The 230,686-nt window shown below is 45.7% G+C and carries 207 protein-coding genes, 10 tRNA genes, 6 rRNA genes, 15 pseudogenes and 1 riboswitch (1 of these 239 running past the window's edge); of the genes and pseudogenes, 107 read left to right on the top strand and 131 right to left on the bottom strand.

From position 1 onward, the window contains the following. Positions 1-1,018, bottom strand: the 5' end (the start) of a protein-coding gene (leuS, locus tag QEO93_RS09960) for a leucine--tRNA ligase (RefSeq protein ID WP_032137851.1). 1,619 nt of this gene lie to the left of the window's left edge; the window shows 1,018 of its 2,637 coding nt (coding positions 1-1,018); it begins with the start codon at positions 1,016-1,018; the stop codon falls past the left edge of the window. Positions 1,019-1,286: 268 nt separating this feature from the next. Here leuS and QEO93_RS09955 point away from each other — a divergent pair, with 268 nt between their 5' ends. Together QEO93_RS09955 and QEO93_RS09950 are read left to right on the top strand one after the other, a co-directional pair. Further along, on the top strand, positions 1,287-2,501 hold the full coding sequence (locus tag QEO93_RS09955) for a Slam-dependent surface lipoprotein (RefSeq protein WP_284627586.1): 1,215 nt from the start codon (positions 1,287-1,289) through the stop codon (positions 2,499-2,501). Between the two features lie 76 nt (positions 2,502-2,577). Next, entirely contained in the window at positions 2,578-3,834 is a 1,257-nt protein-coding gene (locus tag QEO93_RS09950; protein WP_245190678.1) for a transferrin-binding protein-like solute binding protein, read from the top strand. A 45-nt stretch (positions 3,835-3,879) separates the two neighbouring features. Here QEO93_RS09950 and QEO93_RS09945 read toward each other — a convergent pair whose 3' ends face one another. The 3 genes from QEO93_RS09945 to QEO93_RS09935 form a co-directional block, all read right to left on the bottom strand. Continuing rightward, the gene (locus QEO93_RS09945) at positions 3,880-4,179 is read right to left on the bottom strand and encodes a hypothetical protein (protein ID WP_032137801.1); all 300 of its coding nucleotides are present in this window, start codon (positions 4,177-4,179) and stop codon (positions 3,880-3,882) included. An 81-nt stretch (positions 4,180-4,260) separates the two neighbouring features. Then, a riboswitch (SAM-I-IV-variant riboswitch) is annotated at positions 4,261-4,373 on the bottom strand. A gap of 51 nt (positions 4,374-4,424) precedes the next feature. Then, on the bottom strand, positions 4,425-5,348 hold the full coding sequence (locus tag QEO93_RS09940) for a GTP-binding protein (RefSeq protein WP_179184642.1): 924 nt from the start codon (positions 5,346-5,348) through the stop codon (positions 4,425-4,427). 182 nt (positions 5,349-5,530) lie between these two features. Continuing rightward, on the bottom strand, positions 5,531-6,592 hold the full coding sequence (locus QEO93_RS09935) for an NAD(P)-dependent alcohol dehydrogenase (RefSeq protein ID WP_032137802.1): 1,062 nt from the start codon (positions 6,590-6,592) through the stop codon (positions 5,531-5,533). Between the two features lie 346 nt (positions 6,593-6,938). On the opposite strand from QEO93_RS09935, the gene nadE reads away from it, so the two are divergent. Beyond that, positions 6,939-7,736, top strand: a complete 798-nt coding sequence (nadE, locus tag QEO93_RS09930; RefSeq protein WP_032137803.1) for an NAD(+) synthase — start codon at positions 6,939-6,941, stop codon at positions 7,734-7,736. Next, the gene (locus tag QEO93_RS09925) at positions 7,733-8,542 is read left to right on the top strand and encodes a Cof-type HAD-IIB family hydrolase (RefSeq protein WP_032137804.1); all 810 of its coding nucleotides are present in this window, start codon (positions 7,733-7,735) and stop codon (positions 8,540-8,542) included. Before nadE ends, QEO93_RS09925 begins: the two co-directional genes overlap by 4 nt. Positions 8,543-8,592: 50 nt before the next feature. Here QEO93_RS09925 and QEO93_RS09920 read toward each other — a convergent pair whose 3' ends face one another. From QEO93_RS09920 to QEO93_RS09885, 9 genes are all read right to left on the bottom strand, one after another. Beyond that, positions 8,593-9,186: a hypothetical protein gene (locus QEO93_RS09920; RefSeq protein ID WP_032137805.1), complete on the bottom strand. Its 594-nt coding sequence runs from the start codon at positions 9,184-9,186 to the stop codon at positions 8,593-8,595. A gap of 117 nt (positions 9,187-9,303) precedes the next feature. Beyond that, positions 9,304-9,570 carry a 30S ribosomal protein S15 gene (gene rpsO, locus QEO93_RS09915; RefSeq protein ID WP_003798626.1) on the bottom strand — a complete coding sequence of 89 codons (267 nt, stop codon included), beginning with the start codon at positions 9,568-9,570 and terminating at the stop codon, positions 9,304-9,306. A gap of 145 nt (positions 9,571-9,715) precedes the next feature. After that, the gene (gene nth, locus QEO93_RS09910) at positions 9,716-10,351 is read right to left on the bottom strand and encodes an endonuclease III (protein ID WP_032137806.1); all 636 of its coding nucleotides are present in this window, start codon (positions 10,349-10,351) and stop codon (positions 9,716-9,718) included. Positions 10,352-10,401: 50 nt separating this feature from the next. Next, positions 10,402-10,605, bottom strand: a complete 204-nt coding sequence (locus QEO93_RS09905) for a hypothetical protein (RefSeq protein ID WP_052368829.1) — start codon at positions 10,603-10,605, stop codon at positions 10,402-10,404. A 24-nt stretch (positions 10,606-10,629) separates the two neighbouring features. Further along, entirely contained in the window at positions 10,630-10,971 is a 342-nt protein-coding gene (locus QEO93_RS09900; RefSeq protein ID WP_052368832.1) for a hypothetical protein, read from the bottom strand. 139 nt (positions 10,972-11,110) lie between these two features. Further along, on the bottom strand, positions 11,111-12,343 hold the full coding sequence (gene ccsA / locus QEO93_RS09895; RefSeq protein ID WP_044250400.1) for a cytochrome c biogenesis protein CcsA: 1,233 nt from the start codon (positions 12,341-12,343) through the stop codon (positions 11,111-11,113). A gap of 141 nt (positions 12,344-12,484) precedes the next feature. Beyond that, positions 12,485-12,586: a PD-(D/E)XK nuclease domain-containing protein gene (locus QEO93_RS11755; RefSeq protein WP_431606461.1), complete on the bottom strand. Its 102-nt coding sequence runs from the start codon at positions 12,584-12,586 to the stop codon at positions 12,485-12,487. Positions 12,587-12,609: 23 nt separating this feature from the next. Continuing rightward, complete coding sequence (locus QEO93_RS09890; protein ID WP_143445716.1) at positions 12,610-12,852, bottom strand: hypothetical protein; 243 nt, start codon at positions 12,850-12,852, stop codon at positions 12,610-12,612. Between the two features lie 151 nt (positions 12,853-13,003). Then, on the bottom strand, positions 13,004-14,140 hold the full coding sequence (locus QEO93_RS09885; protein WP_032137807.1) for a M14 family metallopeptidase: 1,137 nt from the start codon (positions 14,138-14,140) through the stop codon (positions 13,004-13,006). Between the two features lie 126 nt (positions 14,141-14,266). On the opposite strand from QEO93_RS09885, the gene rlmH reads away from it, so the two are divergent. After that, complete coding sequence (rlmH, locus tag QEO93_RS09880) at positions 14,267-14,737, top strand: 23S rRNA (pseudouridine(1915)-N(3))-methyltransferase RlmH (protein WP_032137808.1); 471 nt, start codon at positions 14,267-14,269, stop codon at positions 14,735-14,737. A 37-nt stretch (positions 14,738-14,774) separates the two neighbouring features. On the opposite strand, the gene QEO93_RS09875 is transcribed toward rlmH, so the two are convergent. Next, positions 14,775-15,809 carry a S49 family peptidase gene (locus QEO93_RS09875; protein ID WP_032137809.1) on the bottom strand — a complete coding sequence of 345 codons (1,035 nt, stop codon included), beginning with the start codon at positions 15,807-15,809 and terminating at the stop codon, positions 14,775-14,777. A 209-nt stretch (positions 15,810-16,018) separates the two neighbouring features. On the opposite strand from QEO93_RS09875, the gene QEO93_RS09870 reads away from it, so the two are divergent. Next, a complete protein-coding gene (locus QEO93_RS09870) occupies positions 16,019-16,552 on the top strand; it encodes a hypothetical protein (RefSeq protein WP_089152855.1) in 534 nt (177 codons plus the stop codon). A 104-nt stretch (positions 16,553-16,656) separates the two neighbouring features. Here the strand turns inward: QEO93_RS09870 and aroG are convergent, their stop codons facing one another. The 12 genes from aroG to QEO93_RS09810 form a co-directional block, all read right to left on the bottom strand. Continuing rightward, a complete protein-coding gene (gene aroG, locus QEO93_RS09865) occupies positions 16,657-17,688 on the bottom strand; it encodes a 3-deoxy-7-phosphoheptulonate synthase AroG (RefSeq protein ID WP_032137810.1) in 1,032 nt (343 codons plus the stop codon). A gap of 340 nt (positions 17,689-18,028) precedes the next feature. Next, positions 18,029-19,498 carry a pyruvate kinase gene (gene pyk, locus QEO93_RS09860; protein WP_032137811.1) on the bottom strand — a complete coding sequence of 490 codons (1,470 nt, stop codon included), beginning with the start codon at positions 19,496-19,498 and terminating at the stop codon, positions 18,029-18,031. 115 nt (positions 19,499-19,613) lie between these two features. Then, positions 19,614-20,681 (bottom strand): LPS export ABC transporter permease LptG, encoded by a 1,068-nt coding sequence (gene lptG / locus QEO93_RS09855; RefSeq protein ID WP_032137812.1) that lies wholly within the window; start codon positions 20,679-20,681, stop codon positions 19,614-19,616. Between the two features lie 17 nt (positions 20,682-20,698). Beyond that, complete coding sequence (locus QEO93_RS09850) at positions 20,699-21,223, bottom strand: hypothetical protein (protein ID WP_032137813.1); 525 nt, start codon at positions 21,221-21,223, stop codon at positions 20,699-20,701. Positions 21,224-21,278: 55 nt separating this feature from the next. Next, a complete protein-coding gene (gene lptF, locus QEO93_RS09845; RefSeq protein WP_085815411.1) occupies positions 21,279-22,388 on the bottom strand; it encodes an LPS export ABC transporter permease LptF in 1,110 nt (369 codons plus the stop codon). A gap of 211 nt (positions 22,389-22,599) precedes the next feature. Beyond that, entirely contained in the window at positions 22,600-22,995 is a 396-nt protein-coding gene (locus QEO93_RS09840) for a ClpXP protease specificity-enhancing factor (RefSeq protein WP_032137815.1), read from the bottom strand. Positions 22,996-23,010: 15 nt separating this feature from the next. Then, a complete protein-coding gene (locus QEO93_RS09835) occupies positions 23,011-23,616 on the bottom strand; it encodes a glutathione S-transferase N-terminal domain-containing protein (protein WP_085815412.1) in 606 nt (201 codons plus the stop codon). A 233-nt stretch (positions 23,617-23,849) separates the two neighbouring features. Further along, the gene (locus QEO93_RS09830) at positions 23,850-24,623 is read right to left on the bottom strand and encodes a cytochrome c1 (RefSeq protein WP_032137817.1); all 774 of its coding nucleotides are present in this window, start codon (positions 24,621-24,623) and stop codon (positions 23,850-23,852) included. Positions 24,624-24,636: 13 nt separating this feature from the next. Continuing rightward, complete coding sequence (locus tag QEO93_RS09825; RefSeq protein WP_032137818.1) at positions 24,637-25,986, bottom strand: cytochrome b; 1,350 nt, start codon at positions 25,984-25,986, stop codon at positions 24,637-24,639. Between the two features lie 10 nt (positions 25,987-25,996). Further along, positions 25,997-26,581, bottom strand: a complete 585-nt coding sequence (gene petA / locus QEO93_RS09820) for a ubiquinol-cytochrome c reductase iron-sulfur subunit (RefSeq protein WP_032137855.1) — start codon at positions 26,579-26,581, stop codon at positions 25,997-25,999. A gap of 312 nt (positions 26,582-26,893) precedes the next feature. After that, entirely contained in the window at positions 26,894-27,646 is a 753-nt protein-coding gene (locus tag QEO93_RS09815; protein ID WP_032137819.1) for a Nif3-like dinuclear metal center hexameric protein, read from the bottom strand. Between the two features lie 139 nt (positions 27,647-27,785). Beyond that, positions 27,786-28,514 carry a formylglycine-generating enzyme family protein gene (locus QEO93_RS09810; protein WP_372708486.1) on the bottom strand — a complete coding sequence of 243 codons (729 nt, stop codon included), beginning with the start codon at positions 28,512-28,514 and terminating at the stop codon, positions 27,786-27,788. 212 nt (positions 28,515-28,726) lie between these two features. Here QEO93_RS09810 and rsfS point away from each other — a divergent pair, with 212 nt between their 5' ends. Together rsfS and QEO93_RS09800 are read left to right on the top strand one after the other, a co-directional pair. Further along, positions 28,727-29,110 carry a ribosome silencing factor gene (rsfS, locus tag QEO93_RS09805; RefSeq protein ID WP_032137821.1) on the top strand — a complete coding sequence of 128 codons (384 nt, stop codon included), beginning with the start codon at positions 28,727-28,729 and terminating at the stop codon, positions 29,108-29,110. Between the two features lie 117 nt (positions 29,111-29,227). Beyond that, a complete protein-coding gene (locus QEO93_RS09800; protein ID WP_032137822.1) occupies positions 29,228-30,196 on the top strand; it encodes a tetratricopeptide repeat protein in 969 nt (322 codons plus the stop codon). A gap of 234 nt (positions 30,197-30,430) precedes the next feature. Here QEO93_RS09800 and QEO93_RS09795 read toward each other — a convergent pair whose 3' ends face one another. From QEO93_RS09795 to QEO93_RS09780, 4 genes are all read right to left on the bottom strand, one after another. Beyond that, positions 30,431-31,315, bottom strand: coding sequence for a metal ABC transporter permease (locus QEO93_RS09795; RefSeq protein WP_032137823.1), 885 nt, complete (start codon positions 31,313-31,315; stop codon positions 30,431-30,433). An 89-nt stretch (positions 31,316-31,404) separates the two neighbouring features. Beyond that, positions 31,405-33,345, bottom strand: a complete 1,941-nt coding sequence (locus QEO93_RS09790; RefSeq protein WP_032137824.1) for a MacB family efflux pump subunit — start codon at positions 33,343-33,345, stop codon at positions 31,405-31,407. 44 nt (positions 33,346-33,389) lie between these two features. Further along, the gene (locus QEO93_RS09785; protein WP_032137825.1) at positions 33,390-33,704 is read right to left on the bottom strand and encodes a hypothetical protein; all 315 of its coding nucleotides are present in this window, start codon (positions 33,702-33,704) and stop codon (positions 33,390-33,392) included. A gap of 65 nt (positions 33,705-33,769) precedes the next feature. Continuing rightward, on the bottom strand, positions 33,770-34,939 hold the full coding sequence (locus QEO93_RS09780) for an efflux RND transporter periplasmic adaptor subunit (RefSeq protein WP_032137826.1): 1,170 nt from the start codon (positions 34,937-34,939) through the stop codon (positions 33,770-33,772). A gap of 311 nt (positions 34,940-35,250) precedes the next feature. On the opposite strand from QEO93_RS09780, the gene QEO93_RS09775 reads away from it, so the two are divergent. The 14 genes from QEO93_RS09775 (at position 35,251) to QEO93_RS09710 (ending at position 42,247) form a co-directional block, all read left to right on the top strand. Then, a tRNA-Val gene (locus QEO93_RS09775) sits at positions 35,251-35,326 on the top strand. Between the two features lie 34 nt (positions 35,327-35,360). Then, positions 35,361-35,437: transfer RNA gene (locus QEO93_RS09770), tRNA-Asp, on the top strand. Between the two features lie 207 nt (positions 35,438-35,644). Continuing rightward, positions 35,645-36,451, top strand: coding sequence for an ABC transporter ATP-binding protein (locus tag QEO93_RS09765; RefSeq protein ID WP_032137827.1), 807 nt, complete (start codon positions 35,645-35,647; stop codon positions 36,449-36,451). Positions 36,452-36,481: 30 nt separating this feature from the next. Continuing rightward, positions 36,482-36,748 (top strand): hypothetical protein, encoded by a 267-nt coding sequence (locus QEO93_RS09760; RefSeq protein WP_032137828.1) that lies wholly within the window; start codon positions 36,482-36,484, stop codon positions 36,746-36,748. A gap of 157 nt (positions 36,749-36,905) precedes the next feature. Then, positions 36,906-37,379 carry a CAP domain-containing protein gene (locus QEO93_RS09755; protein WP_245832154.1) on the top strand — a complete coding sequence of 158 codons (474 nt, stop codon included), beginning with the start codon at positions 36,906-36,908 and terminating at the stop codon, positions 37,377-37,379. A 37-nt stretch (positions 37,380-37,416) separates the two neighbouring features. Further along, on the top strand, positions 37,417-37,854 hold the full coding sequence (locus tag QEO93_RS09750; protein WP_032137829.1) for a hypothetical protein: 438 nt from the start codon (positions 37,417-37,419) through the stop codon (positions 37,852-37,854). Next, positions 37,851-38,627, top strand: coding sequence for a lipid asymmetry maintenance ABC transporter permease subunit MlaE (mlaE, locus tag QEO93_RS09745; RefSeq protein WP_032137830.1), 777 nt, complete (start codon positions 37,851-37,853; stop codon positions 38,625-38,627). Before QEO93_RS09750 ends, mlaE begins: the two co-directional genes overlap by 4 nt. Positions 38,628-38,751: 124 nt before the next feature. Then, a complete protein-coding gene (gene mlaD / locus QEO93_RS09740; protein WP_032137831.1) occupies positions 38,752-39,255 on the top strand; it encodes an outer membrane lipid asymmetry maintenance protein MlaD in 504 nt (167 codons plus the stop codon). Between the two features lie 62 nt (positions 39,256-39,317). Continuing rightward, positions 39,318-39,938 (top strand): MlaC/ttg2D family ABC transporter substrate-binding protein, encoded by a 621-nt coding sequence (locus QEO93_RS09735; RefSeq protein WP_032137832.1) that lies wholly within the window; start codon positions 39,318-39,320, stop codon positions 39,936-39,938. After that, a complete protein-coding gene (locus tag QEO93_RS09730; protein WP_032137833.1) occupies positions 39,938-40,210 on the top strand; it encodes an STAS domain-containing protein in 273 nt (90 codons plus the stop codon). Before QEO93_RS09735 ends, QEO93_RS09730 begins: the two co-directional genes overlap by 1 nt. Continuing rightward, positions 40,195-40,974: an MlaA family lipoprotein gene (locus QEO93_RS09725; protein WP_032137834.1), complete on the top strand. Its 780-nt coding sequence runs from the start codon at positions 40,195-40,197 to the stop codon at positions 40,972-40,974. Before QEO93_RS09730 ends, QEO93_RS09725 begins: the two co-directional genes overlap by 16 nt. A 5-nt stretch (positions 40,975-40,979) precedes the next feature. Further along, a complete protein-coding gene (locus QEO93_RS09720; protein ID WP_085815414.1) occupies positions 40,980-41,339 on the top strand; it encodes a VacJ in 360 nt (119 codons plus the stop codon). A gap of 3 nt (positions 41,340-41,342) precedes the next feature. Beyond that, the gene (locus tag QEO93_RS09715; RefSeq protein WP_032137836.1) at positions 41,343-41,744 is read left to right on the top strand and encodes an acyl-CoA thioesterase; all 402 of its coding nucleotides are present in this window, start codon (positions 41,343-41,345) and stop codon (positions 41,742-41,744) included. Beyond that, positions 41,741-42,247 (top strand): peroxiredoxin family protein, encoded by a 507-nt coding sequence (locus QEO93_RS09710; protein ID WP_032137837.1) that lies wholly within the window; start codon positions 41,741-41,743, stop codon positions 42,245-42,247. The genes QEO93_RS09715 and QEO93_RS09710 overlap by 4 nt, the downstream gene beginning before the upstream one ends. 294 nt (positions 42,248-42,541) lie before the next feature. On the opposite strand, the gene folE2 is transcribed toward QEO93_RS09710, so the two are convergent. Then, positions 42,542-43,318: a GTP cyclohydrolase FolE2 gene (folE2, locus tag QEO93_RS09705; protein ID WP_032137838.1), complete on the bottom strand. Its 777-nt coding sequence runs from the start codon at positions 43,316-43,318 to the stop codon at positions 42,542-42,544. A 117-nt stretch (positions 43,319-43,435) separates the two neighbouring features. On the opposite strand from folE2, the gene QEO93_RS09700 reads away from it, so the two are divergent. The 4 genes from QEO93_RS09700 (at position 43,436) to QEO93_RS09685 (ending at position 47,957) form a co-directional block, all read left to right on the top strand. Further along, positions 43,436-44,605, top strand: a complete 1,170-nt coding sequence (locus tag QEO93_RS09700; RefSeq protein WP_032137839.1) for a trans-sulfuration enzyme family protein — start codon at positions 43,436-43,438, stop codon at positions 44,603-44,605. 72 nt (positions 44,606-44,677) lie between these two features. Continuing rightward, positions 44,678-46,696, top strand: a complete 2,019-nt coding sequence (locus QEO93_RS09695; protein WP_032137840.1) for an LTA synthase family protein — start codon at positions 44,678-44,680, stop codon at positions 46,694-46,696. Between the two features lie 110 nt (positions 46,697-46,806). Beyond that, positions 46,807-47,673 (top strand): acetyl-CoA carboxylase, carboxyltransferase subunit beta, encoded by an 867-nt coding sequence (accD, locus tag QEO93_RS09690; RefSeq protein WP_032137841.1) that lies wholly within the window; start codon positions 46,807-46,809, stop codon positions 47,671-47,673. A 26-nt stretch (positions 47,674-47,699) separates the two neighbouring features. Further along, positions 47,700-47,957, top strand: a complete 258-nt coding sequence (locus QEO93_RS09685; protein ID WP_032137842.1) for a putative hemolysin — start codon at positions 47,700-47,702, stop codon at positions 47,955-47,957. A 139-nt stretch (positions 47,958-48,096) separates the two neighbouring features. Here the strand turns inward: QEO93_RS09685 and QEO93_RS11750 are convergent. The 3 genes and pseudogenes from QEO93_RS11750 to QEO93_RS09670 all read right to left on the bottom strand — a co-directional run. Further along, positions 48,097-48,348, bottom strand: a pseudogene (locus QEO93_RS11750) (IS630 transposase-related protein); the annotation flags it as partial. Between the two features lie 111 nt (positions 48,349-48,459). After that, entirely contained in the window at positions 48,460-49,794 is a 1,335-nt protein-coding gene (locus QEO93_RS09675) for an anaerobic C4-dicarboxylate transporter (RefSeq protein WP_143445718.1), read from the bottom strand. A gap of 197 nt (positions 49,795-49,991) precedes the next feature. Beyond that, a complete protein-coding gene (locus QEO93_RS09670; protein ID WP_284627566.1) occupies positions 49,992-50,696 on the bottom strand; it encodes an IS1 family transposase in 705 nt (234 codons plus the stop codon). A 99-nt stretch (positions 50,697-50,795) separates the two neighbouring features. Here QEO93_RS09670 and QEO93_RS09665 point away from each other — a divergent pair, with 99 nt between their 5' ends. Then, on the top strand, positions 50,796-51,896 hold the full coding sequence (locus QEO93_RS09665; protein ID WP_032138049.1) for an FUSC family protein: 1,101 nt from the start codon (positions 50,796-50,798) through the stop codon (positions 51,894-51,896). Positions 51,897-51,939: 43 nt separating this feature from the next. On the opposite strand, the gene recA is transcribed toward QEO93_RS09665, so the two are convergent. After that, complete coding sequence (gene recA, locus QEO93_RS09660; protein WP_032138044.1) at positions 51,940-53,022, bottom strand: recombinase RecA; 1,083 nt, start codon at positions 53,020-53,022, stop codon at positions 51,940-51,942. Positions 53,023-53,116: 94 nt separating this feature from the next. Next, on the bottom strand, positions 53,117-55,690 hold the full coding sequence (gene clpB / locus QEO93_RS09655; protein ID WP_032138045.1) for an ATP-dependent chaperone ClpB: 2,574 nt from the start codon (positions 55,688-55,690) through the stop codon (positions 53,117-53,119). Positions 55,691-55,882: 192 nt separating this feature from the next. Between clpB and QEO93_RS09650 the strand changes: the two genes are divergently transcribed. Next, positions 55,883-55,973 (top strand) — tRNA-Ser (locus QEO93_RS09650). Between the two features lie 134 nt (positions 55,974-56,107). Here the strand turns inward: QEO93_RS09650 and QEO93_RS09645 are convergent. The 8 genes from QEO93_RS09645 to QEO93_RS09610 all read right to left on the bottom strand — a co-directional run bounded on the left by QEO93_RS09645 (position 56,108) and on the right by QEO93_RS09610 (position 62,102). Further along, positions 56,108-56,183 (bottom strand) — tRNA-Ala (locus QEO93_RS09645). A 43-nt stretch (positions 56,184-56,226) separates the two neighbouring features. Continuing rightward, a tRNA-Met gene (locus QEO93_RS09640) sits at positions 56,227-56,303 on the bottom strand. 20 nt (positions 56,304-56,323) lie between these two features. Next, a tRNA-Met gene (locus QEO93_RS09635) sits at positions 56,324-56,400 on the bottom strand. 56 nt (positions 56,401-56,456) lie between these two features. Continuing rightward, positions 56,457-57,833, bottom strand: coding sequence for an FAD-binding oxidoreductase (locus QEO93_RS09630; RefSeq protein WP_044250526.1), 1,377 nt, complete (start codon positions 57,831-57,833; stop codon positions 56,457-56,459). A gap of 122 nt (positions 57,834-57,955) precedes the next feature. After that, positions 57,956-58,711, bottom strand: a complete 756-nt coding sequence (gene kdsB / locus QEO93_RS09625; protein WP_032138046.1) for a 3-deoxy-manno-octulosonate cytidylyltransferase — start codon at positions 58,709-58,711, stop codon at positions 57,956-57,958. Beyond that, positions 58,708-58,890: a Trm112 family protein gene (locus QEO93_RS09620; protein WP_032138047.1), complete on the bottom strand. Its 183-nt coding sequence runs from the start codon at positions 58,888-58,890 to the stop codon at positions 58,708-58,710. The genes kdsB and QEO93_RS09620 overlap by 4 nt, the downstream gene beginning before the upstream one ends. Positions 58,891-59,281: 391 nt before the next feature. Beyond that, complete coding sequence (gene ilvD / locus QEO93_RS09615) at positions 59,282-61,141, bottom strand: dihydroxy-acid dehydratase (protein ID WP_032138048.1); 1,860 nt, start codon at positions 61,139-61,141, stop codon at positions 59,282-59,284. Between the two features lie 205 nt (positions 61,142-61,346). Beyond that, complete coding sequence (locus QEO93_RS09610; protein WP_284627585.1) at positions 61,347-62,102, bottom strand: IS5 family transposase; 756 nt, start codon at positions 62,100-62,102, stop codon at positions 61,347-61,349. 336 nt (positions 62,103-62,438) lie between these two features. Here QEO93_RS09610 and QEO93_RS09605 point away from each other — a divergent pair, with 336 nt between their 5' ends. Next, positions 62,439-63,143, top strand: coding sequence for an IS1 family transposase (locus QEO93_RS09605; protein ID WP_284627584.1), 705 nt, complete (start codon positions 62,439-62,441; stop codon positions 63,141-63,143). A 52-nt stretch (positions 63,144-63,195) separates the two neighbouring features. Here the strand turns inward: QEO93_RS09605 and recQ are convergent, their stop codons facing one another. Next, on the bottom strand, positions 63,196-65,589 hold the full coding sequence (recQ, locus tag QEO93_RS09600; protein WP_032136283.1) for a DNA helicase RecQ: 2,394 nt from the start codon (positions 65,587-65,589) through the stop codon (positions 63,196-63,198). A 302-nt stretch (positions 65,590-65,891) separates the two neighbouring features. Beyond that, complete coding sequence (locus QEO93_RS09595) at positions 65,892-67,931, bottom strand: OPT family oligopeptide transporter (RefSeq protein ID WP_044249844.1); 2,040 nt, start codon at positions 67,929-67,931, stop codon at positions 65,892-65,894. A gap of 585 nt (positions 67,932-68,516) precedes the next feature. On the opposite strand from QEO93_RS09595, the gene QEO93_RS09590 reads away from it, so the two are divergent. From QEO93_RS09590 to rbbA, 7 genes are all read left to right on the top strand, one after another. Next, positions 68,517-69,053: a C40 family peptidase gene (locus QEO93_RS09590; protein ID WP_032136296.1), complete on the top strand. Its 537-nt coding sequence runs from the start codon at positions 68,517-68,519 to the stop codon at positions 69,051-69,053. A gap of 20 nt (positions 69,054-69,073) precedes the next feature. Then, positions 69,074-69,283 (top strand): hypothetical protein, encoded by a 210-nt coding sequence (locus tag QEO93_RS09585; RefSeq protein WP_032136282.1) that lies wholly within the window; start codon positions 69,074-69,076, stop codon positions 69,281-69,283. A 110-nt stretch (positions 69,284-69,393) separates the two neighbouring features. After that, on the top strand, positions 69,394-70,128 hold the full coding sequence (dnaQ, locus tag QEO93_RS09580) for a DNA polymerase III subunit epsilon (protein ID WP_032136295.1): 735 nt from the start codon (positions 69,394-69,396) through the stop codon (positions 70,126-70,128). Positions 70,129-70,186: 58 nt separating this feature from the next. Beyond that, positions 70,187-70,885 (top strand): 2-C-methyl-D-erythritol 4-phosphate cytidylyltransferase, encoded by a 699-nt coding sequence (gene ispD / locus QEO93_RS09575; protein WP_032136281.1) that lies wholly within the window; start codon positions 70,187-70,189, stop codon positions 70,883-70,885. Positions 70,886-71,020: 135 nt separating this feature from the next. Beyond that, positions 71,021-71,281: a hypothetical protein gene (locus tag QEO93_RS09570; RefSeq protein WP_032136280.1), complete on the top strand. Its 261-nt coding sequence runs from the start codon at positions 71,021-71,023 to the stop codon at positions 71,279-71,281. A gap of 79 nt (positions 71,282-71,360) precedes the next feature. Next, positions 71,361-72,461 carry an HlyD family secretion protein gene (locus QEO93_RS09565; RefSeq protein WP_032136279.1) on the top strand — a complete coding sequence of 367 codons (1,101 nt, stop codon included), beginning with the start codon at positions 71,361-71,363 and terminating at the stop codon, positions 72,459-72,461. 361 nt (positions 72,462-72,822) lie between these two features. Beyond that, complete coding sequence (gene rbbA, locus QEO93_RS09560; protein ID WP_085815419.1) at positions 72,823-75,801, top strand: ribosome-associated ATPase/putative transporter RbbA; 2,979 nt, start codon at positions 72,823-72,825, stop codon at positions 75,799-75,801. A 241-nt stretch (positions 75,802-76,042) separates the two neighbouring features. Here rbbA and QEO93_RS09555 read toward each other — a convergent pair whose 3' ends face one another. After that, the gene (locus QEO93_RS09555; protein WP_044249842.1) at positions 76,043-76,966 is read right to left on the bottom strand and encodes a metal ABC transporter solute-binding protein, Zn/Mn family; all 924 of its coding nucleotides are present in this window, start codon (positions 76,964-76,966) and stop codon (positions 76,043-76,045) included. A gap of 152 nt (positions 76,967-77,118) precedes the next feature. Beyond that, a complete protein-coding gene (locus QEO93_RS09550) occupies positions 77,119-78,414 on the bottom strand; it encodes an MFS transporter (protein ID WP_032136277.1) in 1,296 nt (431 codons plus the stop codon). A 391-nt stretch (positions 78,415-78,805) separates the two neighbouring features. Between QEO93_RS09550 and QEO93_RS09545 the strand changes: the two genes are divergently transcribed. The 10 genes from QEO93_RS09545 (at position 78,806) to QEO93_RS09500 (ending at position 89,159) form a co-directional block, all read left to right on the top strand. After that, complete coding sequence (locus tag QEO93_RS09545) at positions 78,806-79,201, top strand: PTS sugar transporter subunit IIA (RefSeq protein WP_032136275.1); 396 nt, start codon at positions 78,806-78,808, stop codon at positions 79,199-79,201. 288 nt (positions 79,202-79,489) lie between these two features. Next, entirely contained in the window at positions 79,490-79,759 is a 270-nt protein-coding gene (locus QEO93_RS09540; protein WP_032136274.1) for an HPr family phosphocarrier protein, read from the top strand. Positions 79,760-79,763: 4 nt separating this feature from the next. After that, positions 79,764-81,512: a phosphoenolpyruvate--protein phosphotransferase gene (gene ptsP, locus QEO93_RS09535; protein ID WP_032136273.1), complete on the top strand. Its 1,749-nt coding sequence runs from the start codon at positions 79,764-79,766 to the stop codon at positions 81,510-81,512. 167 nt (positions 81,513-81,679) lie between these two features. Next, entirely contained in the window at positions 81,680-82,159 is a 480-nt protein-coding gene (gene ispF, locus QEO93_RS09530) for a 2-C-methyl-D-erythritol 2,4-cyclodiphosphate synthase (RefSeq protein ID WP_032136272.1), read from the top strand. Between the two features lie 71 nt (positions 82,160-82,230). Beyond that, positions 82,231-82,899 (top strand): ribose-5-phosphate isomerase RpiA, encoded by a 669-nt coding sequence (rpiA, locus tag QEO93_RS09525; protein ID WP_032136271.1) that lies wholly within the window; start codon positions 82,231-82,233, stop codon positions 82,897-82,899. Between the two features lie 482 nt (positions 82,900-83,381). After that, the gene (locus QEO93_RS09520; protein ID WP_044249840.1) at positions 83,382-83,888 is read left to right on the top strand and encodes a thermonuclease family protein; all 507 of its coding nucleotides are present in this window, start codon (positions 83,382-83,384) and stop codon (positions 83,886-83,888) included. Positions 83,889-84,243: 355 nt separating this feature from the next. Then, on the top strand, positions 84,244-85,311 hold the full coding sequence (locus QEO93_RS09515; protein ID WP_032136270.1) for a porin: 1,068 nt from the start codon (positions 84,244-84,246) through the stop codon (positions 85,309-85,311). Between the two features lie 190 nt (positions 85,312-85,501). Further along, positions 85,502-87,001 carry an alanine/glycine:cation symporter family protein gene (locus tag QEO93_RS09510; RefSeq protein ID WP_032136269.1) on the top strand — a complete coding sequence of 500 codons (1,500 nt, stop codon included), beginning with the start codon at positions 85,502-85,504 and terminating at the stop codon, positions 86,999-87,001. Positions 87,002-87,114: 113 nt separating this feature from the next. Beyond that, on the top strand, positions 87,115-87,393 hold the full coding sequence (locus tag QEO93_RS09505; protein ID WP_032136292.1) for a hypothetical protein: 279 nt from the start codon (positions 87,115-87,117) through the stop codon (positions 87,391-87,393). Between the two features lie 248 nt (positions 87,394-87,641). Continuing rightward, positions 87,642-89,159: a YfcC family protein gene (locus QEO93_RS09500; protein WP_032136268.1), complete on the top strand. Its 1,518-nt coding sequence runs from the start codon at positions 87,642-87,644 to the stop codon at positions 89,157-89,159. Positions 89,160-89,204: 45 nt separating this feature from the next. On the opposite strand, the gene fabF is transcribed toward QEO93_RS09500, so the two are convergent. The 3 genes from fabF to QEO93_RS09485 all read right to left on the bottom strand — a co-directional run bounded on the left by fabF (position 89,205) and on the right by QEO93_RS09485 (position 91,206). Continuing rightward, positions 89,205-90,452 carry a beta-ketoacyl-ACP synthase II gene (fabF, locus tag QEO93_RS09495; protein WP_032136267.1) on the bottom strand — a complete coding sequence of 416 codons (1,248 nt, stop codon included), beginning with the start codon at positions 90,450-90,452 and terminating at the stop codon, positions 89,205-89,207. A 93-nt stretch (positions 90,453-90,545) separates the two neighbouring features. Beyond that, the gene (gene acpP / locus QEO93_RS09490; RefSeq protein WP_032136266.1) at positions 90,546-90,779 is read right to left on the bottom strand and encodes an acyl carrier protein; all 234 of its coding nucleotides are present in this window, start codon (positions 90,777-90,779) and stop codon (positions 90,546-90,548) included. A 154-nt stretch (positions 90,780-90,933) separates the two neighbouring features. Next, complete coding sequence (locus QEO93_RS09485) at positions 90,934-91,206, bottom strand: oxidative damage protection protein (protein ID WP_032136265.1); 273 nt, start codon at positions 91,204-91,206, stop codon at positions 90,934-90,936. Between the two features lie 144 nt (positions 91,207-91,350). Here QEO93_RS09485 and cysS point away from each other — a divergent pair, with 144 nt between their 5' ends. The 5 genes and pseudogenes from cysS (at position 91,351) to QEO93_RS09465 (ending at position 94,776) form a co-directional block, all read left to right on the top strand. Continuing rightward, positions 91,351-92,760, top strand: a complete 1,410-nt coding sequence (gene cysS / locus QEO93_RS09480) for a cysteine--tRNA ligase (RefSeq protein WP_032136264.1) — start codon at positions 91,351-91,353, stop codon at positions 92,758-92,760. 120 nt (positions 92,761-92,880) lie between these two features. Beyond that, positions 92,881-92,952, top strand: a pseudogene (locus QEO93_RS11745) (transposase-like zinc-binding domain-containing protein); the annotation flags it as partial. Between the two features lie 153 nt (positions 92,953-93,105). Further along, positions 93,106-93,771, top strand: a pseudogene (locus QEO93_RS09475) (IS256 family transposase, variant Zn-binding type); the annotation flags it as partial. Between the two features lie 241 nt (positions 93,772-94,012). Further along, positions 94,013-94,276: a transposase gene (locus QEO93_RS09470; protein ID WP_003789867.1), complete on the top strand. Its 264-nt coding sequence runs from the start codon at positions 94,013-94,015 to the stop codon at positions 94,274-94,276. Next, positions 94,255-94,776: an IS5 family transposase gene (locus QEO93_RS09465; RefSeq protein WP_143445758.1), complete on the top strand. Its 522-nt coding sequence runs from the start codon at positions 94,255-94,257 to the stop codon at positions 94,774-94,776. The genes QEO93_RS09470 and QEO93_RS09465 overlap by 22 nt, the downstream gene beginning before the upstream one ends. Positions 94,777-94,861: 85 nt before the next feature. Here the strand turns inward: QEO93_RS09465 and dnaE are convergent, their stop codons facing one another. The 3 genes from dnaE to QEO93_RS09450 form a co-directional block, all read right to left on the bottom strand. After that, on the bottom strand, positions 94,862-98,320 hold the full coding sequence (gene dnaE, locus QEO93_RS09460) for a DNA polymerase III subunit alpha (RefSeq protein WP_032136232.1): 3,459 nt from the start codon (positions 98,318-98,320) through the stop codon (positions 94,862-94,864). Then, positions 98,221-98,490, bottom strand: a complete 270-nt coding sequence (locus tag QEO93_RS09455) for a hypothetical protein (protein WP_081906772.1) — start codon at positions 98,488-98,490, stop codon at positions 98,221-98,223. Before QEO93_RS09455 ends, dnaE begins: the two co-directional genes overlap by 100 nt. Positions 98,491-98,845: 355 nt before the next feature. After that, a complete protein-coding gene (locus QEO93_RS09450) occupies positions 98,846-100,444 on the bottom strand; it encodes a peptide chain release factor 3 (protein WP_032136766.1) in 1,599 nt (532 codons plus the stop codon). A gap of 219 nt (positions 100,445-100,663) precedes the next feature. Here QEO93_RS09450 and QEO93_RS09445 point away from each other — a divergent pair, with 219 nt between their 5' ends. The 5 genes from QEO93_RS09445 to QEO93_RS09430 are packed head-to-tail and all read left to right on the top strand — an operon-like array spanning position 100,664 to position 102,537. After that, the gene (locus tag QEO93_RS09445; protein ID WP_245190622.1) at positions 100,664-101,275 is read left to right on the top strand and encodes a DNA/RNA non-specific endonuclease; all 612 of its coding nucleotides are present in this window, start codon (positions 100,664-100,666) and stop codon (positions 101,273-101,275) included. Then, on the top strand, positions 101,265-101,717 hold the full coding sequence (locus QEO93_RS09440) for a hypothetical protein (RefSeq protein ID WP_032136637.1): 453 nt from the start codon (positions 101,265-101,267) through the stop codon (positions 101,715-101,717). The genes QEO93_RS09445 and QEO93_RS09440 overlap by 11 nt, the downstream gene beginning before the upstream one ends. Positions 101,718-101,773: 56 nt before the next feature. After that, the gene (locus QEO93_RS11740; RefSeq protein WP_425337432.1) at positions 101,774-101,863 is read left to right on the top strand and encodes a transposase; all 90 of its coding nucleotides are present in this window, start codon (positions 101,774-101,776) and stop codon (positions 101,861-101,863) included. Between the two features lie 15 nt (positions 101,864-101,878). Then, positions 101,879-102,037, top strand: coding sequence for a transposase (locus QEO93_RS09435; RefSeq protein WP_080657843.1), 159 nt, complete (start codon positions 101,879-101,881; stop codon positions 102,035-102,037). Beyond that, positions 102,016-102,537, top strand: a complete 522-nt coding sequence (locus tag QEO93_RS09430) for an IS5 family transposase (protein ID WP_348651513.1) — start codon at positions 102,016-102,018, stop codon at positions 102,535-102,537. Before QEO93_RS09435 ends, QEO93_RS09430 begins: the two co-directional genes overlap by 22 nt. 78 nt (positions 102,538-102,615) lie before the next feature. On the opposite strand, the gene QEO93_RS09425 is transcribed toward QEO93_RS09430, so the two are convergent. Beyond that, on the bottom strand, positions 102,616-105,444 hold the full coding sequence (locus QEO93_RS09425) for a valine--tRNA ligase (RefSeq protein ID WP_032136236.1): 2,829 nt from the start codon (positions 105,442-105,444) through the stop codon (positions 102,616-102,618). 222 nt (positions 105,445-105,666) lie between these two features. On the opposite strand from QEO93_RS09425, the gene QEO93_RS09420 reads away from it, so the two are divergent. Beyond that, on the top strand, positions 105,667-106,371 hold the full coding sequence (locus QEO93_RS09420) for an IS1 family transposase (RefSeq protein WP_284627560.1): 705 nt from the start codon (positions 105,667-105,669) through the stop codon (positions 106,369-106,371). Between the two features lie 383 nt (positions 106,372-106,754). Here the strand turns inward: QEO93_RS09420 and QEO93_RS09415 are convergent. From QEO93_RS09415 to QEO93_RS09390, 6 genes and pseudogenes are all read right to left on the bottom strand, one after another. Then, a pseudogene (locus QEO93_RS09415) lies at positions 106,755-112,668 on the bottom strand (two-partner secretion domain-containing protein); the annotation flags it as partial. A gap of 106 nt (positions 112,669-112,774) precedes the next feature. Then, on the bottom strand, positions 112,775-114,589 hold the full coding sequence (locus QEO93_RS09410; RefSeq protein ID WP_284627581.1) for a ShlB/FhaC/HecB family hemolysin secretion/activation protein: 1,815 nt from the start codon (positions 114,587-114,589) through the stop codon (positions 112,775-112,777). 54 nt (positions 114,590-114,643) lie between these two features. Then, positions 114,644-114,847: a toxin-activating lysine-acyltransferase gene (locus tag QEO93_RS09405; protein WP_245832155.1), complete on the bottom strand. Its 204-nt coding sequence runs from the start codon at positions 114,845-114,847 to the stop codon at positions 114,644-114,646. Between the two features lie 138 nt (positions 114,848-114,985). Next, positions 114,986-115,513: a hypothetical protein gene (locus QEO93_RS09400; protein ID WP_089152857.1), complete on the bottom strand. Its 528-nt coding sequence runs from the start codon at positions 115,511-115,513 to the stop codon at positions 114,986-114,988. Continuing rightward, entirely contained in the window at positions 115,500-123,026 is a 7,527-nt protein-coding gene (locus QEO93_RS09395; RefSeq protein WP_284627580.1) for a two-partner secretion domain-containing protein, read from the bottom strand. The genes QEO93_RS09400 and QEO93_RS09395 overlap by 14 nt, the downstream gene beginning before the upstream one ends. Before the next feature lie 106 nt (positions 123,027-123,132). Next, the gene (locus QEO93_RS09390) at positions 123,133-124,920 is read right to left on the bottom strand and encodes a ShlB/FhaC/HecB family hemolysin secretion/activation protein (protein ID WP_081906804.1); all 1,788 of its coding nucleotides are present in this window, start codon (positions 124,918-124,920) and stop codon (positions 123,133-123,135) included. A 321-nt stretch (positions 124,921-125,241) separates the two neighbouring features. On the opposite strand from QEO93_RS09390, the gene QEO93_RS09385 reads away from it, so the two are divergent. Continuing rightward, positions 125,242-125,946: an IS1 family transposase gene (locus QEO93_RS09385; RefSeq protein ID WP_284627579.1), complete on the top strand. Its 705-nt coding sequence runs from the start codon at positions 125,242-125,244 to the stop codon at positions 125,944-125,946. 112 nt (positions 125,947-126,058) lie between these two features. On the opposite strand, the gene QEO93_RS09380 is transcribed toward QEO93_RS09385, so the two are convergent. From QEO93_RS09380 to QEO93_RS09370, 3 genes and pseudogenes are all read right to left on the bottom strand, one after another. Continuing rightward, positions 126,059-126,358: a transposase gene (locus tag QEO93_RS09380; protein WP_081906893.1), complete on the bottom strand. Its 300-nt coding sequence runs from the start codon at positions 126,356-126,358 to the stop codon at positions 126,059-126,061. A gap of 230 nt (positions 126,359-126,588) precedes the next feature. Continuing rightward, positions 126,589-127,049: pseudogene (locus tag QEO93_RS09375) on the bottom strand (Imm42 family immunity protein). 8 nt (positions 127,050-127,057) lie between these two features. Then, positions 127,058-128,323, bottom strand: a pseudogene (locus tag QEO93_RS09370) (glycine zipper family protein); the annotation flags it as partial. Between the two features lie 12 nt (positions 128,324-128,335). On the opposite strand from QEO93_RS09370, the gene QEO93_RS09365 reads away from it, so the two are divergent. Further along, entirely contained in the window at positions 128,336-128,851 is a 516-nt protein-coding gene (locus QEO93_RS09365) for a VENN motif pre-toxin domain-containing protein (protein WP_245832151.1), read from the top strand. A gap of 2 nt (positions 128,852-128,853) precedes the next feature. Here the strand turns inward: QEO93_RS09365 and QEO93_RS09360 are convergent, their stop codons facing one another. Together QEO93_RS09360 and QEO93_RS11735 are read right to left on the bottom strand one after the other, a co-directional pair. Then, positions 128,854-129,558, bottom strand: coding sequence for an IS1 family transposase (locus QEO93_RS09360; protein WP_284627578.1), 705 nt, complete (start codon positions 129,556-129,558; stop codon positions 128,854-128,856). A 280-nt stretch (positions 129,559-129,838) separates the two neighbouring features. Then, positions 129,839-129,913, bottom strand: a pseudogene (locus QEO93_RS11735) (hypothetical protein); the annotation flags it as partial. Positions 129,914-130,105: 192 nt separating this feature from the next. Between QEO93_RS11735 and QEO93_RS09355 the strand changes: the two are divergent. Next, on the top strand, positions 130,106-130,552 hold the full coding sequence (locus tag QEO93_RS09355) for a hypothetical protein (protein WP_032136591.1): 447 nt from the start codon (positions 130,106-130,108) through the stop codon (positions 130,550-130,552). Positions 130,553-130,604: 52 nt separating this feature from the next. Here QEO93_RS09355 and ligA read toward each other — a convergent pair whose 3' ends face one another. Both ligA and QEO93_RS09345 read right to left on the bottom strand, forming a co-directional pair. After that, positions 130,605-132,962, bottom strand: coding sequence for an NAD-dependent DNA ligase LigA (gene ligA, locus QEO93_RS09350; protein ID WP_032136592.1), 2,358 nt, complete (start codon positions 132,960-132,962; stop codon positions 130,605-130,607). 220 nt (positions 132,963-133,182) lie between these two features. Next, positions 133,183-133,772 (bottom strand): annotated as a pseudogene (locus QEO93_RS09345) (transposase). 165 nt (positions 133,773-133,937) lie between these two features. Between QEO93_RS09345 and QEO93_RS09340 the strand changes: the two are divergent. Genes QEO93_RS09340 through QEO93_RS09330 form a run of 3 tightly spaced genes read left to right on the top strand, consistent with a single transcriptional unit; the run spans position 133,938 to position 135,620 of the window. Beyond that, on the top strand, positions 133,938-134,330 hold the full coding sequence (locus QEO93_RS09340; protein ID WP_143445708.1) for a hypothetical protein: 393 nt from the start codon (positions 133,938-133,940) through the stop codon (positions 134,328-134,330). Beyond that, positions 134,327-134,683 carry a GtrA family protein gene (locus QEO93_RS09335; protein ID WP_032136594.1) on the top strand — a complete coding sequence of 119 codons (357 nt, stop codon included), beginning with the start codon at positions 134,327-134,329 and terminating at the stop codon, positions 134,681-134,683. The genes QEO93_RS09340 and QEO93_RS09335 overlap by 4 nt, the downstream gene beginning before the upstream one ends. 16 nt (positions 134,684-134,699) lie before the next feature. Continuing rightward, positions 134,700-135,620 carry a glycosyltransferase family 2 protein gene (locus tag QEO93_RS09330; protein WP_032136595.1) on the top strand — a complete coding sequence of 307 codons (921 nt, stop codon included), beginning with the start codon at positions 134,700-134,702 and terminating at the stop codon, positions 135,618-135,620. Positions 135,621-135,667: 47 nt separating this feature from the next. On the opposite strand, the gene QEO93_RS09325 is transcribed toward QEO93_RS09330, so the two are convergent. Beyond that, complete coding sequence (locus tag QEO93_RS09325; RefSeq protein ID WP_052368643.1) at positions 135,668-136,366, bottom strand: hypothetical protein; 699 nt, start codon at positions 136,364-136,366, stop codon at positions 135,668-135,670. A gap of 86 nt (positions 136,367-136,452) precedes the next feature. Between QEO93_RS09325 and QEO93_RS09315 the strand changes: the two genes are divergently transcribed. After that, positions 136,453-136,953, top strand: coding sequence for a pilin (locus tag QEO93_RS09315; RefSeq protein ID WP_032136596.1), 501 nt, complete (start codon positions 136,453-136,455; stop codon positions 136,951-136,953). 64 nt (positions 136,954-137,017) lie between these two features. Here the strand turns inward: QEO93_RS09315 and rho are convergent, their stop codons facing one another. The 6 genes from rho to QEO93_RS09285 all read right to left on the bottom strand — a co-directional run bounded on the left by rho (position 137,018) and on the right by QEO93_RS09285 (position 142,433). Next, a complete protein-coding gene (gene rho / locus QEO93_RS09310; RefSeq protein WP_032136597.1) occupies positions 137,018-138,421 on the bottom strand; it encodes a transcription termination factor Rho in 1,404 nt (467 codons plus the stop codon). Positions 138,422-138,621: 200 nt separating this feature from the next. After that, positions 138,622-139,065, bottom strand: coding sequence for a surface-adhesin E family protein (locus QEO93_RS09305; RefSeq protein WP_052368645.1), 444 nt, complete (start codon positions 139,063-139,065; stop codon positions 138,622-138,624). A 17-nt stretch (positions 139,066-139,082) separates the two neighbouring features. Beyond that, the gene (gene ubiG, locus QEO93_RS09300; RefSeq protein ID WP_032136598.1) at positions 139,083-139,805 is read right to left on the bottom strand and encodes a bifunctional 2-polyprenyl-6-hydroxyphenol methylase/3-demethylubiquinol 3-O-methyltransferase UbiG; all 723 of its coding nucleotides are present in this window, start codon (positions 139,803-139,805) and stop codon (positions 139,083-139,085) included. Positions 139,806-139,979: 174 nt separating this feature from the next. After that, positions 139,980-140,492, bottom strand: a complete 513-nt coding sequence (locus QEO93_RS09295) for a disulfide bond formation protein B (RefSeq protein WP_032136599.1) — start codon at positions 140,490-140,492, stop codon at positions 139,980-139,982. A 131-nt stretch (positions 140,493-140,623) separates the two neighbouring features. After that, a complete protein-coding gene (locus QEO93_RS09290) occupies positions 140,624-141,388 on the bottom strand; it encodes a sulfite exporter TauE/SafE family protein (RefSeq protein WP_032136600.1) in 765 nt (254 codons plus the stop codon). A 55-nt stretch (positions 141,389-141,443) separates the two neighbouring features. Next, positions 141,444-142,433, bottom strand: coding sequence for a putative transporter (locus tag QEO93_RS09285; RefSeq protein WP_081906849.1), 990 nt, complete (start codon positions 142,431-142,433; stop codon positions 141,444-141,446). A gap of 155 nt (positions 142,434-142,588) precedes the next feature. On the opposite strand from QEO93_RS09285, the gene grpE reads away from it, so the two are divergent. Together grpE and QEO93_RS09275 are read left to right on the top strand one after the other, a co-directional pair. After that, positions 142,589-143,131, top strand: coding sequence for a nucleotide exchange factor GrpE (gene grpE, locus QEO93_RS09280; RefSeq protein WP_032136601.1), 543 nt, complete (start codon positions 142,589-142,591; stop codon positions 143,129-143,131). 189 nt (positions 143,132-143,320) lie between these two features. Further along, positions 143,321-143,866, top strand: coding sequence for a VIT1/CCC1 transporter family protein (locus QEO93_RS09275; protein WP_245190619.1), 546 nt, complete (start codon positions 143,321-143,323; stop codon positions 143,864-143,866). Between the two features lie 119 nt (positions 143,867-143,985). Here QEO93_RS09275 and QEO93_RS09270 read toward each other — a convergent pair whose 3' ends face one another. Further along, positions 143,986-144,270 (bottom strand): GIY-YIG nuclease family protein, encoded by a 285-nt coding sequence (locus QEO93_RS09270; RefSeq protein ID WP_245832150.1) that lies wholly within the window; start codon positions 144,268-144,270, stop codon positions 143,986-143,988. 27 nt (positions 144,271-144,297) lie between these two features. Between QEO93_RS09270 and QEO93_RS09265 the strand changes: the two genes are divergently transcribed. Together QEO93_RS09265 and QEO93_RS09260 are read left to right on the top strand one after the other, a co-directional pair. Beyond that, positions 144,298-144,762 (top strand): hypothetical protein, encoded by a 465-nt coding sequence (locus QEO93_RS09265; RefSeq protein ID WP_032136602.1) that lies wholly within the window; start codon positions 144,298-144,300, stop codon positions 144,760-144,762. Positions 144,763-144,978: 216 nt separating this feature from the next. Next, complete coding sequence (locus QEO93_RS09260) at positions 144,979-145,527, top strand: Spy/CpxP family protein refolding chaperone (RefSeq protein WP_032136603.1); 549 nt, start codon at positions 144,979-144,981, stop codon at positions 145,525-145,527. A 64-nt stretch (positions 145,528-145,591) separates the two neighbouring features. Here QEO93_RS09260 and sstT read toward each other — a convergent pair whose 3' ends face one another. Next, complete coding sequence (gene sstT, locus QEO93_RS09255) at positions 145,592-146,827, bottom strand: serine/threonine transporter SstT (RefSeq protein WP_032136604.1); 1,236 nt, start codon at positions 146,825-146,827, stop codon at positions 145,592-145,594. Positions 146,828-147,060: 233 nt separating this feature from the next. Next, on the bottom strand, positions 147,061-147,276 hold the full coding sequence (locus QEO93_RS09250) for a glycine zipper 2TM domain-containing protein (RefSeq protein ID WP_032136605.1): 216 nt from the start codon (positions 147,274-147,276) through the stop codon (positions 147,061-147,063). A gap of 252 nt (positions 147,277-147,528) precedes the next feature. Here QEO93_RS09250 and QEO93_RS09245 point away from each other — a divergent pair, with 252 nt between their 5' ends. After that, on the top strand, positions 147,529-147,903 hold the full coding sequence (locus tag QEO93_RS09245) for a DoxX family protein (protein WP_280642239.1): 375 nt from the start codon (positions 147,529-147,531) through the stop codon (positions 147,901-147,903). A gap of 126 nt (positions 147,904-148,029) precedes the next feature. On the opposite strand, the gene QEO93_RS09240 is transcribed toward QEO93_RS09245, so the two are convergent. Next, positions 148,030-149,238: a uracil-xanthine permease family protein gene (locus QEO93_RS09240; protein ID WP_032136607.1), complete on the bottom strand. Its 1,209-nt coding sequence runs from the start codon at positions 149,236-149,238 to the stop codon at positions 148,030-148,032. Positions 149,239-149,401: 163 nt separating this feature from the next. On the opposite strand from QEO93_RS09240, the gene QEO93_RS09235 reads away from it, so the two are divergent. From QEO93_RS09235 to topA, 3 genes are all read left to right on the top strand, one after another. Beyond that, positions 149,402-149,860 carry a Smg family protein gene (locus QEO93_RS09235; RefSeq protein ID WP_032136608.1) on the top strand — a complete coding sequence of 153 codons (459 nt, stop codon included), beginning with the start codon at positions 149,402-149,404 and terminating at the stop codon, positions 149,858-149,860. Positions 149,861-149,978: 118 nt separating this feature from the next. Continuing rightward, on the top strand, positions 149,979-150,236 hold the full coding sequence (locus QEO93_RS09230) for a hypothetical protein (protein ID WP_044250031.1): 258 nt from the start codon (positions 149,979-149,981) through the stop codon (positions 150,234-150,236). 161 nt (positions 150,237-150,397) lie between these two features. After that, positions 150,398-152,716, top strand: coding sequence for a type I DNA topoisomerase (gene topA / locus QEO93_RS09225; RefSeq protein WP_032136609.1), 2,319 nt, complete (start codon positions 150,398-150,400; stop codon positions 152,714-152,716). Positions 152,717-152,830: 114 nt separating this feature from the next. Here the strand turns inward: topA and QEO93_RS09220 are convergent, their stop codons facing one another. Further along, a complete protein-coding gene (locus tag QEO93_RS09220) occupies positions 152,831-153,004 on the bottom strand; it encodes a putative periplasmic lipoprotein (protein WP_157686248.1) in 174 nt (57 codons plus the stop codon). Positions 153,005-153,111: 107 nt separating this feature from the next. On the opposite strand from QEO93_RS09220, the gene ftsY reads away from it, so the two are divergent. Further along, a complete protein-coding gene (gene ftsY, locus QEO93_RS09215) occupies positions 153,112-154,713 on the top strand; it encodes a signal recognition particle-docking protein FtsY (RefSeq protein ID WP_089152854.1) in 1,602 nt (533 codons plus the stop codon). A gap of 47 nt (positions 154,714-154,760) precedes the next feature. Here ftsY and QEO93_RS09210 read toward each other — a convergent pair whose 3' ends face one another. From QEO93_RS09210 to QEO93_RS09195, 4 genes are all read right to left on the bottom strand, one after another. Beyond that, the gene (locus QEO93_RS09210; RefSeq protein ID WP_032136610.1) at positions 154,761-155,129 is read right to left on the bottom strand and encodes a hypothetical protein; all 369 of its coding nucleotides are present in this window, start codon (positions 155,127-155,129) and stop codon (positions 154,761-154,763) included. A 96-nt stretch (positions 155,130-155,225) separates the two neighbouring features. Continuing rightward, a complete protein-coding gene (trhP, locus tag QEO93_RS09205; RefSeq protein ID WP_032136611.1) occupies positions 155,226-156,596 on the bottom strand; it encodes a prephenate-dependent tRNA uridine(34) hydroxylase TrhP in 1,371 nt (456 codons plus the stop codon). Positions 156,597-156,669: 73 nt separating this feature from the next. Then, a complete protein-coding gene (locus tag QEO93_RS09200; RefSeq protein WP_157686250.1) occupies positions 156,670-156,816 on the bottom strand; it encodes a hypothetical protein in 147 nt (48 codons plus the stop codon). Further along, positions 156,813-157,310, bottom strand: a complete 498-nt coding sequence (locus QEO93_RS09195; RefSeq protein ID WP_032136612.1) for a hypothetical protein — start codon at positions 157,308-157,310, stop codon at positions 156,813-156,815. Before QEO93_RS09195 ends, QEO93_RS09200 begins: the two co-directional genes overlap by 4 nt. Before the next feature lie 51 nt (positions 157,311-157,361). On the opposite strand from QEO93_RS09195, the pseudogene QEO93_RS09190 reads away from it, so the two are divergent. Continuing rightward, positions 157,362-157,466 (top strand): annotated as a pseudogene (locus QEO93_RS09190) (transposase); the annotation flags it as partial. A 293-nt stretch (positions 157,467-157,759) separates the two neighbouring features. Here QEO93_RS09190 and QEO93_RS09185 read toward each other — a convergent pair. From QEO93_RS09185 to QEO93_RS09170, 4 genes and pseudogenes are all read right to left on the bottom strand, one after another. After that, positions 157,760-158,636 (bottom strand): annotated as a pseudogene (locus tag QEO93_RS09185) (NAD(P)-dependent oxidoreductase). Positions 158,637-158,689: 53 nt separating this feature from the next. Further along, entirely contained in the window at positions 158,690-159,808 is a 1,119-nt protein-coding gene (locus QEO93_RS09180; protein ID WP_032136613.1) for an S-(hydroxymethyl)glutathione dehydrogenase/class III alcohol dehydrogenase, read from the bottom strand. Positions 159,809-159,890: 82 nt separating this feature from the next. Then, positions 159,891-160,511 carry an IMPACT family protein gene (locus QEO93_RS09175; protein WP_032136614.1) on the bottom strand — a complete coding sequence of 207 codons (621 nt, stop codon included), beginning with the start codon at positions 160,509-160,511 and terminating at the stop codon, positions 159,891-159,893. Between the two features lie 62 nt (positions 160,512-160,573). Then, positions 160,574-161,212 (bottom strand): DedA family protein, encoded by a 639-nt coding sequence (locus QEO93_RS09170; RefSeq protein ID WP_032136615.1) that lies wholly within the window; start codon positions 161,210-161,212, stop codon positions 160,574-160,576. Between the two features lie 80 nt (positions 161,213-161,292). Between QEO93_RS09170 and QEO93_RS09165 the strand changes: the two genes are divergently transcribed. Genes QEO93_RS09165 through QEO93_RS09145 form a run of 5 tightly spaced genes read left to right on the top strand, consistent with a single transcriptional unit; the run spans position 161,293 to position 165,357 of the window. Beyond that, a complete protein-coding gene (locus QEO93_RS09165) occupies positions 161,293-161,916 on the top strand; it encodes an esterase/lipase family protein (RefSeq protein ID WP_032136616.1) in 624 nt (207 codons plus the stop codon). Positions 161,917-161,932: 16 nt separating this feature from the next. After that, positions 161,933-162,364, top strand: coding sequence for a type II 3-dehydroquinate dehydratase (gene aroQ / locus QEO93_RS09160; RefSeq protein WP_032136617.1), 432 nt, complete (start codon positions 161,933-161,935; stop codon positions 162,362-162,364). A gap of 38 nt (positions 162,365-162,402) precedes the next feature. Beyond that, positions 162,403-164,076 (top strand): O-linked N-acetylglucosamine transferase, SPINDLY family protein, encoded by a 1,674-nt coding sequence (locus tag QEO93_RS09155; RefSeq protein WP_167331699.1) that lies wholly within the window; start codon positions 162,403-162,405, stop codon positions 164,074-164,076. Next, on the top strand, positions 164,066-164,200 hold the full coding sequence (locus QEO93_RS09150; RefSeq protein WP_284627577.1) for a hypothetical protein: 135 nt from the start codon (positions 164,066-164,068) through the stop codon (positions 164,198-164,200). The genes QEO93_RS09155 and QEO93_RS09150 overlap by 11 nt, the downstream gene beginning before the upstream one ends. Beyond that, positions 164,197-165,357: a 3-phenylpropionate MFS transporter gene (locus QEO93_RS09145; RefSeq protein WP_032136618.1), complete on the top strand. Its 1,161-nt coding sequence runs from the start codon at positions 164,197-164,199 to the stop codon at positions 165,355-165,357. The genes QEO93_RS09150 and QEO93_RS09145 overlap by 4 nt, the downstream gene beginning before the upstream one ends. 43 nt (positions 165,358-165,400) lie before the next feature. Here the strand turns inward: QEO93_RS09145 and QEO93_RS09140 are convergent, their stop codons facing one another. Then, positions 165,401-166,105, bottom strand: a complete 705-nt coding sequence (locus tag QEO93_RS09140; RefSeq protein ID WP_179184639.1) for an SAM-dependent methyltransferase — start codon at positions 166,103-166,105, stop codon at positions 165,401-165,403. Positions 166,106-166,212: 107 nt separating this feature from the next. On the opposite strand from QEO93_RS09140, the gene QEO93_RS09135 reads away from it, so the two are divergent. Further along, entirely contained in the window at positions 166,213-167,340 is a 1,128-nt protein-coding gene (locus QEO93_RS09135) for an ABC transporter permease (RefSeq protein ID WP_032136634.1), read from the top strand. Between the two features lie 209 nt (positions 167,341-167,549). Beyond that, the gene (locus tag QEO93_RS09130; RefSeq protein WP_085815403.1) at positions 167,550-169,010 is read left to right on the top strand and encodes an efflux transporter outer membrane subunit; all 1,461 of its coding nucleotides are present in this window, start codon (positions 167,550-167,552) and stop codon (positions 169,008-169,010) included. 56 nt (positions 169,011-169,066) lie between these two features. Here QEO93_RS09130 and rplS read toward each other — a convergent pair whose 3' ends face one another. From rplS to rpsP, 4 genes are read right to left on the bottom strand one after another with little or no spacing between them, the layout of a single operon-like run. Next, positions 169,067-169,435, bottom strand: coding sequence for a 50S ribosomal protein L19 (gene rplS, locus QEO93_RS09125; RefSeq protein ID WP_032136621.1), 369 nt, complete (start codon positions 169,433-169,435; stop codon positions 169,067-169,069). A gap of 15 nt (positions 169,436-169,450) precedes the next feature. Beyond that, a complete protein-coding gene (gene trmD, locus QEO93_RS09120; RefSeq protein ID WP_032136622.1) occupies positions 169,451-170,212 on the bottom strand; it encodes a tRNA (guanosine(37)-N1)-methyltransferase TrmD in 762 nt (253 codons plus the stop codon). Further along, complete coding sequence (gene rimM / locus QEO93_RS09115; RefSeq protein WP_032136623.1) at positions 170,212-170,721, bottom strand: ribosome maturation factor RimM; 510 nt, start codon at positions 170,719-170,721, stop codon at positions 170,212-170,214. The genes trmD and rimM overlap by 1 nt, the downstream gene beginning before the upstream one ends. A 3-nt stretch (positions 170,722-170,724) precedes the next feature. Then, complete coding sequence (rpsP, locus tag QEO93_RS09110; RefSeq protein ID WP_032136624.1) at positions 170,725-170,973, bottom strand: 30S ribosomal protein S16; 249 nt, start codon at positions 170,971-170,973, stop codon at positions 170,725-170,727. 199 nt (positions 170,974-171,172) lie between these two features. Here rpsP and QEO93_RS09105 point away from each other — a divergent pair, with 199 nt between their 5' ends. The 3 genes and pseudogenes from QEO93_RS09105 (at position 171,173) to QEO93_RS09095 (ending at position 173,969) form a co-directional block, all read left to right on the top strand. Beyond that, positions 171,173-172,303, top strand: coding sequence for a M20 metallopeptidase family protein (locus tag QEO93_RS09105; RefSeq protein WP_032136625.1), 1,131 nt, complete (start codon positions 171,173-171,175; stop codon positions 172,301-172,303). Positions 172,304-172,387: 84 nt separating this feature from the next. Beyond that, positions 172,388-173,452, top strand: coding sequence for an alanine racemase (gene alr, locus QEO93_RS09100; protein ID WP_032136626.1), 1,065 nt, complete (start codon positions 172,388-172,390; stop codon positions 173,450-173,452). 79 nt (positions 173,453-173,531) lie between these two features. After that, positions 173,532-173,969: pseudogene (locus QEO93_RS09095) on the top strand (IS630 transposase-related protein). An 83-nt stretch (positions 173,970-174,052) separates the two neighbouring features. Here QEO93_RS09095 and rrf (QEO93_RS09090) read toward each other — a convergent pair. From rrf (QEO93_RS09090) to QEO93_RS09070, 5 genes are all read right to left on the bottom strand, one after another. Then, positions 174,053-174,164: ribosomal RNA gene (gene rrf / locus QEO93_RS09090) — 5S ribosomal RNA — on the bottom strand. A gap of 118 nt (positions 174,165-174,282) precedes the next feature. After that, positions 174,283-177,166: ribosomal RNA gene (locus tag QEO93_RS09085) — 23S ribosomal RNA — on the bottom strand. 393 nt (positions 177,167-177,559) lie between these two features. Further along, positions 177,560-177,635: transfer RNA gene (locus QEO93_RS09080), tRNA-Ala, on the bottom strand. A gap of 57 nt (positions 177,636-177,692) precedes the next feature. Further along, positions 177,693-177,769 (bottom strand) — tRNA-Ile (locus QEO93_RS09075). 68 nt (positions 177,770-177,837) lie between these two features. Then, positions 177,838-179,378, bottom strand: a 16S ribosomal RNA gene (locus tag QEO93_RS09070). The 16S, 23S and 5S rRNA genes sit together here with 2 tRNA genes alongside, the layout of an rRNA operon. A gap of 491 nt (positions 179,379-179,869) precedes the next feature. On the opposite strand from QEO93_RS09070, the gene QEO93_RS09065 reads away from it, so the two are divergent. Both QEO93_RS09065 and QEO93_RS09060 read left to right on the top strand, forming a co-directional pair. Next, a complete protein-coding gene (locus tag QEO93_RS09065; protein WP_032136995.1) occupies positions 179,870-181,657 on the top strand; it encodes an aminopeptidase P family protein in 1,788 nt (595 codons plus the stop codon). 301 nt (positions 181,658-181,958) lie between these two features. Beyond that, positions 181,959-182,750, top strand: a complete 792-nt coding sequence (locus tag QEO93_RS09060) for a sulfite exporter TauE/SafE family protein (RefSeq protein ID WP_032136994.1) — start codon at positions 181,959-181,961, stop codon at positions 182,748-182,750. Between the two features lie 55 nt (positions 182,751-182,805). Here QEO93_RS09060 and QEO93_RS09055 read toward each other — a convergent pair whose 3' ends face one another. Then, positions 182,806-183,168 carry an ACP-like domain-containing protein gene (locus QEO93_RS09055; protein WP_032136993.1) on the bottom strand — a complete coding sequence of 121 codons (363 nt, stop codon included), beginning with the start codon at positions 183,166-183,168 and terminating at the stop codon, positions 182,806-182,808. Positions 183,169-183,352: 184 nt separating this feature from the next. After that, positions 183,353-184,279 carry a bifunctional riboflavin kinase/FAD synthetase gene (gene ribF / locus QEO93_RS09050; protein WP_032136992.1) on the bottom strand — a complete coding sequence of 309 codons (927 nt, stop codon included), beginning with the start codon at positions 184,277-184,279 and terminating at the stop codon, positions 183,353-183,355. Between the two features lie 162 nt (positions 184,280-184,441). On the opposite strand from ribF, the gene QEO93_RS09045 reads away from it, so the two are divergent. Together QEO93_RS09045 and secA are read left to right on the top strand one after the other, a co-directional pair. Continuing rightward, positions 184,442-185,191, top strand: a complete 750-nt coding sequence (locus tag QEO93_RS09045) for an amino acid ABC transporter permease (protein WP_032137004.1) — start codon at positions 184,442-184,444, stop codon at positions 185,189-185,191. A gap of 225 nt (positions 185,192-185,416) precedes the next feature. Further along, entirely contained in the window at positions 185,417-188,191 is a 2,775-nt protein-coding gene (secA, locus tag QEO93_RS09040) for a preprotein translocase subunit SecA (RefSeq protein WP_032136991.1), read from the top strand. A gap of 58 nt (positions 188,192-188,249) precedes the next feature. Here the strand turns inward: secA and ubiE are convergent, their stop codons facing one another. From ubiE to QEO93_RS09010, 6 genes and pseudogenes are all read right to left on the bottom strand, one after another. Next, on the bottom strand, positions 188,250-188,993 hold the full coding sequence (ubiE, locus tag QEO93_RS09035; protein ID WP_032136990.1) for a bifunctional demethylmenaquinone methyltransferase/2-methoxy-6-polyprenyl-1,4-benzoquinol methylase UbiE: 744 nt from the start codon (positions 188,991-188,993) through the stop codon (positions 188,250-188,252). Beyond that, entirely contained in the window at positions 188,990-189,355 is a 366-nt protein-coding gene (locus QEO93_RS09030; RefSeq protein WP_032136989.1) for a hypothetical protein, read from the bottom strand. The genes ubiE and QEO93_RS09030 overlap by 4 nt, the downstream gene beginning before the upstream one ends. A gap of 41 nt (positions 189,356-189,396) precedes the next feature. Further along, positions 189,397-190,059, bottom strand: a complete 663-nt coding sequence (locus QEO93_RS09025; RefSeq protein WP_032136988.1) for a rhomboid family intramembrane serine protease — start codon at positions 190,057-190,059, stop codon at positions 189,397-189,399. A gap of 28 nt (positions 190,060-190,087) precedes the next feature. Continuing rightward, positions 190,088-190,510, bottom strand: a complete 423-nt coding sequence (locus QEO93_RS09020; protein WP_032136987.1) for a gamma-butyrobetaine hydroxylase family protein — start codon at positions 190,508-190,510, stop codon at positions 190,088-190,090. A gap of 140 nt (positions 190,511-190,650) precedes the next feature. Then, positions 190,651-191,206 (bottom strand): annotated as a pseudogene (locus QEO93_RS09015) (Maf family protein). 71 nt (positions 191,207-191,277) lie between these two features. After that, positions 191,278-191,757, bottom strand: coding sequence for an FKBP-type peptidyl-prolyl cis-trans isomerase (locus tag QEO93_RS09010; RefSeq protein ID WP_032136985.1), 480 nt, complete (start codon positions 191,755-191,757; stop codon positions 191,278-191,280). 381 nt (positions 191,758-192,138) lie between these two features. Here QEO93_RS09010 and QEO93_RS09005 point away from each other — a divergent pair, with 381 nt between their 5' ends. Continuing rightward, on the top strand, positions 192,139-192,417 hold the full coding sequence (locus QEO93_RS09005; RefSeq protein ID WP_032136984.1) for a hypothetical protein: 279 nt from the start codon (positions 192,139-192,141) through the stop codon (positions 192,415-192,417). A 179-nt stretch (positions 192,418-192,596) separates the two neighbouring features. Further along, positions 192,597-193,925: a polynucleotide adenylyltransferase PcnB gene (gene pcnB, locus QEO93_RS09000; RefSeq protein WP_032137003.1), complete on the top strand. Its 1,329-nt coding sequence runs from the start codon at positions 192,597-192,599 to the stop codon at positions 193,923-193,925. A 36-nt stretch (positions 193,926-193,961) separates the two neighbouring features. Here the strand turns inward: pcnB and QEO93_RS08995 are convergent, their stop codons facing one another. Then, the gene (locus QEO93_RS08995; RefSeq protein WP_032136983.1) at positions 193,962-194,420 is read right to left on the bottom strand and encodes a GNAT family N-acetyltransferase; all 459 of its coding nucleotides are present in this window, start codon (positions 194,418-194,420) and stop codon (positions 193,962-193,964) included. Positions 194,421-194,495: 75 nt separating this feature from the next. Here QEO93_RS08995 and QEO93_RS08990 point away from each other — a divergent pair, with 75 nt between their 5' ends. From QEO93_RS08990 to rpsI, 7 genes are all read left to right on the top strand, one after another. After that, complete coding sequence (locus QEO93_RS08990; RefSeq protein ID WP_032137002.1) at positions 194,496-195,320, top strand: symmetrical bis(5'-nucleosyl)-tetraphosphatase; 825 nt, start codon at positions 194,496-194,498, stop codon at positions 195,318-195,320. 84 nt (positions 195,321-195,404) lie between these two features. Then, entirely contained in the window at positions 195,405-195,737 is a 333-nt protein-coding gene (locus QEO93_RS08985; RefSeq protein WP_085815400.1) for an SMR family transporter, read from the top strand. A gap of 114 nt (positions 195,738-195,851) precedes the next feature. Continuing rightward, positions 195,852-196,295: a hypothetical protein gene (locus QEO93_RS08980; RefSeq protein ID WP_032136981.1), complete on the top strand. Its 444-nt coding sequence runs from the start codon at positions 195,852-195,854 to the stop codon at positions 196,293-196,295. Between the two features lie 65 nt (positions 196,296-196,360). Next, positions 196,361-196,537 carry a protein MIGRI gene (locus QEO93_RS08975; RefSeq protein WP_143445706.1) on the top strand — a complete coding sequence of 59 codons (177 nt, stop codon included), beginning with the start codon at positions 196,361-196,363 and terminating at the stop codon, positions 196,535-196,537. Between the two features lie 2 nt (positions 196,538-196,539). Further along, entirely contained in the window at positions 196,540-198,105 is a 1,566-nt protein-coding gene (locus QEO93_RS08970) for a glycosyltransferase family 2 protein (protein WP_032136980.1), read from the top strand. A gap of 88 nt (positions 198,106-198,193) precedes the next feature. After that, on the top strand, positions 198,194-198,622 hold the full coding sequence (gene rplM / locus QEO93_RS08965) for a 50S ribosomal protein L13 (protein WP_032137001.1): 429 nt from the start codon (positions 198,194-198,196) through the stop codon (positions 198,620-198,622). 15 nt (positions 198,623-198,637) lie between these two features. Continuing rightward, positions 198,638-199,030 (top strand): 30S ribosomal protein S9, encoded by a 393-nt coding sequence (gene rpsI / locus QEO93_RS08960; protein WP_032136979.1) that lies wholly within the window; start codon positions 198,638-198,640, stop codon positions 199,028-199,030. A 74-nt stretch (positions 199,031-199,104) separates the two neighbouring features. On the opposite strand, the gene QEO93_RS08955 is transcribed toward rpsI, so the two are convergent. From QEO93_RS08955 to recJ, 6 genes are all read right to left on the bottom strand, one after another. Further along, complete coding sequence (locus QEO93_RS08955) at positions 199,105-199,965, bottom strand: YoaK family protein (RefSeq protein ID WP_032136978.1); 861 nt, start codon at positions 199,963-199,965, stop codon at positions 199,105-199,107. A 37-nt stretch (positions 199,966-200,002) separates the two neighbouring features. Beyond that, positions 200,003-200,662: a phosphatidylserine decarboxylase gene (locus QEO93_RS08950; RefSeq protein ID WP_044250141.1), complete on the bottom strand. Its 660-nt coding sequence runs from the start codon at positions 200,660-200,662 to the stop codon at positions 200,003-200,005. A gap of 81 nt (positions 200,663-200,743) precedes the next feature. After that, entirely contained in the window at positions 200,744-201,670 is a 927-nt protein-coding gene (locus QEO93_RS08945) for a CobW family GTP-binding protein (protein WP_032136977.1), read from the bottom strand. A gap of 110 nt (positions 201,671-201,780) precedes the next feature. Next, entirely contained in the window at positions 201,781-202,245 is a 465-nt protein-coding gene (locus QEO93_RS08940; RefSeq protein WP_032136999.1) for a Fur family transcriptional regulator, read from the bottom strand. A gap of 23 nt (positions 202,246-202,268) precedes the next feature. Beyond that, the gene (locus QEO93_RS08935; RefSeq protein WP_245190638.1) at positions 202,269-203,048 is read right to left on the bottom strand and encodes a histidine phosphatase family protein; all 780 of its coding nucleotides are present in this window, start codon (positions 203,046-203,048) and stop codon (positions 202,269-202,271) included. 70 nt (positions 203,049-203,118) lie between these two features. Beyond that, complete coding sequence (gene recJ, locus QEO93_RS08930) at positions 203,119-204,834, bottom strand: single-stranded-DNA-specific exonuclease RecJ (protein WP_032136976.1); 1,716 nt, start codon at positions 204,832-204,834, stop codon at positions 203,119-203,121. Positions 204,835-204,969: 135 nt separating this feature from the next. On the opposite strand from recJ, the pseudogene galU (QEO93_RS08925) reads away from it, so the two are divergent. Both galU (QEO93_RS08925) and galU (QEO93_RS08920) read left to right on the top strand, forming a co-directional pair. After that, positions 204,970-205,833 (top strand): annotated as a pseudogene (gene galU, locus QEO93_RS08925) (UTP--glucose-1-phosphate uridylyltransferase GalU); the annotation flags it as partial. A gap of 585 nt (positions 205,834-206,418) precedes the next feature. Then, the gene (gene galU, locus QEO93_RS08920; RefSeq protein WP_032136996.1) at positions 206,419-207,303 is read left to right on the top strand and encodes a UTP--glucose-1-phosphate uridylyltransferase GalU; all 885 of its coding nucleotides are present in this window, start codon (positions 206,419-206,421) and stop codon (positions 207,301-207,303) included. Between the two features lie 51 nt (positions 207,304-207,354). Here the strand turns inward: galU (QEO93_RS08920) and nadD are convergent, their stop codons facing one another. The 3 genes from nadD to QEO93_RS08905 form a co-directional block, all read right to left on the bottom strand. Further along, the gene (nadD, locus tag QEO93_RS08915; protein WP_032136975.1) at positions 207,355-207,960 is read right to left on the bottom strand and encodes a nicotinate (nicotinamide) nucleotide adenylyltransferase; all 606 of its coding nucleotides are present in this window, start codon (positions 207,958-207,960) and stop codon (positions 207,355-207,357) included. Beyond that, a complete protein-coding gene (locus tag QEO93_RS08910) occupies positions 207,957-208,520 on the bottom strand; it encodes a beta-class carbonic anhydrase (RefSeq protein ID WP_032136974.1) in 564 nt (187 codons plus the stop codon). The genes nadD and QEO93_RS08910 overlap by 4 nt, the downstream gene beginning before the upstream one ends. A gap of 100 nt (positions 208,521-208,620) precedes the next feature. After that, positions 208,621-209,964, bottom strand: a complete 1,344-nt coding sequence (locus QEO93_RS08905) for an NCS2 family permease (RefSeq protein ID WP_032136973.1) — start codon at positions 209,962-209,964, stop codon at positions 208,621-208,623. A 148-nt stretch (positions 209,965-210,112) separates the two neighbouring features. Between QEO93_RS08905 and QEO93_RS08900 the strand changes: the two genes are divergently transcribed. Further along, positions 210,113-210,817, top strand: coding sequence for an IS1 family transposase (locus QEO93_RS08900; protein ID WP_284627575.1), 705 nt, complete (start codon positions 210,113-210,115; stop codon positions 210,815-210,817). Positions 210,818-210,915: 98 nt separating this feature from the next. Here QEO93_RS08900 and rrf (QEO93_RS08895) read toward each other — a convergent pair. The 6 genes from rrf (QEO93_RS08895) to rpmE form a co-directional block, all read right to left on the bottom strand. After that, a 5S ribosomal RNA gene (gene rrf / locus QEO93_RS08895) occupies positions 210,916-211,027 on the bottom strand. A gap of 118 nt (positions 211,028-211,145) precedes the next feature. Beyond that, a 23S ribosomal RNA gene (locus QEO93_RS08890) occupies positions 211,146-214,029 on the bottom strand. Positions 214,030-214,422: 393 nt separating this feature from the next. Further along, positions 214,423-214,498, bottom strand: a tRNA-Ala gene (locus QEO93_RS08885). A 57-nt stretch (positions 214,499-214,555) separates the two neighbouring features. Then, positions 214,556-214,632: transfer RNA gene (locus QEO93_RS08880), tRNA-Ile, on the bottom strand. A 68-nt stretch (positions 214,633-214,700) separates the two neighbouring features. Continuing rightward, a 16S ribosomal RNA gene (locus QEO93_RS08875) occupies positions 214,701-216,241 on the bottom strand. A 549-nt stretch (positions 216,242-216,790) separates the two neighbouring features. Continuing rightward, positions 216,791-217,012: a 50S ribosomal protein L31 gene (gene rpmE, locus QEO93_RS08870; RefSeq protein ID WP_032136345.1), complete on the bottom strand. Its 222-nt coding sequence runs from the start codon at positions 217,010-217,012 to the stop codon at positions 216,791-216,793. Between the two features lie 161 nt (positions 217,013-217,173). Between rpmE and lspA the strand changes: the two genes are divergently transcribed. From lspA to ispH, 3 genes are read left to right on the top strand one after another with little or no spacing between them, the layout of a single operon-like run. Beyond that, positions 217,174-217,647, top strand: coding sequence for a signal peptidase II (gene lspA / locus QEO93_RS08865; RefSeq protein WP_032136346.1), 474 nt, complete (start codon positions 217,174-217,176; stop codon positions 217,645-217,647). Between the two features lie 40 nt (positions 217,648-217,687). After that, a complete protein-coding gene (locus QEO93_RS08860) occupies positions 217,688-218,038 on the top strand; it encodes a putative zinc-binding protein (RefSeq protein WP_245190610.1) in 351 nt (116 codons plus the stop codon). Positions 218,039-218,093: 55 nt separating this feature from the next. Next, positions 218,094-219,029, top strand: a complete 936-nt coding sequence (gene ispH / locus QEO93_RS08855; protein WP_032136347.1) for a 4-hydroxy-3-methylbut-2-enyl diphosphate reductase — start codon at positions 218,094-218,096, stop codon at positions 219,027-219,029. 32 nt (positions 219,030-219,061) lie between these two features. Here ispH and QEO93_RS08850 read toward each other — a convergent pair whose 3' ends face one another. From QEO93_RS08850 to rpmH, 5 genes are all read right to left on the bottom strand, one after another. Then, positions 219,062-219,706: a YdcF family protein gene (locus tag QEO93_RS08850; protein ID WP_032136348.1), complete on the bottom strand. Its 645-nt coding sequence runs from the start codon at positions 219,704-219,706 to the stop codon at positions 219,062-219,064. A gap of 193 nt (positions 219,707-219,899) precedes the next feature. Next, the gene (gene yidC / locus QEO93_RS08845) at positions 219,900-221,546 is read right to left on the bottom strand and encodes a membrane protein insertase YidC (RefSeq protein ID WP_032136349.1); all 1,647 of its coding nucleotides are present in this window, start codon (positions 221,544-221,546) and stop codon (positions 219,900-219,902) included. 21 nt (positions 221,547-221,567) lie between these two features. Further along, entirely contained in the window at positions 221,568-221,780 is a 213-nt protein-coding gene (gene yidD, locus QEO93_RS08840) for a membrane protein insertion efficiency factor YidD (protein WP_179184637.1), read from the bottom strand. 233 nt (positions 221,781-222,013) lie between these two features. Beyond that, the gene (gene rnpA / locus QEO93_RS08835) at positions 222,014-222,352 is read right to left on the bottom strand and encodes a ribonuclease P protein component (protein ID WP_032136351.1); all 339 of its coding nucleotides are present in this window, start codon (positions 222,350-222,352) and stop codon (positions 222,014-222,016) included. Continuing rightward, the gene (gene rpmH, locus QEO93_RS08830) at positions 222,353-222,487 is read right to left on the bottom strand and encodes a 50S ribosomal protein L34 (RefSeq protein WP_002214728.1); all 135 of its coding nucleotides are present in this window, start codon (positions 222,485-222,487) and stop codon (positions 222,353-222,355) included. Between the two features lie 165 nt (positions 222,488-222,652). Here rpmH and QEO93_RS08825 point away from each other — a divergent pair. The 3 genes and pseudogenes from QEO93_RS08825 to QEO93_RS08815 all read left to right on the top strand — a co-directional run bounded on the left by QEO93_RS08825 (position 222,653) and on the right by QEO93_RS08815 (position 226,568). Continuing rightward, positions 222,653-223,047 (top strand): annotated as a pseudogene (locus QEO93_RS08825) (IS630 transposase-related protein). Positions 223,048-223,125: 78 nt separating this feature from the next. After that, a complete protein-coding gene (locus QEO93_RS08820; RefSeq protein WP_081906816.1) occupies positions 223,126-225,171 on the top strand; it encodes a capsule polysaccharide biogenesis protein in 2,046 nt (681 codons plus the stop codon). Between the two features lie 173 nt (positions 225,172-225,344). Further along, complete coding sequence (locus QEO93_RS08815; RefSeq protein ID WP_089152851.1) at positions 225,345-226,568, top strand: capsule polysaccharide biogenesis protein; 1,224 nt, start codon at positions 225,345-225,347, stop codon at positions 226,566-226,568. On the opposite strand, the gene QEO93_RS08810 is transcribed toward QEO93_RS08815, so the two are convergent. Next, positions 226,535-226,672, bottom strand: coding sequence for a hypothetical protein (locus tag QEO93_RS08810; RefSeq protein WP_157686226.1), 138 nt, complete (start codon positions 226,670-226,672; stop codon positions 226,535-226,537). The genes QEO93_RS08815 and QEO93_RS08810 overlap by 34 nt on opposite strands. Positions 226,673-226,952: 280 nt before the next feature. Here QEO93_RS08810 and asd point away from each other — a divergent pair, with 280 nt between their 5' ends. Next, positions 226,953-228,065: an aspartate-semialdehyde dehydrogenase gene (gene asd, locus QEO93_RS08805; RefSeq protein WP_032136354.1), complete on the top strand. Its 1,113-nt coding sequence runs from the start codon at positions 226,953-226,955 to the stop codon at positions 228,063-228,065. Between the two features lie 93 nt (positions 228,066-228,158). On the opposite strand, the pseudogene QEO93_RS11730 reads toward asd, so the two are convergent. The 3 genes and pseudogenes from QEO93_RS11730 to QEO93_RS08795 all read right to left on the bottom strand — a co-directional run bounded on the left by QEO93_RS11730 (position 228,159) and on the right by QEO93_RS08795 (position 230,568). After that, a pseudogene (locus QEO93_RS11730) lies at positions 228,159-229,136 on the bottom strand (YfbK domain-containing protein). 96 nt (positions 229,137-229,232) lie between these two features. Further along, complete coding sequence (locus tag QEO93_RS11625; protein ID WP_348651512.1) at positions 229,233-229,277, bottom strand: hypothetical protein; 45 nt, start codon at positions 229,275-229,277, stop codon at positions 229,233-229,235. Between the two features lie 214 nt (positions 229,278-229,491). Further along, positions 229,492-230,568 (bottom strand): AI-2E family transporter, encoded by a 1,077-nt coding sequence (locus tag QEO93_RS08795; protein ID WP_085815399.1) that lies wholly within the window; start codon positions 230,566-230,568, stop codon positions 229,492-229,494. Between the last annotated feature and the right edge of the window lie 118 nt (positions 230,569-230,686).

Genomic DNA, 230,686 nt, shown 5'->3' with positions numbered 1-230,686 from the left:
CGCCATAACCCCAAATCACATAGTTCGCAATCCAAACTTCCAACTGCTCACCATTAAACGGATTGGTAACAAAACGACCAGTCGGCAAACCTTTTTTCTCCATCGTTGCCATGTCCGCTTCCGCAACCGAACCAGCCTTACATTCCGCGATAAACGCTTGAAGTTCAGGATTATTTTCCGCCGCAGCCGTTGCTAATGGGTGTTCCGCCGCCACGACCACCGCACACGCACCAAAAATCGTGTCAGGACGCGTGGTATAAACTTGCACAAAATCCGCGTAATCGCCAGTCAAACCCGATTTGCTGCCGTCCGCCAATGGAAAGCGAACCGTCATACCGCGCGATTTACCAATCCAGTTACGCTGCATGGTTTTCACTTGTTCAGGCCAATCCAAGCCGTCCAAATCGTTCAATAATTGCTCGGCGTAATCCGTGATTTTGAAGTAATACATCGGAATTTCGCGTTTTTCCACCAACGCACCCGAACGCCAACCGCGTCCGTCAATCACTTGCTCATTTGCCAAAACCGTGTTGTCCACAGGGTCCCAGTTCACCGTGCCTAACTTGCGGTAAACAATGCCTTTTTTAAACAATTTGGTAAACAGCAGTTGTTCCCAGCGATAATAATCAGGGCGACATGTTGCCACTTCGCGTTCCCAATCCAGCGCGAAACCCAATGATTTAAGCTGTTGTTTCATATAATCAATATTAGAATATGTCCACGCAGCAGGCGCAACTTGGCGGTCAATCGCCGCGTTTTCCGCAGGCATACCGAAAGCATCCCAGCCCATTGGTTGCAACACGTTGAATCCTTGCATTTTTTTGAAACGTGAACGCACATCGCCAATGGTGTAATTGCGGACGTGTCCCATGTGCAATTTACCGCTTGGGTAGGGGAACATGGACAGGCAGTAGAATTTTGGTTTCGTGGTGTCTTCGGCAACATTGAAAGCACGTTGCTCTGCCCATTTTTGTTGGGCTTGTGGCTCGATTGCCGATGGTTGATATTGTTCTTGCATGGTTTTTACTTTTCTTTGTGTTTTGTAGTGAAAAAATAACGCTTGATTATAACAGTTTCCTGTATTTTCAGGCTGCCTGAAATGGTTGAAATGCACATCAATCAAAAGCAGCCTGAAAGTGTTTTCAGGCTGCTTAGTTGTAAATTTCAAACACTCTAAACCTTAATTTTTTGCTATTCCTGTAAAGCTATTGCTGTTTAAATTAAAAAAGTTTAACATAATCAAACCATTTGTTTTCATTCGTTTTTTGCTGACCTTGAAGGGGATAATGATGAAAGTTGCCCATTCTGTTTTATTTATTCTTGCGGCTGCTGTTTTGTCTGCTTGTGGTGGCGGCGGTGGTTCTAATAGCGGACCTGATTTAGGCTTGAATAACAACACCAATCCAAACAATCAAAACAACACGCCTGTTATTGTTGATAGCAATAACGGAAAAAATAACAACACGGGCATTACGCTGGCTGCTAATCGAGACCAGACCTTATATTCGATGACTCACTCTTGGAAAATGATGCCACCGGCAGCCACTCAAGCGACTGAAGTCCAAAAAGCGGTGGAAAACACCAATAAAATCCGTCAGGATTTGGGTTTAAGTGCATTGAAATACGACGCGCGTTTATCAGCTTATGCGCAAAGACGTGCTGAAGAAATTGTGCAATTGTTTGAGCATCAACGCTTAAGCAGTGGGCAAGCAATTGGCTCTGGCGTGGCGGTGGTGAACCGCAAGCAAGGCGCGGTATGGGGTGAAAATATCGCAATGGGTCAAACCACGGCGGATATTGTGGTAACCGACTGGAAAAACAGTAAAGGCCACTATGCGAATATGATTAACAAAGATTACACCAAAATTGGTTTAGGTTTGGTTTACTTGCCAAACAGTCAAAAAAAATATTATTGGGTGCAAATCTTTGGTTCAGATAACGCCAGCAGCGATTACTATTTTGATTCTTCTATCGCAGAAACCAATAATCAAAAACCTTTAACTTCATTGGTTGTGGACGGTGTAAGCATTCCTTTGAATGTTGAAGCAGGTAAATGGAAAGAGATTCATACCGATAGCCATAGTGGCGTGGTGAGTGGTTATGCTTACACTCGTTTTGGCTCATTGAAACACAACGAAGTAAACCGTTATCAAACGTTCTATCAAGGCACACCAACTAACAATATGCCGCAAACAGGTTCTGCGAAATACGTGGGGCAAGGTGTGGTGGTGGACGGACAAGCACTTAATACACAAGTGGCTGCTCAGTTTGATGTGAACTTTAAAAACAAAAGTTTAACGGGTTCATTGAGTAACAATGGAAAAACCGTGGTAAACCTGCAAGCTAATATTACAGGCAACACATTCCACAGCGACGCAGCCGCAACCGTGGAAACGCATGGCGGTTTCTTTGGCGACAACGCCGTTGAATTAGCTGGCGATTTCCGCGAACAAAAAGCCAATGGCAAAATTGGTGCATTTGGTGCGAAGAAACAACCTTAATCAATAAAAAGCAGCCTGAAACCATTTTCAGGCTGCGAATAACAATATAATTTTTTCCAATATTAGAAGGAACTTTATGATGAAAGTCGCTCGTTCTCTTGTTTACACATTTGTGGCTATTGCATTAGCAGCTTGTGGTAGTTCAGGCTCGAATAATGGACCTGATGTAACCAATAACAATTCTGGCAATGCTAACAACACCAGCAATAATGCCAATACCAATAATTCTGGTAATACAAATAAAAATACCAATAATTCCGCTAATACCAACAACAATACAAATAACCCAATTTATACCAATATGGGCAGCAATACAGGCATTACAAAAGCCGTTGCTCGCGACCAAACGTTATATTCATTAACGCATTCTTGGAAAGTTGCACCGCCAACTGGAAAATTAGCAACAGAAGCGCAAAAAGTTGTAACCAATACAAATAAACTTCGTGCCGAAGTTGGTTTACCAGCACTGAAACATGATGAAAGATTATCTGCTTACGCACAACGCCGTGCAGAAGAGATTGTCCGTTCATTTGAACATGCACGTTTAAATGGACAGAACATTCAAGTAGGCGGTACAACGAATTATGTTGGCGAAAATATTGCCGCGGGTAACACTACAGCAGATAAAACAGTATTGGACCAATGGCGAAATAGTTCGGGACATTACAAAAATATGATTTTAAAAACCTACACTAAAATGGGTGCGGGTGTAGTATATGTTCCAGGAAGTAAATATGGCTATTACTGGGTGCAAATTTTTGCTGATGATGCCACCACCAGCAAATACTACTTCGATTCCAACATCGCAGAAACCAACAACAAAGCCTCTTTAACTTCCCTGCTTGTAGATGGTGTCAGCATTCCGCTCAATGTCCAATCAGGTCAATGGCAAAACTTTAGCGGCAACAATCACAGCGGCACAGTAAGCGGTTACACCTACACCCGTTTTGGCGTAGTGAAAAATAACGACGTAAACCGTTATCAAACCTTCTACCAAGGCACGCCAACCGCCAATATGCCGCAAACAGGTTCTGCCACATATGTTGGACAAGCCGTGGTAGTTAGTGGACAAAAAACCAACACCCAAGCTGCTGCCCAATTTAACGCCAATTTCCAAAGCAAAAGTTTAACAGGCACAATCCGCAGCAGCGGACAAACCATCATTAACCTAAAAGCAGGCATCACAGGCAACACCTTCCACAGCGATGCCGGTGCAGATGTCGAAACGCATGGCGGTTTCTTTGGCAACAACGCCGCTGAATTAGCTGGCGATTTCCGCGAACAAAAAGCCAATGGCAAAATTGGTGCATTTGGTGCGAAGAAACAACCTTAATCGATAAAAAGCAGCCTGAAACCATTTTCAGGCTGCTTTCTTCATTTATTCACGACCAGCAAAAACCTGCTGCCGTTCCGCCACAAACCGATTGGTTCTCTCCACACAACTTTGCGCAGCGTATTCCGCATTCTCCGCGCCAATTTCAGCAAAATACGCCGTTAAAATCGGCAATGGATTATCTGTGGTGTGCGTACCAAATTGCCAAATATGGCAGCCTGAAACGCTATTAGGCTGAATAGTCGCCACTTTTTGTGGATAAGACGAATCGTCTGAATACGTTTCCACGCGAACAAATGCGCTGGCGGGTTGCGTGAAAAAACGAAAGTTGATTGCGGTTGTCATAATGATTCCTTGTTTAGCAAATTAAGGGGTGCAAGTTGAGGATAAATGCCCCGAAAATAAAAAAGCCCACATTCTAGTTGTGGGCATTTCCATTGTTGCTCTTGCGAGCCACATCAATCACTTTTGCGATTATCCACCTTACCACGCACATCGCGGCAGGTTGGCATGGAAACGTCCAACTCTGAATGCTGAGGCAAATTTTAGAGCAGCCTGAAAACGCTGTCAAACCGTTTTCAGGCTGCGTTTTATTTTTGTTGAAACAACATCTTAATCGCGTCATGATTAAAATTTTGTCCAATCACCACCGCGCGAGAATCCTCCATCGATTCACTGCCTGTAATCGCGTATTCCGTATTCACCAAATCAAATTTCACCCAATGCCCTGCAATTTCGCAGCAACCTTTTGCGCGTGCGATTTTCCCCACGCAGCCTGAAACCAACACACGCAGCGCGTAGTCCAGCCAACCAATATTGGCAAAATACGGCGATTCAATGCTGATGTTTGCCAACGGATTTTCAGGCTGCTTTTTGATTTGTTTGAACTTAAATTGCGTTTTACCGTTTTCGTTTACCAACTGCATTTCCGTTTCCAGCAGCGATTGCCATTGCTCACGCGACCAGTGGCTGTAATGCGTTTCAAACAGCGTGATTTCGGTCGACAGGCTCAGTTCTTCGCGCAATTTGGCAAAATCATCACGCCGCCAATTTTCTGTTTTGCTGACAACGACTGTGTTTGCGCTGCTGAGTTGGTCTTGAAAATAATCGGCAAATTGGGCGCGACTGTTTTGATAATGTGCGCCGTCAATCAGCACAATCGGTGCGGCAAGGGTAATACGCTCGTAGGCGATTTTGTTGAGCTGCGCGATGATGTTGCTGGGCATGGCAACGCCGCTGGGTTCAATCACTAAATAGTCGGGGTTTAGGCTATTGGCAATCGTGAGAACGGTGTAGGTGAAATCTAAATCGAGTGAGCAGCAAATGCAGCCTTCGCTCAGTTCCCAAACTTTGAGTTGGTCGCCTGCGCTTTCTTGCAGTCGTGCGCCGTCTAAGCCGAGTTTGCCAAATTCGTTTTCCAAAATAACGAATTGTTGCCCTGTTTGGCGCGCCATTTCTTGTATGAAACGAGTTTTGCCTGCGCCTAGAAAGCCTGTGATGATGAGTATTTTCATGGTTTGTGGGTTTCCTTTTTTCAGGCTGCATTTTATGGTAGGGTGTGCCGTGCGCACCATTTTAATCTTTCAGGCTGCGTGAGTATTTCGGGGTGTGGGACACACCCTACAAAATGCAGCCTGAAAACACAAAAAGAGCGCGGACAATCTTATCATGCTCGCGCTCTTTTTCCATTTTGAGATTATTCGCCCAAAATCACAACAGGTTTAATCAAATCAGACGGTTTGTCTTTCATTAACATCAACGCATCTTCAACGTGTTCAAAACCGTGGAAAACGTGCGTCAGCAAAGGTTTCACGTCTAATTTGCCGCATTCAATCAAGCTAGCCAATTTTTCCAAACGGCGACGTCCGCCAGGCATCAAACCGCCATTGATTTGTTTATGACCCATGCCCACGCCCCATTCAACGCGCGGAATGTTCACATAAGCACCCTCGCCCAAATAGTTCACGTTACCGATTTTGCCGCCTGCTTTCAAGCATTTGATGACAGGTTCAAAAGTATCCACTTCGCCGCCAGCAATAATCGCTTTGTCCACGCCTTTGCCGCCAGTCATTTTCAACACTTGTTCATCGATTGGACCATCTTTGTAGCTGATGAAATCGGTTGCGCCGTAGCCACGAGCCACATCTTGGCAAATTTTGCGCGTGCCCACACAGATAATGCGAGATGCGCCGCGCAAGTTTGCACCTGCCACAGACATCAAACCCACAGGACCAATGCCGACCACCAAAACGGTGTCGCCAAATTCCACTTCAGCCAATTCAACGCCGTGGAAACCTGTTGGCACCATGTCTGACAACATGCACGCTTCTTGCGGTGTAATGCTGGCTGGCATGTGCGCTAAGTTAGCATCTGCTTCGTTCACGTGGAAGTATTCGCCGAACACGCCGTCTTTGAAGTTAGAGAATTTCCAGCCTGACAACATGCCGCCTGAGTGCATTGGATAACCGCCTTGTGCTTCCACGCTACCCCAGTCTGGCGTAATCGCAGCCACCATCACGCGGTCGCCCACTTTGAAATCTTTAACTAATTCGCCCACTTCAGCCACAACGCCACAGCCTTCGTGTCCCAAAATCATGTTTTCGCGTTCGCCCAATGCACCCGCCCAAACAGTATGCACGTCTGATGTGCAAGGGGATAAAGCGAGTGGTTTCACAATCGCATCTAAAGGACCACATTTTGGACGTTCTTTTTCAATCCAACCTGTTTCCCCAATTTTCAACATTGCAAAGCCTTTCATGGCAAGCTCCTTCATAATGAGTTAATAAAAAAGGTATGTAGAGAGAAGAAACGTTCAAAATGTGTCTCTTGATGAACATTATTGTAATCTAATTACTTCAACAAGATAGAACAAACTTCAAGATAGTTGTTCTGCGACAACAACCCTTCATTCTTTACAAACCGTTTTCAATTTTTTGCGTATAATTGACAATTTCGCGCTTCATAAATCACATAAAAACCGTTATCTGCTTTCATTACTGATAACGGTTTTTATCTTTTGAGTCTCCTCAACAAACCCTCATTTAGTCTTTTAGGCAGCCTGAAAACACGTTATATTCTTACCTTTTTTATAACAAGGTTTCATCATGCAAACCCAAGCCATTATTCAACACATCATCAACTGGCTGCGCGATTACGCCACCAAATCCCAAGCTAAAGGTTTCGTGGTGGGCGTATCGGGCGGCATTGATTCTGCCGTGGTTTCCACACTGTGCGCCCAAACAGGCTTAGAGGTTCTGCTGCTCAATATGCCCATTCGCCAAAAACCAGACCAATTTGACCGCGCAGCGAAACACATCGCCGCCCTATCTGCAAAATATGCAAATGTGCGCGGCGAATTAGTGGATTTAACCCCCACTTTTGAACAATTTGAACACACCGCGCTTTCAGGCAGCCTGAAAAAAGCTGACAACCAAGATTTAGCCATGGCAAACACCCGTTCCCGTTTGCGCATGACCACGCTGTATTATTACGGACAAATCAACGGTTTACTGGTGGCAGGCACAGGCAACAAAGTAGAAGATTTCGGCGTGGGTTTCTTCACAAAATATGGCGACGGCGGCGTGGATATCAGCCCAATCGCCGATTTACTCAAAACGCAAGTGTATGAGATTGCCAAAGCATTAGGCGTTTCACAAGACATTCAGGCTGCCGCGCCCACAGACGGCTTGTGGGACGGCGAACGCACCGATGAACAGCAAATGGGCGCGACTTACCCAGAATTAGAATGGGCGATGGCGCAAAAAGAAGCAGGTGCCACACGCGAGCAATTTAGCGGACGCGACCAAGAAGTCTTTGATATTTTTGTGAAACTCAACCGCGCCACACAACACAAAGTTCAACCTATTCCAGTTTGTACTATCCCGAAGGAGTTATTTAAATGACACAAAAACCAAAAGTTGTTTTCTTTGATATTGATGAAACGCTTTACATTAATCGCGGTAAAAAATATGTGCCTGAAAGCACCAAAATCGCCCTGAAAGAATTGAAAAAACAAGGAATTATTACTGCGATTGCTACAGGTCGCGCCATTCCGTCTATCCCTGAAAAAATCTTGGAAGTGATTGACGAATGTGGCATTGAAATGATTGTTTCCGTGAACGGTCAATACGTTGAATTTCAAGGCAAACCATTGGCAACGTTCCCGATTGATAAAACCGTGTTGCGCCAATTTTCAGGCAGCCTAAAAGAGCGCGGTATTGCGCATATTTTGGCAGGGCGTGAAGGCTTGTTTGCGTTTGCAGAAAACGATTATTTGCGTGATGCGTTGAATTCGCTCGGCATCGTTCATCAAACAGACGCGGACGCGTTGGATAAATATGAAACGTATCAAATTCTGGGTTTTTATCCACAAGAGCAAGACGCGGAAGTGGCTCAATTGCTGCCTGAAAATTTCCAAACGATTCGTTGGCACGCAAGCGGTTTGGATTTGCTAGACAAAGACGGTTCAAAAGCGCGTGGCATTCAGGCTGCGTTAGACAAATTGGGCTTAACCATGGCGGACGCGATGGCGTTTGGCGATGGCCCGAATGATTTTGAGATGATTGAAGCGGTGGGATTTGGCGTGGCAATGGGCAACTCGATTCCTGAATTGAAAGCCGTTGCCAACCATGTTTGCCCAACCATTGACGATGACGGGATTTATCGCGGATTGGTTGAGTTGAGTGTGATTGAAGATGTTTTGAAATAAAAGAAAAACCGTTTTCAGGCTGCCTGAAAACGGTTTTTTATTGCGAAAGATTAGTTTGCTTTCAAGTTGCTCGTTAAAAGCAAGGCTTGCAAATCAGCCGCAGAAACGGTTGTGCTGGTTGCGCAAACGGTGATGATTTTGTTGTCTGCGGTTACAGTTACGGTGCAGCTTTCGTTGGCTTTGTCGCTGCGCTCGTAGCTGTAGCTCATGCTGGTAGCCGTTGCATTTTCAATTTTGGCGTTTTTGATTTCTTTGTTGCTTTCAATTTTGCTTTTCAGCGTGGTAAAGAATTTGTCTGCTTTGCCTTTCAGGCTGCCTGAATCTACGGCAGAAATCGTCAAATTACGCGCTTCATCGTATTGCAGCAAGGTAACTTGTTCGGCGGTTGCTTTTTCTGGTGCAAACGCTGCGTCACTGATTTTGTCAGTAAAAGTGTCTTCTAGCGACAAACTTACTTTACCATCTTTGCTGGTTACGGTTACTGATGCAGCAACTACTGGGCTGGCAGAAACGGCTTGTGTGCTGGTTTCTGATGCTGCTACAACTGGCGCAGAAGCGGCTGGTTTTTGCTCGGCGGCATTTTGATTACACGCGCTCAAACCCAAAGCGGCAGCCAATAAAAGAGCTGTTGTTTTGTATGACATTTTTCTGTTTCCTTAAATGGTGTTATTTTGTGAAGTCGGATTATAGCAAAACTTTTCAGGCTGCCTGAAAAAATCAAAAGCTGCCTGAAATTCAGGCAGCTTTGATATTTTGTGCGATTATTTACGCAAACCTAAACGTGTAATCACGTTGCGGTAAGTGTCAGCGTCTGTGCGGCGCAAGTAAGCCAACAAACGACGACGTGCGCTCACCATTTTCAACAAACCACGACGGCTGTGTTTGTCTTTTGGGTTTGCTTTGAAGTGAGGAGTCAAATCATTGATACGGAAAGTCAATAATGCGATTTGTACTTCTGAAGAGCCAGTATCGCCTTCTTTACGTTGGAAATCTTTAACGATTTGCGCTTTTTGTTCTACTGTTAACATTTGTTTATCCTAAAAATAAAAATGCCTTGCGGCGACAAGTTTACCGAGCAGCAACACGCCACCAGCCAGTAAACTCCGAAAAAATCGTTTACCGAAGTAAACGAGCGCGCATTATGCCATAAATTCGGCAGAAATGCTGAAATTTTTATAGCGTGGTTTTGCCGCCGTATTCGCATAAGTCGTTGATGAGACAGGTTTGGCATTGCGGTTTCAGGGCTTTGCAGGTATAGCGTCCGTGCAAAATGAGCCAATGATGTGCGTCCATCAAAAATTCTTTGGGAATGTGCTTCATCAGTTTGTCTTCCACTTCGCGGACGTTTTTGCCACGCGCAATCCCTGTGCGGTTGGCAACGCGAAAAATGTGGGTATCCACCGCCATAACGGGCTGACCAAATGCGGTATTCAGCACAACATTAGCGGTTTTTCGTCCCACGCCTGACAGGGCTTCTAGCTCTTCGCGTGTTTGCGGCACTTCGCCGTTGTGTTTGGCGAGCAGGGTTTGGCAGGTTTCGATGATATGCTTGGATTTGGTTTTGTATAAACCGATAGATTGAGTGTATGCCATGATTTCTTCTAAACCCAAGTCTAGCAAGGCTTGCGGTGTGTTGGCGACTGGGAAGAGTTTGGTGGTTACTTTGTTCACGCTTTTATCAGTAGCTTGCGCGGACAGCAGCACGGCAATCAGCAATTCAAACGGGCTGGAAAATTCGAGTTCGGTGGTGGGGTGTGGATTTTGTTCGCGTAAACGCGTGAAAATTTCGGTGCGGATTTGTTTGTTCATTTTATTTTTTCAGGCAGCCTGAAAATAATGTTTCAGGCTGAGTTTAGTGATTATTGGGTTGCAATGCCTATGCCAATCAACGCCACAAATGGCAGCGCAACCACTGTGCCGACTGCGTCCGCAGCCAGCGCAAATGGTGTGCCGATGATTTTCATTGCCAAAGTACCACCGTTGGTTTTGCGTGTAACGATGGCGGCGGTCAATTTCACAGGTACGGCTTGTTCAAAGCGATACGTTTCAGGCTGCTGTTCCATTTTGCCAAACTTCAGCTCGGTGAGTTACACCAATTCTTGCGCGGTCGGATTAGTGTAACGCAAGCAGAAGTCTGTGTAAAAATGCTTACCTTTATCGAAAATTTTAACAGGCATGGCGGTTAATTCTTGTTGGTTGATGTTATCAAATATTTGATAATGCTGCGATAATTTCGCGTTCATCACAGGCAACAAGGTATCGCTATCGCCTTTGTGCAAAGCATACCAATATTTGTCGCCCATCATAATCATGCGTCCTACTTTAAGCTGTGATGTGGCTTTTTGTGTTACGCCAAATGCGCGAACATTGTCCGTGCCTGCGTCTTGGAAACTGTATCTTGTAGAGAATGCTGGGTTTTCTGCCCACATCAAAGCGGGGCACCCGTTGAGCAGAGATAGCGCGGCAAGTGCGGCGATTAAAGATTTAGTTTCATATTTACCTCCTGATAGCTTGTGATTAAAGCATACAAAAAGCAGCCTGAAAACCACTTTTCAGGCTGCTTTTTGATTACAAGCTGCCGTAAGAATGCAGCCCTGTCAAAAACATATTTACGCCCACAAACGCAAATGCCGTGATAAACAAACCAATCACCGCCCACCAAGCCAACACTTTACCGCGCCAGCCAGCCACCAAACGCATGTGCAACCAAATCGCATAATTCAGCCACACAATAAACGCCCACGTTTCTTTCGGGTCCCAACTCCAATATCTGCCCCAAGCGTCCGCCGCCCAAAGCGCCCCCAAAATCGTCGCGATTGTGAAAAACAGAAAACCGACTGCAATCGCTTTATACATCGCTTCTTCAATTTGCGCCGCATCTGGGAAAAACTTGCTGCCGCGCAACGCGAGCAATTCCGCTGCGCCAAATGCCGCCGCCATACAAAACGCGCCGTAGCCAATAAAGTTCGCAGGCACATGAATTTTCATCCACCACGATTGCAGCGCAGGAATCAACGGCTGAATTTCATGCGCTCCGCGGCTCATGCTGTACCACAACACAAATCCCACCAACACGCACAACAGCGCATACACAAACGCGCCCAATTTCTGCATGGCAAACTTGCGTTCATAGTACAAATACATCAAACCTGTAATCACCATAAACAAAATAAAGACTTCATACAGATTGGATACAGGAATATGTCCCGCGTCAGGGCGCAGTAAATAGCTTTCGTGCCAACGCACCAACAAGCCCACAAAGCCCATAAACGCCGCAGACCAACCCAAATCGCTGCCGATTTTCAGCAGCATATTGGTTTGGACAGGGTTTTCAGGCTGCTTTTTCTGCTGCTGCCACGCCGATAACGTGCCAATCAAATATGACACAAACGCAAACACCGTCAGTGCGCATTGCCACATAATCGCCGATTGGCTGCTCAATAAATAGCGCAGCAAAAATTTGCCGTTCGTTTCGTTGCTGTTGGTGATGTTGCCGTCATACAAGCCCACCGCCATGTAACCCACCACCACGCCGCCAACAATAAACTGGCGCATGGGTTTGAAAAACCAACCCAAACCGATGGCAATCAGTGCGCTTGTCCACAAAATTGCGGTTTCGTAACCGTCCATTTTGTGAGGGAGTTTGATTTGGATAAGCACCGCAATCGTGGCAATCATGGCGGCAAATAGCCAGTCTGTGATTTTGAGGGTTTTGAAAAAGGATTTTTCTTGGAGTAACTCGTGTTGTGGCAGGCTGATGTTTTCAGGCTGCTTTGTTGTTGAGTTTGTGTGTTCCTGCATGATTTAACCTTTGTTTATTGTTTTTCAGGCAGCCTGAAAAGTTATTTTGGGAATATATAAGTTTTAACAGGGAAACTATCACTTCCTTGTTTATTCAAATCATTTTCCAACCCAATTGGATTACGAATTTTTCCATCTGGGTCATAAATCTTGAACATCGTATTCATCATTGATGGTTAATGTATCTCTATCTGAATATCTTCTTGATAATTGTCTTGCAACTGAATGAAATTTTGAAAAGATATTTTCTAATATTGCTATATTATCTATTTTTTAGAAACTTCAGTTGTATCTTTATAGAATAGTTGAACTTGTTCGATAATAGATTTGAGACACGCTATTTTTGACTTTATGCCGTTTAAATATACTTGTTGATTGTAATATTCATCGTTATCGGATCCAAAGACATGGCTATAATAACTTATTGATGAGAAATCATTTGCTTCTTCTTTGCCAATACATTTCTCTATTAAAACGGTTGTGCTTCTGTGCCATTGTTTGAAAGCCAAATTGTTTTCTTTATAAGAAAGTAAATTTTCATCAGCAAATTTAATTTTTTCTTCTATTAATTCAATTAGTTCTTTTTTTATTCATAACATTTATTTCAGCACAAAGTCGGATACAAGTATCCGACCTACGATGTTTCAGGCAGCCTGAAATTTATTCTTCTACATACAACTCATTCGCCACCGCCAACACCGCACTCAAAATGCTTTCGCCCAAGCGCAGCGAGCGTTGTCCGTTCCAACCGAAGTCGTCATCAGGCAAATTATCATTGTCTTTAAACGGCATTTCTAGGGTGTACGCCAAGCATTTGAACGTATCGCCAACGTAATTCGTTGCCAGCGTCATATTGGCTTCGCCGAAGTGGTCTTTTTCGTAACCGTGTACATCTTGGAAATCGGGCGATGCAGCCTGAAAAGCGTTTTTGAACAGCGTTTCCAGTTCGGCAATGCGTGAATTGTAGCTTGGCACGCCTTCTGTGCCTGACACAAAAATATAGGGAATCGACTCATCGCCGTGAATGTCTAAAAACATATCCACACCGATTTCGTGCATTTTTTCGCGGACGTAATACACTTCTGGGCTGCGCTCTACGCTTGGTGTTTGCCATTCGCGGTTCAGATTTGCGCCTGCTGCATTGGTGCGTAAGTTGCCCAATGATGAGCCGTCTGGGTTCATGTTTGGCACAACGTAAAACGTGGCTTTGTCTAATAAGGCGCGTGCAGTTGGGTCTTGATGGTCAAGCAAGCGCGACAGGAAACCTTCCATAAACCATTCTGCCATGGTTTCGCCAGGGTGTTGGCGAGCGATGACCCAAATTTTTAAGTCGCTATCGACTTGGTTGCCGATGGTCAGCAAATTGATGTCGCGCCCTTGAATGGTGCTGCCCAAATCGTCAATTTGGCACAAACCGCTGCCTTGTGCTTCACCAAGCAAATTCAAATGTTGTTCGCTGGAAAATGGTTCAAAGTAGGCGTAATAAATGCTGTTGGCGAGCGGTGTGTGCGTGATGATAAGTTCGCCATTTTCGTAGGCGGTTGGCACGCGAAACCAGTTTTGGCGGTCGTATGATGCAACGGCTTGATAACCATCCCAACCTTCGGGATAGGCGGATTCGTGTGCGTCTTCAAAGTGCATCACGCAGTTGGTGTACGCTGCGCCTTGCAGCCTGAAATAAAACCATTGTTTAAATTCGGAAGCGTTGTCTGGGCGCAGGGCTAGGCGGATGTGTTCGGGGTTGCTTAAATCGCGGACGATGACTGCGCCTGCGTCAAATTGGGTGCTGATTTTCATGTGGAGTTCCTGTTTTCATTTCTTTACGGAATAGCTTTATTATACTGACTTTCAGGCTGCGTTTGGCTTTTTGTAACGGTGTTGTAAAATAAGCGATTATTGAATGCAGCCTGAAAAAGGAATCAGATGAATATTACTGTTTTAGCGGTTGGCACAAAAATGCCAAAATGGGTTGATGAAGCGGTGGCAGAATACGCCAAGCGATTTGGACGCGATGTGAATTATACGCTTAAAGAAGTGAAACCTGAAAAGCGCGGTGCAGGTGTGAACGCAACGCAAGGCATGTTGGCAGAAGAAAAACGCATTTTAGATGCGCTGCCTGAAAATGCGCTGGTTGTCGCGTTAGACGAGCGTGGCAAAGCCCCCACTTCTATGGAGTTGGCGGAACATATGCGCCAATGGCAGCAAAATGGTGAACACGTTTGCTTTATCATCGGCGGTGCAGACGGCATGACGGACACAATCAAGCAAAAAGCGCGGTTGATGATGCGATTGTCCAGCTTAACTTTGCCGCATGGCATGGTGCGCGTGTTGCTGACGGAGCAGCTTTATCGCGCGGTCTCGATTTTGCACAATCACCCCTATCATCGTGAATAAAAAAAGCAGCCTGAAAACTTTTCAGGCTGCTTTTTGTTTACCAAACTTTATTCACTAATTCAGACAATTTCGCTTCTGCTTTTGCCCCAAAATAACGGTTCATCAACTTCGCAAAATCATCATCTTCAGGCGTATAATCCACCAATTCTGGGGCTTTCACCACATCACGCGCCACGCTGTACACATTGCCAAATTCGTCAATCAAGCCCGCTTTTTTCGCTTCAATGCCTGTGAACACGCGTCCGCTAAATAAATCAGGATACGCGCCCTCTTGCAATTTTTTGCCGCGACCTTCGCGCACAGCTTTGATAAATTCATCGTGAATTTGCGCCAACATTTGTTGCCAGATAGCGGCTTGCTCAGGTGTTTCGGCGGTGAACGGGTCGCCCATGCCTTTGTTGTTGCCTGCAATGCGCACGCGGCGTTTTACGCCCAGTTTGTCCATTAAGCCTGTTGCGTCAAAGCTGCTGCCAATCACGCCAATGCTGCCGACTAAGCTAGACGGGTCGGCATAAATTTTGTCGGCGGCAGCGGCGATGTAATAGCAGCCTGAAGCGCACATATCTTGCGTAACCACGTAAATCGGAATATCAACGTGCTGCGATTTCATGCGGCGAATTTCGGCAAAAGCAATATTGGAAACAACGGGTGAGCCACCTGGGCTGTTGGCGTGAATAATAATGGCTTTGGCTTTGCTGTTTTTGTATGCAGCTTCCATGCCTTTGCGCAATACGGCAACTTGATCATTTTCGCCGCCGATTTCGCCTTCCAAACGCACAACGGCGGTGTGTTCTTTGCCCAACGCTGCCATGCTGTTGGCTCGATTGCTGCTGTCTTTGCCACCTGTTTTGAGCGCAGCAACAAACATCAAAAACAGCACAACCCACACGCCACGCCAAATGTTGCGCCAAAAGCGTGTGCGACGTTGTTCTTCGTAGGCTTGCATTAACACTTCGCGCAAAGTGCGTTGCGCCCAGCGTTCGTCTTCAATGGTTTGCATATTTGTGGAACGCGGCTCGATCGGCGAGGAATTGTCGCCGCCGCTATTGGATCGACGAATGCGATAAGTCATTGTTGTATCCTTTGTATGTGTATCAAAACGGCTATTTTAATGACGTTTCAGGCTGCCTGTATAGTTGATGCAATTATTTTTTTAAGACAAGGCGACAACGCTCGCCGTGTACGAGTAGTACATAAGGGCGTTGGCAACACAGTATTAAAAGATAAGTGCATTAACTATACAGGTGCTAGAATGCGTTTTTTTATTATGCAGCCTGAAAAATGAATATCGATTGGAAACGTCAATTTACTCTGATTCCTGTATGGATTATCGTGGCAGATTTGCTTTTGAACATGGCGGAAACCGTGAAATTTGCGCTCTCCCCTGTTACTTCGCCGCGAGCCAGCGATGGTTTGCAAATCACGCCTGAATTTGCGTTTGACTGGATTCAGGTGATTATTAACGGCGGCATGGTGTTGATTGTGCTGTCTGCCATTTTTGCGATGCTTAAAATGAAACGATTGAGCGATGAAGGTATGCGGCTCGCACCTACTTTAACGCGTGCGTGTTCTGTTTTGGCGGTGCTGGCGTTTGCGATGCCTGCGGTGTGGCTTTGGGGCTGGGCGTTATTTGATTTTATCGCGCATGGGCGTTTGACGATTGCGCTCAACCAGCCGCGTTCGCTTGTGGTGGCGGCGTGTCAGCCTTATTTGGTTTTTCAGGCTGCATTGCTTTGGCGTGGGCAACATCGGTTGTATCACCGCAAATATGTGAGCAATATTCCTGCGCTGTCTTCGCCAATGGATAATCAGTAAACAAAATGCAGCCTGAAAATTTTAATTTTTCTGAAACATGAAAAAGGACAGGGATAAACCCTGTCCCTACCAAATGACGGTTTTTGCAAATATTTCAGGCTGCGTTACACACGCACTTTATTTGCTTCTGCCAACAATGCCAACATCTCTTCAGTTGTATCCCAACCAATGCAAGCATCTGTGATACTTTGACCATATACTTCAGGCTTGTCTTGGCGACCTTCAACCAAGTGGCTTTCCACCATCACGCCCATAATGTTTTGCTCGCCATTTTTGATTTGCGCTACCACATCTTGCGCCACTTCCATTTGACGTTTGTAGTCTTTGCAGCTATTTGCATGGCTGAAATCCACCATCAATTTTGGCGTAACACCCGCTTTGTTCAATTGTTCAACCGCAGCCTGAACATGCTCTGCGCTGTAGTTTGGCTCTTTGCCGCCGCGCAAAATCACGTGGCAATCAGGGTTGCCCGTCGTGTGAACAATCGCTGAATGCCCCGATTTGGTTACAGACAAGAAATGGTGTGGATGTGAAGCCGCGCCAATCGCGTCAATCGCAATTTTCAGATTACCGTCCGTGCCGTTTTTGAAACCGACTGGGCAAGACAAGCCGCTTGATAATTCGCGGTGCACTTGGCTTTCCGTGGTACGCGCACCGATTGCGCCCCATGAAATCAAGTCGGCGTAATATTGTGGCGTAATCATGTCCAAAAATTCTGTTGATGCTGGCATGCCCATGTTGTTCAAATCCAGCAGCAATTTACGCGCTTGGCGCAAACCAAAGTTGATGTCAAAGCTACCATCCAAATGAGGGTCGTTAATCAAGCCTTTCCAGCCAACTGTGGTGCGTGGTTTTTCAAAATACACGCGCATCACAATCAGTAATTCTTTTTCGTATTTTTTGCGCAATGGCAGCAGGCGTTGTGCGTATTCCATCGCGGCTTTGGGGTCGTGGATTGAGCACGGACCAATGATAACTAACAGACGATTATCTTTGCCACTCACTAAGTCGGCGATTTGGCGGCGTGTGTTATACACCAATTCTGAGGCTTGTTCGCTAATCGGCAATTCGTATAAATGGGCGATTGGAGGCAATAATTCGGTTACGGCGTGAATGCGTACGTCATCTGTTTTCATGGTTGTGCTTTCTTGTTGTGTATTATTAAGAAGTGTTAAGAATAATGGTTTTGTGCACCCATGACAACTCTTTCAGGCTGAATTTTGAAATTTAATTTTATTATTTTACAATTTTTTCAATTTTTCTTATATTTTTTCTGTTTTATTTTGTTTCTTTGAAATTTTATTGTGCAGATGAAAATACAAAAATGCAGCCTGAAAGCTATTTTTCAGGCTGCATTTTATGGTTTGTTTATAGTTGGTTAAAATGAAAATGAGACAAGGCGACAACGCTCGCCGTGTGCGCGTGGCACATAAGGTTGTTGGCAACGCAGTATCATTGATATTTTAATCAACTATCTTAAGCAACTGTAGCCACTTGCAATGAGTCAGTACCGCCAGTTTCGCGCATACGAGAACCGCAAGTAATCACATATTGGTCGCGAGATTGCAACACGCCCAAGTTCACCAAAGATGCTTCTGCTTCGCGCAACGCTTGGTTGTGTTCAGTGCTGGTTTCCAATTTGATTGGACGAACACCGCGATACATTGCCATACGGCGTTGTGCTTGTGTGCTAGGAGTCAATGCGTAAATTGGCACCAAAATACCGTAACGGCTAACGTGGAACGCTGCGTTACCGCTTTCAGTCAATGCCACAATCGCTTTAGCATTGATTTGTTTTGCCACGTGAACCGCAGAGCTGGCAATCGCGTGAGGCGTTTCGCCGTTGGTTGCTACTGCGCTTTCATCAACGCCAACCAAAGAATCTTGTTCTTTTTCAGCCGCTGCGCAAATCAAAGACATTTGGCGCACGGTTTCAAATGGATACGCACCCACAGCAGTTTCAGCAGAACACATCACCGCATCAGTACCGTCCAACACTGCGTTGGCAACGTCGCTCACTTCGGCGCGAGTTGGCACTGGGTTGGTAATCATGCTTTCCATCATTTGAGTGGCTGTAATGCTAAAACGACGCAATTCGCGTGCGCGTTTAATCATGCGTTTTTGCAATGCTGGAACGGCTGCATTGCCCACTTCAACCGCCAAGTCGCCGCGCGCAACCATGATACCGTCTGAAGCCAAAATGATTTCGTCCAAGTTTTCAATCGCTTCAATGCGTTCGATTTTTGACACCAAACCTGGTTGAATGGTCAAACCCAATTTTTCGCATTCTTCTGCAACCGCACGGCGAGCGATGTTCATGTCTTCCGCGTTTTTCACGAAAGAAACAGCTAAGTAATCGCAACCGATTTTCACGGCAGTTTTCAAATCGCGGAAATCTTTTTCGGTGAACGCGCCAGCAGACAAACCGCCGCCTTGTTTGTTAATACCTTTGTTTGATTTCAATTTGTGGCTGTTGTTTGCGATGGTGTGGATTTCACTGCCTGAAACTTTTTCTACAGTTACGGTCAGCAAACCATCGTCCAGCAACAATACATCACCTGGTTTCACATCGTTTGGCAATTCACGGTAATCCAAGCCGATGCGTTCGCGGTTGCCTTCGCCTTCTAAAGCAGCGTCAAACAACACAGATTCACCAGCAGCAATGTCCACGCTGCCATTTTCTAATTTAGACACGCGGATTTTAGGGCCTTGCAAGTCTGCCATAATAGCCACTTCAATGCCTGCTTGACGCGCTGCTTCACGAACGATTTGTGCGTTGCCTTCGTGAAATTCTGGTGTGCCGTGGCTGAAGTTGAAACGAACCACGTGCAAGCCGCCGATGGTAATCATATCGCGCAACAAATCTACGTTGTTGCTGCCTGGGCCTAAAGTTGCCACAATTTTAGTGTTGTGGCGAATGCGTGTTAAATCACGTTGCATAGTCATTTTTTCTATCCTTGAAAAGGTTGAGTTACGATGTAGGATTATAACAAAATTTAGGTTTGTTCTACTAAAATTTCTTATTTTTCAGGCTGCTATTTGATTTATAGCAAGCTAAATTCTATCGCGCTTCTTGCTTGTGGATTAAATATCCTGCCCACAAAGCAAACGCGGCAGTTGGTAAAATCGCGGCGATAGAAGCTGGCACACCATAAAGCTGCGCGGTAAAGCCAAACAGTCTGCCCGAAAAGAAAAACAGCAACCCCAAGCAAATGCCGCCAAACAATTTCAAACCCATATTGCTGTGGCGACCAGAATTAGGCGTAAACGCCAACGCCACCAACGCCATCACCATGGTCGCAATTGGGTAAACCAATTTGTTCCACCACGCCACGTCATACGCCAGCGTTTGCTGCTGATTACTTTTTAAGTAATTGATGTATTTAGTTAATGCGCTAAATGACATTTGTTCAGGCTGCACCAGCAAAATGTCTAACAAATTATTGCTGACATTGGTTTGCCATTCACGTTCAGCTTCTGCTTTGGGATAAACGCGGTTGTCTGCAAATGTGCTGCTTTGCACGTTTTTCAGCGTCCATTTGCCGTTCGTGATAGTCGCTTTTTCTGCGGTAACGGCTTCAACCAGTTGATATTGCTGATTGTATCGCCAAATTTTAATGCCCGTTAAAGTGTGGTCGGGCAACATGGCGGCGACGCTCACCATGCTTTCAGGCTGCTTTATCCACAGTCCGTCATACGTGACAGAAGCACCGCTGGCGCGTTGGCTGGTACGCATCATTTCAGCGCGACGATTCAATTCAGGTGCAATCCATTCGCCCAGCAACACAGTAATCACGGCAAAAATCGCACTGAATTTCACGATAATCATAATGATGTTTCGCGTACTCAAACCGCTGGTTTTAATCACCGCCAATTCGCTGTTGGACGACAATTGGCTCAGGGCAATCAAGCCGCCAATCAACGTCGCTAAAGGCATCAACTGATAAGCACGTGCTGGCATTTGCATTAAGATGTATTTAGTCGCGTCCCAACCGTTGTAAACGCCTACGCCCACATGGGTGATTTCGCTCAGTAAATCAATAAAACTATACAAAGCCAAAATCGCCAGCAAAGCATAGCCCGACATTACGCTCAGGCGCACAATTAAATAACGAGTCAATAATTTCATTTTCAGGCTACCTGAAATTATTGCGGCGCAGAAGCAGGCTCAGAAGCCCCAACTGGCAACATTTGCACCAATTCGTTACGTGCATCGTTAATCATTTGCTCGGTGTCCACATCAGGCAAATCAGATTCGGCTAAAGCGGCTTCTGGGTTAGCGATAAACGCCGCGTTTTCTTCCGCGATTTTCGCGTCCACTTCATACGCCTTAATCAGTTTCTCGCTCACATCAATAATCGGTTGATTGAGCAAATTCAGTTTTTTCAACTCTGCGACGTGTTGGCGCAACAATTTCACTTGTCCGTTTACCATTTGCGCGGCAGAAGCATCGCTGACATCTTCAGGGATTTCAGGCTGCTCGTCTTCTTCGCGGTCAAATTTTGCCATTAAGTCATACAGTTTTTGAGCTTCGTCTTGCACAGTCAGCACAAGCGGTGCTTTTGCTTCGGCGGACGCGGCGACAGGTGCGCTGGCAGCAGGAGTTTCAGATTTTTCTTGTGAACACGCTGCGCAGAGCAACATGGTTAGCAATACAGATAATTTTTTCATTTTTCTCTAAATTCCAGTTTTTCAGGCTGCATTATGGCAGCCTGAAAAGTTCTATTTATTTATTCGGTAAAAACATTTCTTTCAATCCCGTCCAAAACGGTTTCGCAGGCATTGAACGCATTTTCATCAACACATACACACTCAGCGCAATCAAAATATGCATCGGCAAAAAGCCCACCCAAAAATTGATTTTGCCGTCTTCCACAGCGTTACGCAGCACCGTCAAACCATTTTGGTACAGCAGGAAAAAGCCTACTGCCGTCAGCACGTTATACGAACTGCCCGAACGCGGATTGAAATACGAAATCGGAATGGCGAGCAAGCTCAGTAAAACCACCGTAATCGGCAACGACAATCGCCACATCAATTCACCCTGATATTCAGGATTGCTGCTGCCAAACAGTTTCAGCGTTGGCACCGTGCGGCGATGATCAATCGGGTTCACAATTTTCGGCGTGGTATTAATCACCAAATTCAGTTTTTCAAACGACACTTGGTCGAAATCGCCGCGCCCAGCCACGCCGCTGTAACGGTAGCCCTGTTCCAATACCAATTTACGCTGATTGTCGCTTACATCAAAATGCCCGTGCTGGGCGAACACCACGCTATCACGCCCTGTTTCGTCCTCATCGCGGATAAACAGGTTTTTCATCTCGCCCTGTTCCGTGTCAAACGTTTCCACGAAATACATGCGACCGTCTTTTTTGCCCAACTCGGTAAACTTGCCTTCTTCCACCAGCGACAAATTTTGTTTTTGCTTCAAAATTTCCGCGTATTCACGGCTACGGTATTCTGCCCACGGCAAAACATACATTTGCATAACGGCGACCAAAATCGCCAATGGCACGGCAAACGATAGCACGGGGCGAATCCATTTTTTCAACCCCAAACCGCTAGAAAGCCAAATCGCCATTTCGCTATCGCGCCAATATCGCGTCAGCACCGACAAAATGCTGATGTATGCGGTTAAAACCACCAAAAGCGGTGTCATGCCCACCGTCCAAAAGCCAATCAGCGCGGTAACTGCTTCCGTTGCCACGCGACCATCGGCTGCACGTCCGAGCAAGTTAATCCCTTGCGTGAACACAAGGATGGCGAGTACCACCAAAAAAATGGCGGCGGCGGAAAGTGTGGTTTCTTTGACAAATTGCTTGCGGTAATTCATGGGTGACTTTGTGTGTTTTTGCGAAAGCGGATTTTAGCAGAAATGGTTTCAGGCTGCTTTTGAGCAAATAATTATTTTCAAAATGCAGCCTGAAAATGAGGTTAGCTGATATTTTTTGGTTTCTTTGGTGGGATAAATCCCACCTTACGCAAGTTTTGCAAAGGTTTCAGCCTGAAAAAAATCCCCAAACTTTTCAGTTTAGGGATTTTTGTTATTTCACGAGCTTCAGCACTTTTTTCTTCGGTGCTTCGGTGTCTTGTGTGGTTTGTGGCTCTGCACTGTTTTCAGGCTGCCATTCGCTCACTTCAAAGCCCATGCCCTCGCCTGTTTCTTTGGCGAAAATGCTCATCACGTGTCCAACAGGAATCATCAATTCTTGTGCAACGCCACCAAATCGTGCATGGAACGTAATCCATTCATTGTCGATTAACAAATCTTTGGTGGCAGTTTGGCTGATGCTCAACACGATTTGATTGTCTTGCACATATTGCGCTGGGACACGTGTATGTTCGTTTACCCAAACGGCGATGTATGGCGTGGTGTTGTTATCCAAGCACCATTCATACAGGGCGCGAATTAAATAGGGTTTGGTAGAAGTCATCGTCATTTTTCAGGCTGCCAATTATTTACGCATGGCTTTTTCGGCTGGCGTTAATGCGTCAATAAACGCTTGGCGTTGGAAAATGCGTTCTGCTGATTTCAACAATGGGGCTGCGGCTTTGCCTAATTTGATGTCGTAATGGTCTAAACGCCACAATAATGGGGCAAGTGCTACGTCAATCATTGAGAAATCATCGCCCAAAACGTATTTGTTTTTGGCATACGCTGGGGCAATCATGGTTAAGCCTTGTGTGATGGCTTCACGCGCTTTGGCTTGTTCTTTACTGGTTGCGGCGACGTTTTCCAATGTTTGAACGTGAACAAACAATTCTTTTTCTAAGCGGTGCAACACCAAGCGTCCGCGTCCGCGTTGTACGGGGTCTGCTGGCATCAGTTGCGGGTGTGGAAAACGCTCGTCAATGTATTCGTTGATGATGTTTGATTCATACAAAACCAAGTCGCGTTCTACCAAAACGGGTACTTGGTTGTATGGGTTCATAATGGCTAAATCCTCGGGTTTGTTGAAAATATCGATGTCTTTGATTTCAAAATCCATGCCTTTTTCAAACAGGACGAAGCGACAACGGTGGCTGAATGGGCAGGTAATACCTGAGTACAATGTCATCATGGTTTTCAGTCTCTCTTACTTATGTTTTCAGGCTGCCTAATTTTTATGCAGCCTGAAAGATTATTGAAAATAAAGCAAATTATAGCAAATTTGGCGATACTTTTCCACAGAAACGCTGTAAGTATTTGTTTATAATATGAAAGCAGCCTGAAAGTGAAAAATTGTCGGATACAAGTATCTGACCTACACACAAAAAAAACGCAGCCTGAAAAACTTTTCAGGCTGCATTTCATTTAGTGAACATCTTTCCAGTATTCTTTTTTTAGGAAATATGCCAATGGCAACATAACTGCCAGCAAGAACATCAACACAATATAACCAATTTGTTTGCGTTGAACCTGAGCAGGCTCAGCCATGTATGCCATGAAATTGGTTAAATCTTTTGCGTAAGTGTCGAACTCTTTGGTAATCACTTTGCCGTCTTTGGTCATGCGCGTCAGTTTGCCTGTGCTTTCCCAAGTCCAGTCAGGCGTGCCGTCCGCTTTCAAAACCATTTTGCCGTCTTTATCCAACTTGGCAACTTTCACACCTTCTTGCTCCCACAAAACGTGTGGCATGGCTGCTTTTGGCAACATGGTGTTGTTCCAGCCAGTTGGCGTGGTTGGGTCTTTATAGAAACCACGCAAGTAAGCATAGATATAATCCGCACCACGAGAACGGGCAATCAGCGTTAAATCAGGCGGTGTTTTACCAAACCATTTTTTGGAATCAGCTGGCGACATGTGCGCTTGCATCACATCGCCCACTTTATCGGTGGTGAACATCAAGTTTTTCTTGATTTCGTCTTCACTCAAACCGATGTCTTGCAAACGGTTGTAACGCATAGCGGCTGCCGAATGGCAAGACAAACAGTTGTTCACAAAAATTTGTGCGCCGCGTTGCAAACTCACTTGGTCGCGTGGGTCGATTTCAGCGTGTTCATAATGTCCGCCGCTTGAAGCCACTGCCATGCTCATGGGTGCTGCTACCAACAGGGCAGCAATCACGTTTTTCAATGCTTTTTTCATTTCAGGCTGCCTTTTAGATAATGGTTGCAAACAAATACGAGCCAATCACGGTAATCGCAACATACACGAAGAACATGATTTTTTGTTTTGGCGTACTCATGGTTACGCGCTCTGGCACTGGCAAGTTTTTGTCCATTTTGGTGTAAAACGGCATACCCAAGAAGAATGCGAAATACACAATCGACAAGATTCGCGCTACCAAAGTGCGTGTATCGGTTGCCACCATCGCGCCCAAAATACCCAAACCAATGAATGAGATAATGAACAATACCAATGCGGTTTTGAAAATTGGACCACGATAACGAACCGATTTCACTTCGCCACGGTCAAGCCATGGCAACAAGGCAATCAATACAACCGCTGCGCCCATGCCGATTACGCCCCAAACTTGTGTACCCAAAAATGATGGAATGGCACGCAAAATCGCATAAAACGGTGTGAAATACCAAACTGGTGCAATGTGCGCTGGCGTAACCAGTGGGTTAGCTGAGTCAAAGTTTGGGGCTTCCAAGAAATAACCGCCACCGTCTGGTTTGAAGAACATCACGGAGCAGAACACAATCAGGAACACCACCACGCCCAAAATGTCTTTCACGGTGTAGTAAGGGTGGAATGGAATGCCGTCTAACGGAATGCCGTTTTCGTCTTTCAGTTTTTTGATTTCCACACCGTCTGGGTTGTTTGAGCCAACTTCATGCAGCGCAATCAAGTGAGCCACCACTAAGCCAAGCAACACCAAAGGCACGGCAATCACGTGCAAGGCAAAGAAGCGGTTTAAGGTTGCATCTGACACGTTAAAGTCGCCGCGAATCCAAGTAGACAAATCTGGACCGATGACTGGGATTGCACTGAACAAGTTAATAATCACTTGCGCACCCCAGAACGACATTTGTCCCCAAGGCAACAAATAGCCCATAAACGCTTCAGCCATCAATGCCAAGAAAATCAGCGAGCCGAACACCCACACCAATTCACGCGGTTTTTTGTATGAACCGTAAATCAAGCCACGGAACATGTGCAGATAAACCGTAATGAAGAAGAATGATGCACCTGTTGAGTGCATGTAGCGGATAATCCAGCCACCCGACACGTCGCGCATGATGTATTCCACTGCAGCAAATGCCACAGGCAAGTTTTGCGCGTTGATTGTGCCATCTGGTTTGAAGTTCATCGTTAAGAAAATACCGCTCACGATTTGAATCACGAGTACCAGCAATGCCAACGAACCGAAGAAATACCAAAAGTTAAAGTTTTTTGGCGCGTAGTATTGACCCACATGGTCGTTCCACAATTTGGTCAAGGGGAAACGAGCGTCCACCCAGTCCAACAATGCTTTTGCTTTGTTATTGGTTTGGTTTGCCATTTTCAATCCCCTATTTGTCTTCGCCGATGAGAACAACGTTGTCGTTCACATATTTATAAGGCGGAATGACTAAATTGGTTGGTGCTGGCACGCCTTTGAATACGCGACCTGCCAAGTCAAATTTAGAACCGTGGCATGGGCAGAAGAAGCCACCCTTCCAGTTGCCACCCAAGTCTGCCGCACCCACATCAGGGCGATACGTTGGCGAACAACCTAAGTGAGTACAAATGCCCACAGCCACCCAGATGTTTTCTTTAATGGCACGAGTAGGGTTTTTGCAGTATTCAGGCTGCTGGTCAACTTCAGATTTAGGGTCTGCCAATTCGCCGTCTAAAGTGGCCAAATCTTTGACTTGCTGTGGCGTGCGGTTCAACACAAAAATAGGTTTACCGCGCCATTCAGCCGTTAATAATTGCCCTGCTTCTACTTTGCTGATGTCCACTTCAACGGAAGCACCAGCCGCCTTTGCTTTCTCAGAAGGAAACCAGCTTGCCACGAAAGGAACTGCTGCGCCTGCCGTAGCAACCGCGCCTGCGCCCGATGTTGCCAGCACAAGGAAACGGCGGCGTCCTTGATTGATTTCTTTATTATCCATTTGTTTGTATTCCATTTTTTGGCGCACATACGCGCACCGCAGTGGTTGATAGTATCTAACTCTGTAATTCTAACTGAAACCACTACGGCAATTAAAGCATTATTTAAATTTAAGTAAAGTTTTTACAAAGAATAGTTGAGAATTGTGGTATTTGTAAACTTGTTTTCAGGCTGCAATTAATCCATTGACAGCCTGAAACATTTAAAAAATCAAGGGGTTTTTAGCAAGATTGATTTTGACTATTGAGCTTTACAAAATAACCAAAACACAAGAAATCTCTACGCTGGAGCATTTCAGGCTGCAACTTAATTATTACGCAGGATTACTTTCATCAAAAAATTGCACATCTAAACCAAATTCTTCTGCAATCGCCTTGCCCAACGCTTGCACGCCATAACGCTCCGTTGCGTGATGTCCCGCACTCACAAACGCCACACCTGTTTCGTTTGCCAAATGATATTGCGCTTCAGAAATTTCGCCTGTGATAAACACGTCCGCACCAGCGTCAATCGCAGCCTGAAAAAATCCCTGTGCGCCACCCGTACACCACGCCACTTTTTTCAAGCTGCCTGAAAGATTGCCCACGACAACAGGTTCGCGTTGCAACACGGTTTTCAGTTGCGCGGCTAAATCTGCCAACGTTTGTTGGTTTTCAGGCAGCGAACCGATGTTCAGTAGATTTTGTTCGCCAAACGCATTTTCAGGCTGCCAACTCATTTGCGCGGCTAATTGCGTATTATTGCCCAGCGTTGGGTGTGCGTCTAATGGCAAATGATAGCCAACTAAATTGATTTGGTGTTTCAGTAGCGTGGCGATACGTTGCTTTTTCCAGCCTGTAATCGTAACGGGTTCGCTTTTCCAGAACATGCCGTGATGTACCAGCAGCATATCTGCGCCCTGCTCTGCGGCAAATTCAATCGCGGCGCGGCTGGTGGTTACGGCGGTGATGATTTTGCGAATCTCGTTTTTGCCTTCCACTTGCAAACCGTTGGGTGCGTAATCTTTGAATTGCGCGGTTTGCAGGGTTTGGTCGCACCAAGTAAGTAAGGTTTGACGTGAAATCATGTGGTTTATCCTGTTTTCAAAAAAGCGAAAGTATAAATGAAAACGCAGCCTGAAAGTTTCAGGCTGCGTTTTGTTTGCCATTTTTCAGGCTGCCAATGTTGGGCATCAATGCCCAACCTACGATTTTTAAACTGCGAAATCACTTCGCACATCTAAACCCTAAATTATTCAACACAAAATAAGGCTTCAAACTGGTTCGTATGCCGTAGCGCATAAACGCCACATAATCGCTCGGGTCTACCGAATTAACGGAGGCTGAACCGCAATACAAATTGCTGCTCACGCCCGAACTGAGCAGGCTACTGTTAAAGTCTTCCGTCCATTCCCAAATCAAGCCGTGCATATCGTGAACACCCCAGAAGTTTGGTTTGCCTTTGCCCACATCTTCCAATTTACGCTGACCGCCACTGGCATACCAATCCAAAATGGAACGGTTGAAATTGGGTTCTGCTGTGCCATTTTTTTGCGTGGCGGACGCTTGTCCCACAATTTCCCATTCATCAATCGTGGGCAAGCGTTTGCCTTGCGCGGCGCAATACGCATTCGCGGCAAACCATGAAACGTTTGTAACAGGCTTGTTCGCGTCTGCCGCTTTGGGCGAGAAACTGTTACCGCGTTTTTCCCATTGCTGCAAATATTTGCTTTCCGCTTTGCGCTCCGACACTTTGCCGCGTTGCCATTCGGGATTTGCATCGACAAATTTCGCAAACTCTGCGTTAGTAACCGCCGTTTTGTCTAGCTCAAATGCTTTCACGGGAATCATCGGCGTGTCTTTTTTGAGATACAACGGGCGATAGCTACCAGCCTCAATTTTCGCCATGTCTCTGGCGTAAGCAACATTCAGGCAGCCTGAAAAACAAGTCATCATCAAAACAAAGTGAAGCGGTTTCATAGTCGTTCCTTTAACGTTTTTGTGAGATAGGTAAATAATATGCAATTTAAATGCTGATTTAAACCTATTTATTTCATTCTATTGATATTGCATAAAATTTTCTATTTCTCCCACTAATCGCAGCCTGAAAGTGTAAAAACACGGTATAATCGCGCCCATTTTCAAACATTTATCTCAAGTAGAACACTATGACTGAACAAGAATTGCAAAAAATGGTTGATATTGCCGTGAACGCCTTGGAAGACGTGAAAGCAAAAGATATCGTGGTATTAGACACCAGCGCGAAAACCTCATTATTTGCGCGCATGATTATTGCCAGCGGCGACAGCACTCGCCAAGTAAAAGCATTGACCAACAATGTGGCTGTGGATTTGAAAGAAGCAGGTTTCAATATTTTGGGCAGCGAAGGTCAAGACAGCGGCGAATGGGCTTTGGTTGATGCAGACGATTTAGTGGTACACGTGATGCTCCCAGCCGTGCGCGATTTCTACGACATCGAAGCATTGTGGGGCGGCGAAAAGCCATCGTTTCACAACGGCGCAAGCAAACCGTGGCACGCTGCCGACAATTAAGCACACAGGCGAACAGATGTTCGCCTTTTTTGCGGATAACACTTTTCAGGCTGCAAATGGAAACTTACAATAATCTATTGCAGCCTGAAAAACTTTCCCAAAACAAGAGGCAATCCTATGAAATCAGAACGAACCCAACACCAAGAACTCGCTCGCGAGCTCATAGAAACTTGCCAACTGGCGCAAGCAGAACCACTGGTGCGCGCACTGTATCAAGACACGCAAAACACGTTTGGCGAAGACAGCCTAGAACACGCCCAAAGTCTCGTTAATCTCGGCAACTGGCACGAAGGTAAAGGCGATTTTGGCGCGTCCGAAACCCTGCTCAAACAAGCCGTGCAAACCATTCGCCGCCACAACGAAACCCGTAAACACAACGCCCAACTGGCAGACGCATTGCACCAACTGGGCGGCACATACTGCCAACAAGGCAAGCTGGCGGAAGCGCAAGCCGTTTACCAAGAAGCGCAAACACTCTACACGCAGCCTGAAAACGCCGCACAAATCGCCCTATTGCTCAACGATTTAGGTAGCACCTACAGCGAGCAGCCTGAAAAAGCCCTTGAATACTACGAACAATCCGCCGCCCTGCATGAAAAACTGTTTGGCATGGAATACCGTTACACCGCCCTCACCTACACCAATGCCGCCGCCATTTATCGCAGACAAGGTCATCTAGCCGAAGCACAATCCATTCTAGAACACACCACCCAAATTCAGCAGCGTTGTTCAGGCGACCACATTCTAACCGCAGTCGCCTTGTCTGAACTCGCCGCCACATACGACGAGCAAGGCAATCATCAGCAAGCCGAAACACTTTACAACCAAGCCGCCGACATGATTACACGCGTATTCGGCAAAGAACACGTGAATTACGGGCGTATACTCGCGCGGCTTGCCTATCATCATTATTTGCTAAACGACTTTGATACCACGTTGAACATGCTGCACCAATCGTTAGAAATTTTCATTGAAACATTTGATGAAGACCATGCCGCCGTCCGCAACACCATACAAAATATTGTTACCGTGATGATGGCATCAGGAAAAGAAGAATTTAAGATGAAACGCAGTCGCAAAAAATAGAAAAAGCAGCCTGAAAAATAGTTTTCAGGCTGCTTTTTAAATTGAAACTTTTACAAACCCCAGATTTGAGCAGTTTTCAAAGCCATAGCAGCGCAGCAAGAGACTACGTACATGAAGTACGTTGAGCTTGCGAGCAGCGCAGACTAGATTTTGTCCAAATCTCAATTTGGCAACAAAATCAGTCCGCATAGCGCGGCGAAGAAAAATGCCAAAGATGGGGATTTTGCAAATGTTTCAAACTGCGCTCATTTTTCGATGCTTACGGCGAACCAATTTCACCAAAATCCCACTATTCGCCCCAAACAACACCGAAACCAAATACCACGCCCCACAAAATAAAATAATCGTCGGGCCAGAGGGCAAATTAGCAGGGTGATGATACGACAGCAACAATCCCGCATAACCGCACACCAGCGCACTCAACGCCGACACCCACATCAACGCCCCCATACTTTTCACCCACAAACGCGCAGAAATCGCAGGCAGCATCATCAAACCGACAGACATCAACGTCCCCAATGCCTGAAAGCCCGCCACCAAGTTCATCACCACCAACACCAAAAACGCAATATGCCACAAGCCGCCGCGCCCTTTAACCGCACGCAAAAACAACGGGTCAATGCTTTCCATCATCAACGGACGGAACATAATCGCCAACGCCAAAATCGTCAGGCTTGCCACACCGCCCATTAAGCGCAGCGAAGTCAAATCCACCGCCAACACCGAGCCAAATAGCAAATGCAGCAATTCCACGCTATTACCGCCCAAGCTCACCAAAATCACGCCAATCGCCAAACTGCTCAAATAAAACGCCGCAAAATTCGCGTCTTCTTTCAATTCTGTAAACCGACTGACCAAACCCGCAAAAAACGCCATCAACATGCCAGCAATAAAACCACCCAAACTCATGGCAGGCAAACTCAAACCCGCCATCATGTAGCCAATCGCCGCCCCTGGCAAAACCGCATGGCTCAATGCATCGCCAATCAAACTCATGCGACGCATCACCAAAAACACACCCACAGGCGCAGCAGACAAAGCCAAAAACACGACAGACGCCAACGCGTATCGCATAAAAGAAAATTCAGTGAATGGGACGATTAAATATTCGTATAGCATAAAATCCAAAAAAAAAGCAGCCCGAAAAACGGGATTATACCGTTTCAGGCTGCTTTGTTACAGCATAACAATGTTTTCAGGCTGCTATATCAATCATGCGCCAACGCATCAATCGGATTGAGTTTAGACGCATTCTTCGCAGGCATATAACCAAAAATCACGCCAATCGCCGTTGAACAAACCACCGCGCCAACGATAGACGCCGTAGAAAACGACATCGCAAAATCGCTAACAAAATGGTTAAACACCGCCGCCAAACCAAACGAAATCAACACGCCAGACAAACCGCCAATCAAACACAACAAAATCGCTTCAATCAAAAATTGCTGCAAAATATTGCTTTGACGTGCGCCAATCGCCATGCGAACACCAATCTCTTTTGTGCGTTCGGTAACGGACACCAGCATAATATTCATCACGCCAATACCGCCCACCACCAACGAAATCAACGCGATAGATGAAATCAGCATCGTCATCGTACCAGTGGTCGATTCAATCGTTTGCTTAATGCTGTCGCTGTTTTGCATGAAAAAATCTTCCGTGCCGTGTCGCGCCAGCAGCAGCTCGGTAATCCCTTTTTCCGCCACCTGCGAATCCACGCTGTCTTTCACTTTAACCGACAGATTATTCACATATTTTGCGCCGCTAATCTGATTCATCAGCGTAGTATAAGGCGTGTACAGCGACAAGCTATCCGAAGAACCGCCAAACGAATTATTCTCCGCTTCCAACGTGCCAATCACCGTCAAAGGACGTTTTCTAAACAACACCGTTTTGCCCAACGGGTCAGCACCATCAGGAAATAATTTTTTTACCGTATTGTCATCAATAACAACCACTTGCGCGTTTTCTTTCACATCATTGGCATCAAACAATCGCCCCGTTGCCAATTTCAAACCACGCACGTCAAAAAACTGTTCGCCTGCGCCCGTTACGCTTGCTGTTAAGTCCGTGTTGCGATACGTTAAAGTGCCGCTTGAAGAACTGCTTGGGGTGGTGCTAGAAACGTAACTTAATTTTGAAATTGCTTCGCCATCTGCTACTGTCAGCGTTCGGATTCGCCCCGCGCGTCTGTCGCCAAAGCCGTTACCTGGAAAAATCGTAATCGTATTCGTCCCCATGCTATTGATGTCAGACAAAATTTTCTCTTGCGAACCTTTACCCAGCGCAACCACGGAAACCACCGCCGCGATACCAATAATAATCCCCAACATCGTCAGCAAAGAACGCATTTTGTGCGCCACAATCGCTTGCACCGACATTTTGCAGGCTTCCTGAAATTGGTCTTTATAAAACGCCAAACCGTGTTTTTCTTGAATACTTTGCACGTTGCTTGGTTTGATTTCAGTCGTTTTACTCGTGTCGGAAATGATTTCGCCGTCTTTAATTTCAATCACACGATTGGCTTGCGCGGCGATTTTCGGGTCGTGCGTAACCATGATAATCGTATGCCCTTCGGCGTACAGCTCGTGGATAATCTCCATTACCGTTTCGCCGCTGCCTGAATCCAACGCGCCAGTTGGTTCATCAGCAAAAATAATTTCGCCTCCGTTCATCAATGCACGTGCAATCGAAACGCGCTGTTGCTGACCGCCTGACAACGCGCTCGGCTTGTTTTTTTCTTTGCCTTTCAAGCCCAATTTGTCGAGCAACATATCCGCGCGTTGGCTGCGTTCATCGTAATCCAAACCTGCATAAACAGACGGCAACGCCACATTATCACGCGCCGAAATCGAGCTTAACAAATTGTAGCGTTGGAAAATAAAGCCGAAGCGTTTACGGCGCATGGCAGCGAGTTCATCGCCTGTCATTTTGGACGTTTCCGTGCCAGCAATCATGTAAGTGCCACTGGTCGGCGTGTCGAGCAAACCGAGAATGTTCATCAGCGTGGATTTACCCGAACCCGATTGCCCGATAATCGCGACAAAATCGCCTTTTTCTACCGTCAAATTCACATTTTTGAGAATGTGAACGCGGTTTTCGCCCTCGCCAAAATAGCGGTTAATATTTTTACATTCAATTAATGCCATTATTGTGCCTTTTACTTTTATATTTTTTCAGGCTGCCTGAAAGATTATTCCTCTTGCTGTTTCAACACGCTAAAACCGTGTTTTTCGGCTGCGGTTTGGTCTTTCACGTTAATCGTGTAAACATTGATTTGCCCAGTCGCGCCGCCGCACACAGACGGAAACGCAACCCCACGCAAATGGTCTTTTCGCATTTGGTAAACCTGAATACTGCCCAAATTCTGCTTCATCGATTCAGGCGAAACACCCTCACCACCGCATTGTGTCGAATTATCTGAGCGATACACGTTCACCGTTTTCAGGCTGCCTGAAACGGTGTTAGACGTAGCCGAACACGCCGCCAAAGCCGCCGAAGTCGCCATTAAAAAACTGCTTTTTTCATCATAAAATCCTTTCAGGCTGCCTTATATAAACCTTAGACTGTGAATTACATACGTCTCATGCCTCTATCCATGGCTTTTTCTTTATCACCATCGCTCATTTCAGACATGATGACTTTATCGCCCTCGTTCAAACCTGATTTGATTTCTGTATTCATGCTGTCTTTCAAGCCAGTTTGCACTTCTTTTTCAGATACGCGATTATCCGCGCCCAACACACGCACAAATTTCTTGCCATCTTTCATTTTAATCGTAAAGGTTGGCACAGTAATCACGTTGTCCGCGCTGGCGATTTCAATCGTGTTTTGCGTAGTCATACCGATTGCCAATTTGTGTTCAGGATTAGGCACAAGCGCACGCGCATAATAGTAAATCGCGTTAGCAGTTGTGTCGGTAGAACGGCTATACGAGCCTTGAGACATGGTCGTTAAACCTGGGTCAATACTACCCAAAGTAGCAGTCAAAGGTGCATCAGGTTCAGACAGAATGGTAAAACTCACTTTTTGACCTGATTTCACTTTAGTCGCATCGCCTTCTGCGATTTGCATTTTGTTGGTCATGCTGTCCAAATTCGCAATTTGCACGACCGTTGGCGAAGTTTGGCTGGCGTTAATCGTTTGCCCCTGCTCCACCACCAAAGCCACCACCGTGCCATCAGACGGCGCAGTGATTCGGGTGTAGCCCAAATCTTTTTCTGCTGTATTAATCGCAATTTGTGTTTGTTTGATAGAAGAATTTAACTCTTTGATTTTCGCGCGATTAGTAGACAAAGAATCTTCCGTAGCTTCAAATTCTTCTTTGGAAACCGCGTCCGCACCGACCAAAGTTTTGTAGCGGTCGTATTTACGTTGCGCGATTTTCAACGCCACTTGCGCTGATTCTAATTGAGCGTGATACGTTTCCAACTGCGCTTTTTTCGTATTCACTTCATTGACTTGCGACACGTTATCAATTTCCGCAATCAAGTCGCCCTGTTTCACTGTATCGCCAATTTTAACGTGCATTTTTTTGATTTGACCTGAAACCTGTGCGCCCACATCCACCAAATTAGTTGCCGCAATTTCGCCAGTTGCTGACACAGTTTGCGAAATTTTGCCGCGTTTGACAGGCTCAGTAATGTAAGAAACCGTTTCTTTCGGTTTAAAGTGTTCGTAGCCACCCCAAGCCAAACTCCCTGCGACCAATAAAGCCGCCAAAATCTTCAATCCAGTTTTCATAGCGTTGATATGTTTTAAAAGTCATAAAGTGGCGCATAATAAGTAAAATTAGTCCGAAAAACAAGGCTTTGATATTTCATTTCACAAAACAAAATTATAAAATACAATTACTTACAAAAGCCCATTTACAAATTTTTGATTACACTGATACTAAATTACACATTTTTCAGGCAACCTGAAAATATTTTCTAAAAAATTCTCAATTCAAACAAAAATTTATAAAATAACGTAAAATATTTTCAAGAAAACACTTGCACACAAACCCGAAAACTGGTTTAATTCGGTCTTCGCTAACGCAGCGAAGAAAATATGGGTGATTAGCTCAGTTGGTAGAGCGTCTGCCTTACAAGCAGAATGTCGGCGGTTCGACTCCGTCATCACCCACCAGTTTTTATCGGTTGCTTTAACGGCAATCGGTTGCGCGGTGGTAGCTCAGTTGGTTAGAGTACTGGCCTGTCACGCCAGTGGTCGCGGGTTCGAGCCCCGTCCACCGCGCCAAATTTCATCATGTATCCTTTCGTAAATCCTTTGGTTTATATAAAACCTATCTGAACTCTTTGGGAATTTTCTCTCTCAAAGAGTCTTTTTTTATCTGTCGCTTTTTTGTTCCAATTTCGCGTAAAAAACCCCAAGATAACCGCATTTATCTTGCATTTGCGCTATTGAACGCATACCATTTCTTATTTTTATCCCTAGATTTTCGCCATGACTGTGCCGTTTATTGAATTTCAACAAGTTGCCTTTGCCTATAACAGCCGCCCCATTTTGCAAAACGTGAGTTTCACGATTGGACAAGGGCGATTTGCGGCAATTATGGGCGGTTCAGGCAGTGGCAAAACCACCATCATGCGCCTAATTACAAGACAACTGCGCCCCACTTCAGGCAAAATTTTGATTAACGGGCGCGATTTAGGCGCGTTTTCATCAACGCAACTGCGCGAACATCGCCGACAAATGGGCGTTTTGTTCCAACAAGGCGCGTTGTTTAGCGATTTGAACGTGTTTGATAACGTGGCGTTTCCCATGCGCGAATTAACCAAGCTGCCTGAAAACGTGATTCGTGATTTGGTGCTGCTGAAACTAAACGCCGTGGGTTTGCGTGGCGTGGAAAATTTGATGCCGTCTGAATTATCGGGCGGCATGGCGCGGCGCGTAGCGTTGGCGCGGACGATTGCGCTTGACCCTGAATTAATGTTGTTTGACGAGCCATTTACGGGGCTTGATCCGATTTCTTTGGGCGTAATTGCGCATTTGATTCATCGCGTTACCAAAGCGTTGCGCTCAACCAGTATCATGGTAACGCACGATGTGGGACATTCGCTGCAATTGGTGGACCAGATTATCTTTTTGGCGCACGGCGAGATTTTATTTTCAGGCAGCCCACAGGAAATGGAACAGAGCAATTCGGAATGGATTAAGCAGTTCGTGGGCGGATTACCGAATGGTCCTGTGGCGTTTCAGTTTCCTGCGAAAACGAGTTTACAAGAGGATTTGTTGGGAACACAAAAATAGGTTTCAGGCTGCCTGAAAAAAGGAAAAATCATGCAGAATCATTTTGTGAAGAAACTGTTTCGGCGGATTTACGGTAATCTAGCCGAACAAAACATTCAAAAATATTGGAAATGGTTTTTGGCTGAATGGGCTGTTTTTGTGTTGTTGGATAAGAAGGTTTTTGAGCCATTCTTTATTCAATATATTCCTGCCTATTCACAAAATGGTTGGGTAAGATTTTTTGTTGGTAACTTGCCGCTTTTGGTGTTTTTTGCGTTGATGAATTGGCATTTTGGTTATTTAAATAAGAAATCGTGAAACATATAGTTAATGCACTTATCTTTTAACACTGCGTTACCAACGCCCTTATGTACTATACGTACACGGCGGGCGTTGTCGCCTTGTCTTAAAAAATAATTGCATTAACTATATTTTTCAGGCTGCTTTGAATACTCGTTGAATGAAGGAAATAGCAATGAAATCATCTATTTTTTCGTTAATTGTGATAAGTTTGCTTTCTGCGTGTGCGACAACATCAAATCATACAACAGAAATGCTTAACTCAATCAATGCGGCTCGTGCAAAAGCAAGGACGTGCGGTGACAAGCATTTTCAGGCTGCCGCACCTTTGCGCTGGAACGAGAAATTAGCTGATGCTGCTCAAAAGCATGCGCAAGAAATGGCAGACAATCGTCATTTTTCCCACAATAGCAAAGACGGGAAAAAATCGTTTGACCGCATCAAAGCGGAAGGTTATCAATTTTGGACAACTGCTGAAAATATTGCGCACGGACAAGTGATGAAAAGCTGGCTAAGCAGCCCGAGACATTGTGCTAATTTAATGAACCCCAATGTAACAGAAGTCGGCATGGCTGGTGCGTATAATCGTAAGCTCAATGAAACGCCGCCCGTTATCTATTGGGTACAGGATTTTGGTGAACCACGATAATTTTTTTCAGGCAGCCTGAAAAATAAAGGAACTGATAATGAATACATTAAAACAATGGTATCGCAGATTATTTGGCGAAATCCGTTATCTATCATATATTTTTTATTTTTTCACAACGTATGGACTGATTGAGAAAATCATCTTATCTGAACAACCTATTATCCGCAGTGTTGTGGCAATTATTTTGAGCATAGCTTTTTATTTTTATTATAAAGGGGGTGCGAGAAAGCGTGATAAGTTGCAAGAAATGACAAAAAAATCATTAATTGGTGAAGAAATTTTGCTTGCCATCACTTCTGTCTGGTTTTTAAGTGTGATTTATGAAACTGCGTTGAAAACGTGGGAAAATCCTGCTCCTTTTATCTGTTTTATTGTCGCGTTGGTGTGTGGGATTGGCATTTTGCAGTTGAAAGATAGAATCAAGAAAAAAGATAATGCGCCCACATTAAAAGAAAATTTGAAGAATAATTTATGAATTTTATCCAAACAATCGGTGCAAAAACCATCAAGTTCGTCCAAACCTTGGGCGCAACGGTTTTGTTTTTGCTAAACATTCTTCGGCTATTGCCGCAATCGCTGCTGCGGATTCGTTTGACGATTCGCCAAATATATTTTTCGGGCGTGTTATCGGTGCTGATTATTGCGGTGTCGGGCTTGTTTGTCGGCATGGTGATTGGCTTGCAGGGCTATACGCAGTTGGCAAAATTTAAGTCGGCGGACGTGCTGGGCTTTATGGTTGCGGCTTCGTTGCTGCGCGAGTTGGGTCCTGTGCTGGCAGCGATTTTGTTTGCCAGCAGTGCAGGCGGTGCAATGACGAGCGAAATCGGTTTGATGAAAACCACGGAGCAGCTTGAAGCGATGGACGTGATGGCGGTGAACCCTGTGGCGCGTGTGGTTGCACCGCGCTTTTGGGCAGGCGTGATTTCTATGCCGCTTTTAGCGTGTATTTTTAATGTTTCTGGGATTTACGGCGGTTATTTGGTCGGCGTGCAATGGCTGGGGCTGGATAATGGGGTGTTTTGGTCAAATATGCAGAACAATATTGGCTGGTCTTATGATGTGGTCAATGGGCTGATTAAGTCGCTGGTATTTGGCTCGGCGGTGTCGCTGATTGCGGTGTATCAGGGCTTTCATTGTGTGCCGACTGCGGAGGGAATTTTGCGTGCGAGTACGCGAACAGTGGTGTCTTCTGCGCTGACGGTGTTGGCTTTGGATTTTATTTTGACGGCGTTTATGTTTGTGAACTAGATTTCAATCGTATAGTTAATGCAGCCTGAAAAGAATGTTGGCTTGGAAAGCCAACCTACAACGGTTTTGCAGAAAATAATTGAGTAAACTAAGTTTTCAGGCTGCCTGAAACAAGGATTTGGTAATGAAAAAAGGTATTTTAGAATTTTGGGTGGGTTTATTTGTGTTGCTGGGCTTTTTGGCTTTGGGTGCGTTGTCGTTTAAAGTGGCTGGCAATAAAGGCGGCTTTAGCGGCAATACGCAAACGTACACGGTTTACGCGCAATTTGAAGACATTGGCAGCCTGAAACCGCAGGCACCGATTAAAACGGCTGGCGTGTTGGTCGGTCGCGTGAGCAGCATTCAGCTTGACCCACAAAGTTTCCAAGCCAAAGTAACCATGGAATTGGACAGCCAGTATCCATTCAGCGTGGACGCAAGCGCGGCGATTTTGACTTCAGGCTTGTTGGGCGAGCAATACATTGGTTTAACTAACGGCGGCGAAGAAGAAAAATTGCGTAATGGCGACTCGCTAACTTTGACAACATCGGCAATGGTGTTGGAAAATCTGATTAACAAGTTTATCAACAACTTTATTGATAAAGGCACACCTGCACAAAGCAGCGAGCCTGCAACTGAAACCCCATAATTTTCAGGCTGCGTTAAAATGCAGCCTGAAAATTATATAAACCAAAACGATAAGGAACTCACATGAAAAAAACCCAAATTTTAACTGCATTAAGCATTGGCGTTTTAAGTATTAACATGGCGTTTGCCACACCACAACAAGCGGTTGAGCAAGTGAAAGACAACGCTACTCAAGTATTGCAAATCCTGAAAAAATCCAATGGCAAAAACGATGCAGCCGTTCGCAAACAAGCAGAAAACTACGCGCTGCCATATTTTGATTTTCCATTGATGACACGCCTGTCTGTTGGCGCACCATGGAATAAAGCTACTGAAGCGCAAAAACAAACGCTAGTAAACGAGTTCCGCACCATGCTGATTCAAACCTACGCCAGCCAAATGTTGCGCTACAAAAACGCGCAAGTAACCGTGAACAATAACGCAGTCGCCAAAGATGGCGGTTCATTATTGCGTGGTAAACAGTTGGTTGATGTGCGCGTAACCATCAGCAACGCAGGCGAAAAACCCGTTCAGGCTGTGTTCAGCACCTATCAAGACGGCAATACCTACAAAGTGTTCAACGTTACGTTTGAAGGCGTGTTCAAATTGGTAGAAAACCAACGCGCACAATTCAAACCGATTTTGGATAGCAAAGGCATCGATGGCTTAATCACCACATTAAAAGCCAAAAATGGTCAAAAATAATGCAAACGCTCGTGCAAGATAACTGCTTGTACCTCAAAGGTGAAGTGAGCGTGTGGACGGTTAATCGTCAAACATACGACACATTCCTGCGCCAATGCAAGCAGCCTGACATTCAAAGCGTGGATTTTAGCGGCGTAGAAAAAGCCGATTCCGCGTGTATTTCCCTATTATTAGCCGCATTGCGACAAGGCAGCCTGAAAATCCAATCGCTGCCGCAATCCATGCGCTCGTTGGCAGAACTTTACGAGGTGGAAGAATGGATAAATGCCTAAGCCAAACCCTATTGCTCGCGCTGATCTTGGGCGCAACCGCCCCAGCGTTGGCAGACAACACGCAAGACCCTTACGAACGCTACAACCGCGCCATGTTCACGTTTAACGACAAAGCAGACCAGTATATGATGTCGCCCGTAGCGCGTGGTTATCGCAAAGTAACGCCGAAGCCCGTTCGTACCGCATTCAGCAATTTTTTCAATAATTTGCGTGATGTGAATAGTTTTGGTAGCAACGTATTGCGTGGCAACGTAAAAAACGCCACTTACGATTTTATGCGTGTTGCCGTGAACACTACGTTTGGCATTGGCGGTTTGATTGACGTTGCCAGCGCAGCAGGTATGCCAAACAACAAAAACACCTTGGGCGACACATTCGCTACTTGGGGCTGGAAAAACAGCAACTATTTGATACTGCCGCTCGCAGGCCCAACCACTGTGCGCGACGGCTTAGGTAATGGCGTTCACTTTGTCTATTCGCCCACAAGCATTATTCACGACAACGGCGCACGTTACGCCCTCACAGGCGTGAAGGTCGTGAATACACGTGAACAGTTGCTAGACGTAACCGACGCACTGGACGGCATGGCAGTGGATAAATACATTGCCACACGTGAAGCCTATGTTGCCATGCGCAATCAGCAACTCGGTATCACGCAGCCTGAAAACGCAGAAGATGCACTGAGCGACCCAGAAGCCGATTGGAAAGAAGCCGCGTCAGAACCCACCATCAGCATGCCAACGAATAACCAACCGAAGGAGTAAGCACCATGTATGAAGTGAACCGCAGCGTCATTATCGTTATCCCAACCGAATTATTCTGGAATTGGCTGCAAAACCTGCCCGATACCGATTTGAGCGAACTCACGCTAGAAGACTTGCAAGAAGACGCAAACTCTTACTTAATCCCAGCCTGCCAAAACGCAGACGAAGTGTGGGATGAAGTAGAAAGTCGCGTGGAAGAAATCTTTGCGGCGGAATTGGCAGACTGGTGCGAAGACGAAGCCGAATGGCCAGATTTGCACCCCGATATTTTCCGCGAATGGTTTGAAATTGAGCTTTCCAGCATTGTTACCGACCTCAGCAGCGAACCACTGCAACGCGAAGCCTTTGAAGCCATTGAGTTGTAATCCATGATTCAACCGCTCATCATCAACGTCCTGAACTATCATTTAGACGGTTACGGACACGTGAACAACGCCCGCTATCTGGAATTTCTGGAAGCGGCGCGTTGGCATTTTTTTCAACAGCACGGTTTACAAGACACATTGCGCCAAGCCAACTTAGTCGTTAGCCACGCCGACATTCGCTATCGCCGCGCCGCTTGCCTGAATGATTTGCTGCACATTCACAGCCAAATCAGTAGCGTGCAATCGCGCCAAATCGTGCTGCAACAGCCAATTTTATTTGCCGACACGAACCAAGTTTGCATGCAAGCCGAAATCACTCTCATGCCTACCACCGCAGACGGCAAAGTTTTCAGGCTGCCTGAAAATTTACTGAATCATTTTGCTCAACTTATCCACATTCCATGAAAAAAATCTTTCCCACGCTTATTTTAATTGCCATTGTTGCACTGGCTGCATTCACGCTTTTGTCGCCCAGCAGCAATCCCGCGCCTGCTTTTCAACTCAGTAATTTGCAAGGCAAAACCATTGATAATGGCAGCCTGAAAAACAAAGTAACACTGATTAACTTTTGGTTTCCTACTTGCCCAGGCTGCGTGAGCGAAATGCCGAAATTAGTGAAAATGTCGCAAGATTATCAGGGCAAAGACTTTCAGATTTTGGGTATCGCCGAACCCACGCCTAACCCTGCGGACAGTTTGGACGGCGTGAAAAATTATGTCACCAAGCAGAAAATGACATTTGATGTGATGTTTGACGCGGATAAGTCAGTCGCCAAATCTTTTTTGAAAACAGAGTTGTATCCCACCAGCGTGTTGATTAACAAACGCGGCGAAGTGTTGAAAGTGTTTGTGGGTGAACCTGATTTTGCCAAACTATATGAAGAAGTAAATAATGAATTGGCAAAATAGAAATCTTCGCAAAATCCTCATCTTTGGCATTTTTCTTCGCTATGCGCTACTCACAAGCTCAACGTACTTGATTACGTAGTCGCTTGCTGCGTTGCTATAGCTTTGAAAACTGCTCAAATCTGAGGTTTTGCAAAGATTTCTAACAACAAAAAGCAGCCTGAAAACCCATTTTCAGGCTGCTTTTATAGTGGATTAAATTTAGATTAGGACAAGGCGACAACGACCGCCGTGTACATCTAGTACATAAGGGAGTTGGCAACGCTGTACTAATCTAAATTTAATTCACTATAATCTTTAAGGATACTGAATCAACGCATAAGCCGAATGATTGTGGATAGATTCAAAATTCTCACTTTCCACCGTAAATGCCGAAATCCGCTTGTCTGCTAGCAAAACCGCTGCAATATCGCGCACCATGTCTTCCACAAATTTCGGATTTTCATACGCCCGTTCCGTCACAAACTTCTCATCAGGGCGTTTCAACAAACCATAAAGCTGGCTAGACGCTTGCGCCTCCACCCAATCCAACACCTCTTCCACCGCCACGTTTTCCACGCATTGCAGCGAAACCGTAACGTGCGAACGCTGATTGTGCGCCCCATATTGCGAAATCTCTTTGGAACACGGACACAAACTCGTTACAGGAATCAACACTTTCAGGTTGCCTGAATATTTGCCCTTTGCCGAAACCTCGCCCGTCAGCGAAACATCGTAATCCAGCAGCGATTCAATCCCCGAAACAGGCGCAGATTTTTTGCGGAAAAACGGAAACGACACCGACAATTTGCCTGCGTGAGAATCCAGTCTTGCCAACATTTCTAAAGTGAGCGTTTTCAGGCTGCCCCAATCCAACACGCTATCAAACTCTTCCAGCAACGCCACAAAGCGAGACATATGTGTCCCCTTTTGCTCCGCAGGCAGAAAAACTGTCATCGTAAAACGCGCCACCGTTGCCTGTTCACCCGACTGGCTGCGCACAGACACAGGAAAGCGCAGGTCTTTAATCCCCACTTGATTGATTGGAATATTGCGTAAATCTTTGCTGCTTTGAATATCAGGAATCTCGTTCATTTTTGTGTTTTGATATAAGACAATTCAGTCCAAAATAAAGGCGCAAAGTATATCACTTCAACATTTTTTTAGCATACAATCGCCCAATCTAATTTTTTCAATCACAGGAGTAAAATCATGTCTCAACAAAACGCCAAATTTGACACCGAAGTGATTCACGCCGCCTACAATCCAGACGACCACAATCGCGCACTCATGCCGCCTTTGTATCAAAACAGCATGTTCGCCATGCACGAAATCAACGAACAAGTCGCATTCAAATATTCACGCCTGTCCAACCCCACACGCAAAACATTGGAAGACACCATCGCCGCATTAGAACACGGCACACACGGCTTCGCGTTTGCTAGCGGCATTGCAGGGATTGATTGCATTTTCCGCGCATTCTTGCGTCCAAACGATACGATTGTTGCCGTTTCCGACATTTACGGCGGTTGCCACGATTTGCTGCGCGATGTGTACGTGCCTTGGGGCGTGAACGTGATTTTTGCCGATTTAACGCAGCCTGAAAACTTAGACAAAATCCTTACCGAACACAAAGTAAAAATGGTTTGGTTGGAAACGCCGTCTAACCCATTATTGCGTTTGGTGGACATTGAATTGCTCGCCAAAAAAGCCAAAGCACATGGCGCGATTGTGGGCATTGACAACACATTCGCCACACCATACTTGCAAAATCCATTAGATATGGGCTGCGACATCGTGTTCCATTCCGCCACCAAATATTTGTGCGGACACTCAGACGTATTGCTGGGCGTAGCTGCTGTGAAAAGCGAAGAGTTTGCCAAACCGCTCAATGCCATTTTACCGACTACAGGCGCGATTGCTGGCCCAATGGATTGCTGGCTTGTGTTGCGCGGCATTAAAACGCTGTCGGTTCGCATGCGCCAACATTTGCAAAACGCGCAAATCATCGCAGAACGCTTGGAAAAACACCCTGCCGTTGCCAAAGTGTATTACCCTGGATTGCCAAGCCATGAACATCACGAACTAGCGAAAAAACAAATGCGCGGTTTCGGTGGTGTGGTAACGATTGTCTTAAAAAACGATAGCATGGAAGGCGCACAAAAATTTGTACGCAGCCTGAAAATGTTCCGCTTAGCGTCTAGCTTGGGCGGCGTGGAAAGCCTTGTGAACCACTGCTATTCGCAATCGCATAGCGGTATGCCGCATGATTTGAAAATGGGCTTGGGCATTAAAGAAGGTTTGTTGCGCTTGTCTGTCGGCATTGAAGATATTGAGGACATTTATGCGGATTTGGATAATGCGTTGAAAGCCAGCGTTTGATTGAAGTGTTTTTCAGGCTGCTTGATGTGATTTCAGGCAGACTTTTAATAAACTTTTTTTCAGGCTGCCATCATGTTCAAAAAGTTCCTCCCAGAATGGCTATTCACCTTCATTTCCCTGCTGCTCACTTTTGCTAGCGGCAGATTATTCCTATTTAGCCGATACACCGATTCCGCGCTGCGTCAGCAATATCAAACCGATTTGGGCGCACTGTTTTCCAAAGGCTTTTTATTTGACATCAAATCCGCGTCTCTCATGCTTGCCGTATTGGTGTTGCCAGCGATTATTTTGTTGGCATATCAAAAAGGTTTAGCCGCCTATTATCGCCTGCACCGCCGTTTCGCCACTGCCATGATTTTGCTGGCGATTGCGCTGACTGTGGGCAACATCTTCTATTATTCCGTGTATAACCGCCCGTTTGACGTGTTCATTTTCGGGCTGTTAGACGAAGACACCACCGCCGTTTTAAAAACCATTTGGTCAGACTACCCCATTGTTTCCGCGCTGATTGGCTTAGCGATTACCGCACTGCCGATTGCCTTTTTGCTGACTAAATTGCACAACCATGTTCAAAATAAACCCGTTTCAGGCAGCCTGAAAACCCAAATCGCCTATGCGTTTGGCATGGTTTTATTGTTGGTGATTGGCATTCGCGCGTCTTTTGGCACATTCCCTTTGCGTAAATCTTCCGCGCAAGTTTCCCCATCTGAAACGCTGAACAAACTCGTTCCCAACCCGATTACCGCTTTGGGCTGGGCAGTGGCAGAATACCGCAACAGCAATCAATACAACGAAGTCAGCGATGAAGACGGCAGCCGCCTGTTTAGCACCATGCTCGGCAAACCCGTTGCCAAACCCACGCTGGACAACTTGCAAGTGACCACGCCCGACAACCCCGAAGCCGCCGCTAAACGTCCAAACGTCGTGCTTGCCGTTATGGAAAGCATGAGCAGCCACTTATGGTTGCAACTAGACGACCCCAAAATGCGCGATTTACTCGGCGAATTGCGTCCACACTTCGCGCAAGATTGGCTATACAAACGCTTCGTTTCCGAAGGCAACGGCACCAGCGACACGCTGCACCGTTTCTTTATCCGCAGCCCGTTGAACAACGTCAGCCAAACGTCCGCCAAAAACAAAATCTTCCCAACCAATGTGTTCAAACCTTATTTGAACGCAGGCTACACCGTTGTTTACCTAACCTCAGGCAACGGCGGCTGGCGCGACTTTGACACGTTCACCAAGCACCTTGGCGCACAAGAATTTGTGGATGAAACCGAATTGCACCGCCGTTATCCCGAAGCGCAATCAGGCACTTGGGGTGTACCCGATGAATATATGTTCAACTATGCTACCGAGCGTTTGCAGCAAGCCGATAAGGAACACAAACCCGTATTCATCATGATGATGTCCATCACCAATCACCCTCCGTATGCGTTGCCCAACACATCAAAACGCATGCAATATCCATTGAGCGAAGCCGAAAAAGCCCAATTTAGCAACTTGGGCGATACCAAAGAATTAAACGAAATCTTGAACACTTACCACTACGCTAACAACGCGTTGGGGCATTTCATCACGCAAGCCAAACAAACCAACACCATTATCGCCGCCACAGGCGACCACAACATGCGAGGAATTGCCTATCCAAACATCAGCGATTTAGTGTTGGCGCACGCCGTGCCGTTTTATTTGTATGTGCCTGAAAATTATCGCCAAAATACCGTGTATCAACCTGAGCGCATCGGTTCGCATAAAGACATCATGCCCACTTTGTATGAACTCAGTTTGCCCAAACAAACCTATTTGCGCACAGGTTGCAACCTCACGCAGCCTGAAAACGCAGATAATCCATGGTGCGGCTATGGCTACAACGCAGAAATTGCGTTTTACTCAAGCGGCGTGATGAATTTAAGCACGAAAGCGTTTTATCCATGGGAGAAAGACGGCAATCTGCTGCAAGTTTCTACGCAATCTGCTGCCGTGCCAGAAGCCGATAAAATTGTGGCGCAACGCGGTCAAACGTATGGCGATTTTTTAAACTGGTTGCTTAATCGTATGGTAACGCAGCCTGAAAACGCGAAGAAATGAAACCTTGCCAACCAAAGCAATAAAAGCTATATTTCGCCCCAAAATCACTTTATAGAATAATGATTTCAGGCTGCATTTCCATCGCAGCCTGAAAAACTGGAAAGAAAAACATGAGCTGGTTAGACAAAATTCTCCCCCCAAAAATCAAAAAAAATGACAACAAATCAGGCGTGCCAGAAGGTTTGTGGCGCAAATGCTCCGCTTGCGGCGAAACCCAATACGCAACTGAAGTCATCAAAAACGCCAACGTCTGCCCAAAATGCGGACACCACGAAGCCATCACCGCGCGTGAACGCTTAGATTTGTTGCTAGACAGCGAAAACCGCGAAGAAATCGCCGACAACATTCGCCCAACCGATATTCTGAAGTTCAAAGACAGCAAAAAATACCCAGACCGCTTGTCTGCCGCGCGCAAAGTAACGCAAGAAGACGATGCGTTGGTAGTAATGAAAGGCACGATGCACGGCATGCCTGTGGTGGTTGCCGCGTTTGAGTTCCGCTTTATTGGTGGTTCGATGGGTTCTGTGGTGGGCGAGCGTTTTGTGCAAGGCGTGCGCCGCGCGGCAAATGATAATTGTGCGTTTATTTGCGTGGCGGCTTCAGGTGGTGCGCGTATGCAAGAAGGTTTAACTTCGCTGATGCAGATGACCAAAACCAGCGCATCTTTGCATTTGCTGAGTGAGAAAAATCTGCCGTTCATCTCTGTGCTGACTGACCCAACCATGGGCGGCGTGTCTGCCAGCTTTGCTTTTTTGGGCGACGTGGTTTTGGCAGAGCCGAACGCATTGGTGGGCTTTGCAGGGCCTCGCGTGATTGAGCAAACGGTGCGTGAAACGCTGCCTGAAGGTTTCCAACGCGCTGAATTTTTGTTGGAAAAAGGCGCGATTGACCAAATTGTGGACCGCCGTGAAATGAAACAGCGCATTGTGGATTTGATTACGCTGTTGCGTGGTGAAGAAGCCGCAAAGGCAGCCTGAAAACTTTAATCTGAAAGGAAATCAATATGAAAAAAACTTTAGCCACTTTAACCGCAGCCGAAGCTTTATCGGCTTGTGCCTCGCAAACTTCTGCTGTTGAGCAAAAACAGATTGAACCTGCTGTTGGCATGGCAAATCCTGCTTCTGTTTACTGCGTGGAACAAGGCGGTAAGTTGGAAGTTCGCAAAGACAAAGACGGTAGTGAATATGGTATGTGCCATTTGCCAAATGGTAAAGTGGTGGAAGAGTGGGAATTTTTCCGCGCGAATAACAAATATAATTAATTAAAATAAAAATAGGACAGTAACGAATCTGTGAAATTATCATAACTAGGCAAAATTGAACGCATATATTTCTTAATATTTGCCCATGTTTTTTCTATTGGATTTCATTCAGGCGAATAAGGTGCAAGCGGGAGTAACTAAATATTTCAGCCATTTCATAGAGATAAGCATCAGGATTTTGTTCAATATATTGTTTGAGTGCTTGCGTATCCCATTTAGTGGCATGTTGCCCTTTGACTTGATGTTTCAGGCTACCTATTTGTTCTTCTAATTTAATCCAAAGGTAAAGCGTATTTCTTGAGATACCATAGGTTTTGGCAACTTTACTTGCATTGTTACATTGCTTGTAACAATTTAATGCTTTTTCTCGTAAATCAATTGAATATGCCATTTTATACACCTTAAAGATAAAATTAGAATCGTACTATTTTATTTTGAATTTACTATAATTTACCAAACTAAAAAGCAGCCTGAAGATTTATTTTCAGGCTGCTTTTTGTTTTTATAACAACATATTGGCAAACAACAAGCCAAACATCAAGCTAAACGCCATACTCAACAAGCCAGGAATCATAAAGCTGTGATTGAAAATATATTTACCAATTTTGGTTGTACCAGTCGTATCAAAATCAATAGAAGCGATGATTGGACCGTAGTTCGGAATAAAGAAATAGCCGTTTACCGCCACAAACGTACCAATGATGATTGGCGCAGGTACGCCCAACTGAATGGCTACAGGGAACAAAGTCGCTACGGTTGCACCTTGGCTGTTCACCAACACGGACAGCACAAACAAGGCAAACGCAAACGTCCACGGCGCAGTTTGCACCAAGCCAGACATGGTTTCTTTTACCATATCCAAATGACCTTGCATTAATGTGTCGCCCAGCCACGCGATACCAAACACGGCAATCACAGCGCGCATGCCTGCATGGAACACTGAGCCTCTGGTTACGGCGTGGTTATCGGGTTTGCAAATCAGCAAAATCAACGCGCCTGCGGACAGCATCACAATTTCAATCGTGTGCGCCATGCCCAACGGTTTCATTTTGCCGACTTCGCCAAACACTGGTCGCAGAGATGGAATCGCACCCATAATCACGACAATCACGGCCGCCAACAGGAAAATCGCCAATGAAATTTTGGCGGTGCTGCTGGTTGGCGTGTCTTCTGCTGTGGACTGCTCTTCTTGTTGCAAAGAAGCAGCGTATTCTGGGTCTTGCAAACGTTTTTGGTACGCTGGGTCGTCTTTCAACTCTTTGCCCATTTTGTTCACAAACACGCACGCTAAACCAATGCCCAAAATGGTTGATGGCACGGTTACCATTAAGATGGTGCCTAAGTGGATATTTTGCGGCTCAAGATAGGTAACGGTTGCGGTGACGGCAGCGGCAATCGGGCTGGCGATAATCGCAAATTGTGAAGCAATCACTGCCATAGAAAGCGGACGCTCTGGGCGAATGCCGTTGCGGCGGCTCACTTCAGCAATCACAGGCAACACGGAATAAGCCACGTGTCCTGTGCCTGCCAACACAGTAAACAAATAGGTTACCGCTGGCGCGATGAATGTAATGTGTTTTGGATTACGGCGCAAAATGCGTGTGGCGATTTTAATCATGTAATCCAAACCGCCAGACGCTTGCATGGCGGCGGCAGCAGAAATCACCGCCATAATCATCAACATCACGTCAATCGGTGGGCTAGTCGGCTGCAAGCCAAAACCAAACGTCAGCACAGCTAAACCGATGCCGCCAAACACGCCCAAGCCGATGCCGCCCACTTGTGCGCCCACAAGAATGCAGAACAGCACAATAAGAAATTGAATAAAAAACAACATAAAAAAGAAACCTCTTGGAATTTATAAGAATGGAATGGTGCTTTTTGTAAACCTTTTTATATATTTTGTAAAGATTTTTTCAGACAGCCTGAAACTTTATTTTTGATAAACAGATAGTTATAAAATTTACTTTAATTTTTTTCAGGCTGCATTATCATATAAATTTTTGGTGGTGTCCTGAAAAGTGTGCTGTAAAACTAAACAATGCCAAAGTGAATATCAAAGAAAGCCAAATCAAAAACTTTCTTGTGATAAAACATACTTTTAGAAAAGCAACACGTTTTTCTAAACGCTCGCCTTACTTTGTGCCGTAAACGACAGTTATTACCCTCAATGCCAACTGTGTGTTGCTTACCAACTAGATGCCATTCTTCATTTGAAAAGACATTTAAAAATGCAGCCCAGTCGTCGGTCGCAATTCTGTCATAGGTTACACGCAACTCTTTCAAACGCCGTTTGAGTGCTCGCGCTGTTGCTAAATCGCGCTTACCCCAAACGTAAGCGACAATTTCGCCACTTTCTCTGTGATAGGCATAGACTAGCCACACTTTATTAGACTTGTTACCGACAAATGTCCAAAACTCGTCTATTTCAAGTGTAGAGTAATGTTTTTGTTTAGGAAATGGCTCAAACTCATGGCGTTTTAAGGCAGCCTGAACTTTGTCTTTGCTGTAACCCGTAATTGCTGCAATATCGCGAATGCCACAACCTCTAACGGTCATTCTCCAAACCTGTTCATCAACTTTGGAATGACAACCCTTATAGGTAAGGTTATGGTCGCCAATAAAATTACGGCAGCAATCTTTGCAAAAATATTTTTGTTTACGATTGCCAAAGTAGCCATTTTTCTTTATATTTTGTCCTTGGCAGCGAGGACATTTCAGAGTTATTTGTATTTTCACACATTCAATAATACTCTGTTTTCGCTGCTTTTTTATTGCTTATTTTTTACAGCACACTTTTCAGGACACCACCAAATTTTTTACACGCAGCCTGAAAACATGAAAGCCATTATCCAACTTTGGCTAACCAACTGGGTTACGCCATACAAACGCTATCAATATCAACGCAATATCCACGCCCTGCGACTGGCTTTATGCGTGGTGTTTGCCATTGGTCTCGGCTCATATTTCCACCTAAAACACAGCGAATGGATTGCGATTACCGTGTTTGTGGTACTCGGCACCATTCCCTATCAAGGCTCGATTGCCAGCAAATCTTACGAGCGCATTTTAGGCACGATGTTTGGCATGATAATTGGCTTGACAATGCTGTGGCTCAATCAGAACTATCTTCGCCATAACATCTTGTTTTTTATACTGGTTGGACTAGTGAGCTTTGCCTGCGGTTTTAAATCGCTGGGCAAACGCGGTTATGCGTTTATGCTGATGGGGCTGACCATGTGCATGCTGCTCGGTCATTCAGAAGGCGATGACTGGGTGAACGACGGCATTATGCGCGCCGTGAATGTGGTACTAGGTGCAGCGATTTCACTCGCCGCCTCGCAACTGATACCGCTCAAATCTACGCTGATGTGGCGGTTCACCCTTGCCGATAACTTAAACGATTGCGCCAAACAGCTCGCCTCCGTTACAGGGCAAAAAGTGATTTTGCCAGGGCAATGGATGGACTTGCAGGAAGAGCAACGCAAAATCAACAGTCGTCTAGTGAAAACGCGCAGCCTGATGGCACCCACCGCCGTAGAAACGCACATCAGCAGCGAAGTTTTAGAGAGCATTCAGCAAAATCATCGCAGTATCGTTTCCAGCGTGAACATCATGTTTTTTAACGTACCGCGCTTGAGCAAGCCGCGTTTAAGCCCCGATGAAGACCAGCTTTTGCAACGCCATTTTTTCAGCCTGCAAGAAGATTTAAAACAAGTTTCGCTGATGCTAAAAGGCAATTGGCAGCCTGAAATTCATGTGAATACTGATGACGAAGCAGCTATTCATCAATTAGCCGTAAAACTACCGTTTGAAGTGCAAGGCTTTGTATGGACAAGTTTGAATATTCGCGCAGAACTGGCAGAAATGATTGATTTGCTGCAAACGTATAAACGCAAATGGTTGATGAAAAATGAGTGGCAGAAGTTAGAAGAATAAAAAAGCAGCCTGAAAACGTTTTCAGGCTGCTTTTGATAACAGATTATTCTTCAGGCTGCTCGCCGTCCGTCTCATCAATCGTACCTTCAGTAATCACAGGATTCACCAAACCTTCCGCACGAATCTTATTGGCAATTTCTTCCGCCATTTCAGGGTTTTCTTTCAACCAAATGCGCACGTTTTCTTTACCTTGACCGATTTTGCCATCATTGTAGCTAAACCATGCGCCCGATTTTTTAATCACGCCCATCGCCACACCAATATCAATCAATTCGCCTTCCCAGCTAATGCCCTCGCCATACAAAATGTCAAAAGCAGCCGTGCGGAATGGCGGCGCAACTTTGTTTTTCACCACTTTCACTTTGGTTTCTTTACCGATTGGCTCTTCACCATCTTTCTGTTTGATTTGCGTTGTGCCGCGAATATCCAAACGAATAGACGAATAGAATTTCAATGCGTTACCACCAGTCGTCGTTTCAGGATTGCCGAACATCACGCCAATTTTCATACGCAACTGGTTGATGAAAATACACAAAGTGTTCGTCTTCTTGATATGACCCGTCAGTTTACGCAACGCTTGGCTCATCAAACGCGCTTGCAAACCCACATGGCTGTCGCCCATATCGCCTTCAATTTCCGCTTTTGGCACAAGCGCAGCAACCGAGTCCACAACCACCATATCCACGCCACCAGAACGCACCAAAGTATCGCAAATTTCCAATGCTTGCTCGCCCGTATCAGGTTGAGACACCAGCAATTCTTCCACTTTCACGCCCAATTTACGCGCGTAAATCGGGTCAAACGCATTTTCCGCATCGATAAACGCGCACACGCCACCATTTTTTTGGCATTGCGCAATCGTTTCCAAGCACAAAGTCGTTTTACCAGAAGACTCAGGGCCAAAAATTTCCACAATACGACCACGCGGCAAACCGCCCACGCCCAGAGCCAAGTCCAAGCCCAAAGAGCCAGTAGAAATCACTTGCAGCTCTTCTTGTGGCGTGCTGCCGTCCATTTTCATCACGGCGCCTTTGCCGAATGTTTTTTCAATTTGTGCCAACGCCGCCGCTAATGCCGCCGCTTTATCCGTTGGTTTATCTGCTGTTTTTGAATTTTTTTCTGCCATGCTGTTCTCATTCCTAAAAAGGGGGTTATTTCGGGGCGAATTATCGCATATAAAATGCAGCCTGAAAAAAGTTTTCAGGCTGCATTCACTTAGATTACGCGAAAACCAAATAATCGCCAGCCCCGTCCACACGAATGGTGCTATCAGGCGCGTAACGCCCTTCCAGCAACGCTTTCGCCAACGGATTTTCAATTTCTGCTTGAATCGCACGTTTGAGCGGACGCGCACCATAAATCGGGTCAAAACCAGCTTCCGCAATCAAATCCAACGCCGCGTCAGACACTTCCAAACGCAGATTTTGTGCAGCCAAACGGCGTTTCAGGCTGCCTAATTGAATTTGCGCGATATTGCGAATATTCGCTTGGCTTAAACCGTGGAACACCACCACTTCATCAATACGGTTAATCAATTCAGGGCGGAAATACGCTTTCACATCGTCCATCACCGCCTCTTTCACCGCCGCATAATCGGACGTGTCGCCCATATTTTGAATATTTTGACTACCGATGTTTGACGTCATCACAATCACCGTATTTTTGAAATCCACCGTGCGCCCTTGACCGTCCGTCAAACGCCCATCGTCCAACACTTGCAGCAAAATATTGAACACATCAGGGTGCGCTTTTTCCACTTCGTCCAACAAAATCACGCTATACGGTTTGCGGCGAACTTGCTCGGTCAAATAACCGCCTTCTTCGTAGCCAACGTATCCCGGAGGCGCACCGATTAAACGCGCAATGCTGTGTTTTTCCATGTATTCCGACATATCAACGCGGATTAAATGCTCTTCGCTGTCAAACAAGAAATTCGCCAACGTTTTGCACAATTCCGTTTTGCCCACGCCAGTTGGTCCCAAAAACAGGAAACTGCCGTAAGGTTTATTTGGGTCAGCCAAACCAGAGCGGCTGCGGCGAATCGCGTCCGCCACTGCGCGAACTGCTTCGTCTTGCCCAACCACACGTTTATGCAACACTTCTTCCATTTTCAGCAATTTTTCGCGTTCGCCTTCCATCATTTTGGAAACAGGAATGCCCGTCATGCGCGACACGATTTCCGCGATTTCTTCCGAACCCACTTCCGTGCGCAACAATTTGTTTGCCGTATGCTGTTTCGTATCTTCCGTAATCGCCAGTTGTTTTTCCAAAACAGGCAATTCTTCATACATCAACTGCGACGCTAAACCATAATTGCCATCACGTTTGGCTTGTTCAATTTTGTTTTGCAAATCAATAATTTTTTGCTTGATAGACGTGCTGCCTTCTGAAACCGCGCGTTCTGCTTTCAGAATTTCGTTCAAATCCGCGTATTCTTTATCAATATCCGCCAATTCTGCTTCAATGATTTCTAAGCGTTTTTTACTTGCGTCATCTTTTTCTTTTTGCAAATGCGCTTGTTCCATTTGCAACTGAATGCGACGACGGTCAAGTTTGTCCATTTGTTCAGGCTTAGTTTCTTTTTCAATTTTGATTCGGCTCGCTGCTTCGTCAATCAAATCAATCGCTTTATCGGGCAAGAAACGGTCTGTGATGTAGCGGTTAGACAATTCCGCCGCCGCCACAATCGCAGGGTCAGTAATATCCACGCCGTGGTGCGTTTCGTAGCGTTCTTGCAAACCACGCAAAATCGCAATTGTCGCTTCCACGCTTGGTTCGTCCACCATCACTTTTTGGAAACGGCGTTCCAAAGCCGCGTCTTTTTCAATGTATTGGCGATATTCGTCCAACGTGGTCGCGCCAATGCAATGTAATTCACCACGTGCTAGAGCTGGTTTCAACATATTACCCGCATCCATCGCGCCGTCGGATTTGCCTGCGCCAACTAACGTGTGAATTTCATCAATAAAAATCAAGCTGTTGCCATCATCTTTCGCCAAATCGTTCAACACCGCTTTCAAGCGTTCTTCAAATTCGCCACGATATTTTGCACCAGCAATCAACGCCGCCAAATCCAACACCAGCAAGCGTTTGCCGCGCAAAGATTCAGGTACTTCGCCGTTTACAATGCGTTGCGCCAAACCTTCTACAATCGCGGTTTTACCAACACCGGGTTCGCCAATCAATACGGGATTATTTTTTGTGCGGCGTTGCAACACTTGAATGGCACGGCGAATTTCGTCATCACGCCCGATTACAGGGTCTAGCTTTTTATCACGTGCGCGTTGGGTTAAATCTAATGTGTATTTTTTCAACGCTTCGCGTTGGTCTTCAGCGTTTTGGTTATCCACAGTTTGTCCTTGGTTGAGTGTTTCAATCGCTTGCGTTAATTTAGCTTCAGTTACGCCTGCGTCTTTTAAAATTTTGCCTGTTGCGCCGTTTTCTTGCAGCAAACCGAGCAAGAATAATTCGCTGGCGATGTACGTATCACCGCGTTTTACGGCGGCTTTGTCCATCAAATTCAGCGCGTTTTGCAGCTCACGACTTGAGAACATTTCGCCGCCCTGCCCTGATACTTTTGGCAACGCATTCAACGCAGCCTGAACGCCTTGTTTGATTTGCGTAACATTGCCACCTGCTTGCACTAGCAATGCTGTCATGCCACTTTCGTTGTCATCAAGCAATGCTTTTAAAACGTGCGGTGCCTCTAAATAAGCGTTGTCGGCAGCCATCGCTTGGCTTTGCGCGGCTTGCAATGCAGCCTGAAATTTTGTGGTTAATTTATCGAATCTCATGGGTTTATCCTAATGATGTATTTCTATAGGCACGATATAGGGCTATTTATTCTAAATACAAGAGGCGCTTTTTCAGGCTGCTTGAAATTTTATTTTGTTTAAAATCATAAAATTACAGATTTTATCTGCAAATTTTACTAAAATACTTGCCATAAAAATGAAATGTCTGTATAGTTCAAACCTTACCGCAGCGGAGGTTTGGCAGAGCGGTTTAATGCAACGGTCTTGAAAACCGTCGAGGGTTTGTAGCCCTCCGTGAGTTCGAATCTCACAGCCTCCGCCAGAATTTAAAAGCAACCTATTTTCAATAGGTTGCTTTTTTATTTACAGTGTATTTTCAAAAATGAACCCTTCCCAGATTTGAATACAGCAAAAACAAAAAAGGTTTAGCTTTTTTCAAGCTAAACCTTAATTTTTTGGTGGAGGTAAGCGGGATCGAACCGCTGACCTCTTGCATGCCATGCAAGCGCTCTACCAACTGAGCTATACCCCCATAAACAAATCAGTTGAAATAAATATTTCAACTGATTTTAATGTGGTGGCGAATCAGGGATTCGAACCCCGGACACAAGGATTATGATTCCTCTGCTCTAACCGACTGAGCTAATTCGCCGTGTAAAAAATCAATCAGAGTGGTGGCGAATCAGGGATTCGAACCCCGGACACAAGGATTATGATTCCTCTGCTCTAACCGACTGAGCTAATTCGCCATTCACTGAATGAAGTTCGGCATTATACCAAAAAGTTAAAAACCGTCAATATATATTTAATTTTCAGGCAGCAATTTATGTGGATTGAACAAACCCAAAGGGTCAAGCTGCGCTTTAATCGCACGCATCAGCGCAATTTCTTCCGCGCTGCGCACGCTCGGCAACCAATGCTTTTTCAGGCTGCCAACGCCATGTTCCGCCGCAATCGTGCCATTTTGCGCGATAACATGCTGATAAACAATGCTATTCACATCATGTTCATACTGATACACATCATTGTTTAACACCGGCAAAAACGTATTGAAATGCAAACTGCCATCGCCCAAATGCCCAAACATCACAATCTGCATTTCAGGATATTTTGCCAACAAAGCCGCACTACACTCACGTTCAAACGCTTCCACGCATTCAATCGGCATGGCAATATCATGCTTGATGTTCGCACCCAAACTGCGTTGCGCGGCAGAAATATTTTCACGCAACGCCCACACGCTTTGTCGCTCGTGTTCAGATTGAACTAACACGCTGTCTTCATAACCATTTTCATACAGAAATTCTGCCAACAAATCGCCCAAATCTTCGCGCTTCAGGCTGTCTGTCAGCTCGATTAAAACATGCCAATTCGCTTCCGTTGGCGGCGTGATTTCGCTGAATTTAGCGGATAAGTTCAGCGCAAATTCGCTACTCAATTCAAAGCTGGTTAGCCGTTCTGCGAAGTGATTTTTCACGCGCGACAACAGCGTTACCGCAGCCTGAATATTGTCCACGCCAACCCATGCGGTTTCCGTGGTGGCAGCTGGCGCGAACAGCTTGAGCGTTGCCCCTGTGATGATTCCCAGCGTGCCTTCGCTGCCGATAAACAGGTGTTTCAGCTCGTAACCCGTTGTATTTTTGTGCAAAGGGCTTAGGTGTGAGATGATTTCGCCGTTGGGCAACACGACTTCTAAACCAATCACTAAATCGCGCATTGTGCCGTATCGCAAGACGTTTAAGCCGCCTGCGTTGGTGGCGATGTTGCCGCCAATTTGGCACGTTCCTTGGCTGGCTAGGCTGAGTGGGAAAAAGCGTTGATGTTCTGCGGCGGCGGTTTGGATATTTTGCAAAATGCAGCCTGAATCTACCGTGATTGTGTTGTCAGCAAGATTGATGTTTCTGATTTGATTGAGTTTGCTGAGATTGAGTACCACGCCGCTTTTGGCAACGCTGCCGCCAACTGTGCCTGTGTTGCCGCCTTGTGGCGTGATGATGATTTGGTTTTCGGTACAAAATTTGACGAGTTTTTGCACGTTTGCCACGCTTTCAGGCTGCACGACTAGGCAGTTTTCGCTGAAATAGCGTTTGCGTTGGTCAATTAAAAACGAGGCTTGGTCTTCGGGGATTTCGCTTGGGGATAGGAAAGTGAGCATTTGTTGGCGTAAGGTTTCTGTTTGCATTTTCAGGCTGCCTTTTGTGAATAACTATATGGTGCAGAAAATGTCGGATTCAAGAATCCAACCTACAGGCTAAAATGTGAAATAAACGCAGCCTGAAAACATTTTTTCAGGCTGCGTTGGGTTTATGCTTGCCATTCTTGGCGTACACGGTCTAAATCTTCTTGCGTGTCCACGCCTGCTGGAGGCGCGTAGTCCAGTACTTCCACGGCAATATCGTAGCCGTGCCATAAAACGCGCAGTTGTTCCAAGCTCTCAATCGTTTCCAATGGCGATTCGCTCATTGCGGCGTATTGTTTGAGAAAACCGACACGATAGGCGTAAATCCCGATATGGCGCAACGGGGTTGGCTCGGGCAATTCTTCTTCGTTTTTCAACATGGTATCGCGTGGATAGGCAATCGGTGCGCGACTGAAATACAGAGCGTTTTGGTGTTTATCCAACACCACTTTCACGCAGTTTGGGTTCATAAATTCGGCGAAATGATGAACGGGGTGCGCGGTGGTTGCCATGGGTGCGTTGCTACCTGAAAGTTTGGCGGCAACTCGTGCGATGAGCTCGGGCGGCATCATGGGTTCATCGCCTTGCACGTTTACCACAATGGCTTCATCGGGCAGACCGAGTTTTTTTGCGGCTTCGGCAAGACGTGTTGTGCCGCTTTGGTGCTGCGAACTGGTCAGCACGGCGCGGATATTGTGCGCTTCACACACAGCCTGAATGCGCTCGTGGTCTGTCGCGACAACAACATTTTGGGCGTTGGCTTGCAAGGCGCGTTCTGCAGCGCGGACGACCATGGGCTTGCCGTGGATGTCGGCAAGGGCTTTTTCGGGCAGGCGACTTGATGATAGACGTGAGGGAATGATAACAGTAAAGTTGTTCATGATTTCACTTCCAAATCAGTGAGTTCTCGCGCTTCGTTTTCTAGCATAATGGGAATGCCATCGCGAATAGGAAAGGCGAGTTTGGCAGTTTTACTCCACAATTCTTGTTTGTCGGCATGATATTCCAAAGGTTGCTTGGTAATCGGGCAGATGAGTAGGTCTAGGAATTTTTTGTCCATGGGGTTTCCGATGTGATGAAATGAAAAAGTGAAATTATCTCATAAACAAGGGGTTCAGGCAGCCTGAAAATTAACGCATAATTCTGGCAGCAATTAAACTAACTGCCTGATGACTGTCTAACCAATTCATGAAATCAGGCGATTGACATGCGCTTAAAAAATTTCGGATAGTTTGATAGTCGGATAATAAATCACGCTAAAAGATAGGTTCATGATGCGCTATTCGGTTGCGTAATTCACGATTATCTTTATTAGAGATACTCCTATTTAAATATTGCCGAGACATAACCCTCCTTACAGTGTTTTTATGAAAAAATACATATTCAGGCAGCCTAAAAACGCAATCTCTCACGTTTCAGGCTGCCTGAAAATTCATTTCACATCAAAAAAATCAACGTTCCACTTGGCTCACATCACGCACCGCGCCTGTGTCTGCCGAAGTCGTCATCGCGGCATAAGCGCGTAACGCTGCCGAAACTTGACGTTCACGCGCCACAGGTTTCCATGCTTTGCTGCCACGGCTTTCCATTTCCGCACGACGATTTGCCAATTCTTCATCGGAAACCATTAACTGAATACGGCGGTTTGGAATATCAATTTCAATCGTGTCGCCTTCGTGTACCAAGCCAATCGCGCCGCCTTCTGCTGCTTCTGGCGATGCGTGTCCGATGGACAAGCCCGATGTGCCGCCAGAAAAACGTCCGTCTGTCAGCAAGGCGCAGGCTTTACCCAAACCTTTTGATTTCAAATAAGAAGTTGGGTACAGCATTTCTTGCATACCCGGTCCACCTTTCGGGCCTTCGTAGCGAATAATCACGATGTCGCCAGCTTCAATCGTGTTCGCCAAAATGCCTTCAACCGCGTCTTCTTGGCTTTCAAACACGCGCGCGCGTCCCGAAAATTGCCAAATGCTTTCATCAACGCCAGCCGTTTTCACCACGCAACCGCGTTCCGCAATGTTACCGAACAACACCGCTAAACCGCCGTCTTGTGAATAAGCGTGTTCCACGTCGCGGATACAGCCGTTGGCGCGGTCCAAATCCAGCGTTTTCCATTGGCGATTTTGTGAGAATGCTTCGGTGGTGCGTACACCACCTGGTGCGGCTTTGTAGCGTTCAATTGCTTCGGTGTTGGCTGGGTTGGTTACGTCCCATTTGGCAATCACGTCTTTCAGGCTGCTACCGTGAATGGTGTGAACGTCTGTGTGCAATTTGCCGACTTTGTCCAATTCTTTCAAAATGCCGATGATGCCGCCTGCACGGTGTACGTCTTCCATGTAGTAATCGTGATTGTTTGGCGCGGTTTTGCACAAGCATGGCACGCTGCGGCTCAAACGGTCAATGTCTGCCATTTTGAAATCTACGCCAGCTTCATTCGCCACCGCCAACAAATGCAAAATCGTGTTGGTGCTGCCACCCATGGCGATGTCCATGGTCATGGCATTTTCAAACGCGGCTTTGGTGGCGATGCTGCGTGGCAACACGGTTTCATCGTTTTGTTCGTAGTAGCGTTTGGTCATTTCAACGATTTTGCGCCCTGCTTCTAAGAACAATTCTTTGCGCCCTGCGTGGGTGGCAACCAATGAGCCGTTACCTGGCAGAGACAAGCCCAAGGCTTCGGTTAAGCAGTTCATTGAGTTGGCAGTAAACATGCCTGAGCAAGAGCCGCAAGTTGGGCAGGCGTTTTGTTCTACTTCGGAAATTTGCGCGTCTGACACGTTGTCGTCTGCGGCTTCAACCATGGCATCAATCAAATCCAAACGGCGTTCATCGGCAATATTGATGCTGCCAATCACTTTGCCCGCTTCCATAGGGCCGCCCGATACGAAAATCGTTGGGATATTCAAGCGCATCGCCGCCATGAGCATTCCCGGCGTGATTTTGTCGCAGTTAGAAATGCAAACCAGCGCGTCGGCACAGTGGGCGTTTACCATGTATTCCACGCTGTCGGCAATCAAATCGCGGCTTGGCAAGCTATACAGCATGCCGCTATGCCCCATGGCGATGCCGTCATCTACGGCGATGGTGTTGAATTCTTTTGCCAATGCGCCTGCTTTTTCAATTTCACGCGCCACCAGTTGCCCGATGTTGTGCAAGTGAACGTGTCCTGGCACAAACTGGGTGAATGAGTTGGCAATGGCGATAATGGGTTTGCCGAAATCGTCGTCTTTTATGCCTGTTGCACGCCACAGAGCGCGTGCGCCAGCCATGTTGCGACCGTGAGTGGAGGTTTTGGAGCGGTAATCTGGCATGATTGGGTTTCCTTTTAATATGGTTGATTTGGTTTGGTTTTTATTTTTCAGGCTGCCTGAAAAGGTAAAAAAGCATTTTATACCAATTGGTAAATAAAAAGGCAGCCTGAAAACCGTTTTTCATGTTTTCAGGCTGCGTGTTATCACTTTATTTCAAAAAGTATTCATTTTGACGAGATTTAACTAGGGGCTAATGACATTTTAGCTATAATTTCAACCAAATCAAAGCACAAGCTAATGACACGGTACTTTCATAATTACGTTTTAATTTATCGTACCGTGTTGCCAGCGCACGAAAATGCTTTAATCGTGCAAAAGCATTTTCTACCAAGTGCCTGATTTTATATAAATACCAATCTGTGTCCACATTAAGATGTTCTCTATTTTTCTTATATGGAATATTGGCTTTACTTTGTTTAGAATGAATTAACCGACGAAAAGTATCACTGTCAAAACCTCTATCAGCACACACGGTTTCATTATCACTTAAGTCCAATTGTGCCAATAAATCAGGCCCAACAACAATATCATTTACATTACCAGCTGTAATCATAAATTCAATTGGATTACCACAAGCATCAACCGCTAAATGAATTTTAGACGTATGACCTCCGATACTCTTACCAACAGCTTGATGCACAATGGATTTTTTACCCATGCCATGTTGATGAACGCGGATATGACTACCGTCCATAAAGACCCATTCCATATCGGGTGTATCTGCCAAATGTTTAAATAATTTGGTAAAAATACCGCGTTTAGACCAGCGATTGAAACTTTGGTAAAGGCTGTTTGCTTTACCAAAATAACTAGGTATATCAGCCCATTGGCAGCCTGTACGTAAGCGAAACAGGATACCTTCTACTGTTTTGCGTAAATTTTTCTTGCGATAAATGCCAAGCTGTTTCAAAATGAGCAACAGTCTTGACCGTGTTTCATTTGTAAGCGTGTTTCGGGACATGGCAAAGGTTTAGGATGGTTGTGTGGAAACAATATCTTAAATCCTTTGCCTCTTTTTTTGAATTGTCAATAGTCCCTAGGTTGTTCTGTTTTTTGATCTGCGGAGGCATACCGCATAATCAATTGCGCCCAAGCCACATGACAAAACCATCACTACCTAATAAAGATTACCCCATTTAATTAGGATATAAACCTTCTATATAATCCTTATTTAAATAAAAACTCTTATAAAAATCTGTGTTATCTGTCGGGATTGAAAAAAAGGGTGGTGTCCTGAAAAGTGTGCTGTAAAAAATAAGCAATAAAAAAGCAGCGAAAACAGAGTATTATTGAATGTGTGAAAATACAAATAACTCTGAAATGTCCTCGCTGCCAAGGACAAAATATAAAGAAAAATGGCTACTCTGGCAATCGTAAACAAAAATATTTTTGCAAAGATTGTTGTCGTAATTTTATTGGCGACCATAACCTTACCTATAAGGGTTGTCATTCCAAAGCTGATGAACAGGTTTGGAGAATGACCGTTAGAGGTTGTGGTATTCGCGATATTGCAGCAATTACGGGTTACAGCAAAGACAAGGTTCAGGCTGCTTTAAAACGCCATGAGTTTGAGCCATTTCCTAAACAAAAACATTACTCTACACTTGAAATAGACGAGTTTTGGACATTTGTCGGTAACAAGTCTAATAAAGTATGGCTAGTCTATGCCTATCACAGAGAAAGTGGCGAAATTGTCGCTTACGTTTGGGGTAAGCACGATTTAGCAACAGCGCGAGCACTCAAACGGCGTTTAAAAGAATTACGCATAACTTACGACAGAATGGCGACCGACGACTGGGCTGCATTTTTAAATGTCTTTTCAAATGAAGAATGGCATCTAGTTGGTAAGCAACACACAGTTGGCATTGAGGGTAATAACTGTCGTTTACGGCACAAAGTAAGGCGAGCGTTTAGAAAAACGTGTTGCTTTTCTAAAAGTATGTTTTATCACAAGAAAGTTTTTGATTTAGCTTTCTTTGATATTCACTTTGGCATTGTTTAGTTTTACAGCACACTTTTCAGGACACTACCTCTAAATTTAATCCACTATATTTTCAGGCAGCCTGAAAACGTGAGCAAATCTCAATCAACGCTTCCCCATACTTCCCAATTTTCTCATTGTCCAAACCATGCACATGATGCAGCGCGTCCATATTTTCAGGCAACTTATTCGCAATCGCGCGCAAAGTCGGCTTACTCAACACGCGAAATTCCGCCACATCTTCCGCTTGCGCCGTTGCCGCGCACCACGATTGCAATTCGCGCAACAACAAGCGTTTACGCGCCAAATCATCGTTCAGGCTGCCTGAAAACGGCGCACACGCGCGCAAAATTTCATCGCCAAACTTGCCAATTCGCACATCGCCCAAACCGTAAATCATTTGCAAATCAATCGGTTCACTCGGCAACAATCGCGCCAAATCCGCCAACGAATCATCAGAAATCACGCTGTGCAACGTGCTATTTTGCGCCGCCGCCGTTTCCGCTCGCCAAGCCGTCAGCGCGTTAAACGCCGCTTGTTGTGCTGGTGTGTCATCATTTGAATTTTCTGCTAAATCATTTTGCAGGCTGCTGCCAGTTTTGTCCAAATCTCCGATTTGGGAACAAAACGGTACGCCGTTATTCGGCGCAGAAACAGGATTTTCGCCCGACAAATGCTGTTCCACAATTTCCAAAATCTCATCGCCAAACTGCTTAATTTTTGCTTCGCCCAAACCATACACCTGCGCCAAATCCGCCAAATTTTCAGGCAGCCGCTCCACTACATCGCGCAAAGTCTTGTCGCCGCAAATCACATACGCAGGCACATCGTCCAATTTTGCCCTATCCAACCGCCACTTACGCAACGCTTGCCACAAACGCTCTTCGCGTTCCGTCCGCAACCAAGTGTCCGTTTTCGCCACTTTGGTCGCCGCTTTTTCGCGTTTGAGTGGGCGCAACATCACGGTTTCTTCGCCACGCAAAACAGGTTTGGCGGCTGGCGTTAAAATCAACGCCTGATAATTGTGCATATCATTGTTTAATAAGCCTAAACCGATACATTGTCGCACCACATTTCGCCAATCTTTATCGCTCAAATTCGCGCCAATGCCAAACGTGGACAATTTATCATGCCCCATTCGCACAATCCAATCCGTTGATTTTCCACGCAAAACTTCAATCACATAACCAGCCGCAAATTTCTGTCCCACTCGATACACGCAACTCAACAATTTTTGCACCAATTCCGTGCCGTCAAAACGCACAGGCGGATGCAGACAATTATCGCAATTCCCACACGGCTCGCTGCTTTCGCCAAAATGTCGCAACAAAAGCTGACGGCGACAAGCTGCCGTTTCGCACACGTCAAACATCGCGTTCAATTTTTGTAATTCAACTTGTTTTTGAAAATCAGATGCTTGGCTTTCCTGAATGCGTTCTTTCAGCAAAACCAGCGTATTCATGCCATAACACAGCCAACTCACGGCAGGCAGCCCATCACGCCCAGCGCGTCCGCTTTCTTGATAGAAATGTTCAATGCTCTGCGGCATATCTAAATGTGCGACAAAACGCACATCAGGTTTATCAATCCCCATACCAAACGCCACCGTTGCCACCACAATAATATTGTCTTCATGCGTGAAACGATGTTGATTTTGTTGGCGATTTTCCAAACTCATGCCAGCGTGATACGGCACGGCATTCAAACCGTTTTCGCACAAAAACGCGGCAACATCTTCCACATTTTTGCGGCTCAAACAGTAAACAATGCCGCTTTGTCCGTGCATTTGCCGCTTGATAAAGTCCAATAATTGCTTTTTACCATTGTTTTTTTCAATCACTTGGTAATAAATATTCGGGCGGTCAAAACTGGAAACGAACTCGGCAGCCTTTTCCAATTTCAAATAATGTTTCATATCGGCACGCGTTTCTGCGTCTGCTGTGGCGGTTAGGGCGATGCGCGGCACGTTGGGATAGCGGTCGGCGAGCAAGCCAAGTTGTTGATATTCGGGGCGGAAATCGTGTCCCCATTGGCTGACGCAATGCGCTTCGTCAATCGCAAACAGGCTCACGTTCGTGTTGTCCATAAATCGCAAAAATCGTTCCAAAACAAGGCGTTCAGGCGCAACGTACAATAATTTCAGGCTGCCTGAATGAATATCGTCTGCCAACTGGCGCACGATTTCGGGCGGTGTGCCGCTATGCACCGCCGCCGCGTGAACGCCTGCTGCGCGTAAATTCGCCACTTGGTCGTCCATCAGCGCGATGAGTGGGGAAACGACAATCGCCACGCCATCGCGAAGCAGCGCAGGGATTTGATAACACAGCGATTTTCCGCCGCCTGTGGGCATGAGTACGAGTGCGTTTTCGCCACGCGCTACGGTGTCCACGATTTCGCCTTGTCGTCCGCGAAAGTCGGGGTAGCCAAATGTGTTTTGTAGGATTTGTTGGGCGGTTGGTTTGGACATATCGCAGCCTGAAAATGGGAAAGTGAAAGGGTGTGATTTTATCATGTGGCAGCCTGAAAACTGTTTTTCAGGCTGCGTTTTGTGATGTTGTTTGCTACAATTATGGGCAATAAGTGTTGACTCAGTGTCAATCTGATAATTTTGCTAAGGGCGATGCTCTTGGTTGTGGCAAGCACAAAAACTTGATATTTATCTAGAGCTTAAGGGTCTAGCGGTGGCAGACACCAGAAAAACCAACAATTTTTAAAATAAAAAATGCAGCCTGAAAATATTTTCAGGCTGCATTTTGTTATCTACAACAATCAGTTTTTAGTTTTCACGGTACGCAGCACAAACACCACCGCACCAATCACAAAAGCAATCAAACCCAAAACTTCCGAAGCTGTGCCCCAGTTTTGCAAGTTCAATGCCAAAGGTGCGTCCGAGCCGCCTGAAGTAACAGAAGCAGCCACCACAAACGCCAACGCCACGCCAATCAAACTTTCGCCCACAATCAAACCTGCTGAGAACAAAGTGCCTTGGCGCACAGAAATTTGTTGCGCTGATTCTTCGTCCGCGCCAGCTTGTTTCGCTTTTTTGCTCACATGGCGAGAGATGAACCACGCGATAATCGCACCAATCACAATTGGCACGTTTACCACAGGCGGCAAATAAATACCCATACCCACCGCCAACGCTGGCAAAGCAAAACGTCCGTTAGTTGATTTTTTCAACAGCGCGTCAATCACAATCAAAGCCACACCCAAGCCGATACCGCCAAAGATGTAACCCCATTGCAAGTCGCCAGAGAAAATGCCTTTTGCGATGGTTGTCATCAAAGTGGCTTGTGGGGCGGACAGAGCTTGCGCTGCGTCCATGCCTTCGCGTGGCATTGCACCTGTGAACCCATAGGCTTGATACAACATTTGCAAAGTAGGGGCAATCACAATCGCACCCACCACGCAGCCAATCAACAACGCGATTTGTTGCATCGCAGGCGTTGCGTGAACCAACTGACCTGTTTTCAAATCTTGTAAGTTATCGTTGGCAATACACGCAATTGCTAACACGATAGATGCGGTGAAAATTGTCAGAGCCGTTAAAAATTGTTCGCCTTCAGGTGTACCAATTAAACCGCCAGCTTGACCAATCGCCATCAAAACCAGCGAAGTAATCACAACAGAAATAATCCCAATGCCTGAAATCGGGCTTGATGAAGAACCCACCAAACCAGCCATATAACCACAAGCTGCCGCCACCAAGAAACCGATGCCAGCCGCCAAGAGTGTGCAAGCCAGCACCAAAGCAACGGTTAAACCAGCAGAAATCGGAGTGCTTTGAACAAAATACCAAATGGTAGCTGCAATCACCGCCATGCAAGCCAAAGTGATGTAAATCATGCTTTTTGGTGACATATCGCGGTCGGTGCGGTGCGAAGCGTCCAAAGCGTTGGCGTTTTTCAACATGGCTAACGATTGGCGCATGCCTTCCACCATCGGTTTGATTAAGCTAATCAGCGTCCAAATTGCCGCGATACCGATTGTGCCAACGCCGATAAAACGCACTTTGGTTTTCCAAATTTGCATCGCGTAGGCAGCCATTTCCATATCAACAGGCTGCGGATTAGCGGCAGTTAAGTAAGGCACAGCCACAAACCATGTGAACGCAATCCCTGCCAAAATCGCCAAACCGCCCACGATACCGACTAAGTAACCTGCGCCCAGCAATGCCAGCGAGAAACCCATTGGCAACTGAAAAATGCCATTTCCTGCTTTAAACCACACGCTCGCGCTATCTGAAATCACGCGCAAACCGTTGGTTGCAAAGCTCACCACGCCAGACAAAATGCTGCCGATTAAGATTTCTTTCGCGCCCGTGTCGGCAGAGGTATCAGAGGTTTCATCGTGATTACCAGCTTTCAAAATTTCCGCAGCCGCCACACCTTCAGGATAAGGCAACTTGCTTTTCACCACCATCGCATGACGCAAAGGCACGGTGAAAATCACGCCCAAAATGCCGCCAGTCGCACAAATAAACAGAGTTTGCCAGAATGGAAAACCTTGCCAGTAGCCGAGCATCAGCAAACCTGGAATCACAAAAATAATGGCAGACAACGAACCCGCCGAAGAAGCCTGCGTTTGCACCATATTGTTTTCCAAGATATTGCTACCGGGGAAAAACTTCAAAACCGCCATAGAAATCACGGCGGCTGGAATGGAAGAGGCAAAAGTTAAACCGACTTTCAATCCTAAGTAGACGTTTGATGCCGTAAAAATGACCGTAATCAATGCGCCCAAAATCGTGCCGCGAAGGGTTAATTCGCGCATGTGAGCGTAAGGGTCTTTATTGTTATTAGAAGACATGAATGGCTCCCATATTGTTGAAAAACGGTATCATAGCAAAAATAAATTTAAGATTACAATCTTTAACAAAAAAATCCATTTCAGGCAGCCTGAAACCCCCGTTGCAGCCTGAAAATAACCGAAGAAACAAAATCCTTGCATATACTGACAGTTTTTAACGTGTTATTGCCTGAAATCAGTTAGAATGCGAGCAATTTTTTTATTTTGTGCATGATAACTAAAATGATGAACAACACACTTTACCGATTACTTGCCATGTTGTTACTGGTAAGCGGCACAGCTCATGCAGCACCGAAGCAAGCAGAGTCCAAAGCTGCTGTTAAAACAGCATCAAAAGACAAAGCAAAAGACACCAAAAAAGCCGAGCCTAAAAAAGCAGAAACCAAAAAATCTGCTTCAAAAGACAACGCTAAAACCAAAGAAAAACCAAAAGAACAAGCAAAATCCAAAAATACAACCAAACCCGTTGAAAAGAAAACCAGCAAACCTGTAGAAAAACCAAAACCTACTCCAAAACCAGAACCCAAAAAAGTTGTGCCCAAACCCGTGCAAAAAGCCGCGCCAAGAAACGATATTTTGGGGCAAATGATTACGCGGCAAGCGCAACGACAAGTAGCCACACCTAAACCCGCGCCTGCGCCAGCACCACAACCCAAAGTTGTTGCGCAGCCACTAGAGCCAGCACCGCGCCGCGAAGAACCCGTAGCCAGCAACAGTAGCGGCGACACAGACGAATTAATCCGCAGCGCAATGGGCTTTTTAGGCGTGGCATACCGCTTCGGCGGCGCATCGCCCACAGGTTTTGACTGTAGCGGTTTTATGCAATACGTGTTCCGCAAATCATTTGGCGTGAACTTACCGCGCACTTCTGCCGCTCAAGCAGGCATAGGCAGCCACGTTTCACGTAGCGAATTGCAAGCAGGCGATATGGTGTTTTTCCGCACACATGGTTCGCGCATTTCGCACGTTGGCATGTATGTGGGGGGGGGACGTTTTATCCATGCACCGCGCACAGGCAAACGCATTGAAATCACCAGTTTGTCTAACAAATACTGGAACAGCCGCTACGCCACCGCGCGCCGTGTGAAACGCAACAACGCGCAAAATTTTATTCGTAACTAAGTTCTCAAGAAGGATAAAAAATGCAGCCTGAAATGCCCAAATGGTTTAGCGATAATGGTGACCCTGTTTCTTGCACCGAAAAAATCAAAGTGATGACGCAAAACATGGACGAATTATTCCAAACCGCACAAGACGCGTTTGAAGACGCTTTATTGATGGGGTGCAGCGAAAGTCAGTTGCGCGAATATTTAGTGCAACTGATTAACGGCGTAGAAAATCCCTATAAATAAACTTAAGGCAGCCTGAAAACACTTTCAGGCTGCCTTTTAACGCATAATTGTAGCGTGTGCTCCGCGCACCAATATTCACGCAGCCTGAAAACCACAACGAGACCGCAAAAATGAAGAAAACCACTCGCCAAATTATTCTAGACACCGAAACCACAGGTTTCCACCACAGCGCACCCGAAAACCCAGACCGCATGATTGAATTTGCAGGGTTAGAAATGGTCAATCGCCAGTTCACCCAAAACGACTTGCACCTTTACATGCACCCAGAGCGCGACATTCCCGAAGAAGCGATTGCCGTGCATGGCATCACGCTAGATAAACTGGCAGGTAAACCCACATTTGCCCAAGTCGCCCAGCAAATTTTTGACTACATCAGCGGCGCAGAATTGATTATCCACAACGCCAAGTTTGACGTAGGATTTTTGAATGCCGAATTTGCCAAAGTAGGGCTGCCCAATGTAGAAACCGTTTGCCCCGTGATTACCGACACGCTGCAAATGGCGCGAGACCGTTACCCAGGACAAAAAAACAGCTTGGACGCATTGTGTACCCGCTTGGGCGTGGACAGAAGCCGCCGCGTATTGCACGGCGCACTGATTGACTGCGAATTGCTCGGCGGCGTGTACCTGAAAATGACGCAAGAGCAGTTCAGCTTAAACGACCAGTTTGAACAAGTTTCAAGCAGCGTGGCGACTGCAAACACGCGTCCGCGCCCTAAAAATTTGAAAGTGCAACGCGCCAGCGAAGCCGAATTAGCCGCGCATGAAGAATATTTGAATGCGCTAGACAAATCTTCTAATGGCGCGACTGTGTATCGTAGGAAAACAGAAGTTTCCGAAAATTAGTAGGTCGGATTCTCGAATCCGACATTCTCAAAATTTCACGCAGCCTGAAAAAACCACCATGTCAAACATCGCCCTAATCCCAGCCGCAGGCGTCGGCAGCCGCTTTGGCGCAAGCACCCCCAAACAGTACGCCACAATCAATCAACAACCCGTTTTGCAGCACACCATCAACCTGTTTGCCCAAAACCCACGCATTGCCCAAATCGCCATTATTGTTTCGCCACAAGACGAATGGTTCAACGCCAGCATCACGCAGCCTGAAAATGCCGCCGTGTATCGAGTAGGCGGCGACACACGCGCCCAAACCATTGCCAACGGCTTGCAAATCCTGCTCGCACAAAACCTCATCACCGAACAAGACACCATACTCGTCCACGATGCCGCGCGTTGCTGTTTACCGCAAAGCGCACTCAACCGCCTGTTAGATGCACTGGAAAACGACACACACGGACACGGCGCAATGCTCGCTATCCCCGTCGCCGACACGCTCAAACGCCAAACGCCCAACGAACCCCGAATCGCCGAAACCGTACCGCGCCAAGGCTTATGGCAAGCACAAACCCCACAAGCGTTTCAGGCTGCATTATTGCACCGCGCCTTATCCCAAGCCGATTTAAGCCAAATCACAGACGACGCATCTGCGATTGAATTGCTCGGATTGCAGCCATTGTTGGTAGAAGGCGACAGTCGTAACATCAAACTCACGCGCCCCGATGATGCCGCATTAGTGGCATGGTTTTTGCAGAACCAATCGTAGGTCGTGCAGACTTACCTGACAAACTTTAAAATCCAGAGAAACTGTCTGGTTGCCAGCACGACCTACAACCGCCCAAAGGCTACCCCAAACGTGCTAACATCACTCCCCTACACACATTCATAAAAAAACAACATCATGGACGACCGTTCCCTTTTTATTCTCCTCTTTACCTTTGTGCTGATGGGCGTAATCGTCTTCCCCACCATGCACAAACTGCGCCAACGCGAGCGCGAACTCGGTTATCCCAAAGAAAACGAAACCCTAGAAGATGTCCGCTTTCTCATCGCACTCAACGAAGAAATCTTAGCTCAAAGCTGTTTCCGCCGCGTAACAGGCGGCAGCCTGAAACAAGCCAAAGCCTATATAGAACACATCAAAAAAATACAGCAACAATGAAAATCATCGCCCTGTTTTTTCTTTTTCTATTAACTGCCTGTCAAACGCAGCCTGAAACCACATTCAGAAAGTCCAACCCATGAAAAAACTCATTCTTCCCATCATCATCTTAGCCGCGCTAGGGGGCGGAGGTTTTTACGCATACCAACGCAGCCACACGTCCACCTTGCCCGCCAACATCGCGCAATCCAACGGACGTTTGGAGCTAAACCGCTTTGACGTAGCCAGCCTATACGCAGGGCGCGTGAAATCCATGAATGTGGACGAAGGCAGCGAAGTGAAAGCAGGCGACGTGTTAGCCGAACTCTCTTCCGACACCACAACCAGTCGCGTAGAAGAAGCCCAAGCAGGCGAATTGGCTGCACGAGAAACCGTGCAACGCGCCCAAGCAGGTGTGAAGCAAGCACAAGCTGCCGTGAGACAAGCACAAGAAGCCGCCGCCCGTGCAGATGCACAAATTGCCGCGCAACTGCATCAACAAAAATTAGCGCAAATGGAATTGAACCACGCCAGTCAGTTGCAAAGCGAAGAGTTAGTATCGGACGCAGAAACGCAACGCCGCCGTTCGCAACGTGATGGCGCAACGGCTGGCGTGGCGGCGGCCCGTGCGGCAAAAGCAGAGGCGTTGGCGGCAGTAGGGCAAGCGCAAGCCGCGTTGTTGCAAGCGCAAGCGCAAGTTCAGGAAGCCAAAGCTGGCGTGTCGGCACGAGAAGCGCAAATGAAAGCGGCGGAATCGGTAAACAACGACATGAATATTGTCAGCCCGAAAAATGGGCGCGTGGAATACAAACTCGCGGAAGTGGGCAACGTGATTGGCGCAGGCAGCAAGGTTGTGAGCTTGCTTGACCCGTCTGATGTGAGCATGAATATTTTTCTGCCCAACGCGCAAGTGAGCAGCCTGAAAGTGGGCGATGAAGCGCGAATTGTGTTGGATGGCGTGGACGCGGTGTTCCCTGCCAAAATCAGTTTTATTGCGACTGAAGCGCAGTTCACACCCAAAAACGTGGAAACGGCGAATGAACGGGCAAAGTTGATGTTTAAAGTGAAATTGAAAGTGCCTGCAGAAACGGCTTTGCAATTCAATCGCTTGCTCAAAGGCGGCATGACGGGCAATGGTTTTGTGCGCATGAGTGCGGACGCGGAGTGGTCTGAGCAGTTGGCGGTTCGGTTGCCGCAGTAATTTTCAGGCTGCCTGAAATCGCAGCCTGAAAATCGCTGGGTGATAACCCAGATCTGACAAGTTTTAAAAATCGGTCAATTTTAATACTTGTTGTAGGGTGTATGCGGTACGCACGCACCAAACCAGCGAAACTTTAGTGACTTTTAAAATGGTGCGTGAACAAGTTCACACACTCTACAAAAGAACTTGTCGGGTCTGGGTTTATCACTCAGCCTACAGATTTGCCGTAGGTTGGGCTGGTAGTCCGACAAATCCGTTTGTGGAATATATCGGGCAAGCCTGCCCGACCTACGAATAAATCAAACGCAGCCTGAAAACCCCTTTCAGGCTGCGTTTATCAAAAACAAAAAAGAGATTCCCCATGACAAACAACGCCGTTTCCATACAATCCCTATCCCACCGCTACGGCAAAGTGTTAGCGTTGGACAACGTTTCCCTGACCATACCACGTGGCGTAACAGTAGGCTTGATTGGACCAGACGGTGTGGGTAAATCCACTCTACTTTCCCTTATCGCAGGCGTACGCATTATCCAAAACGGCAGCGTAAACATCTTATCAGGCAACATCGCCCACGCCAAAACGCGCCACGAACTCTCCCATCGCATTGCCTACATGCCGCAAGGTCTCGGAAAAAATCTCTATCCTACCTTATCCGTTTACGAAAACATAGACTTTCACGCCCGACTTTTCGGCTTAACCGCCGCCGAGCGCAAAAAACGCATTCAGCGATTATTAGACGCAACAGGTTTAGCCCCGTTTCCACAACGCGCCGCAGGCAAATTGTCAGGCGGCATGAAACAAAAACTCAGCCTGTGTTGCGCCCTTGTTCACAATCCCGATTTGCTGATTTTGGACGAACCCACCACAGGCGTGGATCCCTTGTCACGCCGCCAATTTTGGCAACTCGTTCACGATTTGCAGCAAGAGCAGCAAGGCATGACCGTCATCGTCGCCACCGCCTACATTGACGAAGCCGAACAATTTGAACACTTATTGGCAATGGACGCAGGCAAGCTGCTAGAAAACCGCCCTACCAAAGAAGTGTTGGCACATTACGGCACGGCAACTTTAGAAGAAGCCTACATCAAAATGCTGCCTGAAGACCGCCAAACCAACAGCCAATTTGAACTGACCCCGTTTGTGCCATTGCCAGACGCACCGCCAGCCATGAAAGCGCACGGTTTAACTAAACGTTTCGGCAATTTCACCGCCGTGGACCACGTCAGCTTTACCATTGCCAAAGGCGAAATTTTCGGGTTTCTCGGCTCAAACGGATGCGGCAAATCCACCACCATGAAAATGCTCACAGGCTTGCTCGATGCCACCGAAGGTTCAGCCGAATTATTGGGCTACCCGATTGAAGCCAACAGCATGCAAACGCGCATGAAAGTTGGTTATATGTCGCAAGCGTTTTCCCTGTATGAAGAGCTGACCGTGCGCCAGAATTTGCTGCTGCACGCCCAGTTATATCAAATGGACGGTATTAGCGGCACACAAGCCGTGCTGCGCGCACTGCATGATTTTGATTTAGACAAAGTGGCAGACACTGCGCCAGCATCTCTGCCGCTCGGTATTCGCCAGCGATTGCAGCTTGCCGCCGCTTGTTTGCACCATCCCGAAGTGCTGATTTTGGACGAACCCACTTCAGGTGTGGACCCTGCCGCGCGTGATATGTTTTGGCAAACGCTGCTGAAATTGTCGCGCAAAGACCGTATTACCATTTTCATATCCACCCACTTTATGAACGAAGTGGAACGCTGCGACCGCATTTCACTTATGCACCGTGGGCGCGTGTTGGCAGTGGGTACGCCAACCGAATTAGTCACCCAAAGCGGCGAAAGCAATATGGAAGAAGCGTTTATTCATTATTTAGAACAAGACGCGGCACAAACGCAGCCTGAAAACGCGCAAAACTCTGTTTCAGGCTGCCTGAAATATGCAGACGGCGATTGCGTGCAGTTGGGCGATGATGTGCTGGCTGGCGAACATTTGGGGCGCATTGTGGCGATTATGGAACAGAACGAATTTGCGCCACACCTAGTCGCCAAAGAATGGGCGCATTTGAAAACAGGCGTGTTAGTTGAATTTGAAAATTCGGGCTTGGTGCATTATCCCGATGAACAAGCGATTGTGAACGATTTGGTGTTTGTTTCACGCGTTTCAGGCAGCCTGAAAGAATCGCAGCCTGAAAAACACAGCCACACTTCGGATAGTTTTGTGTACTGGTTTGCCACCATGTTCACGTTTGCGCGGCGCGAAGCCAAAGAGTTGCTGCGCGACAAAATTCGCTTGTTTTTCGCGCTGTTCGGTCCGCTGATTATGCTGGCTTCGATTGGCTGGAGCGTGTCGTTTGATGTGAACCATTTGAAATTTGCGGTGTTTGACCGCGACCAAAGTGTGTTCAGTCGGCAACTGGTTGAGCAGTTTCGCGGTTCTAGTTATTTTGACGAGCAGCCTGAATTGCTCTCGGAAGCGGAAATCGACCACGCACTGAAAAGCAATTCGGCAGTGCTGGTATTGGATATTCCCGACCATTTTGGCAAGGACATCGCGCAAGGTAGGCAGCCTGAAATTGGCTTGTTGATTGACGGCACGTCGCCATTCAATGCAACGAATATTCAGGCGTATGCGGCGGCGTTGGTTTCGCGTTTTAATACGCAAACGCTGAAGCAGCGTGGGATTGAGTTGCCGCAATCGGCGGAAGTTGTGCCGCGTTATATGTATAACCAAGATTTCAAGAGTGTGAACGCGATTGTGCCGAATATGCTGATGCTGGTTCTGATGATGATTCCTGCAATTATGACGGCGTTGAGCGTGGTGCGTGAGCGTGAAATTGGCTCGATTGCGAATTTGTACGCGTCGCCTGCGAGTGTGTCGCAATATTTGCTGGGCAAGCAACTGCCGTATGTGCTGGCTGGTTTGTTTAACTTTTTGGTGCTGTCGGCGATGATTGTGTTTTGGTTTGGCGTGCCGCTGAAGGGTTCGTTTTGGGCGTTGTTGCTCGGTTCTACGTTGATTGTGGGGGCTTCTACAGGTTTGGGATTGATGGTGTCTTCGTTCACAAAATCGCAAACGGCAGCGTTTTTCATTGCGGCGATTGTGGCGATGGTTCCGACGGTGAATTTTTCGGGCTTGATGTATCCTGTTTCTACGATGACGGGCGGGGCTTATGCGATTGGGGTAAGTTTTCCTGCGTCTTGGTATCAGCGCATTAGCATTGGTGGGTTTACCAAAGGGCTGGGCTTGCGCGGCTTGCAACTGGAATTTGCGATGGTGGCTGGGTTTGCGCTGTTGTATTTAGTGCTGGCTTGTTTGATGTTGAAGAAACAGGAGAAATAGAGAAACGCAGCCTGAAAATGGGTTTTCAGGCTGCGTTTTTATTGTGTTGGAGCGTCGGCGGCTCGGTGACACAATGGCTTATAGTTAATGCACTTATCTTTTAATACTGCGTTGCCAACTCTCTTATGTACTAGATGTACACGGCGGACGTTGTCGCCTTGTATTAAAAAATAATTGCATCAACTGTATTTTCAAAAAATTGGCAAGAATGACGGCGAGCCACTGTCGCCCCATTGCTTGATTATTTCATGGCAGCGGTTAATACGCGCACGTTGTAGCGATACATATCCACATAAGTTTTGGCATTGCCGCCGTTGCTCAATGCGTCTGAATACAATGTTCCCCCCACTTTCGCGCCTGTTTCACGGGCGATTTGTTGCACCATGCGTCCGTCTTTGATGTTTTCTGTGAACACGGCTTTGATGCCTTGTTGCTTGATTTGGCGAATAATCGCGGCAACGGTTTTGGCAGATGGCTCAGATTCTGTGCTCACGCCTTGTGGAGCGATGAATGAAATGCCGTAGCGTTTGCCCATGTAGTTAAATGCGTCGTGCCCAGTCAGCACTTTGCGTTTTTCGCGTGGCACGCTGTTGAATTGTTGGCTGGCATAGTTTGCTAAGTCTTTCAGTTGGGCTGAATAGCTGGTGAAGCGTTTTTGGTAGTAATCTTTGTTGGCTGGGTCGGCTTTAATCAGGGCCGTTGCGACGTTGGCAGCATAGCGTTGCATGAGAACGGGGTCGTTCCAAACGTGTGGGTCAAATTCGCCGTGGTCGTGGTCATGCCCGTGTCCATCGTGGTGATGATGGTGGTGTTCTGCGCCTTCTTCGTTTTTCAGTGGGGTGATGCCTTTGGTGGCTTCGGCGTAGTTCACTTTGTTTTGTTGCACGGCGCGCATGATTTCGGCTTTTTCTAAACCTAAGCCGTTCACTAACACTAATTTTGCGCCTGCGATTTTTTTCATGTCTGCACTGGTGAGCTGATAGGCGTGTGCGTCTTGGTCTGCGCCAACTAGGTTGGTTACAGTAACGTGGTCGCCGCCAATTTGTTGGGCTACGTCGCCCAAGATGCTGAAGCTGCTGACTACGTTTAAGTTTTCTGCGTAAACGCTGCCTGAAAATAATACGGCAATGGCTAAAGCGGCTGGTTTGATAAAACGTGCGGTCATTCTATTTCTCCTGATTGATTAAGAAAGCGGTTATTTTACACTGGTTTTGTTATGGTATAACACGATTATTTATTGCAGCCTGAAAATGAGTTTTCAGGCTGCCAAAAGAAAAAGAGCGAACCTCCTCCATTCGCTCTTTGTTCCTCCCTTAATTACTGCTTCTGTTTCAATGCACCCACAGCAATGGTCGCCAAAATAAAGATAATCGCTGCGCCGTAATACAGTTGGTTTTTCTGCCAGCCATCGTCCAACAAGAAACCCACCAATACAGGCGACGCCATCGCGCCTACACGACCCACACCAATCGCCACGCTCACGCCTGTGCTGCGGAAATCTGTGTCATACAAAGTCGGGTTGATGGTGTATAGACCTGTGATACAGCCATTTGCCAACGCGCCCAACGCAATTGCCAGCACCAACGCCAAGCTCAATGTGATGGAAGTCGTTACCACAAACACGCAAACGGAAACGGCAGACAACACGGTAAACACCAACAACACACGACGCGCGTCCCAACGGCTCACCAAGAAACCGAACAACAACGAACCTGCTGCGCCGCCAATCGCAATCGCCATGCCCACGGTTTGGCTTTGCGTTTTTTGCATACCTGCTTCTTCCAGCAGTGCAGGTGTCCACGAGCTGATGAAGTAATACGATGAAGTTACGGCGATAAATGCTAACCAAATCAACAAAGTGGTACGGATATTGTCTTTTTCAAACAAACGCAAAAACGATACTTTTTGTTGTTTGGTCGCAGCCTGAACGGGGAAAGTCCAGTCGTCTGCAATACCGATTTTGGCGGCGATTTTGTCCAAACGCGCTTTGGCGTTTTCAGGCTGCTTGTTCAATAAAAATTCCACGCTTTCAGGCAGCAAAGTCAGCAGCGCAACAAACGCAAACATGGTTAAACCTGCACCCACCAAAAACACCGCACGCCAGCCGTATTGCGCTTGCAAAGACACGGCGGAAATGCCGCCCAATGTTGCGCCGATGCCGAAACCTGATGCGTAAATCGCAATCGCCAAACCGCGCCATTTTTTGTTAGCGTATTCGCTCACAATCACGTTGGTGCAAGGCAAAATGCCGCCCACGCCAATCCCTGTTATCACGCGAGAAAAGGCAATCGCTTCCACAGAGTGTGAAAAATACGTCATCAGCATGCCGATAGCGGATAACACGGTAGACAAAATCAACACGGGGCGACGACCCAATTTGTCCGCCAAAGGCCCAAGCGTGAACGAACCTGCCATCATGCCAACCGTGCCTGCGCTGATAAGTGAGCCGATTTGTGCGCCTGTTAAACCGAGTTCGGATTTGATGCTTTTTGCGGTGAACGCAATCGCCAAAACGTCAAAACCGTCCAGCATGTTCAACATCACTGCCAACGCAACGACAAGCCATTGGAATCCCGTCATCGGGCTATTGAATATTTTTTGTTTTAAGTCCATGATGTATTTTCCTGTATTGGTTTTCAGGCAGCCTGAAAATACTGGGTTTAAAGAAAGAGAGCGTGAACATTTCGTTCACGCCCAAAGTTTTTTCGGTTGAAAAAATCATTTGCTGAAACGAACTATAACTGCTGACTACATGAATTTCAAACGAGAAAAATGCGTGAATTGTATGAATTTTGTTCATGCAGAAGTTTTCAGGCTGCGATGATTATTGCTTTATTCGTAGGTCGGGCTGGTAGCCCGACAAATCCGTTCATATCGTGGAATATGTCGGGCAAGCCTGCCCGACCTACAACGGTTTTCAAGCTATTCAAAGTTAAAACGCAGCCTGAAAAACTAAATTCAGTTAAACTATATTCATCTTATTCAGAAAACTTTTTGACAGAAAATGATAAGTCTACTCATCATCACGCATGAAACCTTGGGCGCAGCATACGTTCAACTTGCCAACCATTTTTTCAGTGGACAAGACTTAAGCCACATCAGCATTTTGAACGTCAGCCACGCAGACGACCACGAAAGCATTATTCATCGCGCACAAGAATTGCTGCCTGAAATCGACCACGGCAACGGCGTGTTAATCCTCACCGACATTTTCGGCGCAACGCCTTGCAACGCCGCCATGAAAATGATTGTGCCGCAAAAATCCGCCATGATTAGCGGCTTGAACGCGCCTATGCTGATTAAAGCACTCAGTTATTCACGCCAAGAAACCGATTTAGCCAAGTTTACCGAAACCGTGAAACAGGCAGGTTTAAACGGCATTATGGCATTTACAGAATGAAACCTTTGCAAAATCCTCATCTTTGGCATTTTTCTTCACCGTGCGCTACTCGCAAGCTCAACGTACTTGATGTACGTCATCACTTGCTGTGTTACTACGGCTTTGAAAACTTCTCAAATCTGAGGTTTTGAAAAGGTTTCAGCACAATTTTCAGGCTGCATTTACCCCGTAGGGGGAGCCCCACACACCATTTGTCAAGCGAACCACATTTTTCAGGCTGCCTAACTATTCGGTGCGCACGGCACACCCTACATCGCAAAACGCAGCCTGAAATCCAAGGAAACCCCCATGCAAACCCAAACCGTCCAAATCATCAACAAACTCGGCTTACACGCTCGCGCGTCCAGCAAATTCACACAAACCGCCGCCCAATTCCAAAGCGAAATTTGGGTAACGCGCAACGGCAAGCGCGTAAATGGCAAAAGCATTATGGGCTTAATGATGTTAGCCGCCGCCAAAGGCACAGAAATTGAAATCGAAACCACAGGCGCAGACGAAATCGCCGCCCTAAACACCCTAGTCGCCCTAATTAACGACTACTTCGGCGAAGGGGAATAACACCATGATTGTGTTACACGGTTACGCCGCAGGCAAAGGCATCGCCATCGGACGCGCCCATTTGGTTGTGCGCGGCGTGTCCGAAGTGCCACAATACAGCCTGAAAAGCGAAGAAATCCCCAACGAAATTGCCCGATTTGAAGCCGCCGTCAAAACCACGCGCCGCCAATTAGAGCAACTTCGCAGCGCAATCCCCGAAAACGCCCCCACAGAATTGGGCGCGTTCATCTCGCTGCATTTAATGCTGCTCACAGACGTAACCCTGTCGCGCGAGCCAATCGACATTCTGCAAGACCAAGCCATTAACGCAGAATGGGCGTTGAAACTGCAAACCGAACGCCTATCGCAACAATTTGACGAAATTGACGATGAATACCTGCGCCAGCGTAAACAAGACATGCTGCAAGTGGTTGAACGGCTGCAAAAAAACCTGATTGGGCAAAGTACCGAAATCAACCTAGAAGCCACGCTGCTGGACGACACGATTTTGATTGCCCACGATTTGTCCCCAGCCGACACCGTGTACTTCAAAGACCAGCGCATTGAAGGTTTCGTAACCGATATGGGGGGACAAACCAGCCACACCGCCATTTTAGGACGCAGCCTGAATATTCCGTCCGTGATTGGTTTGGGCAACGCGCGGCGGCTGATTCGTGAGCATGAATGGGTGATTGTGGACGGCATGAGCGGCGTGTTGATTATCGATCCCGATGAACTCGTGTTGGCAGAATATCGCCGCCGTCAAAAAGAATTTCGTTCGCACCAACGCGCGTTGAACAAGCTGAAAAAAACAGCAGCAGAAACGCGCGATGGCGAACAAATTGAGCTGTTGGCAAATATTGAAAACGTGGACGACATCAAAGCTGTGCATAATTTTGGCGCGGACGGCGTGGGTTTGTTCCGCAGCGAATTTTTGTTTTTAAACCGCGATACGCTGCCTGAAGAAGACGAGCAATATTTGGTTTACAGTGAGCTGGTCAAAAAAATGAAAGGCAAATCGCTGACCATTCGTACCGTGGATTTGGGTGTGGATAAAAATCCGCGTTGGTTTGGCAATAATGGCACGCCTAACGCGGCGTTGAACCCAGCTTTAGGGCTAACGGGCATTCGCTTGTGCCACGCTGAACCTGTGATGTTCCGTACTCAAATGCGTGCGATTTTGCGTGCGGCGGCGCATGGCAAAGTGAAGATGATGTTCCCGATGATTGCGAGTTTGTCGGAACTGAAACAGAGTTTGGTTCACTTGGAAACGGCGCGGAAGCAGTTGGCAGAGCGCGGCGAAGCGTTTGGCGATGTGGAACTGGGTTGCATGATTGAAATTCCGTCTGCCGCGCTGACTGTGTCTAGCTTGTTGAAATTTGTGGATTTTGTGTCAATCGGCACAAATGATTTGATTCAGTACACGCTGGGCGTGGACAGGAATGATGATAGCGTGAGTTATTTGTATCAGCCTGCGCACCCTGCGATTGTGAAGTTGCTCGCGCATATTATCCGCAGCGCAAACCGTATGGGGAAGCATGTGGCGGTTTGCGGCGAAATGGCTGGCGATACGCGATTTACGCGCTTGCTGTTGGGGTTGGGGTTGCGTTCGTTTTCTATGAATACGGCGAATTTGCTGGCGATTAAAGATGTAGTGTTGCGCAGCCATGCGGAACGGTTGGAAAGTGATATGGGCAAGATTTTGCGTAATGAAGACCCTGATAAGTCGGATGTTTTGTTGAAAAAGCTGAATGAAATGGAAAATGCAGCCTGAAAACTAAATTGTAGGTCGGATTCTCGAATCCGACATTCAGCAAAACTAAGCAATTGTTGGATACAAGTATCCAATCTACATCGTTTCACACAATCATTTAAAAAACTTTCAGGCTGAAAAACCCAATTGCAGCCTGAAAAAATAACCAGATATATAAGGATAAAAAAATGGCAATCAGAGTAGGACAAGGCTACGACGTACACCGTCTAGTTGATAACCGCCCATTGATTTTAGGCGGCGTAACCATCCCCTTTCCACAAGGTCTGCAAGGGCATTCAGACGCAGACGCGTTGTTACACGCCATCACAGACGCATTGCTTGGCGCGGCAGCCTTGGGCGACATCGGCAAACTGTTCCCCGACACCGCCGCCGAAAACAAAGATGCAAACAGCCGCGAACTACTGCGCGTTGCCTATGCCGCTGTGTTGCAATCAGGTTGGCGCGTGGTAAACGTGGACAGCACCGTCATCGCCCAACAACCCAAACTGCGCGACCACATCGACACCATGCGTCACAACATCGCCGATGATTTGTGTTTGCCAATTGATTGCGTAAACGTGAAAGGCAAAACCAACGAGAAACTGGGTTATTTAGGGCGAATGGAAGCGATTGAAGCACAAGCGGTAGTGTTATTAGAAAGCATTTGAGTTAGAATGACAGCTTCAGGCAGCCTGAAAAAAGCAGCCTGAAACCTCAAACTTTCTAACAAAGGAAAATCATCATGACGCAAGACGAACTCAAAAAATTAGCCGCAGAAAAAGCAGTAGAATTTGTGCCAGAAAACGAATACATCGGCATCGGCACAGGCAGCACCGTAAACTTCTTTATTGAAGCCTTGGGCAAAAGCGGCAAAAAAATCAAAGGCGGTGTTACCACTTCCAAAAAAAGCTCAGAATTGATGGCGCAATACGGCATTCCAGAAGTTCAGCCAAACGAAGTGCAACGTCTTGCGGTTTACATTGATGGCGCAGACGAAATCAACCACAGTTTGCAAATGATTAAAGGTGGTGGCGGCGCGCATTTGCCAGAAAAAATCGTGGCCATGTTGTCAGACAAATTCGTTTGTATTGCAGACGAAAGCAAATACGTTTCACGTTTGGGCAAATTCCCATTGCCTTTGGAAGTGATTCCGATGGCGCGTTCAATGGTTTCGCGCGAAATCATGAAAATGGGTGGGCAGCCTGAATTGCGTATCGGCTACAAAAGTTTGCACGGCAACGACATTGTGGACGTACACGGCTTGGATTTGAGTCAACCGCTGACAATGGAACGTAAATTAAACGAGCTGACAGGCTTGGTAGAAAACGGTATTTTCGCCGAACGCCCAGCAGATTTGCTGATTTTGGCAAAAGAAAGCGGTATTGAAATCATCACACCGCACGCTTAAAAACACTTTCAGGCTGCCTTAATATAGGCAGCCTGAAATATTTGCAAAAGCATTATTTGGCAGGGGCTAGGTTTATCTCATAGGTATTTACACAAGTTTTGCAATGGAGCATCGGCGGCTCGCCGACACATTTTAGCGTACAGAAATTGTTTATTTACAAGCTAAATCAGTAAAAAATAATACCAATTTTCCAGAATTTAACTATTTTTGTCGGTGAGCCGCAGCCGCTCCATATTTATGTAGATACCTATGGAGTTCAGACCTGACAAGTCCTAAAATTTGGTAATTTTTAATACTTTAAATAACTTCATTTGTAGGGTGTGTGCAGTATGCACGCACCAAATCTTGAAAGTGGTGAGTGAACAAGTTCACACACCCTACATAGAGAAGTTGTCAGGTCTGCCTATGGGGTTTATCCCAGTCCTTTTGCAGGTTTTAGGAAATTAAAAATTTCAACCTGAAAACATATATTAAGGATAAAAATGTTTAAAAAAATCTTACTAAGCAGCCTGATTGCATTCGCAGCAACCGCGCAAGCCTACACCGCCAAAGTCATCAGCGTACACGATGGCGACACCATCCGCGTGATAGACAACCACGGGCAAAAGCAACGCATTCGCCTAGCCAATATTGACGCACCAGAAACCAATCCAGCCCAAGCGCATGGCATTGCCAGCCGAGACGCATTGCGCGAACTCATCAATCAACAAACCGTAGAAATCAACGTGGTTGATGTGGACAAATACGGACGACAAGTTGCCCAAATCATACACAAAGAGCAAGACATCAATCTGCTGCAAATCCAAAACGGCAACGCATGGCACTACCAAAGTTTTGCCAAAAAGAACCAAACCAGCCACGAATACGAGCAATATTCCACTGCGGAAAACATCGCCAAGCAAGATAAAATTGGATTATGGGCAGGCAAAAATCCGCTTGCACCATGGAAATTCCGTCATCAAAACCGCCGAGAATTGTCAGAATTTTAAAAATAATTGTCAAATGCAGCCTGAAAAGTGCAACAAAAAAACAACATATTTTTTTTGAATAAAAAAAACAACAAAGTAGTGTAAATTGAAAAATTTATATTAAATAACAAGTTAGCCCTATTGTGAAATAAAATTAAGGCGAGCGCAAAATTTTTTTACAACCGCAAAGTGTGAATATATTTGTTTTTTGGCTGTAATACAGATATATTAACGACTGCAAAAACTGCAAGACCTAATAAAAACACGTTAGGTTTACCAGAATTAGGGTGGTTACTTGGAGGATGCATATACTCTAAACCGCACTCAACCACCTTAAATTTTTTAATCTTGTAAAGTAAACATAAGGAATACAGAAATGAAAAAAACTCTGATTGCTTTGGCTTTGGCTGCATTGCCAGTTGCTTCTATGGCTGACGTAGTTTTGTACGGTAAAATCCAAGGTGGTGTAGAAACTTCATTTGCTCACAAAGAAAATGGCAAAAAAGTTGATGGTACTACTACTCAAATCGTAGACTACGGTTCACGTATTGGTTTCAAAGGCCACGAACAATTGAACGACAACTTGAAAGCTATCTGGCAAGTTGAACAAAACGTAACTATCGGTGGTAACTCTTCAAAAGCAGGTAAAACTGGTTACGGTTTCGCTACTCGTGATTCATTCATCGGTTTGGAAGGTGCTTTCGGTACTGTGAAAGCTGGTTACTTGTCTACTCCAGTTAAAGATGTAAACGGCAACTTGGACCAATGGAGCTACGACTCTGGAGTTGCTGGTTTGGGTCACTTCACTCGTGGTAACGATGCAGTACGTCGTGCAACTGCAGTTTCTTACACAACTCCAGATGTTGGTGGTTTCAAAGCAACTGCTTACGTTTCTCCATCTGACAACAATCACTATAAAGGGCCCCATGGCAACTACGATAACGCATTGTACGGTTTAGGAGCAAGCTACAACAACTCTGGCTTCTTTGCTGACGTTGCTGGCGTTTACGTGAAAAATGGTAAAAACAACCTCCCACCTTCTAAATCTACAAAAGCTTACCAAGCATTGGCACAAGCTGGTTACGCAAACGACCAATTTTCAGTTGGTGCAGCTTACCAACGTGCACAAAACGTTGATGAAAAGTACGACGTAGTAAACGAAGCAGCATTGTCTGGTTCTTACAATGTTGATAGCGCATTGAAATTGAAAGCAACTGCAGCTTACGGCTGGGGCATCAATGACACTGGCAACGGCAATAAAAAATCATGGGGTAACGGCAAATACTACCAAGGTATCGTAGGTGCTGAATACGCATTGTCTAAACGCACTGTTGCTAATGCACAAGTTGGTTACCTCCAAAAAGGCAAAAACAAAACTAAAGACAGCGCACCTGGCTCTGGCGCAGATGCAACTGTAGGCGTTGGTTTAGTTCACAAATTCTAATCTAAACTTGTTTAGTTAGAAAAAAATCGCATAAAGCGAAAAACCCTGCAATAGAAATATTGCAGGGTTTTGTTATTTATATTTGAAAAGTGCCCAAACACATGAATTTATATTACAATCCTTTTTTCTTTCAGGCTGTAAATCAAAAAAACAGCCTGAAATTTTCTTTTATAGATAAGAAAGGTTAGTTATGTATAACGACAAACTTTCATGTTTTGCTCAAGATAATGCCTTAGATAGCGTCCATTGCCTTGTTAATGCGGTTAATGGGCCATTATGGGATTGGTTGGTGGTTATTTTATTAGGGGTAGGGCTTTTCTTCACCGTTACTACAGGTTTCGTGCAACTTCGCTTATTCCGCCAAAGTATCCGAGAAATCCGAGGCAGCCGCCAAAACCCAAACGACCCACATGGGATTACAGCATTCCAAGCGTTTGTAACAGGCTTAGCTAGCCGAGTAGGCACAGGTAATATCGCAGGCGTAGCGTTAGCGATTGCCATTGGTGGCCCAGGTGCTGTGTTATGGATGTGGGTAACTGCCATGATTGGCATGAGTTCCGCATTCGCAGAATCCACGTTGGCACAATTATTTAAAGTGCGCGATAAAAAAACAGGCTTGTTCCGTGGTGGTCCAGCTTACTATATTGCACACGGCTTAAATCAACATTGGCTATCCGTATTATTTTCCTTGAGCTTAATTGTCTGCTTCGGTTTCGTGTATAACGCCATTCAAGCAAACACCATTGTTCAAGCCGTGCAATCCGCCGCCAATATGACCCCTGCAGATGGCGTAACCGAAGAAGTTTGGGATAACTACAAATACGGCATTGGCGCGGGTTTGGTTATTTTAACCGCCCCTATTATTTTTGGTGGCGTGAAACGCGTTTCAAAAGTAGCAGAACGCGTTGTGCCATTGATGGCGATTGTGTACTTACTGGCTGCTTTTTATGTGATGATTACCAATATTGGCGAAATCCCGCGCGTGATTAGCTTAATTATCAACGACGCATTTAGCTCAAAAGCTGTGCAAGGCGGTTTCTTTGGCGGCATTTTCTCGCAAGCCATGTTATACGGCATTAAACGCGGCTTGTATTCCAACGAAGCAGGTCAAGGTTCAGCACCTAACGCAGCCGCAGCCGCAGACGTGAAGCATCCAGCTTCACAAGGCTTAATCCAAATGCTCGGCGTGTTTATTGACACAATGGTGGTGTGTTCTTGCACCGCATTCATCATTTTGTTGTCGGACTTGCCAACCCAAGGCGATTTAAGCGGCATTCAATTAACACAAGCCGCATTGGAAACCCATATCGGTTCTTGGGCGCAACAATTCTTAGCAGTGGTGTTGTTTATGTTCGCGTTCACAACCATTATCGGCAACTACGCTTATGCCGAAACTAACATTCAATATTTGCACAGTAACCGCTTTGTATTATCGATTTTCCGAATGGCAGTGTTAGCGTTTGTGTACTTCGGCGCAGTAGCCAAAGTGCCAGTGGTGTGGGACATGGGCGATTTAACCATGGGCGTGATGGCATTTATTAACCTGATTGTGATTTTGCTATTGCATAAACACGTATTGCTGGTATTAAAAGACTACGGCGTGAAGCTCCGCATGGGTAAAGAAGAACCAGAGTTCAAACTTAGCGAACACCCTGTATTAAAACGCAAAATCAAATCTGATATTTGGTAAAACAAAAGAGCGAATGAAAAATTCGCTCTTTTTTGCAGCCTGAAATTGGCTTCTGATTTGCTATAATCACTATTTTCAGGCTATTTGAAATTTATTCTATTGAAAGGGATATGATGATTAACCAATTTGAAATCAACAATTACGTAAAAAAACAGTTAGATGAATATCTTTCTGCCAAATCTTTAACTTTAAAAGCCGCCATGGACGATGAAGCCAGTAACAAAGAAGTTGCAGCAATTTTGCACGGCGGTTTCCCAAAAATGGTGCAAAAAATTTATTCGCTGGCAAAATTTGAAGTATTTTTCTGGGAAAAACGCGATTTGTTGCACGAGCATTTAAGACAACGTTTTGAAGCATTGGAAAAAGCCGCAGCAAAAAAAGCCAAAAAATAAGGTTTTTCCGCACAATTATCGCAGCCTGAAAAAGGTTTTATTCTTTTTCAGGCTGCATTTATTTTTTACACGCACACAATCTATCCAATTGATTTAAATCAAAACTTTTGCAATCTACAAGCCTATAATTCTTTAGTGGTAGTTCTCTGTTGGATAATGTTTCAGGCTGCAAAAGTCAGTTTTCATTATTTCATTCAATTGCGCGGCTTGAAATCCCCGTTTTTTTGATTATTTTAAGGAGCGTCATCATGGATAAAGCCAAAAAAGCGTTTCATTTTCCGTCTGCTTTCACTATTCTCTTTTTCATCTTAATCATTGCTGTTGGACTGACTTGGCTTGTGCCATCGGGCGCGTATTCCAAACTAACCTACAATAAAATCAGCAACGAATTTATCGTCAAAACACATGGCGAAGCAGACAAAACCTATCCCGCCACGCAAGAAGTATTGAGCAAATTCAACATCAAAATTGACCTGAAAAATTTTGTGGAAGGCACTATCCGTAAACCGATTGCCATTCCAGACACTTATCGGCGCGTCCCGCAAAATCCGAAAGGGTTGAGTGATATTACACAAAGCATGATTAAAGGCACGATTGAAGGCGCAGATGTGATGGTGTTTATTTTCACGCTCGGTGGCATGATTGGTGTGATTAACAAAACAGGTTCGTTCAATTCAGGCTTGTCTGCGCTGGCAAAACGCACCAAAGGACACGAGTTTTTTGTGGTATTTTGCGTGGCGGTGTTAATGGCGATTGGTGGCACTACTTGCGGCATTGAAGAAGAAGCGGTGGCGTTTTACCCCATTTTAGTGCCGATTTTTTTAGCGTTGGGTTATGACTCAATCGTCTGCGTGGGTGCGATTTTCCTTGCGTCATCAATGGGGACGGGATTTTCTACAATCAATCCGTTTTCTGTTGTGATTGCATCCAATGCGGCTGGCGTGGTGTTCACGCAAGGGATTATGTTCCGCGCGATTGGTTTATTTTTGGGTACGGCTTCCGTGATTACGTATCTGTATTGGTACTGCAAAAAAATCAAAGAAAACCCTGAATTTTCTTATACTTACGATGAACGCGAAGAGTTTCGAAATGCCTATGTGCAAAATTTGGACGTTCACGCTGCGCCTGAATTTACGTGGCGGCGCAAACTGATTTTGATTTTGTTCAGTGTGTCATTTTTCATTATGGTGTACGGCGTGATGGCGTTGGGCTGGTGGTTTCCACAAATGGCAGCTTCGTTTTTAACTGTCGCGTTGCTGATTATGTTTATTTCGGGTTTGGGCGAGCAAGATATTGTGAACTCGTTTACGCATGGCGCGTCTGAACTGGTGGGCGTTTCGCTGATTATTGGCTTGGCGCGTGGGGTCAATTTGGTGCTGGAAGAAGGTTTGATTTCGGACACGATTTTGAATTCGGCTTCGCATTTTGTGGAAGGAATGCCGCCGAGCTTGTTTGTGATTGGACAACTGGTGGTGTTCTTCTTCCTTGGTTTGGTTGTGCCATCTTCATCAGGTTTGGCGGTGTTGGCAATGCCGATTATGGCTCCGTTGGCGGACACGGTTGGCATTCCGCGCGAAATTGTGGTTTCAGCTTACAACTGGGGGCAGTATGCGATGCTGTTCTTAGCCCCAACGGGTTTGGTGTTGGTAACGCTGCAAATGCTGCATATTTCGTTTAACAAGTGGATAAAATTTGTGCTGCCGATGATTGGGGCGATGTTGGTGATTGGGACAACTTTGTTGTTGGTGCAAGTGGCGTTGATTTAAATGGATAAAATGCAGCCTGAAAAGTTTTCAGGCTGCGTTTGCAGTTTAGTTTTCAAATCGTTTGAAAACCAAAGTCCCGTTTGTGCCACCAAAACCAAAGGAATTGGAAACCACAGCACGAATATCCATTTTGCGAGCAGTGTTCGCGCAATAATCTAAATCGCAACCTGCTTCAAAATCTTGATTCACCAAGTTAATGGTTGGTGGCGCGATTTGGTCGCGGATTGCCAACACGCTGTAAACGGCTTCTACGCCGCCAGCACCGCCGAGCAAATGCCCTGTCATGGATTTGGTTGAACTCACAACCACTTTTTTCGCGTGTTCACCCAAAACAGCTTTGGTTGCGTTGGTTTCATTCGCGTCGCCCAAAGGGGTAGAAGTACCGTGTGCGTTGATGTAATCAATGTTTTCAGGCTGCATTTGTGCGTCTTGAATCCCGCGAGACAATGCCAGTGCAGGGCCTTCTGCATCTGGCGCGGTGATGTGATACGCGTCTGAACTTGCGCCAAAACCAACGATTTCAGCGTAAATTTTCGCACCGCGTTTTTTCGCGTGTTCCAATTCTTCCAACACCAAAACGCCTGCGCCTTCGCCCATAATAAAACCGTCACGCTCTTTATCCCATGGACGAGAAGCGGCTTCTGGGTCATCGTTGCGTGTAGAAAGGGCTTTCATCGCAGCAAAACCGCCAATGCCTAATTTACAAATGGCACTTTCTGCGCCACCTGCAATCATCACATCGACTTCGCCATATTGGATTTTGCGCATGGAATCGCCAATCGCGTGCGTGCCTGAGGCGCAAGCAGAAACGATGCCGTAGTTGTGTCCGCGATAGCCTTTCAAAATGGTGATGTGTCCTGAAATCAGGTTAATCAGGCTGCCTGGAATGAAAAATGGGTTGATTTTGCGCACGCCGCCTTCATGCACGGCGTTAGCAGTGGCTTCAATCAATGGCAAGCCGCCGATGCCTGAACCGATATTCACGCCCACGCGGTCTTTGTTCAAATCTTCAAATTCGTCCAATTTTGCGTCTGCAATCGCTTGCAATGCACCTGCTACACCGTAATGGATAAACGTGTCCATGCGGCGCGCTTCTTTAGCGGGAATGTATTGGGTAATATCAAAATCTTTCACTTCGCCCGCAATTTGGCAAGCGACATCTGATGCGTCAAAACGGGCAATTTTGCTAATGCCGCTTTTGCCTGCCAACAGATTTTGCCACGCGCTTTCTACGTCGTTGCCCACTGGGGAAATTTGCCCCAAACCTGTGATGACTACTCGTCTTTTGTTCATGATAATCTCTTAAAGTTTATAGGCTGCCTGAAAAAACAGCCTCTGATTTTCAGCGTGAGCCGTAAATCAGAGGCTGTTTCCGCCGCAAGCAAATTATGCTTGTTTAGCGTTTACATAATCAATCGCTGCTTGAACGGTAGTAATTTTTTCAGCGTCTTCGTCTGGAATTTCGCAACTAAATGCTTCTTCCAAAGCCATAACCAATTCAACTGTGTCCAAAGAGTCTGCGCCCAAATCATCTTGGAAAGATGATTCGTTTTTCACTTCCTCAATCGAAACACCTAATTGTTCGGCAACGATGCTTTTTACTTGTTGTTCAATAGACATATTTTTAATCCTTAAAAAGAAAGCCTTTCGGCAAATAAATAAAAAAGAACTGATGATTTATTCAGTTATAGAGTGTTATCTCTAAAATTTAATGATAGATTGTAAACGGTTTTTCATTGCTTTGGCTACTGGCTACAAAGAAAAATCATGCAAATTATTCTTGCGGCACATAACCTTGAACTTTATCAGTCGCGCCGTCACCAAAGAAATAGTTTTCCATTTGTTGCGCCAAATAAGCACGCGCTTGTGGGTCTGCAAGGCTTAGGCGGTTTTCGTTAATCAGCATGGTTTGGTGGCGTGTCCATGAATTCCACGCTTCTTGTGATACGTTTTCAAAAATGCGTTTACCCAATTCATTTGGCAACGGTGGGAATTTCATGCCTTCTGCTTCTTTACCCAGTTTTACACATTGCACCATACGAGTCATGATGATTTCCTTTGATAACAAAAAATAAAAACGCGCATATCTTATCAAAGTTTACGCAGCCTGAAAATGTATGCGATACATTTTGCAGCTTGACTTTTTTGCTATAATCTTTTGATTACTTGTTTACTCAACGAAAGCACAGCCATGTTACAAATTTATAACACCCTAACGCGCCAAAAAGAAAAATTTGAACCGCTAGACCCGAAAAACGTCCGAATGTACGTTTGCGGCATGACGGTTTATGACTACTGCCACTTGGGACACGCGCGTGTGTTGGTGGTGTTTGACATGATTGCGCGTTGGTTACGCCAACACGGTTATCCGCTCACTTACGTCCGCAATATTACCGATATTGACGACAAAATCATCAAACGCGCCAATGAACGCGGCATCACGATTCAGGAATTGACCGAAGAATTTATCACGGCGATGAATGAAGACAGCGACAAATTAGGCGTGTTGCGCCCCGATGTTGAGCCGAAAGCAACCGAGCATATTCCGCAAATGATTCAAATGATTGAAGATTTAATTGCCAATGGCAAAGCCTATCCAGCCGCTAACGGCGATGTGTATTACGCGGTGCGCGAGTTTGCGGCATACGGTCAATTATCGGGCAAATCATTGGACGATTTACGCGCAGGCGAGCGTGTGGACGTAGACACAAACAAGCGCGACCCGTTGGATTTTGTATTATGGAAAGCAGCGAAACCTGAAGAACCGCATTGGAACAGCCCGTGGGGGAAAGGTCGCCCAGGTTGGCACATTGAATGTTCAGCAATGGGCGGCGAATTGTTTGGGCAGACGTTTGATATTCACGGCGGCGGCGCGGATTTGCAATTCCCACATCACGAAAATGAAATCGCGCAAAGCTGCGGCGCACACAATTCAAGCTGCAATCACAATCATGGCGACAAAATCATTCAAAGCCATGTTAAATATTGGTTGCATAACGGTTTTATTCGCGTGGACAATGAAAAAATGTCTAAATCGTTGGGCAATTTTTTCACAATCCGCGATGTGTTGAAAAAATATCAACCTGAAGTAGTGCGTTTTTTCATTTTACGCGCCCACTATCGCAGTCCATTGAATTATTCTGACGCGCATTTGGACGATGCGAAAAATTCGTTGGCGCGTTTGTACAATACTTTGAATAATGTTGCGCCTGCTGCGTTTGAATTGACAGAAAATGCCAATGAATACACGCGCAAATTTTTCGCGGCGATGAATGATGATTTCGGTACGGCGGAAGCGATGTCTGTTCTGTTTGAATTGGCAAACGAAGCGAATAAGCACAACAGCGCGGAATTTTCAGGCTGCCTGAAAGCGTTAGGCGGTGTGTTGGGCTTGTTGCAGGAAGAGCCGCAAGCGTTTTTGCAAGGTGGTGCGAGCGATGATGGTTTGTCGGCTGATGAAATTAACGAGTTGATTGCACAACGTAAAACGGCGCGTGAAACGAAAAATTGGACGGAATCTGACCGCATTCGTGATGTGTTGGCGGCGCATAAAATTATTGTGAAAGACGGCGCGGACAGCACGACTTGGACGCGCGGTTAATCCGTTTTAGAATATAAAAAGCGAGTTAAAGGACAAAATGGTCGGTTAAAATCGCTGAAAGCCTTATGCTTAAAGGCTTTCAGATAGGTCAAATGCTTTGAACACAAAAAATGCCCTTTTTGCCACTCAAATTCCGTTCAAAAATACGGAACGCGTAACCACAAACAACGCTATTTTTGCACCCAATGTAAGAAGCGTTTTAACGGTGGAATACGCTTAAATAACGATGAACTTTGGCAACAATATCACGATGAACATCGCACCATTGAGCAACTGGCTCAACAGTACCCATGCAGCACCAAAACCATTCAACGCCACTTAAAATGAGCAACGAAACAAAATCACTTTTCGCACCCGAAAAAGGTTAATGTGATTTTGGATACGACTTATTTTGGGCATACTTTTGGTGCGTTGGTTTTAATGGATAGTGTGAGTAAACAAGTTTTATCCGTTGATATTGTCGCTTATGAAACCAATCAACTTTATTATCAAGCAGTAAAAAAGTTAAAAGATAATAACATGATTATTCAAAGCATTATTTGCGATGGGCGTAAGGGATTGCCGCAATTATTTGCAGATATTCCTGTGCAACTGTGCCAGTTTCATCAAGTTCAAACGGTTATTCGATACCTGATCCATAAACCTAAATCGCTCTCTGCTGAGCAACTCAGGGCATTAACCTTAACGCTTATCAAAAGCAGTTTTAGCAGCTTTCAGGCTGCATTGAATAGCTGGTATAGGCAACATAAACAATATGTCAATGAACGTACCATTAACGCTGAAACAGGTAAAACACACTACACCCACAAACGATTAAGAAGTGTTTATTTAAGCCTAAAACGCAACTTGCCCTTGCTGTTCACATTTGAGCAATATACTGAGTTATCCATTCCCAATACAACGAATTTATTGGAAAGTCGTTTTGCTGGTTTAAAAAGTGCTTTGAACCACCATCTTGGCTTAAATTTAGAGAATAAAACTATGTTTATTAAAGATTATTTTTCTAATTAGGCAGGTTAGGTGTGGTAAAAACCAACCATTTTGTCTTTTAAGTGGTTGGTCTCTCTAAAAAACCAACCATTTTGTCCTTTAATCCGAAATCAATGAAATAGAAACCCCACATTCGTAGGTCGGATACTTGTATCCGACATTTCTCAATTTCGCGCAAAATTGAATATTGGCAAATTGTCGGATTCAAGAATCCGACCTACGAGGTTAGAACCTGTATTCACAAAAATGATAAAATATCTTTATGACTAGAAAATCCTACCCAACAGACTTAACAGATGCCCAATGGCAAGCGATTGAGCCACATTTTAACCAGCTACGCCACTACAAATGGGATAAACGTCAATTAGTGAATGCCGTTTTGTACATCACCAAAACAGGTTGCCAATGGCGTATGCTGCCCAATGATTTTCCACCTTATTCAACCGTATGGAGTTTCTATCGCAGAGCCAATCAATCAGGCTTATGGGATAGAATTCTTTTGGCATTGGTTCAAAAAAACGTTTAATCCATCAAAAACAAGCAATGCCAACTTATGCCATTCTTGATTCACAAAGTGTCAAAACAGCTTCTAGCGCACATGATAAAGGTTTTGATGGAGGTAAAAAAATCAAAGGTCGTAAGCGACATATAGCTGTTGATACGTTGGGTAATCTATTGTCTGTTGTGGTTCATGCAGCCAATATTCATGACACAAAAGCAGGTATTTTTGTAGCAAAAAAAGCGTTTGAGACCTATCCGAGTTTAAAAGGTTTCTGTGCGGACGCAGGTTATCGGAATACATTTGAGCGTGAAGTATCAGAGCAATTGGGTTTAACTGTTGAGATTTCAAAGAGAATTCAAGATATTTCTTGGCATATTCTGCCCAAACGTTGGATTGTAGAACGAACGTTTGCATGGTTAGGTTGGTCTCGACGTTTAGCAAAAGATTTTGAGCAGACGAATTTATCTGCTGAAAATTTTGTTAAACTAGGGTATATTTCACAAATATTAAAATTTATCAAATAGTTGTTTGTGAATACAGGTTCTTAGGCATTTTTATTTCATTCAACGATATTTGCAGCCTGAAAACTCACTTTCAGGCTGCATTTTGCTATTCCACAACCACCCCACGTTCCCCCAGCAAATCCGTCAGATTTTTCAAAAAATCCTCCGTCAGCAACACACGCCAACTTGCCGCAGGCATCAACTCACCATACGCCAATCTGTTTTCATAACAAAAACGCGGCGTAACCCGATTGCCCACTTCATCGCCCAGTTGCCCACGCAGCAAATTTGCCAACACCGCCACATCAGTTTCAGGCTGCAAAAACAATTTCAGGCTGCTTGCATATTGCGTACGCGCTTGATTGAGCGTGTAAATATTGTTCACATTCACACGCACACCGCCTTCGGGATTGAAACTGTCTTCACGCACACGGCATTCGCAAATCAGCACTTGGTCGGCTTTCAGCACTTCTTTATCTCGCTTCTCTGCCGCCAAGCGTTCCAGCAATTCGCCGCGCACCAACACTTCCTGCTTGCCCTTGCCGTCTTCCAGCATAATCGCCAGCATCTTGCCGTTCTTCGTCATAATCGAGCGCACCGAAGTGGCAAAACCCGCCACGCGCACCGTGTTTTCTTGCGGACGCAGCGCGTTCAGCGACACCGAAGCAATTTTGCGCACTTCTTTTTCATACGGCGAAAACGGATGTCCGCTCAAATAAAAGCCAATCACGGTTTTTTCTTCCGTTAACTGCTGCGCTTCGCCCCACGGTTTTTCAGGCTGCATTTGAATGTCGTCAATCGCGTCATCAAACATATCAAACAAACCGCCCTGATTGGCGTTGCTCGCTTTTTGGTCGGCGTTTTGCAAAGCTAAATCCACGTTTGCCAACAACATTGCGCGGTTCGGCTCAATGCTGTCAAACGCGCCGCCGCGAATCAACGCTTCTAACACGCGGCGGTTGGCGTGTTGCTTGCCGACACGTTCACAAAAATCAAACAAATTCTTGAATTTTCCACCTTTTTCACGCGCTTCCACAATCGCATTGACCGCCGCTTCGCCTGTGCCTTTAATCGCGCCCAAGGCGTAACGGATTTGCTTATTCGCATTCGGCATAAAGCGGTAAAACGATTCGTTCACATCAGGCGGCAAAAAGCTGATGCCGTTCAATTTCGTTTGCGCGTCATCGTAAAACACTTTGAGCTGGTCGGTGTTGTCCAACTCGCTGGACATGGTCGCCGCCATAAATTCGGCTGGGTAATGCGCTTTGAGCCACGCGGTTTGATACGACACATAGGCATACGCTGCCGCGTGTGATTTGTTGAAACCGTAGCCTGCAAATTTTTCCATGTAGTCAAAAATTTCATCGGCTTTTTCGCGGCTAATGCCTTGCTTTTCCGCGCCTTCCGCGAAAATATCGCGGTGTTTTACCATTTCTTCAACTTTTTTCTTACCCATCGCACGGCGCAACAAATCCGCACCGCCGAGTGAATAACCACCAATCACTTGCGCCGCCTGCATCACTTGTTCTTGATACACCATAATGCCGTAAGTCGGTTGCAAAACAGGTTCAAGCAAAGGGTGCATATATTCAAATTTCGCGCCTTTCATACGCGCGATAAAGTCGGGAATCAAATCCATTGGGCCGGGACGATACAGCGACACAAACGCGATGATTTCTTCCAAATTGGTCGTATTCGCTTGCGACAGCATTTTTTTCATGCCGCTCGACTCAAACTGGAACACGGCAGTCGTATTCGCATCGCGGAAAATTTTGTAGGCTTGTTGATCGTCCAGCGGAATGTGCGCGACATCAATGATTTGCCCTGTGGTTTGCTTGATGAAATTTTGCGCCATTTCAATAATGGTCAAATTTCGCAAACCCAAAAAGTCGAATTTCACCAGCCCGATGTCTTCCACGTCGCCCTTGTCGTACATGGACACAGGCGATGAATTTTCGTCCGCCTGATACACGCCGCAGAAATCGGAAATTTTACCAGGTGCAATCAACACGCCGCCTGCGTGCATACCCAAATTGCGCGTTAAATCTTCCAATTTTTGCGCCAAATTCATCAAATCCCACGCTTCTTCCGCGTCCAAAATTTCGCGGATTTCGGGTTCAACTTCTAGCGCGTCTTTTAAATGCAGCGGCTTGTTCGCTTCCAGCGGAATCAGTTTCGACAATCTATCGCACAAACCAAACGGCAGTTGCAACACGCGCCCCACGTCCCGAATCACGGCTTTTGACGACAGCGTACCAAACGTAACAATTTGGCTCACGGCTTCTTTGCCGTATTTGTCGCGGACGTATTCAATCACGCGCCCACGGTTGGCTTGGCAAAAATCCACGTCAAAGTCGGGCATGGACACGCGCTCTGGATTCAGGAAGCGTTCAAACAGCAGCGCGTATTTCAATGGGTCAAGGTCGGTAATTTTCAGCGAATACGCGACTAACGAACCTGCACCCGAACCGCGCCCTGGACCGACTGGGCAGCCGTTATTTTTTGCCCAGTTGATGAAATCTTGCACGATTAGGAAATACCCCGGAAATTGCATTTTGATGATGATGTCTAATTCAAAATCCAAACGCGCTTGGTATTCGGGCATTTTTTCAGCGCGGATTTGCTCGTCTGGATAGAGAATTGCCATGCGTTCACGCAAACCTTCATTGGCTAAATAGCGCAAATAGTCATTCAAATCCATGCCTTCGGGCGTGGGAAAAACGGGCAGGAAATTTTTACCGAGTGTGAGCGTGAGATTGCAGCGTTTGGCAATTTCCAACGTGTTTTCCAAGGCTTCGGGAATGTCGGCGAAACGCTCTGCCATTTCATCGGGCGTGGCGAAGGATTGGCTGTGGTAAAAATCGTGCGGACGTTTGGGGTCGGCAAGCACCCAGCCGCCTGCAATGCAGACACGCGCGTCGTGTGCGGCGAAGTCTTCCGAACGCAAAAATTGTGTGGGGTGTGTGGCAACAACGGGCAAATCTTGCTCGGCGGCGATTTGTAGGCAGCCTGAAACGCTGGTTTCCCATTCAGGTTTTTCAGGCAGCCTTTGTAATTCTAAATAAAAGGCGTTGGGAAACCATGCGGCGTATTTTTGGGCTGCGGCGCGGGCGGCGGTTTCGTTGCCGTTGAGCAGGTTTTGTCCGATTTCGCCCATTTGTGCGCCTGATAAGCACAGCAAGCCGTCGTTGTTACCGTTGGCAATCCAGTCTTCGCGCAGTTGGGGGAGTTTTAGGTCTCGGTCTTCGTGTTCGTGCGCGTTGGTGAGGAGTTCATTTAGGCGCACATAGCCTTGTTCATTGCGGACAAGCAACAGGGCGCGGTATGGGTTTTCAGGCTGCTCTTTGTTTTCTATGCGGACATCTGTGCCGATAATGGGTTTCACGCCTGCGCTGCGACAGGCTTTGTAGAATTTGATTAAGCCAAATTCGTTCATCAAATCAGTTAAGCCTAGCGCGGGAATGTTCAGGCTGGCGGCGTGTTTGACGAGGTCTTTAACGCGGATAATGCCGTCTGTGATGGAAAATTCGGAATGGGCGCGAAGGGGGATATAGCGGAAAGACATGGTTTTTTCAGGCTGCTTTTTGGGATTGAATAAATGGGTGGGATTTTATCATGTGGGATATAATTGGTTTCATAAGCGACAATATCAACGGATAAAACTTGTTTACTCACACTATCCATTAAAACCAACGCACCAAAAGTATGCCCAAAATAAGTCGTATCCAAAATCACATTAACCTTTTTCGGGTGCGAAAAGTGATTTTGTTTCGTTGCTCATTTTAAGTGGCGTTGAATGGTTTTGGTGCTGCATGGGTACTGTTGAGCCAGTTGCTCAATGGTGCGATGTTCATCGTGATATTGTTGCCAAAGTTCATCGTTATTTAAGCGTATTCCACCGTTAAAACGCTTCTTACATTGGGTGCAAAAATAGCGTTGTTTGTGGTTACGCGTTCCGTATTTTTGAACGGAATTTGAGTGGCAAAAAGGGCATTTTTTGTGTTCAAAGCATTTGACCTATCTGAAAGCCTTTAAGCATAAGGCTTTCAGCGCTTTTTACCAACCATTTTGTCCTTTAACCCAAAAATTATTACCCATTCAAATTCACAGAATGCTCACGCGTTTCATGGAACACAATTTCTGGCCAACGTTCCTGCGTCAAATTCAAATTCACACGATTGGGCGCGAGATACGCCAAATTGCCGCCAGCATCAATCGCCAAATTCGCCACATTCGCCTTTTCAAATTCCGCCAATTTCTTCTTGTCATCGCACGAAACCCAGCGCGCCGACCACACCGACACATTGTCAAACACCGCTTCCACGCCATATTCCGCCGCCAAACGCGCCGTTACGACTTCAAATTGCAACACGCCCACCGCGCCCAAAATCAAATCTGCGCCCGAATGCGGTTTAAACACCTGCACCGCGCCTTCTTCACCAAGCTGCTGCAAGCCTTTTTGCAACTGTTTCATTTTCAACGGATTTTTAATTCGCACGCTGCGGAACAATTCAGGCGCGAAAAACGGAATGCCCATAAACGCCAACTGTTCGCCTTCCGAAAAACTATCGCCAATCTGAATGTTACCGTGATTTGGAATGCCGATAATATCGCCAGCATACGCTTCTTCTACTAACTCGCGGTCATGCGACATAAATGTCACCACGCTGCTCGCGCTGATGTCGCGGTTAATGCGTAAGTGCTTGATTTTCATGCCGCGCTCAAATTTACCTGAACACACGCGCAAAAACGCAATGCGGTCGCGATGTTTTGGGTCCATATTTGCCTGAATTTTAAAGATAAAACCAGAAAATTTAGGTTCATCAGGCTGAACTTCGCGCACGGTTGCATCACGTGGCTTGGGTGCAGGTGCCCAATCAATCAATGAATTGAGAATTTCTTGCACACCAAAATTGTTAATTGCTGAACCGAAAAACACAGGCGTGAGTTCGCCAGCCAAAAATTCTTCCAAGTTAAATTCATTTGACGCTGCCTGAACCAATTCAATTTCATCGCGTAACTGTTGGATTTCCAACGGAAAACGCGCTGCCAATTCAGGATTATCAATCCCTTTGATGATGTCAAATTCGTGTGGCAATTTCTCGCCGCCTGCTTCAAACAAATAAATTTCATCGTTCAAAATGTGGTACACGCCTTTGAAATTTTTGCCCATGCCGATGGGCCAAGTAACTGGCGCACAACGGATTTGCAACACATTTTCCACTTCGTCCAACAATTCCAAACTGTCGCGCACTTCGCGGTCGTATTTGTTCATAAAAGTAACAATCGGCGTATTTCGCATACGGCAAACGTTCAACAATTTAATCGTTTGCGCTTCCACGCCTTTTGCCGCGTCAATCACCATCAACGCGCTGTCCACCGCCGTCAATACGCGGTAAGTGTCTTCTGAAAAGTCTTGGTGTCCGGGCGTGTCCAACAAATTGACAACGTGGTCTAAATATTCAAATTGCATCACGGAAGACGCTACGGAAATGCCGCGTTGTTGCTCGATTTCCATCCAGTCGGATGTGGCGAATTTGCCTGTTTTTTTGCCTTTTACCGTGCCTGCGCTTTGGATTGCGCCTGAAAATAACAGCAGTTTTTCGGTTAATGTGGTTTTACCTGCGTCGGGGTGGGAAATAATGGCAAACGTGCGGCGTTTGCGGAATTGTTCTAGGATTTCGGACATGGTTGTTCTTTCAAAATAAAAAAGTTTTTCAGGCAGCCTGAAAATGAGTGTTTCAGGCTGCCTGAGTAATTCATAACAGCGCGTATTATAAATGTTTTTATAAAACAAAGGCAGCCTGAAAATCTATCTCGTCCAATAGAAAGCCGCGCACATAACAGCCATAACACAACAGATAGCAAAGGCAGTACTTCTTCTAAAGGAAGTGATAGTGCTGATTCTTTGCAATCCAAAGGTGAATCAGCAAGTAAACGTGTTGATGAAGTGGTTGGAACGGCAACTGGGGAAGTTGCTCAAGGAAGTTCGGTGCATGAGCAAACTGTCAATAAACATGGCGACAGGTTTAATATAGTATTAACGCATTCTTCAGATAATATTATCAGAGATGGGTCTCATTTAGATTCGAAAGGAAAACTAAAACCTAACGTAACATATCAGGCTGGAGAATTTGAATATTTATATCAAACCGACCATCTTGGTCGCTTGAAGACATGGGATGCACAAGAGTTTCAATTAACTGAACAAGCTAAAAGGCTTTATCACAATCCCAATACCCCTGGAAAACTCAAAGGTGATCATTCTGGGCACTTAGCAGGAGATAGATTTGGCGGTTCTCCAAAATTGGATAATTTAGTGTCTCAACTTCAGGGCGTGAATTTGAGTGATTATAAGATTCTTGAAAACGAATGGGCAGGCGCGCTAATGAAAAATAAAAGGGTAACAGTAAATGTTGATGTTATATATAAAGGAAATAATTTAAGACCAGATTCATTTAAAGTTAGATATACGATTGACGGAAACTTTTTTATCAAGGAAATTGAAAATGTTAAATAATTCTATATTTGAAAAACAGTTAAACCAAATACAGATTGATCTGATTGAGTTAGCACTTGAATATGCAAAATACACTGTTGATACTGTGTATATTTATGGTTCAAATGATCATAATAGTTTGTTTTTTAATGAATTTTTTAAGGAAGATAGCGTTATTACTGAGAAGCATAAATTAAAGGTTTTCGGTAGTAATTTCGCTCCAGTTGAATTACAAATGAAATTTCTTGATTTGGGTATGGAGAACTTTAAAGATCTGCGTAAATTATTTGAAATTTATCAGGGTAAAACTTTAACACAATTAAAATTAGTATATGATGTAGTTAATAAAAAGGCGCATGCTAACTATTCTTACGATTCATTTTTATCTGATAAAATAATAGCCGATCATATTTTTAATCAATGGATTGAAAATGAAAGAAATATAAATAAAATAGATACATAATTTAAATGGGATTTAAATTTTAGAACCTGTATTCACAAAAATGATAAAATATCCTTATGACTAGAAAATCCTACCCAACAGACTTAACAGATGCCCAATGGCAAGCGATTGAGCCATATTTTAACCAGCTACGCCACTACAAATAGGATAAACGTCAATTAGTGAATGCCGTTTTGTACATCACCAAAACAGGTTGCCAATGGCGTATGCTGCCCAATGATTTTCCACCTTATTCAACCGTATGGAGTTTCTATCGCAGAGCCAATCAATCAGGCTTATGGGATAGAATTCTTTTGGCATTGGTTCAAAAAAACGTTTAATCCATCAAAAACAAGCAATGCCAACTTATGCCATTCTTGATTCACAAAGTGTCAAAACAGCTTCTAGCGCACATGATAAAGGTTTTGATGGAGGTAAAAAAATCAAAGGTCGTAAGCGACATATAGCTGTTGATACGTTGGGTAATCTATTGTCTGTTGTGGTTCATGCAGCCAATATTCATGACACAAAAGCAGGTATTTTTGTAGCAAAAAAAGCGTTTGAGACCTATCCGAGTTTAAAAGGTTTCTGTGCGGACGCAGGTTATCGGAATACATTTGAGCGTGAAGTATCAGAGCAATTGGGTTTAACTGTTGAGATTTCAAAGAGAATTCAAGATATTTCTTGGCATATTCTGCCCAAACGTTGGATTGTAGAACGAACGTTTGCATGGTTAGGTTGGTCTCAACGTTTAGCAAAAGATTTTGAGCAGACGAATTTATCTGCTGAAAATTTTGTTAAACTAGGGTATATTTCACAAATATTAAAATTTATCAAATAGTTGTTTGTGAATACGGGTTCTTAGTTTTCAGGCTGCCTGAAAATGAATTTCCCCACTTTCAGGCAGCCTGTTTTCAAATTACGCCAACTTCGCTAAAGCCGCTTTCACTTTCGCCATTTTGTCTTCCAGCTCAGCCAATTCCGCTTTATCTTTCTCAACCAAATGGGCAGGAGCTTTGTCCACATAACCTGCTTTAGACAATTTCGCGTTCAATTTGTCCAATGCTTTTTGCAATTTCTCCGCTTCCTTGTTCAGGCGAGCGGTTTCGGCGGCTTTGTCCACTTCCACTTTCAGCATCAATCTTGCACCGTTACACACCGCCACAGGAGCGTCTTCACTTTCAGGCAGCGTGTCCACTTGGGTCGCTTCGGTCAAACGTGCCAACATCGGCAAGTAATTCAAATACGCCGCTAAATCGTCCGCGCTTTCAATAAACAACGGAGCTTTCACGCTCGGTTGAATACCCATTTCGCCACGCAAATTACGAACCGCGCCAATCAATTCTTGCAACGCTGCCATTTTGTCCAAGGCTGCCTGAACGATTTGCGACTCATCAGCCACAGGGAACGCCGCAATCATAATGCTGTCTCCCGTTTTCACGTTCGCCATTGGGGCGATGACTTGCCACAATTCTTCCGTGATAAACGGCATAATTGGGTGCAACAATCGCAAGCTGGCTTCCAACACCTGCAACAACACGCGGCGTGTGCTGCGAGCTTGGATTTCATCACCCGATTGCAGCTGCACTTTCGCCAATTCCAAATACCAGTCGCAATAGTCGTTCCAAACAAAGCTGTATAATAATTCCGCCGCCAAATCAAAACGATAGGTTTCATAAGCCTGCGCAACCGCCGCAATCGTTTGTTGCAGACGCGAAATAATCCATTCATCAACAAAACTGAATTTCACATCGCCCGACAAACCGCAATCTTTCTCTTCCGTGTTCATCAACACGAAATTGGTCGCGTTCCAAATTTTATTGCAGAAATTGCGATAGCCTTCCGCACGTTTAAAATCAAAATTCACGCCACGACCCAAGCTCGCATAACTCGCCATCGTGAAACGCAACGCGTCCGCACCCATTGACGGAATGCCTTCTGGGAACAGTTTTTTAGTCGCTTCTTTCACGGCTGGGGCGGTTTCAGGGCGGCGTAAACCAGTCGTGCGTTTAACCAATAAATTTTCCAAATCAATTCCGTCAATCAAATCAACAGGGTCAATCACATTACCCTCTGATTTAGACATTTTTTTGCCTTCGTGATCGCGCACAATGCCGTGAATATACACGTCGCGGAACGGCACTTTGCCAACAATATGGGTCGTCATCATAATCATACGCGCCACCCAAAAGAAAATAATCTCGTAGCCAGTTACCAACGCGCTAGATGGAATAAACGCTTTCATCGCTTCCGTGTCAGGTTCGCCGTCTTTCCAGCCCAGCGTAGAGAACGGCACAAGCGCAGACGAGAACCAAGTATCCAACACATCTTCATCGCGTGTGATTTGCAGGCTGCCTGCTTGTTTTTGCGCTTCTTCTTCGGTTAATGCAACGTAAATTTTGCCGTTTTCATCGTACCACGCAGGGATTTGATGCCCCCACCACAACTGGCGCGAAATACACCAATCTTGGATATTGTTCATCCATTGGTTATAAGTGTTAATCCAATTTTCAGGAACGAAACGCACTTGACCGCTTTCAGTCGCGTGTTTCGCTTTTTGCACCAAACTCATGCCTTTAAATTCGCTGTCAGGTTCGCCGCCGTTTGCGGTTGCCGACATCGCCACAAACCATTGATTCGTCAGCATCGGTTCAATAACCGAGCCTGTGCGGTCGCCTTTTGGAGTCATCAATTTGTGCGGTTCAATTTTGACTAAATAGCCTTGTTCTTGTAAATCCGACACGATTTGTTTACGCGCCGCGAAACGGTCTAAACCTGCGTATTTTTCAGGCAGCCTGCACGTTTCGTGGGCTTGGCTGCGGTAATCAAATACTTCCGCTTCCGCCAAAATTTTCGCTTCCAAACTCAACACGTTAATCAATAAAGTGTCGTGGCGTTTGCCGACTTCGTAGTCGTTGAAATCGTGGGCAGGGGTAATTTTTACGCAGCCTGAACCGAAATCCTTTTCCACATATTCATCGGCAATCACAGGAATCGTGCGACCTGTCAAAGGCAAAATTAAATTCTTGCCAATTAAATGTGTATAGCGTTCATCTTCGGGGTGTACTGCCACCGCCACGTCGCCGAGCAACGTTTCAGGGCGCGTGGTTGCCACGATAACGGCTTCATTCGGATTGTCCGCCAATGGGTAACGGATATGCCACATTGAGCCGTCCGTTTCAACGTTTTCCACTTCCAAATCGGAAACGGCTGTACCCAACACAGGGTCCCAGTTTACCAAGCGTTTGCCGCGATAAATCAAGCCTTGATTGTATAATTTAACAAACACTTGGGTAACGATTTCGGCGCGTGTGTCGTCCATTGTGAAATATTCGCGAGACCAATCGGCAGAGCAGCCCACGCGACGCATTTGTTGCGTGATTGTGCCGCCTGATTTTTCTTTCCATTGCCACACTTTTTCTAAAAAGGCTTCGCGCCCTAAATCGTGGCGGCTAATATTTTGTTCGGCTAATTGGCGTTCTACCACGATTTGCGTGGCGATGCCTGCGTGGTCAGTCCCTGGAATCCAGCAAGTGTTAAAGCCTTTCATGCGGTAGTAACGCGCCAAACCGTCCATAATGGTTTGGTTGAATGCGTGTCCCATGTGCAATGTGCCTGTTACGTTTGGCGGTGGGAGCTGAATGGAAAAGCTGTCTTTTTTCGCAAAATCGGCGGCAAAATAGCCGTTTTGTTCCCAATTTTGGTAATGTTTGGTTTCAATTTCGGAGGGGTTGTATTTGTTTAACATGGTTCAGGCTGCCTGAAAGTTGAATTGACTAAAAGATGTGGGATTATAGCAAAAATGAGGGATTGCGGTTTTTCAGGCTGCCTGAAATTTTAAATCAATGTAGATGTTGCATTTTCAACTTTAAAATCTTGATAAATAGTTAAAAAATCGGTGGTGTCCTGAAAAGTGTGCTGTAAAAAATAAGCAATAAAAAAGCAGCGAAAACAGAGTATATTTGAGTGTGTGAAAACAGAAATAACTCTAATTTGTCCTCGCTGCCAAGGACAAAATATAAAGAAAAATGGCTACTCTGGCAATCGTAAACAAAAGTATTTTTGTAAAGATTGCTGCCGTAATTTTATTGGCGACCATAACCTTACCTATAAGGGTTGTCATTCCAAAGCTGATGAACAGGTTTGGAGAATGACCGTTAGAGGTTGTGGCATTCGCGATATTGCAGCAATTACGGGTTACAGCAAAGACAAAGTTCAGGCTGCCTTAAAACGCCATGAGTTTGAGCCATTTCCTAAACAAAAACATTACTCTACACTTGAAATAGACGAGTTTTGGACATTTGTCGGTAACAAGTCTAATAAAGTATGGCTAGTCTATGCCTATCACAGAGAAAGTGACGAAATTGTCGCTTACGTTTGGGGTAAGCGCGATTTAGCAACAGCGCGAGCACTCAAACGGCGTTTGAAAGAGTTGCGTGTAACCTATGACAGAATTGCGACCGACGACTGGGCTGCATTTTTAAATGTCTTTTCAAATGAAGAATGGCATCTAGTTGGTAAGCAACACACAGTTGGCATTGAGGGTAATAACTGTCGTTTACGGCACAAAGTAAGGCGAGCGTTTAGAAAAACGTGTTGCTTTTCTAAAAGTATGTTTTATCACAAGAAAGTTTTTGATTTGGCTTTCTTTGATATTCATTTTGGCATTGTTTAGTTTTACAGCACACTTTTCAGGACACCACCCAAATTCTTTTGTTACTTGAACCTGTAAATCCAACTCGTTTTGCACCGCTTCTTTGTCAAATACGTTTTTCAGGCTGCCTGAAAGCTCTTGGGCGGTTTGCGTTGTGGTGTCGGTATGGATTTGGGCTTTGGTTTCTTCTGCTGTTTTGCCCGTCAGTTGGATTTGTTTGTCTTCATCTGTAATGCGGATATTTTGGGTGTTGATGCCGCTTTTTGTGATGCTGCTTTGTTTGTCGCTGTCTCTGCCGTAACCCACTGATGAACTTGCGCCGTTTTTATCCGCTTCGCTTTTTAAGTGGCTGTCTTGTGATTTATTTTGTTCTCCTTGCCCCAGTGTTTTACCGCTGATCGTTGCGCTGGCACCTAAGCCGAAACTTTCGCCTTCGTATCGGCTGTGGTTTTTGATGTCGCTTGTCGTCAGTGTGCCTGTGATGAATCGGTTTTTGCCTTTGTCTTCTGCGCTTTGGCTGGACGTGATAATGCCGCCATCAAGTTGGGTGTGTTGTTTCACATTCACTTGATAGCCCTCATCGCCTGCGTAAATGCCGCTTTGTGCGCTGACGCTTTGGTGCTCGGCGTTGATTCTGCTTTGGCTGTAATTGCCACTTGCACTGGCTCCATAGCCTACGGTCACTTGTGCACTGGCGTTTTGTTGTTTGCTTTGATAGGTTTCGCTATCTTGTACGCTTTGAATGCTTAGGTCTTTGGCATTAACTTGTACGCCTTTGCCAATGACTTGGGCGCCTTTGATGGTGGTGTTGCCTCTGCTTTGGATAAGGGTTTGGCTGCCTTTGTCGCCAATATGGCTGTGGCGGTGGGTGAGGCTGTCGCCATTGCCATGTCCCTTGCCTATATTGCCACCTGCGGTAACGCCTAATGACCAGCCTCCTTGTCCGAATGATACGGCAACTCCTGCGTTCCAGCCGCTGCTTTTGTTGTTGCTGCGTTCTCTGCTGCTTTGTTCGGCGGATTGGAGTGTGATGTCGTTATCGGCAATCAGGGTGGTGCCTGCTTTACCTGCAACATCTGAACCTGTTATGTTGATGTTGGATTGTTCTGCTGCGCCTGTGGCGATTAATGTGGTTTTACTACCTGCTTGAATTTGACTCGCTTGGGCTTGGCTTGCTTGAACTTGGGTGGTTTGTCGGTTTTGCTGTTCGCCGTAGGTTATGGAAATGCTGACTTCTGCTGCTGCTTTTTTAGGGTTGCTGGCTAAGTTTTGTGCACTCTTACCTGTTTGATAGGCTTGCCAGCCTGCATTGACCGCTGCCATGGCATTAACGCGGTCGTTTTTGCTTTTGCCAACGGTTTGGGCTGTCTGAACCATGCTTTGTGCTGCTTGTACAATAGGGACATTAAGGGCAACGGTTAAGCCTTTTTGTTCTTGGATATGAATGTGGTCGTTTTGTCTCTTGTTTTGTGCTGCACGAATGTCTATGCTTTGGGCATGAATGGTGTTGTTACCTTCTGGGCTGGATACAGTACTGCCGATTTGTTCGTAGTGTTTGCCTGCAACAATGGTGGTATCGCCTTTGATGCTACCTACGGTGCTGCCTGTGTGGGTAAGGCTGGTGCTGTCGGTGTCATCGGTGGTTTTTTTGCTGCCGATGGCAAAGCCGATGCCACCTGAACTCATTAAACCTGATTTTTTGGTTTGATGAAATTCATTGTCGCGGTAATGATTTTGTGCTGCTGTTAATGAAACATTTTCTGCTGCAACAATTTGTGTTTCTTCATCAGAAATGACGTTTGAGCCACGAATGGCAACGTCTTTTCCAGCAGAAACAGAAATTTGTTTCGCTGTAATTGTGCTGCCAACCGCTTCATCGTGATTCAACTGAAATTGGTCTAATGTCTTCGTGCTGGACAATACACCACGAGATTTGCTGTACACCGATACGTCCATAGCCAATGTTTGCCGTCCTTCTTGGATGGAAACATTGTTTTTTGCGGACAAAGCAACCGTGCCATTGGCGCTGTTGATGTCGCCTTGACGAATGTTTAAATCATTGCCCGATGCCAAAACCACATTGCTTTGCGTTTGGATTTGACTGCCCATTTCTGCCGTTTGATGAACATGGCGATGATTTTTATCGCTTAATTCGCTATACGTTTCGTGATTTTCTGTGCGAACTGTGCTGATATTTAAATTATTTTGCGCGATGATGTGCGTTGTGCCATTGCTGGCGGCATTGCTCAACTGGGCAGCATGCAGATTGACATCATTTTTTGCGTGTAAACTCAATGTGCCATTACCCTGTGCATCGCCTTCTACATACACTGCCGCTACACGGTCAAATACTGTATTGCCATTGCGTTTGTCGCCTGATGTGCTGGTGGTGCTGTTCAAATTGATGTTGTTTGCATTCGCTTGAAACAGGCTGCCAGAAACTGCTGTGCCGCCATTAAAATCAATATGATTCGTTGCTTGCAAACCAATCTTATCTGCTTGCAAATGCCCTGAATGCTCAATGTCTTTGGCATTAATCGCTGCAATTTGACGTACGCCAATCGTGCCTGTATTTTGCAAAGTGCCATTGCTGATATTCAAATGAATTTTGTCTGCGCTGATGAGGCTGCCTGAAACGTCTAAATCGCCTTTTTTGGCCACCACATAAACTTTGGGTACAAACACTGTTTGCACTGAACCATTAGGCAGTGTCACTGTTTGTGTTTCTAACCAAACAATGTCAGAAGTTAAGCGTGCAACTTGCTGGGCAGACAAGGAAACCCCTAGACTCAAACCTAATTCTTGCGCTGCCGTAATGCCATTTTGCATTAAGGCTTTGAATTGCTCTTCGTCATTGGTATAGCCATCTAAACGGCGATAACCTGTTAAACGGTTGATTTGTTCATTAACCAGCTTTTGCTCGTAATAGCCATCACCCAAGCGTTTATGCATATTGTTCGGGTCGTTTTTTAAGGCAGCCAGCATATAGTCGCTGCCTAGCCATTGCCGATAATTCGCAAAGGTAGGGTCGGTCTCAACCAAAGGACCTGAATGGTTGGGGTTGATGGTGTAGAGACTGTTGGTGGGTAGCGTTATCGTATTGTTATTTAGGGTTTTAATATTGCCTGTTGTGATGCTTGCATGGGGTAACTTATCGGCAGTTTGTTGGTTTACGCCTATTGCTGTGTTTTGTTTAAAAACGACAATATCATCAGCAAAATGATAAGTGCTTAATTTAGGAGCAGCATCAAACCCTGTTGCTACATCAAAACGAATTCTGCGTTTTCCTGTGTGTGCTTTACCACCTCTATTGTACGAGTTCAATTCAGCTTTAGCATTATGCTTTTCAATGCGTTGATTGCCTAATGATTCTTTATTTTCAATAAGTTGATTATTATTTCCTACTGTATTTTCTCCTGCTATGATATGGCTATTTTCATTTAACCATTTATCTCCATGTATATTGAGTGAGCCACTAAGGACAATACTGGCTGGACGATTACTGCCTTCAACAATTTTTTCTTTATAGGTTAATTCATCATATTCTTCACGAACAACGATTTTGGTTTGCTTACCGTGAATACTGATGGCTGTTGTGCCATCATTGAGATGGAAATGAAAGTTTGTTCTATGCTTATCCTCTCTTCCATCTACACCATCTATATAACGAGTCGTACTATTTGCATATCCATAAGCAACAACATGGCGGCTGTTAGCTAAATATTCTTCCGTTTTAAAATGATTATTCAAATTCCTCAAATCTCTAACCGCAATGCTGCCATTACCTTGCGCTTCAATTCGTGCACTACCATTGATTAAACTGTCTGCTAAACCTGTGGCTTTATGCTCTGCATTCAGACTGCCTCCAATCCCTAAATCGCCTTCACTAGACAATACTGACGCTTCTTGATTCACAATTTCTCGTGCCCCAATATCCAAACGCTCCCGAGCTGCCACTACCGCCGCTTTGCCGTTCTCTTCTCGATTGACCACACTATCGCTAGCTAATGCTACATGGTTGCCGTAAATTTTACCCATGCCAATATTCAGCAATTGTTGACTTGCCTGTACGCGTGTCAAACCATTGCTGTTCACCAATCCGAGATTGGTCACATTGTGTTCTGCTCGCAATGTAACTGCCCCGCCAGCTGTTACATGGTGCGTATTATTCAGGCTGCCTTGTGTGTTGATGTTTAACTGATTGCCAGCCGTTAAATCGCGTTCAATGGTAAAGTCATCTTTTAAATCAATGGACAATTGATTTCCAGCAGCCAGATTACCCTGATTGTTCAGCGATTTGCTTTGCAACGAAACATCTTTCGCTACAATCTTGCCGTCTGTATTGTCAATCCGCAGTGTTTTCGCTTGATTATCGTGAATATTCAAAGCATGATTTGCTGCAATCTCGCCTCCTTGATTATTCAGGCTGCCTGAAACTGCTAAATCCGCATCGTTTACCGATTGCAATTTACCTGCGCGGTTGTCTAATTGATGCGCCGTAATATTTAACTGTTGAACGGCAGTGAATTCACCTTGCTGATTATGAACGGTGTCGGTGTGAATATCTGTTGTTTGTGCGGTAATTTTGGCGTTTGTGTTGCCCAATACCTCTCCCGATACCACTAACCGGTTCACATTCAATTCAGCTGTATTAGTCAAACCACTTTTTGCAGTCAAATCCACACCGCCATTGGCATTCAGGCTGCCTGAATGATTGAACTCACCTTTGGTTTGAATCATGCCTTCTGCCAGTTGAGTCGGCGTAACAGTATTGCCTGCATGACCTGTATTAGGTTGAATATGCGTGCTGCCTGAACCTGTCGCGCTGCTGGGGGTATTCGTTTGTGTGGGACTATTGCCTGTACCACCGTGACTGGTTTTGTTATTTGCGGTGTTTTCGGGTAAACCAATTTTGCCACTGTTGCTCAATGCCCCAGTCGCTTCAATATGCAGTTTTTGTGAACCTGTTTGCGAGAGTTTGCCTTGATTAGTGAGTGTATCGGTCTGAATGGCTAAGCGAGCAGCTTCAAGTGTGCCGGTGGTCTCATTTTTCAGGTTGCCTGAATTGTGAATCAATAATTCACCTGATGACAATAATGTGCCCGTGTTTTGAATCGATTGACTGTGAATTTGACTGCCTTGTTGCGAGGCAATCGTACCGCTGTTTTCAATAGCTTGACTGTGGATATGGATTTTGTGTTCCGCTGTATTATTCGTATCTTGTGCATTGGTAGCGGCAATCGTACCATTATTGATTAACTGACCATTGGCATCTAGGGCAACATTGCCCGCCGAAGCAAATAGCTGCCCTTGATTGCGAATGCCTGCTTGTTCTGCTGTACTGATTAAGGTGATTTTGTTGGCATACATACCGCCTAATGTGCCGGTATCAATCGCAAATAAAGGGATATGTGTGCCGTTGTTGGCTGTATTGTTAGATGTATGGGCAGCAGCATTATTGGGAATAGGCGAATGTGCATCACCCATTGCGGCCACATCATTTTGTCCCGCGATAACACGAATATCTTGTCCCCATATGGGTGCATCAATTTTGGCATGTTCACTGAGTATGCGTGTGTAATCCGCATCGCGTGCGTCTAAACCTTGTCCTGTAATCGCAACATGACCTGAACGAACCTGAAAGCCTGTTAATGCACCTGCTTGATATTGTGGCGCACCTGTCGTCAAAGTGGCACGAGAAGCATTGATAAAACCACCACCATTGACTGCAATCCCTGCTGGATTGGCGATAACGACTTCTGCACGTCGTCCACCCACTTCAATATAGCCATTCAGTTGTGAAGAATGAGCAGAATTCACTTGATTCACAATCACCCGCGCTTCGCCAGTTGCTAACCAAGGATTGCCTTGAATCCAGCCACCTAGCTGTGTTTGAGTGTTGCTGCGACTGTTGTTTAAAATCGCCCCACGATTACCCACATCAAACTGGACGTATTGATTAACAGAAACCCCTGCCAAAGTAGGGGTTTGAATATTGACTTGCGGTGTGCCGTTACCTGTTTGCAAAATCGTGGCTTGTTGGCTTTTAGGGGCAGCTTTATCGGCGACAATGCCATCAGCAAAAGCAATATTGGCTGTACCCAACGCCAAACATAAACAAAAGCCTAATAAGGAAAAAGAAAAGAGATTTGAACAACGAATAGGTGCATGAGCAGTACCAAAAGGAACAGATTTCACATGAACGCTGCCTGAACCACTATCGGCACAGCTTTTACCCTCGCGCTTCACATTCTCTGCAACAACCATCAGGCAACCGCGACAAGAGTTGAAGATGACGCGATAGAGGGTTTTGTTCATGATTTTAGTTCCTTGATTTTTAGAGATTTATTAAAAAAAATAGATAATCTTATTATTCTAAATCAAGGATTTTATGAGGTCAATGACTGCCTTCACTTCACACTCATCAAAACGAATAACTCACCTGAAACCCCGTTACCCATTTCTTTGTCCTAAAATACTCAGGTTTCTTCACCGCACGACTGGCAAACAAATCATAGTGTAAATTCCCACCCACTGTCATTTGTCCGCGTACGCCCACCGTTGCGCCAGCCAAAGTCTGTCCCAATAACCATTTTGCCGATTGTCCTGAAACATGTCCCACATCTGTGCCTAAATACAGTTGATGCCCTGGCTTAAACTGCCAGCTCAAATCATTGTGCCAATACCAACCGCGTTCGGCTGATAGGCTTAATTCGCCATCAAATCCGCGCACGGTATAGCGTCCGCCAATGGCGATTTTATCTTGTGGGGTCAATGGAGTTTTATTCCATTGTGCTTGAAAGTTGGTGTCGTAAGCAAATAACTGTTTGCCAATTTGAAAGGGAATGTTCACATCAGTACTGACTGTCCAAATTTTCATGCGCGACGTGCCTTCGCCAAAGGGTTCTTCGGGTGATGGCAGGGCATCGTACATGCCTGTACCGCGTTTGTAAGTGATTTTAAAATTGGCGGTGCTGTTGCCGATGTATTCTTTATGGCTTAACTCGGCTAACCAGCCTGCTGTTCTACGGCGTTGCACCGTAATCTCCGCATCGTCAATATAGCTTTGTGTTTCGCGTGTCCATAATTTTGCACCAATATGCGTTTTGCGTTTGGCATCGCGGTAGATTAAGCGGTTGAAACCTAAATCGGTGTTGTCGCTTTTGCCATTGTAGTCATACGCTTCGCTTAATCCTGCTACCGCTTGATGATAGCGGTAGCCGCTGTGGTTAAATGTCCATGTCCATTTGCCAAAGGGTACGGAATAATGCAACGCGTAATTATAAGTACTGCCTTTTTTCAGGCTGCTTGTACTGTTTGTTTCATTGGGTACATTGCCGATGGAATGCCCGTAGTTCACATAAAACAAATCGCTCAATCCCAATGGATTATCTGCCGAGAAGGTAATATTGCCTTGATATTTGCCTGTTGCTTTCATACCAGAATCATCGATGCCGAGACTCAAGCGATAAGGCAACAATCGCTGCCGCCATTTCACTAATACTGTACTTTGATTGGGTACACCGTCCACAGGCATAATTTGAATATCCGCTTCTACGGTTGGAATGCGCTTTAAATTCTCCAAACCCTGTTCCAAATCGCGCAAATTCAAGATGCCGTCAGAACGCGTAGGAAACTCATTTTGAAAGGCGGCAATGCGACCTGCATGAGTGGTATCTGTTTGCGACATATCGACTTCAATGTTTTTAAGATAACCCACCAATACCGTTAAAACCAATTTACCACTGTTTAAATCCTGCGGTGCTGCCATGATGCGCGTTGTGGTAAAGCCCTTGCCAATGACTGCATTTTGCGCCACCGTCATGATGCGGTTAATCGCGCCTGCATTCAAACATTTGCCTGCCTGAAAATCGGTTTCGTGCAATGCTTGTTTTAGGGCAAACTGAAACCATGCATGATGTTCGCCTTCTAAAACCACTTCGTTAATGGCAAAACATGGTTGCTTATCGTCATTGTCCATAGGCTGATTAAGTGTTTCATTAACACGTTCACCTTGTAAACGCACATCGGTTTCAGGCTGCATCGTTTGGTGCAACTGCTCTTCGCGTTGGCGTTGTTGAATGTCTTGTTGCATACGGATTTCGGTAGGGTTGGGGGCAGCGAACAAAGTAGCAGGAGCGATGATGCCTGCTGATAAGCAGCACAAAGGTAAGAAGCGAATGAAAGACAAGAAGTGTATGTGAGGTAAATTAGCCAAATAGGATAAACGAAGTTTCATGGTGTGGTCGCAAAATCAATAAAATCATCAATAGGCATTCAATACACGATTGCATCAAGTTTTAAAAGTTAAAATTCTCAAACCCTTATCCGAGCCTTTATGATATAAGGCACGTACAGTCGTATTAGGAAATAACTGGCGCACAGCTGAGCGCATTTGATGGCTGTGTCCCAATGGCGCAAACCATTGAATCAGCCAAATATTGTCGCCACAGTTCCAATCGCTGTTGTTGCGCAAATGGCGGTCGGTTTGATACAAAGTTATATTTATATCAAAAACCAAAAAAAGATATTTATGATGATAGACAGCCTGAAAAGGAGTTAAGGGTGCTGTGGTTATGTTGCACGGACAACGAGTGTTCACGCTATGCTTTCTAGTGATTCAGGATAATCACAATTAATATAAATACCTGAATTTTAATTTTTTTGAGACAATATAATCAATACCGTCTCTATTTATATAACCAGCTGCTTCTTTTATTTCAATATTATCTAATTTACCGTTCATTACAGGTAAAGACCCATAAATGATAAATTTATTTCCCAAAGTTTTTTTACTAATTAATATATCATCTTCCATAAGTAATTCAGCATAATTTTTCGCTTTTGTTTGAAATCTAAACAATATTTTTCCTGTGTAAATTCTCGCATATGTAGGAGAATTTATACCACAATCTTTGCATAGATGAACAATAGAAATACATTGTCCATCTATGCAATAATGAGCCAGTTTTTGTTGGTCAAGATAACGGCAATATATATAATACATACTGCAAAATATTATCACCAATAATGTAAAACTCATTTTTAGGATACATGTTTTACGATACCATATCGTATGGTATATACCGTATATTGCAAGAAATATCGGAATAAGTATTAGTAATAAAGAGGAAAAAATGACTAAATTATTAACGAATTCCATTAAATATCTCTCCAATACTTGGTATATTATTAGGAACTATATATTTTATGTTATCTTTTATCCATATTCTTTGTCGTCCTAAGTCGTAACCATATTTACTTTTATAGTATTGATACGGTAATTCACCATACATAGGAGCAGAACCATAAGTTTTACCAGTAAACACATTTAATAAAACTCCTGTCTTACCACCCTGTTGTAATGCTCCACTGGCTTGTTGAAATTCATCAAAAGTTTTTCCATTAACAGCAGCATTCATACCTGCTAAGATATTTCCAGCATCTCTCAATGAAATATATTTACCCTGAAATAAAAATCCATGATATGAACCAGCACCAGGATAATTGCTTTTTATATCGTATTCTCCTCCTGGAAGACTTTTTCTAGCAACAGTAGTATCCCATTGACCCCATGCTTTATCATTAAGTTGATAGATATATGGTTCTATATTTTCCCTAAAATGTATGATACCAAAAGATTTCCCTGATTCTGGACTAGTAAATGAGTCCTGCCACATTACTTGACCTACAACTTTTTTGGGTGAATTATACAATTCATCAAAGTCTGTCAAATTAGGACAATTATTTCCAGCAATAGGGGAGCAAACATAATCATATTGATAGATATTGTAGTCATCATTAGGAATATTACGGATAACTACCCCATTTTTATCAACATAAAGGCTATTATTCTCCACCGCACTTTGCGCATTCAGGCTGCCTTGCGCTGCATCTGTTGCGCTGTTGCCGACTGCTGCACCTGTAGCCGTTCCCAATAAGTTTGTAATCGCTGTTACAGTTTCTTTCTCTTCTGCTGTTAAGTCGCTGCCTTTTTCTTTGTCGTATAACCATTTGCTAATATAAGGCGCAGCAGCCTCCGCTCCACCTGCACTCAATGCTCCTGCTAGGGCCTTATTGTCTCCTGCCGCTGCAACAGCCGCTCCCAATACCGCATGGGCAAGGATATGCGCGCTCGTTCCTTCTGCGTCTTTTTCTTTAAAGTGTTGTCCAATTTCATATGACAATGCTGGCGATGCAGTCGCTGCAACCATACCTGTTGTGCTTTGAATCGGCGCACTTAAGCCCGCGGCAATGCTGTTGAGTAGCACTTTTCCTCGTTGCCAATTGTTGATTTTGCCTTCTATATCGGCCTTTTCTGTTGCACTAATTTTTGAGTCGTCTAGTTTTTCCTTTAATTCGTCTAGGTGTTTATTAATTTCGGTATTGGCAGCCTGAACGTTTTGATTAAAACTTTGGCTAACGGTTCTTTGCAAATCCAGTTCACTTTGCACCGCTTCTTTGTCAAATACGTTTTTCAGGCTGCCTGAAAGCTCTTGGGCGGTTTGCGTTGTGGTGTCGGTATGGATTTGGGCTTTGGTTTCTTCTGCTGTTTTGCCCGTCAGTTGGATTTGTTTGTCTTCATCTGTAATGCGGATATTTTGGGTGTTGATGCCGCTTTTTGTGATGCTGCTTTGTTTGTCGCTGTCTCTGCCGTAACCCACTGATGAACTTGCGCCGTTTTTATCCGCTTCGCTTTTTAAGTGGCTGTCTTGTGATTTATTTTGTTCTCCTTGCCCCAGTGTTTTACCGCTGATCGTTGCGCTGGCACCTAAGCCGAAACTTTCGCCTTCGTATCGGCTGTGGTTTTTGATGTCGCTTGTCGTCAGTGTGCCTGTGATGAATCGGTTTTTGCCTTTGTCTTCTGCGCTTTGGCTGGACGTGATAATGCCGCCATCAAGTTGGGTGTGTTGTTTCACATTCACTTGATAGCCCTCATCGCCTGCGTAAATGCCGCTTTGTGCGCTGACGCTTTGGTGCTCGGCGTTGATTCTGCTTTGGCTGTAATTGCCACTTGCACTGGCTCCATAGCCTACGGTCACTTGTGCACTGGCGTTTTGTTGTTTGCTTTGATAGGTTTCGCTATCTTGTACGCTTTGAATGCTTAGGTCTTTGGCATTAACTTGTACGCCTTTGCCAATGACTTGGGCGCCTTTGATGGTGGTGTTGCCTCTGCTTTGGATAAGGGTTTGGCTGCCTTTGTCGCCAATATGGCTGTGGCGGTGGGTGAGGCTGTCGCCATTGCCATGTCCCTTGCCTATATTGCCACCTGCGGTAACGCCTAATGACCAGCCTCCTTGTCCGAATGATACGGCAACTCCTGCGTTCCAGCCGCTGCTTTTGTTGTTGCTGCGTTCTCTGCTGCTTTGTTCGGCGGATTGGAGTGTGATGTCGTTATCGGCAATCAGGGTGGTGCCTGCTTTACCTGCAACATCTGAACCTGTTATGTTGATGTTGGATTGTTCTGCTGCGCCTGTGGCGATTAATGTGGTTTTACTACCTGCTTGAATTTGACTCGCTTGGGCTTGGCTTGCTTGAACTTGGGTGGTTTGTCGGTTTTGCTGTTCGCCGTAGGTTATGGAAATGCTGACTTCTGCTGCTGCTTTTTTAGGGTTGCTGGCTAAGTTTTGTGCACTCTTACCTGTTTGATAGGCTTGCCAGCCTGCATTGACCGCTGCCATGGCATTAACGCGGTCGTTTTTGCTTTTGCCAACGGTTTGGGCTGTCTGAACCATGCTTTGTGCTGCTTGTACAATAGGGACATTAAGGGCAACGGTTAAGCCTTTTTGTTCTTGGATATGAATGTGGTCGTTTTGTCTCTTGTTTTGTGCTGCACGAATGTCTATGCTTTGGGCATGAATGGTGTTGTTACCTTCTGGGCTGGATACAGTACTGCCGATTTGTTCGTAGTGTTTGCCTGCAACAATGGTGGTATCGCCTTTGATGCTACCTACGGTGCTGCCTGTGTGGGTAAGGCTGGTGCTGTCGGTGTCATCGGTGGTTTTTTTGCTGCCGATGGCAAAGCCGATGCCACCTGAACTCATTAAACCTGATTTTTTGGTTTGATGAAATTCATTGTCGCGGTAATGATTTTGTGCTGCTGTTAATGAAACATTTTCTGCTGCAACAATTTGTGTTTCTTCATCAGAAATGACGTTTGAGCCACGAATGGCAACGTCTTTTCCAGCAGAAACAGAAATTTGTTTCGCTGTAATTGTGCTGCCAACCGCTTCATCGTGATTCAACTGAAATTGGTCTAATGTCTTCGTGCTGGACAATACACCACGAGATTTGCTGTACACCGATACGTCCATAGCCAATGTTTGCCGTCCTTCTTGGATGGAAACATTGTTTTTTGCGGACAAAGCAACCGTGCCATTGGCGCTGTTGATGTCGCCTTGACGAATGTTTAAATCATTGCCCGATGCCAAAACCACATTGCTTTGCGTTTGGATTTGACTGCCCATTTCTGCCGTTTGATGAACATGGCGATGATTTTTATCGCTTAATTCGCTATACGTTTCGTGATTTTCTGTGCGAACTGTGCTGATATTTAAATTATTTTGCGCGATGATGTGCGTTGTGCCATTGCTGGCGGCATTGCTCAACTGGGCAGCATGCAGATTGACATCATTTTTTGCGTGTAAACTCAATGTGCCATTACCCTGTGCATCGCCTTCTACATACACTGCCGCTACACGGTCAAATACTGTATTGCCATTGCGTTTGTCGCCTGATGTGCTGGTGGTGCTGTTCAAATTGATGTTGTTTGCATTCGCTTGAAACAGGCTGCCAGAAACTGCTGTGCCGCCATTAAAATCAATATGATTCGTTGCTTGCAAACCAATCTTATCTGCTTGCAAATGCCCTGAATGCTCAATGTCTTTGGCATTAATCGCTGCAATTTGACGTACGCCAATCGTGCCTGTATTTTGCAAAGTGCCATTGCTGATATTCAAATGAATTTTGTCTGCGCTGATGAGGCTGCCTGAAACGTCTAAATCGCCTTTTTTGGCCACCACATAAACTTTGGGTACAAACACTGTTTGCACTGAACCATTAGGCAGTGTCACTGTTTGTGTTTCTAACCAAACAATGTCAGAAGTTAAGCGTGCAACTTGCTGGGCAGACAAGGAAACCCCTAGACTCAAACCTAATTCTTGCGCTGCCGTAATGCCATTTTGCATTAAGGCTTTGAATTGCTCTTCGTCATTGGTATAGCCATCTAAACGGCGATAACCTGTTAAACGGTTGATTTGTTCATTAACCAGCTTTTGCTCGTAATAGCCATCACCCAAGCGTTTATGCATATTGTTCGGGTCGTTTTTTAAGGCAGCCAGCATATAGTCGCTGCCTAGCCATTGCCGATAATTCGCAAAGGTAGGGTCGGTCTCAACCAAAGGACCTGAATGGTTGGGGTTGATGGTGTAGAGACTGTTGGTGGGTAGCGTTATCGTATTGTTATTTAGGGTTTTAATATTGCCTGTTGTGATGCTTGCATGGGGTAACTTATCGGCAGTTTGTTGGTTTACGCCTATTGCTGTGTTTTGTTTAAAAACGACAATATCATCAGCAAAATGATAAGTGCTTAATTTAGGAGCAGCATCAAACCCTGTTGCTACATCAAAACGAATTCTGCGTTTTCCTGTGTGTGCTTTACCACCTCTATTGTACGAGTTCAATTCAGCTTTAGCATTATGCTTTTCAATGCGTTGATTGCCTAATGATTCTTTATTTTCAATAAGTTGATTATTATTTCCTACTGTATTTTCTCCTGCTATGATATGGCTATTTTCATTTAACCATTTATCTCCATGTATATTGAGTGAGCCACTAAGGACAATACTGGCTGGACGATTACTGCCTTCAACAATTTTTTCTTTATAGGTTAATTCATCATATTCTTCACGAACAACGATTTTGGTTTGCTTACCGTGAATACTGATGGCTGTTGTGCCATCATTGAGATGGAAATGAAAGTTTGTTCTATGCTTATCCTCTCTTCCATCTACACCATCTATATAACGAGTCGTACTATTTGCATATCCATAAGCAACAACATGGCGGCTGTTAGCTAAATATTCTTCCGTTTTAAAATGATTATTCAAATTCCTCAAATCTCTAACCGCAATGCTGCCATTACCTTGCGCTTCAATTCGTGCACTACCATTGATTAAACTGTCTGCTAAACCTGTGGCTTTATGCTCTGCATTCAGACTGCCTCCAATCCCTAAATCGCCTTCACTAGACAATACTGACGCTTCTTGATTCACAATTTCTCGTGCCCCAATATCCAAACGCTCCCGAGCTGCCACTACCGCCGCTTTGCCGTTCTCTTCTCGATTGACCACACTATCGCTAGCTAATGCTACATGGTTGCCGTAAATTTTACCCATGCCAATATTCAGCAATTGTTGACTTGCCTGTACGCGTGTCAAACCATTGCTGTTCACCAATCCGAGATTGGTCACATTGTGTTCTGCTCGCAATGTAACTGCCCCGCCAGCTGTTACATGGTGCGTATTATTCAGGCTGCCTTGTGTGTTGATGTTTAACTGATTGCCAGCCGTTAAATCGCGTTCAATGGTAAAGTCATCTTTTAAATCAATGGACAATTGATTTCCAGCAGCCAGATTACCCTGATTGTTCAGCGATTTGCTTTGCAACGAAACATCTTTCGCTACAATCTTGCCGTCTGTATTGTCAATCCGCAGTGTTTTCGCTTGATTATCGTGAATATTCAAAGCATGATTTGCTGCAATCTCGCCTCCTTGATTATTCAGGCTGCCTGAAACTGCTAAATCCGCATCGTTTACCGATTGCAATTTACCTGCGCGGTTGTCTAATTGATGCGCCGTAATATTTAACTGTTGAACGGCAGTGAATTCACCTTGCTGATTATGAACGGTGTCGGTGTGAATATCTGTTGTTTGTGCGGTAATTTTGGCGTTTGTGTTGCCCAATACCTCTCCCGATACCACTAACCGGTTCACATTCAATTCAGCTGTATTAGTCAAACCACTTTTTGCAGTCAAATCCACACCGCCATTGGCATTCAGGCTGCCTGAATGATTGAACTCACCTTTGGTTTGAATCATGCCTTCTGCCAGTTGAGTCGGCGTAACAGTATTGCCTGCATGACCTGTATTAGGTTGAATATGCGTGCTGCCTGAACCTGTCGCGCTGCTGGGGGTATTCGTTTGTGTGGGACTATTGCCTGTACCACCGTGACTGGTTTTGTTATTTGCGGTGTTTTCGGGTAAACCAATTTTGCCACTGTTGCTCAATGCCCCAGTCGCTTCAATATGCAGTTTTTGTGAACCTGTTTGCGAGAGTTTGCCTTGATTAGTGAGTGTATCGGTCTGAATGGCTAAGCGAGCAGCTTCAAGTGTGCCGGTGGTCTCATTTTTCAGGTTGCCTGAATTGTGAATCAATAATTCACCTGATGACAATAATGTGCCCGTGTTTTGAATCGATTGACTGTGAATTTGACTGCCTTGTTGCGAGGCAATCGTACCGCTGTTTTCAATAGCTTGACTGTGGATATGGATTTTGTGTTCCGCTGTATTATTCGTATCTTGTGCATTGGTAGCGGCAATCGTACCATTATTGATTAACTGACCATTGGCATCTAGGGCAACATTGCCCGCCGAAGCAAATAGCTGCCCTTGATTGCGAATGCCTGCTTGTTCTGCTGTACTGATTAAGGTGATTTTGTTGGCATACATACCGCCTAATGTGCCGGTATCAATCGCAAATAAAGGGATATGTGTGCCGTTGTTGGCTGTATTGTTAGATGTATGGGCAGCAGCATTATTGGGAATAGGCGAATGTGCATCACCCATTGCGGCCACATCATTTTGTCCCGCGATAACACGAATATCTTGTCCCCATATGGGTGCATCAATTTTGGCATGTTCACTGAGTATGCGTGTGTAATCCGCATCGCGTGCGTCTAAACCTTGTCCTGTAATCGCAACATGACCTGAACGAACCTGAAAGCCTGTTAATGCACCTGCTTGATATTGTGGCGCACCTGTCGTCAAAGTGGCACGAGAAGCATTGATAAAACCACCACCATTGACTGCAATCCCTGCTGGATTGGCGATAACGACTTCTGCACGTCGTCCACCCACTTCAATATAGCCATTCAGTTGTGAAGAATGAGCAGAATTCACTTGATTCACAATCACCCGCGCTTCGCCAGTTGCTAACCAAGGATTGCCTTGAATCCAGCCACCTAGCTGTGTTTGAGTGTTGCTGCGACTGTTGTTTAAAATCGCCCCACGATTACCCACATCAAACTGGACGTATTGATTAACAGAAACCCCTGCCAAAGTAGGGGTTTGAATATTGACTTGCGGTGTGCCGTTACCTGTTTGCAAAATCGTGGCTTGTTGGCTTTTAGGGGCAGCTTTATCGGCGACAATGCCATCAGCAAAAGCAATATTGGCTGTACCCAACGCCAAACATAAACAAAAGCCTAATAAGGAAAAAGAAAAGAGATTTGAACAACGAATAGGTGCATGAGCAGTACCAAAAGGAACAGATTTCACATGAACGCTGCCTGAACCACTATCGGCACAGCTTTTACCCTCGCGCTTCACATTCTCTGCAACAACCATCAGGCAACCGCGACAAGAGTTGAAGATGACGCGATAGAGGGTTTTGTTCATGATTTTAGTTCCTTGATTTTTAGAGATTTATTAAAAAAAATAGATAATCTTATTATTCTAAATCAAGGATTTTATGAGGTCAATGACTGCCTTCACTTCACACTCATCAAAACGAATAACTCACCTGAAACCCCGTTACCCATTTCTTTGTCCTAAAATACTCAGGTTTCTTCACCGCACGACTGGCAAACAAATCATAGTGTAAATTCCCACCCACTGTCATTTGTCCGCGTACGCCCACCGTTGCGCCAGCCAAAGTCTGTCCCAATAACCATTTTGCCGATTGTCCTGAAACATGTCCCACATCTGTGCCTAAATACAGTTGATGCCCTGGCTTAAACTGCCAGCTCAAATCATTGTGCCAATACCAACCGCGTTCGGCTGATAGGCTTAATTCGCCATCAAATCCGCGCACGGTATAGCGTCCGCCAATGGCGATTTTATCTTGTGGGGTCAATGGAGTTTTATTCCATTGTGCTTGAAAGTTGGTGTCGTAAGCAAATAACTGTTTGCCAATTTGAAAGGGAATGTTCACATCAGTACTGACTGTCCAAATTTTCATGCGCGACGTGCCTTCGCCAAAGGGTTCTTCGGGTGATGGCAGGGCATCGTACATGCCTGTACCGCGTTTGTAAGTGATTTTAAAATTGGCGGTGCTGTTGCCGATGTATTCTTTATGGCTTAACTCGGCTAACCAGCCTGCTGTTCTACGGCGTTGCACCGTAATCTCCGCATCGTCAATATAGCTTTGTGTTTCGCGTGTCCATAATTTTGCACCAATATGCGTTTTGCGTTTGGCATCGCGGTAGATTAAGCGGTTGAAACCTAAATCGGTGTTGTCGCTTTTGCCATTGTAGTCATACGCTTCGCTTAATCCTGCTACCGCTTGATGATAGCGGTAGCCGCTGTGGTTAAATGTCCATGTCCATTTGCCAAAGGGTACGGAATAATGCAACGCGTAATTATAAGTACTGCCTTTTTTCAGGCTGCTTGTACTGTTTGTTTCATTGGGTACATTGCCGATGGAATGCCCGTAGTTCACATAAAACAAATCGCTCAATCCCAATGGATTATCTGCCGAGAAGGTAATATTGCCTTGATATTTGCCTGTTGCTTTCATACCAGAATCATCGATGCCGAGACTCAAGCGATAAGGCAACAATCGCTGCCGCCATTTCACTAATACTGTACTTTGATTGGGTACACCGTCCACAGGCATAATTTGAATATCCGCTTCTACGGTTGGAATGCGCTTTAAATTCTCCAAACCCTGTTCCAAATCGCGCAAATTCAAGATGCCGTCAGAACGCGTAGGAAACTCATTTTGAAAGGCGGCAATGCGACCTGCATGAGTGGTATCTGTTTGCGACATATCGACTTCAATGTTTTTAAGATAACCCACCAATACCGTTAAAACCAATTTACCACTGTTTAAATCCTGCGGTGCTGCCATGATGCGCGTTGTGGTAAAGCCCTTGCCAATGACTGCATTTTGCGCCACCGTCATGATGCGGTTAATCGCGCCTGCATTCAAACATTTGCCTGCCTGAAAATCGGTTTCGTGCAATGCTTGTTTTAGGGCAAACTGAAACCATGCATGATGTTCGCCTTCTAAAACCACTTCGTTAATGGCAAAACATGGTTGCTTATCGTCATTGTCCATAGGCTGATTAAGTGTTTCATTAACACGTTCACCTTGTAAACGCACATCGGTTTCAGGCTGCATCGTTTGGTGCAACTGCTCTTCGCGTTGGCGTTGTTGAATGTCTTGTTGCATACGGATTTCGGTAGGGTTGGGGGCAGCGAACAAAGTAGCAGGAGCGATGATGCCTGCTGATAAGCAGCACAAAGACAAGAAGCGAATATTAGGCAAATAGGATAAAGGAGGTTTCATAGTGTGGTCGTCAAGTCAATAAAATTATCAATAAAATCACCAATAGGCATTCAATACATGATAGTATCAGGGTTCAGAAGAAAGTACAGATACAAGGGTGGGTGCTTGCACCCGCCCTACGCAGGCTACACTGGCGTAAACGAAGTACAGCGAAGCGAAAGCCAAAACCACGGTGTATGAATGCATAACCTATAATTGAAAATTTGTGTTAATTACAGATAATGCCAGCTGAAAATGTTTCAAAAAAAGGTGGTGTCCTGAAAAGTGTGCTGTAAAAAATAAACAATAAAAAAGCAGCGAAAATAGAGTATATTTGAGTGTGTGAAAACAGAAATAACTCTAACTTGTCCTCGCTGCCAAGGACAAAATATAAAGAAAAATGGCTACTCTGGCAATCGTAAACAAAAATATTTTTGCAAAGATTGTTGTCGTAATTTTATTGGCGACCATAACCTTACCTATAAGGGTTGTCATTCCAAAGCTGATGAACAGGTTTGGAGAATGACCGTTAGAGGTTGTGGTATTCGCGATATTGCAGCAATTACGGGTTACAGCAAAGACAAGGTTCAGGCTGCTTTAAAACGCCATGAGTTTGAGCCATTTCCTAAACAAAAACATTACTCTACACTTGAAATAGACGAGTTTTGGACATTTGTCGGTAACAAGTCTAATAAAGTGTGGCTAGTCTATGCCTATCACAGAGAAAGTGGCGAAATTGTCGCTTACGTTTGGGGTAAGCACGATTTAGCAACAGCGCGAGCACTCAAACAGCGTTTAAAAGAATTACGCATAACTTACGACAGAATGGCGACCGACGACTGGGCTGCATTTTTAAATGTCTTTTCAAATGAAGAATGGCATCTAGTTGGTAAGCAACACACAGTTGGCATTGAGGGTAATAACTGTCGTTTACGGCACAAAGTAAGGCGAGCGTTTAGAAAAACGTGTTGTTTTTCTAAAAGTATGTTTTATCACAAGAAAGTTTTTGATTTGGCTTTCTTTGATATTCATTTTGGCATTGTTTAGTTTTACAGCACACTTTTCAGGACACCACCATAATTAGTCAGGACACCTGATTTTTTTACCTCCATCAAAACCCTTATCATGTGCGCTAGAAGCTGTTTTGACACTTTGTGAATCAATAATGGCATAAGTTGGCATTGCTTGTTTTTGATGGATTAAACGTTTTTTTGAACCAATGCCAAAAGAATTCTATCCCATAAGCCTGATTGGCTCTGCGATAGAAACTCCATACGGTTGAATAAGGTGGAAAATCATTGGGCAACATACGCCATTGGCAACCTGTTTTGGTGATGTACAAAACGGCATTCACTAATTGACGTTTATCCCATTTGTAGTGGCGTAGCTGGTTAAAATGTGGCTCAATCGCTTGCCATTGGGCATCTGTTAAGTCTGTTGGGTAGGATTTTCTAGTCATATTGAATAAAATTTATTTTCCAGGAATACCCAATTTCCTACGCAATTGAATATTAAGTTTATCAATTCTATTCCTGTTTAAGGTTCCTGACCAGTGATACAAATTCCTGTTGTTATCAGCACCAACCAGTAAAGGATTGCTGCTGGTAACAGTCAACTTTATGTTTTTCAGATTGTGGATACCTGCAAAAACGCGAAGAATTCGTGAAAGCTATAGTTTGCTAAAATATATTATAGATTCAATTGAAAAATAACAGATTCAACTGTACCTTTCTTATACCTGATTTCTTTAAAGTTTTTCCCATTATCAAAACTATAAAAAAGTCTCTCTTCCTCACCAGAATATCCCATTTCTAATACTAAACAATCTATTTCACAATTACTCCCTCCACTCATATATGCAGTATCAATAGAAAATATATTACATAATTCCAGAGAATTATATTTATCTATATCAAATAGTTGCTCTCCAAAATCTAAACCATTGTTCCCACCTGCATAATACTTCTCTTCAAAGGATGATTTCAAACTATTAAAAACTGTATTTAGTGTAAAATATCCATATGGGCATATCTTAGGATATATATTCTCTCCTATTATTATCTGAATTTTTCCATAAATAAAACCATTACATTCAGAGTTTTTTCCCATAAAATCCCAAATTTTCTTGTTGAATCCATAATAATATTCATATAAATCCTTATTTTAATAACTTATTCTTTGATTGCTCGGGGTATGCTTTTTTAATTCCTGCTTTTTGTTGACTTGTTAAGGACAAGGGATTCTTCTTATCGGATGTAGAACCAGCCCAATGCCAAGGTTCATTTTTCCTATCGCCCCCCATATAACGATGAATATGTCCTTTATCATCAATTGCAAATCGCTGTTTACCAATTTGTACTGAACTTTGAATTAATTGAACTGAATTCTTTGGCTCAATACCAGCATCAAACTTAAATCCTAACTGACCAGGGGTATGTTTAGGATTAGATTTATAGGTAGTTTCACTAACCGTTTTATCTGGATTTTTAATTTTTATTGAGATAGCTTGAGGAACAGGTATAGAAGACTCTGCTCCCTGTCCTTTAGAAGTACCAAAATCATTCTTTTGATGACTCTTCGACGCCAATGCCGTATCCGGAGGAATCCTATCCCCCTTCGCAACATTGCCGTTTACAGGAATACGGATATTCCCCGCACCCGCCAACAAGGGATCACTGCCTGTAACATTCGACCTTATGTTTCCCAGATTGCGGATGCCTGCAAGAATCGGGGCTTTTATCCTCGGATTGGGGTTGACAAGGTTCAATAACGTATCCGTTATATTCAGCGCAAAATTCTCGTTTTCCTGCTGATTACGCTGTATTTCGCTGTTTCTAATCCCACTGTGCAACCAAGTCAGGTTGCGGTATTCTGGTTTGTCCTGTTGGCGGTATTCCTCAAACAACTTCGGATCATTGTAGGCTTGTGGATTTCTTGTGCCGTAGTCACGGTAATCCCAAGCATAACCCAAGGCTTTGTCTTCACCTTTCATTCCGATAAGAGATATGACACTTTGGTCGGTATAGCCGTCTTGGGAACCTTTGTCCACCCAGCGCAATATCTGCCTGCGGATTCTTATTGCCGCTTCTTGGCCGCTGATTTTTCTGCCTTCGCGTTTTTCAACTTCGCGCTTGAATATCTCGGCATATTTGTCGGCCAATGCCATTTCCTTCGGATGCAACTGCCGATTATGCCAATCTACATTCGTACCCACCACAGCGCCACCACTGCCACCAGTTGCATAGCCAATGGCTGCACCACCTAATGCATTAATCAATGTACCTGTACTACCAAGTTTTTCTTCGGCTTCATTTAAATAGGGAGCAGCTAGTGAAGTGCTACCACCCGCTAATGCACCACTTGCATTACCTGTCATCACCCCGCCAACGCCTGACTGCAAGAGGGCTCTTCCTATACTACCTTTGCATCGCCAGCATTGTCATATGAAATTGGACAACACTTTAAAGAAAAAGACGCAGAAGGAACGAGCGCGCATATCCTTGCCCATGCGGTATTGGGAGCGGCTGTTGCAGCGGCAGGAGACAATAAGGCCCTAGCAGGAGCATTGAGTGCAGGTGGAGCGGAGGCTGCTGCGCCTTATATTAGCAAATGGTTATACGACAAAGAAAAAGGCAGCGACTTAACAGCAGAAGAGAAAGAAACTGTAACAGCGATTACAAACTTATTGGGAACGGCTACAGGTGCAGCAGTCGGCAACAGCGCAACAGATGCAGCGCAAGGCAGCCTGAATGCGCAAAGTGCGGTGGAGAATAATTGGCTTACCAGTCGTACCTTTAGACAAAATTTAAGTAATCGTGCTAAACAAGGAAATACTGATGCTAAGCGTATGTTAGAAATTGAAAATTTATTACGCCAGTACGGTATCCAAGATATAGAAGATGTTGTAGCTAGATATAATCAAAATGGTGGTGTCCTGAAAAGTGTGCTGTAAAACTAAACAATGCCAAAATGAATATCAAAGAAAGCCAAATCAAAAACTTTCTTGTGATAAAACATACTTTTAGAAAAGCAACACGTTTTTCTAAACGCTCGCCTTACTTTGTGCCGTAAACGACAGTTATTACCCTCAATGCCAACTGTGTGTTGCTTACCAACTAGATGCCATTCTTCATTTGAAAAGACATTTAAAAATGCAGCCCAGTCGTCGGTCGCCATTCTGTCATAGGTTACACGCAACTCTTTCAAACGCCGTTTGAGTGCTCGCGCTGTTGCTAAATCGCGCTTACCCCAAACGTAAGCGACAATTTCGCCACTTTCTCTGTGATAGGCATAGACTAGCCATACTTTATTAGACTTGTTACCGACAAATGTCCAAAACTCGTCTATTTCAAGTGTAGAGTAATGTTTTTGTTTAGGAAATGGCTCAAACTCATGGCGTTTTAAGGCAGCCTGAACTTTGTCTTTGCTGTAACCCGTAATTGCTGCAATATCGCGAATGCCACAACCTCTAACGGTCATTCTCCAAACCTGTTCATCAGCTTTGGAATGACAACCCTTATAGGTAAGGTTATGGTCGCCAATAAAATTACGGCAGCAATCTTTACAAAAATACTTTTGTTTACGATTGCCAGAGTAGCCATTTTTCTTTATATTTTGTCCTTGGCAGCGAGGACAAATTAGAGTTATTTCTGTTTTCACACACTCAAATATACTCTGTTTTCGCTGCTTTTTTATTGCTTATTTTTTACAGCACACTTTTCAGGACACCACCACACTATCCATTAAAACCAACGCACCAAAAGTATGCCCAAAATAAGTTGTATCCAAAATCACATTAACCTTTTTCGGGTGCGAAAAGTGATTTTGTTTCGTTGCTCATTTTAAGCGGCGTTGAATGGTTTTGGTGCTGCATTGGTACTGTTGAGCCAGTTGTTCAATGGTGCGATGCTCATCGCGATATTGTTACCAAAGTTCATCGTTAATTTAAGCGTATTCCACCGTTAAAACACTTCTTACATTGGGTGCAAAAATAGCGTTGTTTATGGTTACGCGTTCCGTATTTTTGAACGGAATTTGAGTGACAAAAAGGGCATTTTTTGTGTTCAAAGCATTTGACCTATCTGAAAGCCTTTAAGCATAAGGCTTCCAGCGATTTTAACCGACCATTTTGTCCTTTAACCCATTATTGGCGATACTTGAATCATATGATATACTAATATTAACATTTTTTAACAAAGCAAATATTATGAAACGTCTTTTTTCTTTTTCCATGATTGCAGTATTAGGTTTGATGACTGGTTGCGCCAAATTAAATACAGGATTGCAACAAATCAACAGTACATTAGGTTCATTAACTAGCACCGTAACTGGCGGTGGTACAGTGAACATTGGTAATAAAGTAACCAATCAATATGAAATTAAAAACTTTGCTTTGGAAATTGGTCAGGAAAGTTTGGCTCATAAACCTGTTGTATTTAAAGGAGAAGTTTATAATAAAACTTCAAAAGGCATTCGTTTAGATATTTTTGTACCAACATATGATTCACAGGGTTTTGCGTGTAATAGTTTACACACATCAATTAGCCTGAGTGCTAATGAAAAAACTCGTTTAGATAATGCAGATTATGTGGGCGTAAACACTGGTTGTTCTATCAGCACAAGTAAAATTAAATATAATTTAACGACATACTAATGAAACAGCGCGTAAATTGGGTAAACCAATCTACGCGCTATTTTGTTAAAAACTATCCCAACATCGCCAAAAATTCATCTTCCGACAAAACCGTCACACCCAAACTCAACGCCTTTTCCAATTTAGAGCCAGCCGCATCGCCAGCCACCACAAAATCCGTTTTTTTAGACACGCTGCCTGAAACCTTACCGCCAGCCGCTTCAATCATCGCCGCCGCCTCATCGCGTTTCAAAGTCGGCAAAGTTCCTGTTAAAACAAAGGTTTTGCCAGCAATCAAATTATTCAGGCTGCCTGAAACCGCGTTTTCCGCATTCGCCTCGCCAAATTCGGGTAACTTCGCCAAAAATTCGCCAACTTCGCGCAAAAGTGCCGCATTTTCCGCAATATTGCACCAATTTTGCCACTCAATTGGCAATACCTTATCCGACAACAAACCATCCACTGAACCGCCAGCCAAATCCCACAATTCCTGCGCCCGTTTTTCGCTGATTTTGTAATTCGGCAAACGCGAAATCCAACGCGCAGGCGTAGCAAACTCACGCACATTTGTAGATAAAACAGCGTGTTGCGGCTCAACGCCCACCGCCAACAAATCGTCCAACAATTTTTGTTGTGCAGGCTGCCTGAAATAATGCGCGATAGACTGCGCCACCACACCGCCAATATCGGGCAAACACGCCAAAACAGGCTCGGGCGCGTGTCGTACCGTCGCCAAATCGCCAAATGCATTCGCCAACTGTTTCGCCGTGCTTTCGCCAACGTGCCGAATCCCCAACGCAAATAAAAAGCGTGATAACAACGGCTTACGGCTATTTTCAATGCCAGTCAAAATATTTTCCGCCCATTTCGTTGCGCTGGATTTGCTGTCTTTGATTTTTTGCAATTTCGCAATATCTAATTGATAAATATCAGCAAAACTGTGTAATACATCTTGTTCTACCAACGCTTCAATCTGCCTATCCCCCAAACCGACAATATCCATCGCTTTTCGCGCCGAAAAATGGATTAAGCCCTGCGCTCGCTGCGCCTGACACAACATTCCGCCGCTACAACGCGCCACCGCTTCGCCGTCTTCGCGCTCAATCGGGCTGTTGCAAACAGGGCACAATTCAGGCAGCCTGAAAGCAGAAAACTTTGGTTTTTCAACGGTTTCGCTAAACAAATCCGCGCCCAATTCCTGCACCATCGGGCGGCGTTCCAACACCACGCGCACGACTTCGGGAATCACATCGCCAGCGCGGCGCACAATCACGCTATCGCCCACGCGCACGTCTTTTCGTGCTACTTCGTCCTGATTGTGCAAAGTCGCGTTAGTAACGACCACGCCGCCGACCGCCACAGGTTGCAACCGCGCCACAGGCGTAATCGCGCCCGTGCGCCCGACTTGCACGTCAATCGCTTCCACAATCGTAATGGCTTCTTCGGCAGGGAATTTGTGTGCAATCGCCCAACGCGGTGCGCGTGAAACAAAACCGAGTTTTTCTTGTTCAATCAATGAATTAACTTTGATAACCATGCCGTCAATTTCATACGGCAGATTGGGGCGTTTTTCGGCTAATTGCTCGTATTGTTGCAAAACTTCGGCAATATTCGCGCAAATATGCCAATTTCCAGTCGGCAAACTAAATCCCAATTCCTGCAACCACAACAATTCTTCCGCGTGGGTTTGGGGCGGATTTTCTACGCCGTCAAGACGCGCAATGCCGTAGCCAAAAAAATGCAATTTACGTTCCGCCGCCACACGCGAATTTAACTGGCGCAAACTGCCAGCCGCCGCGTTGCGTGGATTGGCAAATGGTTTTTGTCCAGCCGCTTCTTGGCGAGCGTTGAGCGCGGCAAAATCCGCTTTCAGCATCAACACTTCGCCACGCACTTCAATCAGATTGGGGATATTTTTACCGTGCAATTTCAAAGGGATATTGCGAACGGTTTTGATGTTTTCGGTAACGTCTTCGCCAGTCGTGCCGTCGCCGCGTGTGGCTGCCTGAATAAAAATGCCGTTTTGATACAACAAACTAACCGCCAAGCCGTCAAATTTCGGTTCAATCGTGTATTCGGTTTGCGCCTGATTTAAATCTTTGCAAACGCGCTCGTTAAACGCCAGCGTTTCGGCGTGGTCGTATGCGCCCGATTCATCGCGTGGCGAAAACGCATTGTTCAGCGACAACATCGGTACGGCATGGCGCACGCTGGCAAATTCGCTCAAAATCGCACCGCCTACGCGATTAGTCGGGCTTTCAGGCAGCCTGAAATCGGGAAAATCGCGCTCTAGCTGTTCCAATTCGCGGTAGAATTTGTCGTATTCGCTATCGGGAACGCTCGGCGCGTCTAGCGTGTAATATTCGTGGGCGTAGCGGTTTAGGGTTTCGGTTAGGTGTTTGATTTGGTTTTGAATTTGTGTATTTGACATGGTTCAGGCTGCCTGAAAGGAAAATAAATGAAATTGTACTGAAAAAATGCAGCCTGAAACATTAAATTAGTGGTTTCAGGCTGCATGAGAATATGGACGTGAGTTGGATTTTTGTATGCAACAAAAGGGAAATTTTTGATAAATATCAGATTTAATTATTCAACTTATACTCTATAATCTGACAAATTCAGTATCCAAAAAAAGGGGCTGTCCTAGATAACTAGGATAAACTCGATTTTATTAACTGTTTTAAAATAGAACAAGAACTTTTATCTCACTGTTGTTAAAACGCCATTCGCACGCCTTTAAATACAGCTCAAAATGCTCTTTGGGAATGCCGTTAAACTTGCGTAAATGACGTTTTGCTTGGTTCCAAAAGTTTTCAATTCCATTGATATGGTTTTGTCGTTCAGCAAAATGTGTGCTGTGATTGATACGAAAACGAAGTTTCAGCGAAGCTAAAATGGCTTTGTCACTCACATCTAATACATCATAGCTACGATAACAATCCGTATAAATCTTGCCATTTCGCTTCAAGAGCCCGAATACAGCGACTTTGCCAGCTGAACCACGACCGCGTTTGCCTTTACGTTGTCTACCAAAATAACTTTCATCAGCTTCTACTTCACCATCAAACATTTCCAAATGTGGGCTGTTGTGATAGATAAGTAATCGTAAACGATGAAAATAATAGGCTGCGGTATTTTTATTAACACCTACTAACTCTGCTGCTGTTCTTGCAGTTACACCTGCGACAAATAGCTCAATGAGTTTATTTTGTTTGTACTGACTTAGACGACTTTTTTTCATAGGGATAATTCTAACTTAATTTGAATTTCCCTACTTATCTAGGACAGCCCCCTATTTTTATATTTATTGAATGTATTACGATATTAATGTGGAAAGTTTATCTCAACAATATCCGATTTCAACAATCTGAAGTACGACAAAATTTTCAAAAAAATAAAAGAACAAATGCAGCCTGAAAAACGAGCGATGGCTATATTTGATCTACCTTCCCAAACAGAAAGACATTTAACGAGTAATCGAGAGCTGCTCCATTTTGTGCAATGGTATCAAGCAGAAAAATACGGTTGGGTAGATTATAGCTTTGCAACTGCACCTGCTATGATTGTTCGTTTAAAACCAGAGGCAATTTATCCAGCCTATGCAAGAAATCGCGATGCTTCACAGCATAATTTGCAAAAAATTCTAGATTGCCAGCCTTATGATTATTTAGTGATAAGAATGAGCCACAATATCGACAAAGCAGCAAATTGGTTGCAAAACAACCCAAAATGCAAAACCATGAAACTGCAATACAAAGCTGGAGATTGGCTATTATTTACCAAGGGGAGGCCACAATGAAATGGCTACATAAAATCAAATGGTATAGCTTGATTGGCGTGTTCAACACTGCATTGCATTTTGCGGTATTCAGCGTGCTCAGTTGGCAAGGCGTAGCAAGTGCGTGGGCAAATGTAGCGGCATTTGCTTGCGCCGCCACCTTCAGCTTTTTCGCCAACGCAAAATGGACATTCAAGCAAACCGCCAACCAAAAACGCTATTTTTTGTTTATGAGTTTAATGGGCGGTTTAGCCTTACTAACAGGTTGGCTAACAGATTATTTAGGCTTATCGTCCATTCTTGCCGCCATATCCTTTTCCCTGATTAGCTGGGTGCTAGGTTTTTTGAGCAGCCAATACATCATCTTTAAATAACTTTCAGGCAGCGATTATGAAAATTTCCCTGATTATTCCCGTGTGGAACGAAGCAGAAACCATCCCCATTTTCTATCAAACTGTTCGCGAATACACTCCATTGCAAGACTATGAAGTTGAACTTGTATTTTGCAACGATGGCAGCCGCGACGAAACCGAACAGATTTTGAACGATTTAGCCGCTCAAGATACGCTGGTAAACGTGCTGCATTTCACTCGCAATTTTGGCAAAGAAGCCGCTCTATTTGCAGGATTAGAACACGCAACAGGCGACGCGTTAATTCCGATTGACGTGGATTTGCAAGACCCAATTGAAGTAATTCCACAAATGATAGAAAAATGGCGAGCAGGTGCAGACATCGTATTAGCCAAACGCATAGACCGCAGCCAAGACAGCCCAATGAAACGCCTAAGTGCTACTGCTTTTTACAAAGCGCACAACTATATGAGCAACACGCACATTGAAGAAAATGTGGGTGATTTTCGCTTAATTTCGCGTGAAATTGCCGATAGCATTATTTCGCTGCCTGAAAGAAATCTGTTTATGAAAGGCATACTTTCTTGGGCGAGCAACAATATTGCAATTGTAGAATACAGCCGCCCAGCGCGTGTGGCAGGCGAAACCAAATTCAACGGTTGGAAATTGTGGAATTTAGCATTAGAAGGCATCACCAGTTTTTCCACCGTGCCCTTGCGCGTATGGACGTATATTGGCGGTATTTTAGCTGGCACATCATTTTTGTATGGCTTATTTATCATCGTGCGTACCCTGTTTTTTGGCAACGACGTGAAAGGCTATCCATCACTGCTGGTATCTATTCTATTTTTAGGTGGCATTCAGCTCATTAGTATTGGCGTGTTAGGTGAATATATTGGGCGAATTTATATTGAAACCAAGCAGCGTCCACGCTATGTTTTGAAAAAAATAAAAAAGTAGCCCTAAACAAAATGCAGCCTGAAAACATCTTTCAGGCTGCATTTATTTTATTCCATAGATTGCGTACTTAATTCCGCAACAAATTTCAGTTGTTTATCCAAAGCGATAAACTTCCCTTGATATTTACCCATTGCCGCAATCACATATAATTTACCGTGCTGTTGCTCCAAAGTTGCTAATTTCGCTTTTGCTGTTTCATCTAACGCACCGCGTGTTATTGAATCAAACTTCTCCCACTCAACAGGCGCAACTGTACCTGCTGATTCATAAGTAGGTTGCCCATTTTTTGGCACAAACACCGCAAAAGGCACTTTTTCTAATTGCACAAACTGGTTACTATCCAGTGACTTAAATTCCTCAGCTTCTTCAATTTCGCGCAAATTCAACACCGCAGCTGTACCCTTGTCATACACCACCAACAATTTCGGCTGCTCACGATAAACCACATGCAAACCATAACCTAATGCCGCAAATTGAACCATTCCCACCAGAACCAAGTCCAAAATAATTTCGCGCATTTTCTTGTGAGGGTTGAAAATCAAAAAGGTGAGCAAAGGACCAAGCACCACATCTACGCCCAACATTAAACGTAAGCCCTGCTCTCCCCCACTCATTGTAAAATAAAAAGAAGGATATAATACCCAATAAATCCAAGCAGCTAACGCCAAGAAAATAGCAACAGACAAACTAAAATGAATCCCTGCAGCCTGAAATTTAGCTTTAAAAGGAATAGAAATTTTCTTCATAAATTTTTCCTAACTATTTAACAATCGGAATATAAATTGCTTACATCTGGCTACAATTATACAACTTAACCCTATTGAATACGAAAATGAAAAGCAAACACTCTATTTACCAAAAAGGTTTTACCTTAATTGAACTCATGATTGTGATTGCCATTATTGGTATTTTAGCAGCCATTGCCCTGCCAATGTATCAAGACATGATTGCCAGGGCTCAAGTGCGCCGAGTTTATTATGAAGTAAGTACAATGCGTACTGCCATTGAAACCGTGATGTTCAACGGCAATACAGCCACATTAGACAAGACAAAAGATGGTACAACCATTGGCGGTAATACTTATGAATACGTTGGCGTTGATGGCAACAAGCCTCAATCTACGTTAATTTACACCATCAAAATCACACCAAATGAAGAGAATATTCAAAACATTGAAGCGCAATTTGGCAAAAGCGCACACAGCGGCATTGCTGGTGCCAAAATGATTTTGCATTATTCTGTTAGCGAAGGCTGGTATTGCTCAATCGATACCAGCGCTGCTGCCGTATGGAAAGAGACCTACACCCCTGTCAATTGCCAAGTAAAATCATAATCTTGCAGCCTGAAAAATAAAAACGGTTTGAATCTTCAAACCGTTTTTTACGTTTCAGGCTGCATTATTCAGAAGCTGCCGCCTTTGGTTTACGTCCACGTTTGCGGACAACCGTTGTTCCTGTGGTCGTAGCTGCTGCAGGAGCAGGCGCAGAAGTTGCACTACGTGCTGTTTTTTTGCTTGCCGCTGCCGTGCCAGACGATGAAGAATAATTCCCACGCATGTGTTCAAAAAATTCATTGTTATTTTTAGACAACTTAATTTTATCAATCAAAAATTCTGTCGCTTCCACATCTTCCATCGAATGAACCAAACGGCGCAATACCCACATTCTTTGCAACTGGTCGTGTGGAACAAGTAATTCTTCGCGGCGCGTACCCGATTTGTTGATGTTAATCGCAGGGAACGCGCGTTTTTCTGCCAAACGGCGTTCCAAGTTCAATTCCATGTTACCCGTGCCTTTGAACTCTTCAAAAATCACATCATCCATGCGGCTGCCTGTGTCCACCAAAGCCGTGGCGATAATGGTGAGCGAACCGCCTTCCTCCACGTTTCGCGCTGCGCCAAAGAAGCGTTTCGGACGGTGCAACGCGTTTGCGTCCACACCACCAGTCAGCACTTTACCCGAAGCTGGCACAACGGTGTTGTAAGCGCGCGCCAATCGCGTAATGCTATCAAGCAAAATCACCACATCTTTTTTGTGTTCCACCATACGTTTGGCTTTTTCAATCACCATTTCCGCCACTTGAACGTGGCGTTGTGCTGGCTCGTCAAACGTAGAAGCCACCACTTCGCCTTTTACGGTTCGCATCATTTCGGTTACTTCTTCGGGGCGTTCATCAATCAGCAAAACAATCAGTTGCACTTCGGGATTGTTCGCGGTGATGGCGTGAGCGATGTTTTGCAACATCATTGTTTTACCTGTTTTTGGCGGTGCAACCAGCAAGGCGCGTTGTCCTAATCCAATCGGCGAAATCAGGTCGATAATGCGCCCTGTGATGTTGTCGTCTGACACAATATCACGCTCTAATTTGAGCTGTTTGGTTGGGAAAAGCGGCGTTAAGTTTTCAAACAAAACTTTGTGGCGACTGGCTTCTGGGTGGTCGCCGTTAATGCTGTCCAAACGCACAAGCGCGAAGTATTTTTCATCGTTTTTGGGTACGCGAACCGTGCCTTCAATCGTGTCGCCTGTGTGCAAATTGAAGCGGCGAATTTGGTTGGGCGAAACGTAAATATCATCGGGGCAAGCAAGATACGATGTATTGGGGCTGCGTAGAAAACCATAGCCGTCTGGCAGGGTTTCTAATGTGCCTGAGCAGATAAATTCTTCGCCGTTTTTAATCATTTCGCGCACGATGGTAAACACTAAATCTTGTTTACGCAGGCGGTTGGCGTTTTCTATACCCATGCTTTCGGCTTGGGCGATGAGGTCGGTAATGTGTCGGGTTTGTAGTTCTGATACGTGCATGATGTTTTTTGCAATTCATGATTTTTTCAGGCTGCAAATCAATAAAATACAGCCTGAAAATGGGGTTTGAAATAAGGGGAAAATGAATAATCTTTTTTAGGGAAATGCAGCCTGAAACGGCAAAAGAATAATGGGCGCGATTGTAGAGATGCCATAAAAAATTGTCAAATAAAGCGCGAGTTAAAGCGCGCTTTATGGTTTTATCGCCCTTTGCAAGCAATATCAAATAATGCAGCAGACGGTGTGTTGTGTGCGATACCTGTGGCACGAGTATCGTTTGCTGGATATTTGTGTTGCGCCAACAATGTGCCTTTGTCGTTCCAGAAACGCGCGCCTCTGATGTTATAGGTGCGATTGCTGCAATTGAATTCCCAGTCACTGATGGAGACTTTGTATTTTGGCATACCTAAGAAGTTGGCTTTTAATGGATGTTGCACCACTTGACGTTCGGTTACATAACCTAAACCGCCTTTTTGTGAAATGCTGCCTGTGTCGTAATCCACTTCAATGCTGCTTTCTTGGATTTTGCCGATGTTTTTCCAAGAGCCTTTGGCTTGCATACCAGGGGCATTTTTCACGCCGTCGCCCGCACAAGCGGCTAATAAAACTGCTGTTGCCAGCAATACAACTGTTTGTTTTAACATAATGATTCCTATGGTTTTCAGGCTGCCTGAACTTTGCAAGCCAACATATAATTAACTGAAGCGTCGTCGCATAAATAATAATTTTTGCTGAGTAAATTGTAAGACATGCCCACGCAGCCTGAAACATCTAAATGCGCGGTGCGTGCCATGCGTGCCAACTCTGACGGTGTGATGAATTTGTGCCAGTCGTGCGTGCCTTTGGGGACAAGATTCAACACATATTCTGCGCCAAACACGGCGTGAACATAAGATTTAGCGTTGCGGTTAATTGTGGAGAAAAACACCCAGCCGTTGGGTTTTGCCAACTTGGCGCAGGCGCGGATAATGGAAGCAGGGTCGGGAACGTGTTCCAGCATTTCCATACACGTTACCACGTCAAATGAATGAGGCATTTCGGCGGCTAAATCTTCCACGCTGACGCAGCGATAAGACACGTTGTTCACATTCATTTGTTGCGCGTGGGCTTGGGCGGTTTGCAGCGAAAGTTCTGCCATATCAATGCCCAACACGCTTTGTGCGCCGCGTTTTGCCATGCTTTCCGACAAAATGCCGCCGCCACAGCCTACGTCTAACACGGTTTTGCCTGCTAATTGGGCGTGTTCATCGATGTAGTTTAAACGCAGGGGGTTGATGTCGTGCAGGGGTTTAAATTCGCCTGTTGCGTCCCACCATTTTTCGGCGAGTTGGCTGAATTTTTCAATTTCAGCATTGTCCACATTGGGCGTTTTTTGCGTTGTCATAATCTTGTTCCAACTGAATTAAGTGGGCGTATTTTATACTAAAACGCAGCCTGAAAACTATTTTTCAGGCTGCGTTTTTCAGGCTGCATTATTGAGATTTTTTTGAAATGCCAAAAGGACAAGGATAAACTTTGTCCCTACCAAATGATAATTTTTCAAATTTTCAGGCTGCAATTATTTGCGGCGCACGTGCCACCACATACCCCAAATCACGGCAAAAATCGTACAAAATGTAATCAAGCCCCAAGTTGGCAGCGAAATACCAAACATAAAATATTTTTCGCCACACATACCCGAACCGCGAATCAATGGTTCATACAAATCAAACAAAGGTTTGCCGCGCAACACAAACGTCCACGGCGCACCGCAATCAGGTTGTTCACGCAAAGGCAAAGTTTGCAGCCAAATTTGTTTCGCTGCGACAAAACCACCAAACACAATCGGCACACTCAAAATCAACGCAGCTGCCGTTTGTCCGCCGCGTTTGCGCAAGGGCAACGGCAAACAAATCAGCGATAACACCCCAATGAAAAACAATGACATACGCTGCTCAATACACATCACGCACGGATTCATTTTCAGCACATATTGCGCGAACAGGGAAACCATCGTCCCACCAAAACCCATGATAACGGTTGCCAACACAGTTAAACGATAACGTGGCAAAGCCAGTAATTTTTGTAACATTTTTTAATCCTTTCAAGATTTTTCAGGCTGCAAATATAGTTGATGCAATTATTTTTTAAGACAAGGCGACAACGCCCACCGTGTGCATTTAGCGCATAAGGGCGTTGGCAACGCAGTATTAGATAAGTGCATTAACTATAAGTATCCCAGCCAAACTTTCCAATTAACACCGCTAACAAGCACATAAACCCAACGCGCAAAAATTTCGTGCCGCCGCGCACCGCCAACCACGAACCGACAAACCCACCGCTAAAATTCGCCACTGCCAACGGAATCGCCCACACCCAAACAATGTGTCCATTTGGGATAAAGAAACTCAACGCCGCTAAATTGGTCGTTAAATTGATGATTTTGGCAGACGCGGTTGCGGTTAAAAAATCGTAGGCGAAAAAGCGCACGAATATAAACGCCAACAGACTGCCCGTTCCCGGCCCTAAAATACCGTCATACAAGCCAATCGCTGCGCCGCATGCAATGCCTAAATAATATTCGCGTTGCGTTAAAGCTGTGTCGCGCACCGCTTGCCCCAAATCTTTCTTCACAAACGTGTACACAAACATCAGCAGCATAATCACGAGCATGGCGGGTTTCATGTATTGCACAGGCACGCTTGCTGCCAATTTCGCGCCAATATAAGACGCGGCAAACGCCACCACCGCCGCAGGCAGCAGCATTTTCCACGGCAACGATACTTTTCGTGCAAACTGTGTCGCTGCCATTGCTGTGCCTGAAAATGAGGCAAATTTGTTCACGCCTAGCACCGAAGCAATCGGTGTGCTATTTGGCAACAAGCCAAACAGCGCAGGGATTTGCAGCAAGCCGCCACCGCCGACTGCTGCGTCCATCAATCCCGCAAAAAAGCCCGCTAAAATTAAACCAAATAACATATCGTTCATGTTTCAAAGCTTTTGCTTATTGTCGGCGATCCGCCGACGCTCCATTTCAGCATTTTCAGGCTGCATTTTCTTTCGCCACCTTAATTTGCTGCTCAAACCCTTTCAAGCGTTTATAAATCGACAACAATTCCACAATCGTCGTCCAAGATTGCACCAAAAACTGAAACGAATCCTGCACCTTGCCAAACGCGCGAACCACCTGTTGCAACACACCCAGCGACAACGCGCCAGCCAACAAACTCGGCGCAAGCGCGATATACGGCACAATCACGGCGAACTGCAAATAAGACCAACGCGCCAAGTCAAAATACAAATAATGCGCGTACAGCACAAAATTATTCTTTCTTACCGCTTGAAACAACTCGCGCAACATTTCAGGCTGCGCACGGTTTGCGTTGTCTTCACCCAACACCAATTCCTTGCGAAACGCTGCTTCCACGCGCTGATTGTTGTATTCCAAGCCGGGCAATTTCACGCCAATAGCCGCCAAAACCACCGTGCCAAAAATGGAAAACAGCAACGCCACCAATACCAGCGAATGCGGCACTTCGCCCACCCACGGCAAAGTTGGCACTTTTTTGCTCAACTCGTTCAACATCGGCAAAAACGCCACTAAAGTCAGCACCGAGCGGATAAAACTTTCGCCCAACGCTTCCATAATTTTGGCAAAACGCATCGTGTCTTCCTGAATGCGTTGCGACGCGCCTTCAATATGGCGCACCTTGTCCCAATGCGACAAATAATGCTCCGTCATCGCCGTGCGCCAACGGAAAATATAATGCTTGCTGAAAAATTCCAGCAAAATGGTCAGCGCGATATAAATTCCTGCAATTTTGGAAAAGTGCATCAATCTTGCTAAAAATTCGGGGAACGTAACGGAATTGGGGGCTTTCAAAATTTCTTGAATGCCATCGTAAAAACTGCCAAACCATTCATTGATTTGCACGTCCAATTCCACTTTATACCAAATAGACAATAAAATCACCGCCGTCCCCAACAGTGACCATGCCCACCATTTTTTGTTCAAAAAGAAACTGTGAAACATAAATTCTCCCTTGTGAAAAATAAAATCATTGTAGCCCATTTTTCAGGCTGCGTTTTTCTTTGATTTCTGATACATTCTGACGAATATTGAATTTTTAAATTATTACCCCATATTGAGAGACTATGAAATTCCCATTCAATAAAAAAGGCAAAAAGATGACCGAACAAACTCAAACTGAACAAACTGAAGTAAACGAAAACGCAGAAGTGTTGGACGCGCAAGCTGCCGCAGAACCAACGATTGAATCGCTGCAAGAACGCGTAGCCGAATTGGAAGGCATGCTGAAAGACGAGCAACTGCGCAGTTTGGCAAACGAACAAAACTTGCGCCGCCGTCATCAAGAAGAAATTCAGGCTGCACACAAATTCGCCGCGCAACGCTTTGCCGCAGAAATGCTGACTGTGAAAGACTATTTGGAAATGGCTCTGCTCGACCAAAGCGGCAATTTTGACGCGATGAAAATGGGCGTGAGCATGACATTGAACGAATTGCAAAAAGCGTTTGACGCAACCCAAATTCAAGAAATCCCAGCTGAAAAAGGCAGCAAATTAGACCCACATCGTCATCAAGCCATGCAAGAAGTGGAAGCTGCCGAGCAAGAAACTGGCACAGTGGTTGGCGTGATGAAAAAAGGTTACACCATGCATGACCGCGTTTTGCGCCCTGCAATGGTAACCGTGGCAAAAGCCGCAGAATAAAACAAAAAAGCAGCCTGAAAATGTTTTTCAGGCTGCTTTTTTGTATCCAAATGATTTTAATGCATTCATAAAGCAAATAGGATTGAATAGCATTTAAAACTAAGTTCTCCTTATAAAAACACTAGCTTACAAAACAATTTAGCGCAATAATCTCGTATCACAAAAATAATCCACAAAGGAAATAGAATCATGAACCACTGGGCAACCGCTCACCCCGAACCGCACTATTCTTCACGCAACAACTGGCTTCGCGCCAGTGTGTTGGGCGCAAACGATGGGTTAATTTCCACCGCCAGTTTGCTGATGGGTTTGGTTTCCGCGCGTGCCAGCAGCCAGACTTTGTTGCTGGCAGGTTTTGCCGCATTGGTTGGTAGCGCGGTTTCCATGGCAGCAGGCGAGTACGTTTCCGTTTCCAGCCAAGCCGACACGGAGCAGATGGACTTACAAAAAGAGTCGCACGAATTGCAGCACAATCCCGAACGCGAATTGGCGGAACTTACTGCCATTTATCGCAGTCGTGGTTTAGACGATAATCTGGCGAACCAAGTCGTGCAAGCATTGACGGCGCACAATGCTTTAGAAGCGCATGCTCGTGATGAAATCGGGTTATCCGATATTTTGGCAGCGAACCCTTTTCAGGCTGCATTTGCATCCGCAGGTGCGTTTTGTGTGTGGGCGATTATTCCCGTTTTAATGGTGTCGCTATTTCCCGATAATTTAGTTTATTGGAGATAACCACGCTGCTTGGTTTGGGTGCTTTGGGCGCACTTTCAGCAAAACTGGGCGACTCACCCGTATTGCCAGCCATGAAACGTATTGTGCTGTAGGGCGTTAGCCGTTACCACTTTTATCGGTCATTTATTCGGCGTTTCCGTGTGAACCACCACACCGCTTTCCCAAAACGCCCATTTTTCTTGGCGCGTCATTTGCTTGATTGTCCACTCCCATTTGCTTGCCTCGCTGCGATTGGCAAGCTGCGAAACAATTTCGCGCATTTGTTTCACGCCACGCATTCTGGTATAACGCGCCCCTTTACCCGATTGGTGCGCTATCAGTCGCATAGGTGCATTGTTGGTAATGCCGCAATATAATGTTTCATCGTCGCACAAAATTAAATAAACAGACCACATTTTTGTCATACATTCAAAACAAGAAAGGAATTTATTATGTTAAAGAAAACCGCCCTAATCGCTGCCTGCTTAATCGGCAGCGCAGTTGCTCAAGCCAGTGATTTTGACGGACGCTGGGTAAACATTCAACGCTTGGAAGACAGCAAAATTCATTCATTGGCGGCAGCATTGTGCCAACAAGAATTGGAATTGCCCACACTCAACCACTTATATTATGGCAACTACGCCGTGCGCGTATTAGACATTAACGCCGCAGCCAAAAGTGTCATTTACCGTGGCGGCGAATTTGGCACCAGCACACCGCAAAAAATTGAAGGCGCGTTTACCACCAGCTACAGCAAAATCCGTCCAACCAGCAAAAAATCCACAAACAGCATGTTGATTTTAGACCCACGCACACCAGAAATTCATCGCAAATTAGTGGTGTTGGAAGATGACCATTTAGTTTTTGATGACCAAGATAATTTCTATTCATGCAACACAATCAATAACTTAAAATAACCTTTTCAGGCAGCCTGAAAACAAAAAAGAGCAAGGTTTATATACCTTGTTCTTTTTTTATATAAACAACGCAGCCTGAAAACAACTTTGCATAGTCCCAAACAGCCTTAATTTTTCGCTTGAACAAACTAACACGCCCGTCCTTTACAATTCACTTCATCAGTTGCAACAACACTGGCACACTTTTCAAACCCTACAAAACCAAAGGATAACATGATGAAAAAAAACACAATTTTCATTTCAGCAATCGCATTGATGACCACCGCAGGCATCGCTATGGCGCAAAACAACGCTCCACAAGGCAACGACATGCCACATTCAGCACACGGTAAACCATTCAAAGGCAAACATCACAATAAAAACGGCTTGCCACGCGGTTTTGACGATTTAGGTTTAACAGACGCACAAAAAAACAAAATCAAAAGCATCATGGAAAAATCGCATCCAGCCAAACCAAGCGCAGACACACAAGAGACTCGTCGCCAAGCATTCATGCAAAAAATGCAACAACGCCAAGCGCAAGAGCAGCAATTGATGACCAGCAAAACTTTCAACGAGCAAGCCGCTCGCAACATGATTGCCGAACATCAGCAAGAGCGTGCCAATATGGAAAAAGAACACGCAGAGCGTGAATTGCAAATGATGAAAACACAACACGAAGTTTTCCAAGTTTTGACACCAGCGCAACAAAACAAATTTTTGGAAAACCAAAAAGAACATCAAAAACGTTTTGAACAAATGCGTAAACAACACAACGCAAAATAATCTGTGAATACAAAAGCAGCCTGAAAAACTTTTCAGGCTGCTTTTTTTATTGTGAGATCAATTTTCAGGCTGCATTCTCTTCTTTACGTTGCACACCCAAATCCGCCGCTGCCGTAAACAACACGTCAGTAGAAGAGTTCAACGCTGTTTCTGCCGAATCTTGAATCACGCCAATGATAAAGCCCACGCCCACCACTTGCATCGCCACATCATTCGGGATATTGAACAAGCTGCAAGCCAACGGAATCAGCAACAACGAACCGCCAGCCACGCCCGAGGCACCACACGCACTCACAGTCGCCACCAAGCTCAACAATAACGCTGTGCCAAAATCCACATGAATGCCTTGTGTGTGCGCTGCTGCCAAAGCCAGCACAGTAATCGTAATCGCCGCGCCTGCCATGTTGATTGTCGCGCCCAATGGAATAGACAGCGCGTAAGTGTCTTCATGCAAATTCAGTTTTTTCGCCAACGCCATGTTCACAGGAATATTCGCTGCTGAAGAACGTGTGAAAAATGCTGGAACGCCGCTTTCGCGCAAGCAAGTCAGTACCAAAGGATACGGATTTTTGCGGATTTTCCAGAACACAATCAATGGATTGAACACAAATGCCACAGTTGCCATGCAGCCCAGCAATACCAAAATTAAGTGCCCGTATTCAGTTACCATTTTCACAAAACCTGTCTCTGCAACGGTGACCGTCATCAAGCCCATAATGCCCAAAGGCGCGAACATGATGATGCCACGCACAATTGCTGAAACTGCGCTGGTTAAGTCGTCCAACACCGTTTGCGTGGTTTCTGTTGCGCTGCGCAAGGCAAAACCCAACACCAAAGCCCACGCCAAAATGCCAATATAGTTACCGTCTGCCAACGCACTGATTGGGTTGGAAACCAAATTCATCAGCAAATTTTTAATCACGCCAGCCAAGCCAGTTGGCGGTGCAAGCGATGTTTCAGGCGCAGCCACCAGCGTTAGATGGCTTGGGAACATGAAACTTGCCAACACGGCAATCACTGCCGCGCCAAATGTACCCAGTACATACAAAAATAAAATCGGACGCATATTGGTTTTTGCGCCCTCGTTGTGCTGCGCGACCGCAGTCGTTACCAAGATGGACACTAAAAACGGCGCGACTGCTTTTAATGCGCCCACAAATAAGCTACCTAAAATACCAACCGTTGGCGCAGCACTCGGCATCACCGAGCCAATCAATGCGCCAATAATCAGACCAATCACAATTTGCCAAATCAAGCTCACTCTGCGATACAGCTCTACAATCGGTTTCCTCTCATTCATAAAATCACTCCATATTGCAAATAAATGTAAAGAAGCAAACCATTGTAGGGCAATTTGTCTATTTCGTCAGCACAGGTTTTCAAAAAAAGCGTGTTTGCGTGTTTTCAGGCTGCGTTTGTGCATTTTTCTGTTGTTATTTTGATAATGTGAGCCATTTTTCTTTTTTAAACTGGGTTTATGCAAAATAAAAATGCAGCCTGAAAATGTTTTCAGGCTGCATTTTGTTTGCAAAATTATTTTTTGATTTGGCTACCAATCACGCCACCCAAAGCCGCACCGCCCAAAGTTGCGCCAGTGCTATCGCCCATTGCGTTGCCTACGATACCGCCAATGACTGCGCCTGCTGCTGTGTTGGCTTGTTCAGAAGTCAAATATTTGTTGCTTGAGCATGCGCCCAATGAACTTGCAATTGCAATCGCTACTACAGTTTTAGTCAAAATAGATTTCATGTTAAAGCTCCTTATGCTTTTTGTTTGGGGAAAGATCCGATAAAAGTATGGCACAAGCTCGCGTGAAAATCAGTCGCATAAATTGTAAAACCAAGAAAAACGCAGCCTGAAAATTTCTTAATAGTTAAAACACAGTTTCATTTATCGCTATTTTGTTTCTTATTTGCCAACCATATAATGCGCACATCAAAATTTTTATCTATTTAGGAAAACCAAATAAACCAACTTATTGAGAAATTTCAACCTGCTGCTTTGTTAATCGCACGTTTGTTTGCAGGCTTTATGTTTATCCAACACGGTACGGCTAAATTCTTTGAATTGCCTGTTTCCATGACAGACGGCAACGGTGCTGTGCCATTGTTTTCACAATACGGCTTGGCCGGCAGCTTGGAAATTGTGGGGAGCATTTTGTTTATGCTGGGTTTGTTTACTCGCCAAACTGCATTTTTGTTGTCAGGCTTTATGGCGTTTGCTTACTTCTTCATTCACGCGTCTGCTAGCACTTTGTTGTTGCCGATGTTGAATGAAGGTGAATTGGCAGCTTTGTATTCATTATTCTTCTTGGTGTTTGTGTTTACGGGTGCTGGCAAATTCTCTTTGGATAAAGCCGTTTTGAAACGCGATTGATTGCAGCCTGAAAACCTTTTTGCATATAAAAAGCAGCCTGAAAATGATTTTTCAGGCTGCATGAATATCTTAAAAAAAGTCGGGCATAAATGCACCGACCTACTTACTTTTCAGGCTGCCTGAAAACTATTCACGGTCAGGCAAAACCGCATTCAAAATCATCGCCAGCAACGCGCACAAACCCACGCCAGCAAACGCCACATCACCCACTTTCACCGCCATACCACCCAGCCCCACCGTCAAAGTAGAACTCACAATCACCAGATTTTTCGGGCGCATTAAATCCACTTTCGCGTCAATCAGCGTTTTCAAACCCAGCGACGCAATCGTGCCAAACAATAGCAACATCACGCCACCCATCACAGGCAATGGAATGGACGCCAAAAACGCATTAAACTTGCCAAAAAACGCCATACCAATCGCAAAAATCGCCGCCCACGTCATAATCACAGGATTACTGTTTTTCGTAATCATCACCGCGCCCGTTACTTCGCCGTAAGTCGTAACGGGTGGACCACCAATCAAACCCGCCACACACACGCCCAAACCATCGCCAATCAGCGTTTTGTCCAAGCCAGGCTCTTTCGTGTAATCATTCCCTGTTACCGCGCCAATCGCCATAATGCCGCCAATATGCTCAATCGCAGGCGCAATCGCCACTGGCAACATAAACACCGCCGCACTCCAATTCACTTCAGGCTTCGTAAATTCAGGCATCGCAAACCAAGGTGCGTCAATCACAGCCTGAAAGTCCACAATCCCCACACACAACGCCGCCAAATAACCTGCCGTTACCCCAATCAAAATCGGGATAAGTTTCATCATCTTGCTGCCAAACACGGTAACCAACACCGTTACGCCAAACGTAAATGCACTCAGCAACACCGCCGTGCCATATTCCACCGCCTGCACATCGCCCGATTTGCCCACTGCCATGCTGCTCGCGCTGCCAGCCACCGACAACCCAATCACCATAATCACAGGACCAATCACAATCGGCGGCAGCAATTTGTGAACCGCGTCCAAGCCGCGCCAACGAATCAACGCCGCAAAAATAAAATACATAAACCCCGCCGCAAACAAGCCAAACATCGTCGCGCCTGCGCCCCATTGCGCCTTAGCGGCGATGATTGGCGCGATAAACGCAAATGAAGAGCCCAAAAAAATCGGTACTTTGCGCTTCGTCATCAACTGAAAAAGTAAAGTACCGATGCCCGCACCTAATAAAGCCAGCGCAGGATTTAAACCTGTTAATAAGGGAACTAAGACCATCGCCCCGAACGCGACAAATAAAATTTGTGCCCCTGAGATAGCCGTCTTGAAGTGTTGTAACATGATTATTTTCCGTTTCTTTTAGACAAACGGCGCGGATTATATTAGAAAATAATCGTTTTACAAAAGAAAATTTTAATTTTTACAAAAATGCAGCCTGAAAATGCAAAATCAGCAAATGATAGGATAAAATAGCCGTTTATTTTTTCAAAAAACAGTCATCATCATGCTAAACGTAGTCGCCTTTTTGATTGAAAACTTCTCCGATATGGACAACTGCCCCCGTGGGCAAGAGCTGGGCGTGGTATTAGAAGACGCAGGTTTTGACGACCAAGACATTGGCGAAGCCGTGATGTTTATTGAGCTACTCAACCAAGCCAATTCGCTCGATTCAGGCAGCCTGAACCAAAGCCAAGCCCTGCGCGTTTATCACGAAGAAGAAATGGCAGCATTAAACGCAGACATTCGTGGCTTGCTGCATTTTCTTACCGACAGCAAAGCCATCAGCGCAGCACAACGCGAATTTATCATTCACGCGCTGATGCACTTACCTTACGATGAAATCACGCTGGAAAACGCCAAAGGTTTAGCCCTACTCGTTTTGTGGGCGCACCGTTCCGAGTTGCCGATTTTGATTGGCGATGAACTGATGGCAGTTTTGCATGATAAAGACGTGATGCAATAATTCAGGCAGTCTGAAAACAGTTGGAAACACACCCAACTGTTTTTTTATGCAACCCCCTTGCCAAAACCAACACAATACAATAAGAATATAAAAAAGGGCAGCCTGAAAGGTGTGAACCATGTGGCAAGACAAACAAGAACGCGCAAAAGAACTCTGGCAAGCATACAAAAGACCCGTGTTAGTATTCGCAGCAACCTTGCTGATTTACGACTTACTCGGTGGCGCAAAAGTAGCATGCAGCCGTTGCCCCGTCCCCGATATGACACCGCTACAACATTTTCTATTCGTGTTTGTCGGCGTAGAAAGCGTATTGTTGCCGCTTTGGGTTTACCTGATTTATGCCAGACGAAAATACGAACAAGATGGTTATTTATAATTTTCAGGCTGCTTTTTAGTACATCACACCAGTCCATTTCGTCCGCACTGTGGACGAAATTTAAAATAAAGTAAATTCCGAATGCGGTGCGTTCGAAATTTTAAATTTACTTTTCAGGCAGCCTGAAAACCCCATTCACACTTAAATAATAAAAACGAACCATGTCAAAAAATCTCCTAATCGTAGAATCCCCCAACAAAATCAAATCCGTGAAAAAATATCTCGGTGGCGATTTTGAAGTACTTGCATCTTTCGGACACGTCCGCGACCTGATTCCCAAAGATGGCGCAGTCAATCCCGAAGACAATTTTGCGATGAAATATCAAATCATTAGCAAAAACAGCAAACACGTTGATGCCATCGTTGCCGCCGCCAAAGAAGCGAAATACATCTATTTGGCAACCGACCCAGACCGCGAGGGCGAAGCGATTTCGTGGCACATCGCAGAAATCCTGAAATCCAAACGCGGCATGAAAGGCGTAATGGATAAAATGCAACGTGTTGTCTTCCATGAAGTTACGCCCAAAGGTGTGCAGGCTGCTATTCAAAATCCGCGCAGTTTGGACATGAATTTGGTGGACGCGCAACAAACGCGCCGCGCTTTGGATTATTTGGTGGGCTTTAATTTGTCGCCGTTGCTGTGGAAAAAAATCCGCTACGGCTTGTCGGCTGGGCGTGTGCAAAGTCCTGCGTTGCGTTTGATTTGCGAGCGTGAAAACGAAATTAAGGCGTTTGAATCGCAAGAATATTGGTCAATTCATTTGGATAGCCACAAGGGTCGCACCAAATTTTCAGCAAAATTAACCCATTGGCAAAACAATAAGTTAGAGCAATTTTCGCTGTCTGACGAAGCCAGTCAAGCGAGTATTTTAGCCGCATTGCAAGGCAAAACCGCGCAAGTGGCTGATGTAAGCAAGAAAAAAGCAACACGCAAACCAGCTGCACCGTACACAACTTCCACGATGCAGCAGGACGCGGTTCGCAAACTGGGTTTCACGACTGACCGCACAATGCGTACCGCGCAGCAGCTTTTTGAAGGCATTGACGTGGGACAAGGCGCGGTGGGTTTGATTACCTATATGCGTACCGATAGCGTAACTTTATCGGAAGACGCGCTGACGGAAATTCGCCATTATATTGAAAATAAAATTGGCGCGGATTTTCTGCCATCTTCGGCGAAAATGTATAAAACGAAGTCTAAAAACGCGCAAGAAGCGCACGAAGCGATTCGCCCGACTTCGGTTTATCGTTCGCCTGAAAGCGTGAAACCGTTTTTGTCGGCTGACCAATTTAAGTTGTACCAAATGATTTGGCAGCGCACGGTGGCGTGTCAAATGGTGGACGCGAAATTTGACGCGACAACGGTAGATATTAACGTGGGCAAGGGTGTGTTCCGCGCTACGGGGCAAGTGTTGGTTTTTGCTGGCTTTTTGAGCGTGTATCAAGAGGGCGAGGACGAAGAAGATGCTGCCGAAGACCAGAAAAAGCTGCCTGAAATGGCGGTCGGCGATATTGTGCCAGTTGATAATTTGTATGGCGAACAGCATTTCACGCAACCGCCGCCGCGTTTCAATGAAGCGACTTTGGTAAAGGCGTTGGAAGAATTTGGCATTGGTCGTCCATCAACTTATGCGAGCATTATCAAGACGTTGAAAGACCGTGAATATGTGATTGTGGAACAACGCCGTTTTCAGCCGACTGATACAGGCGAGATTGTGAATAAGTTTTTGACCGAGCATTTTGAGCAGTATGTGGATTACGATTTCACGGCGAAATTGGAAGACCAACTGGACGAAATTGCGAATGGTAAACGCGAGTGGATTCCTGTAATGGATAAATTCTGGAAAGGTTTTCACAAGCAAGTGGTTGAAAAAGAAGGCATTGAACGCGCTAAATTCACAACGGAAGAATTGGACGAAACGTGTCCGCAATGTGGCAATCACAAATTGCAAATTAAATTTGGTCGCGCTGGGCGTTTTGTAGCGTGTGCTGGCTATCCCGAATGTGGCTACACGCGCAATGTAAACGAAACCGCCGAGCAAGCCGCCGAACGTGTGGCGAAAGAAGCCGCAGAGCAAGCGGAATTGGAAGGGCGCGAATGTCCGAAATGCGGCGGTCAGTTGGTTTACAAAACGAGTCGTTCAGGCAGCAAGTTTATTGGTTGCACGAATTATCCGAAGTGTAAACACGTTGAGCCGTTGGAAAAGCCGAAAGACACGGGCGTAACGTGTCCGCAATGCGGCAAGGGTCATTTGGTGGAACGCAAATCGCGTTTTGGCACGACTTTTTACAGTTGCGATTGCTATCCTGATTGTAAATACGCGGTTAATCACGAGCCGTTAAACGAGCCATGTCCGCAATGTGGCTGGAAAGTGACCATGCGAAAAATGACGAAGCGTTGGGGCGTTGAGCGCGTTTGTCCGCAGAAAGAGTGCGACTGGAAAGAGCAGCTTGAACCGCCTGCGCCGAAAGAGAAATAGTCTGTGAAATGCAGTCTGAAAATGTTTTTCAGGCTGCATTTTTGTTTGTAGGTCGGTGCATTTATGCGCGACAAAATTTAACTCAATGGCATGAATACGCCCCCTACTCTCACGCTATTCATCATCTGAAATATCAGGGCAAATGCCGTACATAATGCACAATGGGGTATAAACAATCAGATTGGCAGCGCGAATCACTTTTTGACGTGTGGTGCGCTGTGGTTCTTCGGTGGTGGCGCAAGCGTTGAGCAGCACGGCGGCAAGGCTGGCGATTAGGATTTTTTTCATGTGGCAATTCTCTTCAATTTTTTATTTAACTATTTTTTCAGGCTGCGTGAAATCGGTTACAATAAGCCTAACTTTTTCAATTTACAACATCTATTTAGAGATTGCCCATGTTTAGCTTTTTTAACAAGATTTTCAAAAATAAATCGGAAACGCAGCCTGAAAACACACCACAGGAAATGGCTGTAAACACGGAAGCGCAAAGCCAAGCGCAGCCTGAAAAACAGGTTGAAGAAACGGTTGTGGCAACACAAACGGAAACTGAAATTCAAACGCAGCCTGAAACCCCAACTGCCGAACCCGAACCCAAAAACTGGACAATGACTGACAGCCCAATCGCGCAATCATTGCAGCCCGTTCAAAGTTGGGCGAGCGACATGGTGGACGCGGTGAAAGACAAAGCAGAAGAGCTAGAATTACGCGCAGGTATTTTGGCAGAAGAAGCCAGCGAAGCGGTAGAAGAATTGGCACAGCAAGCGGAAGACGTGGCGTATGCGGTCGGCGATAAACTGGACGAATTAAGTTTGCGTGCGAATATTTTGGCGGACGAAGCCAGCGAAGCGGTGAAAGAAAGCATTGAGTCTTTGGTGGAAGAAACGCCCAAACCCGAATTGCTGCCTGAAGACGCGCCACATGCGTTGGAAACGCCCGTCCCAGCTGAAGCAGCGACTAAAGTGGACGACAAAACGGAATTACCACAAGAAGAACCCACTTCGCAGCCTGAAAACGAGCCTGAAATCCCTGCCGTGCCAGCGGAAGCGGCAACTAATTTGGTTGATGATGAATCTGAAAAACTGGGCTGGGCAGCACGTTTGGCGCGTGGCTTAACCAAATCACGCGACCACATGGCAAAATCGCTAGCGAGCGTGTTTGGCGGCGGCAATATTGACGAAGATTTGTATGAAGAACTGGAAACGGTGCTGATTACAAGCGATATGGGCATTGAGGCGACTGAAATGCTGATGAAAGAAGTGCGCCGCCGCGTGTCGCTGAAAGGTTTGCAGGACGGCAATGAATTGCGCCAAGCGTTGAAAGATGCGGTGTATGATTTGCTCAAACCGCTTGAAAAACCGTTGAAAATTCCTGATAACGGTCAGCCGTTTGTGATTATGATGGCGGGGATTAACGGCGCGGGCAAAACCACTTCTATTGGTAAACTGGCGAAATATTTTCAGTCGCAAGGCAAATCGGTGATTTTGGCGGCTGGCGATACGTTCCGTGCGGCGGCGCGTGAGCAGTTGCAAGAATGGGGCGCACGCAATGGCGTTACCGTGATTGCACAGGAAAAAGGCGATTCTGCGGCGGTGTGTTTTGACGCGGTGGAAGCAGCAAAAGCGCGTAAAATTGATATTGTGCTGGCGGACACGGCTGGGCGTTTGCCTACGCAGTTGCACCTGATGGAAGAAATCAAGAAAGTGAAACGTGTGCTGCAAAAATCCATGCCTGATGCGCCACACGAAGTGATTGTGGTGCTGGACGCGAATATTGGTCAAAATGCGGTGAATCAAGTGATGGCGTTTGATGACGCGCTGGGCGTTACGGGTTTGATTGTAACGAAATTGGACGGTACGGCGCGCGGTGGTGTGTTGGCAGCGTTGGCGGGCAGCCGTGCAATTCCTGTGCGTTATATTGGCGTGGGTGAAAGTATTGATGATTTGCGCCCGTTTAATGCGCGTGCGTTTGTTGATGCGTTGTTGGACGAACAGAAGTAAATAAGAAAGCAGCCTGAAAGATTTTTCAGGCTGCTTTTTTGTTCACATTAAAAATCGATTTTCAAAGCAATATCATGCAATTTACGACGCGCTAACGCCAAAGTGCCATTTTCTTTATCCATCACAAAATAGATAAATGCGCCGCTAATTTGTGGAATTGGCATCAAAATATGGTATTGAGATTCCAAGGTAATCAAAAAATCTTCAATTTTTTCATTGATATTCAATGCTTTCATGATTTTTTGTTTGGCATGATACAACTCTGTGTTGCCTGCAGACGCGTATTCCAAATCAATCAAGCTGTTCACTCGACTTTTTGAACCCAACATAAAACCATTGGTAGAGTCCACTATAGAAGTGGCAAGCGCACCCTCAATATCCATGATTTCAGTTAAAGTCTCGTTAATAGTTGCCATGATATAAAAACTCTCCAAAGTTGTTTTACGTAAATTTTCAAAGGTGAATTATACCGTTTTTCAGGCTGCTTTGATGTAAAAATGTAGCCTAAAAACTTATTCAGCAGGTTTTTCGTTTTGAATCACGCGCGCCACCAATGCTTTTTCACGTCCTTGCATATTCGGGATTTGCACCTGAATGCCGTTGCCTGCCGCCACGTCCACAAATTCGCCTTTGCGTTTCATCTGCGCCAACGTAATCAACTGATTGCCGCTCGGGTGGATAATTTCCAGCAAATCACCAACGGAAAATTTATTTTTCACGTCAATCGTTGCCCAACCGTCTGCGTCAATCGCGCTGATTTGTCCGACAAATTGCGATTGTTTGGCAATGGAATGTCCGTACAAATAATTCTGATAGTCTTGTGTTTGATGGCGTTCTAAAAAGCCAGAAGTGTAGCCGCGATTCGCCAAACCTTCCAATTCCGCCAACAGCGCGTAATCAAACGGGCGACCTGCAATCGCATCGTCAATCGCTTTGCGGTAAGACTGCGCCACACGCGCAACGTAGTAAACGGATTTGGTACGCCCTTCCACTTTCAGGCTGTCCACACCGATTTCCGCCAACTTCGCCACTTGCTCAATCGCACGTAAATCTTTGGAATTCATAATATATGTGCCGTGTTCATCTTCCATGATTGGCATCATTTCGCCAGGGCGGTTGCTTTCTTCAATCAGAAAAACTTTGTTGGCGGCTGGGTGGCGTTGTTGTCCGTTAATGCCTTCAAAAGCAGAATTGGCTTCTTCTTGCGCGGAATTGAAATTGAAGCCTTGCAATAATTTTGCGTCGCCCATTTCGTCTTCCACCGCGTCATGAACTTTGTAATCCCAACGGCAAGAATTGGTGCAAGTGCCTTGATTTGGGTCGCGGTGGTTGAAATAACCTGATAATAAACAACGTCCTGAATACGCAATACACAACGCGCCATGTACGAACACTTCCAATTCAATATCGGGGCATTCTTGGCGGATTTCGGCGATTTCGTCCATGCTCAATTCGCGCGACAAAATAATGCGTTCTACGCCCATTTTTTGCCAGAATTTCACGCCCCAGTAGTTGGTTGTGTTGGCTTGCACGGACAAGTGGATTGGCATGTCTGGGTATTTTTCGCGCACTTCCATGATTAAACCGGGGTCAGCCATAATCAGCGCATCGGGTTTCATGGCGATTAGGGGTTCCATGTCGCTGTGGAAGGTTTTGAGTTTGCTGTTGTGTGGCAAGGTATTTACGGTCAAAAAGAATTTTTTGTTGCGCTCGTGCGCTTCAGTAATGCCTTGTTGCAAAACGTCTAATTTGGCAAATTCGTTGTTGCGGGCGCGAAGTGAGTAGCGTGGCGAACCTGCGTAAACGGCGTCCGCGCCAAAATCAAAAGCAGCGCGCATGCGTTCTAAGCCACCTGCTGGGAGGAGTAATTCTGGAGATTTCATGGGATTTCTTTCTATCAAAATGGGGTTCAGGCAGCCTGAAAATGGTTTTTCAGGCTGCCTGAATGGTGTTTAATTAATTTGATTTATTTGGAACAGGTTGAACTGTAATGGTTTGCACTAAATTTTTTTCTTTTGCTGCCTGAAATGCTTTTAAAGATAAAACCAGTGCTTCTGTTTTTAATTTTCGGATTTTTTCCTGTTGGCTATTTTGTTTCATCATGCCTCCGTTGCTTCGTTAAAAACGATGATAAAGCAGTTTTCTTTAACAATTTTTCTGAATTTTATCAAATTTTTCTCGCATTGCGTACACAATCGCTCGTACGTTTTTCTTAGGGATTGGGTTTCAACGATAAAATAATAGCATTGTGCTTGAAATTCACGCTGATGAGTGAGCATGATTTGAATAAGCGTTTGATGAAACTGCTTAATTTCACGATATGAAAATGGGAAATGGTTAGGACTGGTGTATAAATTATCACTATTGCCTGTTTCGTTAAATTCATCAATGCGCTGCGTGGCAACAAATTTCACGCTGAAACTGTGATAGTTTGCTGACGTTTCATCTTCTATTTGCGCGACAAAACTAGCCGTTAAACTTTGTCCTGCGGCAAAAATGATGGTGTAGGCTGTATCGCCAATTTGGAATTGTATTTGTTGCTGCGAAATCTGTACTTCTTCATCAAAGAAATTTTGAAAAACAATGGGTTGGTTCATTTTTAAATAGTTAGACAGCCTGAAAATTATCCCAGTATTCGTGAGAAACTTTGGGGTGGTGCGTTGTGGTCGCCGTCTTATTTTGCAGGTAGTTGTGATGGGGCACCTATTTCCATTATTCGGCAATATATTGAGCAGCAAAATACACCTGACTGAAATTCAACGTTTTTAGGACTGCTTCGCAGTCCGCGCCTGATATCTCCGTCGTGAACGGCGAAGTTTTACGGCGCATTCGGATAAAACATTTGCCGTAGCTCGGCTTTCCAAACCAACAATCCAAGTAAATGCTGCCTGAAAAAGTTGCATTTTAGCTAACGTTATTTACCTTGAACGTGGCGTTACGTCGCCCCCCCTTTTTTTTCGCGCCGTGAAACTTCAATCTTTTCAGGCAGCGTCAATGTTGTGCTGTCGACTTGGAAAGCCGACCTACTCAAAGGCAGCCTGAAACCTTATTGTTTTACCACTTGCAAATAAATGCCTGAAACGTCTTCGCCGCCCAAACCTGATTCCACCGCCGCTTGGTATTGCGCTGCTGTTGCTTCAATCGCAGGAAGATTCAGCGATAAATTTTTCATTTCGCCACGCGCCAAATTCAAATCTTTGCTGGCGTGTTTCAGCATAAACGCCGCAGGAAACTCTTGATTCAGCAACAATGGTTTTTTCGTTTGGAACATCGGCGAATTCATCGCAGAGCCACCAATCGCTTCGGCTAATTCATTCAAATCAATGCCAAATTTTTCGCCAAACAACATCGCTTCCGCATACACTTCGCCAAACACGCCCAACAACGAATTGAGCACCAATTTTGCGCCCGAGCCTTTGCCCACGCCGCCAAAATGAAAAGTTTGTTTGCCCAAAAAGCTAAAAACGGTGCGCAACGGATTCAAAATCGCTTCTTCGCCGCCAAATAAAATCAGCAACGTGCCATTGGTCGCAGGCGCAACCGAACCCGAAACAGGAGCTTCGGCAAATTGTCCGCCGTGTTTTTCTACTAATTCTTTGATTTTTAAATTTTCAGTTGGCGACACGGTACTCATATTGACAATGATTTTGCCTTGTAATTGGGCGCACACGTCTGCATTCAAAATATCCACCGCCGCCGCGTAATCCGACACCAACAAAATGGTCGCTTCATACGCTTGCACCAATTCTGCTGCTGATGTGAACACTTTCGCGCCTTTTTCGGCAAATTCCGCGCTTTTCGCCGCGTTTCGGTTATACACACCTACGCCAATTTCGTTGGCTAATAAGCGATTAACCAACCATTGGCACGCCCATTTGTCCTAAACCAATCCAGCCGATTTGTTTGAATTCTGTTGTCATAATAATTTCCTTATTGACTTCAGGCAGCCTGAAACTTTTTCAGGCTGCCTTTGGGGTTAAAAATGAATCACGGTGCGAATCGATTTGCCTTCGTGCATTAAATCAAACGCTTGATTGATTTCATCTAGCGACATCGTGTGCGTGATGAAATCGCTCAATTTAAATTCGCCGCGTTGATATTGCGCGATTAAATCAGGCAATTCGCTGCGCCCTTTGTAGCCACCAAACGCCGAACCGCGCCACACGCGTCCCGTTACCAGTTGGAATGGGCGCGTTTTGATTTCCGCACCAGCAGGGGCAACGCCAATAATCACGCTTTCGCCCCAACCTTTGTGGCAGCATTCCAACGCCGCACGCATTAAATCTACATTGCCCACACATTCAAATGAAAAATCTACGCCGCCATCTGTCAATTCAATAATCACGTCTTGGATTGGTTTATCGTAATCTTTTGGGTTGATGAAATCGGTTGCGCCCAATTCTTTCGCTTTGGCGAATTTGTCGGGGTTGATGTCAATCGCAATAATGCGGCTGGCTTGCGACATACGCGCACCGATAATCGCTGCCAAACCAATGCCACCCAAACCAAACACGGCAACGGTATCGCCCGCTTTCACTTTTGCCGTTTTTGTTACCGCGCCAATGCCAGTGGTTACGCCACAGCCCAGCAGACACACTTCTTCCAACGGCGCGTCATCCTGAATTTTAACCAATGAATATTGCGAAACCACCGTGTATTCCGAAAACGTAGAAGTCCCCATGTAGTGATAAATTGGCTTGCCGTCTTTGGAAAAGCGCGTTGTGCCGTCAGGCATCAAACCTTTGCCCTGCGTGGCGCGAACGGCTGAACACAAATTCGTTTTGCCTGATGTGCAGAATTTGCATTGTTTGCATTCCGCCGTGTAAAGCGGAATCACATGATCGCCGACTGCGAAATCGGTTACGCCTTCGCCCACCGCTTCCACAATCCCTGCGCCTTCGTGTCCCAACACGCATGGAAACACGCCTTCCGAATCCTGCCCCGACAGCGTGTAAGCGTCTGTGTGGCACACGCCTGTTGCGACAATGCGAACCAACACTTCGCCAGCTTGTGGCGGCATTAAATCAATTTCTTCAATCACTAACGGCTCGTTGGGCGCGTAGGCGACGGCGGCGCGTGTTTTAATCATTTGCATATTTTTTTCCTCTCAAAAGTAATATCGGCTAAACCCAAAAATATTTCAGGCAGCCTGAAAATTCATTTTACGCGAAAATCTTTCAGGCCGCCTGAAACGGCTCATCGCTTAAATCAATCGTCCGCTCAAACTGCCACGCATTCACGGCTGCCTGAAAATCCGCCAACGGCACACGCACCGTTAAACGACAATCCAGTTGCAAATCTTGCGCAATAATATTCGCGTGATGATTTTTCGCAATCCGCAGCGCGTCATTCAAATGCGGATAATCGCAACGCAAATACAGCGTTTTTTCAATATTTTTTTCCACAATCTCGGCAGCCTGAAACGCCATTTGCGTGGACGTTTTATAAGCGTGAATCAAACCTGGAACGCCCAGCAACGTGCCGCCAAAATACCGCACCACCACGACCAACACATCAGTCAATTCAAACGAATCAATCTGCCCCAAAATTGGACGACCTGCGCTGCCTGACGGTTCGCCATCATCGTTGGTACGAAATTGGTTGCCGTCTGTGCCGAGACGGTAGGCATAACACCAATGCCGCGCTTTGTGGTGTTCTTGGCGCAAATCATCAACGTGTTTTTTCACGTCATCAGCGGTTAAAACTGGGTAGGCGTAGGCGATAAAGCGGCTGCCTTTGTCTTTAAATTCGGCTTGGATTGGCGCGGATAGGGTTTTGTAGGTTGTGATTTCAGTCATTTCAATCTTTCTATATTTTTTCAGGCTGCATTATATAAATAATGCAGCCTGAAACCTTTATTTCATTTCTTCATCTTCGCACGAACAATCTCAACAATCATCGGCACAACAGAAACCACAATAATCGCAATCACCACCAAGCCAAAATTATTTTTCACGGCTGGCACATTACCAAACGCATAACCTAGATAAGTAATCCCCAACACCCAAGCCAGCGCACCAATCACGTTGTAGCGGAAAAACTGCCCATAATTCATCTTGCCCATGCCGCCCACAAATGGCGCAAACGTGCGCACAATCGGCACAAATCGCGCCAAAATAATGGTTTTGCCGCCGTATTTTTCATAAAACGCGTGGGTTTTGTCCAAATATTCCTGTTTAAAAATGCGGCTGTTTTTGTTGGCGAACAGCTTTTCGCCGAAGTGTTTGCCAATTTCAAAATTGGACGCATCGCCAGCAATCGCCGCCACAATCAGCAATGCCACCAACAAATGCACGTTCAACACGCCGTTAGAAGTTGCTGCCACCGCGCCCGCCGCGAACAGCATAGAATCGCCAGGTAACACAGGCGTTACCACCAAACCTGTTTCGCAAAACACAATCAAAAATAAAATCGCATAAACCCACGCCCCATGTTGCGCGACTAGGGTTACTAAGTGCTTGTCTATGTGTAAAATAAAGTCTAAAAGTTGTATCAACATTTTTTCAGGCTGCCGTTAAAAAAGAGCGATTGTATGTGATTTTCAGGCAGCCTGAAAACGGTTTTTTAAGGAAAACAGCGATGAATGTTACTCAAAATGTGGTGCTGATACACGGTTTATACACCGGCCCTGTGATTATGCGCGTGTTAGGCAAACGTTTGTCGGAACAAGGTTTTGTGCCGCATTATTTTGCTTACGCGACAACAAAGCAGAATCTACACCAGCATGCGTTGGCACTGGCAAACTGGTTGCGAGAAAAGCAGCTTGTGCCGTGCCATTTTGTGGCGCATAGTTTGGGCGGTTTGCTGTTGCAGCATTTGGCAGACGTTGCGCCTGAGCTGTTTCAAGCGCGTGTGGTTACGCTGGGTTCGCCGCATCGCGGCAGTTTAACGGCAAAATGGGTGCATGGTTTTCAGGCTGCGTTATTGGGCGGTGCGTGGCAAGACGCGCTAGACGGTTCGCTGCCTGAAAAACCGTTGCCCGTGCTGTGTGGCAATATTGCAGGCTGCGCGGAAAATGGCGTGGGAAAGCTGGTGTTGAAATTGCCGCAGCCAAACGATGGCACGGTGGCTTTAGAAGAAACGAGGCTGCCTGAAAGTGTGCCGTTATTGGTGCATTGTGGGCATACAGATTTGTTGTTTAACAAAGACGTGGCGCAGCAAACAGGGTATTTTTTGCAAAACGGTTGTTTTCAGGCAGCCTGAAAACGAAAGGACAAACATGAAAAACGTTTTAATCATCAACGGACCGAATTTAAATTTACTCGGCTTGCGCGAACCGCACATTTACGGCGCAGAAACTTTGGCAGACGTGTCGGCAAAACTAGACAAAATCGCGCCTGAATTAAACATATCGTTGCAGCATTTTCAAAGCAACCATGAAGGCGCGATTGTGGACAAACTGCACGAAACGCGCGGCAAAGTGGACTGGGTCATCATCAACGCAGGCGCGTACACCCACACCAGCGTGGCGATTCGAGATGCGTTGGCAGGCGTGGCGATTCCGTTTGTGGAAGTGCATATTTCCAATGTGCATAGCCGCGAGCCGTTCCGTCATCATTCGTATTTGTCCGACAAAGCTGTGGGCGTGGTTGCGGGACTGGGGACTTTTGGCTATGAAGCCGCTTTGCAATTTGTCGCCAAACAACCTTAATGCAGCCTGAAACCCCGTCTACAAAAAAACAAACCATCATGACCACACCAACCTACTCCGAAATTTTCCACCTATACGAACAACGCCAATTTCCCGAAGCACTGGCAGCGTGCGAACTTTTTTTGCGCGAAAACCCCAATCACAGCGAAATCCTCAATATTCAGGCTGTGTCATTTTGCGAACAAGAACAATACAAACAAGGCATTGCCGCATGGCTCGCCATTCCCCAAAATGAACACATCGTAGGCATTCAAAGCAATCTCGGCGCAACCTATATCCGCCTCAAACAATACGATTTAGCCCGCAAACATCTATTGCGTGCCATCGAACTCAATCCCCACAGCGCACACGTTTTATATAACATGGCGTTTCTCTGCAAAGAAACCCAATCCAACCCCGCAGAAACCCTACGCTACCTACGCGCCACACTCAAAGAAGACCCCGCTTTTGTTCACGCACTAGAAAATTTTGTTTTTTACGAATACTTCGCCGAACAACCCGATTTAGTCGCCATACGCGAAGCTGCCAAACAATATGCCGCCTACTTAACTCAAAAAACCACCGCATGGCGCAGCCTGAAAACCGTTCAGGCTGTCAATCCAAACAAACGCCTCAAAATCGGCATCGTTTCCGCCGACATACACCATCATCCAGTTGGGCATTTTTTAGCCAGTTTGCTCGAAAGCCAAGCTGCCAACGAATACGATTGGACCGCGTATCACAATACTCATCATTTTGACGACCTAACCGAACGTGTCCGTCAAAAATTCACCCATTGGCACACAATAGACCAATGGACAGATGAGCAACTCGTTCAACAAATCCAAGCCGATGAAATAGACGTGTTAATCGACCTCTCAGGCTACACCGACCACCACCGCCTAGCCGTATTTGCCGCCCGAGTTGCACCCGTGCAAATCAGTTGGCTCGGCTATTGGGGGACAACAGGTTTGCCCACCATGAACGCCTTAATTGCCGACCCATATTGCGTCCCGCCCGAAGAAGAACCGTTTTACACAGAACAAATCTGGCGCATGCCGCAAACGCGTTTGTGCATGAGCACACCAAACGAAGGCGGCTCAGTTGTGCCATTGCCTGCGCTGAAAAATGGTTACATCACATTCGGCTGCTTTCAAAACGTGTTGAAAATCAACGAATCCGTTTTAAAAACATGGGCAAAAATCGCTTTCAGGCTGCCTGAAAATCGTTGGTTTTTCAAAAGCAGCAGCGTTGCGCCGAATAGTCCGTATCTGGAAGCGTTCAAGCAAAAACTGGTTCAGCACGGCTTCAATCTCAATCACGTGCATTTTGAAAATGTGAGTTTGCGTGAGGACTACTTCGCCGCGTATCACAAAATTGATTTAGTGTTGGATACCTTCCCTTATAGCAACGGCGCGAAAACCTGCGATGCCCTGTGGCAAGGTGTGCCGACGCTTACGCTCACACAGTCTGGCATGCTGGCAAGACAAGGCGAACAGCTTTTACGCGCCGCGCAGTTGGGCGACTGGGTATGCCGTTCTGCTGATGAATATGTGAAAAAGGCGATTGAGTGGGCGAGCCCCACGCGCTGGGGACAACTCAACGCCATGCGTTTGGGCTTGCGTGAACACGTCAAACAAACACCGATTTTTGATAACGAAACATTCGGGCGCGATTGGGTGGATTTGGTGCGGCAAATTTGGCACGATGCGTGTCGGAAAAATGCAGCCTGAAATTTTTTGTAGAAACATAAGTATCTACAAAAGTTTGGCACATCGGCGGCTCGCCGACGCGCCACTCACTAAATTGCAGCCTGAAAACCCCATTCTCAACTCCCAAAAAGGAACACCAGCATGAAATCTCTACCCCCCAAAGTTTCCGCGTTTGCATGGCTATCCATGAACTTTTTTGGCTTTTACAGCGCGTTTGGCGTGATACAACCGTTCTTCCCCTTGTGGCTCAAAAGCCATGCGTATTCCGAATTATTTATCGCCGCCGTGATGTCGTCCGCGTATCTGTTTCGGTTTGCAGGTGGATTGCTGTTATCCAAGTGCGTGAAAAATATTCATTGGCTGCTGAATGTGATTCGTTTTGCGACTTTTGGCAGTTTGTGTGCGCTGATTGCCGTAGGCGCAAGTGTCGGCAATCATTGGGCTTTGGTGCTGCTGGTTTGGGTGTTTTTTCTGTTTAACGGCGGTGTGATGCCGTTGAATGAAACCGCTGCTTCTGCGTGGCAAAAGCAAATCACGCTGGATTATGGTCGGGCGCGACTGAGCGGCTCGGCAGCGTATATCATCGGCGCAATGCTTTCAGGCAGCGTGGCGGAACATTTTGGCGCAAGTCAGTTGATTTATTTGATGATGGGGTTCACGGCGTTACAGTTCATCATGCAATGGGCGAAACCGAACCCAGCATTGGTTCAAAAGGAAACGCAACACAGCGAAGCGTCTAAAAGTTTCTTGGCAATTTTCAGGCAGCCTGAAGTAAAACAAATGCTGATTGCGGTTTCCTTAATTCAAGGCAGCCATGCGGCATATTACACTTATGGCGCGATTTATTGGAAAACGCAGGGGATTACGGAGCAGCAGATTAGTTGGCTGTGGAGCGTTTCGGTGGTGGCGGAAATTGTGCTGTTTTTCTTCTCTAAACGACTGATTGGCGGTGCGTCGATTACGCGGTTGATGCAGGCTTCTGCGCTGATTGCTGGCAGCCGTTGGTTATTGATGACGGTAACGGCTGACCCGACGATGCTGATGTTGGTGCAGATATTGCACGCTGGGACGTTTAGTTTGTCGCATTTTGCGATGGTGAAATTTATTGTGCAGCAGCCTGAAAGTGATATGGCGAAATTGCAGGCGTTGTATATTGGGCTGGGCAGTTGCGTGGCGATTGCTGGTTTGACGTTGGTGTCGGGTGGTTTGTATCAGCTTCATCCGTTGCTGGCGTTTGGGGCGATGGGCTTGGTGGGGTTGGCGGCGTTGCGGTTTGTACCGAAAGTGGTGGAAGTGAAATAGAAAATGCAGCCTGAAAAATAGTTTTCAGGCTGCATTTTGTGTTTCAGGCTGCGTGCAAAACAAAAATCGCAGGACGTTTCTTCAACACAGGCAATTCCGCCAACTTACGCCATTCGCTCACTGTTTTGCTGACAATCAACTGCGTTGGCAAAGTCAAATCACACGCCACACACAAGCGCGTTTCGGGGTGCAAAGTCGCAATCGCGTCTGCCAACAAAGCATCATTGCGATACGGCGTTTCAATGAACACTTGCGTTTCGTTGGCTTGGCGTGAACGCGTTTCCAGAGCTTTCAGGCTGCCTGAACGCCCGTCTTTATCAGCAGGAATGTAGCCTTTGAACGCGAAACATTGCCCGTTTGCGCCTGAAGCCATCAGTGCTAACACAATGCTGCTCGCGCCAATCAATGGTTTCACTTCAAAGCCGTGCGCGTGCACCAGCGCGACTAAATTCGCCCCTGGATCGGCAATCGCTGGGCAACCTGCTTCGCTGATTAAACCGACATCGCGCCCGTCTTTCAAAGGTTGCAGCAGCGCGGCGACTTCGCTTTCTGGCGTGTGTTCGTTGAGCGTGTGCAGCGATAATTCACGCACGGGCGTGTTCACTAAATGGCGCAAATGGGCGCGCGCGGTCTTTTCGGCTTCCACAACAAAATCGGTGATGTGGGCGATTTGGCTTTGCTCGTGTGGCAGTAAACAAGGGGTGTCGGGCGCGCCAAGCGGGGTGGGAATAAGGTAAAGTGTTGGCATAATGTTTTCACTGACAAAAAATGGAATTATAGCAAAACAGTTTTCAGGCTGCGTTTGGGCATATAATTCTTTCTTTTATACAATTTTGCAGCCTGAAAAGAATAATGATGCGTGCTATTAAAAATATTTTTGCGCTGTGCATAAAAGAATTGCGCAGTTTATTTGGCGATAAGGTGCTGCTGGTGATGATTGTGTTGGTGTTTACCGTTTTGGCGGTGCAATCAGCGCGCGGAGTCAGCACAGAAGTGAAAAACGCCACAGTGGGCGTGATTGATTTGGATAACTCGGTTTTATCGCACCGCATTACAGACGCGCTGTTGCCGCCCTATTTCATGCAGCCTGAAAACGTGAAGCGTGAAGACGCGCAGGAAATGATGAATAAAGGCAAATACGTTTTTATTTTGGAATTTCCGCCCAATTTCCAGCGTGATGTGCAAATGGGGCGCGCGCCTGAAGCCCAGCTTTTGGTGGACGCAACCAGTATGACGCAGGCGGGTGTGGGTCAGATGTACATTTCGCAAATTTTTAGCCGCGAAGTGTTGGCGTTTACAGGGCGAACACAGTTGGCTCGCGATATCATGCCAGCCAAAGCAACGATTAACGTGGTGGCGAATCCGAACAGCGAAAGCGTGTGGTATCAAGGCTTATCACACGTGAGCAATATGCTGACGATGTTGGCATTGGTGTTGGTGGGTGCGGCGGTGATTCGTGAGCGTGAACGTGGCACGATTGAGCATTTATTGGTGATGCCCGTTTCCGCTTCTGAACTGGTGTTCGCGAAAATTTTGGCAAATGGCGCGGTGGTGGTGCTGGCAGCGACTTTGTCGATGCGTTATGTGGTGCGCGATTATTTGGCAGTACCGTTTACGGGTTCGTTGGCGTTGTATGCATTTGGCGCGATGATTTTCATGTTTTCAGTGGCTTCGTTGGCAGTGATGTTGGCAACGCTTGCGCCGACTATGCCGCAATATAGTTTGCTGATGATGCCTGTTTACATTGTTGCGCTGATGTTTTCAGGCAGCACTTCGCCGCGTGGGAATATGCCAGCCGTGGCGCAATCCATCAGCGAATATTGGCCAACCACGCAGTTCGCGCAATATGGGCAAGCCGTGATTTTTCGTGGGGCTGGTCTGGATATTGTTTATCCGCAGTTAATTGCCATGGGTTTGGTGGGCGGCGTGTTTTTGATTTTTGCGCTGATTCGGTTTCGTAAAATGTTGGAAAAACAAGGTTGATTTTTTTCAGGCTGCGATTTTTATTCAATTAAGAAACCTGATTTGGTAGAGACAAGGTTTATCCTTGTCCAATCTGTTATTTTTCTGAAACGTATAAAAGGACAGAGATAAACTCTGTCCCTACCAAATAGCAGCCTGAAAACTATCCACACATTCTTTCAGGCTGCAAATTCAATCGCAGCCTGAAAATTTATAGAAGGAATTTTTTAATGACTAACTTGAAAACACTTTCAGGCTGCATTTTGCTCGCGTTGAGTTTATCCGCTTGCCAAAATACCCAAATTAACACGCAAAGCCAAATTACTGTCCCCAGCGCGTTCAATCACGCTCAAGCCGCGCAATCGCAAAACGAATTAGCAAGCTGGTGGAAAAATTGGCACGACCCTGTTCTGAACCAACTGATTGAACAAGGTTTGCAAAACAGTCCCGATGTGAAAATCGCCCTTTCGCGCCTGAACGAAGCGCGCGCCAATGCTCGTTTAGCGCAGGCTGATTTAGGCGCACAAGTCGGCTTAAATGGCACAGTTGGCGTAACGCGCGGCAATGTGGACAACCCACTTTCAGGCAGCACACGCAGCGCGTTGGCAACCAACCCACTTACCGCACCCCTTTCAGGCAGCGACCACACCATTAAAGGCACAAGCGCGTATGGCGGTTTTGCCGCTTCGTGGGAAGCCGATATTTTCGGCGGCAAACGCAGCGATGTCGATGCCGCACGCGCCGCCGCATTGGGCGTGCAAGAGCAGTTTTACGGCGCACAAGTTTTGCTGTCAGGCGACATCGCCGAGCAATATTTCCAAGCGCGCGCCATTCAGTTGCGCGAACAAGCCGCCGAGCAAAGCATTGCCGCGCTGGAACGCATGGCGCAATATGTGCAAGGACGCTTCCGCGCAGGCTTAACCACAGCCTACGAAGTGGACGAAGTGAACAGCAAATTGTCTGCCATGCGCGGCAAATACGCCACATTGCAAACCCAGTTTGACCAACGCGTTCGCAACATCGCCGTGCTAATTGGCGAAACGCCACAAACTTTCAGGCTGCCTGAAAGCACACAAAACGCTCTGCTCACACCGCCAGCCGCCCCATACGGCGAAACCCCGCAAGATATCATCAATCGCCGCCCTGATTTACGCGTACGCGCCGCGCAAGTTCAAGCGTATGCCGCCAAATTAGCCAGCGCAAAAGCCGATTTATTGCCACGCTTCACGATTAACTTTTTGGGACAAGGCGGACGCTTCGGCATTAGCGGCGATGAAAGCGTGAAAGGCTGGGCGAGCTTGTTTAGCGTGGGCATTCAAACGCCATTGTTTACCAACGGGCGCATTCACGCGAATATTGACGCGGCGGACGCGCGTTTGAAAACGACGTTATTGGAATACGACCAGGCATTGTTGCAAGCATTGGCGGACACGGATTCTGCGTATCAGTTTCAGGCTGCATTAGCACAACAAAATCAGCTGTTGCAACAAGCGCAGCAGCAATCAGCAAAACAAGCCGCAGACGCGCAAACACTGTTCCGCTATGGCAGCAAAACGCTGGATTACGCACTGACTTCACGTGTGAATGCAGCACAAGCACAAGAAAATTTGGCGCAAGGACAGTTGGCGCAAGCGCAGGCTTTGGTGGGTTTGTATAAATCGCTGGGTGGTGGTTGGGCTGTTAGCCAATAGCCCAAAAATAAAAAAGCAGCCTGAAAATGTTTTCAGGCTGCTTTTTATTAAACCAATTACGCTTGTTTGCGAGCAGGCAATTTTTCTTTAATGCGAGCTGCTTTACCAGTCAAGCCACGCAAGTAGTACAATTTCGCACGGCGAACGTCACCACGGCGTTTAACTTCGATTTTTTCAACAGTTGGAGAATGCAATTGGAATGTACGTTCAACACCTTCGCCGCTAGAGATTTTACGAACGATGAAGCTGCTGTTCAAGCCACGGTTACGACGAGCGATTACAACGCCTTCGTATGCTTGCAAACGGCTGCGTGAACCTTCCACAACACGTACAGATACGACTACTGTGTCGCCTGGTGCAAATTCAGGGATTTCTTTATTCAAACGAGCGATTTCTTCTTGCTCTAAAACATCAATTAAATTCATTTTATTATTCCTAAGTTATGATATGGATGACTCGTCGCTTTCTTGACGGATTTTGTCTAAAAGTCGAGTTTCCTGTGGGAGCAATTCACGACTAACCAATAAATCAGGTCGGCGTGTTAAAGTGCGACGCAACGATTGTTCTAATCGCCATTCCGCAATCAGCGCATGATTACCCGATTTCAAAATATCGGGAACAGCCATACCCTGAAATTCTGCTGGGCGCGTATAGTGTGGATAATCCAGCAAACCGTCTGCAAATGAATCTTGCTCTGCTGAAGCAATTTCGCCTAACACGTTGGGAACGAAACGCAGCACAGCATCCATCAACATCATTGCGGGCAGTTCGCCGCCCGAAACAACAAAATCGCCAATGGAAATTTCTTCATCAACAGCCGTTTGCAAAACACGTTCATCAACGCCTTCATAGCGTCCACAAAGCAGCACTAAATTATCTAGTTGCGACAATTCCAATACTTTTTTATGTGTGAGAGATTGCCCTTGCGGGCTGAGATAAATCACACGACTATTTTTCAGGCTGCCTGAAAATTGTTGTTTCGCAGCCTGAATAGCGCAAAACAAAGGTTCTGCCATCATTACCATACCTACACCGCCACCAAAAGGACGGTCGTCAATATAGCCGAGTTTATTATCAGCAAATTGACGGGGGTTGATGGCTGCAAATTGCCAAATATCTTGTTTCCGTGCGCGACCTGTTACACCGTATTCTGTAATGCTTTCAAACATTTCAGGGAACAGAGTAATTGCTTGAATAAACATCAGTAGTCCAAGCCCCAGTCGGCTGTGATGATTTTGGTTTCTTTGTTCACATCATCGATGTAATGTGAAACGAATGGGATAAGTATATCGCCTGATTCGCCACGAATCACCAAAACATCATGTGCGCCCGTTTCCATTAATTTGGTTACTTTGCCTAATTGTGCGCCTTCACGATTAACGACTTGCATACCAACCAAATCTGTCCAGTAATATTCGTCTTCTTCCGTCTCAGCAAAGCTGTCACGAGAAATTTCAATCGTATAGCCACGCAATAAAGCGGCATCATCACGGTCATGGATGTGAGAGAACTTCACTTGCAACTCATCACCAGCAATTTTACCTGCTTCCACTTCAACGATTTGCACATCTTTGTCTTTCACTAAACGCCATTCGGGGTAGTCTAACAAGCTATCGATGTATTCTGTGCTTGGCTGAACTTTTACCCAGCCTCTTACACCAAATACGCCTTTGATATAGCCCATTGCTACCCAGTTTTGCATATCGCTCATAGATTAAGCAGCAGCTTGTTGCTCTTTAACCAATTTAGCAACGGCTTCGCTCAATTGCGCGCCTTGAGCAACCCAGTGGTTCAAGCGGTCTGCTTGCAAGCGTACGCGTTCTTGTTTTTCATTAGCAACTGGGTTGTAGAAACCAACACGTTCAATGAAACGACCATCGCGACGGCTGCGGCTGTCTGCTACGATGATGTTGTAAAAAGGACGTTTTTTAGAGCCGCCACGGGCTAAACGGATAACTACCATGTTGTAAATTCCTTAAATTTATGAGAAATGTATGGGTATAGAAAACCGTGCATTTTAGTTTGTTTTGGGTTATTTAGGCAAGTATTTATTTGTTTTTCACGCTAAATCTTGTTATGCAGCCTGAAAGGTGGGTTTTATCATTGAACTTGTATGGTGCTAGGAATACAATTCTTTATCTATTTCATCGGAAGGGGTTATCATGAATTCGGAAAATTTGGCTCTTTGCGTGGCATTGCGCCGTGAATTGCACGCGCACCCTGAGTTATCAGGCTGCGAAACGTGGACAAAATGGCGATTGATGGATTTTTTACGTGAACATACTTCTCTGAAGTTGTTTGACCATGGGCATTTTTTCTATGCATTGTATCAGGGAAAAAGTGCTGCACCTGCGATTGCGTTTCGTGCGGATTTTGATGCTTTGCCGATTGAAGATGAAATTGATGCACCGCACCGTTCGCAATGTTCAGGCGTGGGGCATAAATGTGGACATGATGGGCATTCGGCTACATTGTGCGCCTTGGCTTTGGAAGTAGAACACACGCAGCCTGAACGTTCGGTTGTGTTTTTGTTTCAGCCTGCGGAGGAAACTGGCGAAGGGGCGAAGTCTTGCTTAGATGTGTTTAAAGAGCAAAATATTAGTGAGTTTTATGCTTATCATAATTATCCGAGTGAACCTTTCAAAACGGTTTCTTTGAAAAAGGGAACGATTTGTTTGACTTCTAAGGGTTTGAGTTTGTTCTTTAAAGGGAAAACGGCGCACGCTAGCCAGCCTGAAAATGGGATAAATCCTGCTTATACGATTGCGAAGTTGATTCAAAAAATTGAGCAAATTCAATCTGATGATTCTTTATTTGATGATTTTATTCGTTGTACGATTGTGAATGTGCAAGTGGGCGAAGCGGCTTTTGGTGTGGCGGCTGGCGATGGTATTTTGCGTTTGACTATTCGGGCTTATCATGACCATGATTTGGCAAAACTGGAACGTGTAATCGTGGAAGCTGCTCAAGAAATGTCTGAACAACAAGGCATTGCGTTCCATACGGAAGAACAAGATTATTTCCCTGCTACTGTTAATGATGATGGCGCTGTGGATAAGATTTGGGCTTCATGTCAGGCAGTGGGTCAGCCGATTAAGGAATTGCCTGAATTTTTCCGTGCTTCGGAAGATTTTGGGTATTTCTTGCAGAATGTTCGTGGGGCGATGTTGTTTATTGGTAATGGCGAAAATGCACCGCCGTTGCACACTTATAATTTTGATTTTCCTGATGATTTGATTGAAGTCGGTGTTAAGACGTTTATGTCGTTGATTCAATCGGAACAGGTTTTATAATTTGTATTTTCTTTCAGGCTGCCTGAATTTATGGCAGCCTGAAACTTTTGTTTTATTTTTCAGGCTGCCTGAAAGGATTTGGTTATGCGCCCTTTGATTTGTGAAATTCGTTTAAATTATTTGCGTGAGAATTATCTGTATTTGAAAAAGGTTCATGGTAATAAATTATTGGCTGTAGTGAAGGCTAATGCTTATGGGCATGGTGCGGTTCAATGTGTTCAGGCGTTGCATGATATTGCGGACGGTTTTGCGGTGGCTTTTGTGCAAGAGGCGATTGAGTTGCGTGAAAATGGGATTACGAAGCCGATTGTTTTACTGGAAGGGGCTTTGGAGGCAACGGAGTATGCGGAAATTGATAAATATGATTTGTGGACGGTAGTTCATAATCAAACGCAATTAGAGAATTTGTTGGCGTATAACTGGCAAAAACCTGCTACGGTTTGGTTGAAAATGGATAGTGGTATGCACCGTGTAGGCTTCTTTCCACATAATTTTGCGGCGGCTTATACGGCTTTGTCGCAAAGTAATAAAGTGGCAAATATTGTGAAAATGACGCATTTTGCTTGTGCTGATGAAGATGAAACGGGCATGACTGAAATGCAAATTGAGGCCTTTGATTTGGCTTGTGAGGGATTGGCTGGCGAAGAGAGCATTGCAAATTCGGCAGCAATGTTGCGCTTTCCTGAAACGCATCGTGATTGGGGGCGGGCTGGTTTAGCTTTATATGGTATAGACCCAATGAGCAAATTTGAAACAGAATATGCGATTAAACCTGTGATGCGGTTAAGTAGTAAAATTTTCTCTGAACGGGTTTTACAACCGCATGAACCGATTGGTTATGGGGCAAGTTTTTATACGAAACGTTCAACTCGTGTGGGTGTGGTGGCGTGTGGTTATGCTGATGGGTATCCGCGCTGTACGCCAAGTGATACGCCTGTGGCGATTAATGGAGCGCGTTCTCGTGTGATTGGTCGTGTATCTATGGATATGATGACTGTTGATTTGCACGATAATCATTTTAAAATTGGCGATGAAGTCGAGTTATTTGGTGATGTGGTGAATATCAATGAATTAGCTAGTGCAGCTGGTACTATTACTTATGAGATTTTATGTAACATGAAACGTGCTAAACGTATTTATGTGAAGTGATTTTTAATAGCAGGATAGGAAATATAGAAAATTCAAAATAAAATAGTGCAATTCTAATTTTATCTTTAAGGTGCATAAAATGGCATATTCAATTGATTTACGAGAAAAAGCATTAAATTGTTACAAGCAATCTAACAATGCAAGTAAAGTTGCCAAAACCTATGGTATCTCAAGAAATACACTTTACCTTTGGATTAAATTAGAAGAACAAACAGGTAGCCTGAAACATCAAGTCAAAGGGCAAAATGCCACTAAATGGGATACGCAAGCACTCAAACAATATATTGAACAAAATCCTGATGCTTATCTCTATGAAAATGCTAGATTTCACAGAATGGGTATTCTGCAAGAAATGGTGCATCATTTGGGGCATAAAATTCTACCGCTTGCACCTTATTCGCCTGAATGAAATCCAATAGAAAAAACATGGGCAAATATTAAGAAATATATGCGTTCAATTTTGCCTAGTTATGATAATTTCACAGATGCGTTACTATCCTATCTTTATTTTAATTAACTATAACATTTTCTATCCTACTTTATTATTCACTTAACAGAAAAACCCTCTACTAATAACTAGCAGAGGGTTTAGAATAAATAGTTTGGCGATGACCTACTTTCGCATAGGGACTATACTATCATCGGCGCTGGTTTGTTTCACTGTCCTGTTCGAAATGGGAAGGAGTGGGACCAAACCGCTATGGTCGCCAAACAAAAACTGTAAATTGGTAAGCCGTTATTTAATCAACTATTAGGTGATGAACTGTATTTATCAGTAAGCTTTATATTTGATACTTTAAAAGGTTTTATTTTAAAGTTCTTCAAATGATAGAGTCAAGCCTCACGAGCAATTAGTATTAGTTAGCTTCAAGTGTTACCACTCTTCCACACCTAACCTATCAACGTCCTGGTCTAGAACGACTCTTTAGTGCGGTTAAACCGCAAGGGAAGTCTCATCTTTGGGCGAGTTTCGCGCTTAGATGCTTTCAGCGCTTATCTCTTCCGAACTTAGCTACCCGGCTATGCTTCTGGCGAAACAACCGGTACACCAGAGGTTCGTCCACTCCGGTCCTCTCGTACTAGGAGCAGCCCCCTTCAAACTTCCAACGCCCACTGCAGATAGGGACCAAACTGTCTCACGACGTTTTAAACCCAGCTCACGTACCACTTTAAATGGCGAACAGCCATACCCTTGGGACCGACTACAGCCCCAGGATGTGATGAGCCGACATCGAGGTGCCAAACTCCGCCGTCGATATGGACTCTTGGGCGGAATCAGCCTGTTATCCCCGGAGTACCTTTTATCCGTTGAGCGATGGCCCTTCCATTCAGAACCACCGGATCACTATGTCCTGCTTTCGCACCTGCTCGACTTGTCGGTCTCGCAGTTAAGCTACCTTTTGCCATTGCACTATCAGTCCGATTTCCGACCGGACCTAGGTAACCTTCGAACTCCTCCGTTACTCTTTGGGAGGAGACCGCCCCAGTCAAACTGCCTACCATGCACGGTCCCCGACCCGGATAACGGGTCTGGGTTAGAACCTCAAAGTCACCAGGGTGGTATTTCAAGGACGGCTCCACAGAGACTAGCGTCTCTGCTTCAAAGCCTCCCACCTATCCTACACAAGTGACTTCAAAGTCCAATGCAAAGCTACAGTAAAGGTTCACGGGGTCTTTCCGTCTAGCAGCGGGGAGATTGCATCTTCACAACCATTTCAACTTCGCTGAGTCTCGGGAGGAGACAGTGTGGCCATCGTTACGCCATTCGTGCGGGTCGGAACTTACCCGACAAGGAATTTCGCTACCTTAGGACCGTTATAGTTACGGCCGCCGTTTACTGGGGCTTCGATCCGATGCTTGCACATCTTCAATTAACCTTCCAGCACCGGGCAGGCGTCACACTCTATACGTCCACTTTCGTGTTAGCAGAGTGCTGTGTTTTTAATAAACAGTCGCAGCCACCGATTCTCTGCGACCCTCAGGGGCTTACGGAGTAAATCCTTCACCTTAGAGGGCATACCTTCTCCCGAAGTTACGGTATCAATTTGCCGAGTTCCTTCTCCCGAGTTCTCTCAAGCGCCTTAGAATTCTCATCCTGCCCACCTGTGTCGGTTTGCGGTACGGTTCAATTCAAACTGAAGCTTAGTGGCTTTTCCTGGAAGCGTGGTATTTACTACTTCATGTCCGTAGACACTCGTCATCACATCTCGGTATTAAAGAAGCGGATTTACCTACTTCCTCTACCTACCTGCTTAAACAATCTAATCCAACAGATTGATAGCATAACCTTCTCCGTCCCCACATCGCATTTGAATCAAGTACAGGAATATTAACCTGTTTCCCATCGACTACGCATCTCTGCCTTGCCTTAGGGACCGACTCACCCTACGCCGATGAACGTTGCGTAGGAAACCTTGGGCTTTCGGCGAGCGGGCTTTTCACCCGCTTTATCGCTACTCATGTCAACATTCGCACTTCTGATACCTCCAGCAACCTTTACAAGTCACCTTCGCAGGCTTACAGAATGCTCCCCTACCATGCATTACCGCATCCGCAGCTTCGGTTATAGATTTGAGCCCCGTTACATCTTCCGCGCAGGAAGACTCGACCAGTGAGCTATTACGCTTTCTTTAAATGATGGCTGCTTCTAAGCCAACATCCTGGCTGTCTGTGCCTTCCCACTTCGTTTACCACTTAATCTATCATTTGGGACCTTAGCTGGCGGTCTGGGTTGTTTCCCTCTTGACACCGGACGTTAGCACCCGATGTCTGTCTCCCGAGGAGCAACTTGATGGTATTCTTAGTTTGCCATGGGTTGGTAAGTTGCAATAACCCCCTAGCCATAACAGTGCTTTACCCCCATCAGTCTCATATCTCGAGGCACTACCTAAATAGTTTTCGGGGAGAACCAGCTATCTCCGAGTTTGTTTAGCCTTTCACCCCTATCCACAGCTCATCCCCGCATTTTGCAACATGCGTGGGTTCGGACCTCCAGTACCTGTTACGGCACCTTCATCCTGGCCATGGATAGATCACTCGGTTTCGGGTCTACACCCAGCAACTAGTCGCCCTATTAAGACTCGGTTTCCCTACGCCTCCCCTACTCGGTTAAGCTCGCTACTGAATGTAAGTCGTTGACCCATTATACAAAAGGTACGCAGTCACACCACAAAGATGCTCCCACTGTATGTATGCATCAGGTTTCAGGTTCTATTTCACTCCCCTCCCGGGGTTCTTTTCGCCTTTCCCTCACGGTACTGGTTCACTATCGGTCGATGATGAGTATTTAGCCTTGGAGGATGGTCCCCCCATATTCAGACAGGATTTCACGTGTCCCGCCCTACTTTTTGTATACTTAGTACCATCATTGAGATTTCAAATACGGGGCTATCACCCACTATGGCGGAAGTTTCCAATTCCTTCTTCTATCTCAACAACTATCATATACAGGCTTTTCCGCGTTCGCTCGCCACTACTTGCGGAATCTCGGTTGATTTCTTTTCCTCTGGGTACTTAGATGGTTCAGTTCTCCAGGTTCGCTTCTCTAGCCCTATGTATTCAGACTAGGATACTGATTACTCAGTGGGTTTCCCCATTCGGATATCACGGTATCATTGCTTTTTTGCCAGCTTCTCCGTGCTTTTCGCAGGCTTACACGTCCTTCTTCGCCTATCATCGCCAAGGCATCCACCTGATGCACTTATTCACTTGACTCTATCATTTGAAGAACCTTCTGACTTTGTTAATCAGTGCGTTGACTACATGACTAACTTAGATTCTCTACTTTGATAAAGCTTACTGCTTGTTGTGTACTAACCTTGCCTTTTGAATTCAAGGTTAGTTGATACAATCATCACCCAAATTTTGTCATTCGATTTGTTGCCTTTACAGGCTGCCTGAAATACTGTTGCATCAGCATCCCAAACCAAATCGACAACATTGTCTTTGTTTGTTGATTTCGGCTTTCCAATTTGTTAAAGATCGATGCGTTTAATTATACTTCTTCTCAGCTTTCGCTTATAAAAATATATCGCAAATTAAAGTAAGCTCGCCAGTTTATCTAAACTTGCTTTAATTTGCAATCTAATTTTTCATTTTATTTAATCTTGGTGGAGGCAAACGGGATCGAACCGATGACCCCCTGCTTGCAAAGCAGGTGCTCTACCAACTGAGCTATGCCCCCAGTATTTACCTATTAAATTGATTTCTTTTTCTTCTAATTTAACTCAGTTTATTCTCTTGGTGGGTCTGGTAGGACTTGAACCTACGACCCCACGCTTATCAAGCGTGTGCTCTAACCACCTGAGCTACAAACCCTATGTGTCGCATCTTTATTTCAGCTTACCGATAAGTGTGAGTACCTAATCGCCTCTTCTTTTCTCTAGAAAGGAGGTGATCCAGCCGCAGGTTCCCCTACGGCTACCTTGTTACGACTTCACCCCAGTCACGAAGCATACCGTGGTAAGCGGACCCCTTACGGTTATCCTACCTACTTCTGGTATCCCCCGCTCCCATGGTGTGACGGGCGGTGTGTACAAGACCCGGGAACGTATTCACCGCAGTATGCTGACCTGCGATTACTAGCGATTCCGACTTCATGCACTCGAGTTGCAGAGTGCAATCCGGACTACGATCGGTTTTCTGGGATTGGCTCCACCTCGCGGCTTGGCTACCCTCTGTACCGACCATTGTATGACGTGTGAAGCCCTGGTCATAAGGGCCATGAGGACTTGACGTCATCCCCACCTTCCTCCGGTTTGTCACCGGCAGTCTCATTAGAGTGCCCAACTTAATGATGGCAACTAATGACAAGGGTTGCGCTCGTTGCGGGACTTAACCCAACATCTCACGACACGAGCTGACGACAGCCATGCAGCACCTGTGTTACGGTTCCCGAAGGCACTCTCCCGTCTCTGGGAGATTCCGTACATGTCAAGACCAGGTAAGGTTCTTCGCGTTGCATCGAATTAATCCACATCATCCACCGCTTGTGCGGGTCCCCGTCAATTCCTTTGAGTTTTAATCTTGCGACCGTACTCCCCAGGCGGTCAATTTCACGCGTTAGCTACGCTACTAAGCAATCAAGTTGCCCAACAGCTAATTGACATCGTTTAGGGCGTGGACTACCAGGGTATCTAATCCTGTTTGCTACCCACGCTTTCGAGCATGAACGTCAGTGTTATCCCAGGGGGCTGCCTTCGCCATCGGTATTCCTCCACATCTCTACGCATTTCACTGCTACACGTGGAATTCTACCCCCCTCTGACACACTCTAGCTAGCCAGTTCAAAACGCAGTTCCCAAGTTGAGCTCGGGGATTTCACATCTTGCTTAACTAACCGTCTGCGCTCGCTTTACGCCCAGTAATTCCGATTAACGCTCGCACCCTACGTATTACCGCGGCTGCTGGCACGTAGTTAGCCGGTGCTTATTCTTTAGGTACCGTCATCAGTTAATGATATTAGCATCAACCTTTTCTTCCCTAACAAAAGTCCTTTACAACCCGAAGGCCTTCTTCAGACACGCGGCATGGCTGGATCAGGCTTTCGCCCATTGTCCAAAATTCCCCACTGCTGCCTCCCGTAGGAGTCTGGGCCGTGTCTCAGTCCCAGTGTGGCGGATCATCCTCTAAGACCCGCTACTGATCGTCGCCTTGGTGGGCCTTTACCCCACCAACTAGCTAATCAGATATTGGCCGCTCGAATAACGCGAGGTCCGAAGATCCCCCACTTTCACCCTCAGGTCGTATGCGGTATTAGCTATCCTTTCGGATAGTTATCCCCCATTACTCGGTACGTTCCAATATATTACTCACCCGTTCGCCACTCGCCGACAGTAGTGCAAGCACTACCTCGCTGCCGTTCGACTTGCATGTGTAAAGCATGCCGCCAGCGTTCAATCTGAGCCAGGATCAAACTCTTATGTTCAATCTCTAACTTACTTAACTTCTGGTCTGCTTCAAAGAAACCAACAAAGAGTAACTAACCAAAGTTAATCACAATCTTGTCTGTTTTTGTCGCAGTGTGAGACCATCAGGCACTCACACTTATCGGTAATCTGTTCTGTTAAAGAGCTTGTCTCAGAAATCTAAATCCACTATAATTCAGTAGTTCTTCTTTTCTTTTTCTTCGTTGCCGTAGCAGCGAAGAACCGAATAATACGCATCTACCTCTAAATCGTCAACTCCTAATTCGCAAAAAAATTCAAAATTTCTCACTAAAAAATATCAAGTATCTGTTTATTAACGTTTTTTATTTTTTAAAATTTTTGAAATAACTTTCATAAAACTTCCTCATTTACAAATATATCTAAGGCAAAACCAGCCAATTCAATTAAAAGGTCAAGTACAATCCTACCTTTCAACTCTCCTAACCTCACTAACTATAGTCACGTGAGCCAACCATAAAGAAAGTAAACCATGAGTACAAAAAACCTAACCATCCTCCGCGCTCAAATGCGCCAACACCAAATCGCCGCGCTAATTATCCCCACCGCCGACCCCCACCTATCTGAATACTTGCCCCACCACTGGCAAGCCCGCGATTATTTTTCAGGCTTCACGGGCTCAGCAGGCGTGTTAGTCGTGCAGCCTGAAAGCGCACAATTATGGACAGACTTCCGCTATTGGGAACAAGCCGAAGCCGAACTTTCAGGCAGCGGCATCACGTTAGAAGAACAACAAAACGGACGCAACCACATCGCCGCACTCGCACAAACGCTGCCTGAAAACGCACGCGTTGCCATTGCGTCCGATATGCTTTCGCTCGCCGAACAACGCCACATTCAGGCTGCGTTTGCCGACAAAAACATCACACTTTGCTGCGACTACGACATCGCTGCCGAAGTGTGGGGCGAGCAACGTCCAGCCCTGCCCACCGCGCCCGTGTTTGCGCAAAAAGCCCAATTTGTGCCACAAACCGCCGCCGAAAAACTCAACCACGTCCGCGAAAAAATGCGCGAAAACGGCGCACAATGGCACTTAATTTCTGCGTTGGACGACATCGCGTGGCTCACCAACCTGCGCGGCAACGACATTGAATACAACCCCGTTTTCCTGTCGCACTTATTGATTGGCGAAAATGGCGCAACGCTATTCGTATCGCCCGACAAAATCAGCGCAGACATTCAGGCTGCCTTAAATGCCGCGCAAATCCAAGTCGCGCCGTATGAAAGCGTTGCCGAAGCGTTAGCCGAACTTTCAGGCTGCCTGATGTTTGACCCAAACAAAATCGCCGTTTCTACCGTTTTCAGGCTACCTGAAAACGTGAAAATCGTGGAGAAAAGCAATCCGTCCAGCCAATTCAAAGCGGAAAAATGCGCCACCGAAGTCGCCAATATCCGCACCGCCATGTTGCAAGACGGGATTGCGCTCTGCGGTTTCTTCGCCGATTTTGAAGCGCGTTTGGCAAACGGCGACGACTTCAACGAATACGACATCAACGCGATGTTGCTCAAACACCGCAGCCAGCGCGAACATTTTGTGTCGGAAAGTTTTGGCACGATTGCAGGTTTCAACGCCAACGGTTCTATGCCGCATTACAGCGCACCTGTTTCAGGCAGCCTGAAAATTGCGGGGGACGGTTTGTTGCTGATTGATTCGGGCGCGCAATATCATTCTGGCACGACTGACATCACACGCGTTGTGCCTGTGGGCAAGCCATCTGCGGCGCAAATCCACGATTTCACTTTGGTGTTGAAAGCGCATATTGCCTTGGCGCAGGCGGTGTTTCCTGAAGGGATTATGTCGCCGATGTTGGACGCGATTTGTCGCCAACCGATGTGGCAGGCGCAATGTGATTTCGGGCATGGTACGGGGCATGGCGTGGGCTATTTCTTGAACGTGCATGAGGGGCCGCAGCGCATTTCGTATCACGCGCAAAGCAAGCCTGAACACGCGCTGCGCGAGGGTATGCTGACGTCTAACGAACCGGGCTTGTATCGCCCGAACCAATGGGGCATTCGTATTGAGAATTTGGTGGTGGCGCAACGCGTGTCGCAGCCTGAAGAAACGGCGTTTGGCAAATTTTTGTGTTTTGAAACGGTAACGCTGTGCCCGATTGATACGCGTTTAGTGGACGTGAGTTTGCTGAATGAGAATGAGCGTGGGTGGTTGAATGGCTATCATGCGAAGGTGCGTGAGGCAATTTTGCCGTTTGTGGACGGGGCGGCGAAAGATTGGTTGGTGGCGCGGACGGTGGCGATTTAGTTTTCAGGCTGCAATTCAGCGCACAGTCATTTTTTGAGTAGGGTGTGTGAACTTGTTCACGCACCAACTTACTCGTGTGCATGCGTACCGCACACACTCTACTTATGAATTTTTGTCGTGTACAGAAAGGCTGCAAAAAATAGGCTGCCTAAAAGTATAAGGGCAGCCTGAAAGAGGTAAGGGAATACAGTTCAAAAAGGATTGCTGTTGCTTTTTGAATGTGTGTATTTTATGGCGTGAAAATTAGCAGAGAATTAGCGGTTTGAAATTTTCAGGCTGCGTTTAATAAAGGAATAGCGAAATGCTGTTTTTGGCTTATATATTGATTGGCGTGGTAACAGGTTTTTTTGCGGGCTTGTTTGGCATTGGCGGCGGCACGATTATTGTGCCGATGCTGACGATTTTGCTGCCACAAGCGGGCGTTCCTGATGATAAGTTAATGGCGATGACGCTGGGGACTTCGTTTTCTACGATTGTGTTCACGTCTGTCGCGTCGGCGTGGCAACATCACAGAATGGGCAATGTGGATTTTCGGGTGTTTAAGGTGTTTGTGCCGACTGTGATGTTATCGGTGTTTGGGTTTGGCTGGTTGGTTACGTTTCTGCCCAAAGCGGTGCTGATGAAGATGTTTGCGGTGATGATGTTGTTTTTGTCGGTGAAGATAATTGTGTCTAGCCGTCAGTCTGGGCAAACGGTGGTGAAACCGCTCACGGCAAAAGTGCAGATGGTGGCTGGAACGGTGATTGGTGCGCTGTCTAGTTTTGCTGGGATTGGCGGTGGAGCGTTTATTGTGCCGTTTTTGAATAGCCGTGGGTTTGAGATGAAACGGGCGATTGGCACATCTTCAGCGTGTGGGGTTTTGTTGGCTTTGGGCGCGACTGTGAGTTTTATGTTGAGTGGCAGTCATTTGGAGAATATGCCTGCGTATTCGGTGGGATTTGTGTACGTGCCTGCATTTTTGGGGATTGTGGCGGCGAGTGTAGGTACGTCTAAATTTGGAGCGTTGGCGGCGAATAAGTTGCCTGTGCCTGTGCTAAAAAAAGCATTTGCGACATTTTTGTGTTTTGTGGCAATTGCGATGTTTTTTAAATGATGAAAAACGCAGCCTGAAATTGTTTTCAGGCTGCGTTTTGTTGTCTTAAACCAAATTAGTTAGGACGGCATTCTTTGTAAATGATTTTGTTGTTTGGCGCAGTAACGGTGCCTAAGATTACTTGGTTGTATGTGGTTGCGTCCACGTAGTCAGTATCAATCATGTAGCTGCCTGCCTTACCAAATGTTGTGCCAGTTAAATCTGATTGCGCCAAGTTGGTTTTCATGGTGCGTGTTGCGCCATTCAATTTTGCTGTGGCTTTAGTGGGCAAGTTTTGTTTGTTGAATGTGTAAGTTACGTTGATGTTTTTACCGCCTTGGCAGGTGTAGTTTACTGTTTTTGGGGTCATCGCCATGGCTGATGTTGATGCGAACAAGGTTGCTACGGCTGCTAATGTTGCGAATACTGTTTTTTTCATGTTGGTTCTCCAAATTTTCTAAGTTTAGAAAGGTATCTCGTTGTGAGATGTAGTCATCATACGCTTGAGAATGGTTAGCGTTTGTTTAGTGTATGTAAATAATCTGCGCGGGGCAAGATAAATCTAGTTAATGCAGCCTGAAATGGGTGTTTTTTGTGAAAACTGCTAGAAAATGTGTAAATTTTCAGGCTGCCCAGTTTTCTGCGTCTTTCATGTCTTGATGAATTTGGGCTTGCAATTCATCTATGCTATCAAATTTAATTTCATCACGCAGTTTGTGCAAAAAGCTGATGTGTAGGCGTTGTCCGTATAAATCGCCTGTGAAGTTGAACAGGTGAACTTCTAATTTTGACTCAGGCGTGTTGGACACGGTTGGGTTGCTGCCAAACGAGGCAACGCCGCGATAAATGCCTGTTTCGGTGTGCGCTTGAACGACAAACACGCCACTCAAGGCGTAATGGTGTGCTGGTAGATGAATGTTGGCGGTTGGGCAACCGATGCTTCGCCCTAATTTTTTACCGTGTTTGACGTGTCCGCTTAGGGTGTATGGATGTCCGAGAATTTGGGTGGCTTGGGCGATGTCGCCGTTGCTGAGCGCTTGGCGTACTGATGTGCTGCTGGCGCGTCCACCTGCGACTAATATGCTGGGGGTACGTTCGGTGACGAAATCGGGCTGCTGACTGAGTAGCTCAAAATCGCCGCCACGCGCTTTGCCAAATCGGAAGTCGTCGCCGACTAATAGATAGCGTGTGTTGAGTTTGTCGCGCAAAATGATTTGGATAAATTGGTCGGCGGTTTGGTTGGCAAAATGGGCGTTGAAGCGGATAACGCAGATATTTTTCAGGCTGCCTGTTTCTTGTAGTAAACGCAATTTGTCGCGCAAGGGGCTGAGGCGATAGGGTTGTGGTTTGTGGGCGAGTTTGCTGAAAAATTCGTTGGGTTGCGGCTCAAATACGATGGCTACGGGATTCAGACTGCGTTCGCTGGCTTGTTGGGCAAGTCGTTCTAAAATATGGCGATGTCCTGTGTGTACGCCGTCAAAATTGCCGATAGTTACTGCACTGTTTGGGATATTGCGTGGAATGTTGTTTATACCGAACCAGATATTCATAGTTTGTGCTGCTATGTGTAAAAAAGTGGCATTTTAATGATTTTTCAGGCTGCCTGAAAATATTTCGTTGCGTTGTGTGCGGTTTTTTGTAAAGTAAGTAATGCGGTTTTAGCTAAAATGCGGTATATTCGTTTAATTTTACTAATTGGTGTTACCTTTATTATGAGCTTTCGCTTTGACATTATCATGGAATACCGTCAGATGTTTATTGACGGTGCGTTGCTGACGCTGAAATTAACCAGTGCCGCTGTTTTGGGCGGTTTGTTTTTGGGCTTGATTGGTGCGCTGATGAGGATTGTTCACTTTGAAAAGGGTGGACCATTTTTGCGTGGTGTGGCGTGGGTCATGCGGACGATTTCGTTGTTATACGTTACGTTGTTCCGTGGTACGCCGTTGTTTGTGCAAATTTTCTTGTGGTATTTTGTGTGGTTTGTGGCTTTTGTGAACCCAACCAATGGCTGGTTTGTGAGCGGTGATGCGGCGGTGGAATTGCGCCGTGGTTATGGCCCGTTTGTGGCAGGTGGCTTGGCGTTGATGTTTAACACGGGCGCGTATATCACGGAAATTATCCGCGCAGGTATTCAATCAATTGACAAGGGACAAATGGAAGCGGCTCGCTCTTTGGGCTTAACGCATGCGCAAGCGATGCGTTTTGTGATTTTGCCACAGGCTTTGCGCCGTATGCTGCCGCCGTTTGCGAATGAATTTATCACGTTGTTGAAAGATAGTTCGCTGTTGTCTGTGATTGCGGTGCCTGAGTTGTCTTATGTACAAAAAACCATTTCGGGTCGTTATTCAATTTATGAAGAGCCGTTATATACGGTGGCTTTAATTTATTTGGTGATGACGATTTGCTTGAGTTGGTTCTTCTCGATGTTAGAGAAAAAATACAACGGCGCCCACCGCCACTAATTGAGCTTGTGAAACATACCCGTTTGCTGAAAAGTAAACGGGTATGTTTTTTGCTGTAAACAAAGTTTCAGGCTGCATTTTTGATTTTTGACGCAGCCTGAAAATAGATTGTAATTTTTCAGGCTGCATTCCGTTTGATAAACAGCAATTTGCCCCTATATCGTCTCTCTATGTTAAAATTCAGCCGTTTTGCCGCGTGATGCGGCGTGAGGAAATTGATAAATTATGCTAACCAGTATCGCTAAAAAAATCTTTGGCAGCCGCAACGACCGCTTGCTGAAGCAGTATCGTAAAAAAGTTGAGAAAATCAACGCATTAGAAAACGAAATCAAAGCGCTTTCTGATGATGAATTGAAAGCTAAAACCGCCAAATTCAAACAGCGTTTGGCAGATGGTTCGACGCTTGATGATATTTTGCCAGAAGCATTTGCCGTGTGCCGCGAAGCGTCTCGCCGAGTGCTGGGCATGCGCCATTTTGATGTGCAGTTGATTGGCGGTATGGTGCTGCACGATGGCAAAATCGCGGAAATGCGTACAGGCGAAGGTAAAACTTTGGTGGGTACATTGCCTGTGTATTTGAACGCATTATCAGGCAAAGGCGTTCATGTGGTGACTGTGAACGATTACTTGGCGGAACGTGATGCGAACATCATGAAACCGTTATACAACTTCTTGGGTTTGAGCGTGGGCGTGATTTTGAGCAATCAAGAGCCGTTCTACCGCCAAGAAGCATATAGCAGCGACATCACTTACGGTACAAACAACGAATTTGGTTTTGACTATTTGCGCGACAATATGGTTACCGACCCATACGACAAAGTTCAACGCGAATTGAATTTTGCCGTGGTGGACGAAGTGGACTCCATTTTGATTGACGAAGCGCGTACGCCGTTGATTATTTCGGGTCAAGCCGATGACAACATTGATTTGTACAAAATCATGAACCAAGTGCCAGCACGTTTAGTGCCACAAGAAAAAGAAGACAGCGAAGAAGGTGATTATTGGGTTGATGAGAAAAACCAACAAGTTACGCTGTCTGAACAAGGGCATGAACACGCGGAACACATCTTGGCGGAAATCGGTTTGCTGAAAGACGGCGAATCTTTGTATTCTGCGAACAACATCATGTTGATGCACCACTTAATGGCAGCATTGCGCGCGCATACTTTGTTCCATTTAGACCAGCATTATGTGATTAAGCCAAACGAAGAAGGTCAAAACGAGATTGTGATTGTTGATGAACACACAGGTCGTTTGATGGACGGTCGCCGTTGGTCGGACGGCTTGCACCAAGCCGTTGAAGCCAAAGAAGGCGTGGACATCAAAAAAGAAAACCAAACGCTGGCAAGTATCACATTCCAAAACTATTTCCGCTTGTACACCAAATTGGCTGGTATGACGGGTACGGCGGACACAGAAGCATTTGAATTCCAAGATATTTATGGCTTGGAAACGGTAATTATTCCAACCAACAAGCCAATCCAACGTATTGACTACAACGACCAAATCTTCCGCACTGCAGAAGAAAAATACGAAGCCGTTGTGAAAGATATTAAAGAGTGTTACGACCGCGGTCAGCCAGTATTGGTTGGCACAACCACGATTGAAAACTCTGAATTGGTTTCTCAATTATTGAAACGCGAAGGCTTGCCACACAATGTCTTGAACGCAAAAGAGCACGAACGTGAAGCCTTGATTGTCGCGCAAGCAGGTAAGCCAGGCATGATTACCGTGGCGACCAACATGGCAGGTCGTGGTACAGATATTGTGTTGGGCGGCAACGTGCAACATCAATCTGACGCGATTATGGCAGACGAAAGCCTGAGTGATGACGAGAAACAACGCCAAATCAAAGCGTTGGAAGACAGCTGGGAAGCAGACAACGAGTTTGTGAAAAAAGCAGGTGGTTTGCACATTATCGGTACAGAACGCCACGAAAGTCGCCGTATCGACAACCAGTTGCGCGGTCGTTCAGGTCGTCAAGGCGACCCAGGTTCTAGCCGATTCTATCTATCGTTTGAAGACCCATTGTTGCGCTTGTTTGCACTTGACCGCGCGGCAGCAATTTTGAACAAATTAGCCCCAGAACCAGGTGTGGCGATTGAAGCCAACATTTTGACGCGTCAAATTGAAAACGCGCAACGCAAAGTGGAAGGTCGTAACTTTGACATGCGTAAACAAGTGCTGGAATACGATGACGTGGCGAATGACCAGCGCAAAGTCTTGTATCATCAACGCAATGATATTTTGTTGAGCAAAGACATCGGCAGCATTATCCGCGATATGCGTCAAACCGTGATTGCGGGCTTGGTTGATACGCACATTCCGCCAAACAGCATGGAAGAGCAATGGAATGTTCCTGCATTGGAAGCGATTTTGAGCGGCGAATTCCGTATTCACGCAGATATTTCAGGCTGGCTGAAAGCCGATAATTCTTTGGAAAACGAAGACATCAAAGAACGCTTGTTGGCACAAGTTGAGCAGGAATATCAAGAAAAAGTGGATTTGGTTGGTGCAGAAGCATTTGGCAACTTTGAACGCAATATTGTATTGCAAGTGATTGACACACAATGGCGCGAACATTTGGCTGCGATGGATTATCTGCGTCAAGGCATTCACTTGCGCGGTTATGCACAGAAAAATCCAAAACAAGAATACAAACGTGAAGCGTTTGAAATGTTCCAACGCTTGTGGAACAACATTCAATACAGCACCACAGAATTGCTGGTTTCTGTTCGTATTCAACCCAATGAAGAGCTGCCTGAAGAACCTGCGCAACATGAACACGTTGCCATAGAAACCAATCACGCAGCCGCGCCAAACATGGAAGCTGTGATGAGCGAACCACGCCCAGCGTTTAACCCAGAAAATGTCAGCGAAGAAGACAAACCTTTCTTGCCTGACGCGCTGGAGCAAGCTGGGATTACGGTTCATCGTAATGACCCTTGTCCTTGTGGTAGTGGTTTGAAATATAAGCAATGCCATGGTCGTTTAGCTTGATGATGTAAACAAAAGCAGCCTGAAAAACTTTTCAGGCTGATTTCTTTATTGTGCTAACTTAAAATTTCACACCTTTATGCAAAGCCACTACACCAGTAGTCAAATTGTGATAATCCACTTGGTCAAAACCCACGTCTAGCATCATCTGTTTCAACGTTTCTTGGTCTGGGTGCATACGGATAGACTCCGCCAAATATTGATAACTGTCCGCGTCTTTCGCAATCAATTTACCCATTACAGGCAAGAACTTGAACGAATAGAAATCGTAAGCAGGCGCAAGCGGTTCATACACTTTAGAAAATTCCAACACCAGCAACGTGCCACCAGGTTTCAACACGCGATACATCTCGCTCAATGCCACATCTTTATGCGTCATATTGCGCAACCCAAACGACACCGACACCAAATCAAAATAATTGTCAGGAAACGGCAGTTTTTCCGCATCGCATACCGCCACAGGCAAAATCATACCCTCGTTTAGCAAGCGGTCGCGCCCCACAGACAGCATAGATGAATTGATGTCCGTCAGCCAAACCTCGCCCTCTTTACCCACACGTTTCGCCCAACCGCGCGACAAATCGCCCGTGCCGCCTGCAATATCCAACACCTTGCCGCCTTTTGGCACACGCGCCGTATTAATCGTGAAATGTTTCCAAACACGGTGTAACCCGCCAGACATCACATCATTCATGATGTCATAATTTTTCGCGACAGAATGGAACACTTGCGCCACTTTATTCGCTTTTTCACTTTCGTTTACGGTTTGGAAACCGAAGTGTGTTTGTTTATCTTGATTACTCATTTTTTAGGCTCACTAGCTGCTAATTTAGGGGACAATTTTTTCACACAGGCGCGAATCGCATTATCATTCACGTGCAATAATTTCGGGTCAGCTTTCTCAGGTGTCGCAAAGTAAACCGCCAAAGCCTCTTCCCAAGATTGTTTCCCTTGATAATTTTTCTTACCCTCTTCATACACGCAACCGCAAACCTGTTTTGCCGTTTCCTGATTTTTCGGGTCGCTTGCCGCGTCAGCATGGTCTTCCAGCGCAGATTGCACACATGCTTGAGCAAATTGTTTTTGTACACTACCGTTTGGACGCTGGTCGCAAGCTGCTAAACCCAATAACGCACCCAATACCAAGCATAAAGTTACTTTTTTCATCACATAATCCTTAAAACTGTTTTTCAGGCAGCCTGAAAAACTCAACGCCGTTTTTTATTTACCAAAAGCTCAAACGCCAGATAAAGCAACGGCAAACTCATAATGCCAATATAAACCCCATGCACCACAAACACCAACGGCACTAGCACCCCAATAAACAACATGCCAAACGCTGCACCGCCCAAATGCGCCGCATGTCCCACATAATCATTCGGACGCGGATTCAACAGCGACCAAACCGAGTACGCAAAATACAAAGTCGCATAAATCCAAGCTGTGATAGGCACAGGAATAGGGAAAATAATCATGCTGTTGAACGGCTGCAACGCAATAGACGCGAAAATCACACCCGACACCGCACCTGAAGCCCCAATCATCGCATAGCTCGGGCGGTTCTTATACAGCCAAAGCGACAGCACAGAGCCGGCCAACCCCGACAAAAAATACAGCACCAAAAACAGCCCAGCACCAAACAAACGGATAATAATCGGCGCAAAAAAATACAGCGCAAGCATATTAAAAAACAAATGCCCCCAACTCGCATGCAAAAACATAGACGACAGCAACCGCCGATATTGCTTATTGTAACGAATTGCGCCTACTTGGAACTGATAACGCTCAAAAAACACAGAATTACTCAAGCCAAAATAGCTCACAACAAAAGTAATCCCAATCAAAATATACAAAATCAAAGTATCATTCATAAACTACTTTCAGGCAGCCTGAAAAATCCTAATGGCTACACCCACAAGACCCACCGCCACAGCCCCCACCATGCGAATGCCCTTTTGCAGGACTTTCATCAAACTCACGATTAGAACTAGCTGCCGCCAATCTGTCCAAATAATCCTGCCATAATTCAGGCTGCTTTTCGCCCAAGTGGCGCAAATAATCCCAATCATACAAACCGCTATCATGCCCATCAGAAAACGAAATCTTCAACGCATAATTGCCCACACCTTCCAAATCAGAAATCAACACAAAACGCTTACCCGTTTGCAAAGTTCCCTGACCCACGCCATGCCCACGCACTTCCGCGCTTGGCGAATACACACGCAAAAATTCAGCGGGCAAAGCAAATTCTCCGTCTGCATAAACCAAAGTCAGCACATCACGCGCACGGTTCAAACGCACTTCTTCAAGCACAAAACTCATCGCAGTTCTCCAAAAAAATAACGCAGATTGTAGCAGATTTCAGGGTAAAACCTTTGCAAAACTCCAGATTTGAGCAGTTTTCAAAGCCATAGCAGCGCATGGCGAAGAAAAGTGCCAAAGATAGAGATTTTGCAAAGGTTTTACACGGTTTGAAACGGCGGCACTTTTACTCCACAACGACGCAATAGTTCCACCGTTTCAAAAACAGGCAAGCCCATCACGCCCGTAAAACTCCCCGATAAATGGCTCACAAACACGCCGCCCAAACCCTGAATCCCATAAGCCCCAGCCTTGTCCAACGGCTCGCCAGTCGCCACATAAGCCGCCATTTCCGCCGCAGAAATCTCACGGAACTGCACATCATTTTGTTGCACCGCCGAAAACTCCGCGCCATTAAACGACACGCAAACCCCCGTCAAAACCTGATGCACGCAGCCTGAAAGTTGCGACAACATTTCTATCGCCTGTTCTGCGGATTCAGGTTTGCCCAAAATCTGCCCATTTAACACCACGCTCGTGTCCGCACTAATCACAGACAAATTATTTTCAGGCTGCATTTTCACTACTGCGCGATTTTTCTCCAGCCAACGGCGTTTCATCAATATCCGCCGCCACTGCGTTCACTGTGTAACCCAAATTCTGCAAAATCTCACGTCTGCGCGGACTGCCTGACGCTAATAAAATTTCTCGTTTCATCACAAAATCCTTAAAAAGATTTCAGGCTGCCTGAAAAATACTTCAGGCAGCCTGAAAAAACTGCTATCTATTTAATGATGATGACCATGTGCACCATGTGCATGACCATGTTCCAACTCTTCAGAAGTCGCTTCACGGATAGAAACCACAGTGCCTTTGAAACGGATAACCATACCAGCCAATGGGTGATTACCGTCCACAACTGCTTTGCCGTCTGCCACATCAGTTACGCGATAAACCACCACGCCACCGTGCTCAGGGTCGTCTGCTTCAAACATCATGCCTGGCTCAACTTCCACTGGAAACACGCTCACATCTTCAATGCGAACCAACTCAGGGTCTTGCTCACCAAACGCGTCTTCAGGCTGCATGGTAACGTCCACCACGTCGCCCACTTTTTTTTCATGCAAAGCTTCTTCCACCAAAGGGAAAATGCCATCGTAGCCGCCATGCAAATAAGCAATCGGCTCAACGGTTTTGTCAATCAATTGGTTATCCGCGTCATACATTTCGTAATGCAATGTTACTACGGTATTTTTAACAATGCTCATCATCGTTTCCTTCGTTTAGTTGTTACGCCAAAAGGCAAAAGTTCTATGAGTATAACATAGGCAGCCTGAAAATAGCCTCATTGTTGCCAAACAACAACATTCTGCTGCAATTTTACAATTTGCGCAAACCCCACCGCCTTTCACCAAGAATCAATTTACTATTTAAAATCATAAAACTAACAAATTTCACACAAATAAACAAAATTCACCCTCTTGCATAATAATTGCACCGTAATAAGTTTTCAGGCAGAATGCGAAAGTTCCAAAATAGAAAGCGTTTCTGGCAATAAAATAATCCAAAACATTATTGAAAAGTCAGAATTAAAGCTGTTTTGTACCATTCCCTTTTATATATATAATTTTCTTACAAGGTATCGAAAAATGAAAAAATCATTAGCTGTTGCTGCTTTATTGTCTTTGTTCGTAGCTGCTTGCGGCGGCGAATCTAAACCAGCTGAACAACCAGCTCAAGCTGCTGCTTCCGCTGCTTCTGCGGTTGTTGCTGAAACTGCATCTGCAGTAACTGCTGAAGTTGCATCTGCAGCTTCTGCTGTTGTTGCTGAAACTGCTTCTGCTACTGAAGCTGCTGCTTCTATGGTTGAAGCTGCTGCTTCTATGGTTGAAGCTGCTGCTCCTGAAGCTGCTTCTGCTGCAAAATAATCTTTCTTTACCGCGTCTAGCGGAGAAATAGATGGATAACACGGGGCTGGATACATTCGTATTCAGCCCTATCGTTTTTTTCAGGCAGCCTGAAATCTTTGCAAAGGTATTTTCAACAAAATGCTTTTGCAAAGATGATTTTAGGCAGCCGTGTGATTTCATCAACAAAAGGAAAGCACATGATAAAAAAATGGCTCAACAACATCATGCCAACCAAAAAATCCAAACAAAAAATCAAAGGCGTGTACCACCACATACCGCTCGATTTCAACAACCACGCCGCACTCAAAGTATTAGAGCAACTCCACCGCTCAGGCTACGAAGCCTATTTAGTGGGCGGCGCAGTGCGCGATTTACTGCTCGGCGTACAACCCAAAGACTTCGACATCGCCACCAACGCCCGTCCCGAACAAGTCAGCAAAATCTTCCGCCGCAGCCGCATCATTGGCAGACGCTTTCAGATTGTTCACGTTATGGTTGGCTCAGAAACCATTGAAGTCAGCACCTTCCGCAGTGGCGGTCGCGTGAAGCAAAACGAGTTCGGGCGAATCATGCAAGACAACGCTTACGGCACATTGGAACAAGATGCGATGCGCCGCGATTTCACTTGCAACGCCCTGTATTACGACATTCACACACACCAAATCATCGACTTTCACAACGGTTTAAACGATGTGAAAGCCCGCAAAATCGTGATGATTGGCGACCCAGCCGAACGCTACCACGAAGACCCCGTGCGTATGCTTCGCGCCGTGCGTTTATCAGGCAAACTCGGTTTTCAAATTGAAGAAAAAACCGCAGCACCCATTCCCGATAACGCCATTTTGTTACGCAAAGAACCCGTAGCGCGATTGTTTGACGAAATGATGAAAATTCTGTTTTCAGGGCAAGCCGAAAGCTGCCTGAAACAATTGACCGTTTTGAACAACGTGGACATTCACCCCATGCTCACCGCCATGTTTCAGGCTGCATCTCCCGACCAGCCACAAATGGGGCGAATCGCGCTACAACAAACCGATTTGCGTTTGCAAGAAAACAAATCCGTTTCAGTCGGTTTTGTGCTTGCCGCATTCTTTTGGCAAGCGTTGGCACACCGTTGGCAAGTGAAACAAAAACGCCAAAGCTCCGCCGCCGCGATGAATGATGCGATTAGCAGTTTGCACGAAGACATGGAACACGGCTGGGGTGTGCCGCAACGCTATTCCGCAACCATGCGCGAGATTTGGGCGTTGCAACCGCAGTTTGAATCGCTGCGTGGCAACCGTCCTTTCAGGCTGCTTTCGCAAGCGCGTTTTAGAGCCGCTTATGATTTTTTGTTGTTGCGCGCGCAATGTGATGAAACGCTGCAACCGTTGGCAGATTGGTGGACAAAATTCCAACACACCAGCGAAGAAGAACGCCGTGCAATGACGCAAAATCAACCGCAGCCTGAAAAAAGTTCAGAATACAAACCTGCGAAGAAAAAACGCCGTCGCCCGCGTAAAAAGAAAAAAGCGGTGGAAGAATAAAAAATGCAGCCTGAAAACTTTTCAGGCTGCATTTTTTCAGTAAGTTAAACGCATTTGATGCCAAACGGTATTCCCATACGTGGATTCGGAAACGCCTTCATCTTGAAAACCAAATTTGCCGTAAAACCCAAGCAATCTCTCTTTGCACGTCAGCATAACGCCTTTGCGGTTTTGAGCGCGATTGTCTTCAATCACGCGTTCTAATAATTTACCTGCATAACCTTTGCTGCGATGCTGTGGCGCGGTTACCACGGAAGAAATCATTTGCCAATCGGCGTTTGGGTTGTGCATTTCGAGATGATGGTACATTTCATCCACCAAATCGCATTCGTTGCAGACTGAGCCGTTGATGAACGCGACGATTTCGCCGTTGTCTCCCAAAAGCCAAAAGTGGTCGGCGAAATGTTGTAGACGGGTTTCAATGCTGTGCAAAGATGCGGCTCCAATTTGGGCAAGTGTGTGTAAATCGTTTAATGTGGCGTGGCGGATATTCATGCTTGTCCTTTTATATAACGATGTTTCAGGCTGCCTGAAATGTTAAAATCTGTTTTTTCTACACGGACACACATCATGGCACATTACGCAATCGGCGATTTACAAGGCTGTTTTTCAGAGCTAGGCGCGCTGTTAAACATAATAGGTTTCAATCACGGCGCAGACACGCTTTGGCTGGTCGGCGATATTGTGAACCGTGGGCCGCAATCGCTGGAATGTTTGCAGTTTTGTATGCAGCACGAAAGCAGCGTGCAAATGGTGCTGGGCAACCATGATTTGCATTTGCTGGCGTTAATGCACGGCTTCGGCAAGCTGAAACGCCGCGATACAGTGGGCAATATTTTGCAACACCAGCATGCGCCGAAAATGCGCGATTGGTTGCGCAATCAGCCGTTGATGTTGCACACGGATACGCACGTTTTGGTTCACGCAGGTTTGTTGCCGCAATGGACGGTCGCGCAAGCACAAAGTTTGGCTGACGAGGTGGCTAATGAGATTTCAGGCTACCACGCCAGTGATTTTTTCGCGCAAATGTATGGCAACTCGCCCAATCGTTGGCAGCCTGAAACGCAGGGTTTAGACCGTTTGCGTTTTACCACCAATGTGCTGACGCGTATGCGCGTGTTAAATGCAGATGGCAGCTTGGATTATGATTTTAAAGAAGAATATCAAGATATTCCTGCAGACAAAATGGCGTGGTTTGACGCGCCTAATCGCCAGCATTTAAGCCATACGATTGTGTTCGGGCATTGGTCGGCGTTGGGGTATCGCTGCGAAAATGGGATTTTGGCGTTGGATACAGGCGCGTTGTGGGGCGATACTTTGACGGCGGTGAATTTGCAAACGGACGAACGTTTCACGCAGCCTAGTTTTCAGCCGCGTCAATTATTGGGCGACTAGTTTTTCAGGCTGCAAAAATGGAATGTCGGCAGTTCGCCGACAAAATCGTGATATTTCAGGCAGCCTGAAAATATAAGGACAAAAATGAACCATTGGATTTTACTAGCCATTGCCATCACCGCTGAAATTTGCGGCACAATGCTGCTGAAATACAGCGACGGTTTCACAAAACTCACCCCCACGTTAGGCGCGATTGCCGCGTATAGCGTGGCGTTTTATTTGGTGTCGCTGGTTTTTCGTGTGCTGCCTGTGGGGATTACTTACGCCATTTGGTCGGGTGTCGGCATTGTTATCACTGCATTAATTGCATGGATTTTTATGGGACAAAAACCTGATTTGCCTGCCATTATCGGCATGGCAATGATTATCGGCGGCGTGGTTGTGATTAACCTGTTTTCACAATCATCTAATCATTAAACTTTTATGTCAGAAAACGAAAAGTTTATTTCACACGTTTGACAACGCAGCCTGAAAAACTGTTTAATCCCTCTCATTCAGCCATTCGGCTAAACCTCAAACAAAGGAACTATCATGAAAAAAATTCAAACTTTAATCGTAGCCACATTAGCCGCAACCGCATTAAACGTACACGCAGCAGACACGCCAGAAATCGACAGCATCAAAGAAGTCGCTTACACCTGCAAAATCGCCATCGCAGGCAAACAAGACACCATGCCCATAACCGCCATGTACGGCATCAAAGATAACAAAATCGTGGTCGCACAATTAAAACTGAATAATTCAGAAATCACCCCAGGCATGTGGCGCGACGACTTCGTGATTATGAACCGCTTTATCAGCAACGACCCAGAAAAACCAACCACCGTTTGGACAGCCTTCCCAGCAGATGCCAACACCGTAGCCACAGTTGATGGCGGCAAATTATCAGTAGCCAAAGTCGCAGGCGCACAACAAGAAATTATTGCTGAAGGCTGCAAACTAGACAAGGCAGCCACCGCAAAACTCACACGATAATCCACACAAACGCAGCCTGAAAAACAGTTTTCAGGCTGCGTTTTGTATTGTGTTAGACTATCCCCATGCTAACCCGATATTTCACCGCAATCGGCATATTGGTACTACTCGCTCTCATCTGGCGAACCCTGCTCAACCCCCAACAAAAACGCAGCATAGACCAATTTACCCGCCTGTTTGCCAAACTATTACTCATCATCAGCCTACTCATCGCAGCGTGGGCATTACTCAACACAAAATAACCATGAATACACCCCTACCCATTTCCGCCGTTATCCTAGCCAAAAACGCAGAACGCCACTTAGACCAAGTGCTGCAATCACTCACCCCATTTAGCGAAGTCATCTTGCTAGACAACGGCTCAACCGACCAAACCCCAAACATCGCCCAAAAATACCCCAATGTTGCCTACCACAGCCACCCAGAATTTGACGGCTTCGGCAACATGAAAAACCGCGCCAGCGCACTCGCCAAAAACGACTGGATATTCAGCATTGACAGCGACGAAGTCATCACACCCGAGCTACTCAACGCCATCGCCCGAGCAGACCTATCCCAATCCAACACACTCTACTCCATTTCCCGCACCAACCACTACCGAAGCCAACCTATTTCAGGCTGCGGCTGGTCACCCGACATCATTCCACGCCTATACAACCGCGCCCACACCCAATTCACAGACCGAGCCGTCCACGAATCCATCATGCAGCCTGAAAACACAGTAAACAAAACCCTAACAGGCAGCCTGAAACACTATTCTTTTGATAGCGCAGACGACCTTATCCGCAAAATGCAACAATACAGCAGCCTATTTGCCGACCAGTTTGCCCACCAAAAACGCACGTCCGCCCCGTCCGCCCTATTGCATGGCACAGCCGCTTTCATCAAAAGCTACCTATTCAAACGCGGCTACCAACACGGCGCAGACGGCTTAACCATCTCCCTATCCCAAGCCGCAGGTTCGTATTACAAATACGCCAAACTCAACGAACGCAATCGCAGTCTGAAAGTATCCCTAATCATCACCACCTACAACCGCCCAGACGCACTACAGAAAGTCCTCAATTCCGTATTAACCCAAACCCAATTACCCCAAGAAATCCTCATTGCCGATGACGGTTCACGCCAAGACACCGCTGATACCATCGCCCAATTTGCCCAAAAATCCCCCATTCCCGTGCAACACATCTGGCAAGAAGACAACGGCTTCCGCGCCGCCCAAAGTCGCAACCGCGCCCTAGCCACCGCAAAATCCGAATACATCGTCATCATCGATGGCGACATGCTATTAGAAAAACACTTTATAGAAGACCACATACAAGCCGCGCAAAAAAACACCCTGATTCAAGGCTCACGCGTTTTACTCACCCAAGAGAAAACCCAAGCTATTCTCACGCAGCCTGAAAAAACAGAAAGCATCAAACCATGGCACGACGGCATAGGAAAACGCCTGTCTGCCGTACGCTGTCCCATTTTAAGCCGCCAAATTTGGAACAAAAAAAGCCAAAGCCACAAATCCATCAAAAGCTGCAACATGGGTTTCTTCCGCGAAGACGCACTAGAAATCAACGGCTTCAACAACGATTTCATCGGCTGGGGACGCGAAGACAGCGAATTTGTCGCACGCTTGTATCATTCAGGCTGCCAACGTCGCAATCTCAAATTTGCAGGCATCGCCTACCATCTGTGGCACAACGAAGCCGAACGCGCCGCCCTACCCCAAAACGACGCGTTATTGCAAAACACGCTAGAGAAAAAACTCATCCGTTGCGAAAATGGCGTGAACGATTTTTTAGAATTTAAAGGGTAAGTTTTAAGCGAAATAGCGATTGACACAAACCAATAATTCCCCTAAAATTAGCGGTTTCTATTATTATATTTATATTGGACTTAATCCCATGAAAACCTTTTCAGCGAAACCGCACGAAGTGCAACGCGAATGGTTTGTAATCGATGCAACAGATAAAGTGTTGGGTCGAGTAGCAGCCGAAGTTGCCAGCCGCTTGCGTGGCAAACACAAACCTGAATACACACCTCACGTAGATACTGGTGATTACATCATCGTTATCAACGCAGACAAATTGCGTGTAACAGGTAACAAATTTGAAGGCAAAAAATACTACCGTCACTCTGGTTTCCCAGGTGGTATCTACGAGCGTACATTCCGCGAAATGCAAGACAAATTCCCAGGTCGCGCATTGGAAACAGCCGTAAAAGGTATGTTGCCAAAAGGTCCTTTGGGCTATGCAATGATTAAAAAACTGAAAGTTTACGCAGGTGCTGAACACCAACACGCTGCACAACAACCTAAAGTTTTGGATATTTAATAAGGACACGGAATAATGAACGGTAAATATTACTACGGCACAGGTCGCCGTAAAAGCTCAGTAGCTCGGGTGTTCTTGCAAAGAGGCACAGGTCAAATCATCGTAAACGGTCGTCCAGTTGATGAATTTTTCTCACGCGAAACTAGCCGCATGGTTGTTCGTCAGCCATTGGCTTTGACTGAAAACTTAGAATCTTTTGATATCAAAGTAAACGTAGTAGGCGGCGGTGAAACTGGTCAATCAGGCGCAGTTCGTCACGGTATCACTCGTGCATTGGTTGATTACGATGCAGCTTTGAAATCAGTGTTGTCTCAAGCAGGTTTCGTTACTCGCGATGCTCGTGAAGTTGAACGTAAAAAACCAGGTTTGCGCAAGGCACGTCGTGCAAAACAATTCTCAAAACGTTAATTTTTACGTTTTACTCATACAAAAAAGCACTTCATTACGAAGTGCTTTTTTTATATTTTCAGACAGCCTGAAACTTATTCTTTCTTCTCATGCGCCGCTTTTCTTTTAGCTCTCTCGCGCTCACGAATCTTGTTAATCAGCCACCATTTCATGCGGATTTTCACATCATAACCCACAGACCCCACACCCAAAATAAACAACATCCCCGAAACAGGCAACGTAAAATAATAACCAAACCGATTATAACCATACGCCCCAGCAATCCCACCCAACACAAAATTGATAATCGTCCCAGCCAACAATAATATTTTCGGGCGATTTACTTTCACATCAGGCAATTTCGGATTACTGCTCTTGCTGTAATACAACGCCCGCGACAACTCAATTCCCAAATCAGTCGTTGAACCCGTCATGTGCGTAGAGCGCACTGCACCGCCCGACAGCACACTCATCACCGTATTGTGCATACCCATGATAAAGCACAGCAACATAAAAGTAGGCGCAATCATCGCCGCACCAAATCGCGTTAAAGCCACTCCAAATATGCTAAACAGCAGCAAAAAACCAGCTTCCGCCCACATCGCCAAACCGTAGCAACTACGAAAATGATGACGTTGCCCCCACAAAATAGAAAAGCTCGCCAAAATCGCACCAAACAAAAAACTCAACGCCCCCAGCAGCGCAGAAACCGCCATTTTCCAATCGCCCATCGCCACACTATCCGCCACACGCGAAAGCGTCCCCGAAACGTGAGATGTATAACTCGCCACTGCAAAAAAACCGCCAGCGTTAATCGCGCCAGCGCAAAAAGCCATCATATAGCCCAGTTTTCTAAACCGAGCGTCCGTAATGGTATGGTCATGCAAATAAGGCTTGTCCGCCTGCCAAAAAGGATGGCGAACCAGTTTTCTAGCAACACGTTTTCTATGCGACATATCCACAACCTTAATCTATCGCAGCCTGAAAACTTTTTCAGGCTGCATTTTCCTGAGCCAAACGTGCCAACACAGTTGAACTCGCTTTCACTCTATCCCCAATCGCCACATTCGGCACAACATCAATCGGCAAATACACATCAACACGCCCACCCAACGTCGTAAACCCCAAGCGTTCGCCGCGTACCACCGTTTCATTTGCCACCGCAATATTTTGCACATCACGCGCCAACTTACCGCACGATTGCACCATCGTCAGCCGCACGCCAGCGTCCGTTTGCAACTGCAGAACATAACGCCGATTCAGCAAACCAGCCTTGTCGCGCCATGCCCAACAATGCTTTCCGCCCACCAAATCCGCCTGAACCCAACGCCCACGCGCAGGCGAACGCACCGCATAACCACGAAAAAATCCCGTGTAAATACTGATTTTTAGCGCATCTACATTTTGCACAGGGTCAGTCGCCTTTTCCACCAACACCACGCGCCCGTCAGACGGACACAACACAACATCATCGTCCATCGGGATATTGCGGACGCTATCGCGGAACAGATACGCTGCCAACGCTGTTGCACCCAGCAGCCACCACGTCCAACGCCCACCTGCATACGCCGAACACGCGCTCAACGCCATCAACACCCCAATCGCGCACCAACCTTCTCGCGCAATCAAGGGATAGGGATAAAAACGATTCATCAAACTTCCTTCCTTATTTTTCAGGCTGCTTTCTAAAATTAACCTAATGATTTTGCTGGGTTAAAACCAAGCCTACAATCTTCACGCAGCCTGAAAAGCCAACCGCAAACACCGTTCAATTTCATCAACATCAAACGATTTCGCAATCAATTCAAAACGATTATCGCGCCGCCAAGCCACCTGCGTTGCACCCCAATGCCCGTCAGACCAATTCAACCACACCCAAGTGCCGTCCACCTGGAACACCCCTTTTGCACGAACCAAACCGTCCGCCAAATTCGGCAACTGCTGAAAAAACTGCGAAATCTTGTCTACATCAAACTGGCATTCAGCCGCAAATGAAAACCCTTGCGATTGAAAGTCCAACGTGTTTTCAGGCTGCGTTTTCAAGCGATAACGTGATTTCGCCACCACTTCCGTGTCCAACCAACTCAGTTGCATTGCGGCGTTATCCGTTTCCACCACCAAAGCTTTGGGCGGAAACAAATTCGTCGCACGTTCACGAAAATGCGCCAAGTCTTCTGCGTTGCACAAATCAATTTTGCTGGCGACTAACACATCACTCACGCCAATTTGGTCATAATACAAAGGGTTGCGAAAATAATTGTCGTCTGCAAAGTGGCGTGGGTCAATCAATGTGAACGCAGCGGCGATTTCTAATTTTTGTGCGAACTCGGGCGTTTTCAGTTCATCAATCACACCAGCAGCATGTGCCAAACCGCTCGCTTCAATCAAAATGCGTGTCGGTTGAAATTCGGCTAACACTTGGCGCATGGTATCGCCCACCTCCGCGCCTGCGCTGCAACACAGGCAACCGCCTGTTAATTCGGTAACGGGAATGCCGTTGTTTGATAGCACCGCGCCATCAATGCCGACTTCGCCAAATTCGTTCACAATCAGCAGCCATTTTTCGTGGCTGGGCTTTTGGGCAATTAGGCTGCGAATGGCTGTTGTTTTGCCTGTGCCAAGAAAGCCCGTGAAGAGATGAATTTTTGTGGGTGTTTGCATGATGTTGTTTCAAAAAAGTGAAATGGGTTTTCAGGCTGCATTTATTGGCAGCCTGAAAAGATTTTTTGCTGGGTCGCGACCCAGCCTACAAATAAACGCAGCCTGAAAAATTACTTACGGCATTTGCTGCACATGCCCGTCAAAACCACGTGTTCTTCATTCAACACAAATCCTGATTTTTCCACACCAGCGCGTAATGCTGACCATTCTTTGTTTAAACTTTGCTCGTCCACTGCGCCGCATTCGGTACACACCAGAATAAAACTGCTGCTGTGGTGTTCGTGCGCTTCGTGGCAATGTCCGCCACATTCGTGTCGCGCATGGCTGCACAAAATGTAACCGTTCACAGCTGGGATTTTATGCAATACGCCTTGTTCAGCCCAAAAATCCAACGCGCGGTACGCGGTCGGCGGCGCGACTACGGCTTCACTCACGCGCTGCATTTGCGCCAACACGGTGTAGGCTTTAATCACGCCGTCCAGTTGCAACACAATGTCCAACACTTGTTCGCGCAAGGGCGTGATTTGCGAGCCTTTGAGTTGCGCTTGCTCAATAATACTTTGCTTTACGTTCATCGCGTTCTCCATTCTTGTCTTGTTTAACGGCGATAACCCAAACCTTTAGCTACGTTGGTAATCGGTTGTTTTTTCGGGCGGTCTTTGCTTGTGAGCAGACCTTGGTCGCCGATGCTAATCAGTTCCAAACCTTTGGACATGGTGTAACGCAAACGCACAATGCAGGCGTTGGGTACGCTTTTGTATAAGGTACAAGTGGGGTCAATGCTTTTGAGCAGCGCGGTAATGCTCATGCCATGCGACACGATTAACACACGCGCGTTGCGGTCTTGTGGGGATTCGGCAATCGCTTGGAACAAACCGCAGCGCAAACGTGCCAAGAAATCGGCTTCGTTTTCTGCAGTTTCGTTTGGGTCTAAACGCGCAACGGTTTCCACAAAAATATTGTAGCTGGCATGGCGATAGGCTTCTAACCATTCTTCTTTGCTGGCAAAACCGCGCGTTTCGGCAACTACTTGATGCAATTCGTCCGACAATTCGCCTTCAAAACCACCAAAATGGTATTCACGCAAATCTTCTAATTGCGTAACAGGCAAATCGGATTGACCTGCGCAATACAGCATCAAGTGCGCAGTTTCTACGGTGCGGTGCAAGGTGCTGCTGAACGCGGCATCAAATTTGATTTTCAAATCTGCCACGCGTTTGCCTGCTTTTGCCACTTCCAAACGCCCTGCATCAGTTAGAGGCGAATCGCACCAGCCTTGAATACGACCTTCTACGTTGAATTGTGTTTGACCATGTCGCATTAAATAAATCTCTAATTCATAGTCTTCATGGTCGTTCATGCGGCGAATATTTAACATGATTATTTCCTTGTACTTTTTATATTCTTCACGCAGCCTGAAACAGTTTTCAGGCTGCAATATTCTAATTTTAAACAGCTTCCCAGTAATCCACATACAACTGCAATTCTTCATTACCGCGCCATTCATTCACAATTGGGCGATACACCAAGCGCACATTTTCAGGCAGCATTTGATTGAATCGCCAAAACATGGCTTCAAATACGCTACCGTCTTTTTCTACCCATGCTTTAACGTGTTGCTTGTCCGTTCCCATGGGTTGCTGGCGCACCACGCGGAATACGTCTGCAAAACTGGGCGGTGGGAAACCTTGTCCCCAAACCTGATTATTGAGCAAATGCGCTCGTTCAATCGTTAAATCTGCCGTTTTCAGGCTGCCGTCTGTGAGATACGTTTGCGACAACAAATCTTCATCTTGCTCCGCCAAACCGCGCACCACATCTTCCAGCACTTGTGAAAACTCAGCAAATCTCTCTTCTCGCAACGTTAAGCCAGCCGCCATCGCGTGTCCGCCAAATTTAATAATCATATCGGGACAACGCTTGGACACCACGTCCAACACATCGCGCAAATGAATGCCTGTAATTGAACGCCCTGAACCGCGAATTTCTCCATCGCCTGATGGGGCAAACACAAACACAGGTCGGTAAAATCGTTCTTTCAAACGCCCTGCTACAATCCCAACTACGCCTTGATGAAAACCTTCGTGATAAACCGACAGCGTGGTTTGGTTTTCAGGCAGCGTTTCGGGACACATCGCCAACACGTCTTGCAAAATACCATGTTCGATTTCTTGTCGTTCACGGTTTAAGGTGTTCAAATCGCTTGCAATTGTTTGCGCTTGTTCCAAATCGTTTGCCAACAAACAGGCAATGCCCATGCTCATATCGTCCAACCGCCCTGCGGCGTTCACGCGTGGACCTAATCCGAAGCCCATATCAAAGGGCTGCGCTTTGCGTGGGTCACGCCGTGCAATTTCAAACAGCGCGCGAATGCCGTTGGACATTTTGCCTGCGCGAATGCGTTTCAAGCCTTGTGAAACCAGAATGCGATTGTTGTGGTCTAGCGGCACAACGTCCGCCACTGTCCCCAAAGCAACTAAATCCAGCAATTCATCTAATTTGGGTTCTTTCAGGCTGCCTGAAAAATAGTGTCGAGTGCGTAATTCGGCGCGGAGAGCAATCAGCACATAAAATATTACGCCCACACCAGCCAAACTTTTGCTTGGGAACGTGCAACCGCGTTGGTTGGGGTTCACGATAATACAATCGGGAACGCGGTCGCCTGCGCTGTGGTGGTCGGTAACAATCGTGTCAATGCCCAACTCTTTGGCTCGCGCAACACCTTCCACGCTGGAAATGCCGTTGTCTACGGTGATAATTAACTGCATGTGTTTTTCGTGGGCGATGTCTGCCAATTCGGGCGTTAAGCCGTAGCCGTGTTCAAAGCGGTTTGGCACGAAAAAATCGACATTCGCACCCATGGCCGCCAAGCCTTTCATGCCGACTGAACAGGCGGTTGCGCCGTCTGCATCGTAGTCTGCAATAATCAGCATTTTTTCGCGGCGTTCAATTGCGTCTGCCAAACGTGTGGCGGCGGCTTGGCAGTTGGTTAATTGGGCATACGGTATCAGTTGCGCCAAACTGTTGTCCAATTCATCGGCTTGTTGCACGTTTCGGGCGGCGTAAAGTTGCGCGAGCAAGGGGTCTGTGCCTGCGTGTTGCAACGCAGCCTGAACGTGAGAATTGATGGAACGAGTGGCAATATGTTTGGCGTGTGTCGTCATTGTGATACAAAAAACAGCTTTCAGGCTGCTTGAACTAGAAAACCGCTATTTTACCTTACCGACTGGGGGTATGTCGTTTATAATACGAACATTTTTCAAGTCAAATTTAATTTAATGGAGCGATGGAACATAATGATGTCCCACACTAAAATCCGCAAGGCTGTTTTCCCTGTTGCTGGCATGGGTACGCGTTTTTTGCCTGCCACTAAAGCCAGCCCGAAAGAAATGCTGCCGATTGTGGATAAACCGCTCATTCAGTATGCAGTAGAAGAAGCGATTGCGGCTGGTTGCACCGAATTGGTGTTTATCACAGGTCGTAGTAAACGCACGATTGAAGACCATTTTGATAAAGCATACGAGCTAGAAACCGAATTACATTTGCGCCAAAAAGATAAATTATTGACGCAAATTCAAAATATTATCCCTGCTAACACAACTTGCACATTTATTCGTCAAGCCGAAGCGTTGGACTTGGGACACGCGATTTTGTGCGCTGAACCTGCGATTGGTAACGAGCCGTTTGCTGTGATTTTGGCAGACGATTTGATTGACGCACCGCAAGGCGCGTTGTCGCAATTATTGGAAACGTATAACCAAGTGGGCAGCAGCGTGATTGGTACGCAAGTGATTCCACATGAATTGACCGAGCAATACGGTATTGTGGAAACGCTGCAATGGCAAAAACTGCAACGTATTCATCACATTGTGGAAAAACCGAAACCAACGGACACGGTGTCTAGTTTAGCGGTAGTCGGTCGTTATATTTTGACGCCGCGCATTTTTGATTTGTTGCGCATGATTGGTCGCGGTGCAGGTGGCGAAATTCAACTGACTGACGCGATTGCAAAATTGTTGGAATACGAGCCTGTGTTGGCACAAAATTTCATCGGCAAGCGTTTTGACTGTGGCAGCAAATTGGGCTATTTGGAAGCGACTGTAGCCTTTGGTTTGAAACACGCGGAAACTTCGGAAGCGTTTAAAGCGTTGGTGAAACATTATGCTAGACACGGTGTTGCTGCTGCGCCAGTGATTACACCTGTTGTAGCACCTATCGCAGAACCTGTACATGCACCTGTTTCGCAGCCTGAAAACGTGGTTCATCATCAACATCAGCCAGGGGAAAACGAATGGGTTGCTGAACACGAAGAAGATAATGAAGACATCGACATCAATTCTGCTTTGCCAATGAACAACGAAGATGTTGCCCAATTGGTGAATATGTTGAGCGCATTTATGAGCAGCACCAATGCAGACGATGATGAAAATGAGGACGACGAGGAAGAAGAAACGGAACAAGTTGCACAAACCGTATCGCAGCCTGAAAACACAGTTGAGCAAGTGAATACAGTAGCTGAAGCCCAGCCAGAGCCGCAAATGGTAGAACAAGCTATTCATCACGAGCCTGTCGCTGATGCTTCTTCAACGGAAACTGAAGAAACTAAAGCGGTCGGTTTCCAATCATTGAATAATCCTTACGCGTTTGGTGCGAGACGTTACGTGCCAAGTAATCCGAATGCACGTCCAAACGTGAAACCTTAATTTGCAGCCTGAAAACTTTTCATTACAAAGAGAGTGATAAAAATGATGTTCCATACTCAAAAAATTCGTAAAGCTGTGTTCCCTGTTGCGGGCATGGGTACTCGTTTCTTGCCAGCCACAAAAGCTAGCCCAAAAGAAATGTTGCCAATCGTGGATAAACCTTTGATTCAATATGCGGTTGAAGAAGCCGTTGAAGCAGGTTGCACCGAAATCATTTTCGTAACAGGTCGCAGCAAACGCAGCATTGAAGACCACTTCGACAAGGCCTATGAATTGGAAACTGAATTGCACTTGCGCCAAAAAGACAAATTGTTGGAAAGCGTGCAAAATATCTTGCCACAAGGCGTAACTTGCTTGTATATTCGCCAAGCTGAAGCATTGGGTTTGGGTCATGCGGTTTTGTGTGCTCAAGCGGCTGTAGGCAATGAACCATTCGCCGTAATCTTGGCAGACGATTTGATTGATGCGCCTAAAGGTGCGTTGTCGCAAATGATTGATGTGTATAACCAACTGGGCAGCAGCGTGTTGGGCGTGCAAACTGTAGACCCGTCGCAAACAGGCTCTTATGGCATTGTGGAAACTTTGCAATGGCAAAATCTGCAACGTATCCGCAGCATTGTGGAAAAACCAAAACCTGAAGAAGCACCGTCAAACTTAGCGGTTGTGGGTCGTTATGTTTTGACTCCACGCATTTTTGATTTGTTGCGCAATACTGGTCGTGGCGCAGGCAACGAAATTCAACTGACTGACGCAATTGCGAGATTAGTAGAATATGAACCAGTTTTGGCATTACCATTCGCAGGTACTCGTTACGATTGCGGTAGCAAATTGGGGTATTTGGAAGCTACTTTGGCTTACGGTTTGAAACACCCTGAGACTGGCGCGGCATTCAAAGAATTGTTGCAACGTTATGCGAATGAAATTAAGTAATCACCATTAGAAAGCAGCCTGAAAATATTTTTCAGGCTGCTTTTTTATTAACTATAGGTATAAATTGTGCTTCCTGATGTATGCGGATACTTTTTCAGGCTGCATTTGGGAAAGTATTTTGTCTTGATGCAGTTCTTCGCGAATTTCTGTGGAACTGATGTCGCAAATGGGGGCAGACAGGATTTTCAGGCTACCTTTTTCTAATGCTTCACCCAGCCATTCTTGCAATTCTTCGGGTGCTTGATTGAGAGTCTGCCCTGCTCGTGCCGCTACGGCAATGTTGGTTTGGCGGACGAGGCTTTGCCAATTTTTCCATGTGTGTAGTTGCAAAAGGCTGTCCATGCCCATAAGCCACCAAATTTGATGATTGGGATAGTGTTGTTTAAAAATTTGTATGGTTTCAATGGTGTAGGTTGCTCCTTTGCGGACAAGGTCTAAATCACTGGCGGCGAAACGGGGTTCGTCTTCAATGGCAAGTTCTACCATAGCTAGGCGGTGTTCGCCTGCAACTTGTGTGCTGCTTTTGTGATAAGGGGCGCCTGTTGGTAGAAAAACGACTGTGTTTAATTTGAGTTCGTCAGCAAAGGCGCGAGCGATGTGCAGATGTCCGTTGTGAATGGGGTTGAAGCTGCCGCCAAATAATCCTATTTTTTTCATTTTTTGCCATCTTGTTCTATTAAAGTTAATTTGCCTGTTTTGGGTTCAATAACTAAGCCGTGTACGGGAATATGGGCTGGCATTAATGGGTGCTGGCGAATGGATTTGACGGTGTGGCGAATGCTGTCTTCTACATCATCAAAGCCTTTGAGCCATTCTCTTAAATTAATCCCTGCACTGGTGAGCATGTCGATTCGTTCTTGTGGAATGCCTGCTGCATGGGCTTTTTGTAGAAAACTGTCTGCATCAAAACCGCGCATGCCGCAGTCGTAGTGTCCTACCACAATAATTTCTTCTACTTGTAAATCAAAAACGCTGACCAGCAAAGAACGCATAACCGCGCCGAATGGGTGAGTAATCAATGCACCTGCGCATTTCACCATTTTCGCATCGCCATTTTGTAAACCTAAAGCAGCAGGCAGCAGCGTTGTCATTCGGGTATCCATACAAGACACGATTGCGAGTTTTCTATCGGGATATTTGTTGGCTACAAAGGGTTCGTATTTTCTTGATTCTACAAACTCTTGATTATGCGCTAAGATTTTTTCTAGTTGAGACATAATTATCTTCCTTCTTTATGTTTACTTTTTCAGGCTGCAATCATACGCAGCCTGAAAACAAAATACCGTTTCAAATTTATGAAACGGTATTGTAATGTAATTATGCGCCTAAGAACCAGAATTTTGCTAACCATGCTAACGCAACAAACCAAACCATTACAGGAACGTCTTTGGCACGGTTGCACAATAATTTAATCGCTGCATAACTGATAAAGCCAATTGCGATTCCGTCTGCAATAGAATACGTAAATGGCATAAATGCAATCGTTAAAAATGCTGGGGCGGCTTCTGTGATGTCTTTCCAGTCGATTTCAATCGCAGAACGCATCATTTGTACGCCGATGTATAACAAGGCTGGAGCAGTAGCGAACGATGGCACGGCTTTTGCAAGTGGTGATAACCATAAACATGCGAGCATTAACACGCCTACTGTGATGGCGGTTAAACCTGTTCGTCCACCTGCTGCTACGCCTGAAGCACTTTCAATGTAAGGCGTTGTAGATGATGTGCCTAAACCTGCACCTGCTACGATGGCAATACTATCAGCGAAAAGGGCATTTTTTAAACGTGGTAAATGTCCTTTTTCATCTAGAAGCCCTGCACGATGGGTAACGCCAACTAGTGTACCTGTGCTGTCAAATAAGTCTACCAAGAAGAAAACGAAAATAGCTGCAACCATGCCTCCTTGGAATAAACCGTTAAAATCCATTTGCATGAATGTGGGTTGCAAGCTGGGAATACTGTCGGCAACATGGGTAATTTCTGTTAAACCTAAACGCCATGCGCATAATGTGATTGTGAAAATACTGATAATAATTGCACCCCGAATATGGTAGTAATCTAGCGTAATGGTTAAAAATAATCCTGACAATGCTAGTACTACAGGGAAATTGACTGATTTCACGCCATCTTTGATAACGAAAAAATCACCCATTGTCAATAGAGTAGCTTCGTTGGCAACGACTACACCTGAACCTTTTAGTGCAATCAATGCGAGAAATAAACCGATACCCGAAGCAATCGCCATTTTCAGGCTCATGGGCAAGGCGTTTACCAGCATCTCTCGTACTTTGAATGTGCTGAAGACAATAAAAATGCAGCCTGATACGAAGACGGCTGCTAATGCGACTTGCCAAGGTACACCCATCCCCTTGACAACACTGAATGTAAAATAGGCATTTAGTCCCATACCTGGAGCTAACGCGATTGGATAATTAGCTAATGCACCCATAATAAAGCACCCAATAGCAGATGAAATGCACGTTGCTGCAAATACTGCGCCAAAGTCCATGCCTGTAAGCGATAGTACCGAGGGATTGACGATGATAATGTAGCACATCGTTAGGAAGGTAGTAAAACCTGCCAAAATTTCTGTGCGGACATTGGTGTGATTCTCTGATAGCTTGAACCAACACTCAAACAGTGATTTTTGTTGTGTATCCATGATGATTTGTGAGTGTGCGTTAAAAACGCAGGAATTATATTACTTATTTTTAACAATTAACAGTAATAATTTTTCGGTGGTGTCCTGAAAAGTGTGCTGTAAAAAATAAGCAATAAAAAAGCAGCGAAAACAGAGTATATTTGAGTGTGTGAAAACAGAAATAACTCTAATTTGTCCTCGCTGCCAAGGACAAAATATAAAGAAAAATGGCTACTTTGGCAATCGTAAACAAAAGTATTTTTGTAAAGATTGCTGCCGTAATTTTATTGGCGACCATAACCTTACCTATAAGGGTTGTCATTCCAAAGCTGATGAACAGGTTTGGAGAATGACCGTTAGAGGTTGTGGCATTCGCGATATTGCAGCAATTACGGGTTACAGCAAAGACAAAGTTCAGGCTGCCTTAAAACGCCATGAGTTTGAGCCATTTCCTAAACAAAAACATTACCCTACACTTGAAATAGACGAGTTTTGGACATTTGTCGGTAACAAGTCTAATAAAGTGTGGCTAGTCTATGCCTATCACAGAGAAAGTGGCGAAATTGTCGCTTACGTTTGGGGTAAGCGCGATTTAGCAACAGCGCGAGCACTCAAACGGCGTTTGAAAGAGTTGCGTGTAACCTATGACAGAATTGCGACCGACGACTGGGCTGCATTTTTAAATGTCTTTTCAAATGAAGAATGGCATCTAGTTGGTAAGCAACACACAGTTGGCATTGAGGGTAATAACTGTCGTTTACGGCACAAAGTAAGGCGAGCGGTTAGAAAAACGTGTTGTTTTTCTAAAAGTATGTTTTATCACAAGAAAGTTTTTGATTTAGCTTTCTTTGATATTCACTTTGGCATTGTTTAGTTTTACAGCACACTTTTCAGGACACCACCAATTTTTCATATAGCTTATAGATAGATAAAACCCTCTACTAATAACTAGCAGAGGGTTTAGAATAAATAGTTTGGCGATGACCTACTTTCGCATAGGGACTATACTATCATCGGCGCTGGTTTGTTTCACTGTCCTGTTCGAAATGGGAAGGAGTGGGACCAAACCGCTATGGTCGCCAAACAAAAACTGTAAATTGGTAAGCCGTTATTTAATCAACTATTAGGTGATGAACTGTATTTATCAGTAAGCTTTATATTTGATACTTTAAAAGGTTTTATTTTAAAGTTCTTCAAATGATAGAGTCAAGCCTCACGAGCAATTAGTATTAGTTAGCTTCAAGTGTTACCACTCTTCCACACCTAACCTATCAACGTCCTGGTCTAGAACGACTCTTTAGTGCGGTTAAACCGCAAGGGAAGTCTCATCTTTGGGCGAGTTTCGCGCTTAGATGCTTTCAGCGCTTATCTCTTCCGAACTTAGCTACCCGGCTATGCTTCTGGCGAAACAACCGGTACACCAGAGGTTCGTCCACTCCGGTCCTCTCGTACTAGGAGCAGCCCCCTTCAAACTTCCAACGCCCACTGCAGATAGGGACCAAACTGTCTCACGACGTTTTAAACCCAGCTCACGTACCACTTTAAATGGCGAACAGCCATACCCTTGGGACCGACTACAGCCCCAGGATGTGATGAGCCGACATCGAGGTGCCAAACTCCGCCGTCGATATGGACTCTTGGGCGGAATCAGCCTGTTATCCCCGGAGTACCTTTTATCCGTTGAGCGATGGCCCTTCCATTCAGAACCACCGGATCACTATGTCCTGCTTTCGCACCTGCTCGACTTGTCGGTCTCGCAGTTAAGCTACCTTTTGCCATTGCACTATCAGTCCGATTTCCGACCGGACCTAGGTAACCTTCGAACTCCTCCGTTACTCTTTGGGAGGAGACCGCCCCAGTCAAACTGCCTACCATGCACGGTCCCCGACCCGGATAACGGGTCTGGGTTAGAACCTCAAAGTCACCAGGGTGGTATTTCAAGGACGGCTCCACAGAGACTAGCGTCTCTGCTTCAAAGCCTCCCACCTATCCTACACAAGTGACTTCAAAGTCCAATGCAAAGCTACAGTAAAGGTTCACGGGGTCTTTCCGTCTAGCAGCGGGGAGATTGCATCTTCACAACCATTTCAACTTCGCTGAGTCTCGGGAGGAGACAGTGTGGCCATCGTTACGCCATTCGTGCGGGTCGGAACTTACCCGACAAGGAATTTCGCTACCTTAGGACCGTTATAGTTACGGCCGCCGTTTACTGGGGCTTCGATCCGATGCTTGCACATCTTCAATTAACCTTCCAGCACCGGGCAGGCGTCACACTCTATACGTCCACTTTCGTGTTAGCAGAGTGCTGTGTTTTTAATAAACAGTCGCAGCCACCGATTCTCTGCGACCCTCAGGGGCTTACGGAGTAAATCCTTCACCTTAGAGGGCATACCTTCTCCCGAAGTTACGGTATCAATTTGCCGAGTTCCTTCTCCCGAGTTCTCTCAAGCGCCTTAGAATTCTCATCCTGCCCACCTGTGTCGGTTTGCGGTACGGTTCAATTCAAACTGAAGCTTAGTGGCTTTTCCTGGAAGCGTGGTATTTACTACTTCATGTCCGTAGACACTCGTCATCACATCTCGGTATTAAAGAAGCGGATTTACCTACTTCCTCTACCTACCTGCTTAAACAATCTAATCCAACAGATTGATAGCATAACCTTCTCCGTCCCCACATCGCATTTGAATCAAGTACAGGAATATTAACCTGTTTCCCATCGACTACGCATCTCTGCCTTGCCTTAGGGACCGACTCACCCTACGCCGATGAACGTTGCGTAGGAAACCTTGGGCTTTCGGCGAGCGGGCTTTTCACCCGCTTTATCGCTACTCATGTCAACATTCGCACTTCTGATACCTCCAGCAACCTTTACAAGTCACCTTCGCAGGCTTACAGAATGCTCCCCTACCATGCATTACCGCATCCGCAGCTTCGGTTATAGATTTGAGCCCCGTTACATCTTCCGCGCAGGAAGACTCGACCAGTGAGCTATTACGCTTTCTTTAAATGATGGCTGCTTCTAAGCCAACATCCTGGCTGTCTGTGCCTTCCCACTTCGTTTACCACTTAATCTATCATTTGGGACCTTAGCTGGCGGTCTGGGTTGTTTCCCTCTTGACACCGGACGTTAGCACCCGATGTCTGTCTCCCGAGGAGCAACTTGATGGTATTCTTAGTTTGCCATGGGTTGGTAAGTTGCAATAACCCCCTAGCCATAACAGTGCTTTACCCCCATCAGTCTCATATCTCGAGGCACTACCTAAATAGTTTTCGGGGAGAACCAGCTATCTCCGAGTTTGTTTAGCCTTTCACCCCTATCCACAGCTCATCCCCGCATTTTGCAACATGCGTGGGTTCGGACCTCCAGTACCTGTTACGGCACCTTCATCCTGGCCATGGATAGATCACTCGGTTTCGGGTCTACACCCAGCAACTAGTCGCCCTATTAAGACTCGGTTTCCCTACGCCTCCCCTACTCGGTTAAGCTCGCTACTGAATGTAAGTCGTTGACCCATTATACAAAAGGTACGCAGTCACACCACAAAGATGCTCCCACTGTATGTATGCATCAGGTTTCAGGTTCTATTTCACTCCCCTCCCGGGGTTCTTTTCGCCTTTCCCTCACGGTACTGGTTCACTATCGGTCGATGATGAGTATTTAGCCTTGGAGGATGGTCCCCCCATATTCAGACAGGATTTCACGTGTCCCGCCCTACTTTTTGTATACTTAGTACCATCATTGAGATTTCAAATACGGGGCTATCACCCACTATGGCGGAAGTTTCCAATTCCTTCTTCTATCTCAACAACTATCATATACAGGCTTTTCCGCGTTCGCTCGCCACTACTTGCGGAATCTCGGTTGATTTCTTTTCCTCTGGGTACTTAGATGGTTCAGTTCTCCAGGTTCGCTTCTCTAGCCCTATGTATTCAGACTAGGATACTGATTACTCAGTGGGTTTCCCCATTCGGATATCACGGTATCATTGCTTTTTTGCCAGCTTCTCCGTGCTTTTCGCAGGCTTACACGTCCTTCTTCGCCTATCATCGCCAAGGCATCCACCTGATGCACTTATTCACTTGACTCTATCATTTGAAGAACCTTCTGACTTTGTTAATCAGTGCGTTGACTACATGACTAACTTAGATTCTCTACTTTGATAAAGCTTACTGCTTGTTGTGTACTAACCTTGCCTTTTGAATTCAAGGTTAGTTGATACAATCATCACCCAAATTTTGTCATTCGATTTGTTGCCTTTACAGGCTGCCTGAAATACTGTTGCATCAGCATCCCAAACCAAATCGACAACATTGTCTTTGTTTGTTGATTTCGGCTTTCCAATTTGTTAAAGATCGATGCGTTTAATTATACTTCTTCTCAGCTTTCGCTTATAAAAATATATCGCAAATTAAAGTAAGCTCGCCAGTTTATCTAAACTTGCTTTAATTTGCAATCTAATTTTTCATTTTATTTAATCTTGGTGGAGGCAAACGGGATCGAACCGATGACCCCCTGCTTGCAAAGCAGGTGCTCTACCAACTGAGCTATGCCCCCAGTATTTACCTATTAAATTGATTTCTTTTTCTTCTAATTTAACTCAGTTTATTCTCTTGGTGGGTCTGGTAGGACTTGAACCTACGACCCCACGCTTATCAAGCGTGTGCTCTAACCACCTGAGCTACAAACCCTATGTGTCGCATCTTTATTTCAGCTTACCGATAAGTGTGAGTACCTAATCGCCTCTTCTTTTCTCTAGAAAGGAGGTGATCCAGCCGCAGGTTCCCCTACGGCTACCTTGTTACGACTTCACCCCAGTCACGAAGCATACCGTGGTAAGCGGACCCCTTACGGTTATCCTACCTACTTCTGGTATCCCCCGCTCCCATGGTGTGACGGGCGGTGTGTACAAGACCCGGGAACGTATTCACCGCAGTATGCTGACCTGCGATTACTAGCGATTCCGACTTCATGCACTCGAGTTGCAGAGTGCAATCCGGACTACGATCGGTTTTCTGGGATTGGCTCCACCTCGCGGCTTGGCTACCCTCTGTACCGACCATTGTATGACGTGTGAAGCCCTGGTCATAAGGGCCATGAGGACTTGACGTCATCCCCACCTTCCTCCGGTTTGTCACCGGCAGTCTCATTAGAGTGCCCAACTTAATGATGGCAACTAATGACAAGGGTTGCGCTCGTTGCGGGACTTAACCCAACATCTCACGACACGAGCTGACGACAGCCATGCAGCACCTGTGTTACGGTTCCCGAAGGCACTCTCCCGTCTCTGGGAGATTCCGTACATGTCAAGACCAGGTAAGGTTCTTCGCGTTGCATCGAATTAATCCACATCATCCACCGCTTGTGCGGGTCCCCGTCAATTCCTTTGAGTTTTAATCTTGCGACCGTACTCCCCAGGCGGTCAATTTCACGCGTTAGCTACGCTACTAAGCAATCAAGTTGCCCAACAGCTAATTGACATCGTTTAGGGCGTGGACTACCAGGGTATCTAATCCTGTTTGCTACCCACGCTTTCGAGCATGAACGTCAGTGTTATCCCAGGGGGCTGCCTTCGCCATCGGTATTCCTCCACATCTCTACGCATTTCACTGCTACACGTGGAATTCTACCCCCCTCTGACACACTCTAGCTAGCCAGTTCAAAACGCAGTTCCCAAGTTGAGCTCGGGGATTTCACATCTTGCTTAACTAACCGTCTGCGCTCGCTTTACGCCCAGTAATTCCGATTAACGCTCGCACCCTACGTATTACCGCGGCTGCTGGCACGTAGTTAGCCGGTGCTTATTCTTTAGGTACCGTCATCAGTTAATGATATTAGCATCAACCTTTTCTTCCCTAACAAAAGTCCTTTACAACCCGAAGGCCTTCTTCAGACACGCGGCATGGCTGGATCAGGCTTTCGCCCATTGTCCAAAATTCCCCACTGCTGCCTCCCGTAGGAGTCTGGGCCGTGTCTCAGTCCCAGTGTGGCGGATCATCCTCTAAGACCCGCTACTGATCGTCGCCTTGGTGGGCCTTTACCCCACCAACTAGCTAATCAGATATTGGCCGCTCGAATAACGCGAGGTCCGAAGATCCCCCACTTTCACCCTCAGGTCGTATGCGGTATTAGCTATCCTTTCGGATAGTTATCCCCCATTACTCGGTACGTTCCAATATATTACTCACCCGTTCGCCACTCGCCGACAGTAGTGCAAGCACTACCTCGCTGCCGTTCGACTTGCATGTGTAAAGCATGCCGCCAGCGTTCAATCTGAGCCAGGATCAAACTCTTATGTTCAATCTCTAACTTACTTAACTTCTGGTCTGCTTCAAAGAAACCAACAAAGAGTAACTAACCAAAGTTAATCACAATCTTGTCTGTTTTTGTCGCAGTGTGAGACCATCAGGCACTCACACTTATCGGTAATCTGTTCTGTTAAAGAGCTTGTCTCAGAAATCTAAATCCACTATAATTCAGTAGTTCTTCTTTTCTTTTTCTTCGTTGCCGTAGCAGCGAAGAACCGAATAATACGCATCTACCTCTAAATCGTCAACTCCTAATTCGCAAAAAAATTCAAAATTTCTCACTAAAAAATATCAAGTATCTGTTTATTAACATTTTTTATTTTATACAAATTTACGCTTCCTATACAAAATTCTTACAAAATCTGTACGTAACTCTCTCAAACTTCAACTATGCTCCAAAAAATTTACCGAATATTCATCAATATTTCTTAAATCAGCTCTATTTTTTAAATCAGCTCAAAAAAACACTCGGAAAAATCACCAACAGCAAACAAAAAAGCAGCCTGAAAATATTTTCAGGCTGCTTTTATATCGACAAATATTAAACTGAACGTTTGAACATATTGCCAAATTTTTGGTTGAATTTGTCCACGCGACCAGCGGTGTCCACAATTTTTTGTTTACCAGTATAGAATGGGTGGCATTGTGAGCAAACCTCAATATTGAAGTTTTCTTTTGCCATTACTGATTTAGTAGTGAAAGTGTTACCGCAAGAGCAAGTTACTTGTACTTCGTGGTAATCTGGATGAATATCTTGTTTCATTTGAGTTTCCTTATTAAAGCGGGTGCAGGGGTTGTACCTGCACTTCATTGATTAAGCCGCGCATTATGCGGATTTTTTTGTTATTTGGCAAGTAGTTATTTTTCAGGCTGCCTGAATAGTAGTACAATCGTGCGTTTTAATTTGATAGATTATTTGAATATATGAAATATTTACCTTATTGGTTACTCTCTTTATTAGCGATTGCGCTCGACCAAATTTCAAAATGGTCAGTTTTAGCAAAATTTGAATACATGGAGCGCTTAAATATCATTCCAAATTTTTTCGACTTAACTTTGGTTTACAACCCTGGTGCGGCATTTAGTTTTTTGGCGAACCACAATGGTTGGCAAAAATACTTTTTTGTTGTGTTGGCATTTGCAATTAGCGCGTGGTTGGCGCGTTCTATTGCGAAAGGTGAATTTGGCAAATGGGGCAACTGGGCGGCGGCTTGTATCATCGGCGGCGCGATGGGTAATGTGATTGACCGTTTTGTTCACGGGCAAGTGGTGGACTTCTTATTATTCTATTGGCAAAACCACTACTACCCTGCTTTTAATATTGCCGACAGCTTTATTTGCGTAGGCGCGGCATTATTGATTATCGATAGCATGAAACACAAAAAGACCGAAAATTAATTTTTCAAGCTGCCTGAAAATGCACAAAAAAGGAACACACATGAATGAACGCAGCACTCGCCCTTTAATTTATTCTTGTTCAGGCTGCTCTGATGTGGCGCAGTTGGCAAACGATACAGCCGTTGCGCTTGACCACGCTGGCGAATTTGAAATGTCGTGTATTTCGGGCGTAGGTGGCAAAGTGCCAACGCTTGTGAAAAAAGCGCAATCAGGTCGCCCAATGTTGATGATTGACGGTTGCCAGTTGCATTGCGCCAAATCGTGTTTGGAAAATGTGAGCGTGGAAATTCCTGAAGCTCGACATATCAAATTATATGAACTCGGTTATAAAAACGCTTTGGCAAAAGTTATGACGATGAAACCGTGCAGCAAGTTTACCAACACGTTTTAGCCAAAAAAACGAATGAAAAATAGCAGGCAGCCTGAGAATCTCAAAGAGAAATAATATGACCCAAAAAACCATTACCTTAGCCAACCCACGCGGCTTCTGCGCTGGCGTGGACAGAGCCATTTCCATTGTAGAACGCGCATTAGAAGAATTTGGCGCACCCATTTACGTCCGCCATGAAGTTGTCCACAATAAATTTGTGGTGGACAACTTGCACAACAAAGGCGCAATTTTTATTGATGATTTGGCAGACGTTCCCGAAGGCGCAACGCTGATTTATTCCGCGCACGGAGTGAGTAAAGCCGTGCAAGCCGAAGCTGCTGCGCGTGGTTTTCGTGTATTTGACGCAACTTGTCCACTCGTTACTAAAGTCCACAAAGAAGTGGCGCGTTTGGACGAGCAAGATTATCAAATTGTGATGATTGGACACGCAGGACACGTTGAAGTAGAAGGCACAATGGGGCAACTTCCTGATGGCGAAATGTTGCTGGTAGAGAAACCTGAAGATGTAGCGAAACTGGTCGTAAACAATCCTGATAAATTGGCGTATGTGAGCCAAACGACTTTATCTGTTGATGAAACGAAAGACATCATCGCCGCCCTGAATGCGCGTTTCCCCAACATCAAAAATCCGCACAAAGAAGATATTTGCTACGCGACAACCAATCGCCAAAAAGCGGTAAAAGATTTGGCGGCGGAATGCGATATTGTGATTGTGGTCGGTTCGCCTGCGTCTTCCAATAGCAATCGTTTGCGCGAAGTGGCGGCTGGTTTAGGCACAGACGCTTATATGGTGGACAATGCTTCGTTTTTGCAACGCGAATGGTTTGAAGGCAAAAATAAAGTTGGCTTGACGGCTGGCGCAAGTGCACCTGAAGTATTGGTGCAAGCAGTCATCAAACAAATCCAAGCATGGGGCATTAACGATATTCAACAAGGCAAAGGCGAAGAAGAAACCATTGTCTTTGTATTGCCCAAAGAGTTACGCAAATAAAAAAGCAGCCTGAAAACTTTTCAGGCTGCTTTTTAATTAACCAGTCGCAGCAATTTATAAGCTAGCAAACCATAACTTTCTTGTAGAAAAAATTTCCAACGTGCTTTGCCAGACGCGGCTAAATAACGGCTCGTTGGAGTGGGCGATGGTTCGGCACGGATACCTAAATCTCGCGCAATCGTCATCGCACGCGCCATGTGATAAGGGTCGCTCACAATAATGATGTGGTTGATTTTGTGTTGCTGCATCAGCAATCGGGTGTTAGCTAAGTTTTGCACCGTATCTTTAGACGTGTTCTCAAAAACAATATCATGTTCTGGCACGCCTTGTTTCAATGCGAATTTTCTCGCTACTTCTGCTTCTGTTAAATAACCTTCTTTGGGTGTACCGCCTGTAAAAATCAACTTATCCACATGCCCCGTTTGATACAGCGTGAGTGCATGGTTAATTCTCTCTTTGAAAACAGGTGAAGGATTGTTCCCCCATGCCGCTGCTCCCAAAACCACAGCCGCATCGGCATGTTGAACAGGCTCTGGCAGCGTTTGGGCATAGCAATATACTTGCCACGCACACCAGCTTTGCAACAGGAAAACAACAAGCACACTCAACCCAACGCCATAACACAAATAGCGTAGGCGTTTTTTGATGCGTTGAAGAATGGTTGCTTTTGTTTTCATAATAAGGATATTGTAAACAGTTTTCATGCAGCCTGAAAACATAGTTGATTAAAATTGCAATGATACGGCGTTGCCAATGCTCTTATGTACTCATCGTACACGGCGAGCATTGTTGCCTTGTCTCATTATTATTTTAATCAACTATAAAAAATGCAGCCTGAAAATATTTTCAGGCTGCATTTTATTTAACGTGTTATTTTTTAGCTTTATCCAAAACTTCCACTTTCGGCTGTGCGGCTGCCGCATCAATTTGGCGGTTAATCAACCACTGTTGCGCCATCGTCAGCACGTTATTGACAACGTAATACAACACCAAACCTGCAGGGAAGAAGAAGAACATCACTGAGAACATCAGCGGCATAATCTTCATCATTTGCGCCTGAGCTGGGTCGCTTGGTGGTGGACTCATTTTGGTTTGTAGATACATTGTGCCAGCCATCAAAAGCGGCAAAATATAGAATGGGTCAGCACGGCTCAAGTCCGTAATCCAACCCAACCAAGGGGCTTGACGCAATTCCACAGACAGGAAAATCATCCAATACAAGCCAATGAAAATCGGCATTTGCACCAACATCGGCAAGCAACCGCCCAATGGGTTGATTTGCTCGTCTTTGTATAATTTCATCATTGCTTGCTGCAAGCCCATGCGGTCTTCGCCGTATTGCTTTTTCAAGGCTTCCATTTTTGGAGCAACGGTACGCATTTTCGCCATGGATTTGTAGGCTTTTTGATTGAGTGGGAACAAAATCGCTTTCACAATCAAAGTCAGCACAATAATCGCCCAGCCCCAGTTGCCAATCACACCGTGCAACCAGTTCAACAAGGCAAACAGTGGCGATGCAAAAATATGCACGCGACCGTAGTCTTTAGTCAGCTCAAATTTTGGCGCAACGGTTTTCAAAATGCTGGTTACTTGCGGACCTGCGTACAAGTTTGCGGCAAATGTTTTGCTGCTGCCTGCTGGCACATCGGCTGCGGCGGTGTTCACGCCAGAAGTGTACAAATTATCCGCGCGACGTTTGATGTCCACCACACAAGAACCGTTACTGCACACGCTTTCAGGCTGCATAATCCACGCAGAAACAAAGTAATGCTGAATCATGCCGACATAACCGCCAGACGCTTTGCGTTGGTAATCTGCTTCGCTTTTGCCTGATTGGAAATCTTCATCCAACGCTTTGTATTCCACTTTTTGAAATTCATCGCTGTCAGGCGTGTAAACCACAGGACCGTTGTAGCTGTGCGTGAACCAGCCTTCGCCTTCAGGAGAAGTGTTGTCGCGGACGATTTTGTATGATGTGCCTAATTTCACAGGTTGGCTGCCTGCATTTTTCACATCAAAACGGACGTTCACTAAATAGCTGTTTTTGGTAAACGTGTACACTTTATCCACTTGCAAACCGTTGGCGGCTTGTGCGCTCAAGCGAACTTCTAATTTGTCGCCGTTCAGCGTATAGGCTTTTTGTGGCGAAGTGAATTGCGCGTTGGCTAACAGATTGTTGCCGTTGGCATCTGTCAGTTCAGATTGCGCGATATAGGTTAAAGGTTTGCCGTCTGCGAACAATGTGAACGGTTTGGTTACGTCATTAGTTGCGTTGTAAGTGTTCAATGTCAGGCTGCGTAAATCGCCGCTTTTTTCATCAATAATGGCTTTAACCAAATCGGTTTCCACGCTAATCGGCGTGGTTGCACCCAAAGGCGTTTGAGTGGTGGCTGCGGCTGCTTGTTGCGGTTGCTGCGCGGCTGTTTGTGGCTTGCTTGGGAAAAGCTGCTCAAAACCCAGCATGATTAGCATGGAAACAACCATGGCAGTCAGCATTCTTCTGAATTCTAAATTCATCTTTTAGACTATCCTTAACAATTAGGGAACAGGGTCGTAGCCGTGTCCGCCCCATGGGTGGCAACGGCAAATGCGTTTGGTGGCTAACCAAGTGCCTTTCAACGCGCCATATTTGCGAATCGCTTCAATCGCGTATTGCGAACAAGTGGGCGTATAACGGCAACGCGGTGGAATCATCGGACTGATGGCTAATTGGTAAAACCGAATCAGCAATAGAAAAAATTTGCTCATCATAAAATCATAACGACCATATGTTTTCAGGCAGCCTGAAACGCTTTTAAAAACATTTCAGGCTGCCTGAAAAGGTTAGAACCTGTATTCATAATCATCATAACTCTTTTCGTTTATTTGGCGCGACTACTGAGTTAAAGTTTTGCGCCAATAGATGGCTATTGGCTTGAAATTTGCCTTGTATTCGCACCAACTAAAACAAAAAGAACTGCCATGCTGCTTATGAATACAGGCTCTCAGCGTGGCAACATCAATTCTGCAAGTTGCTGACGCGCTTGAGCTACGGTTTCTTGGTCAAACGCCATGCGAACGCGTACCACATAATCATGCGGTGGCAAACGGTGTTTATGTTGTCTGAACCAATCGCGTATCACTCGTTTCATAAAATTGCGGCGATTGGCGCGTTTGGCGGCTTTTTTGCTGACCACCAAACCCAATCGTGCATGACCAAGCGCATTATCTGCCGACTGCAACACTTGCAAGAAACTGCGCGAACGCTGTTTTCTCAATGCAAAAACGGAAGAGAAATCTTCCGTTTTCAGCAGTCGGTATGCTTTACCGAAGCGATTGTCCAATTACACAGCCAAGCGTTTACGACCTTTGGCACGGCGTGCTGCCAATACTGCGCGACCGCCGCGAGTTTTTGAGCGTACCAAGAAGCCGTGTGTGCGTTTGCGTTTTGTAACTGATGGTTGGTAAGTGCGTTTCATGTTGGTTTCCTAAATATAAAATTGGGGGAAAAATTAAACGAGCCATTAAACCTTTTTTGTGCAGTTTTGTCAATCAAAATAAGTGTTTTTGTGTTTTCAGGCTGCGTTTATAGTAAATTCAAAATAAAATAGTGCAATTCCAATTTTATCTTTGAGGTGCATAAAATAGCATATTCAATTGATTTACGAGAAAAAGCATTAAATTGTTACAAGCAATGTAACAATGCAAGTAAAGTTGCCAAAACCTATGGTATCTCAAGAAATACGCTTTACCTTTGGATTAAATTAGAAGAACAAACAGGTAGCCTGAAACATCAAGTCAAAGGGCAAAATGCCACTAAATGGGATACGCAAGCACTCAAACAATATATTGAACAAAATCCTGATGCTTATCTCTATGAAATGGCTGAAATGTTTAGTTACTCCCGCTTGCACCTTATTCGCCTGAATTAAATCCAATAGAAAAAACATGGGCAAATATTAAGAAATATATGCGTTCAATTTTGCCTAGTTATGATAATTTCACAGATGCGTTACTGTCCTATTTTTATTTTAATTAACTATACTTATGTGTTTACAAAGAATTGAATAAGGGTTTTGATATAATTGCGCTTTTCTTTTTTAGTTTGGTTGGCAACGTGAAAAAAGCAGCCATTTTCTCGCGCGGTATTCGTGCGATTCCTGATTTATGTTCCTTTTTCCCTGAATGGTCTTTGTGCGTGCCGAGTGCGGACGTGGATTGTGTGCTGGGCTGGGGTTTGCGCCCAACGGCAAACAAGGCGCGCGCGTATGCGTCTGCCCACAATGTGCCTTATATTGCGCTGGAAGATGGCTTTTTGCGCTCGTTAGGTTTGGGGGTGCAGGGTTATCCGCCGTTTGCTTTGGTGTGGGACGATGTGGGGATTTATTACGATACTTCGCGCCCATCTCGCTTGGAAAACTTGATTCTGGCGAGCGATGGCAGCCTGAAAACGGAAGATTTGGCGGCTGCGGAACAGGCGATGCTAGAAATCGTGTCGCACCGTTTGTCTAAATACAATCATGCGCCTGATTTTTCAGGCTGCGTGCCTGAGCGTGAAATTGTGTTGCTGGCTGACCAAACGTTTGGGGATATGGCGATTCGTTATGGCGGCGCGGACGAGGCAACTTTTGAGCGTTTGTTTCAGGCTGCGTGTGAGGAAAATCCGAATGCGGAAATTTGGATTAAAACGCACCCTGATGTTTTGAGCGGTAAGAAAAAGGGGTATTTTGACGCGCATTTGTCGGGCGAGCGTGTGCGTGTGTTGTCTGATGATGTGAATGCGATTTCGCTGTTGCAGAAAGTGAGCAAGGTTTATTGTGCGACTTCGCAACTGGGCTTTGAGGCGTTGTTGTGTGGCAAGCAGGTGGTTACGTTTGGTCGTCCGTGGTATGCAGGTTGGGGGCTGACGGACGATAGGCATGATGATGTGGCGGCAATGCATGAATCGGGCAGACGGGCGAACCGTAGTTTGACGCAATTATTTGCGGCGGCTTATGTGCAGTATTCGCGTTATATCAATCCGAATACGGGTCTTTCAGGTTGCCTGAATGATGTGATTGCTTATTTGGCGCAGGCGCGTTCGTTTAATGAACGAGTGTGTGGAGATTTGTTTTGCGTGGGGATGTCGCTGTGGAAACGGGCGGTGATTAAGCCATTTTTTGCTGTGCCTACGTGTCGTTTGCATTTTGTGGCTTCGGTGGATAAGTTGCCTGTGTCGCTGCCTGAAAACAGCCGTTTGCTGGTTTGGGGGGCTGGCAAGGCTGATGTGTTGGACATGGCGGCAAAACAGGGCTTGGCTGTGCTGCGTATGGAAGATGGATTTGTGCGCTCGGTGGGGCTGGGGTCTAATTTAGTGCCGCCGTTGTCTTTGGTGGTGGACGATTTGGGGATTTATTTTAGTGCTGAGTCGCCTTCGCGTTTGGAAGTGATTTTGCAGCAGCAAACGTTCACGGCGAGTGATTTGGATTTGGCGCGGCGTTTGCAAGATGAATTGGTGTCGTCCAAAATCAGTAAGTATAACGTGGGACGTGATGTGGCTTTCAGGCTGCCTGAAACGGGTAAACGGGTTTTGCTGGTTTGTGGGCAGGTGGAAGATGATGCGTCTATTCGTTTGGGTTCGCCTGAAATTAAGAAAAATGGGGATTTGCTGCGCTTAGTGCGTGAGCGTAATCCTGACGCGTTTATTATTTATAAGCCGCACCCTGATGTGGTGAGTGGCAATCGCGTGGGCGTTGTGCCTGATGATGTGGCGGCGCAGTTGGCGGATTTGGTGGTGGCAGAAGCGGATATTTCAGGCTGCTTGGACGTAGCTGATGAAGTGCATACGATGACTTCGCTGACGGGCTTTGAGGCTTTGTTGCGCGGTAAGCAGGTTTTCTGCTATGGTTTGCCGTTTTACGCGGGCTGGGGTTTGACGACAGATTATTTGCCGATTGAGCGGCGCACGAGAAAATTGTCGCTGTTGGAATTGGTGAGTGGGACTTTGGTGTATTATCCGCAGTACGTGAATCCTGAGCGTTGTCGGCGGATTGATGTGGTGGCGGCAATTGGTTTACTGCGTGAACAGAAGTTGGCAGCGCAAGGCAATACAGACTTGCAACGCAGCAAAATGGCAAAAAAATGGGAGAAATTGCGTCGTTTGTATCGTTTATTGGCGATGTAACGCTTTTCAGGCTGCGTTTGTTACTTAAATATAGCAATTCAGTTTTCAGGCTGCAATTTATAGTTAATGCCCTTATATGCTAAATGCACATGGCGAGCGTTGTCGCCTTGTATTAAAAAATAATGACATTAACTATATCACGCAGCCTGAAAAATTTTTATGACACAATTATCATGATGACTTTACCCAGTAACTTAGAAAAACTCGCAACGCACAAAAAAATTCTGCTGTTGCAAGGACCGATTGGCGATTTCTTTTTAAAATTATCCCAATGGCTGCAAGCGCATGATGCACGTGTATATAAAATCAATTTAAACGGCGGCGATAGCTTGTTTTATCCCGATTCGCTGCCCGACACTTATCCTTATCAAGCCGCGTTTTCCGAATTTGGCGAATATTTTGATGACTTTGTGAAAGAGAACAACATTGACGCTGTCGTCTGCTTTGGCGATACGCGTATGTATCACCGCATTGCCTCAAAAATTTGCGCGATACGAAAAATCAGTTTTTGGGCATTTGAAGAAGGCTATTTCCGTCCACACTGGGTAACGCTAGAAGAAACAGGCGTCAATGCCTATTCCGCTTTACCCCGAGACGGCGAATGGTTCCTGAACGAATTACCCAAACTCAAGCAACAAGTCTATCAAGACCCTATACCCGTAGCAGGTGGATTTAAACCTGTTGCCATACACGCTATTCGTTATTATGCGGCGATGTTTTTTGAACAACACCGTTTTCCCGATTACCAACACCACCGCAGTGCCAACCCGTTTTACTACATCAAATCTTGGGCGCGTTCAGGCAGAAGACGTGTGTGGTACGCATTCAAAGAAGCCAAAATCGGCAAAAAAATCCGCAGGGGCGAAATGGGCAAATTCTTCATTTTGCCGTTGCAAGTCAGCACGGATAGTCAAATCCGCGTACACAGCCATTATCACAGCGTTCGCGATTGCTTAATGCACGTTATGTCATCATTTGCGATTAACGCGCCTGAAGACTGCAAGCTGATTGTGAAGCATCACCCCATGGACAGAGGCTTTATTGATTATCACCGCGATATTTGCGCGTTTATCAAAACCCACCCTAAAATGCGCGGTCGGATTATTTATGTGCATGACGTGCCGTTGCCCGATTTATTGCGACAAGGCGTAGGCATGGTAACGATGAACAGCACCAGTGGTTTGTCCGCACTGATTCACAATTTGCCTGTAAAAATCATCGGCAACGCCAGTTATGACATTGCAGGCGTAACCAGCCAAAAGCACCTCAACAAATTCTGGTCGCAGCCTGAAAAGCCCAATGCCGATATGTTTCATGCCTATCGCATGTATCACATCAATCAAACGCAGATTAACGGCAATTTCTACACAGAAGTGCGATTGCCCAAATTGCCATAACCAAACGCAGCCTGAAAAAATAGCAAATTAAAATCGCAATGATATGGCGTTGCCAACGCCCTTATGTGCCACGCCACACGGCGGGCGTTGTCGCCTTGTCTCATTTTTATTTTAATTCACTATCATTTTTCAGGCTGCGTTTTCGTGAAATTTCTTTACAATTTGCTTACAAAAGGTTAAAAATCTCACTTTTCTTTTTATCGTTTTCAGGCAGCCTTTCAGTACACGACAATTTTTTCGTAGGGTGGGTTTCAACCCACCAAATTGTTGAAATTCGGCGAATTGGTAGGTTAAAACCCACCCTACAGCAATATCCTTATTCTTTTATCGTGTACTGTAACGCAGCCTGAAAACGTATTTTTTATACTTATTTGGAGCACAAACATGAAAGTAGGATTTGTAGGCTGGCGCGGCATGGTCGGTTCAGTATTGATGCAACGCATGCGCGAAGAAAACGATTTTGCCCACATTCAAGACGCACACTTCTTCACCACATCAAACGTCGGCGGCGCAGCACCCGATTTCGGTCAAACCGACAAAGTGTTGCACAATGCCAACAGCATTGACGCACTAAAAGAAATGGACATCATCGTAACCTGCCAAGGCGGCGACTACACCAAAGCTGTGTTTGAGCCACTTCGTGCCACAGGTTGGAACGGCTACTGGATTGACGCAGCTTCCACCTTGCGCATGAAAGCCGATACTATCATCGTGTTAGACCCTGTAAACCGCAACGTAATTGACGCAGGTTTGAAAAACAGCGTGAAAAACTACGTTGGCGGCAACTGCACCGTTTCATTGATGTTGATGGCATTGGGTGGCTTGTTCCAAAACGGTTTGGTGGAATGGGCGAGCAGCATGACGTATCAAGCCGCTTCAGGCGCAGGCGCAAAAAATATGCGCGAACTAATTGCAGGTATGGGTGCAATCCACAGCGAAGTCACCACAGAACTGGCAGACCCAGCCAGCGCGATTTTGGAAATCGACCGCAAAGTGTCTGATTTCTTGCGCAGCGACAATTATCCAAAAGCCAATTTTGGTGTGCCATTGGCAGGCAGCCTGATTCCATGGATTGACGTGGATTTGGGCAACGGTCAATCAAAAGAAGAATGGAAAGGCAACGCGGAAACCAACAAAATTTTGGGCGGCGAACAACCTACGATTATTGAAGGTTTGTGCGTTCGTGTGGGCGCAATGCGTTGCCACAGCCAAGCGATTACGCTGAAATTGAAACAAGATTTGCCTGTGAGCGAAATTGAGCAAATCATCGCTTCGGCAAACCCTTGGACGAAAGTTGTGCCAAACACCAAAGAAGCGTCTATTCACGAATTAACACCAGCCGCAGTAACTGGTACTTTGGCTACGCCTGTGGGTCGTATCCGCAAGTTGGCAATGGGCGGTGAATACATCAGCGCGTTTACTGTTGGCGACCAATTGTTGTGGGGTGCAGCCGAGCCGATTCGTCGCGTGTTGAATATTGTGTTGGGTAAACTGTAAACCACAGTCATATTGCAATGGAGCGTCGGTGGCTCGCCGACGCTCCATGTCTAAAAAAAGCAGCCTGAAAACGATTTTTCAGGCTGCTTTTTCTTATTTCGCTTGCTCAGAACCCAATTTCTGCGCTTTGCGTACCAAATCCAAAAATTCCGAACGCAAACCAAATTCATTAGGTTTTGCATTACGTTTTGCCAAATCCACAATCTCCGCCCAACCCATTTTACCATTGTATTGACCGCCCTGAAGTTACTGACCATAAGCCGCCACTGCAACCGCCCATTGCGTATCACGGCTCGCTTGCGCCAACAGTTTGCTACCCACCGCAATCGCCTGTTCAATCAACAAACTATTCGGCGTATTCGTTTTTTTGTAGCGCAACTTAATGAACCCATATTCTTTCAGGCTGCCTGAAACATTCGGCACAGTTTGGTAACGCGATTCGTTCAACCAGACCTGTTTCCCTGTTGGCACAATTTCATATAACGCCGTTACGCTATGCCCTGCCCCAATATCGCCAGCGTCCGCCAGCTGCTCCATCAAATGCTCGTTATAATTGCCCGTGCCAAAACCCAAAGTCGTCAGCGACACGCCCGATTTGCGTTTTTCCGCTGCCAAATCTTTCAGCGCGTTGAAGTCCGTAACCCCCACATTAAAATCGCCGTCCATGCTGCCTGAAACATCCACCAAAAACACGAGATTGGCTGGGGGTAATTGCTTCGCGGCGATGTCTTGCGCTTTGATGCCGATGCGGATTAACTTGGCTTCAGGCTACCATGGCGAATCGGCAACTTCGGTGTGAACCGCAAACGGTTTGCCATTGCTTGGCTGCGCGTAGGCGTAGTCAAAATAATTGATTAGCTCTTCCGTGCGGACGGCGTTGTGCGGCGGCAGATGGTTGTTGTTCAGGAAACGGCGCACGTTGGCGTAGCTGCCTGTATCCACGTCTGCGCTGAATGTGGAAACAGACGTTTGTACGACTGCGTGGACAGGATTGGGCGACACTTCGCCGTATTTTTCAGTATTTTCAGGCTGCGGTACGGCAGGCATACTTCTGAGTTGTCCGTACAACATCACGCTGCTTGGTCTTGCCATGCTGACCATTGGCGCGGACATAGCCGAATCTGCCGTAGCGATAACGGACTGACGGGTATCTTTTGGCGTTGGCGTTTAGCTACATGCGGCAAGCATGGCACTGATAACGGTTAAACTGATGATTTTTTTGATGTGTTTTCATGGAGTTTTCCTTTTGTGGTTGAATGCGGTTATTGTAGCAGTTTCAGGCTGCGTTTTTGTATCTTCTGTAAAATCCGTAGGTTTGGCATTTATGCCCAACACAAACCGTTTGGATTGAAAAAATGTCGGGCATAAATGCACCGCTCTACAACTGAAAAAACGCAGCCTGAAAAAGTTTTCAGGCTGCTTTTTCCTATCGTTCCTTATTGTAAAACTGGCTATTCAAATAAGCCTGTTTCCCTTCCTGTATCAACACCAAACACACCGCCGCCAACGGCAACGCCACCAACATCCCCACAAACCCCAACAGTTGCCCAAACGCCATCAACGCAAAAATCACCCAAAACGGCGACAAGCCAATTCTATCGCCCACAATTTTCGGCGTGATGAAAAAACTCTCCAGCGTCTGCCCAACCGCAAACACTGCCCAAACCGCCACCAAGCCCGTCCACGAATCAAACTGAAGAATCGCCGCAAGTGTCGCCAGCAACAAGCCCGTGAACGCGCCCAAATACGGCACAAATACCAAAATCCCTGCCACCATACCAATCGCAAAACCCGATTCCAGTCCCGTCATCATCAAGCCCACGCCGTACACCAAACCCATAATCATCATCACCATCAACTGTCCGCGCAGAAACTCGCCCAGCACCGTGTCCATGCTGCCTGAAACACGTTTGTAAACAGGCAGATAACGGCGCGGCACAAGCGTAGTAATCCCCTGCTCCCAGCGCGACCAGTCCAACAAAAAGTAATACAGCAGCAACGGCAGCAACACCAAATTGCTCACGCTCGCCGCCAACGCTGTGCCTTGTTGCATTAAAACAGGCATGGCTTTTTGCAGACTTTGTTGAATATTTTGCGTATTGCTGCGTAGCCAAGTCGTTACCGTTTCTGTGTTCAGCGTGATGTGTTCGCCAAATCTATGGTTGAACCACGGCAGAAAATGCGTTTGCACATAATCTGCCAGCTCAGGAATGCGGCGCACAATCGTTTGAAATTGCCCAATCAACATCGGCACAATCACGAGCAGCAACGCCACAATCAGAAAAAACGCAAACAACATCACCCACATAGAAGCCCGTCCGCGCTTGATATTGTGCGCTTCCAGCGAGCAAACCAACGGATTTAAAATGTAAGCTAGCACCGCCGCCACAATAAACGGCGTCAGAATGCCGCCCAAAAAGTGAACGAACAGCACCAAAAAAGCAATCAGCGAAAAACCTGCCAGCCACGGCAGCCACAATCTTTTCTTGTTGGGTTGATACATAGTCTTCAATCAAAAAATGGAAAACTGGGATTGTAATGGAAAATGGCTTTCAGGCAGCCTGAAAATATATCTTTACCTTTTTTTCATTTGACAAACATTCCTTAACACGGCACTATAG

The sequence above is a fragment of the Kingella negevensis genome (genome assembly GCF_030177895.1).
Lineage (GTDB): Bacteria > Pseudomonadota > Gammaproteobacteria > Burkholderiales > Neisseriaceae > Kingella_C > Kingella_C negevensis.
Note: the sequence above shows the minus strand (reverse complement) of the source record. Positions and strands in the feature narration are given on the sequence as shown.

Coding starts and splice junctions, on each gene's coding strand:
- QEO93_RS09935 (WP_032137802.1), bottom strand. CDS start 6,592: ATGAAAGGCTTTGCAATGTTGAAAATTGGGGAAACAGGTTGGATTGAA.
- ispF (WP_032136272.1), top strand. CDS start 81,680: ATGGCAATCAGAGTAGGACAAGGCTACGACGTACACCGTCTAGTTGAT.
- ribF (WP_032136992.1), bottom strand. CDS start 184,279: ATGAATATCTGGTTCGGTATAAACAACATTCCACGCAATATCCCAAAC.
- QEO93_RS09470 (WP_003789867.1), top strand. CDS start 94,013: ATGACTAGAAAATCCTACCCAACAGACTTAACAGATGCCCAATGGCAA.
- QEO93_RS11740 (WP_425337432.1), top strand. CDS start 101,774: ATGACTAGAAAATCCTACCCAACAGACTTAACAGATGCCCAATGGCAA.
- QEO93_RS09830 (WP_032137817.1), bottom strand. CDS start 24,623: ATGAAAAAAGCATTGAAAAACGTGATTGCTGCCCTGTTGGTAGCAGCA.
- mlaD (WP_032137831.1), top strand. CDS start 38,752: ATGAAAAAAGGTATTTTAGAATTTTGGGTGGGTTTATTTGTGTTGCTG.
- QEO93_RS09750 (WP_032137829.1), top strand. CDS start 37,417: ATGAATACATTAAAACAATGGTATCGCAGATTATTTGGCGAAATCCGT.
- yidD (WP_179184637.1), bottom strand. CDS start 221,780: ATGATGAGCAAATTTTTTCTATTGCTGATTCGGTTTTACCAATTAGCC.
- QEO93_RS09340 (WP_143445708.1), top strand. CDS start 133,938: ATGCAGCCTGAAAAACGAGCGATGGCTATATTTGATCTACCTTCCCAA.
- QEO93_RS09395 (WP_284627580.1), bottom strand. CDS start 123,026: ATGAACAAAACCCTCTATCGCGTCATCTTCAACTCTTGTCGCGGTTGC.
- QEO93_RS09265 (WP_032136602.1), top strand. CDS start 144,298: ATGTTAAAGAAAACCGCCCTAATCGCTGCCTGCTTAATCGGCAGCGCA.
- QEO93_RS09220 (WP_157686248.1), bottom strand. CDS start 153,004: ATGAAAAAAATCCTAATCGCCAGCCTTGCCGCCGTGCTGCTCAACGCT.
- mlaE (WP_032137830.1), top strand. CDS start 37,851: ATGAATTTTATCCAAACAATCGGTGCAAAAACCATCAAGTTCGTCCAA.
- QEO93_RS09045 (WP_032137004.1), top strand. CDS start 184,442: ATGAGCTTTCGCTTTGACATTATCATGGAATACCGTCAGATGTTTATT.
- ubiG (WP_032136598.1), bottom strand. CDS start 139,805: ATGACAACGCAAAAAACGCCCAATGTGGACAATGCTGAAATTGAAAAA.
- QEO93_RS09950 (WP_245190678.1), top strand. CDS start 2,578: ATGATGAAAGTCGCTCGTTCTCTTGTTTACACATTTGTGGCTATTGCA.
- QEO93_RS09135 (WP_032136634.1), top strand. CDS start 166,213: ATGCGTGCTATTAAAAATATTTTTGCGCTGTGCATAAAAGAATTGCGC.
- QEO93_RS09795 (WP_032137823.1), bottom strand. CDS start 31,315: ATGCTATACGAATATTTAATCGTCCCATTCACTGAATTTTCTTTTATG.
- QEO93_RS09210 (WP_032136610.1), bottom strand. CDS start 155,129: ATGGCAACTATTAACGAGACTTTAACTGAAATCATGGATATTGAGGGT.
- rplM (WP_032137001.1), top strand. CDS start 198,194: ATGAAAACCTTTTCAGCGAAACCGCACGAAGTGCAACGCGAATGGTTT.
- QEO93_RS09790 (WP_032137824.1), bottom strand. CDS start 33,345: ATGGCATTAATTGAATGTAAAAATATTAACCGCTATTTTGGCGAGGGC.
- rimM (WP_032136623.1), bottom strand. CDS start 170,721: ATGAGCGATATGCAAAACTGGGTAGCAATGGGCTATATCAAAGGCGTA.
- QEO93_RS09505 (WP_032136292.1), top strand. CDS start 87,115: ATGATTAACCAATTTGAAATCAACAATTACGTAAAAAAACAGTTAGAT.
- clpB (WP_032138045.1), bottom strand. CDS start 55,690: ATGAGATTCGATAAATTAACCACAAAATTTCAGGCTGCATTGCAAGCC.
- QEO93_RS09780 (WP_032137826.1), bottom strand. CDS start 34,939: ATGAAAACTGGATTGAAGATTTTGGCGGCTTTATTGGTCGCAGGGAGT.
- QEO93_RS09630 (WP_044250526.1), bottom strand. CDS start 57,833: ATGCAAACAGAAACCTTACGCCAACAAATGCTCACTTTCCTATCCCCA.
- QEO93_RS09055 (WP_032136993.1), bottom strand. CDS start 183,168: ATGAAAAAAACAGTATTCGCAACATTAGCAGCCGTAGCAACCTTGTTC.
- QEO93_RS09060 (WP_032136994.1), top strand. CDS start 181,959: ATGCTGTTTTTGGCTTATATATTGATTGGCGTGGTAACAGGTTTTTTT.
- QEO93_RS09675 (WP_143445718.1), bottom strand. CDS start 49,794: ATGTTGTTTTTTATTCAATTTCTTATTGTGCTGTTCTGCATTCTTGTG.
- QEO93_RS08955 (WP_032136978.1), bottom strand. CDS start 199,965: ATGTCGCATAGAAAACGTGTTGCTAGAAAACTGGTTCGCCATCCTTTT.
- QEO93_RS08910 (WP_032136974.1), bottom strand. CDS start 208,520: ATGTCTCAACTAGAAAAAATCTTAGCGCATAATCAAGAGTTTGTAGAA.
- QEO93_RS09285 (WP_081906849.1), bottom strand. CDS start 142,433: ATGTTTCACAGTTTCTTTTTGAACAAAAAATGGTGGGCATGGTCACTG.
- QEO93_RS08905 (WP_032136973.1), bottom strand. CDS start 209,964: ATGGATACACAACAAAAATCACTGTTTGAGTGTTGGTTCAAGCTATCA.
- QEO93_RS08940 (WP_032136999.1), bottom strand. CDS start 202,245: ATGAACGTAAAGCAAAGTATTATTGAGCAAGCGCAACTCAAAGGCTCG.
- QEO93_RS08815 (WP_089152851.1), top strand. CDS start 225,345: ATGATGACTTTACCCAGTAACTTAGAAAAACTCGCAACGCACAAAAAA.
- QEO93_RS09130 (WP_085815403.1), top strand. CDS start 167,550: ATGACTAACTTGAAAACACTTTCAGGCTGCATTTTGCTCGCGTTGAGT.
- ispD (WP_032136281.1), top strand. CDS start 70,187: ATGTCAAACATCGCCCTAATCCCAGCCGCAGGCGTCGGCAGCCGCTTT.
- QEO93_RS09400 (WP_089152857.1), bottom strand. CDS start 115,513: ATGGAATTCGTTAATAATTTAGTCATTTTTTCCTCTTTATTACTAATA.
- QEO93_RS09940 (WP_179184642.1), bottom strand. CDS start 5,348: ATGAAAATACTCATCATCACAGGCTTTCTAGGCGCAGGCAAAACTCGT.
- cysS (WP_032136264.1), top strand. CDS start 91,351: ATGTTACAAATTTATAACACCCTAACGCGCCAAAAAGAAAAATTTGAA.
- QEO93_RS09150 (WP_284627577.1), top strand. CDS start 164,066: ATGCAGCCTGAAATTTTTTGTAGAAACATAAGTATCTACAAAAGTTTG.
- QEO93_RS09425 (WP_032136236.1), bottom strand. CDS start 105,444: ATGTTAAACAAATACAACCCCTCCGAAATTGAAACCAAACATTACCAA.
- QEO93_RS09550 (WP_032136277.1), bottom strand. CDS start 78,414: ATGGACTTAAAACAAAAAATATTCAATAGCCCGATGACGGGATTCCAA.
- QEO93_RS08810 (WP_157686226.1), bottom strand. CDS start 226,672: ATGAGACAAGGCGACAACGCCCGCCGTGTGGCGTGGCACATAAGGGCG.
- rpmH (WP_002214728.1), bottom strand. CDS start 222,487: ATGAAACGCACTTACCAACCATCAGTTACAAAACGCAAACGCACACAC.
- QEO93_RS09270 (WP_245832150.1), bottom strand. CDS start 144,270: ATGACAAAAATGTGGTCTGTTTATTTAATTTTGTGCGACGATGAAACA.
- QEO93_RS08860 (WP_245190610.1), top strand. CDS start 217,688: ATGAATGAACGCAGCACTCGCCCTTTAATTTATTCTTGTTCAGGCTGC.
- QEO93_RS09335 (WP_032136594.1), top strand. CDS start 134,327: ATGAAATGGCTACATAAAATCAAATGGTATAGCTTGATTGGCGTGTTC.
- QEO93_RS09295 (WP_032136599.1), bottom strand. CDS start 140,492: ATGTTACAAAAATTACTGGCTTTGCCACGTTATCGTTTAACTGTGTTG.
- QEO93_RS09815 (WP_032137819.1), bottom strand. CDS start 27,646: ATGATTTCACGTCAAACCTTACTTACTTGGTGCGACCAAACCCTGCAA.
- trmD (WP_032136622.1), bottom strand. CDS start 170,212: ATGTTTATTCAAGCAATTACTCTGTTCCCTGAAATGTTTGAAAGCATT.
- QEO93_RS09500 (WP_032136268.1), top strand. CDS start 87,642: ATGGATAAAGCCAAAAAAGCGTTTCATTTTCCGTCTGCTTTCACTATT.
- QEO93_RS09230 (WP_044250031.1), top strand. CDS start 149,979: ATGTGGCAAGACAAACAAGAACGCGCAAAAGAACTCTGGCAAGCATAC.
- QEO93_RS09065 (WP_032136995.1), top strand. CDS start 179,870: ATGAGTACAAAAAACCTAACCATCCTCCGCGCTCAAATGCGCCAACAC.
- QEO93_RS09540 (WP_032136274.1), top strand. CDS start 79,490: ATGCAAACCCAAACCGTCCAAATCATCAACAAACTCGGCTTACACGCT.
- QEO93_RS09730 (WP_032137833.1), top strand. CDS start 39,938: ATGCAAACGCTCGTGCAAGATAACTGCTTGTACCTCAAAGGTGAAGTG.
- rpsP (WP_032136624.1), bottom strand. CDS start 170,973: ATGGTAGTTATCCGTTTAGCCCGTGGCGGCTCTAAAAAACGTCCTTTT.
- QEO93_RS08970 (WP_032136980.1), top strand. CDS start 196,540: ATGAATACACCCCTACCCATTTCCGCCGTTATCCTAGCCAAAAACGCA.
- recQ (WP_032136283.1), bottom strand. CDS start 65,589: ATGTCCAAACCAACCGCCCAACAAATCCTACAAAACACATTTGGCTAC.
- QEO93_RS08950 (WP_044250141.1), bottom strand. CDS start 200,662: ATGAATCGTTTTTATCCCTATCCCTTGATTGCGCGAGAAGGTTGGTGC.
- QEO93_RS09610 (WP_284627585.1), bottom strand. CDS start 62,102: ATGTCCCGAAACACGCTTACAAATGAAACACGGTCAAGACTGTTGCTC.
- QEO93_RS09570 (WP_032136280.1), top strand. CDS start 71,021: ATGGACGACCGTTCCCTTTTTATTCTCCTCTTTACCTTTGTGCTGATG.
- QEO93_RS09380 (WP_081906893.1), bottom strand. CDS start 126,358: ATGACTAGAAAATCCTACCCAACAGACTTAACAGATGCCCAATGGCAA.
- QEO93_RS09170 (WP_032136615.1), bottom strand. CDS start 161,212: ATGTTGATACAACTTTTAGACTTTATTTTACACATAGACAAGCACTTA.
- QEO93_RS09200 (WP_157686250.1), bottom strand. CDS start 156,816: ATGATGAAACAAAATAGCCAACAGGAAAAAATCCGAAAATTAAAAACA.
- QEO93_RS09885 (WP_032137807.1), bottom strand. CDS start 14,140: ATGAAAATCAGCACCCAATTTGACGCAGGCGCAGTCATCGTCCGCGAT.
- QEO93_RS09585 (WP_032136282.1), top strand. CDS start 69,074: ATGCAGCCTGAAATGCCCAAATGGTTTAGCGATAATGGTGACCCTGTT.
- QEO93_RS09410 (WP_284627581.1), bottom strand. CDS start 114,589: ATGAAACTTCGTTTATCCTATTTGGCTAATTTACCTCACATACACTTC.
- QEO93_RS09590 (WP_032136296.1), top strand. CDS start 68,517: ATGATTACGCGGCAAGCGCAACGACAAGTAGCCACACCTAAACCCGCG.
- QEO93_RS09440 (WP_032136637.1), top strand. CDS start 101,265: ATGTTAAATAATTCTATATTTGAAAAACAGTTAAACCAAATACAGATT.
- QEO93_RS09290 (WP_032136600.1), bottom strand. CDS start 141,388: ATGAACGATATGTTATTTGGTTTAATTTTAGCGGGCTTTTTTGCGGGA.
- QEO93_RS09545 (WP_032136275.1), top strand. CDS start 78,806: ATGATAAGTCTACTCATCATCACGCATGAAACCTTGGGCGCAGCATAC.
- accD (WP_032137841.1), top strand. CDS start 46,807: ATGAGCTGGTTAGACAAAATTCTCCCCCCAAAAATCAAAAAAAATGAC.
- ftsY (WP_089152854.1), top strand. CDS start 153,112: ATGTTTAGCTTTTTTAACAAGATTTTCAAAAATAAATCGGAAACGCAG.
- aroQ (WP_032136617.1), top strand. CDS start 161,933: ATGAAAAACGTTTTAATCATCAACGGACCGAATTTAAATTTACTCGGC.
- QEO93_RS09835 (WP_085815412.1), bottom strand. CDS start 23,616: ATGATGACATTGTACTCAGGTATTACCTGCCCATTCAGCCACCGTTGT.
- QEO93_RS09695 (WP_032137840.1), top strand. CDS start 44,678: ATGTTCAAAAAGTTCCTCCCAGAATGGCTATTCACCTTCATTTCCCTG.
- QEO93_RS08975 (WP_143445706.1), top strand. CDS start 196,361: ATGCTAACCCGATATTTCACCGCAATCGGCATATTGGTACTACTCGCT.
- acpP (WP_032136266.1), bottom strand. CDS start 90,779: ATGTCTATTGAACAACAAGTAAAAAGCATCGTTGCCGAACAATTAGGT.
- QEO93_RS09030 (WP_032136989.1), bottom strand. CDS start 189,355: ATGAAAAAAGTAACTTTATGCTTGGTATTGGGTGCGTTATTGGGTTTA.
- QEO93_RS09850 (WP_032137813.1), bottom strand. CDS start 21,223: ATGAAAAAATTATCTGTATTGCTAACCATGTTGCTCTGCGCAGCGTGT.
- topA (WP_032136609.1), top strand. CDS start 150,398: ATGTCAAAAAATCTCCTAATCGTAGAATCCCCCAACAAAATCAAATCC.
- QEO93_RS09905 (WP_052368829.1), bottom strand. CDS start 10,605: ATGGAACAGCAGCCTGAAACGTATCGCTTTGAACAAGCCGTACCTGTG.
- QEO93_RS09165 (WP_032136616.1), top strand. CDS start 161,293: ATGAATGTTACTCAAAATGTGGTGCTGATACACGGTTTATACACCGGC.
- grpE (WP_032136601.1), top strand. CDS start 142,589: ATGACCGAACAAACTCAAACTGAACAAACTGAAGTAAACGAAAACGCA.
- secA (WP_032136991.1), top strand. CDS start 185,417: ATGCTAACCAGTATCGCTAAAAAAATCTTTGGCAGCCGCAACGACCGC.
- ptsP (WP_032136273.1), top strand. CDS start 79,764: ATGATTGTGTTACACGGTTACGCCGCAGGCAAAGGCATCGCCATCGGA.
- QEO93_RS09700 (WP_032137839.1), top strand. CDS start 43,436: ATGTCTCAACAAAACGCCAAATTTGACACCGAAGTGATTCACGCCGCC.
- rlmH (WP_032137808.1), top strand. CDS start 14,267: ATGAATATTACTGTTTTAGCGGTTGGCACAAAAATGCCAAAATGGGTT.
- QEO93_RS09355 (WP_032136591.1), top strand. CDS start 130,106: ATGAAACGTCTTTTTTCTTTTTCCATGATTGCAGTATTAGGTTTGATG.
- rpsO (WP_003798626.1), bottom strand. CDS start 9,570: ATGTTAACAGTAGAACAAAAAGCGCAAATCGTTAAAGATTTCCAACGT.
- QEO93_RS09325 (WP_052368643.1), bottom strand. CDS start 136,366: ATGAAGAAAATTTCTATTCCTTTTAAAGCTAAATTTCAGGCTGCAGGG.
- QEO93_RS09450 (WP_032136766.1), bottom strand. CDS start 100,444: ATGTCCGAAATCCTAGAACAATTCCGCAAACGCCGCACGTTTGCCATT.
- QEO93_RS09195 (WP_032136612.1), bottom strand. CDS start 157,310: ATGAACCAACCCATTGTTTTTCAAAATTTCTTTGATGAAGAAGTACAG.
- QEO93_RS09250 (WP_032136605.1), bottom strand. CDS start 147,276: ATGAAATCTATTTTGACTAAAACTGTAGTAGCGATTGCAATTGCAAGT.
- QEO93_RS09260 (WP_032136603.1), top strand. CDS start 144,979: ATGAAAAAAAACACAATTTTCATTTCAGCAATCGCATTGATGACCACC.
- QEO93_RS09760 (WP_032137828.1), top strand. CDS start 36,482: ATGCAGAATCATTTTGTGAAGAAACTGTTTCGGCGGATTTACGGTAAT.
- rpmE (WP_032136345.1), bottom strand. CDS start 217,012: ATGAAACAAGATATTCATCCAGATTACCACGAAGTACAAGTAACTTGC.
- QEO93_RS09305 (WP_052368645.1), bottom strand. CDS start 139,065: ATGTTAAAACAAACAGTTGTATTGCTGGCAACAGCAGTTTTATTAGCC.
- rplS (WP_032136621.1), bottom strand. CDS start 169,435: ATGAATTTAATTGATGTTTTAGAGCAAGAAGAAATCGCTCGTTTGAAT.
- rsfS (WP_032137821.1), top strand. CDS start 28,727: ATGACTGAACAAGAATTGCAAAAAATGGTTGATATTGCCGTGAACGCC.
- QEO93_RS09180 (WP_032136613.1), bottom strand. CDS start 159,808: ATGCAAATGATTAAAACACGCGCCGCCGTCGCCTACGCGCCCAACGAG.
- QEO93_RS09685 (WP_032137842.1), top strand. CDS start 47,700: ATGAAAAAAACTTTAGCCACTTTAACCGCAGCCGAAGCTTTATCGGCT.
- QEO93_RS09390 (WP_081906804.1), bottom strand. CDS start 124,920: ATGAAACCTCCTTTATCCTATTTGCCTAATATTCGCTTCTTGTCTTTG.
- ilvD (WP_032138048.1), bottom strand. CDS start 61,141: ATGCCAGATTACCGCTCCAAAACCTCCACTCACGGTCGCAACATGGCT.
- QEO93_RS09315 (WP_032136596.1), top strand. CDS start 136,453: ATGAAAAGCAAACACTCTATTTACCAAAAAGGTTTTACCTTAATTGAA.
- QEO93_RS09955 (WP_284627586.1), top strand. CDS start 1,287: ATGATGAAAGTTGCCCATTCTGTTTTATTTATTCTTGCGGCTGCTGTT.
- sstT (WP_032136604.1), bottom strand. CDS start 146,827: ATGAATGAGAGGAAACCGATTGTAGAGCTGTATCGCAGAGTGAGCTTG.
- trhP (WP_032136611.1), bottom strand. CDS start 156,596: ATGAAATCTCCAGAATTACTCCTCCCAGCAGGTGGCTTAGAACGCATG.
- QEO93_RS09900 (WP_052368832.1), bottom strand. CDS start 10,971: ATGTGGGCAGAAAACCCAGCATTCTCTACAAGATACAGTTTCCAAGAC.
- QEO93_RS09510 (WP_032136269.1), top strand. CDS start 85,502: ATGTATAACGACAAACTTTCATGTTTTGCTCAAGATAATGCCTTAGAT.
- QEO93_RS09715 (WP_032137836.1), top strand. CDS start 41,343: ATGATTCAACCGCTCATCATCAACGTCCTGAACTATCATTTAGACGGT.
- QEO93_RS09515 (WP_032136270.1), top strand. CDS start 84,244: ATGAAAAAAACTCTGATTGCTTTGGCTTTGGCTGCATTGCCAGTTGCT.
- rpsI (WP_032136979.1), top strand. CDS start 198,638: ATGAACGGTAAATATTACTACGGCACAGGTCGCCGTAAAAGCTCAGTA.
- QEO93_RS09330 (WP_032136595.1), top strand. CDS start 134,700: ATGAAAATTTCCCTGATTATTCCCGTGTGGAACGAAGCAGAAACCATC.
- petA (WP_032137855.1), bottom strand. CDS start 26,581: ATGGATAATAAAGAAATCAATCAAGGACGCCGCCGTTTCCTTGTGCTG.
- QEO93_RS09155 (WP_167331699.1), top strand. CDS start 162,403: ATGACCACACCAACCTACTCCGAAATTTTCCACCTATACGAACAACGC.
- pyk (WP_032137811.1), bottom strand. CDS start 19,498: ATGACTATGCAACGTGATTTAACACGCATTCGCCACAACACTAAAATT.
- folE2 (WP_032137838.1), bottom strand. CDS start 43,318: ATGAACGAGATTCCTGATATTCAAAGCAGCAAAGATTTACGCAATATT.
- QEO93_RS09765 (WP_032137827.1), top strand. CDS start 35,645: ATGACTGTGCCGTTTATTGAATTTCAACAAGTTGCCTTTGCCTATAAC.
- dnaQ (WP_032136295.1), top strand. CDS start 69,394: ATGAAGAAAACCACTCGCCAAATTATTCTAGACACCGAAACCACAGGT.
- QEO93_RS09620 (WP_032138047.1), bottom strand. CDS start 58,890: ATGGACAAAAAATTCCTAGACCTACTCATCTGCCCGATTACCAAGCAA.
- ubiE (WP_032136990.1), bottom strand. CDS start 188,993: ATGAGTAATCAAGATAAACAAACACACTTCGGTTTCCAAACCGTAAAC.
- QEO93_RS08985 (WP_085815400.1), top strand. CDS start 195,405: ATGAACCATTGGATTTTACTAGCCATTGCCATCACCGCTGAAATTTGC.
- QEO93_RS09275 (WP_245190619.1), top strand. CDS start 143,321: ATGAACCACTGGGCAACCGCTCACCCCGAACCGCACTATTCTTCACGC.
- QEO93_RS09920 (WP_032137805.1), bottom strand. CDS start 9,186: ATGTCATACAAAACAACAGCTCTTTTATTGGCTGCCGCTTTGGGTTTG.
- recA (WP_032138044.1), bottom strand. CDS start 53,022: ATGGCAGAAAAAAATTCAAAAACAGCAGATAAACCAACGGATAAAGCG.
- QEO93_RS09870 (WP_089152855.1), top strand. CDS start 16,019: ATGAATATCGATTGGAAACGTCAATTTACTCTGATTCCTGTATGGATT.
- recJ (WP_032136976.1), bottom strand. CDS start 204,834: ATGACGACACACGCCAAACATATTGCCACTCGTTCCATCAATTCTCAC.
- QEO93_RS08995 (WP_032136983.1), bottom strand. CDS start 194,420: ATGAATATCCGCCACGCCACATTAAACGATTTACACACACTTGCCCAA.
- QEO93_RS09140 (WP_179184639.1), bottom strand. CDS start 166,105: ATGCCAACACTTTACCTTATTCCCACCCCGCTTGGCGCGCCCGACACC.
- ligA (WP_032136592.1), bottom strand. CDS start 132,962: ATGTCAAATACACAAATTCAAAACCAAATCAAACACCTAACCGAAACC.
- QEO93_RS08935 (WP_245190638.1), bottom strand. CDS start 203,048: ATGTTAAATATTCGCCGCATGAACGACCATGAAGACTATGAATTAGAG.
- QEO93_RS09175 (WP_032136614.1), bottom strand. CDS start 160,511: ATGACTGAAATCACAACCTACAAAACCCTATCCGCGCCAATCCAAGCC.
- QEO93_RS09105 (WP_032136625.1), top strand. CDS start 171,173: ATGAATTCGGAAAATTTGGCTCTTTGCGTGGCATTGCGCCGTGAATTG.
- QEO93_RS09485 (WP_032136265.1), bottom strand. CDS start 91,206: ATGACTCGTATGGTGCAATGTGTAAAACTGGGTAAAGAAGCAGAAGGC.
- QEO93_RS08945 (WP_032136977.1), bottom strand. CDS start 201,670: ATGCAAACACCCACAAAAATTCATCTCTTCACGGGCTTTCTTGGCACA.
- QEO93_RS09735 (WP_032137832.1), top strand. CDS start 39,318: ATGAAAAAAACCCAAATTTTAACTGCATTAAGCATTGGCGTTTTAAGT.
- QEO93_RS09755 (WP_245832154.1), top strand. CDS start 36,906: ATGAAATCATCTATTTTTTCGTTAATTGTGATAAGTTTGCTTTCTGCG.
- rbbA (WP_085815419.1), top strand. CDS start 72,823: ATGACAAACAACGCCGTTTCCATACAATCCCTATCCCACCGCTACGGC.
- QEO93_RS09800 (WP_032137822.1), top strand. CDS start 29,228: ATGAAATCAGAACGAACCCAACACCAAGAACTCGCTCGCGAGCTCATA.
- QEO93_RS09240 (WP_032136607.1), bottom strand. CDS start 149,238: ATGTTACAACACTTCAAGACGGCTATCTCAGGGGCACAAATTTTATTT.
- fabF (WP_032136267.1), bottom strand. CDS start 90,452: ATGAACAAAAGACGAGTAGTCATCACAGGTTTGGGGCAAATTTCCCCA.
- kdsB (WP_032138046.1), bottom strand. CDS start 58,711: ATGAACAACTTTACTGTTATCATTCCCTCACGTCTATCATCAAGTCGC.
- asd (WP_032136354.1), top strand. CDS start 226,953: ATGAAAGTAGGATTTGTAGGCTGGCGCGGCATGGTCGGTTCAGTATTG.
- QEO93_RS09010 (WP_032136985.1), bottom strand. CDS start 191,757: ATGAGCATTGTTAAAAATACCGTAGTAACATTGCATTACGAAATGTAT.
- nadE (WP_032137803.1), top strand. CDS start 6,939: ATGCAAACCCAAGCCATTATTCAACACATCATCAACTGGCTGCGCGAT.
- QEO93_RS09825 (WP_032137818.1), bottom strand. CDS start 25,986: ATGGCAAACCAAACCAATAACAAAGCAAAAGCATTGTTGGACTGGGTG.
- dnaE (WP_032136232.1), bottom strand. CDS start 98,320: ATGTCTTTCCGCTATATCCCCCTTCGCGCCCATTCCGAATTTTCCATC.
- QEO93_RS09520 (WP_044249840.1), top strand. CDS start 83,382: ATGTTTAAAAAAATCTTACTAAGCAGCCTGATTGCATTCGCAGCAACC.
- QEO93_RS09725 (WP_032137834.1), top strand. CDS start 40,195: ATGGATAAATGCCTAAGCCAAACCCTATTGCTCGCGCTGATCTTGGGC.
- QEO93_RS09710 (WP_032137837.1), top strand. CDS start 41,741: ATGAAAAAAATCTTTCCCACGCTTATTTTAATTGCCATTGTTGCACTG.
- QEO93_RS09665 (WP_032138049.1), top strand. CDS start 50,796: ATGAAAGCCATTATCCAACTTTGGCTAACCAACTGGGTTACGCCATAC.
- QEO93_RS08850 (WP_032136348.1), bottom strand. CDS start 219,706: ATGAAAACAAAAGCAACCATTCTTCAACGCATCAAAAAACGCCTACGC.
- QEO93_RS08795 (WP_085815399.1), bottom strand. CDS start 230,568: ATGTATCAACCCAACAAGAAAAGATTGTGGCTGCCGTGGCTGGCAGGT.
- QEO93_RS09235 (WP_032136608.1), top strand. CDS start 149,402: ATGCTAAACGTAGTCGCCTTTTTGATTGAAAACTTCTCCGATATGGAC.
- QEO93_RS09005 (WP_032136984.1), top strand. CDS start 192,139: ATGAAAAAATCATTAGCTGTTGCTGCTTTATTGTCTTTGTTCGTAGCT.
- QEO93_RS09840 (WP_032137815.1), bottom strand. CDS start 22,995: ATGACGATGACTTCTACCAAACCCTATTTAATTCGCGCCCTGTATGAA.
- yidC (WP_032136349.1), bottom strand. CDS start 221,546: ATGAATTTAGAATTCAGAAGAATGCTGACTGCCATGGTTGTTTCCATG.
- QEO93_RS08990 (WP_032137002.1), top strand. CDS start 194,496: ATGGCACATTACGCAATCGGCGATTTACAAGGCTGTTTTTCAGAGCTA.
- ispH (WP_032136347.1), top strand. CDS start 218,094: ATGACCCAAAAAACCATTACCTTAGCCAACCCACGCGGCTTCTGCGCT.
- QEO93_RS09025 (WP_032136988.1), bottom strand. CDS start 190,059: ATGAATGATACTTTGATTTTGTATATTTTGATTGGGATTACTTTTGTT.
- aroG (WP_032137810.1), bottom strand. CDS start 17,688: ATGAAAACAGATGACGTACGCATTCACGCCGTAACCGAATTATTGCCT.
- QEO93_RS09555 (WP_044249842.1), bottom strand. CDS start 76,966: ATGACCGCACGTTTTATCAAACCAGCCGCTTTAGCCATTGCCGTATTA.
- lptF (WP_085815411.1), bottom strand. CDS start 22,388: ATGAATTACCGCAAGCAATTTGTCAAAGAAACCACACTTTCCGCCGCC.
- lptG (WP_032137812.1), bottom strand. CDS start 20,681: ATGAAATTATTGACTCGTTATTTAATTGTGCGCCTGAGCGTAATGTCG.
- ccsA (WP_044250400.1), bottom strand. CDS start 12,343: ATGCAGGAACACACAAACTCAACAACAAAGCAGCCTGAAAACATCAGC.
- QEO93_RS09810 (WP_372708486.1), bottom strand. CDS start 28,514: ATGATGACTTGTTTTTCAGGCTGCCTGAATGTTGCTTACGCCAGAGAC.
- QEO93_RS09785 (WP_032137825.1), bottom strand. CDS start 33,704: ATGGCGACTTCGGCGGCTTTGGCGGCGTGTTCGGCTACGTCTAACACC.
- QEO93_RS09945 (WP_032137801.1), bottom strand. CDS start 4,179: ATGACAACCGCAATCAACTTTCGTTTTTTCACGCAACCCGCCAGCGCA.
- alr (WP_032136626.1), top strand. CDS start 172,388: ATGCGCCCTTTGATTTGTGAAATTCGTTTAAATTATTTGCGTGAGAAT.
- QEO93_RS08980 (WP_032136981.1), top strand. CDS start 195,852: ATGAAAAAAATTCAAACTTTAATCGTAGCCACATTAGCCGCAACCGCA.
- lspA (WP_032136346.1), top strand. CDS start 217,174: ATGAAATATTTACCTTATTGGTTACTCTCTTTATTAGCGATTGCGCTC.
- nadD (WP_032136975.1), bottom strand. CDS start 207,960: ATGAAAAAAATAGGATTATTTGGCGGCAGCTTCAACCCCATTCACAAC.
- QEO93_RS09595 (WP_044249844.1), bottom strand. CDS start 67,931: ATGTCTTCTAATAACAATAAAGACCCTTACGCTCACATGCGCGAATTA.
- galU (WP_032136996.1), top strand. CDS start 206,419: ATGTTCCATACTCAAAAAATTCGTAAAGCTGTGTTCCCTGTTGCGGGC.
- QEO93_RS09925 (WP_032137804.1), top strand. CDS start 7,733: ATGACACAAAAACCAAAAGTTGTTTTCTTTGATATTGATGAAACGCTT.
- QEO93_RS09875 (WP_032137809.1), bottom strand. CDS start 15,809: ATGACTTATCGCATTCGTCGATCCAATAGCGGCGGCGACAATTCCTCG.
- QEO93_RS09145 (WP_032136618.1), top strand. CDS start 164,197: ATGAAATCTCTACCCCCCAAAGTTTCCGCGTTTGCATGGCTATCCATG.
- QEO93_RS09565 (WP_032136279.1), top strand. CDS start 71,361: ATGAAAAAACTCATTCTTCCCATCATCATCTTAGCCGCGCTAGGGGGC.
- QEO93_RS09020 (WP_032136987.1), bottom strand. CDS start 190,510: ATGAGTTTTGTGCTTGAAGAAGTGCGTTTGAACCGTGCGCGTGATGTG.
- nth (WP_032137806.1), bottom strand. CDS start 10,351: ATGAACAAACAAATCCGCACCGAAATTTTCACGCGTTTACGCGAACAA.
- QEO93_RS09720 (WP_085815414.1), top strand. CDS start 40,980: ATGTATGAAGTGAACCGCAGCGTCATTATCGTTATCCCAACCGAATTA.
- pcnB (WP_032137003.1), top strand. CDS start 192,597: ATGATAAAAAAATGGCTCAACAACATCATGCCAACCAAAAAATCCAAA.
- rho (WP_032136597.1), bottom strand. CDS start 138,421: ATGCACGTATCAGAACTACAAACCCGACACATTACCGACCTCATCGCC.